Source organism: Plantactinospora solaniradicis (assembly GCF_042658085.1).
Classification (GTDB): domain Bacteria; phylum Actinomycetota; class Actinomycetes; order Mycobacteriales; family Micromonosporaceae; genus Plantactinospora; species Plantactinospora solaniradicis.
Window position 1 is genome coordinate 159,935 of sequence record NZ_JBHSPR010000001.1, and the last position, 230,686, is coordinate 390,620.

Consider the following 230,686-nt stretch of genomic DNA (forward strand, 5'->3'; position numbering starts at 1 on the left):
GCCCCCGGGTCATGCCGAGGTTGACCGTGGCCAGGCCGGCGAACGCCAGGGCCCAGCCGGCGGCGCCGAACCCCGCGTCGTACGCCAGCAGTGGCGCGACCGGTTGCACCAGCAGCAGGCCGGCGAACCACGGCGCGTGCAGCCCGGACAGCCGTCGGTAGCCGGCCGCCACCGCCGCGCTGGCCCCCCCGACCAGCGCGGCGTAGCGGGCCCCCGGCAGATCGTCCACGGCGAACAGGCCCACCGCCCACGCCGCGTACCCGTCCAGCACCACCAGGAGCAGACCGATCGCCGCGAACGTCTCGGCGGTCGCGGCGAGGCCCCGCCGCCGGGCCACCAACGGCGCGGCCAGGGCCAGGGCGGTGAGCCCGGCGAGGATCAACGCACGCCCGGCTATCCCGAGCGTGGCCCAGGCGACGACGGTGAAGACGATCGCGGCGGCGCCGACCAGCAGTCCGCCGAGGACGAACAGCACGTTCTGCACCGTCCGGGTCGACGTCTCCGGCCGTACCGGCGCCCCGACCGCACCCACCGGCCCGCCGGCCGACGAGACGGCGCCGGCCGACGAGACTGCGCTGGCCGACGAGACTGCGGCGACGGAGGAGAGTGCGGCGGTCCGGGCGGCGGCGGCCGCCTCGCGGACCCGCTCGGCCAGCGTGTCGCGACGCTGGCGGATGTGCCGCAGCGAGGAGTCGAGACCCAGGTACGCCTGCCGGGCCTGCTCCACCTGGGGAATCAGCGCGACGATCTCCGCGTCGAGCCGGATCACCTCGGCGGCCGTCGGATCAGGTGCCCGGCCACAACCGGGGCACCCGGTCGCCAGATCGGCCCCGGCCCCACACACGGGACAGGGGTACGCGTTCGCGGAAGCGGTCACGCTGCCCATGCTGCGGCACCGGCAGACCCGGCTCACAGAGTGCGCGTACCTACCCCGGGCCGGGTACCCGGTACCGAGAACGCGTCAGGGCCGGGTCTGCTCGTGCAGCCAGGCGGAGTAGTCCGGGTTACCACCGGACACCCAGGTCACCAGGACCTCCGGCACCTCGTACGGGTGGGCGGCCCGTACCTGGTCGATGAGGGCCTCGACCCGGTCCGGTGCGGTCTTGAACAGCACCGACCACTCCCGGGTGGTCTCCATCCGGGACTCCCACCAGTAGGTGCTGTCCACCGGGCCACTCACCTGTGCACAGGCCGCCAACCGACCGGCCACCGCGGCGGCGGCGAGCACGTCCGCGACGGCCCGCGCGTCCACCACGGTCGTCACGATGCAGATCTGGTCCACGCCGGGCACCCTACGCCGGATCGCCGTCCTCGCGATGCGCATCGACCCATTCGTCGATCCGTGCCCACCAGTCGAACAACCAGTCGATGCGTTCCTGCCGGCCGGCCGGCACCTCCTCCGGTGGTACGGACCAGAACCGCATCACGATCCGCTTGTCCATCGGCAGTTCCCGCCAGACGTCGGCCACGGTCAGCATCCGGTCCAGCCCGGTGTGCGCGACGAAGATGACCCCGGCGTCCGGCGCGGCATCCAGCGCGGCCAGTACGCCGCCCGGTTGCGGCGCGAGCACGTGCCGCATCGCCTCGGCCCGCTCCGCCATCTCGTCGAGCCCACGGGACCGCAGCAGGTCGATGGCGCGTAGCCGGCGGCGCGGGGTGAAGTTGCCACCCTCGGGGAAGATCACGAACGCGTCGTTCTCGTCGAGGTTCACCGCCAGGTGCCCAATCTGCTCGATCAGGGTCTCCCGGGGTGGGCCGGCCCGCTCGGTCGGGCCGACCCGGGTCTTCCGGCGGTTGTGGGCCGCGATGAACCGGTTTGGCAGCCGGTTCAGCAGTACGTCGACGGCCGGATCCCATTGCAGGGTGTCCTTGAGCACGATCCGCGGTTCCCGGTCGAACCAGTTGACCAGCGCATGGATCAGGATGAACGAGTCGCCCGGCCCGGCGTGCCGGCACAGCACCAGCTCCGGGCGTCCGGGCAACGCGGTGTCCGGGTCGGTTCCGACGATGTCGATGCGCAGTCGCAGCGTCCACCGGGCCTGCCAGAACAGGAAGGTCAGAAACCACCCGGCCAGGACGTAGTGCGCCCGCTGGAACGACGGGGACCGCTTGTGCCAGCCGAAGCCGGAGCCGACCCAGAGCCCGAACAGCGCGATCAACGCGGCCGAGTCCCAGAGCAGGTAGACGATCCCCAGCCAGAGCACCCGGAGCGGCCGGAGGTAGCCGGGGACCAGTGGCGAGATCGCCGCGGCCAGGATCAGCCACACCGGCAGCGTGGTCACCACCAGCACGGCGAGCAGCACCGTTCCGGGGCCGAGGAGCAGCCGCCGGGCCCACCTGGGTGGCAGTGGCATCAGCCGACGTCCACGTGCTCGGCGAGGTAGCGCCGGGATGCCGTGTAGGCACGGCTGATCCGCCGCCCCACCGCCGCCATGTCCCGGTACGCCCACGGCGTGTCGTCCCGGGGCCCCAGTCCCCCGGTCGGCAGCACGTGTACGTCCACGTCGTCGGGGAGCGCCGCCATCTCCCGGGCGAACCGGTGCCGCCGGGCGATCTCGAAGGCCACCTGGGCGATCTCCCAGGGCCGGCGGGGCGGGCTCAACGGGCGCTCGATCCGGCCCACCTGGAGTACGAAGATCTGCCGGGCCCCCGCGTGCACCGCCTCCCCGATCGGGATCGAGTTGACGATGCCGCCGTCGACGTAGTGCTCGCCGTCGATCCGGGCCGGCGGCAGCAGGCCGGGTACCGAGGCCGAGGCGAGTACCGCCGGCACCACGGGACCGGTGCTGAACCAGTGTTCGGCGGCCCGCTCGATGCTGGCCGCGCAGCACCGGAACGGCACCTTGAGGTCGGCGAAGGTGGTGGTCTCGCCGAGTTCCGCCTCCAACAGCCGACGCAGGGGGCGCGGCGAGTGCAGGTGGGTACGGGCGGCGAAGCGCCGGAGTTGCCGGGCGATGGAGTCGCCGTACACCTCACTGGCCTCCGGGGAGGCCCAGAGCCGGACGAGCCGGTTGGTGACCGACTCCGACGGGTCCGCCGCGACGAGCGCACCGTTCACCGCACCGATCGAGGTGCCCAGCACCAGGTCGGGCTGGATGCCGGCCCGGAACAACGCCCGCAGCATGCCGACCTCGACGGCGCCGAGCACGCCCCCACCGCCGAGTACGAACGCCACTGGACCGCTGACCATGCTGTTCATCCTGGCACGGGCCGCCCACCCCGACCCGGCGGTGGGTGTCGCAGGTGCGGGACGACCGATGGTTCGGGGCTGGGCCGGGCACCTGCCGGATCGACGACGACCGCTCGGCGCAGCGGAGGGACCGCCCGACGAAACATGACATCCCGGGCCGGCATCCGGGCGGGCGGCACGCCGTGTTGCCGGGATTGAATTCCGACTTAAGCCGTACGTCTCCGGCCGGCAATCTCGGCGTTGACAGACGATTGCCAGTCACGGAGCCTGATACGACCTACCACACACGGCCTGATGCGACCCCCAACTTCCCAGGCAGGTGCGACAAACGATGGCAGCGTTGCAGGCGGGCGGCCTGCTCGCCCGCAGATATCGGCTTATCGACAGGATCGGTGCCGGCGGCATGTCCGTGATCTGGCGCGCCCGGGACGAGGTGCTGGACCGGGTGGTGGCGGTGAAGGTGCTCGCCGCGTCACTCGCCGCCGACACCAAGTTCCGGGAGATGGTCCGCGAGGAGGCCCGGGCCGCCGCACAACTCGTACATCCACACGTCACCGCCGTGCACGACTACGGCGAGACCGTCGGTCCGGACGGTGGGATCACCGCGTTCGTGGTGATGGAGCTGCTGACCGGCGAGGAACTGAAGGCCGAGCTCACCGCCGGCCCGTTGCCCTGGATGACCGCGGTGGAGATCTGCGCGCAGGTGTCCGAGGCCCTGGCGGCGGCACACCGACTGGGCATCGTGCACCGGGACATCACCCCGGCCAACATCATGATGACCGCGACCGGCGCGAAGGTACTCGACTTCGGCATCGCCACCCAGGTCGGCGCGCCCGACGAGGACGAGGACGGCGAGACGTTCGGTACTCCGGCGTACGTCGCACCGGAACGGTTGGACGGACTGCCGGCCCAGCCGGCGACCGACACGTACTCGTTGGGCGTACTGCTCTACGAGACGCTCACCGGCCGGGTGCCCTTTCCCGCCGACACCTGGGAGGAACTGACCCGGGCGATGGAGGCGGGCACCGAACCGACGCTCACCGGCGTACCCGATCTGCCGCCCGTGGTTGCCGACGTCTGCCTGCGCTGTCTGTCCCGCGAGCCGGCGGAGCGGCCGACGGCCGCACAGGTCGGCGAGGCGTTACGCGGTCAACTGCTGGCCGCCGATCCTCGGCGGCTCGCGACGGGCCGTCCACGGTCCGGCACCGTGCCGACGGCCCGGCTCGCCGCGTTGCCGGCTACGGCCGCCGGACCGGCATCGGCGGCCCTGGCGGCCACCGCCGCACCGGCGGCCCCGGCCCGGGGCGAGGACCCGGCCCCGGTCCACGGGTCCCCGACGGGCCGGGTGGAGGCGGGGGCGGCGGGGCCGCACGCCTCGGTGGGGCGGAGTCCGGCGGACTCGCCGGGTTCGGCGGGGGCGCCCGGAACCGGGATGCCGCACCGGTCGTCGGCCAATGGACCGCCGACGGGGACAGCGCCGGGCGGACCGCCCCCGGCAGGCCCGCCCGAACCGGCAGGCGGACTGTCGGTCGAGCCACCACGACCGGGACGGGTCCTGCTGTTCGCCGCCGCGGCGCTGGTCGTGCTGACCGTCGCCGTGGTCGTCGCCTCCGCGCTCGGCGGCGAGCCCCGGTCAAGGCCGAACGCCGGTGCCACCACCGCCGGGCCGGGAGGGACACCCGGACCGGGGACGCCGTCGTCCGGCACATCGGCGCCGAGCCCGGCTCCGGCGAGCCCGGCCGCGCCACAGTCCGCGCCGCCGCCGCGCCGGACGGGCGGTTCCGAGCCCAGCGCACCGCCGATCAACGAGGCCATCGCCCGAGTCGACCAGCTCGTCGACGACGGGGTGGCGGCCAGCGCGATCCGCGACCACGCCGGGGTGGACCTCCGGAACCAGTTGCGTAACCTCCGGTCCGGCCTGGCTGCCGGGCCGGGCGACCTGGCCGGGCAGGTCACGTTGTTGCGGGAGAAGGTCGCGGTGCGCCGCGACGAGGGCTCGATCTCGCCCGAGTACGCCGAGCAACTCGACGCCGCCCTGGTCCGGCTGGCCCAGGCTGTCTGAGCCGGTCCGGGCGATCCGGGGCGGCTGGTGCGGCTGGTGCCGGCGCAGGATGTCGGCGCGAGCCGCCCGCTCGTCGGTTCAGCCCAGCCGGATCCGGTTCCCGGCGCCGTCGAACAGCATCAACCGGTCCAGGTCCACCGCCAGCGCTATCGACTCCCCGGTCCGGGGCAGGACTCCGGCCGGCACCCGGACCACCAGTTCACCGACGGTGGGCGGCTCGTCACCAAGTTCCGGGTCGTACACGGGATAGAAACCGTACTCCGTACGCGCCGTTGCCGGGGGCTGCTCGGACCGGGAATGCGGGATCATCCGGGCCAGTCGGTCCCGGACCGGATGCCCGGCCGGCAGATCCTCGGCGAGCAGTTCGGAAAGATGGTGGCCGGTGGCCGGATGCTCCAGCCGGGACTGCGCGGCAGAGGTCGGCACCGTGCCGGTCGTGACGTGCACCAACGCCTCGTGACCCAGATTTTCCACCAGCCGGACCGCCCCGCGCAGCACCGGCCCGGTCGACCCCGAGGCCGTCGGGGTCAGTGCGTCCGCGCGCAGGGCCAGGGTCACCCGGTCGGTGTGCCGTTCCCGCAACGGCGCCACCCGGGGATCGTCGGGCGGCAGCTCGATCAGTTGCGACCCGAGGTCGAGCAGCACTCCGTCGTCGGAGGCGTAGATGGCGGCCTGCACCAGGTTGGCCCGGGGCGTACCGAGGAAGGCCGCGACGAACAGGGTGTGCGGATCCCGGTAGACCTCGTCCGGCGGCCCGATCTGCTGGAGCACGCCACGGCGCAGCACCGCGACCCGGTCCGCCATCGTCATCGCCTCGACCTGGTCGTGCGTGACGTAGAGCGTGGTCATGGCCAGGCGGCGGGCGAGCGCCGCCACCTCGGCCCGTAGCTCCGCCCGTAGTCCGGAATCCACGTTGGACAGAGGTTCGTCGAGGAGGAAGGCGCGCGATTCGCCCACCATGGCGCGCGCCATCGCGACCCGCTGCCGCTGCCCGCCGGAGAGGTGTTTGGGTTTCCGGCCGAGCAGACCGGTGATGCCGAGCTGGTCGGCGACCTCCGCGACCCGGAGGGCCACGCCGGACGGCGTCTCCGAGCCGGTCGTCAACGGAAAACCGATGTTCTCGGCGACCGTCAGATGTGGATAGAGCGCGTAGTCCTGGAACACCATCGAGAGACGCCGGTCCCAGCCAGCGTCCGGGAGCACCGGATCCCCGTCGATCAGCACCCGGCCGCTGGTCGGTTCCTCCAGCCCGGCCACCAGGCGCAGGATCGTCGACTTGCCGCACCCGGTCGGCCCGAGCAGGGCGACGAACTCCCCCGAGCTGATCTCGATGCTCACTCCGTCGACCGCGACGGTGCCATCGGGGAAAATCTTCGTCAGCCGGTCGGTGGCGATGCTGACCACGGCGACCACCTCCTGTCGCCATCGTCAGGGCACAGCGGTCCACGCGCCAGTCCTGATGCGCCGGACGGCCACGCGCGGTGCGCCGGACGGCCGAACCCGATGCGCCAGGCGGCTCTGCACGGTGCGCCGGACGGCATAATGCCACGGCCCCGCCCGGCGTGTTGTCCCGCATCCAGAACGCCAACGAACCGGCCGGCCGACGCCGTGTTCCGGTTACGGCTCCGGGTCGGCGGGGTGGGCCGGCAGGACGTCAGTACGTGGAGTCGGAGGGCGGCTCGGCCCGTACCGTCCGATCCATCCAACCGTCGCCGTCGTCGTCGTACATCCGCTTCTCGAAGAAGCCGTCGCGGTTCCTGTCGTACTCGCTGATGTCGACGAGACCGTCGGCGTCGAGATCGTGACCGACGAAGTCGGTACGGCCGTCCCGGTCGGCGTCGACCAGGATGTCCACGCCGCCGTCGGCCCGCCCGTGCAGGGTGTGCCGGTCCCAGTCCCCGTCGCCGTCGATGTCGACCCGGGTCCGGTAGCCGTCCGGTACGGCCGGCTCGACGTCGATCGACGGCTCGACGTCCATTGGCGGATCGGCGGCCCCGAAGCCCGTCTCGGCACCGGCCAGCGCTCCGGCCAGGCCGCCAGCCGGATCGGCCAGCGCGGCGTCGGTTGCCGACCCTATCGACCGGCCGATCTCGTCGCCCAGCCCGGCGAGGCCACCGACCGGTCCCCCCGCACCGCCCTCGACCACGGGTGCGGCACACCCCGGCGCCGCACCGAATCCGTCGACCGGGCCGGTCAACGCGCCCCCGGCAGGTACCGGCGCCGCACCGAAACCCTCGTCCGGCACGGGCGCCGCACCCAGCCCCTGCACCGGTACGGCGGCGGCGCCGAAGCCCTCCGCCGAGGCCGGCGGCCGGCCCAGGCCGGTGGTGCCGATCTCGTTGACGGTGGGCAGCGCGCCGGCCAGCCCGACCAACGGAGTGAACATGCCGAACAGACTCGACTGGTTGGCCCGGGTCTCGACGCCGTGCTGTCCACCCGCGTCGTCGCCGAGTTGCAGTTGGAGCAGGGCCAGTTCGTCCGCGTCGAGTCGGTAACCGGCGAGGGCGTCGACCGGATCGGCGGACAACGCGGCCGCGAACGCCGGATCGGCGACCAGCCGCTCCAGTACGACATCGAAGTCACTCACGGTAGCCCCCTCCGTACGCCGGCCTACCCACGCTAACTCCGACGTGCCATCCCGAGCAGTCCTCCGACCGGGCGGCCCCGGCTGCGATTGGTCAGTCCAGTTCGGGCATCGGCACCGGCTGCGGGCGTGGCCGGCAGGTGCCGCACTGCAACGCGTCCTCGACCACCAGCCCCTCGGCCCGGCCGCGCACCTCCGACCGGTGCACCTGGAGCAGATACGGCCCGAACCGGGCATGGTCCTCGCAGAGGCCGCGCCCGCAGAACCGGCACCCACCCCGGGCCGCCTTCGGACAGAACCAACAGAGCACTGCAACTCCTCATCCGACGGTGCCGCACGGTTCCAGGTTGATGGTCAGGCTGGTGGACGACGAGTTCCCCGCGCCATCCACCGCCTCGATCCGCACCCCGATGGTCCCACCCTGGCTGTTCTCCCTGCGGTACGGAACGACGACGTCGCCCTGGAACGACTCGCCGGAGCGCTGGAGCTGCACCGACCCGCCGTCCCCCTCCCCGAGAGACCAGTTCGCGGTCACCTTGATCTCCGAGCCCGGGCTGACGTTGTCGGCGACGGATCCACCGATGGTGGCGACGCCGTCGGGTCCACAGGAGGGGCGGGAGATGCTGGTCGGCTTGGCGAAGACGCCCGAGAACGTCGGTCCGGCATCGTCTCCCGGTGGGGTGGTCGGCGCGGTGGTGGTGGGTGGGGCCGTCGTCCGGGGCGGTGTCACCGGAGGGCCGGTCGTCCTCGGGGTGCTGGCCGGGGTGGTCGGGCTCGTACCGGGTGTCGTCGGCACGGGCGTCGGCGTACCGGGCGAGGCGCTCGGGGACGGCCCGACGCTCGGTGTCGGTGTCGGCGTCGTGGTTCCGGGACCGGGCGATTCGGGGTCACCGGGCGTGTCGGTCGGCCCCGTACCGTCCGGTGAGGTGTCGGCACCACACCCGGACGGCCGACCGCTGGGCTCCTGTCGGACCCCGGCGACCCGTACCTCGCCGGTCGAGACCTCGATGCTCCGGGTCCAGGCCGTGTACCGGGCCGGGCCCCGGTTGCTGATCCCACCGGCGGGCCGGTTCACCAGGAGCGCGAGGGGTGCGAAGGCGGGGCTCGGGCTCTCCGTGTCGGCGAGCATCCGACCCGCGTCCAGGGTCAGTCGGCCGTGCGGGGTTGTCGTCCGGGTTCCGTCGCTCCAGAGTGCGCCGACCGTCGTCCGGGCGCCCGCGCAGAGCGTGGCCGTCGCGCCGCCCCGGAATGTCAGGATGCCCCGGGACCGGGCGGACACCCGGATCTGGTCGCCGTCGCCGACGTAGATCCGGCTCCCCTCGGCCAGGGTCACGCTCCGGCCGTCCACGGTCGCGACGAGCCGCCCCCGCTCGGCCGCGAGCAGGGCGCGGTCGCGGGGCATCTCCGCCCAGGCGGGCCCGGGGATCAGGTTGCTGGCGGTGGCGAGCAGGGCCAGCAGCAGGAAGAGCAGGACCAGCCACCAGAGCCGCCGCTCGAACCGCCGGTCGACGTCGTCGTCCACTCCGGGCGGGGGCGGGCCGGGCGGTGCGGCCAGGGGCGGGTAACCGGCACCCGGATGTACGCCCGTCCGGGGCGCGCTGCCCGGCGTACTGGTTCCGACCGCGCTGACCGGTTCGGCGGGGGCGCCGAACAGCAGCGGCAGGCCGGTGACCGACGGCAGGGCCCAGATCCGGACCGGAGTACGGGCGGTGGCGACCGTACCCGGCTCACCCTCCCCGGCCGGGCCGATCACGGTGCCCCTGCGGAGTTGGGTGCCGTCGGGCAGTTCGATCACCCCGGACTCGACCACGACGGCGTCGTTCGCCCCGGCCAGCGTGACCGGGTCCCCGGCGGCGAGCGCCACCACCCGGGCGCTGGAGACCAGTCCCAGCCGGTCCTCGGCGGTGAGTCCGCGCAGTGCGGGTGCCTCGGCGAACAGCGCCTCCGCCTCGGCCCGGTCGGCGAGGGGCGGTCCGGGCAGTGGTCCCACCCCGGCGACCACCACCGCCGCCGGCATGCCGAGCAGGACGGTGCCGGCGGTGTGCCAGTCCAGGGTGGCCGGGGTCCCGGTGAGCGCACTTGCCAGGCCGATCACGCCTCCCGGGCCGAGGCGCTCCCGGACCAGCCCGCCCGGGTCTCCCGGGCGCCGGCCCTCCATCGCGCCGTCGGCGACCAGGTAGACGGTGGACTGGGCGGCACCCGCGAAGACCAGGTGCTGGCCGGTACGCGGGCGGACCCACCGGGCCCGGCTGGCCAGCTCGGCGAGGGTGGCGGCCGGAAGCCGTCCCAGTGCCGAGTTCCGCAGCGCGTCCAACCGGCGGGGCAGGTCGAGCCGATGGCGGCGCTCGATCCACCGGCCGCGTGCCGCGCGGAACCGGGCGGCGAGCCAGCCGGCCGCCAGGTAGACCAGCGGAGCGGCCAGGCCGGCGATCACCGCGAACAGCAGCAGCCGGGCCGGCCAGCCGGCACGCCACAGCCCGAGCACCAGCCCGGCGACCCGGTCTGTCCAGATCCGCCAGCCCAGGTTGACCGCGATCACCACCCAGAGCATGGCCAGGGTCCCGTACAGGGCGACGAGCCGGCCCTCCAGGTCGAGTTGGGCCCACTTCGGCGGCCGGCGGCGCAACCGGGCCAGCACGTGCGCCAGGCCGCGCGAGCGCAGGTTGGGTATCTCCAGCCAGTCCATCAGCAGGTAGTAGCCGTCCAACGCGAGGAACGGGTTCAGGTTGAACAGCGCGTTGAGGTACCAGGCGAAGGCGAGCTTGAACGTCCAGGGCGCCGTCTCGGGCACCAGCAGCCCGACGAGCTGGGCGAGACCGGCCAGGATCAACCCGGCGGCCGGTCCGGCGGCCGTGGTGAGCATCCGGGCCCGGCGGCCGGCCATCCAGACGTCCGTGGTGTCGACGAAGACCGACGGGACGCCGAAGTACACCAGGAAGCCCGCGGCCGGTACCCGACGTCCGGCGTGCTTCGTCGCGAGGGCGTGCCCGAGCTCGTGGCAGGCGAGCGCGAGTACGTTGAGTCCGACCAGCACCAGCGCGCCGGCCGCGTACGACCCGTCGGTCAGGAACAGTGACTGGTCCCCGGCCCACCAGGTCCATCCGAAGAGCAGTAACCCGATTACCGCCACGACTGAAAGCAGCCCGCCGGCCACCCGGGTGAAGAGCAGTCGGCCGCCGCCCCGGTAGAGGAGGTCGACCAGGCGGTCTATGTCGGCCACCACGGTGCGCTGTCCCTTGGCCGCCGCCAGCAGTCCCCGGCCCAGCCGTACCGGCCACGGCCGACGGTGCACTCGGTCGAGCGGTCGGAACGCGTCCACCGGAAGTTCGGCCAGCATCCGGTTGCCGGCCAGGTCGGCGACGACCCGGGTGACCTGGTCCGGGGCGAGCCGGCCGGCGATCCGGGCGAACTCGGCGACGAGCCGGGCCACCGTACGGGAGCCGTCCATCAGCCCGGCGAGCCGCCACTCCTCAGGGGACAGTCGCAGGTAGCAGGCGTCGCCCCGGTCGTCGGGAGAGCGGAGCATGACGTACGGCACGCCGCGTACCGAGACCAGCTCGGCGGACTCGATACCGGGTCGCAGTACGGGACGGGCCCGGGCAGGGTTCAGCCGCTCGACGACGGCGGTCCACACCCCCGGCTCGGCCGGACCCAACGGCCGGCCCGGAGCGCGGCCGGCCAGTGCCTCCCAGACGCTCACCCGGCTCTCGACGACCGCCACTGACCTCTACCCTCCGCGTGTCGCTGCGGCATGCAGAGTAAAGCGTCGATCCACCCCTGGTGTAACCGCGTCCACTTCCCGACAGCAACCGGTATTGAAGTGTTAGGAAGGGGCCCTTTATCTACAAAAAGCGCTAATGGGGGGCCCTTCCTAACATCACCATGCCACCGAGGGGGCGGAGGGGTGTTCTACCGGCTGTGCGGGGGTGGGCTCGGCCCAGGCCCGGTACGCCCGCTCGTAGTCGTCGGCCATCCGGGCGGCGGAGAACTCTCGGCGGACGTGGGCCACGCAGGCGCCCGGGTCCAGCCGGACGGCGTCGAGCAGGGCCGGGGCCAGGTCCGCCGGGTCGTCGCAGATCAGTCCGGTCTCGCCGTGCCGGATCAGTTCCGGTACGGCTCCCCGGTTCAGCGCCACCACCGGGGTACCGGTGGCCATCGCCTCGACCATCACCATGCCGAACGGCTCCTCCCAGCGGATCGGCATGATCAGAGCGCGGGCGGCGAGCATCAGCCGCACGGTGGCATCCCGGTCGGGGTTACGCAGTACGGTCACGTCGGACCCCACCATCGGCTCGATGACCTGTTCGAGGTACTGGCGTTCGGCCCGCGAGTCGCACTTGCCGGCCAGCACCAGCGGCAGCCCCGCAGCCCGGCATGCTTCGATCGCCAGATCGGGGCCCTTGTCGGCGCTGAACCGGGCGAGCCACAACACCGGCCCCATCCCCGGTGCCGACTTGGTCACCAGGTTGGCGGTCGAGATTCCGTTGTGGATCGTGGCGGCCCAGGCCAGCTCGGGGGCCAATCGGCGCTGGGTGTGCGAGATGGCGACCAGTCCCACCCGGGGGGCGCTGTCGCCGAGCACCTCCCCCAGTTCACCGGTCGGCATTCCGTGCACGGTGGTCAGGGTGGGCACGTCCCGCTCGGCGGCGGCGTACGGCCCGACGGTGGTGTGATCGTGCACGATGTCGAACGACTCCCGCGAGATCATCCGGTTGACCCGGGACAGATGGGCCAGTTCCGGCAACGCCTGGCCGAGCCGGTGGTGCTGGAGCTCCGGAACGGTTCCGACGAAGTGGGCCGCCGTGCCCGTGCCTTTACCCGCGCCGAAGAGGGTCACCTCGTGCCCCTTGGTCACGAGCGCGTCGATCAACGCCGAGCACACCTGCTCCAGCCCGCCGTAGCCGGGCGGCGGCAGTTCGTACCACGGGGGCACGACCATCGCGATCCGCAGTCGGCCGGTCGGCTGTGCTCGTTCGGACGGATTGTTCGTCACGCAGCGGTCCTCCCTCGGGGCCGGCAGCTCGGATGGTGTGACGCCGCAGGTCCCGACGGATCAGGTCGCCAAAGTGAGCCGGATCTCGACGTCGACGACCCCGGGCGCCGCCCAGGCCACCCGTTCGGCCTGCTCCCGTTCCAGCCACGACCGCACCTCGCCGGTGAGTACCACGGTCTCCCCGTCGACGTCGATGTCGATCAGCTCGACGTCGACGTTCACCGTCCTGGCCAGGGCGTTCCGGATGTCACGCCGGATCTCCTCCGCCGAGATTCCGTCGACCGGCCGGACCGCGATCAGGTTGGTCACGCCCCGTACGCCGGTCAGCCGGCGGACCGACCGCTCGGCGGCCCGTTTCTGGTAGCCCCGCTCGACCTCGCCGCGCAACGTCAGCCAGCCGTTGGCGACGGTCACCTCGATCTGCTCCACCGGCACGAATTCATCCCATTCCAGGGCCCGACTCGCCGCCGTCGCGATGTCGGAGTCGTGCCGCTCGGCGTCGCCGGGCAGTCGTACCTCGATGTCGTTGGCCACCGCCCGGATCCCCCTGATCCGGTGTGCGGTGCGCTCCGCCGCCCACTTCTTGGCGTAGCTGTCGACCCAGCCGGTGAGGGTCGCGATGCCGCTCTTGACCGAGACGCCGATCTCGCTGGCCCGTACCCGGGCGTCCCAGGCCAGTTCGGCCAGCACCTCACGTTGGACATCCGCATCGCTGCGAGCCATGGTCGCGGTACTCATCGCCGCCCCTCCCCAGGTCCGTCGCGGCCCCCCGGTCTCGGTAGAGCCCGGTCTCCGCTCTTGCAGAGCACCCCCGATATTCGCCTCGGTCCGGGTGAACCGGGCTCACCCGGACCGGGTGAAGCCCCGCCGGCGGATCGAGCGGGCCGGGCCGGAGAGCCGGCCCCGGGGCAGGAGAATTAGGGAAAAAGGAGGAGCGGCGGGCGACCTGACCAACCCCCTTGGTCATGTCGCCCGCCGCTCTGGGGAGGAGGTCTACCTTCCGTTTCCGGAGGGTCGACCCGAAAGCGTTCGGTCGGTGCTAATCGTTAGGACGTTTCGGCGAGCGTCACGGTTGCCGACTTTTCGGCTCCGTTTCGGGTGTACGTCACCTGTACCTGGTCACCGACCTTGCCGCCCTGTACGGCCGCGACCAGATCGTCGGAGTCGTTGATCCGCCGGTCGCCGAACTGGGTGACCACGTCGCCCTGTTGCAGGCCGGCCTTGGCGGCCGGGCTGTTCGGCTGGACCGCCCCGATCAGGGCACCACCGTTCTCGGCGGCGGTCACCTGCACCCCGAGCGACGGGTGGCTGACCTTCTCGCCCCGCTGGAGCGCCTCGGCAACCACCATCGCCTTGTTGCTGGGGATCGCGAAGCCGACCCCGATGTTGCCGGTGCCCTGGCCGGCGGTGGCGATCGCGGTGTTGATGCCGATCACCTCGGCCTTGGTGTTGACCAACGCCCCACCGGAGTTGCCGGGGTTGATCGGCGCGTCGGTCTGGAGCAGGCCGGAGATCGAGGTGGCGCCGCCCTGTTGCTGCTGCGGCCGCTCGAACGGGCTCTGCTGGTCCTCCTGGCCACCGGCCTGGATGGTGCGGTCCCGGGCACTGATGATGCCGGCGGTCACCGAGCCTTGCAGGCCGAGCGGGCTACCGAGCGCCAGAACCTGGTCGCCGACCTGCATCGCGTCGCTGTCGCCGAACTTCGCGGCGGCGAGTCCGGACACCCCCTCGGCCTTCACCACGGCCAGGTCGGTCTTCGGATCGGTGCCGATGATCTTCGCAGCCACCTTCTTGCCGTCGGCGAAGACCACCACGACCTGGTCGCCGTTCGCGCTCGCCACCACGTGGTTGTTGGTCAGTACGAAGCCGTCGGCGCTCATCACCACGCCGGATCCCTCGGCGCTGCTCGTGCTGATCGACACGACGCTGTTCTCCACCTGGGCGGCGATCTTCGGCAGCTCGGCGGGGTTGATCACCGGTGCCGCTTCGAAGCTCCGCGTCGTCACCGTCGGGCCGTCGTCGAGGGCCAGGGCGATGGCGCCACCGGCGATGCCGGAGCCGACCATCAGTGCCAGGGCCGCGGCACCGATCGCCGCGAACTTGCCGAATCGGCCTCCGGACGACGGCGCCGGCCCGACGGGTGCGGCCCAGGGCGGTGCCGAGGGCCCGCCGAGGTGTGGCGGCACTCCACCGCCCGGGTTGTGCTGGCCGGGCTGACCCGCCCAGCCCGGGTGGTGCTGCTGGCCACCCTGCGGCGCCTGCCACGGGCTGGTCACCGGGTCGGTCGCCGTCCGGCCGGACCCGGCGGGCGGCAGGCTGTACGGCTGGCCGGAGGCGGGCGCGGTGCCGTACGGACCGGCGCTGTACGCCTGCCCCGAAGACGCAGGCCCGTACGGGCCGGTGCCGTGCGCCTGCCCGGGGGCGGGTGCACCGGCGTACGGCTGGCCGGAGGCGGGTACGCCGCTGTACGGCTGTGCGGAGGTCTGCGCCGCGCTGTGCGCGCCGTACGGCTGCCCGGGGACGGGTGCGCCGGCGTACGGCTGCTGACCGGGGGTCTGTGCCGATCCGTACGCCCCTGCGCCGTACGGCTGGCCGGAGGCCGGCGTCACCGTGGCGGTCGGCGGCTCGTGGCGATCACCCGCGTCGCCGGACGCGGCGCGGTCCGCCGCGCCGGTGCTGCCCGGGGTGCCCGGGTCGGCGGAATCGGTGCCGGGGGTGGCCGAGTCGGCGGGGCGGTGCCCGAAGGCGTCGGAATCGGACTGCCCGCGGTCGTCGCGCGGCAGCTCAGCGGTGGGATGCGAGAGCTCGCGGTCGGCGTTCGCCGGCCGCCGCTGCGGGTCAATCTCGAAATCGCTCATGTCCCCTACCTTGCCCCCTCGCTCTGCGACCTACCTTGAGCCCGCCTGGATATTGCCTGAGAATTACTCTACGTCGATCTCTTCGGCCGTCTCCGATCCTTCGGCGACTTCGGGCGCGAGCGGAAGCCGGACCCGGAAGGTCGCTCCACCCCCGGGTGTCTCCAACGCCTCGACGCTGCCCTGATGCCCTGCGACCAGGGCCGCGACGATCGCGAGCCCGAGCCCCGTGCTGATCTGGCCGCCCGCCTGCCGGGTCCGGGCGGCGTCCGCCCGGTAGAACCGTTCGAAGACCCGCTCGGCCTGCTCCGGCGAGAGTCCCGGCCCGGTGTCGGCGACCTCCACCACGGCATCGGTCCGGTCGGTCCGCAGCCGCAACGTCACCGAGGCGTCGGCGGGCGTGTGGGTCAGCGCGTTTGTCATCAGGTTGCCCAGCACCTGCCGGAGCCGCGCGTCGTCACCGAGCACCACCAGCGGGCCCGCGCCCGGCTCGATCTCCAGGCTGATCGACCGCTCCGGGGCGACCGCCCGGGCGGCCTGGACGGTGTCGGCGCCCAGGACCGGCAGTTCGACCGGGGCCAGGGTGAGCGGGCGTTCCCGGTCGAGCCGGGCCAGCAGCAGCAGGTCCTCCACGAGCAGTCCCATCCGGGCCGCCTCGTCCTCGATCCGCCGGATCAGCCGGGCGATGTCCTCGGGCGAGCCGGCCGCACCCTGACGGTAGAGCTCGGCGAAGCCCCGGATCGTGGTCAACGGCGTACGCAGTTCGTGTGAGGCGTCCGCGATGAACTGCCGCATCCGCTCCTCGGATCGGCGGGCCCGTGCCTCCGACGTCTGCGCGGCGAGCGCGGCGTTCCGGGCGGCCCCCTCCGCGCCCCGGGCGGTCGCCTCGGCCGACCGGGCGGCCGACTCCGAGGCGGCCCTGGCGGTGAAGGCCACCTCGATCTGGCTCAGCATGGCGTTCAGCGCCCGGGACAGTCGGCCGAGTTCGGTTTTCGCCTCGCCGGCACCGGGTTCCGGGTCGGGAACCCGTCGGGATAGGTCACCACCGGCGATCGCCGCCGCGGTCCGTTCGATCTCCACCAGCGGTCTCAGGCTGGTACGCACGATCGCGGCGCCGGCCGCCGCGAGTGTGATCAACACCGATCCGCCGACCAGTACGTCGATCCAGATCAGTTCCTTGACCGCCAGGTCGACCTCGGTGAGGTTCTGCCCGACCGCGATGTACTCGCCGTCGTTGAGCCGCACGATCATCATCCGCCAGCGCAACTGGTGGTCCGCTGACGTGGCGTTGAAGACCTTGCCATCGGCGTGCCGCCGGTACCAGGAGGCGTCCCGCAGGGTGCCCGGCAGGTTGGACGGGGTCAGTACCCGGTCGTCGTAGATGGGAACGGCCTGCCACGACCGTTCGCTCGCCGCGACCAGCAGATAGTCGGTCGGCAGGCTGCTGTCGTTCGTGCGCTCGGGCTCGAACTGCTGCCAGACCCGGTCCGGCTGGCTCATGAACTCCCGCAGCTCGTCGTCGATCTTGTCTATCAGGTAGCTGCGGAGGAAGAACGCGGTCATCACGCTGATCACCACCAGCGCGGCGGCGACCAGGGCGAGGACGGCGGCGACCAGCTTGACCCGCAACGGGACGGCGCGCAGCCGCCCCATCAGCGGCAGTGAGGTGCTCACGCCGCCGGCTTGCGGAGCACGTATCCGACCCCCCGCAGCGTGTGAATCAGTCGGGGCTGGGTGGTGTCGATCTTGCGCCGCAGGTAGGAGATGTAGGACTCGACGATGTTGTCGTCGCCCCGGAAGTCGTAGTTCCAGACGTGGTCCAGGATCTGCGCCTTCGAGAGCACCCGGTTGGCGTTGAGCATGAGGTAACGCAGCAGCTTGAACTCGGTCGGCGAGAGCTGGACCCGCTTCCCGGCCCGGTGCACCTCGTGGGTCTCCTCGTCCAGTTCGAGGTCGGCGAAGGTCAGCCGGGACGGTGCGTGCTCACCGGTGGCCGTACGACGCAGCACCGCCCTGATCCGGGCGGTCAGTTCCTCCAGGCTGAACGGCTTGGTGACGTAGTCGTCGCCGCCCAGGGTCAGCCCACGGATCTTGTCGTCGGTCGCGTCCCGGGCGGTGAGGAAGACCACCGGCGTACGGGTGCCGCCCTCGCGGAGCAGTCGGATCACCTCGAAACCGTCGAGGTCGGGCAGCATGACGTCGAGCACGACCAGATCCGGTCGCCGCTCCTTCGCCGCGCTGACGGCCGCGCTGCCGCTGGTGGCGGTGGCCACGTCGAACCCGGCGAACCGCAGACTGGCGGAGAGCAGCTCGAGAATGTTCGGATCGTCCTCCACGACGAGTAGTCGCGCCTCGGTCTGGGTTGTCGCTGCCATCTGGCCATCATCCGCGCCACCGCTGCGCCTCGGCTGAGCATCCCCTGAAAACTCCCTGAGAGCGTCCGGCCGCGCCGGCTCCCGCCGCTTGACGATCAGCGCAGCAGCCGCCGTAGCCCGTCCAACGCCCCGTTGAGCAGCCGGGCCGCCGTCCGCAACTGGGCCTCGCTGAACCGCCGGCTCTCGGCCAGCGCCCGTACCTCGGCGACGAAGAGGAGCAGGTGCCGATCGAACTCGGCAACCGGATCGGCGCCCTCTCCGGGGTCGCCGGTCCGGGGTCGCCCGCCCCCGGAACGTCCGGCCGCCGGCCACTCGCCGCCGGGACCGCCGTTGCCACCCGCCGATCGTGGGTACGCCCCGGACGGCCGGCTCTCCCGGTCACCCCGTCGGGTCTCCCGGGCCGCGGCCCGTAGCTCCTGCTTCAGGTCGCGGACCGAACCGCGTACCTCGGTCCGGATGTCACCGGCGAGCTTGGCCAGGTCGCTCACCGAGGCGTGGATCTCCGACTCCAGGGTCGCCACCTCGTCGGCGCGTTGCCGCAGTTCGGCCCGGCCCGCCTCGGTGATCCGGTAGATCTTCCGGCCGCCGACGGCGTGGTGGGTGACCAGTCCTTCGGCCTCCAGCCGCTGCAACCGGGGATAGATCGTGCCGGCGCTCGGCGCGTAGAGGCCCAGGAACTTGTCCTCCAGCAGCCGGATCAGCTCGTAGCCGTGCCTCGGTCCGCCGTCGAGGAGCTTGAGCAGATAGAGCCGGAGCCGGCCGTGGCCGAACACCGTCGTCATGCCGCCCTCACTCCGCCGTTCGCCGTGCCAGCAACACGATGCTGCCGGACAACGTGCTGGCCCGGAGGCTACCGCCCCCGGCACCGAGAACTCCCCGGCTGTCCTTCACCGGGCTCAGGCCGGCGCCCACCCGAAGCTGGGGAAAATCGGTGGTGATCTGCCCGGACGTGGTGTGCAGGTGCACGTCGAGATCGCTGTCCTCGGGCACCCGGACCGTCACGCTGCCGGAGGTGGCGCCGAGTTGGATCTCGCTCTTTCCCGGGCTGTCGAGGTCACAGGTGATCGCCCCGGAGACCGTACTGGCCCGGACCCGCTCGGCGGAACCGTCGGCGAGGATCAGCTCGCCGGAGACCGTCTCCATGGTGAGGTCGCCGGAGACGCCGAGCGCCTCCACCGGCCCGGAGATCAGCCTGGCCATGGTCCGGCCGCTCAGCCCCATCAGGGTGACCTGGCCGGAGGTGACGTCGACCTTCGTCGCCTCGGTCAGCCCGGACGCGACGACCGAACCCTCGGCCAGGCGCAGGTCGACCCGGGTGCTCGCCGGGATCGCGATCGAGACCTCGGGTCCGGCCTGGCGGGCCAACCAGCGGAACACCAGGGTCCAGCTCCCGAGCTTCCGGTGCCGTACGGACAACCGACCGTCCCGGTGCTCGATGATGATCGGCTGCCGGTCGGTCCGGTTGACCTCGATCCGGACCGGGCCCTCGGTGCCGACCACGTTGACCCGTCCCGTGGCCAGCCGCACGACGAGTTGGTCAACCGGTTCGGCGATGGTCAACCGGCGCGGACCGTCGACCGTCCAGCTGGCCATGGCGTCTCCCCTGCTGCTGCGGCGGGCCGTTCCGCCCGCAGGGGGTGCGGGGACGGACGGCGAAGGTGGCTGCGCCCGTCACGATAACGCGATACATCGCGTTGCTGGAACCACCCGACGGCGCCGTGGCCCCACCCGGGCGGCTGCGTCGCTCCTCGCGCCACGCGTCCGGGCGCGCGGCGCTCCGGAGACGGCGGTGTCGCGGCTCAGGCGGCCAGTTCCAGCGTTCCCGGCTCCATCGGGCGGTCCGGCCGGGCCTCGCGGTCCGGCTGTACCGGCGGCACGCCCGGGGATCCGGCCGCCCGCACCGCCGCCTGGGCCGCGGCGGCCAGCCGACGGCGGTCCACCATGCCGCCCCGCCGACCGTTCGGAGCGCCGGCCTCCGCCGGGCCGTCGATCCACGGCCGGTCGACCCACGACCCGTCGACGGCGGTGAGGGTCACCACCAGGCCACGCAGCGCCAGCACCCGGCGGACCGAGGAGAGCAGGCTCTCCTCGGCCAGGAAGGCGGGCGCGGTGGTGCCGCCGGCCTGGATGGTGCCGACCGACGTACCGCCGGTCGAGCCCACCCCGGTCGAGGGTCCCGGCCCGGTCGAGGCTTCCGTCCCGGGCCCCGGCGGCGCGACGCGGTAGCCGAGGTGCACCGGCACCACCGGCGCGTCCGCGTCGATCGCGGCCTGGAACATCGCCGGGCGGAACCGGACGGCGGCACCGCACCGGGCACCCGGGCGCGGCAGGCCGCACCAGGTCGTACCCTCCGGAAACACCGCGACCACGTCGTCGGCCCGCAGCGCGGCCACGACCTGGGCGACGGTGGCCGGCAGGGTTCGCGGCCGGGTCCGGTCCACGAAGATCACCCCGCCGAGCGCGGCCAACGGGCCGATCAGCGGCCAACGCCGTACCTCGTGCTTGGCCAACATCCTGGCCGGGGTCACCGCGAGGATCGTGACCACGTCCAGCCAGGAGACGTGGTTGGCCACCAGCAGCGCCCGGCGGTGCGGCGGTCGTCCCTGGACGTCGAGACCGATCCCGACCGACCGCAGCACCGCGCGGGCCCAGGTCCGACCGGCGGCCTGCCGACCGGACCGGGACAGCAGCGGCAGTACGGGGACCAGCGCCGCCCCGAAGATCAGTGCTCCGAGCAGTGCCACCAGGCGACCGAGTTGAGCCGGTCCGGAGGCCCTGGGCGTGGTATCCGGGTCGGGCAGGCACTCCGGGCCACAGTTCGAGTGCGGTCGCCAGAGCGACCAGGTCGGGTGCGTGTTCACTGGTCCGGACCGAGGAAGTGCCGGCGGTACCGGGCGGGCATCCGGTCCAGGGAGAACAGCACGTAGAAGTCGGCGGCGTCGAAGTCCGGGTCGTACGCGGGTTCCCCGCAGACCCAGGCGCCGAGCCGCAGGTAGCCACGGAGCAGCGGAGGCATCGGTACCCGGCCTCGGGGCGCGACCGCCCCGGCGGACGACGCGTCCGCGAGTGCCGCCGCACCGCTCGGTTCGGCCAGCCAGGGCCGGTGTGGGCGGACCCGCATCGGCGGCGGCGACAGGTGGCGGCGTTGCACCTCCGCCCAGACCCCGACCGCCGTCGCTCCGCCGTCGCCGAGCGGCACCGAGCCGCAGCCGGCGAGCCAGCGCAGCCCGCGCAGGTGAAGGTATCGGGCGATACCCGCCCACATCAGGTTGATCACGGCACCGGATCGGTGCGCCGGGTCGACGCAGGACCGGCCGATCTCGACCAGACCGTCCCGCAGCGGTGCGAGCGGGGTCAGGTCGAACTCGGCCTCGGCGTAGCGTCCGCCGGCCTGGGCGACCCGGTCCGGCGGCAGCATCCGGTAGGTGCCGACCACCGCTCCGGTCCGGTCCTCCCGGACGATGAGGTGTTCGCAGTGTGCGTCGAACTCGTCGACGTCCAGTCCGGGCACCGGCGAGGAGAGGTTCGCACCGAACTCTTCGACGAACACGGTGTGCCGGAGTCGCTGTGCGGCGGCGACCTGCGCCGCGCTGTCGGCGATCAGCAGGGTGTATCCGCTGGTCCCGGTCTCTGCCGGGGTGGTGAGCAGAACGGCCATGGTCTCTGTCTAGGTGCCCGGGCTGCCGTACACGTGTCGGCCGTTGGTTGACGGTGTGTCAATCCGGTGAACGGGGTGTTTGGGCATGCCCGGGCGGTCGGATGGCTGGCGCGGGCACCCGGACAGTCGCCGCGAGGTGGTAAGTTTCGCTCCTTCCGCCGCAGACCGATCGGCTCCGGCCTGCGCACCGATCGGTCTGGCCGCGATCGGGTCGGCTCCTGCCTGAGGAGGACGGGCTCCTGCTCGGGGATGAGGACCGGTTCCGCAATCATCACGATTGACCTCGCGGCCGACACCATCAACGCTGGGTTACGGCGCGGCCGACACGGCGGCGTCTCACGAGGGGAGTGAAATGTCCGACGGGCGGCTGAGCCCAACGGCCGGCAATGGCCAGATAGTGGTGTCCGGCCTTACAAAGCATTACGGAAATGTCCGAGCGGTCGACAATCTGTCGTTCACCATCGAGCCAGGCCGGGTGACCGGCTTCCTGGGGCCGAACGGTGCCGGCAAGACGACCACGCTCCGGATGTTGCTCAACCTTGTCACGCCCACGGCGGGCACCGCGACGATCAGCGGTACGCGGTACGCGGACCTGCCGGATCCGATCCGACACGTCGGTGCCGTGCTGGAGGCGTCGAGCGCACACAAGGGCCGGACCGGAATCAACCATCTTCGGGTGGTCTGCGCCGCTGCCGGGCTGCCCAAGCAGCGGGCCGACGAGGCGCTCGCGCTGGTCGGGCTCACTCCGGCCGCCAAGCGGAAGTTCAAGGGCTACTCGCTCGGCATGAAGCAGCGGCTCGGGATCGCCGCCGCGATGCTGGGTGATCCCAAGGTGCTGATGCTGGACGAGCCGGCCAACGGCCTCGACCCCGAGGGCATCCGGTGGATGCGTGGGTTCCTGAAGGCCCTCGCCGCGGAGGGCCGTACGGTGCTGGTCTCCAGCCACCTGCTCTCCGAGATGCAGCTCCTGGCCGACGACGTGGTGATCATCGCGGCCGGGAAGCTGATCCGGCAGGGCCCGGTGGAGACGGTGGTCGGCTCGATGGCGCACACCGCCCGGGTCCGGGTACGCACGCCGCAGTCCGACGAGCTGGTCGCCGCGCTCGCCGAACACGAGGCCCAGGTGGAACCGGGCGAGGGCGGGGCGCTGCTGGTCAGCGGGGTGGACGCCCCGACCGTCGGTCGCGCCGCCCTGGCAGCCAAGATCGAGTTGCACGAGTTGACCACCGAGCGCCCCGACCTCGAAGGCGTCTTCCTCGAACTCACGGCCGGAAAGGCGGCTATCCGATGAGGCTGGTCCGGGCCGAACTTCTGAAGATCCGTTCGACCAACACCTGGTGGACGTTCGGGCTGATCGCCCTCGGGCTGTGGGCCGTCACGCTGTTCTTCAACTACATCCAGACCCAGTTCCTGGTGGGGCCGGACGCCACCACCGGGATGAACGCGGAACAGGCCGAACAGATGCGGGCCGCCGCCGAGCCGGTGAGCCTGGCGGCCAACCTCTACACCAACGGCCAGTTCCTGGGTCTGGTGATCGTCCTGGTCCTCGGCGTGCTGGTGGTGACCAACGAGTTCCACCACCAGACCGTCACGACGACCTTCCTCACCACGCCGCACCGTACCGCCGTGGTCGTCGCCAAGCTGGTCGCCGCGGCCCTCCTCGGCGTGCTCTTCTGGGCCGTCACCACCGGGCTCAACCTGTTGACCGGCCCGCTCATCCTGAGCGGTTTCGACGTGGCCAACCAGTTCGACAGCGGGGAGGTCTGGCAGGCGGTCTGGTTGAACGGGCTCGCCTACCTGCTCTGGGCCATCTTCGGGGTCGGGTTCGGGGTGCTGATCCGCAGCCAGATCGGCGCCACCGTCACGGCGATCCTGCTCTACTTCGCCGGTTTCATCGGCGCGGCCATCTTCTTCAACACCCTGGCCAGCCGGTTCGGCGACTGGATCAACGACCTCCAGGTGCTGGTGCCGTCGCTCGCCTCGCAGCTGATGGTCTCCGCCGTCGAGCTACCCAGCCAGCCGCCGCAGTGGCTGGGCGCGGTCGTATTGATCGGATACGCCGTGGTGACCGCCGGTATCGGCACGCTGCTGATCCGGAAGCGCGACATCTCCTGACCCGCGCCAGCGGTTGAGGGACCTCCTCGGGGGGCGTGGGGCCGATCGGCCCCACGCCCCCCGATCGTCGCGGAAGGGTCGGACTTCCTCGGCGGTACGGCCAGGAAGTCGCAAAACCTGTGAAACGCGACACGGCCCCGATGCGACAATGCTGGCGGTTGCCGCACGGCGTAGCCTTGGACCCGTCTTTCGACGCAGCCTCCCGGACGGGTGGCAGGAGACCGCGTGACATACAACCCGCGTGAAAGAGGCGATTACCGGCCGTGTCGACCCAGCAGACTTCGCAGGAAAATCCACTGGCGGGTTTCGGCCCCAATGAGTGGATCGTCGAGGAGATGTACCAGCGCTACCTCGCCGACCCCGCCAGCGTCGACTCCGCCTGGCACGACTTCTTCGCCGACTATCGGCCCGCGGCAGGACAGGCGGACGGCACCGGGGCCGGCGACGCCGGGATGACCGGCACGTCCGATGGCGGCACCGCGACCGCCACCGAGAAGCCGGCGACGACCCCGCGGCCCAAGTCCACCGCCGACGCCAGCACCGCGCCGACCAGCGCCCCGGCGGCACCGAAGCGTACGACCGCGGCGCCGGAGGGCAAGGCGGCGACCAAGCCGGTCGCGGCGACCCCGAAGGCCACCCCGGCGCCGAGCAAGCCGGCTCCCGCCGCCAAGGGCGGAGCGGGCCAGGCCGGCGGCGGGCAGAGCACTCCGTTGCGCGGCGTGGCCGCCCGGATCGTGCAGAACATGGACGCCTCGCTGTCGGTGCCGACCGCGACCAGCGTGCGCGCCGTACCGGCGAAGCTGCTGGTGGACAACCGGATCGTCATCAACAACCACCTCGCCCGGGGCCGTGGCGGCAAGGTCAGTTTCACCCACCTGATCGGGTACGCCCTGATCAAGGCGCTCGCCGAGCACCCGGAGATGAACAACTCCTTCGCCGAGGTCGACGGCAAGCCGGCGATGGTCCGGCCCGAGCACGTCAACCTGGGCATCGCGATCGACCTGGCCAAGCCGGACGGCTCGCGCACCCTCGTGGTGCCGTCGATCAAGGCTTGCGAGCAGATGGACTTCCGGCAGTTCTGGCAGGCGTACGAGGACGTGGTCCGGCGGGCCCGGCGCAACGAGCTGACCATGGAGGACTACGGCGGCACGACGATCTCGCTGACCAACCCGGGCGGGATCGGCACCGTGCACTCCCAGCCGCGCCTGATGGTCGGGCAGGGCACCATCATCGGCGTCGGCGCGATGGAGTACCCGGCGCCGTACCAGGGGATGTCCGAGGAGACCCTCGCCGAGCTGGCGGTCAGCAAGATCATCACACTGACCAGCACGTACGACCACCGGATCATCCAGGGCGCGCAGTCCGGCGAGTTCCTCAAGATCGTCCACGAACTGGTGCTCGGTGAGCACGGCTTCTACGACGAGATCTTCACCTCGCTGCGCATCCCGTACGAGCCGGTGCGCTGGGTGCGGGACGTGGCGGTCAGCTCCGAGGGGCAGATCAACAAGACCGCCCGGGTGATCGAGATCATCCACGCCTACCGGGTGCGCGGTCACCTGATGGCGGACACCGACCCACTCGAGTTCAAGATCCGTAAGCATCCCGACCTCGACGTACGCCAGCACGGGCTGACCCTCTGGGACCTGGACCGGACCTTCCCGGTCGGCGGCTTCGCCGGCAAGCAGAAGATGAAGCTGCGCGACGTCCTCGGCGTGGTCCGGGACTCGTACTGCCGCCGGGTCGGCGTCGAGTACATGCACATCCAGGACCCGGAGGAGCGACGCTGGATCCAGGAGCGGATCGAGCGCAAGTACACCAAGCCCGCGCCGGACGAGCAGAAGCACGTGCTCAACCGGCTCAACGCGGCCGAGGCGTTCGAGACCTTCCTCCAGACCAAGTACGTCGGCCAGAAGCGCTTCTCGCTGGAGGGCGGCGAGTCGCTGATCCCGCTGCTCGGTGAGGTGCTGGAGTCGGCCGCCGAGAACGACCTCGACGAGGTGGTCATCGGGATGGCCCACCGGGGCCGGCTGAACGTGCTGGCCAACATCGTCGGCAAGCCGTACGAGAAGATCTTCTCCGAGTTCGAGGGGCACCTCGACCCCAGGTCGACCCAGGGTTCCGGCGACGTCAAGTACCACCTCGGCCAGGCCGGCAAGTTCACCACCCCGGACGGCGAGCACTCGATCAAGGTCTCGGTGACCGCCAACCCCTCCCACCTGGAGGCGGTGGACCCGGTACTGGAGGGCATCGTCCGGGCCAAGCAGGACCGGATCGACCTCAAGCTGGAGGGCTACACGGTGCTGCCGGTGGCCGTACACGGCGACGCCGCGTTCGCCGGCCAGGGTGTGGTCGCGGAGACGCTCAACCTCTCCCAGCTACGCGGTTACCGGACCGGCGGCACCGTGCACGTCGTGGTCAACAACCAGGTCGGCTTCACCACGGCTCCGGAGTACTCGCGGTCCAGCCTCTACAGCACAGACGTGGCCCGGATGATCCAGGCGCCGATCTTCCATGTGAACGGCGACGACCCGGAGGCCGTGGTCCGGGTGGCCCGGCTGGCCTTCGAGTACCGGCAGGCGTTCAACAAGGACGTCGTGATCGACATGGTCTGCTACCGGCGGCGCGGGCACAACGAGGGCGACGACCCGGCGATGTCCAACCCGCTGATGTACAAGATCATTGACTCGAAGCGGTCCGTCCGGAAGCTCTACACCGAGGAACTGATCGGTCGCGGCGACATCACCCTGGAGGACGCCGAGGAGCTGCTCCGTGACTTCCAGGCGCAGTTGGAGCGGGTCTTCAAGGCCACCCGGGACGCCGCCTCGTCGGCCCGACCGGCCGCCCGGCCCCGCCGGCAGGCCGAGCCGGAGCCGGAGGTCGAAACCGCGACCACCGTGCCCACGGTGCACGCGATCGGCAAGGCGCACACCACGCTGCCGGAGGGATTCACCCCGCACAAGCGGATCCAGCAACTGCTGGACCGGCGGGCCAAGATGTCCGAGGCCGGCAACATCGACTGGGGCTACGGCGAGATCATCGCCTTCGGATCGCTGCTCAACGACGGCGTGACCGTCCGGCTCGCCGGGCAGGACTCCCGACGTGGCACCTTCGTACAGCGGCACGCCGTCATCGTCGACTCGCGGACCGGTGCCGAGCACGTGCCGCTGTCCGCGATGACCGGCGACCGGGCCCGGTTCTTCGTGCACGACTCCCTGCTCAGCGAGTACGCCGCGATGGGCTTCGAGTACGGCTACTCGGTGGAGAACCCCGAGGCACTGGTCCTCTGGGAGGCCCAGTTCGGTGACTTCGCCGACGGGGCGCAGACCGTGGTCGACGAGTTCATCTCGTCCGGCGAGGTGAAGTGGGCCCAGCAGTCGGCGTTGACCCTGCTGCTGCCGCACGGGCACGAGGGCCAGGGCCCGGACCACACCTCCGGGCGACCGGAGCGGTTCCTCCAGATGTGCGCCGAGGACAACATGCGGGTCGCCATCCCGACCACCCCGGCGAACTACTTCCACCTGCTCCGCCGGCAGGCGCTCTCCACCAAGCGCAAGCCGCTGGTGGTGTTCACCCCGAAGTCCCTGCTCCGGCACAAGCTCTGCGTGTCCAGTGTCGAGGACTTCACCACCGGCACCTTCCAGCCGGTCATGACCGACACCTCCAGCGTGGCTCCGGAGGCGGTCAAGCGGGTACTGCTCTGCTCCGGCAAGGTCTACTACGACCTGTTGCAGGCGCGGACCGATCGCGGCATCACCGACACCGCGATCGTCCGGATGGAGCAGCTCTACCCGCTTCCGGTCGACGAGATCCGGGCCGCGCTGGCGCAGTACCCCAACGCGGAGGACTTCGCCTGGGTCCAGGAGGAGCCGGCCAACCAGGGCGCCTGGTCGTTCGTGGCGCTCAACCTCCTGGAGCACCTGGAGGGCGTACGGCTGCGCCGGATCTCCCGTCCGGCGGCCGCCGCCCCGGCGGTCGGCTCGGCGAAGATGCACGACGTCGAGCAGGCCGCGCTGATCGAGGCGGCGCTGCCCCGCCCCTGACAGCCGACACCAGCGGACCGGGGGCCGGCAGGATGTGGATCCGTCCACTCCGGCAGGTCCCCCGGCCAGCGGGCCGGCTCGACCCGGAAGGGCCCGGCTCAGCCCGGAACGGGTCGAAACGGACGGGCCACGGAACACGGCGGGCCACGGAACACGGCAGGCCACGGAACGACGAAAGAGAGCGGCGTGTACTTCACCGACCGAGGCATCGAGGAACTCGTCGAGCGCCGGGGCACCGAGACGGTGACCCTGGAGTGGCTCGGCCAGCGGCTGCGCGACTTCGTCGACCTCAATCCCGAGTTCGAGACGCCGGTCGAGCGGTTCGCCACCTGGCTGGCCAGGCTGGACGACGAGGACGACCTCTGAGAGTGCCGCCCGGCGCGGGCCGGGCGGTCAGCGGCACCGCCCGGTCGACCCGGGCCTGATCGGCACGGCCCGGTCAGGGCCGAGCCGGCCGATCAGGACGGTCAGCCCAGCGCCAGCCAACCGACCAGGACGGCCAGCACCGCGACCGCGATCGCGATCCCGATGATCAGTGGCAGCCTGGACGTCGGTTCGACGGCGGCCGGTTCGGTGGAATGGGCGAAGACCCGGAAAGCCTCGGTGTTGCCGCTCGGGTCAGGGTGCTGCTCAGCCATGCCGAGCACCCTAGCGAACCCGAGCCAGGTCAGGCTTCCCCTACCCTTGCGGCGTGGCCGCCCCTACCCCCGACCGGGGTGCTTCCCGGATCGATCCAGGCCAGCCCGGCTCATAGCGTCGAGCCATGACGACGTCGAGCATTCTCCCGCCGCCCACGACGAGGGCGGAGCCGAGCGCCGGGCCCGCCCGGCGGCCGGGCAACCTCGCCGCGAGAATCGCCGGTTGGAGCGCCCGGCACCGGGCCACCGCCGTCCTCGGATGGCTGCTGTTCGTGATCGCGGCAACCGCGCTGAGCACCGTACTGGGCACCGTCGAGGTGACGGACAGCGAGAACGGGCACGGCGACTCCCGCCGGGCTGACGAGATCATCGCCGCCGCCGGCTTCCCGGACCGGGCCGGCGAGGTGGTACTGATCGAGAGCGACGAACTGCTCACCGACGCGCCCGCCTTCCGGGCCGCGGTCGCCGCGACGATCGCCGCGGTCGAACGCACCGGCCGGGTCGAGAACATCCACTCGGACGCGGTCTCCGCCGACCGGCACGCCACGCTGGTCACCTTCGACCTGACCGGACCGGCCGAGGGCGCCGCCGACCGGGTCGGACCGGTACGCGACGCGGTGGCCGGCGTCCAACGGGACCACCCCGACCTGTACGTGGCGCAGACCGGCGGCGCGAGCATCGGCGAGGCGCTCGGCAAGACCCTGGACGCCGACATGCACCGACTGTCGATGCTCTCCATCCCGGTGACGCTGGGCATCCTGATCGTGGCGTTCGGGGCGCTGCTGGCCGCCGTACTGCCGATGGGGCTGGCCCTGACCGCGTTCCTCGGCTCGCTCGGCCTGCTCGCGCTGGCCAGCCGGCTCGCTCCGGCGGTGGACACCACCATGCACCTCATGCTGCTGATGGGACTCGCCGTCGGGGTGGACTACTGCCTGTTCTACCTGCGTCGGGAGCGGGAGGAGCGGGCCAAGGGCGCCACCGGGGAGCAGGCGCTGGCGATCGCCGCCGCCACCTCCGGCCGCTCGGTGCTGATCTCGGCGCTGACCGTGATCATCGCGATGTCGGGCATGTTCCTGACCCAGGACGCCACCTTCATCAGTCTCGCGGTCGGCACCATCCTGGTCGTCGCCACCGCCGGAGTCGGCGCGCTCACGGTGCTGCCGGCGGTACTCAGCAAGCTGGGCGACCGGGTCGACCTGGGCCGGGTACCCGGGCTGTACCGGCGGCAGTCCAGCGGCCGGGGCACGCGGGCGTTCCTGGGCGCGGTGCTGCGCCGGCCCGGCCTGTCCGCGACGCTCGCCGTCGCCGCCCTGCTGGCGCTGGCGCTGCCGCTGCTCGGCATGCGGACGGCCGAGGAGGACGTCACCGCGCTGAAGAACCCGGGACCGGCGCTGAGCGCCTTCCTCCGGGTCCAGGCCGCCTTTCCCGGTGGTGCCGAACCGGCGGTGGTGGCGATCCGGGCCGACGACGTCACCACCCCGGCCCTGACCGCCGCGATCGACAACCTCCGGACCGAGGCGGTGGCCACCGGTCGGCTGCACGAACCGGTGTCGGTCGAGGTCAACCCGGACCGGACGGTCGCGCTGGTCCGGCTGGGCCTGTCCGGTTCCGGTGTCGACGCCACGTCCGAGCAGGCGGTACGGACCCTGCGTGAGCAGGTCATCCCGCGCACCGTCCAGGGGGTCGGCGGTGCGGAGGTGCTGGTGACCGGCCTTGCCGCGAGTTCGGTCGACTTCAACGCGGCACTGGGCCGCAGCGTGCCACTGGTGTTCGGGTTCGTGCTGGGCCTGGCGTTCCTGTTGATGCTGGTGTCGTTCCGGTCGCTGGTGGTGGCGTTGACCGCGATCGTGCTCAACCTGCTCTCCGTCGCCGCCGCGTACGGGCTGCTGGTCGTGGTCTTCCAGCACGGTTGGGGCGCGGCACTGCTCGACTTCACCTCGGTCGGCTCCATCACCAACTGGGTGCCGTTGTTCCTCTTCGTCATCCTGTTCGGGCTGTCGATGGACTACCACGTCTTCATCCTCAGCCGGATCCGGGAGGGCCACGACCGGGGCTGGCCGAGCCGGCTCGCCATCTCCCGGGGCATCCGGGGTACGGCCGGCGTGATCACCAGTGCCGCCGTGGTGATGGTCGCCGTCTTCGCCCTGTTCACCACGGGCTCACTGGTGTCGATGAAGGAACTCGGCTTCGGTCTCGCCGTCGCGGTGCTGATCGACGCGACCATCGTCCGGGCGGTGCTGCTGCCGTCGGTGATGGTCCTGCTCGGCCACCACAACTGGTACCTGCCCCGGTGGCTGGAGTGGCTGCCCCGGCTCTCGCACGGCGAGGCGCCGCACGGCCAGCAGCCGCAGGTCTTCGCCCCGGCCGTACCGGCGCACGTGCCCGCCGCCGGAGGGCAGCCGTACGCGTCGGCGGGCGGACCGGGGTACCTGTCCGTCGGCGAGCAGTCGCACGGGGCGCCGAGACACTGACAACCGAATCGGGGGCGGACGGCGGGACAAACCGTCCGGGTGGCCGTCGCACGAGGACCGGAAAGCTGGCCTCGTGCGGCGGTCCGCCGTCTAGCGTCTGTGCTGTGCGCGTGAACCCCTTGCTCGCGGGGCTGACGGTCCTGCTGCTGCCGATCGCGCTCACCGCCTGCGGGTGGGCGGTCGCCGCGCCGGCCCCGACGGCACTGCCGGGCGGGGCGCCGGATCGGACGTACGCGGTCGGCGTGCGTACGCTCGATCTCGGTCGCGGCACCGCCCGCCCGCTCCCGGTCACCGTCTGGTACCCGGCCCGGGACGACGCCTCGGCCAGTCCCGGCACGGAGGGTCGGTCCAGGCCGGGCCGGAACGCCGCGATGGCCCCGGGCCGGTTTCCTCTCGTGCTGTTCAGTCACGGCCTGTACAGCCTGCCCGAAATGCACACCCAACTGACGACCCGGTGGGCGGCGGCCGGTTTCGTCGTCGCCGCCCCGGCATATCCGCACACCAACCGCCGTACGACCCGGTTCGACCGGAGCGACGTCCGGCGCCAGCCCGCGGACGCCTGGCAGGTGATCCAGCAGGTGAGCCGCCTGGACCGGCTCTCCGGCGACCGGTTCGCCGGACATCTGGCGGTGAACCGGATCGCGGCGGTGGGGCACTCCGCCGGTGGCTACACCACCGCCGGCCTGTTCGCGCCGGGGCATTCAGAGTGGCTGCGCGGTGGAATCGTGATCGCCGGTGGCGGGATGGCCGGCAGCCCGTTCGCCGGGCCGGCCGCGCCGTTGCTCTTCGTGCACGGCGACGCCGACCGGGTCGTGCCGGTGACCACCGGCCGGAACGCCTACCAGCGGGTGCCGTGGCCCAAGGCGTTCCTCACGCTGACCGGTCAGGGACACGGCGAGTACCTCACCCCGGGGCGGCCCGGTTTCGACCAGACGATGGCCGCGACGACGGATTTCCTGCGCTGGACGCTCTACGGCGACGCCGAGGCCCGGCGGGAACTTCCGGCCGCCGCGACGGCCCGCGGCGTCACCGAGTTCGCCGACCAGCTCGACTGACCCGTCCCCCGCCCCCCGTCGGCTCCCGGCCCCGACCTACCGAGCGGACCCTCCGGACCCTCCGGACCGCTCCGGGCCTGTCCGGCCGACACTGGTCGACGGCACACTCCGGTGATCGGACACTCCGGTGATCGGACACTCCGGCGACCGGCGCGGCACACTGGAGCACATGCGCCGACGCTCCGCCCGTACCGTCCTGGCCAGCGCGACCCTTGCCACCACCCTGACCGTGACCCTGGCCGGCTGCTCGGCCGGTCCGCGCCGACCGGCGCCCGACCAACCGGCCCCGGCGGGCAGCCCGACACCGGTCGGCAGCGCCGCACCCAGCCCCAGCCGGGCCGCGGTGCCGCAGGGCGTCGCGCCGAACCGGCGGTTCGCGGTCGGGGTGCGGGAACTGGCGTTAAACCGGGGTGGCGACCGACGGCTTCCGGTCACCGTCTGGTACCCGGCCACCGGAACCGCCGGAAACCGGCCGGTCCAGGGCCTCCGGGTCGCGCAGGGACGGTTTCCGGTGGTTCTGTTCAGCCACGGTCTGACCGCCCGGCCCACCGACTACCGGCCACTGCTCGACCGCTGGTCGGCGGCGGGCTTCGTGGTGGTGGCGCCCAGCTATCCGCACACGAGTCGGGGGGTGTCGAGTTACCAGGTGCTCGACGTGGTGAACCAGCCGGCCGACGCGTCGTACGTGCTGACCAGGGTGCTGGCCCTGGACACCCGCGCCGGTGACCCGCTGCGCGGCCATCTCGCCACCGACCGGGTCGGCGCGGCCGGACATTCGGCGGGCGGGGTGACCACCATCGGCCTGTTCACCGTCGGCCGGGACGAGCGACTCGACGCCGGTATCGTGCTCGCCGGTACGGCGCTGGGCGTGGGTACCGCGTTCAGCGGGCAGGCCGCGCCGCAACTCTTCGTACACGGGCAACTCGACGACGTGGTGTCGTACCGGGCCGGCAAGGCCGCGTACGACCGGGTCCCGTGGCCGAAGGCGATGCTGACGCTGCCCGACGGCGACCACGGCGGGGCGCTGCTCGGCAGCGACGAACAGGCCCTCGAGGTGGTCGCCGACACCACCGTCGAGTTCCTCCGCTGGTCGCTGTACGGCGATCCGCAGGCGTTGCGCCGGTTGCCCCGCCAAGCGGCCCGGGGCGGCTTGGCCTCCCTCGACGACCACCTCTGACCCCTCACCCCCCGTGCTGGGGCGCGGCCGGTCAGGGCCGACCGGCCGCGCCCTGCGAAAGGGTGGCTAGACCACCGGCCTACGGTTGTCCGCGTACAGGTTGGTCTCCCGGTCCCAGGTGATGCCGCGTTGGTCCGGTCGGGCTATCACGCCGTACCGGTGGTTCCGGCCGAAGACATTGCCCTGGACCCGGATATTGGAGGCGTTGAGATCCTCCCGCACCCCTATCGAATAGTTACCGCCGTTGCAGTAATTTCTCTCGAATATCAGGTTCGAGACGACCGGACCGGTGGTCGATCCGATCATGAGGCAGGCGTTGAACGGATCTCTGGTGACCGGGTTGTACGCCTCCAGCGAGTTCCCCCGGACCACGATATTGGACGCTCCGGTCGTCTGGAGGGTGTCATTGTGTGAACCGGGCCCTCTGGTCAGGTGATGAATCCAGGAATTCTCCACCACCACGTCACTGCCGAGCCGGGGACCGTCGATGACATTGCTGATGTCGAGCCGGCGCAACGTGTACTCGCCGCAGCAGACCGCCGCCGAGTTCTTTCCCTTGCCATTGATCTCGACGTCCTCCACGACCAGGTTCACCGCCCCGTCCGTACGGATCGAGTAGAGGCCGTCGCAGGTGATCCGGGATTTCCGCAGGATCACGTTCTTCGCGGTGACCGTCACGCAGCCGGTGATGTTCAGGCCACTGACCACCTGCCCGTCCCGAGTGATCTTGATCGAGCCGGACGCCGTCAACTTGGTGCCGGGCGGTACGCCGGTGTTGTCCGGGCCGGGGAAGGAGGACGGGATCCGGGTGGTCGGCGCCCTGCTCACGCTCACATCGGCGCCCGGCTCCGTCGGCTCCCCGGACGGGGTCGGTGTCGCACCGGGAGTTGTCGCGGTCGGGTCCGGCTCCGCCGGGGGCAGGTCGCCGGCCGCGACCGGCTTGCCGTTCCACGTCGACCCGACGATGGTCGCGGGTGCGTCGGCCGAGTGCATGAAGCCGTTCTTGCAACCGGAGATGTGGACCTTGCGGGCCGTGTAGTTGCCGAACACGAGGCCATTCGTCCCGGGCCGGGTGCATTGGATCCAGGTGCTCTCGATCAGCGCTCCGGAGAAACCCTCGAATACCCGTACCGCGTGTGCGCCGCCGTACTTGACGGTGACATTCTTGATCGTTACGTCGTTGGCCTTGATATGGACGTAGCCATCGATCTTGCGCCCCTGTAGGACGGTGCCGTTCTTGGTAATCGTCATCGACCCGTCGCCGCTGCTGGCGACCGCGACACCAATACCCGCGAGGATGACCGTCAAGGTCGCCGAGGCCACCACGAGTGAACGCGGCGTACGCCAGCCCCGCCTTCGGCCGCCTCGCCGGACTGCCGGCGTCCGCCGATCACGTTGGCCCGCCACAGAGAAACTCATCAAGATCCGACTCCTTCGCCGTACGCATCATCCGCGATCAGAGGGGCGGAACGGGACGACTGTACCCGTCGGTCCCAAGCGGACGAAGGCACGAAGGAAAGGGGTCAAAGCGAACCTTTAGTTATCCTAAGGTCCGTCTTTACTCTGACTTAGTGGCGCATTTTCGGCGGCTTATTCTGCCCGGCTGTCCGTTTTGGTTCCAGGTGAAATGTCCGGATTTTCAAATGCTGTCGCCCGAGCGTGTTCGGCCGACTCCCCGGCGTGTTGGAACCCCGGAACCCACTCGCCGGAAGCGCCGAGCCTAGCCGGCGTGGTCCAGCACCACCTTGCCGAAGACGTTCCCGGAGAGCAGCCGGGCGAATGCCTCCGGCACCCGGGAGAAGGGCAGGGTCTCGTCGATCACCGGCCGGATCTCCCGCCGCGCGCAGAGGTCGAGCAGGCCGGCGAGTTCCGCCGGGGTGCCCATGGTGGATCCAAGGATCTCCAACTGCATGGCGAAGACCCGGCGCAGGTTCACGGCCGGCTCGTACCCCGCCGTCGCGCCGCTGACCACGATCCGGGCGCCCGGAGCGGCCGACTTCAGTGAGTGGTCGAACGTCGCCGCGCCAACGGTCTCGACGACCACGTCGACCCGCTCCGGCAGGCGGGCCCCCGGCGACAACGCGGTCGCGCCCAGGGCGGCGATCCGGTCCCGCTTGCCGGCGTCCCGGCTGGTCGCGTACACCCGCTTGCCGAGCGCCACCGCGAGCACCACGGCCGCCGTCGCCACGCCGCCACCGGCGCCCTGCACCAGTACCGCCTCGCCGTCGGCCACCCGCCCCTTGGTGGTGAGCATCCGGTACGCCGTCAACCAGGCCGTCGGCAGGCAGGCCGCCTCGGCGAAGGACATGCCGGCCGGCTTGGGCACCAGGTTGGCCCGGGGCACCGCGACCCGCTCGGCGAGGGTGCCGGGATGGTTCTCGGAGAGCAGTGAGATCCCCCGTGGATCGCCCGGATCCGGGACCACCGGGTAGACGACCACCTCGTTGCCGTCCGGGTCGACCCCCGCCGCGTCGCAGCCGAGAATCATCGGCAGCCGGTCGGCGGGCAGCCCGACCCCGCGCAGGGACCAGATGTCGTGGTGGTTCAGCGAGCTTGCCCGCACCTGCACCGTCACCCAGTCCGGGTCGGGATGGGTCGGCTCGGGTCGGTCACCGACAACCAGCGCGGCGAGCGGATCATCGGCATCGAACATCGAGGCGTACGCGGCACGCATGATCCACACGTTACACGCCCGACCGGCCGGGTCGATTGGCCGGCGACCGGCGGACCGGACCGGCGACGACCGGCGCGAGTGACGACCGGCGCGAGCGACGACCGAGCGGACGACGACAGCGACGGTCAGGCGCGGGCGACGCCGTCCCGGCGAGCCGCCTCGGCAACCGCCGCCGCGACCGCCGGCGCCACCCTCGGGTCCAGTGGCGACGGCACGATGGCGTCGGCCCGGAGCTGCCCGGCCTCCGGCCCGGCCGGCTCTTCCCCGACCGGCCACGCCCGTTCGCTGGCGACCATGGCGATCGCGTCGGCGGCGGCCACCTTCATGCCCTCGGTGATCCGGACCGCCCGCGCCGCCAACGCCCCCTGGAAGATCCCGGGGAAGGCCAGCACGTTGTTGATCTGGTTGGGATAGTCACTGCGACCGGTCGCGACCACCGAGGCGTACCTGCCGGCCACCTCCGGGTCCACCTCGGGCGTCGGGTTGGCCAGCGCGAAGATGGCGCCGCCGGGAGCCATCCCGGCCACCGCCTCCTCGGGGATCTGTCCACCTGAGACACCGATCAGCACGTCGGCATCGCGCAGTGCCTCGGTGATGCCACCGGTCCGGCCGGCGGCGTTGGTCAGCTCCGCCAGCTCCGCCTTGGTCTCGGTCAGACCCGGTCGGCCCCGGCCGATGATCCCCCGGGAGTCGCAGACCACCACCTCGGCCGGATTGACACCCCCGGCCACCAGCATCCTGGTCACCGCGACCCCGGCCGCCCCGGCACCGCTGACCGCTACCCGCAGGTCACCGAGCTTGCGGTTGAGCAGGGTGGCGGCGTTACGCAACGCGGCGAGCACCACGACGGCGGTGCCGTGCTGGTCGTCGTGGAAGACCGGGATCGGCAGCGCCTCGTCGAGCCGGCGCTCGATCTCGAAGCACCGGGGCGCACTGATGTCCTCCAGGTTGATGCCCCCGAAGGACGGAGCCAGCGCGGTCACCACCGCGATGATCTCCTCGACGTCCTGCGTGTCCAGACAGATCGGTACGGCGTCCACCCCACCGAACTGCTTGAACAGCACCGCCTTGCCCTCCATCACCGGCATCGCCGCCCGGGGGCCGATGTTGCCCAGACCCAGTACGGCCGACCCGTCCGTGACAACCGCCACCGTGTGCGAGACCCAGGTGTACTCGTCCACCAGGGCGGGGTCGGCGGCGATGGCCTCACAGACCCGGGCGACGCCCGGCGTGTAGGCGAGGGACAGGTCCTCCCGCGTGGCCAGTGGGACGGTCGCGGTGACCGCCATCTTGCCGCCCCGATGCAGATCGAAGGCTGGATCGGTGGGGTCCACGGCGGTGGATGACATGGTGACTCCAAGATGCGTCGATGCAGTCGGAGCGGCCGGTTGGGCGCGAGATCGGCGATCACCGGCAGCGGTGCGGGGGTCACCCGGTATGAACTACAGAGCATAGTGGCGTCTCGAGTGCCGGCTGCCCCGCAGGGGTCATACCGGCCGGTAACCGAACCGCCCCGGGCGTGGCCAGTACCGGAACACTACCCGTCCACACACGTCCGCAACCCCGTACGCCCGGGAGTCGTCGGTGACCAGTTCGTTGTCGCCGCGTACCCACCAACCACCGTCGGTGGCGCGGACCGCGCGCTTGACCACGAGCAGGTCCGGCCGGGTCCGGAACACCGCCACCACCAGGTCGCCGGGGCGGATCGCACGGCCACCGCGCCGGACCAGCAACGCGTCGCCGTGCCGCAACGTCGGAACCATCGACGGCCCCGCCACGAGTACGGCGAATACCGGCGCCCGGAGCCGACGCCCGACGCGGGGAGTGTCGGCGGACACCGAGTTTCACCTCCGCCCCTTCGGGGACATATCGCAGGAGTACTGTCATCCTGGATCATCACAGACTTGCCATGGAGGGTCCCATGCGACTTCCTCGCATCCTTACACCTCGCATCGTCGCCAGTGCACACTGCGACCTGCCGTGCGGCGTCTACGACCCGGCCCAGGCCCGGATCGAGGCCGAGTCGATCAAAGCGATCGACGAGAAGTACCAGGCCAACACCGACCCCGAGTTCCGCACCCGCGCCCTGATCATCAAGGAGCAGCGCTCCGAGCTGGTCAAGCACCACCTCTGGGTGCTCTGGACCGACTACTTCAAGCCGCCGCACTTCGAGAAGTACCCGCAGCTCCACCAGTTGTTCAACGAGGCCACCAAGCTCGCCGGTGGTGGTGGCGGCACCAAGGCCACGACCGACGGGTCCAAGGCCGACGAGCTGCTGCAGAAGATCGACGAGATCGCGAAGATCTTCTGGGAGACCAAGCAGGCGTGAGTTCCGCCGTCTCCGCCGGGCCGATCGGTTCCGAAGGCGTTGACGCTGGTACGACGATGCGGCCGGCACGTCACCACGACGTGCCGGCCATTGTCGCCGTGCCGGCCAATGTCGCCGTGCCGGCCAATGTCGCCGGGCCGACCGAACCGGCGGCTGGCGTACCCGGCCAGGGCAGCACCGACTGACCGGGAAAGTCGCGCCGGCCCCGCCCGGGGTCGGACCGCTCGTCGGTTGGGCCACCGCCGGCACCCGGCGGGCGAGTAGAGTCCGATACGGGGGGATAGGCCTGGTGACTCAACTGACCACACCGTCGCAGACCGGCGACGACATCGTCCTGCTCACCGTGCCCGCTGACGGTGGCTATCTCGGCGTACTGCGTACCGCGACGGCCGGACTGGCCGCGCGGTTGCAGTTCGCCCTGGACGAGATCGAGGATCTGCGCATCGCCGTCGACGAGGCGTGCGCGATGCTGCTGGCCGTCGCTACCCGGGACGCCGAACTCGAGTGCCGATTCTCGGTCACCGACGACGCGCTGACCGTCGAGGTGTCCGTCGCGACGACGCGGGGCGCACGGCTTCCGGCCGAATCGTCGTTCGCGTGGAAGGTGTTGACCGCCCTGACGACCTCCGCCTCGGCTACCGCCGACAACGGCCGGGCGACCATCATGCTGCTGACCCGTCGGGCCGGCGCGGCCTGACCGCGCGGCCCGACCGGGCCGACGGAGCCAGCGCCTGACGAAGCCAGGGCGGTGGGTCGGGTCTCGAACCCCGCTCGGCGGCTCAGGCCCGCTCGGTGTCGAAGCCCAGTGCCCGGTTCGTCGGCCCGCTCAGCAGCAGGCCGCAGACCAGTAGGCCGAGCACGATCAGTGGGGCGCCGATCCAGGCCAGCCCGCCCTGGATCATGTAGTAGCCGATCGGCACCAGCATGAACTGCAACACGATGGCCGGCGCGCGGGCGATGGTCCGGCGGCGGCCGAGCGCGACGGCGAGCGCCCACAGCGCGGCGGCTCCGGCCAGCGCGAAGACGGTCACGAGCAGGCCGCCGACGAGGCTCGCGGTCGCGCGCAGCGTGGCGTAGACCAGGAAGAGCGTCAGCAGTCCCAGAGCGATCCCCTGGGCCCGCAACAACCACACCGCCCAGCGCAGGGAGCCGGGCAGAGGTTCAGGGACGCTTGTCACGGCCGCCACGATACCTCGGCGGCTCGCGGTACAGTGCCGCCCATGCGGGCCATCCTGGTGGTCAATCCCAAGGCCACCACCACTACCGGCCGCGGCCGTGACGTGCTCGTCCGGGCGCTCCGCAGCGAGGTCGACCTCACCGTCGAGTACACCAGGCGACGGGGGCACGCGGTCGCGCTGGCCAGGGCTGCGGCCCGGCAGGGCGTCGACCTGGTGGTCACCCTCGGCGGCGACGGCACCGTCAACGAGGTGGTCAACGGCCTGATGACGGCCGGACCGGGCGACACCGACGAGGACCGTCCGACGGCCGAGCAACTGCCGGCCCTCGCCGCCGTACCGGGCGGCTCCACCAACGTGTTCGCCCGGGCGCTCGGGCTGCCGAGCCAGTGGCCGGACGCGGCCGGTGTGATCCTCGAAGGACTGCGGCTGGGCCGGGTCCGCACCATCGGGCTGGGGCGGGCCGACGACCGGTACTTCACCTTCTGCGCCGGGCTCGGACTCGACGCGGCGGTGATCAACCGGGTCGAGCGGGCCCGCCGACGCGGTCGGGTCTCCACACCGGCGCTGTACCTGCGGTCGATCGTCAGCCAGTACCTGCTGGGTGACGAACGTCGGCATCCGACGATCAGGCTGGAACGTCCGGGTGAGATCACGGAGGGTGAACTCGCGACGGTGATCATCCAGAACACCGCGCCCTGGACCTACGTCGGTGACCGTGAGGTCAATCCCAATCCGGACGCCTCGTTCGACCTCGGCCTCGATGTGCTCGCCATGCGCCGCCTGCGGGTACAGAGCACAACACGGATGGTGACGCAGAGCCTGTCCCGGCAACCCAATCCTCGTGGCCGGCAAATCTTGCGACTGCACGATCTGGACGAGTTTTCCCTGGTCGCAGAGCGTCCGCAGGCGTTCCAGCTCGATGGTGACTATCTCGGAGAGCGAAACAAAGTTCGATTCACCTCCGTTGCGGCCGCACTAAGAGTAATCTGCTAGCGCTGGGGTACATCGACCGGCAGAAGCCTCGGCAACGGTGAGGGTGGTGCCGGAAATGCCAGCAATGTCCGCCGCACTGTACTATATTGATTCTTGGCTGTGGCACACCGGGTGCCGGCGAGGGTGGCAATCCGGACAAAAGCGCCGTGAGCTGTCTCACCTGCCCAGAGTTTTTCGGGGCGTTACCCTTGACATCGCGGGAGTTCGTGAAAGTATTCACAAGCGAACTTGAGTTACCGGAACATTGCGTGGGCGCGCTCGACAAGCGGCCTGTCCACTGCGGGTTCCACAAACACAAAGCCTGCTCTCGCGCTGCCGAACCGATGGGCCCATACCGTCGCGATCGACACCGCGGACGCATATAGGAAAGATCCACGAAAGCACTGCCGCCCACCCAGATTGAGGAGTGTTGCCGCCATGGACTGGCGCCACCATGCTGCCTGCCGCGACGAAGACCCGGAGCTGTTCTTCCCGATCGGAACGTCCGGGCCGGCAGTCCTGCAGGTCGAGCAGGCCAAGGCCGTCTGCCGGCGTTGCTCCGTGACCGACGAGTGCCTGCAGTGGGCACTCGAATCCGGTCAGGACGCCGGCGTCTGGGGCGGAATGAGCGAAGAAGAGCGGCGCGCAGTCAAGCGCCGTGGTGGCCTGCGGGTCCTGCGCGCTCACTCTGCCTGACCGACCGCATCATCGCATTGAACGCCCTGGGGACATGTTCCCCAGGGCGTTCCGCTATTCACGAATTGACGACGGCCGTGCCGGAGGAATTTCGCTGACCGTCTCGTTCATGCCCACTCTCGGCAATGATCGGTCCTCGGCCGCATCCGCCCTTGCCAGTACCAATCGGGCCAACTCCGGAGCGTCACCGAGCGGGGCCGCGAAGGCCACCGCACCCGCCTCCCGGGCCGAGGCCATCGCCGCCTCGTAGAGCCGGCCCGGAGCCAGGAAGTAGGTGGCGACCGCCACCCGTCGGGCACCCAACGCCCGCAGCTCGGCCACCGCCGCGCCAGCGGCCGGTGGCGAGGCCGAGGCGTACCCGACCCGGACCGGGACGGCCAGGACGGCACCGAGCGCCTCGGCCACATCCTCGACGGTACGGCGGGCAGCCGCGTCTCTCGTGCCGGCGGCGGCCAGCACCACCCCGTCGACACGTTCGTCGTCGGTGGCCCCGTCCACCGGATGTTCGGCCTCGGTCAACCGTCGGCACAGTCCCGCCAGCAGGCGCGGATCGACTCCGGCCTCGGTCGGCCCCAGCACGTCGCCGACCAGCACCGGGATGCCCAGCCCCGCCGACCGGGCCGCCGCCACCGTGTCGGGGATGTCGACCTGGCCGTGATAGGCGGCGGTGAGCAGCAGCGGCACCAGTACGGCCCGTCGGTGACCGGCCGCCTCCAGCTCGGCCAGTACGGCCGCCGGGCGGGGTGGACCGTGGTCGAGATAGCTGGCCCGGACCACCAGACCGGGCCGGGCCGCGGCCACGGCCCGGGTGAGCGCCTCGGTGGCGAGCGCCGCCCGCGGATCCCGACTCCCGTGTGCCACCAGCACGATCGGGGCCGGGACAGCGGTCAGAGGTGCAAGCCGCACTCGGTCTTCTCGAACATCGCCCAACGGCCGGCCCTCGGATCCTCGCCCGCCTTCGTCCGGCGGGTGCAGGGCCAGCAGCCGATCGAGGTGTAGCCCTGCCGGAACAGCTCGTTGACCGGCACGTTCCAGCGGGCGATGTAGCTGTCCACGTCGACCTGGGTCCAGGCCGCGATCGGGTTGACCTTCACCTTGCCCCGGCGCGGGTCGAAGCTCACCACCGGGGTGTTCGCCCGGGTCGGCGACTCGTCCCGGCGCAGTCCGGCGGCCCAGGCGTCGTAGTCGCCCAGTGCCCGCTCCAGCGGCTCGACCTTACGCAGCGCGCAGCACTCGTCGGGCGCGCGGGAGAACAGCCGGGGGCCGTACTCGCCGTCCTGTTGGCCCACGGTCTGCCGGGGCCGGATGGACCGTACGTTGACCGGAAGGGTCCGGGCCACCGTGTCCCGCACGCGGAGGGTCTCCGGGAAGTGCAGTCCGGTGTCGAGGAAGATCACGTCGACCCCGGGCACCACCCGGGACACCACGTGCGCGAGCACACCGTCGGCCATCGAGCTGGTCAGGCAGAAACGCTCGCCGAACTCCCCCACCGCCCAGCGGACGATCTCCTGGGCGGGCGCGCCCTCCAGTTCCCGGCCCGCCTCCTCGGCCAGCGCCCGCAACTCGTCGGGGTCCCGACGGGCCGGATCGGGCCGGGCCGGGCTCTGGACGGCCGACTTCTGCGGGGCCGGGCTCTGGGTCGCCGGACCACGCCGGGGCGGTGCCCCTGGGCCGAGCTTGATCAGGTTGAGGTTCGTCGCCATGATCGGGCTCACCGGTTCACCGCCGAGGCGAGCAGGCCGGTGAACTTCACCGTGAAGACGCGCGCACAGGCGTGGCACTCCCAGGCGCCGTGTGACTCCGCGTTGGGTCGCAGGTCCTCCTCCCCGCAGTACGGGCAGTACATCGGCGCGGCTCGGGTTTCACTACTCATCGCAGTTCCTCCTCGTCGACTCGCACGACCCAGTTCGCGAAACTCTCGCCCTCGGTACGGCCCGCCAGGTAGCGGCGGGTCAGCCCCTCGACGTACTCGGGAAGTTCCGCTGCGGTGGTCTTGAGGCCGCGCAGCTTGCGGCCGAAGCCGGCGGACTGCCCCTGGGCCATGCCCAGACCGCCGCCGAGATGTACCTGGAAGCCCTCGACCTGACGCCCGTCCGGGCCCATCACGAGCTGGCCCTTCAGGCCAATGTCCGCGGTCTGGGTCCGGGCGCAGGCGTTCGGGCAGCCGTTGATGTGGATGCTCAGCCCGGAATCGCCCAGGTCGGCGCCGGCGAGCCGCTCCTCCAGCCGGGCCACCAGCTCCTCGCCCCGGGCCTTGGTCTCGACGATCGCGAGCTTGCAGTATTCGAGCCCGGTGCAGGCCATGGTGTCGCGCCGCCAGACCGACGGGAACGCCTCCAGCCCGATCCGGCGCAGCGCGCCGACCAGCGAGTCGGTCCGCTCCGGCGGCACATCCAGGACCAGCAGCTTCTGGTACGGCGTGAGGCTCACCCGCTCGCTGCCGTGCTCGGCCACCACGTCCGCGAGTTCGGCCAACTGGCTGCCGGAGACCCGGCCGACCACCGGGGCGGCCCCGACGTAGTTGCGGCCGTCCCGCTGCCGGTGCACCCCGATGTGGTCGATCGGCTTCTCCGGCAGCTCCGGCGCCGGCCCGTCGAGCAGGCTCCGGCCGAGGTACTCCTTCTCCAGCACCTCGCGGAACTTGGCCACACCCCAGTCGGCGACCAGGAACTTGAGCCGGGCCCGGTGCCGCAGCCGGCGGTAGCCGTAGTCCCGGAAGATCCCGACCACCCCGGCCCAGACGTCCGGCACCTCGTCCAGCGGCACCCAGACGCCGAGCCGCTGCGCGAGCATCGGGTTGGTGCTCAGTCCGCCGCCGACCCAGAGATCGAAGCCGAGACCGTGCTCCGGGTGCTCCACGCCGAGGAACGAGATGTCGTTGACCTCGTGCGGCGTGTCGGCCAGCCATGAGATCGAGGTCTTGAACTTACGCGGCAGGTTGGAGTACGCGGGGTCGCCGACGTACCGGCGGACGATCTCGTCGATCGCCGGGGTGGGGTCGAGCTTCTCGGCCTCGGCGACTCCGGCGACCGGGCTGCCGAGCACGACCCGGGGGCAGTCGCCGCACGCCTCGGTGGTCTGCAGGCCGACCCCTTCGAGCCGGCGCCAGATCTCCGGCATGTCCTCGACCCGGATCCAGTGCAGTTGGATGTTCTGCCGGTCGGTGATGTCGGCGGTGTCCCGGGCGTACGTCTGCGATATGTCGGCGATGACCCGGAGCTGCGCGAGGCTGAGCTGCCCACCGTCGATCCGGACCCGGAGCATGAAGAACTCGTCTTCGAGCTCGTGCGGTTCGAGTACCGCCGTACGCCCGCCGTCGATCCCGGCCTTGCGCTGGGTGTAGAGCCCCCACCAGCGGAACCGGCCACGCAGGTCGGCGGGGTCGATCGAGGCGAAGCCCCCGCGCGCGTAGATGTTCTCGATCCGGGCCCGTACGTGAAGCGGGTTGTCGTCCTTCTTCGTCCGCTCGTTCGGGTTCAGCGGCTCCCGGTGGCCGAGCGCCCACTGCCCCTCGCCTCGCTTGCGCCGGGCCGGTCGGGCCGCCGGTACGCTGCTGCCCGCCGAGTCGCTCGTGGCGCCGGGTCGGGCCGGGGTGCTGCTGACCGCCATCGCGGCGTCCTCCGTTGTTCGGTGTGGCTCGGTGGACGCGCAAGGCGGCGGCACTCGGCCCTAGTGGGACCGGGAACGACTGTCAGCGAGGACTGTGTCGGGGAGCCGGCGCAATGCGCGCCCAGGACGGACAGGTCCGGGCGGCGTCAGTGGGCCGGACAGATCGCGCTGCGAACGCGGCCATAATCGACGTGGCGGCGGGAGGTGAATCCCGGCCTCGCGAAACGGCGCTCGGCGGCGGTCATACCCGTCATGCTGCCACATCCATATCGCCTGGACCACAGCCCCGACCACGGGATCCCGCCTGGCGGACCCGGTGTGGCCAGCTTCACGCTAGGATTTCGCGTATCGGTGTTAATGGGGCAGATCATGCTTCGACTGCCATAAATGGCGATTCAGATCGCACCGCTCGCCGAATCCTCCTGCCGGGTTGGCTTCGCCGAGCCAACTGGCTGTGGCCCACCCTGGCCACCCTGATCATCACGGCCGTGCAGCTCGACCACGCCCCGCTCTGGCGGGACGAGTTGGCCACCTGGAGCGCGGCGTCCCGCCCGGTCGACGACCTGCTGCGGCTGGTCGGCAACATCGACGCGGTCAACGGCGCGTACTACCTCCTGATGCACGCCTGGATCGCGGTCTTCGGGGACTCCGTCCTCGCCCTGCGCCTGCCGTCCGCGCTCGCCATGGCCGGCGCCGCCGCGCTCACCACCCTGCTCGGCGCCCGGCTGTTCGGTCCCCGGGTCGGACTGCTCGGCGGACTGCTCCTCGCGGTGCTGCCCAGCACCTCCCGGTACGGACAGGAGGCCCGGCCGTACGCCCTGGTCACCCTGCTCGCGGTGCTGGCCACCCTGCTGCTGGTCCGGGCCCTGCACCGACCGACCTGGCCGCGCTGGCTCGGGTACGCGGCGACGCTCGCCGCGCTGGGCCTGGCCAACCTGTTCGCGGTCAGCCTGCTGGCCGGGCACGCGATCGCGGTACTCCTCGACCGGCAGGGCCATCGGCGCGGCGGCGTACCGGTCCGCTGGGTCGTGGCGGTCGGTGCGGCCGGGCTGGTGCTGGTGCCGCTGGCGGTGCTCGGCCGGGGGCAGCAGGGCCGGCAACTCGACTGGGTGGGCCGACCCGGCCTGGCCGCGCTGGTCGGGCTGCCCGGCAGCGTGGTGCAGGCCGCCGTGGTGGGTGGGCTGCTGTTCGGGCTGGCCGCCCTCGGTGCCGCGAGCCGAGGTCGGTGGGGCGCGGCGCTGGGACTGAGCGTGCTGCTGCCGGCCGCGCTGCTCTTCGTCGCCGGTCAGTTCACCCCGCTCTTCGTCCCGCGCTACCTGGTCTTCGTCGTGCCGTTCGGCTGCCTGCTGGCGGCCGGCACCCTCGCCCCGCTCCGGTTGGGCGCCGCCCTGGCCATCGTGCTGACCGTCGGGGTACTCGGCACGCCGGAGCAGGCCGCGTTGCGGCGTACCCACGAGTCGCCACGGACCGCTCCGGTGGACTATCCGGCGGCGGTACGCATCATCGCGGCGCACCGGCAACCGGGCGACGGCATCGTGTACGCCCCCCGCGACGGCTGGGCGTTCCTCGACCTCGCGACCGCCTACTACCTGCCGGCCGCCCGCCCCCGGGACGTGCTGCTCGCCGAGGACCAGGTACGCCGGGCCGACCTCTGGGCGACCGAATGCGCCCAGCCCGAGCGGTGCCTGGCCTCGGTCGACCGGCTCTGGCTGCTGGCCTGGGGGGAGCACGCCGACCCGCTGGCCGGGGTGCCCGCCAGCCGGGCGGATCCGCTGCGGGCCCGGTTCCGGATCGACCGGCGCTGGAGCGTGCCGGGTCTCACCGTGGCACTGCTGACCCCTCCTCCGACCCGGCGCTGAGCACCCCTGGAACCGGCGCCGGCGACCCGGCCCGCCTCGCGGGGGTAAGGATCCTTGCATGGTCATCTGTCACGCTGGCAGGCGTGAGCGACGACAAACCACCCGAAGGACTGCCTCGCTACCGGGTTCTCACCGGACCAGACGACGAGACGTTCTGCCGACGCGTCAGTGATGCCCTCGACCTCGGGTTTCGCCTGCACGCCGGTCCAACCGTCACCTTCGACGGAACTCGCGTCATCGTGGCGCAGGCCCTCGTCTGGCCGGGCAGGACCGACGATGCCCCACCCGTTGGTGCGCACTGACGTCCGTCTGCCGAACCGGTGCGGCGGTACCCCGCCGAGATGGCGACCAACGGGAGACTCTTGTCCGTATCCCGGAAAGGGGCGCCGCCCCTATCGGGCCAACGGGACCACGAGCAGTGCCTCGGTGCCGCCGGCCGCCCGGTTGCGTAGCTCGATCGTGCCGCGCAGTTCGCCGGTGGCCAACGCCCGGACGATCTGGAGGCCGAGCCGGCTGCCCTGGTCGGCGTCGAAGTCGTCCGGCAGGCCACGGCCGTTGTCGGCGACCGTGACATGCAACTGCTTGCGGAACCGGTGGGCCGAGACGACCACCTCGGCCGACTCGTCCTCCTCAGCCGGCCGGGCCGGCAGAGCCAGCTCGGCCGGTTCGGCCGGCTCGGCGGGCTCCGGGGCGGTGCCGCCCTCGTCGGGCGCCGGCAAGGCCCCGTCGGAGGCCGGAAAGGCGTGTTCGGGCGCCGGGAAGGCATGCTCGACGGCGTTGAGCAGCAACTCGTTCAGCACGATCACCAGCGAGGTGGCGATCTCGGCCGGCAGTACGCCGAAGCTGCCCTGCCGGCGCATCCGTACCGGCACCTCGGTCGCGGCCACCTCGGCCGCGGCCGACGCCACCCGGTCGACGATGCCGTCGAACTCGACCGCCTCGTCGCTGGACATCGAGAGGGTCTCGTGGACCAGCGCGATCGAGGCGACCCGGCGTACCGACTCCTCCAGGGCGGCCTTGGCGGCCGGGATGCCGACCCGGCGGGCCTGGAGGCGCAACAGGGCGGCGACGGTCTGCAGGTTGTTCTTCACCCGGTGGTGGATCTCCCGGATCGTCGCGTCCTTGGTGATCAGTGCCCGGTCCCGACGACGTACCTCGGTCATGTCGCGGACCAGGACCAGCGCGCCGATCGGCACCCCGGCGGGCATCAGCGGCAGGGCCCGGGTGAGCACGGTCGCCCCGCGCGCCTCGATCTCCCGCCGGGGCGGCGCCTCGCCGCGCAGCGCGGCCAGGACCCGGTTCGCCGCCTCGGTGCCCTCCAGCGGATCGGCGGCGAGCCGCCCGTTCAGGGCCGCCAGGTCCTCGCCGACCAGGTGCGACGCGAAGCCGAGCCGGCGGTACGCGGACTGGGCGTTCGGGCTCGCGTAGGTGACCTTGCCGTTGGCGTCGAGCCGGACCAGGCCGTCGCCGACCCGGGGCGCGGTGGTCGTCTCACCGGGGTGCCGGACCGGCGGGAAGGTGCCGTCGGAGAGCATCTGGGCGAGGTCGTCGGCGGTGGTGAGGTAGTTCAGTTCGAGTTGGCTCGGCGTGCGGGCGGTGGAGAGGTTGGTGTCCCGGCCCACCACGGCGATCACCTCGCCGGCCTCACCGTCGCCGCCGCGCAGCCGTACCGGGATCGCCTCGTGCCGGGCCGGGGTGTCGCCGTACCAGACCGGGTCGCCCTCCCGCCAGATCCGGCCCTGGCTGTACGCGATCTCCAGGTGCGCCACCTCGGGCCCGCCGACGATCCGGCCGACCTGGTCGTCCTGGTACGCGGTCGGCGCGGTCGTCGGGCGTACCTGGGCGACGCAGACGAAGCCGTCGCCGGAGTTGACCGGCACCCAGAGCAGCAGATCCGCGAAGGACAGGTCGGAGAGCAGTTGCCAGTCGCCGGCGACCCGGTGCAGGTGGTCGACGTCGACCGGACGGAGGCCGGTGTGCTCCTCAGCGAGATCGCGCAGCGTGGACACCGGGCAAGCCTGCCACGACCACCACCGGCGTGGGCACCGCTCCCTCCCACGCCCCACCCCACGCCCGAGTTTTCCGTGATCCCGTAAAGTCCGGCGGGTGTGGAGGGCCGGGTGGGGGGTGGGTGTGGAGGGCCGGGTGGGGGTGGGTCAGAGGGTGGCGGTGACCTTGTTCAGGCCCCGGGGGGCGTCGGGGTCTTCGCCCCGGGTCAGGGACAGGGCCAGGGCGAGCCGCTGCACCGGCAGGATGTCCAGCAACGGGGCGTACCGCTCGTCGACCTCCGGGACCGTCAGGTGTGCGGCGGCGCCCTCGATCTCGGACGGTCCGACGACGACCAGGTCGGCGCCGCGCTCGCCGAGCCTGGTGACGACGTCGCGCATGGCCGCGCCGCCGAGTCCGGCACCGACCACGGCGAGCACCGGAACGTCCGGGTCGGTCATTGCCAGCGGGCCGTGCAGCAGGTCCGCGCCGGAGAAGGCGAGCGCCGGCAGGTACGAGGTCTCCATCAGCTTCAGCGCCGCCTCCCGGGCGGTCGGATAGGCGTACCCCCGGCCGGTGGTGACCATCCGGTCCGCGAAGCGGTAGCGGGGAGCCAGTTGGCCGGGAACCGGATCGGCGAGGGTACGCCGGGCCAACTCCGGCAGCGTCTCCAGCGCGGCCCGCTCGTCGGCGGGGAGTACGCCGTTCCCGGCGCGGATCCCCTCGATCAGCAGCAGCAGGGCGAGCAGTTCGGCGGTGTACGTCTTGGTGGCGGCGACGGCCCGCTCGTGCCCGGCGGCCACGTCGACGGCGAGTTCCGCCGCGTGGGTCAGCGGTGAGTCGGGCGCGTTCGTCACCGCCAGGGTCAGCGCCCCGGCCGACCGGGCCACTCGGAGCACCTCGGTCAGGTCGGGTGAGCCGCCGCTCTGGCTGACCCCGACGACCAGCGCCTCGGACAGGTCCGGCCGGGCGCCGAAGACGGTGATCGTGCTCGGGGAGGCGAGTCCGGCCGGCAGGCCGAGCCGGATCTCGGTGAGGTACGTGGCGTAGAGCGCCGCGTGGTCCGAGGTGCCCCGCGCGGTGAACACCACGTGTCGCGGTCGGCGTTCGGCGATCACGGCCGCCACCTGCGCAATCGCGGCAAGGGACGCCGGTTCCAGCAGTCGCGCGTAGCCCTCCGGCTGCTCGGCGATGTCCGCCGCCATGCCGGCTCCTGATTGCGCCACGATGACCTCCTCATGCGCGAAACTCGCGCGTTCCATGCTCAGCGTTGCACGATTCAAAGCGATAGGGCAATTGAACGATCAGCTTTGCGCAGTAGATCACCAAGCCCCGTCCACATGCCCTAGGCTCCCCAACCCAGGGGAAAATCCACGCGCGGCGAAGGGTCGACTCGGTGCCCGAGGGAACGGACGACCCCCGGCTGTCGGCCGAGGGCGAACTGGCGCTGGCCCGGCTGGCGCTCGACGACGGCGACCTACGGCACGCCGCCGGACACCTGGCCGGAGCGATCGCGTACGCGCCCACGATGCCCGAGGTCCACGAGGCACTCGCCCAGCTCGCCGCCCGGTCCGGCGGTGGGGTGGAACTCTTCCCGCTCGACCAGCACCCCTTCATCGGCACGGTGGTGGCCCGGGCACACCTGCTCGCCGCCGCCGGGCGCCCCGGTGACGGGCTGGAGCTGCTGGCCGCCGCGACCGGGCACGCCCCCTCCGCCGACTGGGCCGGTGTGCCCTGGGTCAGCGCGCCGGAGCTGCCCGGTCATCTCGACCCGGACCGGATCGCCCGGATCCTGATGCAGGTCTGCGCCGGCATCCCCGATCCGGTACCGGAGACCGCCCGGGAACCCCTCTGGCCCTACCTGCGGCTGGCCCGGCACGCGGTGGCCGCACATCCGCGACACGGCCTGCTGCTCGGCGCGGCCTCGGCACTGGCTCGCCGGGTCGGCGCGATCACCCTGGCCGTCGAGTGGGCCAGCCGGGGAACCCGGGAGCTGCCGTCGAAGCTCTCCGAGGTGTGGCTGGGTTACGCCTACCGCAGCGCCGGGCGTACCGACGACGCGCTCGCCGCCCTGCGCCGAGCGGTCGAGCACGACCCGGAGGACCTCTCCGTGTACGCGGACATCGCCGGCACGCTCGCCGACCACGGCCAGCTCGACGAGGCCCTGGACTGGATCGACCGCGCGCTGTCCCGGGATCCGTCCTTCGACTGCGCCGTACACACCGGCCACCGGCTGCGCTACCGGCGGGACGGCGCGCTCGACCATCTCGTGGCGCTCGCCGACTTCCAGCGGGACCATCCGGACGACTCGCACGAACACAGCGACCTCGCCGAGTGCTGCCACGGTCAGCCGTGGCTGGGCCGGGTTCCGGCGGCCACCGAGAAGGTGGCCGTGGCGGTGCGGCAACGGCTCGGCAGCGGGGAGCCGGCGCCCGACGCACAGCTGCTGCTGACCGAGTTGGAGCCGCCGAGCGCGATGCGGACGCTGGTCGGCTGGGCCTCCGACCTGACCGTCGCGGTCGAGGGGACACCCGAACCGGACCTGCGCGAGCCACGTCGGCCCGTCACCCGTCGGCTGTGGCACTACGACGGTACGGACGCCGTGCCGACCCTGCCCGAGCCGGCCGCCCCGGCGGTGGAACGGATCCGGCACCTGGCCCATCCGGCCTGGCCGCATCCGCCGGCCGCCTACGACGCGGCGGTCGGGCTCGCCACGGTCGAACTCGACGACCTGCTCGGCCTCCTCGTGCACCCGCCGGCTCCGCCGCCGACCGAACTGGGCCGCACCCTGGCCGAGCACGATCCGACGCTGTGGGTGCGTTGCGTCCAGGTCTGGGTCTGCCTCGGCCTGCTGCACCACCGTACGGACGAGCCGTGGCCGGACTCGACCCGTCGCCGGGTACTGCTCGACCTGGTCTGGGGCGTCGAGGACTGGATCACCGAGGCGGCACTGTTCGCCCTGGTCACCGCCGCCTGGGTGGACCCGTCGGTGCGTACCGACGTGGCCCGGGTCGCGGCCGAACGACTGGTCGACGCCGTCGAGGTGGCCGGGCGACGGCCGGTCTCGGTCAAGCGGTCGCTGGCCCAGCTGGTCCTGGCCACCCCGATGGCCGAGCCGGCCGCGGTGGACGCCGCCCGCCAGCTCCTCGCCCGGGACAACGGCGGACAGGTGAGGAGGCCGGGCCGGTTCCGGCAACTGTGGAACCGGATCTGGAGCCGACTCACCCGACGGCGCTGAATCGCCAGGATGGCCGGTGGCGTCGCCACCGGCCATCCTGGCTGAGCCGTCAGCGCACCGGCGGGCTGGCCAGCGCGATCTCGGCCTGCTCCTCCGGGGTACCGGCGGGATCCTGTGTCTCCGGCCCGCCCCGCAGCGGGATCTCCTTGATGAACCAGGCCAGCACCGCGATGGCCAGGGCGAACGGAACCGCCCACAGGAAGACCCCGCTGATCGAGTCGGCCAGGCCGCCGAGCACGGCGAGCCGCTGCTCGGTCGGCAACCCCTGTAGTGCGGCGGGGTCCACTCCGGCGCCATCGCCGCCGCTCAGCGCCGCGCCGGCCGCCGAGTCGGCCAACCGGTTGGCGAAGATCGCACCGAACAACGAAACACCGAACGAGCCGCCGATCGACCGGAAGAAGGTGGCCGCGCCGCTGGCCGCGCCGAGGTCCTTCTGCTCCACGCTGTTCTGCGCGATCAACATCGAGGTCTGCATCAGGAAGCCCATGCCGACGCCGAGGACCACCATGTAGAGGGACGACTCGGTCTTGCTGGTGTTGACGTCGAGCATCATCAGCAGTCCCATGCCGACGGTCATCACGATGCCGCCGATGATGGGGAAGGCACGGTAGCGGCCGGTCTTGGTGATCGTCCGGCCGACCACGATCGACACCACCAGCATGCCGAACATCAGCGGCAGCAGCAGCAGGCCGCTGTTGGTCGCCGAGGCGCCCTGCACGGTCTGCTGGTACAACGGCAGGAAGTTCATCGCGCCGAACATCGCGAACCCGAGCAGGAAGCCGATCGCCGAGATCACCGCGAAGTTGCGGTTGGCGAAGAGGCCCAGCGACAGGATCGGCTCGGACACCCGGCGCTCGACCAGTCCGAACGCCACCAGCGACAGCACGGCGAGTACGGCCAGCCCGAGGATCTGCCCGGACGCCCAGTCGTACTCGTTGCCGCCCCAGGTGGTGACCAGGACGATCGCGGTGATGCCGACCGAGAGGAGCGCGGCGCCGAGCCAGTCGATCCGGTGTTCGGTGCGGTACTTGGGCAGGTGCATCCGGGTGGCCAGCAGGATCAGCGCCACGCCGCCGAGCGGCAGGTTGACGTAGAACGCCCAGCGCCACGAGAGGTGGTCGGTGATGAAGCCGCCGGCCAGCGGACCGGCAACCATGGCGATGGCCATGATGCCGGCGATCATGCCCTGGTAGCGGCCCCGCTCCCGGGGCGGCACCAGGTCACCGATGATGGCCATCACCCCGACCATCAGGCCACCGGCGCCCAGGCCCTGCACCGCGCGGAAGGCGATCAGCTCCATCATGCCGTCGCCGGGGCCGCCGAGCATCGCCGAGCCGGCCATCCCGCAGAGCGCCGAGCCGAACAGGAAGATCCCGATCGAGGTGAGGAAGACCGCCTTGCGCCCGTACAGGTCTCCCAGCTTGCCCCAGATGGGCGTGGAAACCGTGGTACCCAGCACGTACGCGGTGACCACCCAGGTGAAGTGGTTCAGCCCGCCGAATTCCCCCACGATCCTCGGCAGTGCCGTGCTCACGATCATGTTGTCGAGCATCGCGAGCATCATCGCGATCATCAGGCCGCCGAGCACCACCCTGATGTTGACTCTTACCGGCGCCTCCGCCGTCGCGCTCATCTAAGCTCCCCCTGAGTTACGACCCACTTACTTGCCGGCCGGCTAGTTATCTTACTTGCCGTACGGTAAGTTTGGTGCCTGGTTCGCGTCAAGTGATTAGGAAAGGTGGTCCGGGTGACCGGCAGCACAGGCGATACGCGGTCCCGCATCCAGGCCGTGGCCCTCGAGCTGTTCACCGAGCAGGGGTACGAGAAGACCTCCCTGCGAGAGATCGCCGAACGGCTCGGAGTCACCAAGGCCGCGCTGTACTACCACTTCAAGAGCAAGGACGACATCGTCAACAGCTTCGTCTCGGACCGGATCGAGCGGTTGGACAGGCTGATCGAATGGGCCGGGCAACAGCCGGTCGACGCCGCCGGACGCCGGGCGGTACTCCAGCGGTACTCGGAGGAGTTCTTCGGCGACACGGGACACAGCGTGATGCAGTTCTTCGAGCAGAACCGGACGGTGCTCACGCACCTGGCCTCCGGACAGATGATGAAGGACCGGCTGCTGCGAGTGGCCGAGGTGCTCTCCCGCGCCGACCCGTCGCCGGCCGGCCAGCTCCGGGCGACGCTGGCGATCTTCGCGGTGCACGGGAGCATGTTCGCGCTGCGCGGGCCGGAGATCACTGTCGAGCAGCGGAAGCAACTCGCCCTCGACGTCGCGTACGAAATGCTCGACCGGATCGGTGCGTCCGCTGCCGAGGACGGAACCCAGACCGCGCTGCGGAGTTAGCCGTACCCGAGCGGATCAGCCGCGGCTCGCCTCCACGACCGAGGTCGGCGCGCCGGCCAGGTCGATTCGGAGGGCGTGCAGATCCACCCCCGGATCCGGCGACCAGTCCCGCTCCGGGGTACGGACGAAGCCGAGCCGCGCGTACAGCCGGTGCGCCGGGGCGGAGAAGCTGCGGGTGCAGATGACCACGCCGTGGCAGCCGAGGGCGGTGGCACGGGTCAGACAGGCCCGGACCAGTGCCTCGCCGGCACCACGCCCCTGCGCCGCCGGATCCACGGCCAGCATCCGGAACTCCGCCTCGCCGGGCCCCGCCAACTGGGCGTACGGAGTGCCCGGCACCACGAACAGCACGGAACCGAGCACCTCGCCGGTGGTCCCGTCGACGGCCACCAGCAGCTCACCCGAGTCGGACCGGGCAGACACGTCGAGAAGGGTCTGCTCGTACTCGGACTCGCCGGCGAGCTGACCATCCGCCCGGTACGCGGCAACGGTCAGCCGGGCGATCGCGTCGAAGTCGGCCGGCTCGGCACGCCGGACCAGCAGATTGGTCATGTCGTCTCGTGCGTTCAACTCGGTCAGTCGATGACGGCGATCAGGTCGCCGTCCTGCACGACGTCACCCTCGTTGACGGCGAGTTCCCGGAGCACCCCGTCGGACTCGGCGATGACCGGGATCTCCATCTTCATCGACTCGAGGATCACCAGCGTGTCGCCCTCGGCCACCGTGTCGCCGGCCGCGGCGACGACCTTCCAGACGTTCGCCACCATCTCGGCGCGGATCTCCTCGGCCATCAGGCCCCCCTCGTCATCACTGATACCTGCGAACACGGTATCCAATCATGCGACGGCCCGCCTCGGGTCCTTGGCGCCGATCCGGCCGCTCGGCCTCGGCGGGCCCGGCCGACCCGTCATGGGAGGATTGCCCGGCGCGAGCACAGCAAGGGCGGCGCACCGAACACGAGCGCCGCCGCTCGCCGGAAAAGACGGGAGGTCGAGCATGGCGAAGAAGTCACGTAAGAAGAAGGCACGCAAGAAGAGCGCCGCCAACCACGGCAAGCGCCCCAACTCCTGAGCATCGGCGGGGCCGAGCCTGGACGGACCGGGCGGGGCAGGGGACCATCGACGATCGCGTGACGCGGTCGGGATGCCCCGGCCCCGGCCCGGTGATCCGTTCCACCAACCGCCCGGAGGACCGGACGGGACCGGCCGGGGCGTCAGTCGGCCAGATATTCCCGGGACTCGTTCTCGAAGACCAGCTCGGCAAGGCGGACACGCAGCCGCTCGCGGAGGTCGGCGGGCGCCGTCTCGTTGCCGCAGCACCGCGCGACCAAAGCCTTGACCTCCTGCTCGATGCCGTACTCGCGCAGGCAGGGGGAGCACTCGTCGAGATGGTCCCGGATCAGGTTCCGCCGGTCGTCGGCGCACTCGAGGTCGAGGTAGAGGTATACCTCGGTGAGCACCTCACGGCAGTCGGTCTCGTGTGGTTCACCGCAACTCATGCTTGCTCACACCTCCCGGGCAGCGGCGGCGGACCTGGTCGACGGGGCGGACGAAAAGCCCCGTTCGGCAGCGTAGCGCTCAAGCAGCTTCCGCAGGTTCCGCCGGCCACGGTGCAACCGGGACATCACGGTGCCGATCGGCGTTCCCATGATGTCGGCGACCTCCTTGTAGGAAAACCCCTCGACGTCGGTGAGGTAGACCGCGAGCCGGAACTCCTCCGGGAGTTGCTGCAACGCCTCTTTCACGTCGCTGTCCGGCAGTCGGTCCAGCGCCTCGGTCTCCGCGGACCGCAGCCCGCTGGAGGTGTGCGACTCGGCCTCGGCGAGCTGCCAGTCGGTGATCTCCTCGGTGGGCGCCTGGACAGGCTGCCGCTGCCGACGGCGGTACGAGTTGATGTAGGTGTTGGTCAGGATCCGGTAGAGCCACGCCTTGAGGTTCGTGCCCTCTTCGAACTGGTGGAACGCGGCGAATGCCTTCAGGTACGTTTCCTGGACCAGATCCTCGGCGTCGGCGGGGTTGCGGGTCATCCGCAGGCCGGCGGCGTACAACTGGTCGACGAAGGGCAGCGCGTCGCGCTCGAACCGGGCCCGCCGCTCGTCCGTACGCTCGTCCGTTTTCTCCGGTCGTGTCAACCGCGCGTCTCCCTCGCCTCGATACCGAACCGGCGCTGCGGCCTCCTTCACCACCGCCGCGGCGCTAGTCGGCTGTCCCGCCGAGGATACGCGGAAAACATGACCCGGCGATTCAGTTCGGGCCGTGCTGGTGCTCACCGCAGCCCGATCACCCAGCGATCGGCTGGGCGGTCCGTTCCGCCGTCGGTCGAGCCGCCGTGCGGCGTCACGCTCGTGCTCCAGGCTCCGTGTCTCGGTCGACACCGGTCAGACCCCCTCGTGCGCAGTAGCTTCCGGGAGTTGTAACCCGCCCGACCGGCGAGGCATTCCGACCACCGCCCATCCCTGGCCCCGGCCGCGGCCAATCCGGCTCGACTCGCCACCGCTGGGACCAGGAAGGGCCTGGGAGGATGAAACCGGGCGCCGCGGTGGCTTCGCATCACCCCGTGCGGTGTCCGGCATCAGAAGGAGCAACGATCACCCTGGTACGGAGAAACGGCCGTCCCACGGTGTCCTCAGGCCGCCCAGCCCCGCTCCCGGAGCCAGTCCACCACCACCTCGGCGATGCCCACCGGGTCACGTCGGAGGTCGTGCCGCTCCCCCGGCCGTACCTCGACCCGGATCTGCGGTCCGGCCGACGGCACCCCGAACGGGTCCCGATCGCCGTTGACCACCAGGGTGGGCAACCCGGTCTCCAGTTCCGGCGCCCGCGACCGCTCCGGAGCCCGGGGTGGATGCAGCGGAAAGGCCAGCGCGACGACACCGGACGCCGACAGCGCGCCGGCGGTACGGCAGGCGACCCGGGCGCCGCTGGATCGACCGCCGACGACCAGGGTCGGGGCCGCGCGATGCCGCCGCAGCAGATCCGCGACCACCGCCGTCCAGGCCTCGTCGAGGTGGCCGGCGGGTGCCGGCGCCCGTCGACCGGCCACCCGGTAGGGCTGGGTGACCCTGGCCACCCCGATTCCCGCGGTGAGCGCGGCGTTCCGGAGCGCGACCAGGTCGGGCGCGTCCACGTCACCGCCCGCGCCGTGCCCGAGCACCAGCAGGGTCGCGGGTTCGGGGTGCGGCAGGTCGACGTCCGCCCGAGCCGGTCCCCGTGGCGTGTCGATCTGGTCCACGCGGTGCACGGCGCCACTGTATGGCAGGTCCGACCGGGAAATCGCCGATCGTGGCGGCCCGGTCGAAGGCGTCCGCTGGTCGTCGACCCACGCCCACCCCCGTGGGTCGACGGCCGACGACCAGCGACCGGTGCTCAGTGCTCAGCGACGACTCGTGCTGAGTGGGATCAGGGTCAGTAGCCGGTCCCGGACCGGGGGTCCGGCATCGCCGGCCGCGTCCGGATCACGCTCCACCTGATCCCGCCAGGCGACCAACATCGCCCGTCGCTCACGCGGTGTGGTCGCTCCCCACACACCGTGACAGTCACCCACCTCCAGCGCCCAGGCCAGGCACGGCCCCTGTACGTCACATGTCCGGCACAACGCGACCGCCGAGTCGGCCGGTTCGCTCGGTGCCGGAAAGAACGTCTCAGGGTCCACGCTCTGGCACACCCCTCTGGTTCGCCAGGCATCGTCCAGCTGCCGCTCAGTGAGCGCCCGGAGCAATCTCGGGTCTCGTCGCGCCGCGGCAACCTCGTGCGGGCGTGGCATCCGCGCCCGTGTCATTCACCCACCTCCCCCGTGGGACCGACAATGTTTCGATGAGTGCCGCTCGCCCGGTGCGAGCCGACACCCACTGCCGGCGCTGTGTTCTATCGCACGAACACGATGGGTGACAAGTGGTTCCAGCAAAGGTGTGGAAAAGTCCGTGCGACGATCTACCTCGAACAGTGGCAAATCGGTGCATGCGAATGTACGGCAGCGTAGTCAGAACAGCGTTGATAACACCGGGTCTTCTGGTAACGCTTCCAGGGGCGGGGCCGGGACCCTGGCCACGAGTTCCGGCCCGTCGTTCCGGACATCCCCGACACTCCTGCCGACCGGTCGAACCTCGATGGCCGCAAGCGTCTCCCCGGTCGGCGGGGCGAGGAGTTCGGCCGGATCGCCGTCGCCGGACAACCAGTCGGACCAGCGGTGCCGGGGCAGCACCAGCGGCATCCGGTCGTGCACCAGCGCCAACTCGCCGAGGGCCGCCATGGTGACCACGCTGCAACTGAGCAGCGGATCGCCGGCACCCCGCCACACCGACCAGAGACCGGCGAAGGCGAGCACGGTCCCGTCGCGCGGAGTCATGAAGTACGCCTGCTTGGCACCGTCCCGCCGGACCCACTCGTACCAGCCGTCGGCGGGGACGAGACAGCGACGCCGGGCGAACGACTGGGCGTACGCCCGGGTGGTGGCGACCGTCTCGGCCCTGGCGTTGATCATCCGGGCGGCACCCCGGGTGTCCTTCGCCCACGAGGGGAGCAATCCCCAACGGGCGACGGAGAGCACCGAACCGCCCACCTGCTCCGAGATCCGGACGATCGGCACCGGATCCGTGGGAGCCACGTTGTAGTCGGGCACCAACCGGTCACCGCTGTCGTCGTACGCCTCGAACAGCGCGCTCAGATCGGCCGCGCTGCGGGTCGTCGCGTACCTGCCGCACATGGGGCCCACGCTAGCGCCTCGCGGTCCGTTCGGCCGTCCCGCGAAGCGGGAGAGCCGGGCCGGTGGGGCGCCTGGTCCGGCCGACAGGGCAGACTGTAGCGGTGGCGAATCTGACGGCGACCCGGCCGCTCCAACCCTGGACCGCGCCGACCGCGACCGACCCGGTCGGTTCGACGCTGCGCCTGCCCGGGTCCAAGTCGTTGACGGCCAGGGCCCTGGTGGTCAGCGCGGTCTCCGACGGCACCTCGACGCTCAGCCATCCACTGCGCGCCCGGGACACCGAGTTGATGGCCGGCGGGCTGCGCGCGATGGGTGTCCACGCCTCCATTGTGGACGACGAGCGCTGGCTGATCCGGCCCCGTCCACTACAGGGCCCCGCCCACGTCGACGTCGGGCTCTCCGGCACCGTCATGCGGTTCGTGCCACCGCTGGCCGGGCTCGCCGAGGGACCGGTCACCTTCGACGGCGACCCGTACGCCCGGGTCCGCCCGCTCGGCCCACTGGTCGAGGCGCTCCGCTCGATCGGCCTGCGGATCGACGCGGCCGACGGCGGACGGCTGCCGCTGACCGTGCACGGCGCCGGGCAGGTGGCCGGCGGCGAGGTGGTCATCGACGCCTCGGCCTCCAGCCAGTTCGTCTCCGGGCTGCTGCTCGGCGCGGCACGGTTCGAACGCGGCATCGTGGTCCGGCACGAGGGGCCACCGGTCCCGTCCGCGCCGCATCTCCGGATGACCGTGCAGATGCTCAGGGCCGCCGGCGCCGCGGTCGACGACAGCACCCCGAACGTCTGGACGGTGGAGCCGGGCCGGCTCTCCGGACGCGGCTGGGACATCGAGCCGGACCTTTCCGGCGCGGTGCCGTTCTTCGCCGCCGCGCTGGTCACCGGCGGCGGGGTGACCCTGCTCGGCTGGCCACGCAGCAGCCTGCAACCGGTCGACACGCTTCGTACGCTGCTGCAACAGATGGGCGGCGAGGTGACGCTCGGCACCGAGGGACTGACCGTACGGGGCACCGGCGTGATCCACGGGCTGGACGCCGACCTCTCCGACGTCAGCGAGTTCACCCCGGTGCTCGCCGCGCTCGCCGTACTGGCCGACTCGCCGTCCCGGCTGCGCGGTGTGGCGCACATCCGCAATCACGAGACCGACCGCCTGGCCGCGCTGGCCAAGGAGCTCAACACGCTCGGTGCCGACGTCGCCGAGTCGGCCGACGGGCTGGAGATCCGTCCCCGGCCGCTGCGCGGTGGGGCCTTCGAGACCTACGACGACCACCGGATGGCCCACGCGGCGGCGGTGATCGGACTGGCCGTCCCGGGAATCGAACTGAGCGACGTGGCGTGTACCTCCAAGACCATGCCGGAGTTCCCGGCACTATGGTCAACGATGGTGACCGGCGGCGGACGCCAGTAGCCGGGACCGACGGCGTCCCGTCGCTGGCCGGTCACCGCGAGACGAGACGGGGGACGGACCTGGCGGGCAAGCGGCGGGAATACGACGAGGACGACGTACGGGTACGACCCGGTCGCGCGTCACGTCCGCGTACCCGCACCCGGCCCCGGCACGCCGACGCCGTCGACGGGTTCGTGATCGCCGTCGACCGCGGTCGCTACACCTGCGTGACCGAGGACGACCTGACGGTCGGCGCCGGCGCCAAGGGCGGGGTCGGGACGGTCACCGCGATGCGGGCCCGGGAACTGGGTCGCAAGTCGGTGGTGGTCGGCGACCGGGTCGCACTGGTCGGTGACACCTCCGGCGCGGACGGGGCGCTGGCCCGGATCGTCCGGATCGCGGAGCGGACCTCGGTGCTGCGGCGCACCGCCGACGACGACGAGACCACCGCCGAGGGCCGGCTGGAACGCGTCGTCGTCGCCAACGCCGACCAGCTCGTGATCGTCAGCTCGCTGGCGGATCCGCCACCGCGGACGGGCTTCATCGACCGCTGCCTGGTGGCCGCGTACGACGCGGACATCGAGCCGCTGCTCTGCCTCACCAAGGCCGACCTGGCACCGCCGGACGCCGTGCTCGGCTACTACACGGAACTGGACCTGCGACACGTGCTGATCGGGCCGTCGGTGGACCTCGGCGACGTGCGCCAACTGCTCAGCGAGCGGATCTCGGTTATGGTCGGCCACTCGGGGGTGGGCAAGTCGACCCTGGTCAACCGTCTCGTCCCGGCGGCGGCCAGGGCGGTCGGAACGGTCAGCGCGATCGGCCGGGGACGGCACACCTCGACCAGCGCCGTCGCGCTACGACTACCGCCGGTACCGGGCGGCGGCAAGCGGACCCATCCCGGCTGGATCGTCGACACGCCCGGGATCCGCAGCTTCGGACTCGCACACGTCTCGGCGGAGAGCCTGCTGCACGGGTTCCCGGACCTGGTCGAGGGGACCGTCGAGTGCCCACCCAACTGTGAGCACACCCCGGACGAGGCCGAGTGTGCCCTGGACGCCTGGGTGGCGGCGGGTAACGCCGATCCGCGCCGGCTGGCGTCGTACCGCCGGCTGCTGGCCTCCCGGGCCGGTGAGATCGAGTAACCGGCGGGGTCGCCCTACCCGGTCGGGTCGAGGGTCGACCGGGCCTATCCGGTCGGGTCGAGGTCGACCGGGCCGCCGCTGCGCCAGTAGACGCCGTCCTCCCGGGTCAGCAGCACCTCGTCGACCAGATAGCGCCGCAGCGCGGCGTAGTCGTCGTGCCAGGCCCGCAGCAGGGCGTTGACCTCCCGCTCCGGATAGCGCACGCCCGGTTCGAAGATCAGCACGATGTGCTCCAGCAGCAGTCGGCGCTTTCCCCGGGCGGCCGGCAACTGGACGACCCGGCCGTCCCGGACGAACGCCCGCAGCACCGCCGACCTGGCCCGGTCCGGATCCGATTCGGCGTCGGCCTCCGACGGCGTCGGCGGATGCGCCCGTACCGCCTCCTTGAAGACGTCGACCAGGGCGACCGTCCGGCCGGCCACGGTGCCGACCAGACCACCGGACTCCAGCCGGCGCAGCGCGGCCACGACCGTCCGGGCGGGCAACCCGGTCCGCTCCGCCACCTCCGCCGGCCCGCTCGCGCCGAGCACGACCGCGGCGAACGTGGTGAGCCGGTCGGGCTCGGCCAGCAGGCCGATCAGCATTTCGGGACTTACGTCGGAAACCGTCTCGGAGGCCATGGCGCGGGATGCTAACGCACCTCGCGGACCCGATCGAGTAGGTTTCCCGCCATGGCCCGGTACGCGGATGACCTGTCCCTGGCGCACATGCTCGCCGACACCGCCGACTCGATCTCGATGGCCCGGTTCCGGGCCCTCGACCTCCACGTGGAGTCCAAGCCGGACCTGACCCCGGTCACCGACGCGGACACCGCCGTGGAGCGCGCCATCCGGGCGACCCTGGCCCGGACCCGGCCCCGCGACGGGGTGCTCGGCGAGGAGTACGGCGCCTCCGCCGCGCCGGCCGGTGCCGGCTCCCGGCAGTGGGTGATCGACCCGATCGACGGGACCAAGAACTTCGTCCGTGGTGTACCGATCTGGGGCACGCTGATCTCCCTGATGGAGGGCGACACGCCGGTCGTGGGGCTCGTCTCCGCACCGGCCCTCGGCCGTCGCTGGTGGGCGGCCACCGGCCTCGGGGCGTACGCGGGCAAGCACCAGGCCGCGGCCAGCCCGATCAGAGTCTCCGGGGTGGGCCGGCTCGCCGACGCCAGCTTCTGCTACGCCTCCTTGAACGGCTGGGAGGAGAGCGGCCGGCTCGACCCGATGCTCGACATCCTCCGGACGGTCTGGCGGAGCCGGGCGTACGGCGACTTCTACGGCTACATGCTGGTCGCCGAGGGGGCGGTGGACGCGATGGCCGAACCGGAGCTGTCGCTGTGGGACCTGGCCGCGTTGATCCCGATCGTGACCGAGGCCGGTGGAACCTTCACCGACCTGGCCGGACGCCCGGGTCCCGGTGGCGGCAGCGCGGTGGCCAGCAACGGGAAACTGCACCAGGATCTCCTCGACCGGCTCGGCTAGCCGACCGAGCGGGGAGCCCGATCAGCCTCTATCCTCGCCAGGTGGTCTCCACCGGTTGGTGCTTCCTCGCGGCGATGATCGCCGCCTATGGCATTGCCAACCTGCTCCAGTCGGTGGCGGCGACCCGGACAACCCTGCACCACACGTTCGACCCGGGGCTGCTGCTGCGGCTGGCGGGGCACCGCACCTACCTGGTGGGGCTGGGCTGCCAGATGCTCGGTTTCGTCCTCGCCTTCCTGGCCCGCCGGGACCTGCCGCTGTTCCTGGTCCAGGCGAGCGTGGCAGCGGGGCTGGGCGTGACCGCCCTGCTCGGAGTGCTGGTGCTCAAGTGGCGGCTACCGGCCGCCGAGGTCCTGCTGCTGGTGCTGCTCCTCGTCGGGATCACCGCCCTGGTGCTCGCCGCCAAGCCGGCACCGTCCCGGCATCTCGGCACGGCCGGCACGGTCGGGCTGGTGGTCGCGCTCGGCGTGATCGGTGGGCTCGGTTTCTTCGCCGTACGCCTGCACGGGGCGCCGGGCTCGGTGGCGCTGGGCTCGCTCGCCGGGCTCGCGTTCTCGGCCGCGGCGGTGGCCGCCCGACCGCTGGCCTCGGTGCCCTCGATGGACGCGCTTCCGCGTGATCCCCTGCTCTACCTGCTGATCGCCCACTCGATCGTCGGCCAGTTGCTGCTCGGCCTCGCCATGCAACGCGGGTCCACCACCGCTGCCGTGGCCGCGATGGACGCCGCCGGGGCGGTACCGGCGGCGATCGTGGGCCTGCTGCTGCTCGGCGACCGGATCTGGCCCGGTCGGGAGTGGCTGGCCGGGGTCGGCTTCCTGGTCACCCTGACCGCGGTGCTCGGGCTGACCCGGTACGCCGAACCGCAGCACCAGCACACCCTGGTTCCGGGACAGCGCGGCCCGGAGCTGCCCGAGCTTTCCCGCCCGGGACCGGCGACACGTTCGGGGCGCCGCATGCTGCCGGACCGGCCGGCGCCCGGCGTACGGCGTTCCGCCCCGGTAGCCCCGGTTCCCCGACGCTAGTCGCAGCGGTTCCGTATCCGAACGGAACATCGGCGCGACCCTTCTGCCCTCCGGTCAACTCGGGGCGGGCTGGCGCCGACTCACCACCCGCTCGTAGAGGCGCTCCAGGGCGCTCGCCGTACGGTCCCAGGTGTAGCTGCACCGCACCCGGTCCACGGCCGCGTGCCCGTACGCGAACCGCTCCGCGTCGGCGGCGAGCAGCCGGCGGAGGGTCACCCCGAGGCCGCGTACGTCGCCCGGTGGCACGAGCCGGCCGGTCACCTCGTCGACCACGGTGTCCGCGATGCCGCCCAGGGAGTATCCGACCACCGGCACGCCACAGGCCATCGCCTCCAGGGGTACCCGGCCGGCGGCGGCGTACCGGGAGGTGCAGGCCACCACGTCGGCCGAGCGGTACCAGGCGGACATCTGGTCGTGCGGCACCGAACCCACCAGCCGGATCTGGTCGGCGACCCCGGTCTGTTCGGCGACCTCCCGCAGCCGGCGGGCCTCGGCGTGGTTGCCGAGGTTGCCGGCGGGCGGCCCGCCCGCGATGACCAGTTCGACGTCCCCGACCAGTCGCAACGCCCGGATCAGGTCCTCCTGTCCGTGCCCCGGGTTCAGGCCGCCGGCGGCCAGGATCCGGGGACGCCGGTCCCGGGGCATCGCCTCGCCCTCCGGAGCGAACAACTCGATGTCCACCCCGGCGGGCACCACGACCACGGAGGCCCGCTGCAACCCCATCCGGGTCAGTTCGTCGACCTCGTGGGTGGACTGGGCTACCGCCATGTCGACCGCCCGGGTCAACGCCAGTTCGAGCGGGATCCGCTGACCCGGCCCGTCGTAGTCCTCGCCGAGGTGCCGCAACTGTTCCGCGCCGAGCGAGTGGAAGGTCTGTACGACCGGGATGACCGTGTCCCGCACCGCGCTGGCCGCCGCCAGTCCGCCGATCCAGAAGTGCCCGTGCACCACCTCGGGCGCCCAGTCCGCCGTCCAACGGTCGGTCAGCCAGCGGCCGAGTTCGGGCACGTGGGGCACCAGTTCGCCGGTCGGCGTACGCCGTGACGGGCCCACCGGCACCCGTTCCACCCGATAACCCTCGATCTCGCTCGTCGGAGGCGAATCCGGGTCGTCCCGCCGCTCGTACACCCGTACGTCGTGCCCTCGCCCGGCCAGCTCCGCGGCCACCCGGGCCACGTGCTGATGCGTACCGGCATATCGGCCGCGGACCTCCTGCGGCGGGCCGGCGTGTGCGCAGACGAGGCCAACGCGCATGGGTCACCTCCAGCGGGGGTCACGAGCAAACGGCCATTCGATCAGAGGCTCCCATTAACCACGGCGGGCCGAGCGGAAACCTGGCAAACCGGTCCGGGCGCCCGGCACCACCGGTCCGGCCGCCCGTCATCGACAGCCCGCCCCGAGGATCCGACAGACCTCGCCGGGACCTGCGTCCCCGTTCCGGCCCTACCTAACCGGCCGCGTTCCCGACACCGGCCGCATTTCTGACCTGACCGTGTTTCCGACCCGACCGTGTTCGGACCCGACTTGGCCCGGTTACGGGTACGGCGGCAGCGGGTAGTGATCAGTCATGCGTGATGACGAGTTTCCGACGCCCGTGTCCGACCCTGAGGCGGAGGGTCTGCCCGACATCGCCGACGACGACTCGACGGCCGGGGACGACGTCGCCACCGGCCGGGAGGCGGACGGTCCGGACCCGGCGCCGCTTCCCGGCGACCACCCGCTGGCCATCGACCATTTCGGCAACACCGCCGAGGAGCAGTTGGACGGCGAGTCGCTGGACTACAAGATCGCGCGGGAACAGCGCGAACGCCCGGTCGACGATCCCCTCACCGGCGCGGTCGACCCCGCGATCGCCGGTGAGGCGGACAGCGACGAGGCCGCCGCCGAGGCACAGCTCGACGCCGACGTGATGGATCCCGGACCGACCTCCGATCCGCGCTCGCCGGTCTCGATCTACGACCACGGCATCCTGGGTGACGCCCCCGGTGGCGGGCCGGTCGGCCGGCTGGTGGAGCCGGACCAGGGCGCCCGCGAAGACGACGAGACCGACTCCATCGCGTTCGACGCCGGGGCTGCCGGCGGCGGGGCCAGCGCCGAAGAACTGGCCGTCAACGAGACCCAACCCCCGCCGTGACCCGAGATGAGCGGCGTCGGCGGCCGGGGCCGGCGGTTTAGTCGTCGAGGCCCTGTTCGATGGCGTAGCGGGTTAGTTCCACCCGGTTGTGCAACTGCAACTTGCCGAGCGTGTTCTGGACGTGGTTCTGCACGGTCCGGTGGGACAGTCCCAGCCGGGCGGCGATCTGTTTGTAGGACGCCCCCTTGGCGACCATGCGGAGCACCTCGGTCTCCCGGTCGGTGAGCCGCGGCAGGTCGTCGCCCGGCGGCTCGGGCGCGACGGCGAGCCGCCGGTACTCGCCCAGCACCAGACCGGCCAGGCCCGGTGTGAAGACGGCGTCACCGGCGGCGGCGCGCCGTACCGCGTCCAGGAACTCCGTCGGCCCGGCCGACTTGACCAGATAGCCGGTGGCCCCCGCCTTCACCGCGTCGAGCACGCTCTGCTGCTCGCCGCTGGCCGAGAGCATCAGCACCCGTACCCCGGGCAGCTCCGCCAGCAGGCCGTGGATCACCTCGACGCCGGAGATGTCCGGCAGTTGGAGGTCCAGTACGACGACGTCGGGGCGGGTCGCCTGGGCCACCCGGATGGCCTGCCGGCCCTCACCACTGGTGGCCACGACGAGATAGCCGGCCTCGGTCAGGTCCCGGGCCACCCCTTCTCTCCACATCGGATGGTCGTCGACCACCATCACCCGGATCACGCTCTCGTCGCTCATCCGGCCGAGCCTAACTTCGGTGACGACCCCGGGACAGCCGACGGTCGGTCACGACGGTCGGCCACGACGGTCCGGAGTGGGCCGCGACGTCCGGACGATCCTCAGTCGACCGGGCCGGCGCTGTCGTCGGGTGCGGCACGACTGCGTGGCACCCGCAGTTCCACCTCGGTGCCCTCCCCCGGCATCGAGCTGATCCGTACCGTGCCGCCGAGCTCGGATATCCGCCCCTTGATCGACTGGACCACGCCCAACCTTCCCTGGCCGACGGCCTCGCCGAGCCGGCCCGGCGGGATGCCCGGCCCGTCGTCCCGGACCGAGACGGTCACCTCCGCGACGTCGTCCTCGACCAGGACCCAGCCCCGTCCGCCGCCGTGCCGCGCCACGTTGTCCAGCGCCGCACCCACCGCCGCGGCGACCTCCCCGGCGACGCCGGCCGGCAACACCACCGGGGTCGCCGGTGCCGCGATCGACACGACCGGCGACGCGTACCCGCCGAGCAGCGACCGCAGGTCGACCTCCTTCCGGTCCAGCTCGACGGGCGCCGCGGTCGCGATCAGCGAACGCAGCGCGGCCTCCTGCTCGCCGGCCAGCCGAGCCAGCTCGCCGGCCTCGCCGTCGAGCTGGGCGCCCCGACGCTGCACCAGGGCGAGCACCTGGAGAACGGAGTCGTGGATGCCCCGGGCCAGCCGCTCCCGTTCCCGGGTCGCCGCCTCCAGCTCGACGGCCTGCTGCAACCGCTCCTCGGCGATCACCGCCAACCGGACCACGTGCCCGACCGCGATACCGGCGAGCAGCATCAGCGCCGCACCCGTCAGCGAGGACTGGCCCACCCCCTCCCGTGCGGCCTCCCGCGCGGTCAGGTCCGTGGCGCCGAGAATCAGCGCCGCCACCACGCCGCGCCTCCGCCCGCCGGACACCGCCCAGGCCAGCACCGGACCGGCCAGCCAGGCGACACTGAGCGGCGGCACGCCGGTGCTCAGCACCGCCGAACCGACCACCCGGGGAGCGGCCACGATCACCGCGAGCGTCACCGCCAGATCGGCCAGCAGCAGCGGCCAGCGGCGCAAGGACGGGTCGGCGTACGCGTAACCGCTGACCACGGTCCAGCTGGTCATCGCCAACAGCACCACGCCGCCGCCGACCGGATGGGCGTAGTCGCTCAGGTTCCGGACGGCCAGCACGGTGACGTACGCCAGGGCGGCGAACCGGTAGACGGCGATGGCCCGCCACAGCGGCGCCTGGAGGCTGCCGGGCGGATCGCGGCGGCGCCCGCCCCGCCCGTCGGTCGACCACTGCGGCACGCACCGACCATCCCACAGCTACCGCTCTCCGGACGACCCCGCGCCGCTCGCCGGTCCGCCGACCGTGCCGCCGGGGGTGGCTCGGATGCGCACCTACATACCCTGACGTAGGGTGGGAAAGCCACGAAAGGACTCGACAACCAGCGGGCGGGGCGGGCCATGAGCGACGTAGATCCCCTCGCACCCGCCACTGTCGTGCCCAACGGATCGCCCCCGCTGCTCGCCGAGAGCTTCGATCATGGCCAGGTCACCGCGATCCGGCACACCGTCGCCTCCCATGCCGAGGCGTCCGGGCTCACCGGCACCCGGCTGGACGACTTCGTGCTGGCCGTCAACGAACTGATCACCAACGCCGTCCGACACGGCGGTGGACGGGGCTGGCTGCGCCTGTGGCGTAGCGGCGGAACCCTGTACTGCCTGGTCTCCGACACCGGCGCCGGCATCGGCCCCGACCGGCTCGACGACCGGCGGCGCCCCGCGCCGGAGATCGCCGGCGGCTGGGGGCTGTGGCTGGCCCGCGAACTCAGCGACGAGATGCTGGTGCGCAGCGGCCCCGAGGGCACGACGGTACGGATCAGCGCCAGCCTCGACGGACCAGAACCCGACCAGCTCGCCGGGTGACGTGGGCCACGACGCCGGGTACGGTGCTGCGAATGACCGATCAGTACGTCGCCGCGATCGATCAGGGCACCACCTCCTCCCGGTGCATCGTCTTCGACGCCGCCGGCCAGATCGTCTCGGTCGCCCAGCGGGAACACCGGCAGATCTATCCGCGACCCGGCTGGGTGGAGCACGACGCCGAGGAGATCTGGGCCGCCGTCGAGCAGGTCGTCCGGGAGGCGCTGGCCAAGGCCTCGATCGGCGCCGACGGGTTGGTCGCGATCGGCATCACCAACCAGCGGGAGACCACGGTGGTGTGGGACCGGGCCACCGGCCGGCCCGTGCACCACGCCATCGTCTGGCAGGACACCCGGACCGGCCCGCTGCTGCGCCGCCTCGAATCGGAGTACGGCGAGCAGCGCTTCCGTGAGCGGACCGGGCTGCCGCTGGCCACGTACTTCGCCGGGCCGAAACTGCGCTGGCTGCTGGAGAACGTGGACGGTCTACGCGACCGCGCCGAACGCGGCGAGGTCCTGTTCGGGACGATGGACAGCTGGCTGATCTGGAAGCTGACCGGGCGGCACCTCACCGACGTGACCAACGCCAGCCGGACCCTGCTGATGAACCTGCACACCCTCGACTGGGATCCGGAACTCCTCGACGCGCTGGGCGTCCCGGCCGCGATGCTGCCGGAGATCCGCTCGTCCGCCGAGGTCTACGGCACGGCCGGCCGCGCGCTGGACGGTGCGCTGGACGAAGTGCCGGTGGCCAGTGCGCTCGGCGACCAGCAGGCGGCGCTGTTCGGCCAGACCTGCTTCCAGCCCGGCGAGGCCAAGTGCACCTACGGCACCGGCAGCTTCCTGCTGCTCAACACCGGGGAGAGTCCGGTGTCGTCGAGCCACGGACTGCTGACCACGGTCGGCTACCGGATCGGTGACCGGCCGGCGACGTACGCCCTGGAGGGGGCGATCGCGGTCACCGGGTCGCTGGTCCAGTGGCTACGGGACAACCTCGGCCTGATCTCCAGCGCCCCGGAGGTGGAGGACCTGGCCCGTACCGTCGAGGACAACGGCGGCTGCTACGTCGTACCGGCCTTCTCCGGGCTGTTCGCGCCGCACTGGCGCAGCGACGCCCGTGGGGTGATCGCCGGCCTCACCGGGTACGTCACCAAGGGGCACCTGGCCCGGGCCGTGCTGGAGGCCACCGCCTGGCAGACCCGGGAGGTGGTCGACGCGATGAACGCCGACTCGGAGGTGGCCCTGCGCCGGCTCCGGGTGGACGGCGGCATGGTCGCGAACGGCCTGCTCATGCAGTTTCTCGCCGACGTACTGGACGTGCCGGTGGTGCGCCCGCAGATCAGCGAGACCACCTGTCTCGGCGCCGCGTACGCGGCCGGCCTCGCGGTCGGCTTCTGGCCGGACCTGGCGACGCTGCGGGCGCAGTGGCGCCAGGACGCGCAGTGGCAGCCGGCGATGGAACCCGCACACCGGGACCGGGAGCTGCGCAACTGGCGCAAGGCCGTCGACCGCACCCTCGGCTGGGTCGAGGACGAGGACTGATCCGGCCTACGCCGCGTCGTGCAGGACCAGACCGAGGGTGCGCCGCAGCCCCGACCGGATGGTGGACACGCCGTGGCGTACCGGTGACGCCGACCAGCCCCGCGTCGACCGTACGGGCCGGTCACGGGTGGTGAAGACCAGTCCGTGGCCCTGCGGCAGCATCGTCACCGTGCCCCGGGACTGGGCCCGGGGACGCTGCTCGACGAGCAGGAACTCGCCGCCGGTGTAGTCCAGGCCCGGCCGGTCCAGGCCGATCACCACCTGCATCGGGAACACCAGGTCGCCGTAGAGATCGCGATGCAGGGCGTTCCAGTCTCCGTCGCGGTAGCGCAGCAGGATCGGGGTGGACTTGCGCTGGCCGGCGGCGTGGCACATGTCCAGCCACTCGTCGAGGCTGTCCGGCCACGGGGCGGGCTGACCGAGCCGGGCGGCCCAGTCGCGGGCGACCGGCAGCAGCCTCGGATAGAACGCCGCCCGCAGTTCGGCGACCAGGTCCGGATACGGCCGGTCGAAGTACCGGTACTGGCCGGAGCCGAACCGGAAGCGGGCCATGTCGACCGTGGACCTGAACCGCTCCACCTCGTCGTAGAGCCCGGCGATACCCGCGCACTCGTCCGGGCTGAGCAGCTGCGGGGTCACCGCACAGCCGACCGCGTCGAGCTGGGCGGTGATGTCGTTCCAGTCGGCGGTCGCCAACCGGTCCCGGCGGTCGAACGGAGTCGACGTACTCGAAATCATGATTGTCTTCTCTCGCCGGGCGCGCCGCCGGCCCGACCGAATGGCCGGATCGGACGACGCGCGGTCGGATCCGCCTGCCCCGTGCGGTGTCGTCGTCGGACGAGCTGCGGTTGTCAGACGAGCTGCGGTTGCAGCGCGCCCTCCAGGGTCAGCAGTTGCCGCTTGCGCTCCACGCCACCGGCATAGCCGGTCAGCGCACCGCTCGCGCCGACGACCCGGTGACAGGGCCGCACGATCAGCAGCGGGTTGGCCCCGATCGCGGCGCCGACCGCCCGGATCCGGTCCCGGGGTACGCCGAGCCGAGCCGCCAGCTCGCCGTAGCTGACCGTGGTCCCGTACGGAATCGTGTCGAGCGCCACCCACACGCGCCGCTGGAACGCGGTACCCCGCACGGTGTGCCGGAGGTCGAACTCACGGCGCCCGCCGTCGAAGTACTCGGCCAGTTGCCGGACGACGTCGGTGAAGGCCGACGGATCGGAACGCCAGTCGGGCCGCGCCGCCGGGCCGACGGCATCCGCGAAGGAAACCGTCGCGAGCGTCGCCTGTGCACCTCCTGCGGCCGACGCGTCGCCGACCAGCAACAGCGAGCCGAACGGGCTGTCCATCGTCGTGTACGCGATCATCGAACTCGACTCCTCGGGTTGGTGTCTCTACCCGATTCAACAACCGCGCGAGCTCGAATCCTGGCGGTTTTCGGACGTCACGCTGCCGGGTGCGGGCGGCCGGGCACACGCGCACGGGCGACCGGACACCGCTCCCCGAGTACGGAGAGCCCGCGCCCGGCCGCCCACGACCGGCTCGACGTCGACCGGCTCGACGTCGAGCTACGACGCTCAGTCGACGACCGGAGGTGCCGTCCTCGCCGCTTCGGCCAGCGCCGCCGCCGCGCTGGCGTACGGGTTGTAGCTGTACGTCCGGGACGGGCTGCCCGGGATCGTGAAGTACTCGGCGGAGAGCTTCGCCGGGTCGGTGGCGATCTCGCCGCGACCGGGCAGGTCGTCGGCGTCGTCCCAGCCCCAGGGCGCGTTCGCGGAGTTGGTCGAGCAGTCGAAGGTGCCCACGCCGCAGTCCCCGGTGTCGTCACCGGCGAAGGTGCCGAGGTTCGCGAACAGGTTCGCGTTCGCCCGCTGTGCCCAGAGGCCACCGGAGGCGAAGACGTCGACGAGTGCGTAGCGCACGTCGCGGTCGTTGCCGTCGCTCGGTGTCTCCGCCACGGTCGACGGGTAGTACACGAGGCCGTCGCCGTTGATGTTGTACTGCGGGTACGCCTTCAACCCGTGCCCCTGCGCCTCCTGCGCGGTCACCGGATGCAGGAACGAGTCGTGTGGCGACGCCTGGAGTTGCAGGGTGCCGTCGATGTTCTCCCGGCCTCCTGACCAGGTGCTGCCAGCCGGCGCGTACGAGTAGAAGTTGCTGTGCGCCACGCTGACGGCGGAGCGCAGCACCCCGTACGTCGAGCCGTCCCGCTCGATCGCGAACAGCACGCCCTCGCCGTCGTTCTCGTGCTCGGTCTCGAAGAACGGGTGGTCCGTCCAGTCCCGGGGGTGGAAGAACAGGTACGTGATGTACCAGTGCGTGCTGGTCTCCAGCACCGAGTAGTAGGCGTGCGCGGCGAACGAGGCGCCGGCCTGGCCGGCCCGGTCCCAGTTGTTGCGCCCGTTGAGGTCGCCGTCGAAGTCGACCTTCGTGATGTAGTCGGACCGACCGCCGAGCGCGTGGCTCCCGGTCGCGTCGACGTCCTGGTAGTGGATGGGTGCCCAGCGCAGTGCCAGTTCCGCCCGGCTGACCGCCGCGCTCGCCGGTACGGGCGCCGCGAGTCCCACCGCCACCAGCGCCGCCGTCAGTACCGCCGCCGCCAGGGATCTCCCGGCGTTCCTGCTTCTGTCGAGCATGTGTGCTCCCACGTTCCGGTATGGATAGACCGTGGGGAATCTATGTGATCCACGGCAGCCGGCGCGTGTCCGTCGAGCGAAGCACACATTGATGGTGGCCGACGGGTTGGTCACCGGGAGGCTCGGAGCCTCGCCTTCGGTCTAGCCATGCCTACCCATCCATGAGAGCCTGGTCTTTCTCTGAGTCATCACGCGACTACCGAAAGTCTCTGGCGGCTGGAGGTACACGTTGACGCAACTCGACTTGTTCGGACCGGACCCTGACGGACCTGCTCCCAACCAGCCGGGGATCGACCTGTCCGCCTCAGACTTCTCATCACCGTGAAGGCTGCTCCTAACCCATCAGACAAGTACGGCGAAACTGTCTGCGTTGCTGCCCTCAGGATCGACCCCCACCCCCACAGGCTGGGTACGGCTCTACCCGATCAACTACCGCGACCTCGCCACCGACGACCACTTCGCCAAGTACGACATTGTCTCGGTGGACGCCAAGCCAGCCCGGCAGGATCAACGGCGCGAGAGCTGGAAGCCGATCATCGACACCATGGTCCGTGAGGCCCACCTACCACCATGGCAGAAGCGGCGCCAGCTACTGGATCCCCACATCGAAGACTCCATGTGTCGGCTTAACCGGCAGGTCCGAGACCAGCCGAACGCCCCATCGCTTGCGCTCATCAGACCAGCCCGGATAGACGATCTCGTCGTAACTCCCGGCAGACCCTGGTCCCCCAGCGAACAGCGCAAGATTGACACGTATGTCAACCAATTTGACCTACTAAACGACCGAAAGCGTACTCCGCTAGAAGCGCCCCGGTTCAAAGCCACCTACCACTACCGCTGCGACGATCCGCAATGCAAGGGACACCAGCAAGGCGTCCTCGACTGGGAACTCGTCGGTGTTCCAGCGCAGACTACGTAGCCACACTGACGAGGAACTACGGCAGGCCATCACCGACAAGTTCCTACACGAGGTGTGCGCCTCGACCCGCGACACCGCCTTCTATGTGGGGAACCAGGCGAAACGAGTCAACGTGTTCAGCGTTCTCGGCGTCTTCTGGCCCCCGAAGCGCTAAGCAACCGGTTCTGAGCCGCCTGCAACACCACGTCCCGGTGGCAGTGCCGCTGATCCGCCTCGAAACACAACACGGCCACGCGCTCGCGTTGACCCGCCTCAACGACTGCATCCAGCGCATCGGCCGCGGCCGGTTCCCGCAGCATCTCGGCAAACCGCGCACGGGCAGCCGCTAGTTCCTCAGGCGCCCCGGTGAACCCCGAGCGGTTAGTCTTTGGATTTCCCAGCTCTCGCCGGTGCTCGTAGCTGATGCCGACGTCGGCCAGCGCCCGCGTCAGCGCTGACTTGCTGAACCCTGGCTTGCGCGAGATCGGCGTCAACCTGACATCAACCAGCCGGGAGACGCCCGCCGCGAGCAGACCCGCTACGAAGTTGTCGATGGGCTGGCCTTCGTAGCCCACGCCGACCAGGCCAGGCTCCACGGTCGTCACGGCTGTCATCGCGTCAGCTTCCCACATCCTGGTTGGCGCTGGCTGCGGTCAGGCGGACTCGCCGTGCTCAAGCTCGCGCTGGCGGTACTCAACGAGCGCCGAGTCGGCCACATCGCAGATCCCCGATCAGACTGGACCATGACGGTCCGGGAAGCTCGGGCACGACCGGGAAGACGCCGGACTGAAGCTCTACCGGGACGGTGACTGGAACTGCGACCTGGCGAGCCTCTATGAGGCAACGCTGCTGATCGCCGAGGAATGCGGAGTCGCGGTGACGCTGGTCGAGCACCACGCCGACCTCTGCTACTGGACCGCCCGCATTCGGGAATCCGTACGGCAGAGCGATCGCCACCAAGCAGATTTTGCCTAGAATCCCGACTTTGCTACCACAGCAAAATGCACCCTCTACGTAGTCCACGCAGCCGACCCGCGCCTTGTCGCCGCGCTGCGCCTGGATGCGGAGGCGGCCGCCGACCGTATCCACGAAGACCGCACCGGCAGAGCGGCCACGTGACCGTCCGCGAATCCCTCGACGCCTCCGCGATCCTCGCCTCTGCTCCGTAGACGAATTGAGCCGAAGCGCTCTCACTCGACGCGGCGGGTGCCGCCCCCCGTTCGGGGACGGCACCCGCGTGCTGGCCTGCACCCACCGGTTCAGGTGTGGCAGAGGATGCCCAGGTCGTCGACCCAGGTTCCCAACTGCGTACCGTTGCTGTTCCCGATCAGCGAGACCCGGACCAGGACGTCCGTCGGGCCGTGGTTCCACTGCGTGGAGACGAAGGTGTACGGAGCACTTCCGCTCAGCACCACCGTCTTCAACGCGACGTACCTGAAACTCTTCGGCTCGATGATCTCGAAGTTGATCTGCTGGGTGGCCAGGACCGGGTTGACCCAGATCCCGGCCGTGCAACTGGTCGTCGGCGGCAACTGCACCCGCCGGCCGACCGACGAGAAGCCGGCGCTGCGCATGGAGATGAATCCGTCGCGTACCCCGGTGTGGGTCTGGAGCGAACTGAGGCCGCCGGTCCCGTTCCCGACGTGACTGAAGCTCCAGTTCGCCGCCTGGGTGCCCTCGAAGCCGTCCCGGACGGTGATGATCGCGGCGCTGGCCGGTGACGCGGTTCCGGCGAGCAGGGCGGCGGTCAGTCCGAGCAGGACCGCCACCGCCCCCGCCCGACGGACCGGCCGACCGGCGCTCCGCCGCGCCGTCCCCGGAACCGGGCCGATCGGCGACCGGACGAGAAGCTTGCGGACCGACGCCGGAACGTAGTGGAACAACATGCTGATCACCTCGTGTTTTCCCTGGTGGGACGCCTTGTCGCAGCCCACTGACCAGATGTCTAGTCGCCGACTCGTTGTCCGGCTTCGGGGCCGCGACCCGGACAATCAACTCCGGACGAATCGACGTACGGACGGTGTGCGGTGCCGCGACCAGAGGGCGAACTGGGGCCGGGGACTCCGGCGGTACTGGAGTTCGCCGCCGGACTGCGGCTGCTCCGGGAGAAGGCCGGTCATCCGGGTTACCGGGAGCTGGCCCGGCGGGCCCACTTCTCCGCGACGACGTTGTCCGAGGCCGCCGGTGGCCGGCGACTGCCGACCCTGGCGGTCACCCTGGCGTACGTGGCCGCCTGCGGCGGGGACGCGACGGAGTGGGAGGAGCGCTGGCGGCGGATCGCCCGGGAGGAGTTGCCCGGCACCGGCACCCCCGGCGCCCTCGGCCGGGACGACGACGCGCCGTACCAGGGGCTGCTGGCGTACGGGCCGGAGCGGGCCGACTGGTTCTTCGGCCGCGAGGACGTGGTCGACGACCTGCGGCGGAGACTGGCGGACCGCCGGTTCGTGGCACTGTTCGGTGCCTCCGGCAGCGGTAAGTCCTCGGTGCTGCGGGCCGGACTGGTGCCCTCGATCACGACCCGTCCGGAACAGCCTCCGGTGCTGGTGCTGACCCCGGGCCCCGACCCGGTCGGCGAGTTGGCGGTGCACCTCGCCCGACTGCTCCGGGTACCGGCCGGGGCACTCCGGGCCGACCTCGGCACCGACCCGTCCCGGCTGCACCTCGCGGTACGCCAACTGCTCGCCGAGACCGGAGGGGGCGTACGCGGGACCGGACACTCCGCTCCCGAGGCGGACCTGTGGCTGGTGGTGGACCAGTTCGAGGAGATCTTCACGCTCTGCCGCGACCCGGCGGCGCGGGCCGGGTTCGTCACGGCGCTGCTGGCCGCGGCGACCGCACCCGACAGCCGGCTGCGGGTGGTGCTCGGGGTCCGGGCCGACTTCTACGGCCGCTGCGTCGAACTGCCGGAACTGGTGGCGGCGTTGACCGACGCCCAGGTGCTGGTCGGCCCGATGACCGCCGCGCAGGTCCGGGACGCCGTCGTCCGGCCGGCCGAGCGGGCCGGGGCGATGGTCGAGGGCGCGCTGGTCTCCACCATCGTCGCGCAGGTGGCCGATCGGGCGGGGGCGCTTCCGGTCGCCTCGCACGTGCTGCTCGAAGCGTGGCGGCGGCGCCGGGGCAACGCGGTGACGCTGGCCGGCTACCAGGCGGCCGGTGGCGTGGACGGAGCGGTCGCGCAGACCGCCGAGCGGGTCTGGCAGGAGTTCGATCCCGACCGGCAGCGGGCGGCCCGGCACGTACTGCTCCGGATGGTGGAGATCGGCACCGACCCGAACGGGTCGGGTGTCCCGCACCGGGTGGACCGGACCGAGCTGCCGACGGCCCGCCGGGTGGACCGGACCGAGTTGGACGAGACGGACTCGCTGACCGCAGGAGTGCTGGAACGGCTGGCCGAGGCCCGGCTGGTCACCCTGGACGACCGCTCGGTCCGGCTGGCCCACGAGGCCCTGCTCGACGCGTGGCCCCGACTGCGCCGCTGGCTGGAGGAGGACCTCGACGGCGTACGGGTGCACCGGCAGTTGACCCAGGCCGCGGCGGTGTGGCGGTCACTGGGCCACGATCCCGGCGGGCTGTACCGGGGGTTGGTGCTGTCCCGGGCCCAGGCGTGGGCGGACGCGCATCCGGCCGGTTTGACCGGTCCGGAGCGGGAGTTCCTCGACGCCAGCCGGCTCGCCGACGACCAGCGGGCGACCGTACGCCGACGCCGCCGACGGCTGCTCGGCGCGGCCCTGGCCGTGGTGGTCGCGGTGGTGGCCGTCCTGGCGTCGGTGGCGGTCGTACAGGCCGGACAGGCACGCGGCCAGCGGGACCTGGCGGTACGCCGTCAACTGGTGGCGGCCGCGCGGGCCCAGATGCCCCGGGATCCGCAGTTGGCGTTCCTGCTGGCCCGGCGGGCGTTCGAGGTACGCCCCGACGCCGAGGCCGAGACGGTGCTCCGGCAGGCGACCCTGAACTGGCGCGGCGTGTCGACCCGACAGGTCTTCGACACCCGGTTGAAGAACGCGGCGTTGACCCCCGACGGCCGGTACGTCGTCGCCGCGCAGCCGGAGGGCACGGTGTGGCGGTGGGACGCCACCAACCCCGCCCGGCCACCCGTACCGCTGCCGGATCCGGGCCGGGACATGCACGCGCTGGCGATCAGCGGGGACGGCCGGTGGGTGGCCAGCGGCCACCACCATCCCGACGTACGGCTCTGGGACGGCACCGAGCCGACCCGGGCACCGGTACTGCTGCCGGGACATCGCGGCCCGGTCCTGGACCTGCGGTTCAGCCCGGACGGTCGCCAACTGGCCACCGGGGACGGGGACGGGGCGATCCGGATCTGGACGCTCTCCGGGACACCTCGGGCCCGGGTCCTGCCGCACGGCGGGCGCGGTGGGACGTACTCGCTGGCCTGGTCACCGGATGGGCGCCGGTTGGTGGCCGCCACGCTGTCCGCCCCGGCCCGGGTCTGGGACGTCACCGACCCGGCCCGGCCCCCGGTCGAACTGCCCGAGTCCACGGGCAGCGCCGACGGGCTGTTGTTCAGCCCGGACAGCCGGCAGGTGGCCGGGGTGGACAACGTCGTCGGGGAGGGCAGCACACTGCGGCTCTGGAACGTCGACGGGGACCGGCCGGTGGTGCTCGGCCGGCTCCGGGGCGTACTTCCGGCGGTGTTCAGCCCGGACGGGCGCCGGCTGGTCACCAAGAACAGCTACGGCGTGATCGCGTTCTGGGACACCACCGGGACCACCGAGCCGCTGCCGCTGCGCGGGCATGCCGGCGCGGTGTGCGCGATCACGCTGGCTCCGGACGGCCGCCTGGTCAGCGTCGGCGCGGACGGCACCGTCCGGTCCTGGGACGTCGGCGGTGGCTACCACCCGGTGATCACCCACCCGCACGACGGCCTCGTGCACGCCGCCCGGTTCAGCCCGGACGGACGGCACCTGGCCAGCGCCGGCATCTACGACGGTACCGTCCGGATCTGGCCCGTACCGGCCGATGCCCCGCTCGACCGGGACGGTTCCGACACGCCCGTCGACCGGGACGGTTCCGACACGCCCGTCGACCGGGGCGGCGCCGCCGCGCCCGTGGTGCTTTCCGGGCACGCCGGGATGACGATGGACGTCGCCTTCGCCCCGGACGGGGCCCGGCTGGCCAGCCTCGACGCGGCCGGAACCATACGGGTCTGGGACTGGCCCGGCGGTCGACGGCTCGCCTCGTTCGAGGCCGGTCCGGCGAGCCGGATCGCGTTCGGTCCGGACGGCCGTCGACTGTTGACCAGCGGCAGCGGCGGTATCCGGCTCTGGGAGCAGGTCGACGGCGCCCGACCTGTTCCGGTGGAACTGGCCCCGACCGGCTCCGGTGCGGCGTTCAGTCCCGACGGCGCTCGACTGGCGACCGGCGCCGAGGACGGCACCGTACGGGTCCGGGCCGTCGGCGGTGACACCGTGGCGACGCTGTCCGGTGGAACCGAGCCGGTGAGTTCGGTGTCGTTCAGCCCGGACGGCAGGTCGGTCGCCGGACTCGGCCGGGACGGCACCATCCGGATCTGGCCGGCCGAGGGTGGAGCCGCGACGGTCGTGCTGGCCTCGGCCGGTCAGGGCACCGCCACCACCCGGCTCGCGTACACGCCCGACGGGCGGCACCTGGCGATCCTCGGTGGCGAGGAACTCACCGGGATCCAACTGTGGGCCGTCGACGGCGCCACCGAACCGGTGACCCTGCGTACGCTCGGCCCCGGGCCGCTGGGCTTCGGCTTCGCTCCGGACGGGGAGCGGATCGTCACCGTGCACTCCGACGGCTCGGTACGGATCTGGACCTGCGACGTCTGCGGCCCGGTCGACCGGCTCCTCGCCGCCGCCGGGGCTCGGGCCAGCCGCCCGTTCACCGCCGACGAGCGCCACACCTTCCTGCTGGACTCGCTTAGTCGTTGACAGTTCGCCGGCCCGTCACGATGTCGTGGCCTGCACGGTGGGGACCTCCGCGACCGTGAGCCCATGCGGATCGCGATCGTCACGGAATCGTTCCCGCCGGACGTCAACGGGGTGGCCCATTCGGTCGTCCGGGTGGCCGAGCACCTGGTACGGCGGGGTCATCAGCCGATGGTGATCGCCCCGCAGCCGTCGTCCGGGGCGCGGGACGCCACCGCGGCGCTGCCGTACCCGGTGGTCCGGCTGCCGTCGGTGCCGATGCCCGGCTATCCACAGCTCCGGATCGGCCTGCCCGGTCGGGAACTGACGGCGGCGCTGCGTGCCCACGGCACCGACGTGGTGCATCTGGCCAGCCCGTTCGTGCTCGGTGCCCGGGGTGTGGCGGCGGCCCGGTCGATGGGTCTGCCGTCGGTCGCCGTCTACCAGACCGACATCGCGGCGTACGCCCGCGCGTACCGGGTCAGGATGACCGAGGCGACGGCCTGGCGCTGGCTGCGCTGGGTGCACAACTCGGCGGCCCGCACCCTGGCCCCGTCCACCGCGACCGCGACCGCGCTGCACGAGCACGGCATCGAGCGGGTGTGGCTGTGGCAGCGCGGCGTCGACAGTGTCCGGTTCCATCCCGATCACCGCAGTGCGGCGCTGCGCCGGGCGTTCGCCCCGGACGGTGAGGTCCTGGTCGGCTACGTGGGCCGGTTGGCGGTGGAGAAGCGGGTGGATCTGCTCGCCGGGGCCAGCGGACTGCCCGGGGTACGGGTGGTGGTGGTCGGGGACGGACCGGCCGCCGTACCACTGCGGCGCTGCCTGCCCGACGCGCTGTTCCTCGGTCCCCGGCACGGCCGGCAGCTGGCCCGGATCTACGCCAGCCTCGACGTGTTCGCCCACACCGGCCCGTACGAGACGTTCGGCCAGGCCGTGCAGGAGGCGATGGCCAGCGGGCTACCGGTGGTGGCACCCGCTGCGGGCGGTCCCCTGGACCTGGTCGAACCCGGGCGCACGGGTCACCTGGTACCGCCCGACGACGGCCCCGGCTTCACCGAGGCGATCGCCGGGCTCGCCGCCGACCCCGACCGCCGGACGGCGTACGGCCGGGCGGGTCTGGCCGCCGTCGGAGGGCGGACCTGGACGGCGATCGGCGACGAGCTGATCGGGCACTACACGGCGGTGCTCGCCGACGCCCGGACGACCGGTCTCCCCCGCCCCGGCCGGCTGTTCCGGCCCCGGCAGGCTGCCGCCTGAATGAACGAGCGAAGCGAGGACGTGGCGTGAGGATCGTCCGACTGGCCAACTTCGTCACCGAGAGCTCCGGCGGGCTGCGTACCGCCCTGCGCGAGCTCGGCACGGGCTACGCCGCCGCCGGGCACGAGCCGGTGCTGGTGGTGCCCGGACGGCGCGACGGCGACGAGGAGACCGGACAGGGCCGGATCATCACGGTGGCCAGCCCGGCCGTTCCCGGGATGGGTGGCTACCGGGTGATCCTCGACCGGCCCCGGCTGGCCCGGCTGCTCCGCGAGCTGCGCCCGGACCGGCTGGAGATCTCCGACCGGACGACCCTGCGCTGGACCGGGGCCTGGGCCCGGCGGTGCGGCATCCGTACCGTGATGGTCTCGCACGAGAGTCTCGACGGGCTGCTCCGACTGCTTCCCGGTGGCCACCGCGGGCTGGCCGACCGGCTCAACGCCAGGACCGCCGAGGCGCACGACCAACTCGTCTGCACCACCTCCTGGGCGGCGGCGGAGTTCCACCGGATCGGCGCCCGGAACGTGGTCCAGGTGCCACTCGGCGTCGACCTCGAACACTTCCGCCCGGACCGGTACGACCCACGGCTGCGCGCGGAACACGCCGGAGAGGACGAACTGCTCCTGCTGCACTGCGGTCGGCTGTCGCCGGAGAAGCGCCCCGAGCGTTCCCTGGCAGCGCTGGCCGAGCTGCGTGCCCGCGGCGTACCCGCCGTCCTGGTCGTGGTCGGCGACGGGCCGCGCCGGGTCGGACTGGAGACCATGGCGGCCCGCCGTGGCGACCCGGTCCGGTTCCTCCGGTACGTCGGCGATCGCGACCGGCTCGCGGGCCTGCTCGCCAGCGCGGACGTGGTACTCGCGCCCGGACCCGTGGAGACGTTCGGCCTGGCGGCGCTGGAGGCGCTGGCCAGCGGTACGCCGGTGGTGGCGAGCGCGGAGAGCGCGCTGCCGGAGGTGCTCGGCGTGGGCGGGCTGGCCGCGTCCGGCGAGGGCCCGGCGTACGCCGACGCCGTCCTGGAGTTGGCGGGTCGCCCTGCCGAGCTGCGCCGGACGGCAGCCCGGCGGCAGGCCGAACGTTATCCGTGGTCCGCGTCGGTGGTCGGCTTCCTCGCCGCGCACGACCTGGCAGCGGACGTTCCGGTTGCTACCAGCGGCGGCCGGTGAGCCGTTCGTAGACGTCGACGTAGAGGGTCCGGGTCGCGTCGACGATCTCCTGCGGCATCTCGGGGGGCGGTCCGGTCTTGTCCCAGCCGGTGCCGACCGCCCAGTCCCGGACGAACTGCTTGCTCAGCGACGTCTGGCTGCGTCCGGGCTGGTACGAGTCGGCCGGCCAGAAGCGCGACGAGTCGGAGGTGAGCACCTCGTCGCCGAGGACCATCGTGCCGTCCTTCGCCCAGCCCAGTTCCAGCTTGGTGTCGGCGACCAGGATTCCCCGGTCGGCGGCCAGCTCGGCGCCGCGCCGGTAGACGTTGAGGGTGATCTCGCGGAGCTGCTCGGCGGTCTCGGTCCCGACCGTGGCGACCACGTCGGCGAAGGTGATCGCCTCGTCGTGTTCGCCCTGGGACGCCTTGGTGGTCGGCGTGAAGATCGGCTCGGGCAGGATCGACGCCTCCGTCAGCCCGCTCGGCAGCGGTACGCCGCAGACGGAACCGGTCTTCTCGTACTCCTTGATGCCGGAACCGGTCAGATAGCCCCGCGCGATGCACTCGACCGGGATCATCTCCAGCCGACGGACCCGGATCGCCCGCCCGGCGAACTCGGCCGGTACGTCGGTGGCCGAGATCACGTGGTGGGGCACCAGGTCGGCGAGTTGTTCGAACCACCACAGCGACAACGCGGTGAGCAGTTTGCCCTTGTCCGGAATCGGGGTCGGCAGCGCCACGTCGTAGACCGACACCCGGTCCGAGGCGACCAGGATCAGGTCGTCACCGTCGGCGTACACGTCCCTGACCTTGCCTGAATGCAGCAGTTTCACGCGCCCAAGTACATCACGCCGCCCGGCCGGCGCCGGCTCGGCCCGACCTGCTCCGGCCCGGTCCCCGGTCCCGGGGGCGGGCCGATCCCGGAACCCGTTCCGGGCACCCGGTCGGCGATCCCGGCCGGACGGACGTTGACACCCGGCGAGGCTGGCTGTGTAAATGATCCGGTTGCCCGTCACAGATGACCGGTGTCGTCAGGAGCTGTCGTGCCCCTTTCCCTCCCCCACCCGGCCCGCAGGACTCGGACAGGTCGGATCAACCGACGACTGGGCGCGGCCCTGCTCGTCCTGGTGACCGTGTTGAGCGGCTGCACTGCGGAGACCGAGGCTCCAAAGGACAGTCGGATCGAACTCTCCGTCTTCTGGTGGGGTGGTGACCGCCGGGCGGAGCTGACCAAACAGGCGCTGGACATCTACACCCAGCGGTACCCGGACGTGACCTTCAAGTTCACCTGGCAGGGCAACGCCGGATACTACGACCGGCTGTCGACCGAGGCCGCCGCGGGCAACGCCCCCGACCTGTTCCAGATCGACGACAACTACCTGACCGAGTACGCGCAGCGCGAGATCCTGCTGGACCTGACCGACTACGTCCGGGCCGACCTGCTCGACCTGCGCAAGCTGCCGAGCGGTCTGGCCCAGTCCAGCCAGGTGACGGGCCGTACCGTCGCCGCGGCCGCCGCCGAGAACACTCCCGGCCTGATCTACAACAAGAGCCTGCTGGCGCGGCTCGACCTGCCCGAGCCGCAGATCGGGATGTCCTATGAGGACTATCTGGAGTGGGCCGAGGAGGTCACCGAGCGCAGCGACGGGAAGGTCGCCGGCACGATGGATCCGTCGGCCGACTACAAGGCGCTGTGGTTGTGGCTGCGGTCGCAGAACAAGGAGCTCTATCGGGGCCGGCAGGTGGGCTTCACCGAGAGCGACCTGACCCGGTGGTTCGACCTGTGGCGGGGAGCCAGGGCGAGCAAGGCGGCACCGAAGGCGGAGGTTATCCAGCCCGCCAACAGCGGCGACGTCACCAAGCAGCTCGTCGCCAGCGGCAAGGCGGCGACGTCGTTCGTCTGGTCGAACCAGCTCTCCGAGTTGCAGAAGCTGACCAAGGACAAGCTCGGGCTGGTCAGCTATCCCGGCGACCCGAAGGCCCAGTGGGCCCGGGCGTCGCTCTACTGGGCCGGCTTCCGCGGCACCCGGCATCCGGAGACCGTGGTGCACGTCATCGACTTCCTGGTCAACGATGCCAGGGCCGGCGCCATCCTGGGCACCGAGCGGGGCCTGAGCGCCAACCTGGACGTCCGGAAGACGGTGGAGCAGTCGCTGACCGACGAGAGCATGAAGTTGTCGGTCGCCTTCGAGACCGACATGACCGAGCGGTTCGGCGCGGCCCCGGTCCCGCCACCGAAGGGTCACGCCACCATCAAGGCGCTGCTGATCCAGGCGGCGGAGAGCGTCCAGTTCGGTCAGGCGACCTCCAGGGAGGCGGCGGCGGCCTTCATCAGCCAGGCCAACGCGGCACTGACAAGCTAGGCAGCCGCCCACGCCGGGCCGCCATCCCCTGTCGGGGACGCCGGCCCGGCGCTGGTCGCTGGAGTTCCGTCAGTCCCGCTTGCCCGACCTGCGGTTCCGCATGATGACGAGAAGTGCGAGCACGATCAGCCCGACCACGATCAGGCAGCAGACCAGCCCGAAGATACCGAAGCCGCCCCGGGAACGGCGCCGGGCCGCCTCCACCACCATCTCGCCAGGCCCGGTCGCGGCCCAGGCCGCCGCTGGTATGAACACTGTCAACGCCGCCGTCGCGAGCACTGCGCTCAGGCGGACCCACCAGTTCCTGAGAATCTCCATGGCCCCATCCTCGGGGCTGTAGGCAAGTCCTGCCGGTAACCCGGCCGGGTTTGGGACGAAAGGTCAATCGGCGGCCCGAGCGGGGCGGAATCCGGTACCGGACCAGCGCGTCGGGCGGGCCGGGCCCGGTCGATGCCCTGACCTCGCTGTGGGCGGAATCATAAGCCACTTCTATAAGTCTCTGATGTAAAAATGTCGCGATGACGACTCGATCTTCGGTGGACGGGCCGGACGCGGCCGAGGTGGACCTGCTGCGTACCGTGACCAGCTTCGACCGCCTCCTGCGGCTGCTTCGCCGGCTCACCACGCCGGACGGGCTGAGCCTGACGGCGGCGTCGACGCTGTACCGGCTGGAGGAGTTCGGTGCGCAACGGATCTCCGACCTGGCCGTCGCCGAAGGCGTGACCCAGCCCGGGATGACCCAACTGGTCACCCGGCTGGAGCGGGACGGGCTGGCCGAGCGGCGCGGCGACCAGGGCGATCGGCGGGTGGTCGCGGTCGCGATCACGGAGGCGGGACGCGAACTCGTGCTCCGCCGTCGCCGCGCCCGCGCCGCGAAGCTGTCCCACCTGCTCGACGGAGTCTCCGTCGAGGAGCGGGCCGCGATCGAGCTGTCCCTACGGGTGCTGGATCGACTCGCCGAGTCGGCGTCGACCCCGGCAGCGGCCTTGACACCGACAGCGGCCTCGACACCGACTTCGACCCCGACCTCGACGCAGACCTCGACCGGAGCAGGGAGCCGACCGGAATGACCAGCGCCGACCATCCGCGCTACAAGTGGATCGCCCTGTCGAACACCACCCTGGGCATGCTGCTCGCCACGATCAACTCGTCGATCGTGCTGATCTCCCTGCCCGCGATCTTCAACGGGGTCCACCTGAATCCGCTGGAACCGGGCAACGTCAGCTACCTGCTCTGGATGCTGATGGGATACATGCTGGTCACCGCGGTACTGGTGGTCACGCTTGGTCGACTCGGCGACATGTACGGCCGGGTACGCATCTACAACGCCGGCTTCGCGCTGTTCACGATCACGTCGGTCGTACTCTCGCTGGACCCGTTCGACGGCGGCGGCGGGGCGATCTGGCTGATTGGCTGGCGGGTGCTCCAGGCCGTCGGCGGGTCGATGCTGATGGCGAACTCGGCGGCGATCATCACCGACGTCTTCCCCGCCAAGCAGCGCGGCACCGCGCTCGGCATCAACATCGTCGCCGGCATCGCGGGCTCGTTCCTCGGCCTGGTGCTCGGCGGGCTGCTCGCCGAATGGAACTGGCGGTCGATCTTCTGGGTCAACGTGCCGATCGGCCTCGTCGGCACCGTGTGGGCGTACCGCTCGCTGCGGGAGAACCGGGTACGGGTCAAGGCGCGGATCGACTGGTGGGGCAACCTCACCTTCGCCGTGGGGCTGACCGCGTTGCTCGCCGGCATCACGTACGGGATCCAGCCGTACGGCGGGCACACGATGGGTTGGACGAACCCGTGGGTGCTGACCGGGCTGCTCGGCGGGGCCGCCGTACTCGCGCTGTTCTGTGTGATCGAGAGCCGGGTGGCGGAACCGATGTTCCCGCTGCGCCTGTTCCGGATCGCCGCCTTCGCCGGTGGCAACGCCGCCAGCCTGCTCGGCTCGATCGCCCGGGGCGGGCTCCAGTTCATGCTGATCATCTGGTTGCAGGGCATCTGGTTGCCGCTGCACGGCTACAACTACGAGCAGACTCCGCTCTGGGCCGGCATCTACCTGCTTCCGCTCACCATCGGCTTCCTCGCCGCCGGCCCGCTCGCCGGGGCGCTCTCCGACCGGTTCGGCGCGCGGCTCTTCGCCGCCGGTGGGCTGGTGGTGATGGCGCTGTCCTTCGCCGGCCTGCTGCTCATTCCGAGCGACTTCGACTACTGGGTCTTCGCCGCGCTGGTCTTCCTCAACGGTCTGGGCGGCGGCCTCTTCGCCGCACCGAACACCGCGATGATCATGTCCAGCGTGCCGGCCAGGCTGCGTGGAGCGGCGTCCGGGATGCGGGCGACGTTCCAGAACGCCGGAATGGTCCTCTCGATCGGCGTCTTCTTCTCGCTGATGGTCGCCGGGCTGGCCAGGTCACTTCCGCAGACCCTGGAGTCCGGGTTGACCGCGCAGGGCGTACCGGACTCCGCCGCGGCATCCATCGCCGGGCTGCCACCCGTCGGTACGCTCTTCGCCGCCTTCCTCGGCTACAACCCGATCCAGCAGCTACTCGGCCCGGAGATCCTGGACGCGCTGCCGGCCGCGAGCGCGCACACCCTGATCGGGCGGGAGTTCTTCCCCAACCTGATCTCGATGCCCTTCCACGACGGGCTGACGATCGTGTTCTGGCTCGCCATCGCGATGGCGCTGGTCGGCGCGGTGGCCTCGCTACTCACCCCGAGGGCGCGGCCAGCCGGACCAGCCGATCCGGTCATCCCGGATGCCGAGCTGGCCGACGAGGTCGTCGACTCGCCCAACTGATCCGCGCAGACGCCAGGTCCCGCCCTGAGGGCGGACCTGTGCGGAACCGGCCCGCCAGATGATCTCTGGCGGGCCGTTTCGCTGCCGGCACCCGTACCTCCACGCTCGGTCGCGGCCGGACCATTGTCCAACGTTGATTGATTGGCCGCCGCAGCCAAGGGCCAGACAACCCGGAGACCGGTACACAGGAGCAGATCCGAGAGAAAGGAGAGGCAATGCGCCCGAGATCACTGGTGATCGACGACGGTCGACAGTCGGAAACCAACCCAGCAGCGCCTCGGGGTGCGCGAGGGCGACGCATCGGCACATGGCGGAACGTCCTGCGCGGCCTGCTGGTCATCATCCTGACGACCGTCGGAACCACCGTGGTCACCGCCGCACCTGCTTCGGCAGACCTCGGTGGTTGCAACAGCGGGTTCCCAGTGTCCACATGTATCGATTGGGGTTACTACACCAGCTCGTCCAGTCCGACGATCGAGTACATCAACTAGCCGTAGGTGGCCGCAAAACCCGAAACGGTCCCTCGGAAGATTTCCGAGGGACCGTTTCCCTGGTAGCGGGGACAGGATTTGAACCTGCGACCTCTGGGTTATGAGCCCAGCGAGCTACCGAGCTGCTCCACCCCGCGTCGCCTGATGAACCATAGCCCAACCGCGGCAGAAGTCCAACTTCAAGATCGACCGCGCCCGGATGGACACCGGGCCGCCGGACGGACACCGAGCCGGCCGCAGCCTTCGGCAATCTCCACCGATTGGTGAGAGTACGCGCGTCACACGGACGCCGAAGGAAAATCAGTAACCCGGCCCCACGGGGACCGGGTTACTGATTTGGGTGTTCCTTTGTAGCGGGGACAGGATTTGAACCTGCGACCTCTGGGTTATGAGCCCAGCGAGCTACCGAGCTGCTCCACCCCGCGTCGACTTGTTAAGACTAGCGCACACCGCCCAGCCCCACCAAAACGGGGGTGAGTTACCCGGCGGCGGCCATCTCGCCGCCGCCGGTCAACTCACAAAACAGCAGCTCAGCCGCTTGGCGACTGGGTCGGCGGGCTCGGCGTACCGCCACTCGCCGGTGGCGACCCGGCGGGCGCGGGATTCGGCGCCGCCCCGCTTCCGCGGGCCGTCTGGAACTCCGTCATCGCCTCGTCCAGCGCCTTCAGCGCCCGGCCGTACCGCTCGAAGTCACCCGACGCCTGCGCGGCCTTGACCTCGCCGATCGCGGTCTGCACCTTGGCGGCGGCGGCCGCCAGCGCCGGAGTCACCGGCGGAGGGGCGTCCGACGGTGGCGTCGGGGTCGGAGTGCCCCCGGGATTCTCGCCCGACGGCGGTGGCGGGGTCGCCGGCGTCTCCGCACCGGCCTTCTTGCCCTGCTCGACGAGCTGTTTGATGCCGTCCTCCAGGCTGTTGGCCAGTACGACGTACTGGCCGCCGTCGCCGTACGAGATCAGCACCCGTTGCAGCAGTGGATACGCGTTCGTCTGGTTGCTCTTCACGTACACCGGCTCGACGTAGAGCATGCCGTCGCCGAAGGGCAGCGAGAGCAGGTTGCCGTACTGCACCTGGGCCTGGTTGGAGGTCAACAGGTTCAGTTCCTGCCGGATGTTCGCGTTGTTGGTCATCTTCTGGTGCACCTGAACGGGCCCGGAGACCGCCGTCTGGTCGGGCAGTTCCAGCACCTCCAACCGGGGCTGGCCGTTCACGTACGACCCGCTGATCAGTGCCGCGAGGTTCTGCCGCCCGGCCGGGGTGACCGCCGAGGTGAGCTGGAACCGCGGTTCCCCCTGCCCCGGGAGTTGGGTGAAGAGGTAGTACGGCGGCTGCTTCTCGCCGCTGTCCGGCGCGTCGGGGACGTTCGGCACCTCCCAGAAGTCCTGCCCCGAGAAGAACTCCGACGAGTCGGTGACGTGGAACCGGGACAGCAGGTTCCGCTGCACCTTGAACAGGTCGGCGGGGTAGCGGAAGTGCGCCGCCAGGTCGGCCGGAATCTCCGCCTTCGGGATCACCAGGTCGCCGCCGAACGCCTTGTTCCAGGCCTTCAGCACCGGGTCGGTGTCGTCGAACTGGTAGAGCTTCACCGTGCCGTCGTACGCGTCGACGGTGGCCTTCACCGAGTTCCGGATGTAGTTGACGTTCTCCCGGGCGAGTTCGAAGGTGCCGATATTGGTCAGCTCGTCGGCGGTCTGCTCCTGGAGGTTCACCTGCTCGGCGTACGGGTAGGTGGCCGCCGTGGTGTAGCCGTCGACGATCCACTGGATCCGGCCGCCGACCACCGCCGGGTACGGGTCGCCGTCCAGGGTGAGGAACGGCGCCACCTTCTCCACCCGGTCCCGGGGGTTACGCACGTACAGCAGCTTGGAGGCGTCGTTGACCGCGCCGGAGAGTACGAAGTTCGGCTCCTGCTCCTTGATCGCGTAGAGCAGTCGACGACCGAACGAGCCGATCTCCACCCCGCCGGAGCCGGTGTAGGTGTAGTACTGCTCGCCGCCTTCCCGGCCGGTCGGCCGGTCGAACTCGACGGGGTTGTTCGAGCCGCTCTGGCCGACGATCGCGTAGTCGCTGCCGTCCATCTGCTCGCCGTAGTAGATCCGCGGCTGGGTGGCCGGGATGGTCTCGCTCGCCGAGGAGCACGCCTCCTCGTTCCGTTCGCCGAGGAAGCCGGAGACGAAGTACGGCTGACCACCGCAGACCACCTGGTTGGCGGGCGCGCCGACCAGGCCGTACCCGTGGGTGAAGACCGTGTGCCGGTTGATCCAGTTGCTCTGCTGCGCGGTCAGCTCCAGGTAGTTGATCTCGCGCATTCCGACGACGTAGTCCTGGGTCTCGCCGTTGGTCTGGTACCGGTCGATGTCCAGCTTCGGGCCGAAGTCGTAGAAGCCTCGCACCTGCTGGAGCTGGGTGTACGTCTCGGAGACCAGCTGCGGGTCGAGCAGCCGGATGTTCGGCACCACCGACGTGTCGGTGGCCAGCGTCGCCGGCGGCTTGAGGTTGCCCGCGCTGTACGGCGCCATCATGGTGCCGGCGATCCCGAAGGCGTCCCGGGTGGCCGTGATGCTGCGCTCGATGTAGGCGGCTTCCTTGTCCTTCACGCTCGGCTTGACCTCGAAGGTCTGCACCGCCCACGGGTAGATGCCGCCGATCGCCACGGCCGAGATGCCGAGCAGGGCCAGGGAGATCCCGGGCCAGACCAGGTTCCGCATCACGGCGTTGGAGAAGACGATGATCGCGACGGCGACCACGATCGAGATGTACGCCAGGATCTCCTTGGCCGGCAGCAACGCGTTGATGTCGGCGTAGCCGGCGCCGTAGAGGTTGACGCCCTCGTTGAACTCCAGCAGCATGGCCCGGCGGTCGAGGACGTACGCGATCGCCTTGAGCAGGACGAACACCGCGACGAGCGACGTCAGGTGGGCGCGGGCGGCGCTGGTCATCCGGTCCCCGACGCCCTGGAGCCGCACGCCGCCGAAGATGTAGTGCATCGCCAGCGCGCCGACCACGGCCAGCACCACGGCGGTGAAGCCGATGCCGAGCAGATACCGCAGGAACGGGAACTGGAATACGTAGAAGCCAATGTCGATCTTGAACTCCGGATCTTCCACTCCGAAGTCCTGCGCGTTGCGGAACAGCATCCACTGGCCCCACCGGGTCTGCGCGGAAAGACCGGCGAAGAGTCCGACGATCACACCGACCGCGGCGAGCCAGGTCCCGATCCGTGGCGCCAGCACCGACCGGTAGCGCTCCAGCGTCACCTGCTCCGGCGAGTTCGGCCGGAGCACCGGTCGCAGCCGGTAGGCCAGCCACATGTTGCCGCCGACCAGCAGGGCCATCGCCAGCCCCACCACGACGAAGAGCATGATCCGGGTGACCAGCACGCCGGAGAAGACCCTCGTGTAGTCGACCTCCTCGAACCAGAGCCAGTCGGTCCAGGCCTGGACGCCCCAGCCGAGCAGGGTGAGGAGCAGAAACACCCCGAGGAGTACGCCCACCGTGACGCGACCGCGCCGGCTCATTCTTGGGAGGGGGCTGCTACGCATAACCACTGTTGGCTCCGCACGTTCGGAAATGACCGGCTCTGATCAGGCACCTAGACTACGGGGTATTCCTGAATGCGATCGGCCCCCGGTCAGCCGAACCCGCAACGGCGGTTCGGCCGACCTCGCTTCCCCGGCAGGGCCGGGCCGACAGCGGAGCGGATCACCCCCGGAACAGCGGGTCAGCAGCGCGGTGGCTGGCCTCCGGCCCGGATCGTCTCCAGTGCGGACAGCGCCTCGCCGAGAGTTGCCACCCGGGCCATCGGCAATCCCGACTGTGCGTTACGGACCGCTTCCTCGCAGTTGTCAGCCGGTACGAGAAAGTACTTCGCACCCGCGTTCTTCGCGCCGACCAGTTTCTGCGGGATGCCGCCGATCGGACCGACCGCGCCCTCGTCGTTGATCGTGCCGGTGCCCGCGATGATCTTTCCGCCGGTGAGGTCCTCGGGCTTGAGCTTGTCGATGATGCCGAGCGCGAACATCAGTCCGGCGCTCGGGCCGCCGATGTCACCCAGGTCGATCTTCAGCTCGAACGGGTGTGGCTGTTTCTGCTCGATCTCGACACCGATCCGGGGCGGCCCGCCGTCGGTGGACGCGCTGACGACGGTCGCGGTGGCCGGCGCGCCGTCCCGGGTGTAGCCGACCGCGAGCGGCGAGCCCGCCGGCCGAGCCCGGACGAGATCGGTGAGGGTGGTCGCGGTGGACACCGGCTTGGTGTCGACCGAGGTGACGACGTCGCCGGCCTTCAGGATCCCGTCCGACGGAGCCCCCGGGGTGACCTTCTTGACCACCACCTGCACCGGGTAGCCGAGTTCGCGCAGCGCCGCGGTCTCGGCGCTGGTCTGCGAGGCGGCGAAGTCCTCCGCGTTGCGCTCCTCGATCTGCTTCTCACTCTGACCGGGCGGGTAGATCAGCTCGTACGGCACCACCGCCTCGTCCGGCGAGAACCAGCCGGCGATCGCGGACAACAGCTTGACGTCGGGTTGCACGCCGACGGTGGTGAGCCGGAGCTGCCCCGCCGACGTCGAGGTCTCGGTGCCGGACACCTGGATCACCTCTTTGTCGTCCTGCCGGCCGAGGGTGTCCACCGTCGGCCCCGGTCCCAGCACGACGTACGGAATGGGGGCGGCGAGCACACCGATACTGAGCAGGGCGGTGATCACCGCGCCGAGCAGAACCGTGACACCGCGACGTCTCATACGCGGAAGCGTACCGAGCCGCCGCCTCCGGTCCGGCACGTGAACCCCAGGTTCGCCCTCGGCGTGACACCTGGGCGGGCATCCTGCGGCACGGCGCGCGTACCGTGGACGGGTGCCTGATATTCCGTTCGGCTTCGCCCTGCCGGGTGGCCAGCCGCCCGACCCCAACGACCCGCAGCAGATGCAGCAGTTCATGGCGCAACTGCAGCAACTGCTCGCCGCGCCGGGCAGCGGTCCCGTGAACTGGGACCTGGCCCGCCAGGTCGCGGCCAGCCAGCTCTCCTCCGCCGGTGATCCGGCGGTGACGCCGTACGAGCGCAACTCCGTCGAGGAGGCGCTCCGGCTGGCCGACCTGTGGCTGGATCCCACCTCGGCGCACCCGTCCGGCATCCGTACCTCGGTCGCCTGGAACCGCAACGAGTGGATCTACAAGACCCTCGACGTGTGGCGGAAGCTCTGCGATCCGGTCGCCGGCCGGATGGTGGCCGCGATGGGCGACCTGGTGCCGCCGGAGGCCCGGTCCCAGCTCGGCCCGATGCAGTCCATGCTCACCACGCTCGGCGGTGCCCTGTTCGGAGGCCAACTCGGCCAGGCGCTCGGCTCGCTGGCCGCCGAGGTCCTCTCGGCCGGCGACATCGGCCTGCCGCTCGGCCCGGCCGGTACGGCCGCACTGCTACCGGCCAACATCAGGGCGTACGGCGAGGGCCTCGAACTCCCGGAGGACGAGGTACGCCTCTACGTCGCGCTGCGCGAGGCCGCGCACCAGCGGCTCTTCCAGCACGTGTCCTGGCTGCGCGGACACGTGCTCAGCTCCGTCGAGGTGTATGCCGCCGGCATCACCGTCAACCGGGAGGCGATCGAGGAGGCGATGGGCCGGCTCGACCCGACGAACCCGGAGTCGATGCAGGCGCTGGCGATGGAGGGCATCTTCACCCCGGAGGACACCCCGGCGCAGAAGGCGTCGCTGACCCGGCTGGAGACCACGCTCGCCCTGGTCGAGGGCTGGGTGTGCCACGTCGTGGACAGCGCCGCCGCCGAGCGGCTGCCCAACGTGAACCGACTCGGCGAGGCGTTCCGGCGCCGCCGGGCCGCCGGAGGTCCCGCAGAGCAGACGTTCGCGGCGCTGGTCGGTCTCGAGCTGCGGCCCCGCCGGCTGCGCGAGGCGGCGACGTTGTGGGCGGCGCTCACCGAGCACCGGGGCATCGCCGGGCGGGACGCCCTCTGGGGCCACCCGGACCTGCTTCCGGCCGAGGAGGACTTCGCCGATCCGGAGACGTTCGCCCGGTCCCAGCTCGACCTCGGCGATCTGGACGACTTCGACTTCGGCAAGCCCGACTCCGAGACCGGCAATCCTGACTCCGAGCCCGGCAAGCCCGACTCCGAGCCCGGCGGCAAGCCCGAGTAGCCGGCTCAGCCGCCGAGCAGTACCCGGGTGGTGTCCCAGCCCTCGACCGCCGGGTCGAGGGTGGCGAGGTCGGCCGCCTCCCGGAGCCGGCGCCAGCCCGGGGTCACCGCCACCTCCGCCGGTCGCGGCGCGGCGGCACGCACCAGTCCGACGTCGGCGGCGTCCAGGTCCACCTCCGGCAGCCAGTCCGGCGCCGGTAGCCGGGTGGCCAGACCGAGCAGTCCCGGCCCCGGTCCGGCCGCCGGGGCGATCGCGACGGTGCGGCTGGTCAGCGGGCGTAGGAGCTTGCCGAGGATCAGGCCGGGGACGTCGGGCGCGTCGGCGACGATGACCGCCGCCTGGTCGTACCCGTCCTCGGTCGCCGCGGCAAGCGCGGCGCCGACGCGGTTGACCGGCAGGTCGTACACCGGCATGCCGGGCCAGGCGACCGCGTCCGCCAGGGCGCGATCGGCGGGGGTGGCGCCGATCGCCGGCTCCACCTCGTTCAGGGTGGCGACCAGGTCGACCACGTCCTCGGCCAGCGCGGAGCGCCACCGGGCCGGGTCGGTCCCCGGCGGGGTCCAGACGACGGGTCCGAGCATCACCACGATCACACGGCGGGCCACCCGCCGACCCTAGCCGACCACCCGGCTCCCGATCGCCGAGCCGACCCGCGGTCAGTTCGATTTTGGGCGAAGCGGCCTCAGTCGGTCAGTTCGATCCCGGCCGCCGCCGCTACCCCTTCCAGGTAGCCCCGGGCCCGCTCCGCCTTCGGATAGCGCCCGACCAGGGCCCAGAACCGCGCGTTGTGGCTCGGCACGACCAGGTGGGCCAATTCGTGCAGCAGGACATAGTCGATCACCCAGTCCGGCATCTCCTGGATCCGGTGCGAGATCCGAATGGTCCGGTCAGCCGGCGTACACGAACCCCACCGACCGTTCTGGTTCGTCACCCACCGGACGCTGGTCGGCACCGCGGCCCGGCCGTGCTCACTCAGATATCGCTCGATCAGTCGACGGGAGCGGATCAACAACTCCTCGTCGGACCGGCCGAGCCGTTCCTCCCGGGCCGCGAGCCGGGCGAGCATCCGGTCCACCCACTCGCTCTCCTCGGCTCGGGAGAACTGATCGGGGATGAGGACCACTACGCGCTCGCCGTCCCGGTAGGCGGACACCGTCCGGCGCCGGCGCTGACTGCGCCGTACCTCGACGACCGGCTTGCGCAATCCAGCCATTATCGGCCCGCGCCGCCCCGGGTTTCGTTCACGATGGAAAACTAATGCTTAGTGACCAGGTCACCGCAAGAGTCAACGCAGAGATAGCCGCCGGAAAAGTACCGGTTAGCGGCGACCCGTCCGGAAAAAATTCATTGCGGTGATCGCTTAGCGACCCCTCGCCGGCCACCGAGCCCCGCTCGGGCGGCGCTCCTGCCGTGCGCCGGAGCAACGGTAAACGATCATGTTGCCCCTCGCTCACCCGCCCCCTGATCAGCGTTCTGGCGTGGTTCATCCGGCGTGTCCCTGCGAAACTGACTTATCCGACCTATTCCGGCATGCACACTCTGGTCGTCGGCTTCCTCACAGTGTCGACACATCGCTGACATGGAACTGCCCAGACCTGGGTAGGGTCCGCGGACCGGCGGTCACAGTGGTGGCCGTGGAGAAACCCCAGCGCTGGCGCCTACGTGGCCCGCCGCCGGGCGCCCGTCAGGCTCGCGAGAGCCGGCGGAATAGACGAGGAGGGGCACCGTGGCCGAAAAGGCCCAGACCTACAACGGATACTGCGTCAAGTGCAAGGAGAAGCGTGACTTCGAGGGCAACGTCGAGGTTTCCAAGACGGGCATGAACATGGCCAAGGGCAAGTGCCCGGTCTGTGGCACCACCGTCAACCGGATCCTGGGCAAGGCCAAGGTCTGACCATCGACGAACACGCAAACTGCGGGAAGGGGTGGCCGAGCGCCACCCCTTCCCGCTTTCCGCTGTCGCGCTGCGGACACCAACTGTGATGTCCGCGCCGCGACAGACGTTACCCAGAGGTTGTGGATAACCTCCCCGATCCTGTGGATAGACCAGTGCACAGCGCTCGTACGCTGTGGACAACGACCGGCGAGCCGCAGCCGTTCGGTGACAGCGTGTCGCCTCATGACCCGATTGCCGCTGCCCCGCCCCACCCTGCTTCCCGGCCTCGCCCGACTCTGGCGCGACCGGCACACCCTGCAACTCGGCCTGGATCCGCACCGGGCGGTCCTGCTCGAGGTCGCCAATCCGGCCGCCGCCCGGCTACTCGACCTGCTCGACGGCACCCGTAGCGAGCGGGCCGTCCTCGAACACGCCGTCACGATCAACGTGACCCGGGACGACGCCCGTACGCTGATCGACACGTTGCGGGCGGCGGGCCTGGTGGTGGCCGCGCACACCCTGCTCCCGACCGACCTGCCCGAGCCGGCCCGGCAACGGCTCTCCGCCGAGGCGGCGGCGCTCGCGCTACGCGGGGCGGACACGCCCGGAACCCCCGCGCAACTGCTCCGGCGACGGGCCGCGGCCCGGATCGTGGTGACCGGTCAGGGCCGGCTCGGCCCGCCCGTGGCGGTCACCCTGGCCCAGTCCGGGGTCGGACAGGTGCATCCCGACCTGCGCGGTCGCGTGGCACCGTCGGACACGCTCGGCGGTGGCCTGCTGGCCACCGACGTACGCCGGCCGCGCGCCGTCGCGGTGGCGGACGCGATCGCCCGGTCCGTGCCCGGCACCGACACCCGACCGGTCCGGCGCGGCCGGGCCGACCTGGTGATCCAGGTCGGTACGGACCGACCCGCCGAACTGCTCGCCGCCGGGTACGCACAACGTCGGCAGGCACACCTGCTGCTGGGCCTGCGCGACGGCACGCCCGTCGTCGGTCCACTGGTCCGGCCCACCGGCTCGCCGTGTCTGAACTGCGTCGACCTGCATCGACAGGACCGCGACCCGGGCTGGCCCGGACTCGCCGCCCAGTTGGCGGTCGGCGACGCGCCGGAGCCCTGCCTGACCCCGACCCTGATCGCGGCGGTCGGGTACGCGACGGCGGAGGTGCTCGCCTTCCTCGACGGCGCCGCGCCGGAGACGGTGGGCGGAACGGTGGAGATCACCGGCCCCGGCCGGGTACGCCGACGAACCTGGCCCCCGCACCCACGATGCGGCTGTGGTCCCCGCCGTCGATCGGCGGCCCGACGTACCAGACCGGAAACCTGACCGGTCGGACGAAAGGGACACCGGCCGATGCCCGGACCGGAACGCACCCGGTCTGCCGGATCGGGGCGGAAAGGCGTAGCGGGCGCAGGCCGTCGACATCGGCCCGAACCAGCCGCCGGAGGGACGGACCGGCCCATTCTCCCGGGGTTACGGCTCGAAGTCACCCCGATGACCGGAGGACGTGGCCGGGGCCACCCGTCGACGGCGGTCGGGACACCGCCGCGTCGGTAACAATGATCTGGTGACCGATATCCCGCGCCGGGCCGTGTCCCGGACCGCCAAGCTCGCCGCTCTGCCACTCGGCTTCGCTGGCCGGACCGTACTGGGCATGGGGAAGCGGGTCACCGGACTGGCCTCCGAGGTGATCTCGAACGAGATTCAGCAACGCACCGCCGAGCAGCTTTTCAGCGTGCTGGGCCAGCTCAAGGGTGGTGCGATGAAGTTCGGGCAGGCCCTGTCGGTCTTCGAGGCCGCGCTGCCCGAGGAGATCGCCGCGCCGTACCGGCAGGCCCTGACCAAACTCCAGGAGGCGGCTCCCCCACTGCCGGCGGCCAGCGTGCACAAGGTGCTCGCCGAGCAGCTCGGGCCGGACTGGCGGTCGTACTTCCTCGAGTTCGACGACAAGCCGGCCGCCGCCGCGAGCATCGGGCAGGTGCACCGGGCGATCTGGAAGACGGAGGCTCCCCCCGCACTGACCGGACGGCGGCGCACCGCGAAGTCGACGGCCGCCCGAGCCGCCAGCACGGCGCCGACGGGGCGACCGGTGGCGGTCAAGGTCCAGTACCCCGGAGCCGGTCCGGCGCTGCTGTCGGACCTGAAGCAGCTGTCCCGGCTCGGCACGATGTTCCGGGCCATCCAGCCCGGACTGGACATCAAACCCCTGCTCAGCGAGCTGCGCGATCGGATCAGCGAGGAACTCGACTACGAGCTGGAGGCGGAGTCGCAGCGGGCGTTCGCTGCCGCGTACGCGGGCGACCCGGAGATCTTCGTACCCGAGGTGGTCGCGGCGGCGCCCCGGGTGCTGGTCACGGACTGGGTCGAGGGCACCCCGCTGTCGGCGATCATCAACTCCGGTACGGAGAGCGAGCGCGACCAGGCGGGCCGGCTCATGGCCACCCTGCACTTCTCGGCGCCGATGCGGGCCGGGCTGCTGCACGCCGATCCGCATCCGGGCAATTTCCGGCTGCTCCCGGACGGGCGGCTCGGAGTGATCGACTTCGGTGCGGTGGCCCGGCTACCCGGCGGGCACCCGGAGCCGATCGGCCGGCTGGTCCGGCTGGCGCTGGCCGGCGACGCCGACGCGGTGGTGGCGGGGCTGCGCGAGGAGGGCTTCATCAAGGCCGACTCGCAGATCGACGCCCAGGCCGTGCTCGACTTCCTGATGCCGATCCTGCAACCGCTCTCCGTCGAGGAGTTCCGCTTCACCCGGGCCTGGCTACGGGTCGAGGCGGGCCGGCTGGCCAATCCGAAGTCCCCGGCCTACCAGTTGAGCCGGCAGCTCAATCTGCCGCCGTCGTACCTCCTGATCCACCGGGTGACCCTCGGCTCGATCGGCGTGCTCTGCCAGTTGGAGGCGAAGGCGCCCTATCGCGGCATCGTGGAACGCTGGCTGCCCGGATTCGCTCCGGTGCCCTGACCCGTTAGATCCCGGCGCGGCGGCGTCGCGCAGAGTCCGGAGCGGCGTCGCGCGGAGTCCGGCTCGGCGGCGTCGCGCAGACCGCAATCGGACCGAAGAAGGGCCTGCCGCGGCGGATGGATGATCCATCCCACCGCGACAGGCCCTTTTTCGTGAATGTCAGATTCGATACCTACCGACGGCTATGTCTGCCGACGGTTACAGACTGCCCAGATCGCGAGCCGCCCGGCGGCGGGCTTCCAGCGCGATCATTCGGGCGGATCGGGTTGCCTCAGTGCGCGTGGTGCTACGACCGGCCTGAGGCAGTCGCATTCGAGCCCGGGACAACGCTTCGTGGATGAGTTGCATCCTGGTAACTCCGTTCAGGGTGGGCGTAGCGGTGGTGGTCAATCTCGTTACCGCGGGTACCGCGGCGATCGGCGCCGATACGAGACCGGCGGACGTACGGATCGGGTTCATGTCAGGCCGCCAACCGGACCGCGCTACGCGAGCCGGCAAGGCCATCGGCCGCCAGTCGCGCCTGCGCCTCGACCCGCAGCGCGGCGTCCCGAGCGACGTCCTCCTTGCGTGGACGGCCCCGCGGCCGCTTGCGCGGGACAACCGCGCCACGCTCGAAGATCTCGCCGCCCCAGACACCCCACGGCTCGGACCGCTCCACCGCGCCGGCCAGGCACTCGACGCGCAGCGGGCAGTCCCCGCAGAGCGACTTGGCCAGTTCCAGTTCGGCAGGAGAGTCCGAGAACCACAGGTCGGGGTCGAACTTCCGGCAGGGCAGGTTCGCCTCCAGGTCGACGCTCACGTCGAGTGGGGCCAACGCCAGACTCATCGCCCGGTCACCTCTCTCTCGTTTCGATCTCGTAGATCGTTGTTCCGACTTACTTCGGCAGTGCGGAAATAACTAAGGCCGCGGATCCCGGTGTACGGGTTCCGCGGCCTCGAGGTGAGCCGGCTGGTCTGTGTTAGACCGGTCTACCTCGAGGTGGAACCCCGCTGACATCCATCCGCTTGACGCCGACGGCGATGCCATTGCCCGTGAATCCATTGGTCCCCTGACGCTCGGCGGACGCCTGGGCCTGAACCAGCTCGGTCTGGGTCAAGACCTGGTGCACCTGGGAACGCTGGGGGGTGGCTTCGGCCAGGATGCACCCGACCTCCGACACCGGAGCGAGGACAGCAGTGAGCGCCCACGGTCGTGGGGTCAGATACGTCTCCACGGTGGTCACCTCCTGCCTCTCACTCGTCACCAACATCGGACTCATACCCCTCTTGAACAGCCTGAAAGCCGCCGCTCGCGAGGTGTGCCATGAGGTTATTCCTCATCCCGGCGCGAGGGCAAACGAATTACGGCGAAGTTGCAGAACTTTCTTCCGACACTGCTCCGGGCCCCCGCACCGGGCCCGTCACTCGTCCGCCAGCAGCACGTCGTCGACCCCGGCACCGCCGACCAACGCGAGCACCGCGTCGCCGTACAGGCCGAGTTTGCGGGGGCCGATCCCGGCGATGGCCAGCAACTCCTGCGTCCGCGTCGGCCGGCGTTCGGCCAGCGCGACCACGGTGGCGTCGGTGAAGACCACGTAGGCGGGGACCTTCTGGACGGCGGCGACCCGGCTCCGCCAGTCGCGTAGCCGGTCGAGGAGTTCGGAGTCCAGGTCGGACGGGCAGTCCGCGCACCGCCCCAGCTTGCGGTCCGCACCGGCGAGCAGGGTCGCCCCGCAGACCCGGCACGAGATGATCTGGGTACGCCGACGGTCGGGTTTCCGACCACCGGCACCCGGGGCCTCCGCCGACCGCGTTCCGCCCGATCGGTCGAACTGCGGCAGGAAGCGGGAGGGGCGCCGGGCCCGACCACCGGGCGAGCGGGCCGAGGCGTACGACAGCCAGAGCCACTCCCGGGCCCGGGTCACCCCGACGTAGAGCAGCCGACGCTCCTCCTCCACCTGCTCGGCGGTCTTGGCGTAGCTGGTCGGCAGGGTGCCGTCGGAGAGCCCGACCAGGAACACCGAGTCCCACTCCAGCCCCTTCGCCGAATGCAGCGAGGCCAGCGTCACCCCGTCGACGGTCGGTACGTGCTGCGCGGCGGCCCGCCGGCTCAGCTCGGCGCAGAAGTCCGCCAGCGACACCGGCCGCTCGACGGCGGCCGCCTCGCCGATCGGCAGTACGACGGGGATCGAGGCGTACTCCTCGGCGAGCTGGACCAGCGCGGCGAGGGCCTCCCAGCGTTCCCGGGCGGCGCCGCCGGACGGGGGTTGGTCCGGTGCCCAGCCGACCGCGGACAGCGCGTCGACGACGGCCGGGACCAGCGGCGTCTCTCCCGGCGTCGACCGGGTGGCGGCGCGCAGCGCGATCAGGGCCTGCCGGATCTCGGTCCGTTCGAAGAACCGTTCGGCGCCCTGGACCTGGTACGCCACCTCCGCCTCGGCCAGCGCCTTCTCGTACGCCTCGGACTGCGCGTTGGTGCGGAAGAGAATGGCGATCTCCCGGGCCGGCGTACCGGCGGCGATCAGATCCCGGCAGCGGGCCGCGACCGCGGCGGCCTCGGCCGGCTCGTCGGCGAAGATCCGCAGGTCCGGCTCGGCACCCGGAGGCCGTTGCCCGACCAGTTCCAACCGCAGCCGCGCCTCGGTGCCCCGGGCCTGCCGGATCACCGCGTTGGCCAGCCCGACCACCTGGGGCGTCGAGCGGTAGTCGCGGACCAGCCGGACCACCACCGCGTCCCGGCGCTGCCGGGGAAAGTCGATCAGGTGCGCCGAGGTCGCGCCGGTGAACGAGTAGATCGTCTGACTCGCGTCCCCGACCACGGTCAGGTCGTCCCGGCCGCCCAGCCAGGCGTCGAGCAGCCGTTGCTGGAGCGGGTTGACGTCCTGGTACTCGTCGACCACGAAGTGCCGGTACTGGGCCCGGATCTGCTCACCGACGTCCGGGTGGTCCTCGATCCCCCACACCGCCGCGCGCAGCATGTCCTCGAAGTCGATCACCCCGTTGGCGCGCTTGATCTGCTCGTAGCCGGCGAACACCTCGGCCACCCGGGCCGGATCGTGCGGGGTCTCCCGGAGCGCCTTGGCCGCCGCCACCACGTACTCCCCCGGCTCGACCAGCGAGGACTTGGCCCACTCGATCTCGCCGGCCAGGTCCCGGGCGGCCGCCCGGTCGGTCCGCAGCCCGACCTTGGCCGCCGCCAGGGTGACCAGTCGGACCTTGCTGTCCAGCAGCTCGGGCATTTCCCGGCCGGACAGCAGCCGGGACGAGAAGTACCTGACCTGCCGCAGCGCGGCACCGTGGAACGTCCGGGCCTGCACACCCGGCACGCCGAGCGCGCCGAGCCGGGCCCGCATCTCGGCGGCGGCCCGGGCGGTGAAGGTGACCGCCAACACGTGCCGGGCGGCGACCTCGCCGCGCAGGACCCGGTAGGCGATCCGGTGGGTGATCGCCCGGGTCTTGCCGGTGCCGGCGCCGGCCAGGATGCAGACCGGCCCGGCCGGCGCCGTCACCGCGGTGCGCTGTTCGGGATCGAGCCCGGCCAGGATCCGTTCCACGCTTGAGTCAGCCGCCACAGGTAGGAATCATGGCAGCCCCCGCCGACGTTGCACCTTTAGCCTGTGTGATCGACAACCCGTCCGATCCAAGGTCCGACCGGGCAGAACCGGTCGAACCGGGCCGAGAACGATTGAGCACCGCGGAGGTCTCGACGATGTTGACGATGTATTCCACGTCCTGGTGCGGCTACTGCCACCGGCTCAAGTCCCAGTTCGACCGGGAGGGCATCGGGTACGTGGTGGTGGACATCGAGCAGGACCTGGCCGCCGCGGAGTACGTGCAGAGCGTCAACGGCGGGAACCAGACCGTGCCGACCGTGCGGTTCGAGGACGGCACGGCGCTGACCAACCCCTCCATCGTCGACGTCAAGAAGCGCCTGGCGGCACTCGCCGAGAGCTGATCGGGGCGCCCGACCGCCGGTCGGGGTCGCTGCGGCGAGCCGCGCCGACGCGTCCGTCCCGGCGTCCGGTTCCCGCCACGTGGGCGAGCCTCACCAACTGAGACTCACCAGGTGAGACTCACCACCGTGGGCGGGAACCGGACGCCGGGGACGTCTCCGTCGCCCCTCCGGCCGGCGACGGCAGGCCGTTCGGACTGCCGCCGGACGGCAGGCCGTTCGGATTGACGGCGGACGGCAGGCCGTTCGGATTGACGGCGGACGGCAGCACGTCCGGCAGGATCACGTCGGGCGCCGGTCCCGACGGGGTACGGTCCGGATCCGCCGGGCCGGCGCGGCGCGGCGCGGACAGACCGCGACCTCCCCAGAGGTATCCGGCCGCCATCGTCATCACCACCGCGATCACCACGAAGAGCAGCCGGTAGTCGAGCACACCGACCAGCAGGGCTCCGGTGCCGATGGAGATCGCCTGTGGGCCGCTGATCAGCGCCTCGGACGCCGCGGCCACCCGGCCGAGCACCGGGGCCGGGGTCCGGCGTTGGATCAGCGTGTTGAGTCCGACGAAGGCGATCGGCAGGCCGAAGCCGAGCAGCACCAGCGCCACGAAGGCGAGCCAGATCGTCGGGTACGCCAGCAGCAGCGCGCCGGACGCGAAGACCGCCACCCCGACCGCGAGCGCGGCGACCTCGCCGAACCGGCGTACGACGGCGGGGGACAGCAGGCCGCCGAGCACCCCGCCGATGCCCTGCATGGTGACCAGCACGCCGACGAAACCGGGTTCCCGACCCAGCCCCTGGTCGACATACGCGAAGATCAACGATTCACTGAACCCCATCACCAGTACGGCGAGAGCGGCACCGAGGACCGCCCGGCGCAGTGCCGGCTCGCCGACCATGTGCCGCAGTCCCGCCCCTACCTCGGTGACCCAGCGCAGGTGGGCCGGTCCGGGGGAACGCTCGGCGAGCCGCACTACGGAGACCGCGTACGCGGCGGCCACGAAGCCGAACACGCCGACGGTCGGCAGCGTCCAGCCGCCGGCACCGGTGTAGAGCGCCGCGCCGGCCAGCGGCCCGACCAGACGGAGTCCCTGCTTCACGGTCTGTAGGACGCCGTTCGCCTGGGCCATCAGGTCCTCGGGAACGATCTCCTTGATCAGTCCGTTGAGGGCCGCGCCGAGGGCGACGTAGGAGAGCCCGTACAGGCCGCCCACCACGTAGATGACCCAGACGTCGTCCCGGTCCCGGACCAGGAACAGCGGGGTGAGCACGACCGCCGTGGCCAGGTTGGCGACGATGAAGAACGGGCGACGGCGGAATCGGTCCACCATCCAGCCGACGATCGGGGCGAGGGCCATCGGCGCCACCATGGCGAAGATGGTGGCGCCGGCCATGGCGTCCGAATCGGTCAGATCCTTCACCCACACGGCCAGCGCCAACAGCATGATCGACTCTGCGGTCATGCTGAAGACGAGACCGGCGAAGAGACGCCGGAAGTCGGGGCGGCGCAGGATGCTTCGCATCGGAGGGGTCCCTTCCGGTGCGGCGACGGGCCGGCGAGGGCCCGCGAGCGTCCGGACCCTCCCGTGGTCGCCGCCGACGCAGGTGGGCCGCGGGCACGGGTCGCCTGCGGCGGGTGGTCGCCGTGCTGGGCGGCCGTCGGGGTGATTGGGGGTGGGCACGGCGTGATCGTCGGGGTGAAAATTCGTCGCATTCGATGGTGGCTTGCGGGACGGTCACCGTCGGAGATGGATCGGCTATCCGACGAGAACCACGGAAAACCCTCGGAAAATCTCTTCTATTTAGACACGCCGTTACCATTCGACGGCAGGGCGTACGCGAACGGCGGCATACTGGACCGCCGGGGAGCGCGACCGGATGGTCGGCCCCGGCCCGGCGACGGGCTCGACGCGATCGAGAGCGAGGATCCAGTGCCTGCTGCTCAACCCAGTCCGATCCTGCGACGCCGCAGACTCGGCGTAGAACTGCGGAAGCTGCGGGAGTCGGCCAAGCTCACAGGTGACCAGGTCATCGAGGCGGTGGGCTGGGCCTCGGCCTCCAAACTGTCCCGGCTGGAGAACGGCCGTAGTCGGCCCGACCTGCGGGACGTCCTCGACCTGCTGGACCTGTACAAGGTCACCGGGCCGCTCCGGGACGAGCTGACCGCGATCACCGGCGAGGCCGGGGACATCCGCAGCTGGCTGCGCTCGTACCCGGTGATGACCCCGCGCCAGCGCGGCTACGCGGAACTGGAGGCCGGTTGCGCGGAGATCCGGGAGTACAGCCCGGTGATCGTCCCCGGCCTGTTGCAGACCAAGGCGTACGTCAAGCTGCGGATCCTCTCCTCCCGGCAGTTGGTGAACGATCCCGACCGGGACGACACCGAGGACACGGACACCGAGGTGGCCGCGCGGTTGGCCCGGCAGTCACTGCTCACCCGGGACGTCGAACCGCCCCACTACTCGGCGGTGATCGAGGAGGCGGCGCTCGGCGTCCGAGCCGGCCCCCGGGACGTGGTCCGCGCCCAGCTGATCCAGCTCCGCAAGCTCGCCATGCTGCCGAACGTCACGCTCCAGGTCCTGCTCGCCGAGCAGACGATCGCGGACTGGTACCTGCCACACACCGCGTTCTCGCTCTACCGGTTCGCCGAGCCGCAGGATCCGGAGACCCTCGCGATCGAGGGACTCTCCACCAACCTCATGCTCACCGACCAGGACGAGATCAGTACCTACTCGGTGGTATTCGAGTGGCTCCAGGACTCGGCGCTCAGTCCCGAGGAGACACTCTCGTGGCTGGCCGACGAGGCGGGACAGCGGGCCGGTCCGATCAGGAACTCGGCGGCTCGTGGCTCTGCCGTGCCGCCGGCCCAGCGCAGTCGCCGTACCGGGCGGCTGACCGAGCAGTAGCCGCCACCGGCCACACCGGAACGACCTCGGAGCCGCCGGCTTCCCGTACGGGAGGCCGGCGGCTCTGCCATGCCCAACTACCACAGCCCCGGTTGGTGCGTTGAACCGGTGTCACCTGATCGGACGAGCGACTACTCCAATCGGCGCGTTTCACTTGCCCGCCGGGCCGGAATGGGTGAACATAGCCCAAGGGGGGACGTGGAAGTTCCACGTGATGACTTCGTTCGGTAATCACAGGATCATTATCCGTCACCGGCCTCGGAGACACCCATGCGGTTTCTAATCGTTCGTACGGATATCCGTGCTGCCGCTGATGACGACCTGGCTGCCGCCTGGGCACAGGGAGAGTGCCTCCGCGACGAGCAGACCGCGCCGGAACAGCGCCGCCAGACCGTCCGCGCGGACGACCGGGACGCGGCACTGCTCCTCGCCCGTGCGCTGTCGAGCGTGGGCGCCGTCCGATCCGGACGACAGCGGGTCAAGGTCCTGCCGGTGGGCCAACCCGAGCGCCGGCTCCGGAGTGGGCACAACGGTGGTGGGCCGGCCGAGCTGGACGGTCGCCGTACGGGCGACCGGAACAGCGGCCCCGGCGACCGCGGATCACCGGCGAACCACCGCAAGCCCACCCCGAGCGACCTGGTCGGCTCCCCGGCCGGCGGCCTCACTCCGGCGCCCGGCGCCCTCGCTCCGCCAGCCGGCGGTCCCGATCCGCAACCGAGGAATCTCGGCCCGCCGTCGAGACTCTCCTAGACGACCGTCGTCGTCGGGCGGCGTCCCCCGCCGCGTTCCATGCCACACCCGACGACGACGGCCCATGATCTTGGCCCGTGATCGTCGCGGCAACGACGGTCGCGGGCCAAGATTGTTTCTGTACCCGCGCGTGACCCCCGGGCCGCCGATCCCGCTACGAGCCGTCGATCCCGCCACCTGATCCGCCGTCGAGCCACCGGCGGATCAGGAACAGGGCGATCGACGACGGCGGCGGCAACGCCAACGCCAGGCCGTCGCCGACATCGACCCGCTCCCCGGCCAGCACCGCGGCGATGTCCCGCCGGGTGAACCAACCGGCGTAGGCGATCTCGCTCGGATCCAGCCGCATCGGCCCGCCCGGGTCGGCAAGGGCGAAGAAGCCCAGCATGAGCGATCCCGGAAACGGCCACGCCTGGCTGGCGACGTACCCGATGTGGTGGGGCAGCAGGCCGACCTCCTCGCCGACCTCCCGGACCACCGCGTCCTCGGCCGACTCGCCCGGTTCCACATAGCCGGCGAGGCAGGAGTAGCGACGCACACCCTCGTCGGCCCGCCAGGCCGCATTGTTGCCGAGCAGACACCGTCCGTCCGGCCCCGGCACCCCGTCGTGCACCAGCACGATCATCGCCGGATCGGTACGCGGCCAGAGCTGGTGGCCCGCCTCGTCCGTCCGGGACCAGCCGGCGTCACCCACCACCGTGGCGAGCCCGGTGATCGACGAATACAGGTGTCGGGCGTGCCAGTTGGCCAGGGCGACGGCGGTGGTGAACAGGCCGGCGTCCCGATCGCTGAGCAGGTGCCCGACCTCGCGCAGGGTGGCCGCCCGGGCACCGGCGACCTCCGGCAGCGGTGCGGCGACCGCGAACACCGGAACGTCGTCCGGCTCGACACCGAGAAACAGCCGTCCGGCCGGCTCGCTGTCCTCGACGGCTTCCGGACCTAGCAGGAACAGCTCCGGCTTCTCCGTCGAGGACCCGACCAGGGTCCGCCCACCACCCGCCACGTCGATCACCAGCACCCGCGCCCGAGGCCAGGCGTCCGTCAGCCACTGCTGATCGGAACGTCGGTGGGCGGCGCGGTCCAGCGTCGACCGGGCGAGCGGCGGGCCGGAGCTCACTGTTCCGGAGCCTCCGTACGCACCGGTCCCAGCACCCCGAGTGGCTCCTGCACCGCAGCGGCGTCACCCAGCACCACGGTGACCGCCCGCGCCGGAGCCAGGTACTTCGCCGCCGCGGCCGCCACGTCGTCCCGGGTCACCTTCGCCAACCGGGCCGCGTGCTCGGCGAGGAACTCCAACCGCAGCCCGGAGCCGGCGTACGCGCTCGCCACCGCCGCCAGCCCGGCCTGGGTCGAGATGCCGAGCTGAAGCGTGCCCAGCGCGTACTGCCGGGCCTGCTCCAACTCGTCCTCCTTCGGCGGCAACGACGCCAGCCGCCCCAACTCGTAGTTCGTCTCCAGCAGGGCCGGGCCGGTCACCTCGGTGGCGACCTCGGCCGCGACCACCAGCGCGGAACCCGCGACCGAATGTTCGATCGTCGAATGCGGCCCGTAGGTGTACCCCTTGTCCTCGCGGATGTTCTCCACCCAACGGGAGGAGAAGTAGCCGCCGAAGACCAGGTTCGCCAGTTGCAGCGCGGCATGGTCCGGATGGGTACGCGGCACCGCCGGCAGGGCCAGCCGCAGCGAGGACTGCACCGAGTCGGGCCGGTCGACCAGCAGCAGCGGTCCCGGCTCCAGCGGAGGCGCCGCGGGCAACTCGCCCGGCGCGCCGTCCCCGGTCCAGCCGGCCAGCGCCCGCTCCGCCGCGTCCAGCGCCTTCGCCGGTTGTACGTCGCCGACCAGCAGCAGGATCGCGCCGGCCGGACGTACCCGGGCGGCGTGCAGGGTACGCAACTGGGCCGGCCGGACCGCCTCGACCTGCTCCGGCTCCGGCGTCTGCACGGCGTACGGGTGCTTGCCGTACATCCGCTTGAGCAGGGCCTTCCGGACCAGGTGCGCCGGCAGGCTCTGCGCCATCCGGATCCCGTCGATGAGCCGGGCCCGCTCGGTGGCGACCTCGTCGGCGGGATAGGTCGCGCCGGTCACCACCTCGGCGAGCAGGTCCAGCAGCCGGTTCAGCCCGGTCACCAGGCCGTTGCCCGAGATCATCAGCCGGTCGGAGTCGAGCCCGGCGGAGAGCCCGCCGCCGACCTTCTGCAACTCCGCGGCGAGTTCCACCGAGGACATCGTGCCGGTGCCGGAGAGCAGCGTCTGCGACATCATCAGCCCACGGGCCAGGTTCGCCTTGCCGAACGGCAGCCACAGCCGCATCTCGACCAGCGGAACGGCCGGCCGGCGCAGGGCGATCACCGTCAGCCCGTTCGGCAGGGTGCGCTCGACCTCGCGGGGCAGCTTGAGCTTGCGGGTCGGCCCGAGCGGGGGCAGCGTACGGGTGGTCACCTGGCACCTCCACCGGGAACGACCTCGACCGCGGCCCGCCGCTGCGGCCGCAGGGTGGCGGCCGCGGCCCGTACCTGCTCCTCGGTCACCTCGCCGACCAGCCGGGGCAGCTCGCCGAGCAGGCCCGGATCACCCCGTTGCTGCTCCAGTACCGCCATCTGCAGGGTCCGGCCGAGCACCGCGTCGGTCTCCCGCAGCAGGTGGGTGGCCATCCGGGCCTGGGTCCGGGCCAGTTCGTCGGCGGTCAGCCCGTCGCTGGCCAACCGGTCCAGCTCCTCGTCGATGGTGCGCAGCACCTTGTCCACCCCGCCGCCCGGTGGCAGGTGGGCCTGCAACACCATCGCGGTGGGGTCCCGGACGTCGAACGGGTCGCCCATCAGCCCCAGATAGCCGCCGATGCTGGTCACCGTCCGGTCGCGCAGCACCAATCGCTCGACCAGCCGGGACGCGTCGCCGTCGGTGAGCACCTCGGCCAGCACCACGTACGGCAGGTAGTTCGCGAAGTCACCGATCGGATCCGGCACCCGCCACGCCGCGGCCACCGCTGGCAACGGCGCCAGCTTGTCGGTGTACGACTCCCGTCGCTCGCCGGTCAGGTCCGGCTCGGCGAAGTCGGGCCGGACCGGCGCGGGTCGGGCCGGCACGTCACCGAAGTGCCGCTCGATCAGCGCCGTCACCTCCGGCACGTCCAGGTCCCCACCGACCGCGAGCACCGCGTTCCCGCAGGCGTAGTAGCGGCCGAAGAAGTCGGTCGCGTCGGCGATGCTCGCGCTGGACAGGTCGTCGAAGGAGCCGTAACCGTCGTGCGCGTTGGCGAACGTGTCGAACATGACCGGCGGCAGGCGCAACCAGGGAAAGCCGCCGTACGGCCGGTTGAGCACGTTGACCCGGATCTCCTCCTTGACCACGTCCACCTGGTTGCGGAGGTTCTCCTCGGTCAGCCGGGGACCGCGCATCCGGTCCGCCTCGAGGAAGAGGGCACGCTCCAGCGCGTTGCTCGGCAACGTCTCCCAGTAGTCCGTGTAGTCGAGGTGGGTCGAGCCGTTGAAGGTCCCGCCGGCCCCCTGGACGTGGCGGAAGTGCGCCAGCTTCTCCAGGTTCTCCGAGCCCTGGAACATCAGGTGCTCGAACAGGTGGGCAAAGCCCGTCCTGCCCTCCGGTTCCGACCGGATGCCGACGTCGTAGACGACGGCCACCCCGACCACCGGAGCGCTACGGTCCGGCGCCAGCACCACCCGTAGACCGTTGTCGAGGGTGAACCGCTCGACCGAATGCTTCGTTGCTGGAATTCTCGATCTTCCCGCCGCCACGAACCGACCCTAGCGCGTTCCCCGACCATCGCGGGTCGCCGTCCCCCGGATCAGATGGGACGTACCGAGGCGAGCGCGTGCTCGACCACCCAGTCGAGCTCCCGGTGGGTGCCGGGCACCGAGATGTAGAGGACCGCGGCCGTCGACCGTCCCACGTCGATGCAGGCGACCGCCACCAGTTCGTCGGTGGCGCGCAGCCCCGGGCGGCTGAAGTGCAGCCGGAAGACGCTCACCCAGGCCGGCAGCCCGCCGACGGTGGTCCGCTCGTTCCGGATCGACTCCATCCGGTTCGGCTGCGGGTAGTACTCGGCACGCACGTCGTCGGCCACCTGCCGGCCCACGCATTCGAGGTCGAAGGTCAGGGCGTCGTTCTCCGCCGCCGGCACCGCCGCCGAGAGGATGGACGCGTGGTAGTCGCTGCGCCCGTCGTACGCCGACTCCGTGACGAAGTGCTGCCCCACCTTGTACGGCACCTCCAGGCTGCCGGCGTTCCACACCGCCCGCCAGGGTTCCCAGGGCGCACCGTAGGTGGCGTAGGAGATCCCGGCGTCGGGGTCGACGGTCCGCTCCCCGGACAACGGCTGCCCCGGACCGGTCGGCGGAACGACGGGGCTGGCTGGAGCCGGGCTGGCCGGGGCCGGGTTGGCCGGCGTGGGTGAACCGGGCACCGCCGACGCCGACGACCGGGGCAGCGGGCACTTCCGGGCCAGTGGCGGCCGGACGTCCGTCGCCGCCTCCGGCCGGCTCCACAGCGGGTCGACACCGTCGGAGACGGTCAGCCCGAGCACCACCACGAGGCCGATGACCAGTACGGCGGCGGCCGCGCCGATGAACCACCACAGCCGGCGGTCCCGACCACCCGTACCGCCGGGTGGTGCTGCCGGCGGGTCCGGTGGCGGTGTCGGCAGGCCGATCCGGGTCACCGCGCCCGCTCCCCAGGCGGCCCCGGGCGGGGCCTGGGAACCGTCCTTCGGACGGGGGACGTTCACCGGCATCCGTCTAGTCAACACCACCAACGGAGGCCCGGACCGGCCGAGGCGCGGCGGAAATCAGCCCTCGCCGACGGCCGTCAGTTCGCCGCCGTCGGTGACCGCCCACGGCGGCGAGTGCATCTCCACCACCTCGACCTCGGGCGACCCGGCGGCAACGCCGTACCACGGAGTGAAGGCAGCCAGCATGGCAAGGAGCAGCCCCCCGACAGCGAGCGCGAGCACCACCAGAATCTCTCGCGCCGAGCCCCGACCGACACCGACGGTCATCACAACCTCCCCCACCGCGACCCTTCCCCGTGGCCGCTGGATCCCCAGGACAGAATGACCGGTCACCGGTTACTCCACAGTCGCCCATCGGACGCGATCAGGTGTATTCGCGGGCATAATTGCCCTGACCGATCGGAGTGCGGCGTGGTAGCGCGTCGGGGAGGGTGCGCTCAGGCGGCGCGGCGGGGGCGACGCGGGCGCGGCGGCCGGGCCGCGGTCCGGTGCGGCATCCGGGCGTCGACGGGCGGCGCGGCAACCGACACCGGGGCACCGGACGGGATCCGGGCACCGGTGACGCGGATCAGCTCATCGTCGCCGGGACGGATCCGGACCGTTTCGGGCCTGATCCCGGCGGTGCTCATCAGCCGGGCCACCTCGGAACGCTGCTCCGGCAGCACCAGCGTGACCACCCGGCCCGCCTCGCCCGCGCGGGCCGTACGGCCGCCCCGGTGCAGGTAGTCCTTCGCCTCGTTCGGCGGGTCCACGTTCACCACCAGGTCCAGCCCGTCGACGTGGATGCCCCGGGCCGCGACGTCCGTCGCCACCAGGGCGGTCACCTGACCGGCCCGGAACTGCTCCAGAGTGCGGGTCCGCTGCGGCTGGGACTTGCCGCCGTGCAGCGCCGCCGCCCGTACGCCGCTGGTCAGCAACTGTCGGGCCAGCCGGTCGGCCCGGTGCTTCGTACCGACGAACATGATCACGCGACCGTCCCGGGCCGCGATCTGCGCCGTCGCGGCCACCTTGTCCACCGCGTCGACCTGGAGGACGTGGTGGGTCATCGCGGTGACCGTGGCGGTCGACGGGTCGACGGAGTGCGACACCGGATCGGTGAGGAACCGCCGGACCAGCCGGTCGACGCCCCGATCCAGGGTGGCCGAGAAGAGCATCCGCTGCCCGTTCGGCGCGACCTGACGCAACAGGTCGGTGACCTGCGGCAGGAAACCCATGTCGGCCATCTGGTCGGCCTCGTCCAGCACCGTGATGGCGACCTGGTCCAGCCGGCAGTCGCCGCGCTGCACCAGGTCGGCGAGCCGGCCGGGCGTGGCGATGACGACCTCGGCGCCGGCCCGCAGCGTGTCGGCCTGCCGGACCAGCGACAGCCCGCCGACCACGGTGGCACAGCGCAGGCCCAGCGTGCGGGCGTACGGGGTGAGCGCCGTGGTCACCTGCTGGGCCAGTTCACGGGTGGGCACCAGGACCAACGCGAGCGGTCGGCCCGGCCGGGCCCGATGCCCGGCGGTCCGGGACAGCAGGGGAAGCCCGAAGGCGAGAGTCTTGCCGGAGCCGGTACGGCCCCGGCCGAGTACGTCCCGACCGGCCAGCGAGTCGGGCAGGGTCGCCGACTGGATCGGGAACGGCTCGTTGATGCCGTTCGCGGTCAACGCGGCATGCAGCCCGGGGGCCAGCGGGGCGTCAGCGAACGAGTGGATGGCACGGGTCATTGCGGGAAGCCTTCCTCGAGCGGTACGTGTCAAGGAAGGCTCACCGGCGGCCGTGACCGCAGCGGCTCGGCCACCAGCGGTAATGGCGCCCGGCGGCCGCGGCCACGGACCGGGAATACGCGGGAGCCAGCCCGTGCCGTCGGGCGCGGGCTGGCCGCGTCACCACCCCCGATCAGGGGATGATGGTTGAATTTGTCTCAGGCTTGCGCCTCAGATCGGACGGATGTTCTCCGCCTGCGGGCCCTTCTGGCCCTGGGTGACCTCGAACTCCACCCGCTGGTTCTCGTCCAAGCTGCGGTAGCCCGAGCTCTGGATCGCTGAGAAGTGGGCAAAGACGTCAGCGCCGCCGCCGTCCGGGGTGATGAAGCCGAAGCCCTTGTCAGCGTTGAACCACTTCACAGTGCCAATTGCCATCTGTTTCGTCTCCTGACGGAACGATCGGACCGCACCTGTTGCGGACCGAAAAGTCGCCCACACACGAGTGTGTGGACTGCTGTCGCCCTGGTCGCCCCGCCCGGAGAACTCCGGACACAACAAAGAGCGCCTACGGTCACAATCCCGCAGGCGCACACAGAGTCTCTGGGAACCAAAACTGCAACGCCTGCCACGTTAGCACAACGCCGGGGCGTACGGCCTGGTTTCGCTGGATCAATCTCACGGCGTCTGCTCCGGCAGCTCTGCCACCAGGGCGGACAGACCGGCGGCGTCGAGCAGATCCGCCGGCCGGACCGTGACGTTCTGCCGCACGTAGTGGAAGGCCGCGCGTACCCGGTCGACCGAAACGCCGGCCAACTCCGCCCAGGCCAGCCGGTACGCGGCCAACTGCACCGCCGCGGCGTCCGCCTCGGCTCCGGTCGGCTGGCGGCCGGTCTTCCAGTCGACCACGTCGAACCGGCCACCCGGTAGCGCGAAGACGGCGTCCATCCGGCCCCGGACCAACAGCCCGCCGACCATGGTGGCGAACGGCACCTCGACCTCGACCGGCGTACGCTCCGCCCACTCGCTGGCCATGAACCGCTCCTGGAGTTCGGCCAGCGCCTCGTCCGGGGCCGCGTCCGAGTCCGCCGCACCGGGCAGCTCGTCGACGTCGAGCAGCCGGACCACGCCGTACCGCTGTTCCAGCCAGGCGTGGAAGGCGGTGCCGCGCCGGGCGTACGGCTCCGGGCGGGCCGGCATCGGACGGCGGAGGGCACGGGCGAGGGCCGGTGGATCGCGGCGCAGGGCGACCAACTGGGAGACCGACAGGTGCCCCGGCAGGATCACCTCGACCGGCCCCGAGCGGTGGGCGAGCCAGTCCCGCTCGGCGAGCAGCAGGTCGGCCTCGCGCCGCCACCCCGCCACGACCGCCTCCGCCTCCGGCTCCACCGACGGCAACGCCTCCGGACCGGCACCCGGCAGCACCCCCGGCTCCGGGCCCTCCTCCGGCTCCCCCGCGACCGGGGCTCCCTCGACCGAGGCTCCCTCGACCAGGGCTCCCTCGACCAGGGCTCCCTCGGCCGGGGCGTCCTCCTCCGGTAATACGTCTGCTCCGTCCGGGCCCTCGGACATCAGGCGGCGGACCAGGGCGGCGGCCTCGGCCAGCACGGGCCGCCGAGGGCCCAGCGGATCGGCCGGCCACTCGGCCCGGAGCACGACCTCGGTGGTCGGGTTCGTCGCGTCCACGACCGGCTCCGGCGCCCAGGCGTCGACCACGAACCCACTCTCGCCGGCCTCGGGAGTGGCCACGCACCACTCGTACACCTCGGCGAGGAACCCCGACGGGCCGCGTGGGCGTTTCGTCCCCTCGCCCCACCAGTAGCCGGAGCAGAGCAGCAGCCGGCGAGGCCGGGTGACCGCCACGTAGGCCAGCCGGCGTTCCTCCCGCTCGTCGTGGGTCCGCCAGTGATCGGTGAAGGTGCCCAGCGCGCGAGCCACCGCCTTCTGGTCCTCGGCGTCGTCCAGCGCCAGCACGGGCAGGCCGTCGGCGTCGCCACGCAGCGGAAACGGCAGTACCCCGAGTCCCAGCAGGTAATGGTCGGAGCCCCGGGCCGTACCGGGCCAGACGCCCCGGCTCAGCCCGGCCACCGACACCACGTCCCACTCCAGGCCCTTCGCGGCGTGCGCGGTGAGGATCTGCACCGCGCCCTCCACCACCTCCACCTCACCCGGAGACAGTCCACGCTCCTCGTCCTCGGCGGCGGCGAGGAAGGCCAGGAAGGCGTGCAGCGGAGCCCCGGCCGAGTCACCGGCGAACCGGGCCGCCACGTCGCCGAGCGCGTCCAGGTGTCCCCGGGCCAGCCCGGCGTCGCCACCCCGACCGTCGCTGCCGGCCCGTACCGCGACCTCGACGTCGAGCCCGATGGTCCGCTCGACGTCCGCCAGCAGATCCGGCAGCGGCTGGTCCAGGCGGTGCCGCAGCAGGCCCAGCTCCCGGCCGTACGCCCGCAGCCGGGCGTACCCCTCCGCCGAGTACGCCTGCGCCGGACCGAGGTCGGCCAGCGCCTCGACCAGGGTCGCCTCGTCCAACCGATCCGTAACGATCTCCGGCTCGTCGTCGCCGTCCTGCCGGGGCAGTTCTCGGCGGGCGCGGGCGATCGCGGTGGACCGGCGATGCAGGGCGACCAGATCACGCGGCCCGATCCGCCAGCGCGCCCCGGTGAGCAGCCGGAGCAGCGCGGCACCGTCGGTCGGATCGGAGAGCACCCGCAGCGTGCAGACGACGTCCCGGACCTCCGGAGTGTCGAGCAGTCCGCCGAGGCCCACCACCTCGACCGGCAGGCCCCGGTCCCGCAACGCCGCCTCGATCGCCGGAATCTGGCTGCGGAGCCGGACCAGTACCGCCGTCGTCGGCCGGTTGACCACCGGAACGTGCTCGGGCAGCGCGTCGGGCATCCGTGCCGCGCCCCGCCAGGCGGCGAGAACGCTGTCCGCGATCCAGTCGGCCTCGTCCGCGTACGTGTCGAGCAGCGCGCAGTGCACCGTACCGCCGGCGAAGCCCCGACCGGTGCGGCCCGGAATCTCCTCGTCCACCCGGAACGCCGCGGCCAGCTCGGCGACCTGCGCTCCGGCCGCCCGCAGCGGCGCGGCCAGCCCGTTCGCGACGTCCAGGATCTGCGGCCGGTTACGCCAGCTCGTCGTCAGGGTCCGCACCTCGGCCGGTCGCCCGTCCGGCTGGGCGAACTCGGTCGGAAACCGGTCCAGGGTGCCGGCACTGGCCCCCCGCCAGCCGTAGATGGACTGGCAGGGGTCACCGACGGCGGTCACCGGATGCCCGCCACCATAGAGCGCGTTGAGCAGCACCACCTGGGCGTGCGAGGTGTCCTGGTACTCGTCGAGCAGCACCACCCGGTAGCGCCCCCGCTCGATGGTGCCGACCTCCGGATGGTTCCGGGCCACCAGCGCCGCCCGGGCGAGCTGGTCACCGAAGTCCATCGCCTCGAAGTCGTCCTTGCGCTGGGCGTACGCCCGGACCAGCGGCAGCAGTCGCAGCCGGAGCTGCTGGATGTGCAGCGCCTTGCGGACGTCCGCGTAGACCCGGCCCGGCCGGGACTGCACCTCGGCGAAGAACCGTCCGGTCCAGGCGGCCAGGTCGTCCGGGGTGACCAGATGCTCGGCCAGGTCACCGGCCAACGCCAGCACCGCGTCGGTGACCGTGCTCGGCATCCGCTCCACCTCGGACATGTCGCCGTCGTGGTTGCGGACCAGCAGGTCGACGATCTGCCACCGGGACGCCTCGGTGAGCAGCCGGGTCGACGGCTCGTAGCCGCCCCGCAGCCCGTGCTCGGTGACGATCCGGGCCGCGTACGAGTGGTACGTCGCCACGGTCGGCTCACCACCGAACGGGTCGTCGTCGGCGTTCCGGCTGTTCCGCCCCAACCGGCGCACCAACTGACCCAGCCGGGTACGGATCCGCATCCCCAGTTCGCCGGCCGCCTTCCGGGTGAACGTCAGGCCGAGGATCTGCCCCGGTTCGACGTACCCGTTGGCGACCAGCCAGACCACCCGGGCGGCCATCGTCTCGGTCTTGCCGGAACCGGCCCCGGCGACCACCAGCAGCGGTTCGACCGGCGCGGAGATGATCGCGGCCTGCTCCAGGGTCGGCGCCGGCAGCCGAAGCAGCTTGGCCAGCTCGACCGGGGTGTACCGGGGACCGGCGTCGGCGACCCGCTGCGTCGGCGCAGAACTGAACAGCGACGGCTGGGTCATCAGGAGTCGCCCCCGCCCCGCTGCCCCGGCGGTTTCGGCGCGCCGCCGGGCGGCTGGCGGCGGGTCGGCGGCCCGTCCGGCCGGCGTCGGGTCGGCGGCTCGACGACCTGGCGCCCCTGCCCCGAGATCGGGCAACTGCTCCGCACCGGGCAGACCCGGCACTTCGAGTTCGCCACCGCCGAGAACGTCGCCGCCGCCATCGTGTCGGCGGTACGCCGCACCATCGCCCGCGCCCAGCCCGCCTCCTCGCCCTCGCCGGCCGGCGGCTGGGCCTGCTCCTTCGCGTCCTGGGTCGGCGTACCGAGCTGCACCAGCGCGGCACCGCCGGACTCGGAGCCGGCACCGAGGTCTTCGAAGGCGCCCGCCTCCACCGCCGCCTGGTACGCACCGAGCTGCGGATGCTCGGCGAGTTCCGAGGCCGTCACCGCCGTCGACTTGCCGGTCTTCAGGTCGATCACGACGAGCCGGCCTTCGGCGTCCACCTCCAACCGGTCCACCCGACCGGTCAACTCGATCGGCCGCTTGGGGTCGTCGAGGCGTACCGCGAACTCGTGCTCGATGGCGAGCAGCCGGCGCGGGTTGCCGGCCAGCCAGCGCAGCAGCTTGTCGACCATCACCTCGGCTCGGGCCCGCTCCGGCCCGGCCATCCAGCGGGCGGCGAGTTCGATCACGTCGAACCGCCCAGCCACATACTCCAGCAGCTTGCCCCGATCGACACTCGCATCCTCGGCCAGCATCGCCGCGGCATGCACCAGATTGCCCACCCCCTGGGCCGCACTCGCCGGCCCCTTACCCCCATGCCGCTCCAACAGCCACCGCAGGCTGCACCGCAGCGCGCTCTCCATCCCCGAGGGCGTGACCCGGACCGGCTCCCCCTCCTCCACCAACGGCCGGTCGTCCGACAACGCCCGAAGCCCCCACCAATCATCCGGATGCGCCCCCGGCACCCCTGCGCCAGCCAACCGGGCCAACTCCACCGCCGCCCCCCGCCGCCGCACCGCCGACGCCGCCGGATCGGTCACCACCGTCCGCAACTCCGCCACCAACGCCGACAACGTCAACGCCCGAGGCGGGCGCCCGATCGGCAACGCCACCGGCTCATCTGAAAGGAAGGGCCCCTTCTTATCGTTTTCTGTAGAAGAAGGGCCCCTTCTTAACACCTCAGAGTCCTCGTCCGGCTGCTCAACCGCCGAGCCGAGTTCGTAGAGGAAGCGGCTCGGCTGTTCCTCGTGGTCGGCCACCCCGACCGCCGCCGAGGCGACCGCGCTCACCAGCAACTTCCGCCGGGCGCGGGTGGCGGCGACGTAGAACAGCCGGCGTTCCTCGTCCAGCACCGCCGAGGTCTGGCCGACCAGGGTGGCCGCCGCCCCGGCTCCCTCGCCCCGGCCGGCGAGGACGTCCACCAGCCGTTCCGACCCGAGCAGGCTGCCCCGCAGCCGCAGGTCCGGCCAGATCCCCTCCTGTACGCCGGCAACGGCCACCAGATCCCACTCCAGCCCCTTCGCCGCGTGGGCGGTGAGCAGGCGTACCGCCTCGCCACGGTCGGCGCTCGGCGCGAGTGTGTCCGCCGGCAACTGCTGCCCGAGCACGTGATCGAGGAACACCTCGGTACGCGCCCCCGGCAGCCGGTCGACGAACCGGGCCGCCGCGTCGAAGAGTACGACGATCGCGTCCAGGTCCCGGTCGGCGGCCGCGGCCCGCCAGCGCAGTCCGGTGTCTGCCGCCCCGGCCGCCGTGCGGGCCCGGGCCAGCGCGCCGGACCACCGCTCGGCCAGCCCGCTGGCCCGCCAGACCGCCCAGAGCACGTCCTCGGCGGTCGCCCCGGGCACCGCGCCGGCCTCCCGCGCGGTGGCCAGCAGAGCGGCGACCGCCTGGGCGGGCTCGGCCCAGCGCCGTTCGATCGCGACCAACTCGGCCGGATCACGCAGCGCCTCGACGAGCAGGTCGCCGGAGGGTCGCCGGTCCCCGGCCGCCAGGGCCAGGGCCCGCAACCCCTGGCGCAGCCGTCGCTCGGCCAGCGGATCGGCGCCGCCCAGCGGCGAGTGCAGCAGCGTCACCGCCGCCTCCTCGTCCAGCCGGTCCGGCTCCAGCGCGCAGCGCAACAGCAGCAGGAACGGCGCCACCGCCGGTTGCAGGTGCAGCGGCAGGTCCTCGGCGTGCACCACGGTCGGCACCCCGACGGTGTGCAGCGCACGCTGCAACGGCGGAAGCTGCAACGTGGTGGACCGGAGCACCACCGCCATCCGCGACCAGGGCACCCCGTCGAGCAGGTGCGCGGAGCGCAGCGCGTGTGCCAGGTACGCCGCCTCGCTGGTCCCGGACCGGAAGGTGCGTACCTCGACCGTGCCGGCCTCGGCGTCCGGCAGCGGACGCAGGTCGCGGTGCGCCGCCGGGCCACGCAGCCGACGGGCCAGCCGCCGGGTCGCGTCCAGCAGCCCCGGCCCGGCCCGGTACGACGTGGGCAGCAGCAGGGTCCGCGCCACCGCGCCGGAGGCGGTCCGGAACCGGTGCGGGAACGCGCCGACGGCGGCCGGATCGGCCCCCCGGAAGGCGTACGTCGACGAGTCCGGGTCACCGAACGCGACCAGTGGCTTGCCACCACCGGCCACCAGGTCGAGCAGGTCCAACTGGGCCGGGTCGGTGTCGGCGAGTTCGTCGAGGTAGATGTAGGCGAGCCGGTCCCGCTCGGCGTCGAGCAGCCCCGGATCGTCGGTGAGCAGGCCGGCGGCGGCCCGGACCAGTTCCGCCGGGTCGTAGGCGACCGAGCCCCGGGTGGTGGCGTCGCGCAGGGCCAGCACGGCGACGTACTGCCGGAGGAAGCGGGCAGCGGCGGGCCAGTCCGCCCGGCCGAGCCGCTCGCCGAGTTGGGCCAGTTCGACCGGTCCGACACCCCGCTCGGCCGCCCGCATCAGCAGGTCGCGGAGCTGTTCGGCGAAGGCCCGGGTACGCAGCGCCGGCCGCAACTCCTCCGGCCAGCCGACCGGATCCTCGATCTCGTCGGTCTCCTCGCCGTCCTCCACGCCGATCACCCCGAGCAGTTCCCGGATGATCAGATCCTGCTCCGGGCCGGTGAGGAGTCGGGGCGAGGGCTCGCCGCGCTCCGCCGCCGCCCGACGGAGCAGCCCGAAGGCGTACGCCGGGAAGGTGCGGACCAGCGGCTCGTGCAGCACCTTCCCGTCCGCTCCGGCGATCCGGGCCTCGATCCGGTGCCGCAGTGCGGTAGACGCCCGACGGCTGAAGGTCAGCACCAGGATGCGTTCCGGGTCGACCCCCTCGGCGACCCGGGCGGCAACCGCCTCGACCAGGGTGCTCGTCTTGCCGGTGCCCGGTCCACCGAGGACCAGTAGTGGCCCGTCGGTGTGCGTGACGACGGCTTCCTGCTCGGGGTCGTCGAGCCGCGCCGGCACGGCCTCAGCCGGCCGACGGACCAGCCGGTACGCCTGCACGCCGCCCATCACACCACGCCGCCCCGACGAGCCCGCCTCAGGTACGCCCGCGCCACGCGCCATCCTGACCGTCGGTACCACGTGGCACCCAACCGAGGAAGCGTACGGAGAGCGCCATCGGATCGAGGTTGGGCGAGGTGGCGACGAGGTCGAGCAGTGCCCGGTGCAGGTGCCCGGCGAGATGGACCAGCAAGCTGGCCCTGGCCCCGTAATGGGCGTACAACAGGTTCAGCCGGGCCGGCTGACAGGGCCAGGGCGCGGCGCAGGTCCGACAGAGATACCTCGGTCGGGTCGGCACGTGTGGGCGCCGACGCGCGTGCGGCGGGTTCACCGCTCGGGCCTGGTCATCAGGTCGGCGGTCCGGTGGACGCGCGTCGGACCCGTTCGAGTTTGACCCTTCAGCCCGACCGTCGGGTGAGCGGTTCGCCCGCCCCAACCCACACCCTGGTTCGTGTTACGGGTCTTCGCGGGGGTCGGGCGGGCTTTCGGCGCGGCCACCGGACCGACAGGAGGCGGCGACGCCGGTGGCGGTGGTGGCCACGGCATGGGCACCATGGGTACGTCGTCAGGGCAACGCCAGCGCAGTCCGCAGCGGCAGTAGCGCCACAGCCGACGCCAGTCCCGGTGATGCGGCGTCCGGTGGCGCACGAGCACCCGCAGTAGCTCGAACGGCGGAAACTGCGTCGAGGTCGCCGACAACCTGCCCGGTCGAGTACTGGTCCGGGACAGCAAGGACCGCGACGGCGGCACCCTCACCTTCGGTCCGACCGCCTGGCACGTGTTCATCTCCGAAGTAGCCCGACGGCCGTAGTTCAGCGCCGTGACCTCCGCTAACCGCCGAAGGCACGAAAATGACTGACGTGATCGGGCCCCCGGTAGCGCACAAGCCGCAGCAGAGGCGGAGCGCTTGGCACAGATTCGTCACAGAGACCAGACGGCAACGATAGACCGAGCACTCGTCAGCTTTGTTGCATGAACGGAAATGCCTGATGGTTGGGCTCGTGGCAGCGCCGGCCCAAGAAGTTCCACCACCCCGGGCGCCGAACGGAAGCGGCTCCCCATCAACCTATCGGTTATAGAGAACACCGATAACGCCAACGCGGCGTGCTACATCGCCGTTAGCGAACCTCAGATGCTTGCCGGCACACAGCAACCAGCCAATCTGTCCCGGCAAACGGTTCGGTCCGCACATCCTTCCGGGCGCCGGACAAGGTCGGCTGGCGCATCCGGCGAGCCCTTGCATCCCTTCCCCGTCGCAACCGAGTGCAGTACGGTCACAACAGTCCGTGACTATGCGCTAGGCATGTGGCCGACTGCACTTGCCGGGATCGCGCGCCCCCGAGGCACGGCGAGTGGGAGGGACATCTTGAGCACGAACGACGTGATCTTGTTGCAGTCAACCCTGGATAAGGATCGTCAGCGGTCAGCGCCGAGCATGTCTCCAGAGCGGCACCACACTTTCTTCGTCACAAAGCACTATCTACGCCAGCAGTTCAGCCCAGGGCATGACGATCTCCTCACTGGCATCGTAGATGGCGAGAAGGACTGTGGCATTGACGCCATGTACTTGTTCGCTAATTCAATGTGCCTGCGGGATGATACGCCGCTGAATGCTCTTGGCAGACGAGCGAAACTTGACTTAGTCATCTTCCAGGTCAAGAACACCGGCGGGTTTAGTGAGCCACCGATCGACAAGATGCTCATAAACCTCCCGAGGCTCCTCGACTTCGGCCGCGACGAGGAGAACCTTACACAGTTCGCGAACCCGCATTTGATCGAGGTATCTCGACGTTTCTTGAACACATATAAAAGGCTCGAACTGCCCCGACCTGAGCGTTACCGTTGTTTTCGCCTCGATGCGGGCACAACACGTACACCCAGGAATAGAGCGAAAAGGAGGAGAACTGGAAGCCTGCCTACGGAGTCTCTTCGGCGGATGCGAACCCAGCGTCTCTTACATTGGGGCAGCAGATATAGGCAACCTGGCACGCCAGCCACTCAACACGACTCGGAAGTTGCATCTTGCGGAGAATCCACTCTCTACCGACATCGCCGGCGGCTATGTGGCGGTCGTTCGTCTAGCGGAGTACGAAAAGTTCATCACCGGCCGCCATGGCGAACTCGATTCAACGCTATTCGAAGCAAACGTGAGAGACTATGAGGGCGAGACAATCGTCAACAAGAGCATCCAAGAAACTCTGGAGTCGACCGACACCAGCGAAGATTTTTGGTGGCTGAACAATGGGGTGACCATCGTCGCGTCCAGGGTACAGCCAGCCAACAAGGTGTTGGAACTGGAGTCGCCACAGATAGTCAACGGGCTACAAACATCAACTGAAATATACAAACGACGTACGGTCCCTTATCAAAGTGATCGCAGAAGCATACTAGTAAAGATTATCGAAGCGAACGATAACGCCGCCCGCGAACGTATCATCCGCGCAACCAACAGTCAGACAGCATTCGGACCAAGCACATTGCGTGCGACCGACAGAGTTCAACGCCTGATCGAGGAATACCTCGACACGCAAGGACTTTACTACGAGCGCCGCCGACGTTATTACTTCAACCTCGGCAAGCCGGTGGAACGTATTGTCTCTATCGATCAAATGGGACAGGCCGTACTAAGCGTGCTCGCGCAGATGCCACACATAGCTCGCTCAAGCCCAAGCAAGATCTTCGATCAGGGGATCTACGAACTCGTCTTCCGACCCGACCATGAGCTTGCCACTTATTACGCCTGTATCAAAATTCTGCGCGCCGCGGGGGACTTCCTCGTGGTTGACGGAGGCGTCGGTGTAGTTGAGGATTTCCAATATCACCTCGCCATGCTGCTGGGCATAGCACTCACCGGCCACGAGCAACCGGGAACGAAAGATGTCGCACGCCTGGCCGACGAGGACTTCACGACCAGTACAGCCCGCGAACTCTTAAAACTCATTCAAGAGGAGTACGCGAAGGCTAATCGTTCAAAAAAGATCTTGATGCTCGATGGTCTGGCCAAGGATGCGTTGATGACAGAACGCATCCTTCAGCGTGGACATGACTATCTCAGAGGCACTTCTCCTCAAATTCCATCGAGTCAACGGGGCCGTCAGATCAAGCGCTCTGTCGGCCGCCGAGCCTCCAGCAACCCCCGACGGTAGGACCAGGCCTATCCGCTGCGCCCTTCTGAAGGTTTCAGCGGGGTGTGCGGGTGGTTGAGGCCGACTGCTGGGCGGCCTCGGCCTGGGCGGTCGCGGTCTCCTGCAACGCCTGGTGCTCGGCCGCCAGCGCCGCGTCCGCGTCGACGATGTGCCGGACGGCGGCGTTGACGTCGTCGGTGACGATGATCAGCTCCAGGTCGGCCAGGCCGATCTTGCCGTCGGCAGCAAGCGTGTTCCGCAGCCAGTCGAGCAACCCCTGCCAGTACGCCGTACCCATCAGCACGACCGGGAACCGGGTCACCTTGCCGGTCTGCACCAGCGTCAACGCCTCGAACAGTTCGTCCAGGGTGCCGAACCCGCCCGGCAGCACCACGAACGCCTGGGCGTACTTGACGAACATCGTTTTGCGGGCGAAGAAGTAACGGAAGTCGATCGCCATGTCGACCCAGTCGTTGATGCCCTGCTCGAACGGCAACTCGATGCCGAGCCCGACCGACAGTCCACCCGCCTCGGTGGCGCCCCGGTTGGCGGCCTCCATCACGCCGGGACCACCACCGGTGATCACCGCGTACCCGGCGGCGGCGAGCGCGGCGCCCAGTTCCTCGGCCAACTCGCACTCGGGGCTCTCCGGCTTGCTCCGGGCAGAACCGAAGACGCTGACCGCCGGGGGCAGGTCGGCGAGGGTGTCGAAGCCCTCGACGAACTCCGACAGGATCCGCAGGGCCCGCCAGGCGTCCTTGGTCTTCCAGTCTCCCCGGGTCCGGGAGTCGAGCAGCCGCTGGTCCGCCGTACTCAACGGGATGGACTCGCGGCGCAGGGTGACCGCGCCACGGTGCCGTTCCGGCCCCGGACCCCGGCCGCCGTTGCGGCCCTCGCTGTGGTTCATGACGTCCACCGTAATCCGGCGGGCGACAACAGGGGTGACGTCACCCGGTCCGTCACAAGACAAACATCCAGCGCAGGCGCAACCAAACAGGGCTCTGCGGCGTCTTACCAATCACAAGGGGGAACGCGTGGCGCCCACACCACCGCCGCGCACCTTCGGGGGGCAATTGTGATGACCAACGGCGAGATTGTCCGGCTCCGCCGACAGATGCAGCGCCGGATCCGGGCCGTGGTGGCCGAGCGCCGGATGGCGCGGCACGTCACGCCGGCCGGTGCCGACGACGGGGACCATGGGCCGGAGACGGCGGAGTCCCGGACACCGCAGCACATCAACGGGTGATCGGCGGCCGGCGGAGGGGGTCCGCCGGCCGTACGGTCCGGTGCCGGCTGGCGGCAAAGGGGCCACCGCCGGCCGGCGCCGTTCCAAGCCGTGCCGAGGAGTCAGTGGCGCCGTACCAATGGCACGGTACGACGTGCGGGTCAGTGTGACGCGAGCCAGCGGTGCAGGGTGGCCGCGCCGTCGCGGATCTTGCCGATCTCCACGTGCTCCTCGGGATGGTGCGCGAAGTTCGGGTCACCCGGCCCGAAGTTGAGCGCCGGGATGCCGAGCGCGGCGAACCGGGCGACGTCGGTCCAGCCCAGCTTGCCCACCGGAGCCTCGCCGACGGCCGCCAGGAACTCCTGGGCGGGTGCGGCGGTCAGTCCGGGCAGCGCGCCCGCCGCCGAGTCGGTCACCCGCACCTGGAAGCCGTCGAACACCTCGCGTACGTGTGCCTCCGCCTCCTCGGCCGTCCGGTCCGGCGCGAACCGGTAGTTGACCTCCATCTCGCAGAGGTCCGGTACCACGTTGCCGGCGACCCCGCCGTTGATCCGGACCGCGTTCATCCCCTCGCGGTACACGCAGCCGTCGATGGTGACCATCCGGGCCTGGTAGCCGGCCAACCGCTCGATCGCGGGACCGATCCCGTGGATGGCGTTGCGGCCGTTCCAGGACCGGGCCGAGTGCGCACGCCGACCGGTCGCGGTCACGATCGCCCGCATGGTGCCCTGGCAGCCCGCCTCGACCACCCCGTGGGTGGGCTCCAGCAGCACCGCGAAGTCCGCCAACAGCCATTCCGGATGGGCCGCTGCGACCAGGGTCAGCCCGTTGTAGCGGGACTCGATCTCCTCGGCCTCGTAGAAGAAGTACGTCACGTCGTACCGGGGGTTCGGCACGCTCACCGCGAGATGCAGGGCGTACGCCACCCCGGACTTCATGTCGGAGGTGCCGCAGCCGTAGATCAGGTCGCCCTGCACCGTGGACGGGAAGTTGTTGTTCAGCGGCACGGTGTCCAGGTGCCCCGCCAGCACCACCCGTTGGGCCCGTCCCAACTCCGTACGGGCCATCACCGTGTTGCCGTGCCGCGCGACCGTCAGGTGTGGGACGGCCCGCAGCACCTCCTCGACGCAGTCCGCGATTTCCTTCTCGTTGAGCGAGACGGATTCGATGTCGACCAGAGCGCGGGTCAACGCGACCGGATCGGCCAACACCTCGGGGGTGAGCGGGTTCTCCATGGTGGGAGACGGTACCGTCAAGACCGTATCGGCGGGACGCGTCACATGCTCAGGAATGACGTTCCACACTCATGACCGAGGGTGTCCCACACGAATGACTGAGAGGTAAAGCCCGGTGACGACCGCACAACCCGCCTGGGGCATCGGAGTGGCCACCTTCGCCGGGGATCAGGTGCTCGACACCTGGTATCCGACCGGCAAGCTCGGCCTGGGCTCGTCGCCACTGGTGGCCGGCGAGGACGGCGACGTACTCGACCTGCCGCCGGGCGCGATCGGCGAGCGCGCCCTGCCGGGACTGCGTACCGCCGTGGTGGTCACCGAGATCGGCTCGCTGGCGGACCCGATCAAGGACGCCTCCGACGCGTACCTCCGGCTGCACCTGCTCTCCCACCGGCTGGTCCGGCCCAACGAGCTGAACCTCGACGGCATCTTCGGGGTACTGGCCAACGTGGCCTGGACCTCGGCCGGGCCGTGCCCGCCCGAGCGGGTGGACGAGCTGCGGGTGGTCGAGCGGGCCGCCGGCCGGCACCTGGCGGTCTACGGCGTCGACAAGTTCCCCCGGATGACCGACTACGTCGTCCCGTCCGGCGTACGCATCGCCGACGCCGACCGGGTACGCCTCGGCGCGCACCTGGCCAGCGGCACCACCGTGATGCACGAGGGCTTCTGCAACTTCAACGCCGGCACCCTCGGCGCCTCGATGGTCGAGGGCCGGATCGTGGCCGGCGTGGTCGTCGGCGACGGTTCGGACGTCGGCGCCGGGGCCTCGATCATGGGCACGCTCTCCGGCGGCGGCAAGGAGAAGGTCCGGATCGGCGAGCGCAGCCTGCTCGGCGCCAACGCCGGCATCGGGATCTCGCTCGGCGACGACTGTGTGGTGGAGGCCGGCTGCTACATCACGGCCGGCTCGAAGATCAGTCTGCCGGACGGCCGGGTGGTCAAGGCCCGGGAGCTGTCCGGGGTCAACGGGCTGCTGTTCTGGCGCAACTCGGTGACCGGCGCGCTGGAGGCCCGGCCCCGTACCGGAAGCGGCATCGAACTGAACGCCGCGCTGCACGCCAACGACTGAGCGACCGCGACCGGGACCGGGAGGCGGCTGACGATGGCTTCCGGGTCGGAGCCACGAACGTCCGGATCCGGATCGGCGCCGTCCGGGGCGGACGTGCCGGCCGCCCACCCGAATCCGCGCTCGGCGCGGGAGCGGATGCTGGCCGGGGAGTGGTACCAGGCCGACGATCCGGAACTCGTCGCCCTGGCCCGCCGCGCCGCCGTACTCGTGCAGCGGTACAACACGACCGACGCGGACCGGCCGGAGCAGCACGCCGCGCTGCTCCGGGAACTCTGCGGCGAGGTCGGCGCCGACGTGGTCGTCCGGCCACCGTTCTACTGCGACTACGGCTCCCAGATCCGGATCGGGGACCGGACGTACCTCAACTTCAACGCCGTACTGCTGGACGTCACCGCCATCGAGATCGGGGCCGACGTGCAGATCGGCCCGAACGTGCAACTGCTGACCCCGCACCATCCGCTCGACCCGGAGCAGCGGCGGGCCAGGTGGGAGGCGGCCCGGCCGATCACCATCGGCGACAACGTCTGGCTCGGTGGCGGGGTGATCGTCCTCGGTGGCGTCACCATCGGCCCGGACACCGTGGTCGGGGCCGGCAGCGTGGTCACCAAGGATCTCCCGGCCGGCGTCGTCGCCGTGGGGAACCCCGCCCGGGTGAGGTAAGGAAGGGCCCCTTCTTATCGCTTTCTGTATAGGAAGGGCCCCCTGTTAACCACCCCGCCCTCATCGGGGGGCGGGTTGGGGCGGAGGGTCGCCCTGTAGCCAGCGCAGGGCGTCGGGGTCGCGCAGCGGCCGGGAGAACAGGTAGCCCTGCCCGGACGAGCAACCCATGTCCAGCAGGATGGTCCGGACCGCCTCGGTCTCGACCCCCTCGGCGATGATGTCCAGCCCGAGGGTGCCGGCCAGCCGGATGATTCCCTCGACCAGCAGCCGCTGGCGCCGCGACGAGGCGACCGTCTCGGTGAACGACCGATCGATCTTGAGTACGTCGGCGGGCATCTGCTGGAGGTAGCTCAGCGAGGAGAACCCGGTGCCGAAGTCGTCGATGGCGACCCGCAGGCCGTGGGCACGCAGCTCGGACAGCTCACTCCAGACCGGCTCCTCGTCCCGGAGCAGCAGGCTCTCGGTGATCTCCAGCATCACCCGGTTCGGCGGTACGTCGGCGGCGGCCAGCGCCGCGCGTACCGTCGCCACGAACCCGGGGGTACGCAGTTGCCGGGCGGAGACGTTGATGCTCACGTACGGCGTACCGCCCTCGCCCCGGTCCGCGTGCCAGCGCGCCGCCGCGTCGACCGCCTGGCGCAGCACCCAGTCGCCGATCGGCTCGATCAGCCCGGTTTCCTCGGCCAGTCCGATGAACTGCTCCGGCGGCACCGGGCCCCGGGCCGGATGGTGCCACCGGGCCAGCGCCTCGAAGCCGACCGCCACTCCCGTACGCATGTCGACGATCGGCTGGTACTCCACGGAGAAACTGAGCTTCTCCACCGCCTCGGTCAACGCGGCCCGCAACTCCAGCCGCTCCACGATCGCGGTGTGCAGCTCGGTCTGATAGCGGCACCAGCGCCCCTTGCCTGCCCCCTTGGCGACATAGAGTGCAAGGTCGGCACGTTGCAGCAGCTCCCCGGCGTCACTGGCGTCGTCGGTGGTGGCCACGCCGACGCTGACCGAGCCGTTCACCACGGTGTCGCCGACCTCGAGCGGTTCGGCGAGCGCCCGGACCAGGTGGTCGGCGATCTGCTCGACCTGCTCCGGGCCCTCCGCGTCCCGAACCAGTACGGCGAACTCGTCGCCGCCGAGGCGGGCCACCAGGTCGTTCGCGCCGACGATCTCGCGTAGCCGCTGGCCAGCAGCGACCAGCAGCGCGTCGCCGATGGCGTGCCCGTGGGTGTCGTTCACCGCGGTGAACTCGTCGAGGTCGATGGAGAGGGCACCGACGGTACGGTCGCCGTCCCGGGCCTTCTCCACCGCCTCGTAGACCTGGTCCTGATAGGACGCCCGGTTGGCGAGCCCGGTCAGGGTGTCGTGCACCGCCCGGTGGGTCAGTTCCTGCTCCAGCCGGACCCGCTCGGTGACGTCCCGCATGGTCAGCACGAAGCCGCGTACGGCCCGGTCCCGGCGCAGGTCCCGGCAGGTCACCTCGAGCTGTACCCGCTGTCCGTCGGCCCGCCGGACGCTGAGGTCGACCCCGTCGACGCGCCGTTCCGATTCGGCGCGTACCGGGTCCAGTAGGGCGCTGACCAGGAGCTGGTCGTCGGCGTGCAGCACGGCGGCCAGGTCGGTGCAGTCCACCGGCTCCACCCCCAGCACGCCCAGCACCGACGGGCTCGCGTACCGGATCTGGTGGTCGTCGTCGACGATCAGGATGACGTCGGCGGCGTTCTGCACAAGGCTGCGGAAGTACGCCTCGCTGTCCCGACGGTTGATCTCCTGGGCCAGGCTGATCCGTTCCAACGCCATCGCCGCCTGCGCCGCCAACACCTCCAGCGAGTCCCGCAGCGTCGGCAACAGTCGGCTGTCGGCGGCCACCAGCAGTGCGCCGACCCGGGGTGCGCCGCTGGCCCGCCCGTCGCCGACCAGTGGGCAGAGGGCGACGGTCTCGAAACCCCGGAGCTGCTCGGCCAGCGCCGGCTGCAGCGTCCGGACCCGCAGCAGCCGGCTACGCCGGGCTGCCGCGCTGGTCGGGGCCGGGTAGAAGGCGGACGGCGCGGCCACCCCGGGTCCCCAGATGCTCATCGCGGCCGCCGGCACCCCGTCGGTGTGGTTGATCGAGAACACGATCCGGTGCCCGGTCTGCCGTGGCACCAGCCGCGCCACCGCGGTACGCACCGCCCGGCGGACCTCCGCCGTGTCGGTGGCGGCCACCAACTCGGCGCCGGCCTGGCGCAGGCCCCGCTCCCGGGCGACCGCCTGCCGGTGCCCGTCCACCGCGTCGCCCAGCCGGCTCAGCACCAGCGCGAAGACCACGCCGCCGACCACGGCGATCACCGCGCCGTCCTTTACCTCACCGTTGACCACCTGGAGCAGCAGCACCGCCGGGGCGAGGGTCGCGGCCAGGCCCAGCAGCACCAGCCGGGTCTTGTCGATCTCGGAGTCCTGCGGCGCGGCCGGCTCGGTCAGCCTCGCCATCGACGGGTGCAGCGCGGCAGCTCCCCAACTGGCGTAGAAGAGCAGCCAGCCCAGCTCGGTCGGGCCACCCGGCTCCCAACCCCCGGCCAGCAGCGCGGCGCCGTAGACGAGGTCGGCCACCAGCATGCCGACCGCGCCGGTGACCAGCAGCATCGCGGCGACACTGCGCTGCGAGGTGATCGCCAGCCGTACGGTGGTGGCCAGCAGGAGCCCGTCCACCAGGGCGTACGCGGCCAGCGCCGACTGCTCGAAGGTGCTCGGCCCGACGCCGAGCAGGTACGGATGGATGACCAGCACCCAGAGCAGGAACGCACCGGCGGTGGTGAAGATCAGGAAGTCGAGCAGGCCGGAGCGGTCCCGAGCGCCGGTGGTGGACCTGGTCAGGCCGAGCAGCCCGGCGCCGATCAGCGGCAGCATCACCAGGTAGAAGACGTCCGAGACGACCGCCGACGTGGACTTGGAATCGCCGAGCGGCAGGTTCGCGGCGAGCAGGTAGACGGTGTCGCCGACCGTGAAGGCCGCGAGGGCCGCGCCGAGCAGCCACCAGGAGTACGCCCGGTTCGGCCGGTACCGGCGTACCCCGACCGCGACGGCGGCGACGCTCGTCAGCCCCACCGCGCCGGTCAGCACCGTACGGAACGCCGGCAGGCCGAAGAAGCCGACCACCAGTACACCGATCCCCCCGGCGTACCAGGTCAACGCTTTCCGAGCTGACACGGCTCTCCTGCTGATCGTCGGGACGGCGGCGCAACGCGATCGAAACAGCTTCGCCGATGGGTCTACCAGTCCTCGATGCGCTTCGCTATCACCCCGCCGGGTACTGGTGTCGACCGATAGGCAGGGTCCACTCCGGTACCAGCGGCTTCACCACGGAATCGACGCCTGTCAGGACGGAATGGACGGTGCCATCCGGACGACGAGATCGGCGCGGCCGACCGTCTCGGCGATCAGTTCGGCGTTGCGTTGGTCCGTACCCCGGGCCCGGGCCGCCGCCTCGGCCGGTTCCCGACCGAAGGCGATATGCCGGTCGGTCAACCGGCGCAGCCGTTCGGTCTCGTCGAGATCGAGGTACCACACCTCGTCGAGCAGCTCGCGTACCTCGCCCCAGGGCTCGCCCGGAACCAGCAGGTAGTTGCCCTCCACCACCACCAGCGGAACCGACGGCGGCACCGGAATCGCCCCGGCGATCGGCTCCTCCAGCTCGCGACGGAACTCCGGCGCGTACACGGTGCCGGGCCCGGCCGCCCGCAGCCGGCGCAGCAGGGCGACGAACCCGGCACCGTCGAAGGTGTCGAGGGCGCCCTTGCGGGCGTGCCGGCCGAGCCGGTGCAACTCGTTCTCGGCCAGGTGGAAGCCGTCCATCGGCACCAGCTCGGCCAGCTCGCCGAGCGCCGCCACGATCAGTCCGGCCAGGGTCGACTTGCCCGCCCCGGGCGCGCCGGTGATGCCCAGCAGCCGGCGGGGAGCGGCCGAGGCCAGCGCGTGGGCCCGGGCCACCAGTTCGTCCAGCGGCGGAGGATCGGATGCGGGGATCATCCGGGAACTATCTCACCGGCGCCGGCCCGGCAGGCGACGGCGTGAGCCGGGAAGGACGGACGCGACGACGGCCGGCAGCGGCACCTTGGCGCCGTGCTCGGATCCGCGTGGTTCAGCTCGGATCGGTGGGTGGACCGTCCAACCGGGGCGCAGTGATCGCGAACCGGGCCTCGACGGTGGCCTGCACGGTCTGGAGCTGCGGATCGAGTTCGAGTTCCGGCACCCCGCCGCCGGCCTTGGCGGTCATCCCGAAGGCGGCCCGGGTCATCATCATCGGCCGGTCCGCCGCGCCGCTGTCGGAAAGTTGCAGCAGGGCGGTCACCTCGGCGCCGAGCGCGTCGGCGTACTCCCGGGCTCGGGCGATCGCCTCCGCGACGGCGGCCCGCCGGGCTTCCCGGTGCACCGGGCTGCCCGGCCGCAGTTCCCACCACGGACCGGCGACGGTGGTCTGGTCCTGGTCGGCGAGCCGGAGCATCAACTCGCCGAGCACTCCGAAGTCGGTCACCGTCACGGTGGTGGTGGCGCTACCGGCGTACGCCGAGACCCGCTCGCCGGAGCGCTTCAGCTCGGGGCGTATCCACAGCTGACCGGTCTCGCGGCGGTCGATGGCGTCGCCGTAGCCGTCGATCAGTGCCCGTACCGCGTCGGAGCGTTCGGCGAGCCGGGCCAGTGCCGCCGGGCGGCTCTTGTCCCGGGCCGAGACCGTGACCGCGAACCGGGCGATCTCCGGGGAGACCTCCCGGACCGCGTCGCCGCGCACCACGACAGTGGGTTGATCCGTCATCCACCCACCCTAGTTCGGCGGGCCGGTCCGTGCCGACGTCGCTGTTCCCGGTTGTCCGACGTCGCTGTTCCCGGTTGTGCGACGTCGCTGTTCCCGGTTGTGCGACGTCGCTGTTCCCGGTTGTGCCGAGGGTCCGTTCACCCGGTCGGGCATGTGTCCACGAATCGGGTGCGGGCCGCCCTCGATCTCACTAGCGTCCCGTCATGAACAAGCCGGGCAGCCGTGTCCAGCGGCAACACGTCGCGGCTGGGTCGCCTCCGCAACTGACACCCCGCCATGACTGCCCAGGGAGCCAGCATGTCCAACCACTTCAGTGCCGACAACCTCAAGTTTCCCGGCGACGACCGTCGCCTCGAACTCACCGACCTGTACGTGTTCCCCTCGTCGGAGAACCCCGACAAGACGGTGCTGATCATCGACGCCAACCCGACCGTCGCCCCGCCCCCGATACCGCCGGCCACCACCGGTCCGGAGTTCTACCCCGGCGCGGTCTACCGGATCAACATCGACACCGATGGCGACGCGCAGGCCGACGTCGCGTTCACGTTCACGTTCTCCGAGTACGACAACGGCAGCCAGACCGGAACCGCCTGGTACGCCACCGGCCCCGAGGCCCGTCAGCCCGAGCCGGCCGGCCGGGTGTTCGCCGAGTCCATCCCGGTCAGCTTCGACGGCACGGTCGATCCGATCCTGGTCGACGAACCAGGGCAGATCCGGCTGTTCGTCGGGCTGCGCAGCGACCCGTTCTTCGCCGACGTCGAGGGCGCCCTGCACGGCATGAAATGGACCGGGCACGACGACTTCGCCGGCAACAACGTCGACTCCATCGCGCTGGAGGTGCCCACCGAACTGCTCGGCCCCGGCCCGGTGATCGGAGTGTGGGCCTCGATCAGCCGGCGCCGGGACGGCGTACTGGAGCAGTTGGACCGGGGCGGGAACCCGACCATCAACCCGTTCATCAACCCCGACGGCGAGAAGAACCTGTACAACTCCCGGCAGCCCGCCGACGACGTGGCCAACTACCTGGGCCCGTGGTCTCAATTGCTGGAAAAGGGCGGCTACCCACCGAAGGAGGCCAAGGAGACCGCCATGCAGGTTCTACCCGACCTCCTCCGCTACGACCGCACCAAACCGGTCGCCTATCCCAACGGCCGCAAGCTCGTCGACGACGTCTTCAGCTACCGCTTCGCGTGGCTGACCTACGGCAAGCTTCCCCCGACCGGCCTTGAGCCGCACGCCGACCTGATGCCGCACTTTCCCTACCTCGGCCCACCCAACCCCAACCCCTGACCCGCACCGGTCGCGATGACCGGGGCAAGGGGACGGCGCTCCCCCGGGCCACCACGATTCTCGTCGGGCTGTGGTCGACCGCGAACCACAGCCCGACAAGAATCATGATCGCCTGTCAGCTCGGATACGCCTCCAACTCCCAGAGCGAGTAGCCGTAGCCGGTACCCCGGGCGGTGCCGTTGATCCGCAGGTAGCGGCCGGTGGCGCCGAGTCCGGTGTGCTCGTCGACCCCGCCATCGGCGCCGGTCACCGACCTCACCGTGGTCCAGGTGCTGCCGTCCGCCGAGGTCTGGATCTGGTACGCGCTGCCGTACGCCGCCTCCCAGCTCAGCTTCACCCGGCCGATCGCCTGGGACGAGCCCAGGTCGACCCGGATCCACTGCGGGTCGGTGAACACCGAGGACCAGCGGGTGGCCGGGTTCCCGTCCACCGCCGCCGACGCCGGCACGTCCGCCCCCTCGGCGCTGGACGCGGTGGCAGGCCGGTTCAGCAGCAGGTTGCCGCCACCGCTCGGGCCGGACGGGGTGCCGTACACCTCGAACTCCCAGAGCGAGTAGCCGAAGCCGGTGGCCCGGGCGGTGCCGTTGATCCGGACGTACCGGCCGGTGCCGGTCAGCCCGGTGTGGTCGTCGATCCCGCCGTCCGCGCCGGTCACCGACTTCACCGTGGTCCAGGTGCTGCCGTCCGCCGAGGTCTGGATCTGGTACGCGCTGCCGTACGCCGCCTCCCAGTTGAGTCGTACCCGACTGAGCTGGTACGACGCCCCGAGGTCGACAGAGATCCACTGTGGGTCGGCGAACGCGGAGGACCAGCGGGTGGCCGGGTTGCCGTCCACCGCCGCCGAGGCGGGTACGTCGGCACCCTGCACGGTGGACGCGGTGGCCGGACGGTTCAGCGCCAGGTTGCCGGTCGGCTCGGGATCCGGCCCCGGCCCGCCGCCGCCCTCGCCGAGCAGGCTGAACTCGTCGATGTCGTACAGCCCGCCGCCGGTGCCCCGGAACACCAGGTACAGCGTGTGGGTGCCGGCCGGCGCGGTGATGTTCCCGGTGACGTCCCGGAACTCGCCGTACCCACCGGTGGCCGGCACGGTCGCCGAGCCGACGAGCTGTCCGGTCGGCGAGCCGACCCGCAGTTCCAGGGTGTGCCCGCCGACGTTGGCGCCGACCCGGGCCGAGAAGGATCGCACCCCGGTCAGGTTGTACGGGGCGAACGCGATCCAGTCCCCGTTGTCGATGTACCCGACGGCCCGGCCGCCGTGCGCCTGACCCGGGGCGCTGGTCTGCACCCCGTTCGACGACGAGTAGTGCTCGGCCTGACGTACCCGGGGTTGCAGGATGCTCTGCGCGTGGGTGGTCAGCGGCGCCTGCCCGCCGCCCCCGTTGTCGGTGTACTCCGCGTCGACCACCCCGAAGATGTTGGCCGAGACGTCGTGCTCGCCGTCGGCCAGCGTCCGCAGCGTGCCGGTGCAGCCCTGGGCGCTGGTCAGCAGGTGCGCGTGCGAGTCGTGGCCGAGCAGGTAGCTGACCTTGACCCGAGAGCAGTCGATCGTGGTGTCCTGCGGATCGGTCACCACCACCCGGAACGGCACCGTGTCACCGAAGGTGAACGTCTGGCCGTTGAGCGGCAACTCCAGCCGGACCGTCGGGGCGGTGTTGCCGACCGTGATCACCACGCTGGCGGTCGCGCTCCGGCCGGTCGAGTCCCGTACGGTCAGCGTCGCGCTCCGGGTGCCGTTGCCGGTGTAGGTGTAGCTGGGGTTCGGGGCGGTGGAGTCGGTGCTGCCGTTGCCGTCGAAGTCCCAGGCGTAGGTGATCGGGTCGCCGTCCGGATCGAGCGTGCCGGCCGAGGAGAAGGCCACGGTCAGCGGCGCCACCCCGGAGGTCGGGGTCGCCGCGATCACCGGCTTCGGGGCCCGGCCGTTGCGGGCGTACTCGATCCGGTAGACCGCCGAGTGCTCGTCGCCGTTGAAGAACCCGGTGCCGTAGTCGAGTACGTAGAGCGCGCCGTCCGGGCCGAACTCCATGTCCATCACCTGGGTGCCGGTCCACGGGAACGGATTGATCTTGAACGGCTTCCCCGCCTCGTCCAGCACGATGTTCTTGATCCAGCGCCGGCCGAACTCACCGGCGAAGAACGTCCCGTCGTAGTACTCGGGGAACGCCACCTCGGAGGTCGAGTTCGGGTCGTACCGGTAGACCGGGCCGGCCATCGGGGACAGCCCGCCGCCGATGAACTCCGGCGGCTGCGACCCGGTGTACGGCAACCAGGCCGGCACCGCCGCCGGCAGGTTCCGGATCCCGGTGTTGTTCGGCGAGTCGTTGGTCGGCCCGCCCGCGCAGTTGTACTTCGGCCCCGACGGCCCGGACGGGAAAGTGAACTCGTTGTACGCGTCGTTGTTCCCGGTGCAGTACGGCCAGCCGTAGAAGCCGGGCTGGGTGATCCGGGCGAACTCCACCTGCCCGGCCGGTCCCCGGTTCGGGTCGGCGGTGCCGGCGTCCGGACCGTAGTCACCGAGGTAGACCGCCCCGGTCACCTTGTCCACGCTCATCCGGAACGGGTTCCGGAACCCCATCGCGTAGATCTCCGGCCGGGTGTTCGCGGTCCCCGGCGCGAACATGTTGCCGGCCGGCACCGTGTAGCCCCCGCCCGCACTCGGCTTGATCCGCAGCACCTTGCCCCGCAGGTCGTTGCTGTTCGCCGAGGTCCGCTGCGCGTCGAACGCCGGGTTACGGCCGGCCCGCTCGTCGATCGGGCTGAACCCGGCCGAGTCGAACGGGTTGGTGTCGTCCCCGGTGGACAGGTAGAGGTTGCCGGCGGCGTCGAAGTCGATGTCCCCGCCGACGTGGCAACACATGCCCCGGCTGGTCGGTACGTCCAGGATCAGCGTCTCGCTCGCCATGTCCAGGGTGTTGTCCGCCCGTACGGTGAACCGGGCCAACCGGTTGACGCCGTTCCACGGCGCGAAATCGGCCGGCGTACCGGTGGCCGGCGCCCCGCCGCCCGGGGTGTTCAGCGGCGGTGCGTAGAAGGCGTACACCCAGCGGTTGGTGGCGAAGTTGGGGTCGGCCTTGATGCCCTGCAAGCCCTCCTCGTCGCCGGTGTAGACGGCGAGCCGGCCGGCGACCTTGGTGTTGCCGACCGCGTCGGTGTGCCGGATCGTGCCGTCCCGGGCGGTGTGCAGTACGCCCCGGTCCGGCAGCACGGTCAGGCTCATCGGCTCGCCGACCTCGGCCACCCCCTTGGCCAGGGTCACCTGCTGGAAGGTGCTGTCGACAGTGCCGCCGCAGACGCCCGGCGCCGCGCCGGCCGCGGTCCGGATGCCGCCGAGCAGATGGGTTCGGAACAGCGGCTCGGCAAAGGACTCGTCGGTGTGCCCGCCGCCGGTGTACCAGGACCGGCCACCGTCGTAGTTGTGGCACCAGGCGATCGGGTGGTCGTACCCGTTGCCGCCACCGGTGTAGGTCGTCTCGTCCAGGGTGGCCAGCACGTGCACCTTGCCGCGCGGGTTGGCCCGGAAGTTGTACCACTCGTCGGTGCGGTTCCACCGCAGCGGCAGCGTCTCGGTGGACGGGTGCGCCCGGTCGGCAACCTTGACCGTCGCCGGCTGCGGTGCCGGGTGCGAGGCGAAGTACGCCCCGACCAGCCCGCCGTACCACGGCCAGTCGTACTCGGTGTCCGAGGCGGCGTGCACGCCGACGTACCCGTTGCCGGCCTGGATGAAGCGCTGGAAGGCGGCCTGCTGGGCGGTGTCCAGCACGTCGCCGGTGGTGGAGAGCCAGATCACCGCGTCGAACCGGGCCAGGTTCGCGTCGGTGAACGCCCCGGCGTCCTCGGTCGCCTCGACCGCGAAGTTGTTGGCCGTGCCGAGCTGCCCGATGGCGGTGATCCCGGGCCCGATCGACCCGTGCCGGAACCCAGCCGTCTTGGAGAACACCAGCACACTGAACGCCGGGGCCGCACTGGCCGCCGGTGGCGTCACCGCCACTCCGGCAGCGACGAGCAGCAGGCTCAGCGCGGCACCGAGCCATGATCGCATTCGATTGCGCACGGACGGAGTCCTTTCCTGTCAACAACAGACAGGCGTGCGCGCCGTTTCACGCCCCTGGTGGGGGTACGCCACTCCGGCTGGGCCGGCCGGAGAGAGCGCGAGAGATGTGCATACATCGTTACGACCGTGTTGCCACCCCGTCAAGCACTCCCCCCAACTTTCCCGAGAGCGCTCTCTGCGATGTAAGGAAGGGCCCCCGCTTATCGTTTTCTGTAGAAGAAGGGCCCCTTCTTAACGCCTCACCCACCGGCCGAGACGCCGAAGTCGGCCCGGTGGTCCTCCGCCCAGGCCCGGAAGGTGCCGGCCGGACGACCGAGGATGCGCGGCACGTCGTCGGTGACGATCTCGTTGCGGCCGGCTCGCGCCCACGCGGAACCGACCAGCGTCGCCCGCACCGCCGCCGGCCCCAGTCCAGCAGCCGTCAATCGCTGCCGGGCCGCGTCGTCGGGCAGGTCGACCGTGTCGATCGGACGGCCGAGCAACTCGGCCAGCACCTCGGCCTGCTCGGGCACGCTGATCACCGCCGGTCCGGTCAGGGTGTACGTCCGTCCGGCATGCCCGTCCGAGGTCAACGCCGCCACGGCCACCTCGGCCACGTCACGGGGGTCGATCACCCCCTGCCGGGCCGCACCGGTGAGGTTCGGCACCGGGGCTCCCGCCGCGATGGCGCCGGCCCAGCCGAGGGTGTTCGAGGCGAAGCTCGACGGGCTCAGCAGCGTCCAGGCCAGGCCGCTCGCCCGGACGGCCTGCTCGGCCCGCAGGTGCCAGCCGCCGACGACCTGGTCGGCGCCGGCCCCCTCGCCAGCGCCGAACCCCTCGCCGGTGCCGAACCCCTCGCCAGTGCCCAACCCCTCGCCGGTGCCGAACCCCTCGCCGGTGCCGAACCGTTCGCCGGTGCCGAACCCCTCGCGAGCGCCAAACCCCTCGCCAGTGCCCAACCGCTCGCCGGTGCCGATTGCGGAGAGCTTCACGATCCGGGCCACTCCGGCCGCGCGTGCCGCCTCGACCAGAGCCAGGTCGTGCCGGGGCGTCGGCGACGCCGGAGCGGTCAGCAGGAAGACGGCCTCGACGTCGGTCACCGCCCGGCGCAGCGAGGCCGGATCGTCGTAGTCCCCCCGGACGACCTCGACCTCGGACGGGGTCGAGGCCGAGCCCGACCCCGGGGCGGCGGCCGAACCCGAGGCCGAACCCGAGATCGCGGCGGAGGCCGAGCGCGAGATCGCGGCGGCGATCGTGGCGGGTGTCCGGGTCATCGCCCGGACCGGTCCGCCCCGGTCGCGCAGTAGTCGCAGGACGGAGCTTCCGATGGTGCCGCTGGCACCGGTAACGAGGATCATGCCGCCGACGGTGCCAGTGCGCCGTACCCGGCCACTAGGACGTTTCGGCACGGTCGGCCGCAGGTCCGCGGCGGGCCGGGCCGACCGCCCTACCCTGGACCGGTGGAGATCATCGAGGTACGGCCCCCGCTGTTGCCACCGCCGCTTCGGGCGCTGGTCTCCGGGATCGACCTTGCCCGGCCGGTCGGCGACCGGCACCCGGATCCCGTCGAGCGGGTCGTGGTGGACCAACCCGACCACGCCACCTCGCTCGTCTGGCGGTGGGCGCCCGACGGCCGGCCCGAGTTCGTGGTGCTGGGACCCCGCACCCGGGCCGGGTACCACCTGCACCGACCGGTACCGCCGTGCCTGCGGGTACGTCTGCATCCCGGCCGGGCCCACCTGCTGCTGGGACTGCCGGCCCGGAACCTGGTGGACCGGGCCGTGCCGGCACACGCCTTCCTGGGCGGCCCGGCGGACCGGTTGGTCCGGACACTGGGCGGGTTGGTCCGGGAGCCGGACGGCGACGTCGAGCCGGCGGACCTGGTCGCCGCACTGGCGGACGCGCTGACCGGATACCTGTCGGACCGGCCGGTGGCACAGCGCCGGCAGAGCGATCTGGTACGCCGGGCGACCGCCCTGCTCTCCCCCGCCCCCGGCCGACGTCCCGAGCCGGTACCCACGGCGGCCCGCCGGCTGCACGTCAGCGAGCGGCAGCTGCGGAACCTGTTCGACGAGGCGGTCGGGGTCTCGCCCCGGCACTTCGTGCAGATCGACCGGGTACGCGGCGTACTCGCCCGGGCCCGGCCGGGGCGGCTGGCGGAACTCGCCGACGGTGCCGGTTACTACGACCAGTCACACCTGACGGCGGAGTTCCGCCGGCTGATGGGCGTACCGCCCGGGGCCTTCCTCGCCGGGCGCCGCCCCGCACCGGTCGCCTGCCACCAGATCGGTTAACAAGGGGCCCTTCCACCCCCGAAAACGATAAGCGGGGGCCCTTCCTAACGGGCCAGGCGGTCCGCTGCGGCGGCTACCCGCTCGTCGGTGGCCGTCAGCGCTACCCGTACGTGGCGGTTGCCGGCCGGGCCGTAGAACTCGCCCGGTGCGACCAGGATGCCCCGCTGGGCGAACCAGTCCACCGTCGTCCAGCAGTCCTCGTCGCGGGTGGCCCACAGGTAGAGCCCGGCCGCCGAGTGCCCGATCTCGAAACCCGCCTTGACCAGTGCGTCCCGCAGCACCTCGCGCCGGTTCGCGTACCGGGTCCGTTGCTCGACCACGTGCTCGGAGTCGTCGAGCGCCGCGACCATCGCCGCCTGCACCGGAGCCGGCATGATCATCCCCGCGTGCTTGCGTACCGTGAGCAGGGCGCTGACGATCGCCCGGTCCCCCGCGACGAATCCGGCCCGGTAGCCCGCCAGGTTGGATCGCTTGGACAGCGAGTGCACGGCGATCAGGTTGGAGTAGTCGCCGTCGGAGACGTCCGGGTGCAGCACCGAGGTCGGTGCCTCCTCCCAGCCCAGCGAGAGGTAGCACTCGTCGCTGGCGACCACCGCACCGCGCTCGCGGGCCCAGTCCACCGTCTTGCGCAGGTGCGCCGGGGGCAGCACCTGGCCGGTGGGGTTGGACGGCGAGTTGACCCAGACGAGTCGTACCCGGGGATCCGGCCCGACGGCGGTCAGTGAGTCGGCCCGGACGACCTCCGCCCCGGCCAGCCGCGCCCCGACCTCGTAGGTCGGGTAGCAGATCCGGGGGATCACCACCACGTCGCCGGGGCCCACCCCGAGCAGGGTGGGCAGCCAGGCGACCAGCTCCTTGGAGCCGATCGTCGGCAGCACCCCGACCAGGTCCGGGTCGGCCCCACAGGCCCGAGCCACCCAGCTTGTCAGCGCCGCGCGCAGGGCCGGGGTGCCGGCGGTCAACGGGTAGCCCGGGGCGTCCGAGGCCGCCGCGAGGGCGGCCCGGATCGACGCGGGAACCGGGTCGACCGGGGTACCCATCGACAGGTCGACTATCCCGTCCGGGTGCTGCCCGGCCCGCGTCTTGGCCGGTGCGAGCAGGTCCCAGGGAAAGTCGGGCAGGTTGCCGGTACGGCCGGCCGGAGCGCCGTCAGATGCTCGGCCGGAATCCGGTGTTTCGGGGCTCAGTGCTCACCCCGGGCCGGCTGGGCCGCGACGAAGGGGGTGTCCTTTTCGATCTTGCCGGTCTTGGAAGCACCGCCCGGCGAACCGAGGTCCTCGAAGAACTCGTAGTTCGCAGTGGTGTAGTCCTTCCACTGCTCCGGTACGTCGTCCTCGTAGAAGATCGCTTCGACCGGGCAGACCGGCTCACAGGCCCCGCAGTCGACGCACTCATCGGGGTGGATGTAGAGCATCCGGTTGCCCTCGTAGATGCAGTCGACCGGGCATTCCTCGATGCACGCCTTGTCGAGCACATCCACGCACGGCTCGGCGATGATGTAGGTCACCGATCTTCTCCTCCGCAAGCCACGCCGCGATCGACCGCGACGGTAAGAGCCTAGTATGTCGCCGGGGAGGGGGTCGATCGTGCTCGGACGGCGGGATGTGGGACACCGAATCGTAGTTCGGCGGATTGTCGGAAATCAGAGCGGTCGTACCCTGTTCACCGACGCTCTCGGCGAACTTGTCGACCTGACCGAGACTCATCTCACGCTGGCCACCGCGACCGGGCCGCTGCGGGTGCCCCTCGGCGAGGTGCACCGGGCCAAGCGGGTGCCGCCGGCCAGACGCCCGAGCGCGGCGGCGGTGATCGAACTCGAACTGGCCTCGGACGAGGCGTGGCCCGCCCCGGTCCGGGACCGGCTCGGCGACTGGCTGCTGCGTACCGCCGACGGCTGGAGCGGCCGGGCGAACTCGGCCCTCCCGATCGGTGACCCGGACCGACCCCTGGACGACGCGATCGACGCGGTGCAGCACTGGTACGCGGAACGGGGCCAACCGGCACTGATCAACGTTCCACTTCCGCTGGCCGCTCCGGTCGGCGCGACCCTCGACGAGCGTGGCTGGACCACCCGGACGTTGGTGCTGGTGCAGACCGCTCCGCTGACCGCGATCCTGGACGCCGCCCCGGCCCGGACGGATCTTCCCGCGGTGGAGCTGGCGGACACGCCGTCGGCCGGCTGGTTCGGGCTGGCCGCGCACCGCAAGGCGAAGCAGGCGCGCGGGTACGGGGCCGCTCCGTTGCCGGCGACCGAGTTGCCCGCCGCCGCGCAGCACGTGCTCACCGCCGTGGACCAGGTCCGCTTCGCCCACGTGTACGCGGCGCCGGCCGACGCCGGGAGCCGGTCCGCCGAAGATCAGACTGCCGACGGCCGGTCCGCCGGGAGCCAGCCCGCCGAGGGCCAGCCCGCCGACGGTCGATCCGCCGAGGGGCGGGAACTGGTCGCGGTGGCCCGGGGCACGGTCACCGGTCAGGGGCGCTGGCTGGGCCTGAGCCTGGTCGAGGTGGTTCCCGCAGCCCGGCGCCGGGGTCTCGCCCAGCACATGGTCCGAGCCCTGGCGCAGTGGGCCGCCGAACTGGGTGCGACCGGCGCCTTCCTCCAGGTCGAGGAGCGGAACGAGGCCGCCGTGTCGCTCTACCGGCAGCTGGGATTCACCACGCACCACACCTACCAGACCCGGGTCGCACCGCACTGACCCCGGCCGGAACGGTCGGTCAGCGCCGGACCACGCGGCGCGGCTTCGCCTGCTTGGCCTCCGCGAAACGCTTGAGCGACCGCGACCGGTGGTCCTGACCGAGCGCGGTCAGCAGCAGGTAGCCCAGCAGTACGCCACCGGCGGTGAACCCGGCGTAGAGCCAGATCTGTGAGAAGAACGCCCCGGCACCGGAGGCGAACGGCTGGGTGCCGCTGATGAAGGGCCCGACGAAGATCGTCAGAACCATCGCGATCAGCACGGCGAGAGCCATCTCCCCGCCCCAGTCCGGCAGTGGCCGGCGCTGCCCCCGGATGAACGCGAGGGTCGCCAGGACCAGCCCGATCGTGGCGAACATGCCCAGCGAGAGCCGGTCCTGCAACTCGGTGTCGTCGCCGAAGGCGAACCGGCCCACGAGCCGCGCCAGCACGTTGATCCCGAACAGCACACCCGCGAGTACTCCGACCGGCAGCCAACGCTCCTTCATCGCACGTCCTCTTGGCGTAGGGCCCCACCGTCGTTGGGGCATTCTTGCCACAGATTTCTACCACCCGTTGCTGAGTGGATCCATGGTGCGAGAACCCTACGGCCCAGCGCGGAGGTCAGCGCCGGCCCAGCCATGGCTCGGTACCGCGTGGAGCCATGATGATCCGGAACCCCATGACCGCGAAGGCCACCGAGCCACCGAAGATCATCACCAGCCCGACCCAGTTGTTGTTGGCGATCAGGACGTCCCCCTCCGAGGTGCCCCCGGCCGCCACCACCATCAGCATGAACCACACGATGGCCGGCAACGCGAACGCCCACCGGCGACCGACGGCCCGGGGCGCGAACCAGCTCAACGCCACGTTGGCCAGGACCGCGAGCAGCGCCGACACCCCGATCAGCACGCCGCCGACCCGGAGCGTGGAGAGCATCAGCTCCAGGACGGCGGTTACCACGGCTCCGGCCACCGCGAGCAACCCGCCGACGACCCGCAACGCGACGTCCAGCACAGCCAGCACCACCGGCTGGCTGGCCGGCGGCGACGGGTCGGGGTTCACTTCCGGCGGCGCGGACATCGGCAGGCTCGGCAGGCTCACCGTGCGCCCGCCTCCGCCGGCGTACCGACCGGGGGCGTCGGCACCACCACCGCCGCTGGCTCGCCGGCGGAGGAATCCGCCGCCACCGCAGTCGCCTGCGCCGGCAGGGACAGGCCGGCGAACAGGTCGTCCTCCCAGCCGTACGGCCCGGAGCCCGGACCCTTGGCTCCGACGGCGAGGGTGTAGTACTCCACACCCATGAACTCGCCGCCGAAGTTGCTGGCGATGGAGTAGAGCCAGGAGTTGTCCGGGATCTGGGTCGCGTGCGCCCGCATGGCCGCCTCCTTGGCGGCGTGGTGGTCGGTGCCGTCGATCCGGGCCGCGATCTGCGCGTCGGGCGTACCGAACGGCAGCTCGTCGGCCTGGTCGGTGCCCGCGAACGGATTGTCCGACGAGTCCGCGAAGGCGAGCAGGCCCGCCTCCAGCACGCTCTTCGGCATCGCCGTCCAGTAGATCTTGGCTGGGCCGAAGCCCTCGGCCGTGGCCAGCTCCGCCGCGCGCATCGCCACCCGGTGTGCCTGGATGTGGTCGGGGTGCCCGTAGAAGCCGTTCGGGTCGTAGGTGACCATCACCTGCGGCCGTACCTCACGCATGATCTCGACCAGGTAGCCCGCCGCCTCGTCGAGATCGGCCTGCCAGAAGGCTCGTGGATGGTCGTTGGTGGCCAGGCCCATCATGCCCGAGTCCCGGTACCGCCCGGCACCGCCGAGGAACCGATGATCCCGTACGCCCAGCGCGGCGCACGCGCCAGCCAACTCGGCGATCCGGTAGCCGCCCAGTTGGTCACTCTCGGCGGCGGCGAGCCCGGCAAACGCCGGCACGTGGATCTCGCCCTCCTCGCCGAGGGTGCAGGTGACCAGGGTGACCCCGCCGCCCGCCGCCGCGTAGTACGCCATCGTCGCGCCGGTCCCGATCGCCTCGTCGTCGGGGTGTGCGTGCACCAGCAGCAGCCGCCGAGCGGGTGGCTCCGGAGCCGTCCGGGCCGGATCGGCCGAGTCGGACGGGTCGGGCGGGCCGGCGAGGTCGGCTGAGGCGGCCAGATTCGTCACCCGGGCCACTTTACGCGGCGCGGTCCGACATCCCGTATCCAGGGAGTTAGTCGACATACCCGGAGAGTTAGCAAATGGTCACGGCCATCTGACTGACACACGATAGCCGGCTCGGCCACATCACCGATCGCCCGGCTCTACGATCACGATGTGGACTACCCGGAGCTGGCTGCCCGAACCCGCCGCTTCAGCCGCGGCGCACCGCGGGCGGTGACGGTGGCCAACGACGGCTCACGGGTGCTCTTCCTCCGCTCCGGCGGCCCGACCGACCCGGTCGACGCGCTCTGGCAGTTCGATGTCGCGTCCGGCACCGAACGACTGGTCGCCGATCCCGCCGGATTGCTCGGCACCGACGGCCCCGACAGCACCACCGACGGCGACACCGACCCGATTCCGACCGGCGACATGGGCCCGGCGGCGTTGCAGGGCGACCCCGGTCCCCTTGCCGGGCTACCGCACGGACCCGGAACCGTCGACCCGACCGCCGCCGCACCGCACTCGACGGAGCAGGCGCTACGGGAACGGCTCCGGCTGAGCGCCTCGGGCATCGCCCAGTACGCGACCGACCCGGCCGCCCGGGTGGCCGTCTTCACCGTCTCCGGCCGGCTGTTCCGGGCGGACCTGATTAACGGCGACGTGGTCGAGGTGGCCGTCACCGGTCCGGTGGTCGATCCCCGTCCGGATCCCACCGGCCAGCGCCTCGCGTACGTCACCGACGCGTCCCACGCCCCCGAACCGTCCGGCAACGGCGGCACCTCCGGCGGGGCCGACGCGGCGGGTGCCGGACGGATCGGACAGCTCCGGGTGGTCGAGCACGACGGCACCGACACCCTGCTTGCCGGCGAGGACGCCGGAGTCACCTGGGGGCTGGCCGAGTTCATCGCGGCCGAGGAGTTCGACCGGTTCCGGGGTTACTGGTGGGCGCCGGACGGCCGGTCGATCCTCGCCGCCCGGGTCGACGAGTCGCGGCTGCCCCGCTGGCACCTGCACGATCCCGGTGATCCGGCCAGCCCGCCGCGCTCGGTGGCGTACCCCCGGGCGGGTGGACCGAACGCCGAGGTCAGCCTGCATCTGCTGGACCTCGACGGCGGCTGGGTAGACGTGCACTGGGACCGGGAGACCTACCCCTACCTGGTCTCGGTGGAGTGGGCCGAGACCGGGCCGCTGATCACCGTGCTGCGCCGGTTGCAGCAGCACGGCCTGGTGCTGGCCGTCGACCCGCGAACCGGCGAGACCCAGGTGCACGCCGAACTCGCCGATCCGCGCTGGGTCGATCCGGTCGCCGGCACCCCCCGACACCTGCCCGACGGTCGGGTGCTGGTCGGCGGCGAACTCGCACACGACGGTTACGACGCCCGCTGTCTGTTCGCCGACGGCACCCTGCTCACCCCGCCGTCGCTCTACGTCCGTCGGGTGGTCGGCTGGTTGCCGAACCGGAACGGCAGTCCCGACCTGCTGGTCGAGGGAAGCAACGGCGAGCCGAGCCAGCAGCACCTGTTCCGGATCCGTACCGCGATCGGGGCCGGCGGGATCGACGCCCGACGGCTCACCGCGGACCCGGGCTGGCACAGCGCCGTGGTCGGCGGCGACGTGCTGGCGGTGCAGGCCAGGTCGCTGGACCAGGCGGGCGGCCAGTGGACGGTATGGCAGGGCGACCGGGAGGTGGGCGTCCTGCGGTCGTCGGCGGCGACGCCGCCGTACGCGCCCCGGCCCGCGCTCGAACGGGTCACCGACCGCCGGTTGCCGGCCGCGGTGGTCTATCCGGGCAATCACGTCGCCGGCCGCCGACTTCCGGTCCTGCTCGACGTGTACGGCGGCCCGGGGCACCAGGAGGTGGTCGCCGCCCGGTCCGTGTGGCTGGAGCGGCAGTGGTGGGCCGATTCCGGGTTTGCCGTGGTCACCATCGACAACCGGGGTACGCCCGGCGTCGCGCCCTCCTTCGAGAAGGTGATCCACCGGCGTCTCGCCGACGTGATCCTGGCCGACCAGGCAGACGCGCTCACCGCACTGGCCGGCAAGCATCCCGATCTCGACCTCGGCAGGGTCGCGATCCGGGGTTGGTCGTTCGGCGGCTGGCTGGCCGCGCTCGCGGTGCTGCGCCGCCCCGACCTGTTCCGGTGTGCCATCGCCGGGGCCCCGGTCACCGACTGGACGCTCTACGACACCGCCTACACCGAGCGCTACCTCGGGATGCCCTCGGACAGCCCCGAGGTGTACGCCCACCACTCACTGCTCGAACTGGCCCGGGAGCCGGTACGCGCCCCCGACGAGGCCCGGCCGATCCTGCTGGTGCACGGCCTCGCCGACGACAACGTGGTGGCCGCGCACACCCTGCGGCTCTCCGCCGCGCTGCTCGCGACCGGACGCCCACACTCGGTCATCCCGCTGACCGGCGCCACCCACATGGCCGCCGGTGGCGCCGCCGAGCGGCTGCTCGCGCTCGAACTCGACTTCCTCCGCCGCCACCTGTAACCGGCCCGCCACTCGGCCGCCGTCAGCCCTGCCACCGGCCGCCGTCAGCCCGGACGCCGGCCTCACGGCGTACGGCGGTCGAGGTCCACGCAGTCGTACTCGTCGGGCAACAGGGGGCGGACCGCGACGGTGAGCGACTCTCCGCCGCTTTGCCACCGGGTCGTCAGGGGCACATCGCGTCCGAGCGCCTCCGGGTCCGGCCCGGCCGAGCTAGCCGAGCTGGCCGAGCCGAGGACCGTACACAGGCCGACCCGGGTCGGTACCCCGGCCCGGAGGTCCGGACCCGGCCACTGCCGGACGGTGCTGCCGGTGCCGCCCGGCGACTCACCCCAGCCACCCGTCGCGAGTACGGCGAGCCGGCTCGGCCGGTAGTCGGCGACCCGGGTCGGATCGGTCGGTAGGGCGAGGAGCCGTACATTCCGGCGGAACTCGACGATCCGGCCACGTGCCCCGAATTCGCTCTCGCGCGGTGACACCAGCGTGGTGGTCTGGAGCCGTCCGGCCGTGTGCAACGAGGCGACGAGCAGCGAACCGTCGGTGGCGGGCACCGGGTCGTCGAGTTGGAGGGACCGGGCCAGTCCGGCGGCGTGTGCCAGCCGGTAGATCTGCCGGTACCGGTCCGGACTGAGCGTGTACTCGAGGGCCCGGTGCACGGAGCCGTCCCATCGACCTCGGGCGATCACCCGGCCCCCGCCGTAGAGGGAGAACTCCGGCAGTTCCGCCCGCTCGTACGGCGGGGTCATGCTCTCCCACTCCCGCAACTGGATCACCAGCGTGCCCGGATCGGCCGGCGGTTCGGGCACCCCCGTCACGTCGAATCCCGACACCGAGCCGGTGAGCATGCCGGACAGGCACAACGTCACGAAGGAGGGAACCAGACGGGCAATCCGGGTCGATGGCCACACGGCGATTCCGACGCGTACCCGGCCACGCCGGTTCCCGGAATCGAGGAGTTCGGCGCCGAACACCGACGCGCACGGCTGCTGGTCCGATCCGGCGGCCGTGGTTCTCCGCGCGGACTTCCGCACCGTGCCAGAATCGGCCCGTGACGCGACCGTCAATCTTCGAGTTCGCCGGCGGCGAGCCCGCGTTCCTCGCGCTGGCTGTCGCACACCACCGGCGCTGTCTGCAAGATCCGGTGCTGAACCATCCGTTCTCGCATCCCGGGCATCCGGAGCACGAACAGCGGCTGGCCAGCTACTGGGCCGAGGTCTTCGGCGGTCCCACCCGCTACTCGCGGTCGTACGGCGGTCAGCCCGGGATGATGCGCCTGCACGCCGGCCAGGGGATGGAGGATGACCTGGGCGAACGCTTCGTCCGGTGCTTCCTGCTGGCCGCCGATGACGCCGGGCTGCCCGAAGACCCGGAGTTTCGGGCCAGCCTGGCGGCGTACATGCGCTGGGCCGTGGGCGACGTTCTCGCCTACTCCCGCTCCGGCAGTCGGGTACCGACGGAACTGCCGGTGCCCCGGTGGTCGTGGGACGGACTCCAGGACGACAACCCGGCCTGACGACATCCAACCGACGTCCGCCGACGACCGTGCCGAGATATGCGGCGCCGGATGGTGTCCGGAACCGGGCCACGGCCCCGACGTCTCCGGTGCAGGCACCGTGCAGGTGCCGGTGGAGAGGAGACATCGTGAAATACATGATCATGCTGAGCGGCTCGCAGCGGGACTACGACGCGATGGGCGGGAAGGGCACCGACGGCTCACCGGCCTGGGCGCCGGAGGACATGGCGGCACTGCACGAGTTCATGGCGGCGTGGAACAACGAACTGGTGGAATCGGGGGAGTTCGTCGACGCCCGGGGGCTGAGCGCGCCGGTACACGCCCGGCGGATCCAGCTCTCCGACGGCGTGCCGGTGGTGACCGACGGGCCGTACCCGGAGACCCAGGAGGTGCTGGCCGGCTACACGATCGTCGAGTGCGACAGCTTCGACCGCGCGACCGAGATCGCGGCGAGGCTGGCGAAGACGCCGCATCCGGAGAGCGCGACGCTGACCAACGGGTGGTACGTGGACGTGCGCCCGATCGCCGAGGGCATCGACGACCTGTAGAGCCTGTAGAGGCTGTTTCGTGCCGGAGAACGACGTCGAGGACCTGCTGCGCCAACTGGCGCCGCAGGTCCTCGGCGCGCTGGTCCGCCGGTACGGGCACTTCGACACCGCCGAGGACGCGGTGCAGGAGGCGCTGCTCGCCGCCGCCACCGGGTGGCCGGCGGACGGCGTACCGGAGAGTCCGCGAGGCTGGTTGATCACGGTCGCCTCGCGCCGCCTGACCGACCTGCTCCGCAGTGAGCAGGCCCGGCGGCGCCGCGAGGACACCGTCGCCCGGTGGACGCTCCCCGACCAGTGGCTGGCGCCCGCCGCCGACCACCCGCCGCCTGCCTCCGACGACACCCTGATCCTGCTCTTTCTCTGCTGCCACCCGGCGCTGTCGCCGGCCTCGCAGATCGCGCTGACCCTGCGCGCGGTCGGCGGCCTGACCACCACGGAGATCGCCCGGGCCTTCCTGGTGCCGGAGGCGACGATGACCCGGCGGATCAGCCGTGCCAAGCAGCGGATCAGGGACAGCGGCGTCCCGTTCGGGATGCCACCGGCTCCGGAACGCACCAAGCGGCTCGGCGCCGTACTGCACGCGCTCTACCTGATCTTCAACGAGGGGTACGTCAGCACGTCCGGCCCGGCCCTCTACCGCCCCGAACTCTCCGGCGAGGCGATCCGGCTGGCCCGGCTGGTCCACCGGCTGCTGCCGGACGACGCGGAGGTGACCGGGCTGCTGGCGCTGATGCTGCTCACCGATGCCCGGCGGCCGGCACGTACCGGCCCGGACGGGGCGCTGGTGCCAATGGCCGAGCAGGACCGGAGCCGCTGGAACGCCGCACACATCGCCGAGGGCGTGGCCCTGGTCGGCGAGGCGCTGCCCCGGGGGCCGACCGGCCCGTACCAGATCCAGGCGGCGATCGCGGCGCTGCACGACGAGGCGCCCAGTACCGAGGCGACCGACTGGCCGCAGATCGTGGCCCTGTACGAGCTGCTGATGCGGATCTCCGCCAACCCGATGGTGGCGCTGAACCACGCCGTCGCGGTCGCCATGGCACACGGGCCGACGGCCGGGCTCGACCTGCTGACGACCCTCGAATCCGACGACCGGATCGCCGAGGACCACCGGATGTACGCGGTCCGGGCGCACCTGTTGGAGCTGGCCGGCGACCGGCCGGCGGCGCGGGAGGCGTACGAGGCGGCGGCCCGGCGTACGACCAGCCTGCCGCAGCAGCGCTACCTGAACGGCCGAGCCGACCGCCTCGACGACGACCGGTGAACAGGGGTCAGCCGGCGTTCGACCACGAGCGGTGGGACAGGACGAGCCGGTAACCGTCCGGGTCCTCGATCGTGACCCCCCAGCGGTCCCAGTACGGCCCCTGGGACACCCGCCGGCCGCCGGCCCGTTCGAGGCGGGTCACCAGCGTGTCGTCCACCGGACCGGACAGGTACAGCACGAGCAGGTCCTCGGCGGTCGGTGTCGGCACCGCGTCGAGATCCGCGCCACCGACGAGTTCCAGATGCCAGCCCGCCTCGGGCCAGCCGAGCATCAGCAGGTCGTGCTCGCCCGGGCCGCCACCCGTGGCGCGGTAGAGCACCGCCAACCCCAGGCCGCCCACGTAGAAACGTTCCACCGCCGCAAGATCACGACTGGGTCGGGCGATCCGGAGCTGGGCTTTCGGGTCGATCATCGGAGACAACTCCTTCCGGTTGGGCGACCAGCCTGCGACCTGAAGCCCGCTTCAGGTCAAGGCGACCCCACTCAAGGCGACCCAGTTCGACCCCGGTGATTGATATGACCTCCGTGACAGGGCCCGCCTTCGGCGCCGAATCTGTCGGTGCCCGGCGACAGGATGGCCAGCGCCATGCCGTACCGATCGAGATCGCGGAGACCCACCATGCCCATCCGTACCGCCGTGACGCTGAACTTCGTCGAGAAGGGCGAGGGCATTCCGGTGCTGGCGCTGCACGGCTGGACGCCCGACCACCGGCTCATGACGGGCTGCCTGGAGCCGATCTTCGCCACCCGCGACGGGTACCGCCGGCTCTATCCGGACCTGCCCGGGATGGGCAGGTCGGCGGCCCCGCCGTCGATCGCCAGCTCCGACGACGTCCTCGACGCCGTGCAGGACTTCGTCGACGACACCATCGGCGACGCGCCGTTCCTGTTGCTCGGCGAGTCCTATGGCGGATACCTGGCCCGGGGGCTGGTCCGGGCCCGGGGCGAGCAGGTGCTCGGGCTGGCCCTGATCTGCCCGATCGGCACCGCCGTGGAGCACGCCGACCGGACCGTACCGGAGCACCAGGTGCTGCGGCCGGATCCGGAGCTTCTGGACTCGCTGGACGACCGGCTCGCCGAGGAGTTCGCCGACAACTCCGTCGTGCAGACCCCGGAGACGCTGCGCCGGTTCCGCGACGAGATCCTGACCGGCCTCGACATTCGGGACACCGAGGCGATGGCCCGGATCCGGCAGCGCTGGCTGCTTCGCATCGAACCGGAGTCCGGTACGCCGTACGAGCGGCCGACCCTGATCCTGACCGGTCGGCAGGACGAGAGTGTCGGTTATCTCGATCAGTTCGCGCTGCTGCCGCACTATCCCCGGGCCACCTTCGTCGTGCTCGACGTGGCCGGGCACAATCTGCAGATTGAGCAGCCGAGACTGTTCGACGCGCTGGTGCTGGAGTGGCTCGACCGGGTCGCCGCCGAATCCTGACCGGGGGCCGCCCGGCCCGGACCGGCCACCGGGACTCCGTCCCAGGAAGTGCAGGAGTTCGCACCTGGCGGCGCTCTATCCGGTACTCTCGATCCTCGGGTCGAGAGGCGCTGCAACGGGCGAAGATGCCCGCCACGCTCGATCCGGCTGTTGATCTAGACGTAAGGGCGCCTCCGTTCATCAGCGGAGGTGGCCAATGGACACGTCTTCCAGCCGGGTCGACGATCGCCCGTCTCGGATCCGAGCGCTCCGGGAGCTGCTGGACCGGCGCGTCGCCGTGCTGGACGGGGCCTGGGGCACGATGCTCCAGGGGGCGGGGCTCACCCCGGCCGACTACCGGGGCGACCTGCTGCCGGACCACTCGCACGACGTGACCGGCGACCCGGACCTGCTCAACCTGACCCGGCCCGACGTCATCCTCGACGTACACCGGCGCTACCTGGCGGCCGGCGCGGACATCACCACGACGAACACCTTCACCGCGACGAGCATCGCGCAGGCCGACTACGGCCTCGAACCGCTGGTCCGGGAGATGAACCTGCGCGGCGCCCAACTGGCCCGGCAGGCCGCGGACGAGCTGGGCGGCCGGTTCGTCGCCGGCTCGGTCGGCCCGCTGAACGTGACCCTGTCGCTCTCGCCCCGGGTGGAGGATCCGGCGTACCGGAAGGTGTCGTTCGACCAGGTCCGCGACACGTACGCCGAGCAGATCCGGGCCCTCGCCGAGGGCGGGGTGGACCTGCTGCTGATCGAGACGATCTTCGACACACTGAACGCGAAGGCCGCGATCGCCGCCGCCCGCCAGGTCGCACCCGAGCTGCCGTTGTGGATCTCCGTGACCATCGTCGACCTGAGCGGCCGGACGCTGTCCGGGCAGACCGTCGAGGCGTTCTGGAGTTCGATCGAGCACGCCGAGCCGCTGGTGGTCGGGGTCAACTGCTCGCTCGGGGCAACCGAGATGCGCCCGCACGTCGCCGACCTCGCCCGGCTCGCCAACACCTACGTCGCCTGCCACCCCAACGCCGGGCTGCCGAACGCCTTCGGCGGCTACGACCAGCAGCCCGAGGAGACCGGCCGGCTGCTCCGCGAGTTCGTCGACGACGGCATGGTCAACATCGTCGGCGGCTGCTGCGGCACCAGCCCCGAGCACATCGCGCAGATCGCGTCCGCCGTCGCCGGAAAGCCGATCCGCCCGGTGCCGGCGCCGCCGGTCCAGACCCGGTTCAGCGGCCTGGAGCCGTTCGCGATCGGCCCGGACACCGGCTTCGTGATGATCGGCGAGCGGACCAACGTCACCGGCTCGGCCCGGTTCCGCCGGCTGATCGAGGCCGGCGACCAGCAGGGCGCCGTCGACGTCGCCCTGGAACAGGTACGCGGCGGCGCCAACATCCTCGACGTCAACATGGACGCCGACCTGCTCGACAGCGAGCGGGCGATGACCACCTTCCTGAACCTGATCGCGACCGAGCCGGAGGTCGCCCGGATCCCGGTCATGATCGACAGTTCCCGGTGGAGCGTGCTGGAGGCCGGACTCCGCTGCGTACAGGGCAAGGGCGTGGTCAACTCGATCAGCCTGAAGGAGGGCGAGGAGTCGTTCCTCGCCCAGGCCCGCCGGATCCGGGACTACGGCGCCGGCGTCGTCGTGATGGCCTTCGACGAACTCGGCCAGGCCGACACCGTCGAGCGCAAGGTCTCGATCTGCGCCCGCGCCTACGACCTGCTGACCCAGCAGGCCGGGTTCGCCGCCGAGGACATCGTCTTCGACCCGAACGTCCTCGCCGTCGCCACCGGCATCTCCGAGCACAACGGGTACGCGAAGGCGTTCATCGACGCGCTGCCGCTGATCAAGGAGCGCTGCCCGGGGGCTCGGACCAGCGGCGGCATCTCCAACCTGTCGTTCTCGTTCCGGGGCAACGACGTGGTACGCGAGGCGATGCACTCGGCGTTCCTGTTCCACGCCGTGCGGGCCGGGCTGGACATGGGCATCGTCAACGCCGGTCAGCTCGCCGTCTACCAGGACATCCCCGCCGACCTGCTCGAACTCGTCGAGGACGTGCTGTTCGACCGGCGCCCCGACGCCACCGACCGGCTGGTCACCTTCGCCTCGACGGTGAGCGGCTCCGGCACCCGCCGCACCGTCGACCTGTCCTGGCGCGAGACGCCGGTACGGGAGCGGCTGTCGTACGCGCTCGTGCACGGCATCGTCGACTTCATCGAGGACGACACCGAAGAGGCCCGGAAGCAGGCGCTCCGCCCCCTCGACGTGATCGAGGGACCGCTGATGGACGGCATGAAGATCGTCGGCGATCTCTTCGGCGCCGGCAAGATGTTCCTGCCCCAGGTGGTGAAGAGCGCGCGGGTGATGAAGCGCTCCGTCGCCTACCTGGAGCCGTACATGGAGGCGGAGAAGGAGCAGGCCCGGCTGGAGGGGCGCCTCGACACCGGGCGGGGCCAGGGCAAGGTGGTGATGGCGACCGTCAAGGGCGACGTCCACGACATCGGCAAGAACATCGTGGGGGTCGTGCTCGGCTGCAACAACTACGACGTCATCGACCTCGGCGTGATGGTGCCCGCCGCGCGCATCCTCGACACCGCCGTGGCCGAGGACGCCGACGCGATCGGACTGTCCGGGCTGATCACCCCGTCCCTGGACGAGATGGTCGCGGTCGCCACCGAGATGCAGCGACGAGGGATGAAGCTGCCGCTGCTGATCGGCGGCGCCACCACCTCCCGCCAGCACACCGCGGTCCGGATCGCCCCGGCGTACGACGCCAGCACGGTGCACGTACTGGACGCGTCCCGGGTGGTCGGGGTGGTGTCGGACCTGCTGAACCCGGAACGGGCGGCGGAACTCGACGTGAGCAACCGGGCCGAGCAGCAGCGGCTCCGGGAGCAGCACGAGGGACGGGAACGGGTTGCCCTGCTGAGCCTCGACCAGGCCCGGGGCAACCGGGAACAGGTCCCGTACGACGAGCTGCCCGTACCCGCGTTCACCGGTGTCCGTACCGTCCGGCCGGAGCTGACCGCGCTGCGCGAGATGATCGACTGGCAGTTCCTCTTCCTCGCCTGGGAGCTGAAGGGCAAGTTCCCGGCGATCCTCGACCAGCCGGTGGCCCGGGAGCTCTACGACGACGCGAACGTCCTGCTAGACCAGATCATCGCGGACGGCTCGTTGCAGGCCGCCGGCTCGTACGGCTTCTGGCCGGCGCACGGCGAGGGCGACGACATCGTGCTCACCGCCGGGCCGGACGGGTCGGACGGGCAGCGCTTTCCGATGCTGCGCCAGCAGACGGCCAAGCCGGCCGGGCGGCCGAACCGGTGTCTCGCGGACTACCTCGCCCCGGCCGGGGACCACCTCGGTGGCTTCGCGGTGGCGATCCAGGGCGCCGAAGCCCTCGCCGCCGGTTTCGAGGCACAGCACGACGACTACCGGGCGATCATGGTGAAGGCCCTGGCCGACCGGCTCGCCGAGGCGTTCGCCGAATACATCCACCTCCAGGCCCGGCGGGACTGGTACGAGCCGGACGCCGACCCCGCGATCGAGGATCTGCACGCCGAGCGGTTCCGGGGCATCCGTCCCGCGCTCGGCTACCCGGCCAGCCCCGACCACAGCCTGAAGCAGCGGCTGTTCGACCTGCTCGACGCCGAGCGGATCGGCATGGGCCTGACGGAGTCGTACGCGATGACCCCTGCGGCCAGCGTCAGCGGGCTCCTCTTCGCCAGCCCGGCCTCCCGGTACTTCACGGTCGGCCGGCTCGGCCGGGACCAGGTCGAGGACTACGCGCAGCGGCGCGGCATGCCCCTGGCCGAGGTGGAGCGTTGGCTCCGCCCCAACCTCGGCTACGAACCCGGGCAGTGATCTAGGCGTACCGGCCCGGAGCGGCGGTCAGCCGCGCCGCCGGCGCTCAACCGCATTGCCGGTAATCGGTGACGATGTCGTCGAGCCGGCGCCGGGCCGGTGTCGCGCGTACCGGGTCGGCGAGTTCGGCCGGGTCGGGCAGCACTCCGGTCAGGCCCCAGCCGCGCCCCCGGGCCCAGGTCGCGTCGTCGACCCCCAGCGTGGCCCGGAAGACGTCCCGGGTCCGGGCGTCGAGAAACGTCCAGGCGGCGATCAGGTCGACGGCCGGGTCGCCAACGGCCAGGGTGCCGAAGTCGATCACGGCACTCAACCGGCCGCCCCTGACCAGCATGTTGGCCGGGGCGGGATCGCCGTGGACCCAGACCGGCGGCGCGGTCCAGGCCGGCGCCGCCACGGCCGCGTCGAAGACCTCGGTCAGCGCGTCGGTGTCGACCAGGCCCGCCAGCGCCGCGATCCTCGCGTGTATCCGGGGCCCCACCACCGCCGAGTCCCGGTCGTCGCCCATCGGTACGCCCCGGAACCCGTTGCTCCACTCCGGCGGCGGGCCACCGGCCGGATCGACGCGCTGTAGCGCGGCGAAGAACTCCGCCAGTTCGACCGCCGCCCGGTGCGGCTCGGTGATCCGGTCCAGGGCGGCGTTCTCGCCGTCGAGCCAGCGGTAGACCGACCACGGGAAGGGATAGCCCTCGTCCGGTTTCCCCTCGGCGAGCGGAACGGGTACCGGTAGCGGCAGGTGCGGGGCGAGTCGCGGCAGCCACCGCTGCTCCCGCTCCACCTGACCGACCCAGCGGGGCAGCCGGGGCAGCCGGACCGACAGCTCCTCGCCCAGCCGGTACGTCGCATTGTCCACCCCGGACCGGGCGACCGCCTGGACGGGCAGCTCCGCCCACTGCGGAAACTGGGCGGCGACCATCCGGCGCACCAGCGCGGCGTCGATGGGCACCTCGCCGGGGCGCAGACCGTCGACGGTCATTGGGCGTCTCCTCGTGATCCGGTCGGGACGGATGTTCCCGGCCGTCCATCCCACCCATCGGAGGAGTGCTCTGTCCACCTATTTGTGATCGATGGTCCACCGTTCGGCTCACTACGCTGGCGAATGGCGGCTGACGAGGAGGAGACGCCGTGGAACTCCGTGGTCCGATGTCCTGGCGAATGAGCATCCGTCGGTGGGAGTACCTGGTCGACTGCGCACTGTGGATCCGGGCGGCCGAACGGATCGAGGTGCCCCCGCATCATCTGGTGCCCGGGCCGTTGGAGATCGACGAGCCGCCGGCCTCGACGGCGCCGGGCGGCGTGCCCGGGACCGAGTGGCTCGGCTGGTGGCTGTCGCTCGTCGAGACCCGTCAGCAGGTCACGCGCCCGGAAGTACCCCCGGAACCCGCCGACGACACTCCGGACCCGCTCGGTCTGGCCCCGTGGCCGACGCTGCGCCAGATCGTCGCGCGGCGCTGGCCGGAGGCGCACGACTGGCACCTGGACCGGCAACGCGACGGCCTCGCCCGGCACGGCCCGGTGTCGCGGGCGACCGGCGAGATCGCGCACCAGGTCGAGCGCTCCCTGAACCGGTCCCTGCGCCCGTTCAGCCTCGAGTTCATCCTCCTGCCGGTACGCGACGAGGTGATCCGCCGGGTCGACCACGGGCGCTACCTGGTGCCGGAGCGGGTGTACGACAGCCCGCGCTGGACGGTCTGGCTACGTGACCTCGTGTTGCGCATCGGCTGACGCCATGCCGGCGGGCCAGCGGGGGCGCGATCGTGTCGGTGGGACGGGTTAGCATCCGGACGCGTGCCGCCGAACATCGAGCGGGACGGATCGCAGCGGCGCTCCCGCCAGGCGCCGGGAGGGTCCGCACCCGTACGTCACGCCGGCTCGTGCCGTCGCGCGACAGCGCAGACACCGGAGGGAAACACAGATGCTCGACCTGGACCCGGCTGCCCGAGAGGTGACCCGCCTCCTGGCGCAGATCACCGACGACCAGCTGACCCGGCCCACCCCGTGCACCGACACCCCGGTGGCCGCCCTGCTCGACCACCTGATGGGCCTGACGCTCGCCTTCACCTGGGGAGCTCGCAAGACCGGCGGGGACCGGCCCCAGGGCGTCTCCGGGCCGCCACCGCCGCCGAGCGCCGAGCGCCTCGAACCGGACTGGCGGACCGTGCTGCCCCGACGGTTGACCGAACTGGCGGCGGCCTGGCGACAGCCGGCGGCGTGGCAGGGGATGACGACGGTCGGCGGCGTGACGATGCCGGCCGAGACGATGGGGCTGGTCGCGCTCGACGAGTTGGTGCTGCACGGCTGGGACCTGGCGCGGGCGACCGGACAGTCCTTCACCTGCGATCAGGCCAGCACCGAGGCGGTGCTGGCGTTCACCACCGAGACTGCCCGGCCGGAGCAGGCCGCCGGCCGCGACGGCCTGTTCGGACCGGTGGTGGAGGTCCCGCCGGACGCACCGGCGCTCGACCGGGCACTCGGGTTCGCCGGCCGGGACCCCAACTGGACGCCCCCGACGACCTGAGCACCACCTCACCGGAGAGCACTCCGAGCCGGCGCGGGCTGAGGACCGGCGCGGGCTGAAGACCGGAGCGGGCTGAAGACCGGAGCGGGCTGAGGACCGGAGCGGGCTGAAGACCGGAGCGGGCTGAAGACCGGAGCGGGCTGAAGACCGGAGCGGTTCGGAGATCGGGCGAGCGGGTAGGGTGTGCCGCCGTGGCGAATCTCTGGAAGGGCGTGACCGCGACGGTGAGCCGGATGACCCGGCGTACCCCCGCTACCACTCCCACCCCCGGTCCCATCCCCGCCCAGGTCGCACGGCGACGTCAGATCGCGGCCCTGCAACGTCGGCAACTGGCGTACGCCCCCGAACTCGACGGACAGGCCGATCCGGGTGAGATCGTCTGGACCTGGGTGCCGTACGAGGACGATCCCCGTCAGGGCAAGGACCGGCCCGTGCTCGTGGTCGGACGGGTCAGCCGGACGCTGTTCGGCCTGATGCTCTCCACCAAGAGCGACCGGAACGGCCAGCGGCACTGGTTCGCGCTCGGCCCCGGCGAGTGGGACCGGGACAACCGGCCGAGCTGGGTCCGGCTCGACCGGGTGCTCACGATGCGGGAGGACAGCATCCGACGGGAGGGCGCGGTGCTGGACCGGGCCCGCTTCGACCGGGTCGGGCAGGCACTCCGCAACGGGTACGGCTGGCGCTGAAGCGTTAAGAAGGGCCCCTTCTTATGCAGAAAGCGATAAGAAGGGGCCCTTCCTTACACCGCTACGGCTTGACGTAGCTGTTGTAGAAGACCGGGGTGCCGAACTGCTCGGAGACGAGCAGGCCGCCCACCTTGGCACCGGTCACCAGGAAGGTGTTGTCCTGGTAGAGCGGCACGACCGGGACGTACTTCTCCATGATCATCTGGTCGAGCTTGGCCCACTCCGGCCCCGCCTCACCGGCCGGCAGGTTGCTCACCCGGTCGATCTCGGCGTTCACGTCGTCGGCGTTGAAGTACGAGACGTTGGAGTTGCCCTTCGGGCCGAGCTTGCGGCCGTCCCACAGCACCGGAACGGTCGACACCGCGCTCGGCCAGTCCGCCGCCCAGTTCGACAGGTAGATGTCGTACGGGTTGCCCCGGGTACGGGCGGTCGGGTTGTGGTCGTCGATGTACTGCACGGTGACGTCGAAGCCGGCCTTCTCCAGGCTCTGTTCGACGATCGGTGCGGTCTGCTGACCGAAGGCGGTGCTCCGGGACATGAAGACCAACTTCGGCTTCTGACCGCCGAGCAACTCCTTGGCCTTCTCCGGGTTACCGGTCGGGCCGCCGTCGTACGGGTTCGGGTAGTTCGTCTGGCCGATGGTGGTGTCGGCGAGCAGGGTGTGGGTCAGCTTGCCGGACGCGTCGCCGCCCTGGGTGGCGAGCAGTCCCTGCTTGTCGATGGCGTACGCGATCGCCTGGCGGACCTTGACGTCCTTGATCCGCTCGTTGTTGATGCTCAGGTACCAGACCGACGGGGCCGGCTTCCGCAGCACCCGCTCACCCAGGGACGTGTCGCTCAGCACCTGGTTGACCAGCGCCTGCGGCACCTCGTCCCAGGCCACGGCCGCCGAGTCCGCCCCCTGGCCGGCGAGCGCCCGCTCGGTGGCGGCCTGGTCGTTGGGACCGATCTCGACCTCGATGCTGTCCGGGTAGTTGTGCCGCAGCGGGTCGGTCTTCGGGTCCCAGTTCGGGTTGCGCTCCAGGACGAACCGGGTGTCCTTGACGTACTCCTTGATCTTGTACGGGCCGGAGGAGACCACCTGGCGGTCGTACTCGGTCCTGGTGTCCTTGGCCTTCGGCACCGGCACCGAGGTCGGCAGCGAGAGCGCGAACGGCAGGTCGCAGTGCGGCTTGGCGAAGTTGAAGACCAGGGTCCGGTCGTCGGAGATGGTGAGCCCGGGAACGGTGTCGGTCCCCGAGGTGTACGGGCCCTTGTAGGTCGTGTTGTAGGTCGAGTTGTCCGCCAGCCACTCCTGGATGTACGTCGGGCCGCCGTCGATGCTCTCCTCGAACGACCGGGCGATCCCGTACGCCACGTCGGCCGCCTTGATCGGCGTACCGTCCTCGAACTTGACGCCGTCCTTCAACCGGTATTCCCAGGTCTTGCAGTCTTTGTTGACGTCCTTGCCGGCGTCGGTGGCAAGGTCGCCGACGAGCAGGACGTTCCCCTTGCCGTCCTCCTTGAAGACGGTCAGGGTACGCAGGAAGGTCTGCTGGATCGCCATGCCGAAGAACGTGTAGGTGCGCTGCGGGTCCAGGTGCTCGAAGTCGGCCTCCTGGATCAGTTTCAGCGTGCCGCCGGGCTTCGCGCCGGGCACCTCTGCCGCCGGCCCCTGGGAGTCCTTCGGGTCGGTCGCGATCGAACTGGTGAACTGTTTGCCGCCGCCGTTGTCGGAGTCGCCGTTCTCGCCGGTGTTCTCCGAGCAGGCGGTCAGCGCGGTGGACGCGAGTACGAGCGCGGCGCTCGTCGCGGCCACCGCGAGCCTGGGTCGCATAGGAATTCCTCCTGGTCTCGTTCTCGCGGGTTGGATCGGCACTGATCTTCTGAAAGAAATATTCACGCAAGCTGGCATGAAGGTAAGTTTCATAGCAGTAACGATGGGACAACGTTTCCGCACGCCGCCCCGGGCGAGGTCCCGGGCCGGGCCTTCGCCGCCGACGCCGCTCATCCGAGCCGGACCCGGGGATCGACCACCGCGTACAGCAGGTCCACCAGGACGTTGGCCGCGACGACGAAGACCGCCGCGAGCAGCACCGTCGCCATCACGATCGGCATGTCCAGGTTCAGCGCGGCGTTCAGCGCCGTCCGGCCGAGCCCGGTGAACCCGAAGACCGTCTCGGTGATCACCGTGCCGCCCAGGTAGGCGCCCAGGTCCAGCCCGGCGATCGTGATGATCGGGGTGATCGCGGCGCGGAGCGCGTGCCGGCCGTACACCTTGATCTTGGGTAGTCCCTTGGCCCGCGCGGTCCGGACGAAGTCCTCGGAGAGTGTCTCCAGCATCTGCGCCCGGGCCAGCCGGGCGTAGGTCGCGGAGTTGAGGAAGCCCAACGCGAACCAGGGCAGGATCATCGCCGACGCCCAGGCCACCGGATTCTGGGTGATCGGGGTGTAGCGGGGATAGCTCAGCAGCCCCGTCTCGTAGACCAGGCCGATCAGCAGCAGCGGCCCGAAGAGCAGGATCGGCATGGAGGCGCCGACCAGCGAGGTACCGACCGCGACCTTGTCGAAGACGGTGCCGCGCCGCAGCGCCGAGACCATCCCGATGGACAGGCCCAGCACCAGCCAGACGACGGCCGCGCCGAAGACGATGCTCAGGGTCACCGGCAGGGTACGCCCGACGATCCCACTGACCGGCTCGTCGTTGCGGAACGAGAAGCCCAGGCAGGGCGCCGGACAGTCCCGGGCCGTCTCGCCGCTGCCGATGGTCCGGCCGACGAAGATGCCCCGCATGAAGTCGCCGTACTGGGTGGCGATCGGCCGGTCCAGCCCCATCCGGCGCTCGATCATCTCGATCCGCTCCGGACTACAGACGTTCTTGCTGTCCCCACACATCAGCTCGGCCGGGTTGTTCGGCACCGCGAAGAACATTCCGAAGGTGATGACGCTGACCGCGAGCAGCGTGCTGAGCGCGAGCAGCGTCTTCTTGACCAGGAACCGCAGCACGGACGCCCCCTACCTGCTCGACTTCGGATCGAGCGCGTCGCGCAACGAGTCGCCGAAGAGGTTGAACGCCAGCACCAGCAGGAAGAGCGTGGTCCCACCCACGATGGTGAAACTGGGTACGTCCCGCAGGTACCGCACGCTGTCGTTGATCAGCCGACCGAGGTCCGGGGTCGGCTCCAGCACACCGATACCGAGGAACGACAACGCGGCCTCCGCCGTGATCAGCGCCGGCACGTTCAGCGAGAAGGTCACCAGGATCGGCGCCCAGAGATTGGGCAGCAGCTGCCGGAACAGGATGTGTCCCAGGCCGGCGCCGGAGGCACGGGCCGCCTCCACGAACTCCCGCTCCCGCAGCGAGAGCACCTGGCCCCGGACCAGCCGCGCCGAGATGGTCCAGTTGAACAGGACGAAGATCAGCACCAGTAGTGACGGGCGGAACCAGGGCGACACTTCGTCACGCGGCCCGTAGAACTGGTTGACGGCCAGCGGCACCAGCGCGAAGCAGAAGATGTAGAACGGAAAGGCCAGCGCCAGGTCGATCACCCAACTGATCACGGCGTCGACCCAGCCACCGACGTACCCCGCCACGATGCCGACCACGACGCCGAGGGCGATCGTCAGGACGGCCGCGATGAAGGCGATCATCAACGACGTACGCAGCCCGTAGACGACCTGGATGAAGATGTCCCGGCCGATGCCCGGCTGGATGCCGAACCAGTGCTCGCCGGACACACCCGCGTAGCCGAGCGGGAAGCCGTTGCGGTCCAGCCGCTCCGGGAACCGCTCCTGCGGACCCTTGCCGTACAGCCGCGCCACCAGCGGGGCCGCCGCCGCCAACACGACGAAGAAGATCAGCACGCCGCCGCTGACCAGGGCCACCTTGTCGCGGCGCAGCCGCAGCCAGGCGAGCTGCCCCGGCGAGCGACCGACGAACTCCTTTGCCCCGGCCCCGGGCACGCCGCCGGCCTCTGGTCCACTTCCGACCGCCGCCGCGGTGGCCCCGACCGGCGCCGCCACCTGCTGCTCACTCACCGTAAGCTCTCCGATCGCGATTGCGGGGCTCGCAAACCCGGCTCACTCCTCACGCTCACCCATGCCCTCCGCACCGAGGTCGCCTTCCTCCGGGAAGTGACAGGCCACCGAACCGGTCCCGGTCAGGCGCGCGGTGAGCGGCGGCTCCTCGGTGGCACAGACGTCCTGCGCCTTCCAGCAGCGGGTCCGGAACCGGCAGCCGGACGGCGGGTCGAGCGGCGTGGGCACGTCACCGGCGAGCCGGATCCGGCCGGCGGGTCCCAGCTTCGTGACGTCCGGTACGGCCGACAACAACGCCCGGGTGTACGGATGACGCGGTCGCCCGTAGATCTCCGCCCGGTCCCCGATCTCGACGATCTTCCCGAGGTACATCACGGCGATCCGTTGGGAGAAGTGCCGGACGACGGCGAGGTCGTGCGCGATGAACACGAACGCCAGCCCCAGCTCCCGTTGCAGGTCGCGGAGCAGGTTGACGACCTGCGCCTGGATCGAGACGTCCAGCGCCGACACCGGCTCGTCGGCCACGATCAGCTTCGGGCGGAGCGCCAGTGCACGGGCGATCCCGATCCGCTGCCGCTGGCCGCCGGAGAACTCGTGCGGGTAGCGGTTGTAGTGCTCGGGATTGAGTCCGACCAGTTCCAGCAGTTCCCGGACCCGTTGCCGCACTCCGCCCGGCGGGGAGATCCCGTTCACCTGCAACGGCATCGCCACGATCCGGCCGACGGTGTGCCGGGGGTTCAGCGAGGCGTACGGGTCCTGGAAGATGATCTGTAGGTCCTGGCGCAGGGGCCGCATCTGTGCACGGCTGGCGTGGGTGATGTCCCGCCCCTCGAAGACGATCCGGCCGCCGGTCGGTTCCAGCAGGCGTACCAGCAGCCGTCCGGTGGTGGTCTTGCCGCAGCCCGACTCGCCGACCAGCCCCAGCGTCTCCCCCGACCGGACCTCGAAGTCCAGCCCGTCCACCGCCCGCACCACGCCGTGCTGGCGGAAACCGCCGCGCACCGGGAAGTGCTTGGTCAGCCCGGTCACCGCCAACAGTGGATCGTCGGACGGCCGGGACGGCTCCGCCGGAAGCGGCGCGGGTTCCGATTCCACCACTGTCATCGGGCCACCCCCACCGAGGCGATCTCGTCGGCGTACCGCCGCTGGCGCTCGGCCTCGGGCAGGTGGCAGGCGACCAGGTGACCGGCCTCGGTCACCGGCCGGAGTTCGGGTATCTCGCTCTTTGAGCGGTCGCCGTTCTGGCCGGCGTACCGGCACCGGGGGTGGAACGCGCAACCGGACGGAAGATTGATCAGGCTCGGCGGGTTGCCGGCGATCGGCAACAAGTCCGCCTCGGCGTCACCGTGCAACGACGGCACGCTGGAGAGCAACCCCCAGGTGTACGGATGCTGTGGCCGCCGCAGTACCTGCTCGACGCTGCCGTGCTCGACGGCCCGCCCGGCGTACATCACCAGTACGTCGTCGGCGACCTGGCTGACCACGCCGAGATCGTGTGTGATCAGGACGATCGCCGAGTTGAACTCGGTCTGCAGGTCTGCCAGCAGGTCGAGGATCTGTGCCTGCACGGTGACGTCCAGCGCCGTCGTCGGCTCGTCCGCGACCAGCAGGTCGGGATCGTTGACCAGCGCCATCGCGATCATCACCCGCTGCCGCATGCCGCCGGAGAACTCGTGCGGGTACTCGTCGACCCGCCGCGCCGGCTGTGGGATGCCGACCCGGTCCAGCATCTCGATCGCCCGGCGCCGCGCCGCACGCCGACCGACGCCAGGATGGTGCACCTGGTACGCCTCGGCGATCTGCCGTCCCACCGGATAGTAGGGATGGAGTGCGGAGAGCGGATCCTGGAAGACCATCGCCATGTCCCGGCCGCGCAGTTTGCGGCACTCGGAATCGGCGAGCCCGACGATCTCCCGCCCGCCGACCCGGATCTCACCGCTGATCTCCGTACGCCTCGGGTCGTGCAGGCCGAGCACGGCCATGCTGGTCACGCTCTTGCCCGAGCCGGACTCGCCGACGATGCCGAGGGTGCGACCACGCTCGACGGCGAACGAGACCCCGTCGACCGCCCGCACCACGCCGTCCTCGGTCCGGAAACGCACCCGCAGGTCCTGGACCCGGAGGTACGGGTCGGCCCCCGAGGTCGTGGAGGCGGTCGATGCCGTTTCCACCCCGTCCTCCTCTCCCTGCCCCGTCACCGGTTTCCGCTGCTCATCCGGCGGATCTGCGTCACCAGAGAGCGGGTGAAGATAACCTACAGCAGAGTACGGAGAGTGAAAATAACCTCCAGGTACCGAACTTCGTCGCCCACCCGACGTACCCACCCAGGTCAGCCGGGGGGGCCGACCGATCGTCCTATTCAAGTGGTTCCGGTCCATCCCTGTCGACCCCGGCGCTTCGCCCACGAGGGAAGCAATCCCCAACGGGCGATCATCCTGTGACGTCACGATGCCCGGAGGGCGTCGGTGGGGTTGAGGCGCGCGGCCCGGCCCGCCGGGTACAGGCCGGCCACGGCGCCGATGACGAGCGCCGCCGCGAGGCCGCCCCAGACCCCGGTCATCGGTACCAGGGTCTGCCAGCCGCGCGACGTGGCGACGGCATAGGTGGCCGCAGTGCCGAGCATCGCGCCGGCCACCCCGCCGAGCGCGGACAGCAGCAGCGATTCGCTCAGGAACTGGGCGGCAATGTGCCAGCGCGCGGCCCCGAGTGCCCGCCGGAGGCCGATCTCGGTACGGCGTTCGAGCACCGAGATGACCATCACGTTCGCGATCCCGACACCACCGACGAGCAGCGCGATCGCGCCGAGGCCGAGGAGCAGCGAGGTGACCGAGTCGGCGACGAGCAGCCGCGAGGCGAGCGCGTCGGAGGGCCGGCTGACGTCGACGGTGTTCGGCTCGGCCGGGTTCGTCGCCCGGGCCAGCATGGTGGCGACCAGCGCGGTCCGATCGGTGTCCGCCCGCACGTACAGGCGGGTCGGGTGACCGTCGAAGCCGAAGTGCTCGGCGGCGACCGGCAGGCCGATCAGGGCGGCCCGGTCGATCTCCGGGGCGAGTTCGAACGGGTGCAGCACCCCGGCGACGACGAACCAGTGCCCGCCGAGCCAGACCCGGGTTCCGGCGTCGACGCGGTCGATGCCGAGTTGGGACGCGGCGTCGTGGCCGAGCACCACGACCGGGTACCGCGCGGTGGCCTCGTTGAGGAAGACACCGGTGTCCACCTGCCCGTCGAGCGTGTCGAGCAGGGACGGGGCGGTGGCGCGGACCTCGATGCCACCGGTCCGGTACGGGGGCACGCGGTCGGTCCGGAACACCTGTACCTGGGCCAGATCGGCCGTGGCGGTGACCCGACGTACGCCGTCGGTCCGGGCGACGCCGATGGCGGCGTGCTCCGGTAGCCGCGCCTCGTCGCCGTCGACCGTGGTCCCGTTGACCACGGTGAGCAGGTTGGTACCCAGCCGGTCGATGCTGGCCAGCAGATCGGCCTGGCTGGAGCGGGTGATGCCGAGGACGCCGACGATGGCGGCGATGCCGATCGCGATGCCCAGTGTGGACAGTACGGCTCGCTGAGGTCGGCTGCGCATGCCGATGGTCGCCAGCGGGAGCAGGTCCGCGGCGCGTACCCGGGAAATCATTCGGTCCGTCCGGTGTCGGCGACGATCCGGCCGTCGCGGAGGTGGACCCGGCGCGGGCAGGCGGCCGCGACGGTGGCGTCGTGCGTGATGACGAGCAGCGTGACGCCGTCGGTGTGCAGGTCCCGCAGCAGCGTGAGGATCTGCGCGCCGTTGGCGCTGTCGAGGTTGCCGCTCGGCTCGTCGGCGAGGATCAGCGCCGGCCGGCCGACCAGGGCGCGGGCGATGGCGACGCGCTGGCACTGGAACACCACGCCCAGCGCGTACGCCCGGAGGCCGGAGAGCCGCCGGTCGGACAGTTTCTCGACGGCCTGCCCGGCGAGCCGGACCGAGCCGGTGGTAGCGCGGTCCAGCCCGGCGGCGAGGTTGAGCAGCGTGGTCTTGCCGGAGCCGGACGGGCCGACGACGGCCACCAGTTCGCCGGCACGCACGGTCAGGTCGACCCCGCGCAGCGACTCGACCGGTGGCCTGCCGGGGTACGTCCGGCCGGCGTTCTCCAGGGCGAGCACGATGTCACTCACGACACCGGCACCTCGACCGGCGTGCCTTCGGCCAGCCCGTCGCCGGTGACCTCGACCGTGCCGGCGGCCTCGTCGAACAGACCCGGCCGCACGGGTACGAGCCGCCGGCCGGCGTCGTCGGCGACGGCGACCTGGTAGCCGCCGGACGCCCCGGCGAGCAGCGCGGTCACCGGTACCAGGAGGACGTTGCGCCGCTGCGCCCCGGTGACCGAGACCTGCACCGGCGCCTGGTCGAGCGCCGGCGCGCCGGCCGGCAGCGTCACGGTGACGACCATGGGCACCGTCGCCGGCCCCGGGCCCTGGCTGGGCGCCGTGGCCACGGTGCCGATCTCCCGAACGGTCCCGGAGACCGCCTCGGCCAGCCCGGGGACGGTGACCCGGACCGGGTCTCCGGGGTGGACCGTCGGTTGCCGGTCGGCGGTGAGCGCGACCCGCACCACCCGGGCGGTCGCGGTCGCCGCCAGTACCGGCGCACCCGGCACGGCCGACCCGCCGACCTCGACGACGGCCTGCCCGACCCGGACCGGGCCGGGCAGGAAGACGACCTGCCCGAACGCCAGCCGCCCGGTGCGCTGTGCCACCGGCACGCCCCGGGCCGCCTTCCAACGCCGGATCGCGCTCGCCGTGGCACCGCTGAAGTGCCGGTCGACCGTGATGCGGCGCCGCGGGTCCAGGCCGAGCCCGACGAGGTTCTGTTCCAACTGCCGGACGTCGGCGCCGTCGGTCATGCCGGCGGCGAAGTCCCGGTACGCGGGCGTGGTCCCGTACATCAGGACAGCCGGGACGCCGGCCACCGCGTACAGCTCGGCGCCGCGGGCCACCTGCGTCCCGGGTGCCGACACGGCGGTGACCACGCCGCCGGGCAACCGGTTGACGACCGTGTACGCCCTGTCGAAGCCGAGCACGCCGGCGACCTGGACCCGGGCCGTCACGTCGCCACGGGTCAGCGGGGCCGTCGTCGTACGCACCTGTGGCCCGGCGACCGGTTCGGCCGACGGCGCCCGGGTGACCGCCCAGCCGACCACGCCCGCCACGGCGAGCAGTGCGCCCGCCGCCACCCACCACCGGATCCTCATGAGACCCGGAACCCCCGGTCCCAGTGCTGCTTGCACGCAGTCATGGCGGCGCGGGTGCGATCGGACTTGGCCTCCGACTGGAGTGGCGTACCGATGATCGGAAAGCTGCCGTCCGTCTTCGGGTCGGGCCAGCCAGTGATCCCCTGGTCACGCAGGCACTGGGCGAACTGCTTCAGCCTCTCCAGGTCGGCCGCGCTGGGGGCCGAGTCGGCGTCGCCGAGCGCCCGGATCTGGTCCTGGATCGCCTTGCACTCGGGCACCTCGCCCACCGCACGGCTCTGCTCCTGGACCTCGGGCCCCCAGTCCCCGTACGTCAGCTTCGCGCCGTCGATCACGGGATCGGGGAAGTCCGGGTACCCGTGGTCACGCGCGCACTGCGCGAAACGGCGGGCGATCTCCAGCGCCTGCGCGGCGTCGGCGCTCGGCTTCGGGGAGGCGCCGGACGGATCGGCACCGCCGGACGAGCAGGCCGGCAGGCCCCCGGCCAGCACGACGAGCACGGCCAGCACGACGAAAGGTCGGTAGGTCATGCCTTCCAGGTTGGCGTTCCGGGCCGGCACCCCGCGTCTGCCGGTCGATCGATCTCCGGGGTCTGTCGGAAGACAGATGCCCCGCCCCTACCGCGCACGTACGTTGGGGCAATGCAGCCGACGACGCTTCGCGTGACGGCGCGCCGGATCTGGCTCGACGCGGCGTTGATCCTCCTGCTCGCCGCCGCCACCCTGCTGTGGAGCGAATCCAGGCTCATGTTCGGCACGCCGGACGAGAAGGTACTTCTCAAGTTCGGCTCGGTCGACGCCTGGCGCACCCACGTGATCTGGTGGTGCCTGGCCAGTGTGCCCTCGGCCGTCGCGATCGTCCTGCGGCACCGCTGGCCGCTCACCGCGATGCTCCTGGCCGTCGGCCCGGTGGGCGTCCACCTGCTCGACCCGGTCATCAAGTCCCCGCCGATGGACGCTGCCGTGTTGGTCACCATGTATGCCCTGGCCGGCTCGGCCCATGCCCGCCGGAACGTCGTCGCCGTCCTGGTCCTCGCCGAGGCGCTGCTGTTCGTCGGGTGCCTGGCGACCGTGACGGGCGCGGTGGCCGACGGCCCGCTCAACGCCGGGTTTCCGGGCACCGACTACCCCCGGCTCGGCGACACGGTCTACGCCGTCCTGCACGGGGAGGCGCTGCCGATCCTGTTGAACGCGACGAGGGCGGCGGCGGTGCCCGCCCTGCTGCTCGCCGCCACCTGGGCGGTCGCCGACAGCGCGCGGACCCGGCGTGCCCACCTCGCCATCCTGCAGGCCCGCGCCGACGACCTCGAACGCGAGCAACAGCAGCGCACCGCGCTCGCGGTCGCCGCCGAGCGCAGCCGGATCACTCGCGAGCTGCACGACGTCGTGGCGCACGGCGTGTCCGTGATGGTCGTCCAGGCACAGGGCGCCCGAGCCATTCTCAGCCGGCAACCGGAACGCACCGAGGCCGCGCTGACCAACATCGTCACCACCGGCCGCGCCTCGCTCGCCGAGATGCGCCGGCTGCTCGGCCTGGTACGCGCCGAGCCGCGCGCCGAGCTGGCGCCCCAGCCCAGCCTCGCCACCCTGTCCGAGTTGGTCGACCGGGTACGCGACAGCGGTACGCCGGTCGACTTCCGGGTCACCGGCGAGCCGGCGACGCTGCCGGCCGTCATCGAGCTGGCGGCGTACCGCATCGTGCAGGAGGCGCTCACGAACACCCTCAAGCACGCGACCCCGGGTGCCGGCTGCACTGTCGCGCTCGACTTCGGCCCTGACGGGCTGGGCGTCCGGGTCACGGACGGCGGCGCACCGGTCCCGCCACCGTCGCCCGGGAACGGGCTGCGCGGCATCACCGAGCGGGTGCATGCCCTCGGCGGTGTCCTCCGGGCCGGCCCGGTCGAGAACGGCGGCTTCGAGGTGTCGGCGCAGCTCCCGCTCGCCGTCGGCACGTCCCGCGAGCTGGTCGCGTGATCCGCGTCGTCATCGCCGACGACCAGGCCCTCGTCCGGGCCGGCTTCCGCATGATCCTCGACGGCACCGACGACATGACCGTGGTGGGCGAGGCCGCCGACGGGCTACAGGCCCTGACCGTGGCCGCGCAGGCCCGACCGGACGTGGTGCTCATGGACGTACGCATGCCGGGCATCGACGGCATCGAGGCGACCCGCCGGCTCCGGGTCGCCCACCCGCCGGACGAGCCGCCATACGTGATCATCCTGACCACGTTCGACCTCGACGAGTACGTCTACGCAGGGCTCCGCGCGGGCGCGGCCGGGTTCCTGCTCAAGGACTCGCTCGACGGCGAGTTGCTACAGGCCGTGCGCGCCGTCGTCGGTGGGCACAACGTCGCCGCACCGGCCGTCACCCGCCGGCTGGTCGAGCACTTCGTCGCCACCCGTCCACGGATCGCCGACACCACACCGCTGGGCACGCTCACCGCCCGCGAGCGCGACGTGCTCAAGCTCATCGCCGAAGGGCTGTCCAACCAGGAGATCGCCGGCCGGCTGGTGATCAGCGAGGGTACCGTCAAGACCCACGTCAGCCGGATCCTGGCCAAGCTGGGGCTGCGCGACCGCATCCACGCCGTCATCTACGCGTACCAGAGCGGCACGGCGTGACGAGGATGCGCCACCGGGTCCCGCTGCCGAACCGGCCACGGTAGAAATCCGACCGGAGAGCCTGCTACCCGGGCGGTGACCCCGGCTCCTCGCATAAGGTCGTTCCATGATCGGTTGCCGGATCCGGCGGTCGGTCACGCCGTACCGATCCGGTCCCGCCGGTTCGGCCGGCGGCGGAGTGACCACGAGCGCAGCGAGGAGAGGCCGATGGCCGAGTTCGACGTGGCGACGGCGGCGGTCCAGGCGGCCCTCGACGCCGGAGCCCGGTACGCCGACGCGCGGGTGATGCACCGCCGCTACGAGTCGATGTCCGCCCGCAACGGCGAGATCGAGTCCGTCACCCAGGACGAGAGCGCCGGGCTCGGGGTACGTGCGCTGGTCGGTTCGGGCTGGGGCTTCTACGCCGTACCCGATCTCACCGCCACGGCGGCCCGGACGGCGGGTGAGCGGGCCGCGCGGATCGCCGCCGCCAGCGGCCGGGTCGCCGGTCCCGGCAGCAAGCTCGTGCCGATGCCCGCCAGTACCGGCTCGTGGAGTTCCCCGTGTGCCGTCGACCCGCTGTCGGTACCGCTGTCCGACAAGGGCGACCTGCTGGTCCGGGCCACCCGGACGTCCCAGGAGCACGGCGCCGACCAGGCCGAGGGGCTGTACCAGATCTGGGACACCCGGAAGTGGTTCGTCTCCAGCGAGGGACACCGGATCGACCAGCACATCCGGGAGTGCGGTGCCGGGATCTCGGCCACGGTGATCGGGGACGGCGAGACCCAGCGGCGTTCCTATCCCAGCTACCGGGGCCAGTACGGCACCCAGGGCTGGGAACTGATCGACGGGCTCGACCTGACCGCGCACGCCGCCCGGATCGCCGAGGAGGCCCGCGAACTGGTCACCGCCCCGGTCTGCCCGGCGGGGGAGACCACACTCATCCTCGGTGGCGAACAGATGGCGCTACAGATCCACGAGTCGGTGGGACACGCGATCGAACTGGACCGCATCCTGGGCTGGGAAGCCGCCTTCGCCGGTACCTCATGGTTGGACCTGGACCAGCTCGGCGTCCTGCGGTACGGCTCCGAGCTGATGAACATCACCATCGACCCGACGATCCCGGGGGCGCTGGGCAGTTTCGGCTTCGACGACGAGGGCACCCCGGCGACCCGGCGCGACGCGGTCCGCGAGGGTCGCTGGGTCGGCACGCTGGCCGGGCGGGACTCGGCCGCCATCGCAGGACTGGACTACGCCGGCAGCGTCCGGGCCGACGGCTGGGCCCGGTTGCCGATGGTACGGATGACGAACGTCGGCCTGGAGCCCGGTCCACACACCCTGGACGAGATGATCGCGGCAACCGACGACGGCGTACTGATGGATCTCAACCGCTCCTGGTCGATCGACGACAAGCGGCTCAACTTCCAGTTCGGCTGCGAGATCGGCTGGGAGGTGAAGAACGGCCGACGGGGCCGGATGCTGCGCAACCCGACCTACACCGGAATCGGCCCCCTCTTCTGGCGGTCGATGGACATGCTCTCCTCGGAGAGCATCGCCTGGGGAACGCCGAACTGCGGTAAGGGACAGCCGGGACAGATCGGCCACACCGGACATCCGGCCGCGCCCGCCCGGTTCACCGGCGTCCGGGTCGGGGTGCGCGGGTGAGCGCGAGGACACGGATGAACCCAAGGAGACAGGTGCACGCGCGGGAACGGAGGCAGCGATGACGTCCCCACTCGACCTCGCCGGTCAGGTCGTCGAACTGGTCCGACAGGTTGCCGGGCCCGGTGCGCAGGCGGAGGTCGGCGCCGAGCGGGCGGACCTGGCACTGACCCGGTTCGCGAACTCCTTCATCCACCAGAACATCGGCGAGGCCGCCACCTCGGTACGGCTGCGGCTGCACCTCGACGGCCGGACCGCCAGCGGTTCGTCCACCGTGGTCACCCCGGCGGGACTGCGCGACCTCGTCGAACGTACCGTCGCGGCGGCCCGGCACTGCCCGCCCGACCCGGGCTGGCCGGGTCTCACCCCGCCCACGGAACCGGACGGCACCGGCAACTGGGACGAGTCCACCGCCGCGGCCTCCGCCGACCAGCGGGCCGAGCGGGTACGGGAGTTCGTCGAGACGGCCGGCGGCCTGGAGGCGGCCGGCTACTGCCGTACCGGACGCCGGGAGGGAGCCTTCGCCAACAGCGCCGGGCACTCGGTCACCGGCCGGAGCACCGAGGCCGCGATGGACGGGATCGCCCGGTGCGGTGGAGCCGACGGCGTCGCCCGGCTCAGCTCGTTCCGGCTCGGAGACCTGCTCGGCGGGGTGCTCGGGGCCCGGGCGTCGGTGAAGGCGCGGGCCGGCGTCGCCCCGGTCGAACTGGCACCCGGGCGCTACGAGGTGGTGCTGGAGCCGACCGCCGTCGCCGACCTCCTACAGAACCTCGCGACGTACGGGTTCAACGGCAAGGCGTACAACGAGCAGAGGTCCTTCGCCGCACCCGGCACCGAGCAGTTCGACCGGGCGATCACCCTGGTGGACGACGCGCTGGCCGGTCCGGCGCTGCCGTTCGACGCCGAAGGCACCCCCCGGACCCCGGTCGCGCTGGTCGAGCACGGCGTCACCACCGCCGTCGCACACGACCGGCGAACCGCCGCCGAGGCCGGCGCGGGAGTCACCTCCACCGGGCAGGCGGTGCCGGGCGGTGCCGCGACCGGGCCGGTCCCGTTGCATCTGCGGCTCGTACCGGCTCCGTCGCACAACGGCCTGACCAGGGCAGGCGAGGTCTCCGGCCCGGTCGTCGACTCCGACACCGCCGCACTGGTCGCCGAGGTCCGTCGGGGGTTGCTGGTCACCGACCTCTGGTACACCCGGGTACTCGATCCGAGGAGCCTGGTCGTCACCGGACTCACCCGCAACGGCGTCTGGCTGATCGAGGACGGCGAGGTCGCGGCGGCCGTACAGAACTTCCGGTTCACCCAGTCCTATCCACAGGCGCTCGCGCCGGGTGCGGTGCTCGGCGTGGGCCGGCACACCGCACTGCAGTCCCAGACCTTCAGCAACGGTTGGTGGTCGGCACCGGCACTGCGATTGGCGTCGTGGAACTTCACGGGCGGCGCCTCGGGCTGAAGGGACACCGTGCTTGTCGATGTGCCGCGCGACGGGACCGGGATGTCCTGATTGTCGGGGTGCCCCGACTGCGGGGATGCCCCGTTCGCGCGTCGGTGCTTGACTGTGTGGCGTGACGGACGACGCGACCACCCCCGCCGAGGACGACGCGAGTGCCCCTGCCCGGGGCGGGCCGGGACGTTCCGTACCGCCCGGCCCCGCGGAGCCGGCCGACCGGGACACCGCTGCCGACGTACCCCCGGCTCCGACCGGCCAGCCGGCCGGGGCGGCGCGGCGTCGACCCGATCCGACCGCCCGGCGGCGCCGCTGGCTGATCGGCGGGGGCATCGCGGGCGCGGCGGTGCTGGTCCTGCTGGTCTGCGGCTGTCTCGGGGCGTTCGCCGCCGGCCTTGGCCGGCTCGCCCACGAGGCCGACCGCGGACGGACGGCGCAGGCCCGCGCCGAGTCCGCCTGCCGCGACTTGGAGAAGCGCCTCAACCGGCTGAGCCCGCCCGGCGCGGCTGCCAACCCGGGTCAGCGGGCAGCGGCGATCCGCGACGAGAACGCCGCGGTCCGGCCGTTCCTGTCCGAAGTCGAGCGACTACGCGGATGGTGGAGCGACGACGAGGACGATGACGGCGACGTCGCTCACGACGGCCGGAGTGAGTCGTGGCGGGAACTGGTCGACGCCCGGACCAGTTACGCCGACGCCCTCGACCGGCAGGTGACGAGCGGCGAGCCGGCGTTCTTCATCGCGCCGCAGGACCGCGCCGGCCGACCGGTGCTGGACCGGTTGGAACGCGGCCCGGAGTCGTGTGCCGCCGCCGCCCGACGGCTGGCCGCACCCGACCTGTGAACCGCACCCGACCGGCGAACCGCACCCCATTCGCGAACCGGACCCGACCGGTGAACCGCAGCTGACCGGTACGCGCCCGATCGGCCTCTGGGGACAGCGCGGCAGGTGGCGGCGTCGGACGCGACGTGGCGGTGGCGCCGAGTGAAGTTATGCACAACCATGCCCGGATCCGTCGACAGGACTTTCGTAACCGACGGGAAACCCGCGAGACTCCCTTGCGCATGTGCCCGTCATCGTGCGGCGTAACGTGTGCACCGACGCGGACGCAGGTAGCGCGGCTGCGGGGCTTCCCCTGCCCGCGCGCCCCGCCGGAAACACCATCCGTGCCCGTCAGCCAGACCGGGCCCCGTCAGGGAGACATAGATGACTACGAGGTCGGCCCCACCTATGGCCGGACTGCCGGGGGGCGCGCGTTCCCGCGCAGCCATCGCGGCAAAAACCCTGCGTACCGATCGCTGGTGGTTCGCGCCGCTGATCACGGTGGTCGGGCTCGGCGCCTGGATCACCTACGCCACGGTGCGCGTCTTCATGCACGACTTCTACTGGGTCGAGGAGTACCACTACCTGACCCCGTTCTACTCACCGTGTGTCACGGAGAGCTGCATCCCGGAGGCGGCGCACTTCGGCCGGATCCTGCCCGGTTGGTGGATCATCCCGGACGCGGCGCTGACCCTGCCGTTCCTGCTGCTGTTCCGGCTCACCTGCTACTACTACCGCAAGGCGTACTACCGGTCGTTCTGGCTCTCGCCGCCGGCCTGCGCCGTGCCGGACGGGCACAAGACGTACAGCGGCGAGACCCGTTTCCCGCTGGTCGGCCAGAACCTGCACCGGTACGCCTTCTACGCCGCGATGATCATCTCGCTGATCAACACCTGGGACGCGATCCTCGCCTTCCACAGCCCCGAGGGCTTCGGCTTCGGGCTGGGCAACCTGATCCTGCTGGGCAACGTGGTGATGCTCTGGGCGTACACGCTCTCCTGCCACTCCTGCCGGCACATCGCCGGTGGCCGGTTGAAGCACTTCTCCAAGCACCCCGTCCGCTACCGGTTCTGGACCGTGGTCTCCAAGCTCAACGTCCGGCACATGCAGCTCGCCTGGATCACCCTGGGCACCCTGGCGCTCACCGACTTCTACGTCATGGCGCTCTCCGCCGACTGGTTCAACGACCTGCGGTTCATCAACTAAAGGGCCTCTGACATGACTACCCGAATCGAACGACACCACTACGACGTCGTCGTCATCGGTGCCGGCGGTGCCGGCCTGCGCGCGGCGATCGAGGCCCGGCTCGCCGGGAAGCGGACCGCGATCATCTCCAAGTCGCTGTTCGGCAAGGCCCACACGGTGATGGCCGAGGGCGGTGCCGCCGCCGCGATGGGGAACGTGAACAGCCGGGACAACTGGCAGGTCCACTTCCGGGACACCATGCGGGGCGGCAAGTTCCTCAACAACTTCCGGATGGCCGAGCTGCACGCCAAGGAGTCACCGCAGCGGATCTGGGAGCTGGAGACGTACGGCGCGCTCTTCGACCGCACCAAGGACGGGAAGATCTCGCAGCGCAACTTCGGTGGGCACGAGTACCCCCGGCTCGCGCACGTCGGTGACCGTACCGGGCTGGAGCTGATCCGCACCCTGCAACAGAAGATCGTCTCGTTGCAGCAGGAGGACAAGAAGACGCACGGCGACTACGAGGCCCGGATCAAGGTCTTCGCGGAGACCACGATCACCGAGCTGCTGCTGGACGGGGACCGGATCGCCGGAGCGTTCGGCTACTACCGCGAGTCCGGCGAGTTCGTCCTCTTCGAGGCCCCGGCCGTCGTGCTGGCCACCGGCGGCGTCGGCCGGTCGTACAAGGTGACCTCGAACTCCTGGGAGTACACCGGGGACGGGCACGCGCTGGCGCTGCGGGCCGGCGCCACGCTGATCAACATGGAGTTCCTCCAGTTCCACCCGACCGGCATGGTCTGGCCGGTGTCGGTGAAGGGCATCCTGGTCACCGAGTCGGTCCGGGGTGACGGCGGGGTGCTGAAAAACTCCGAGGGCAAGCGGTTCATGTTCAACTACGTCCCCGACGTCTTCCGCAAGCAGTACGCGGAGACCGAGGAGGAGGCGGACCGCTGGTACAGCGACCCGGACAACAACCGGCGCCCGCCGGAGCTGCTTCCCCGCGACGAGGTCGCCCGGGCGATCAACAGCGAGGTCAAGGCCGGTCGGGGTACGCCGGCCGGCGGCGTCTACCTGGACATCGCCAGCCGCCTGCCGGCCGAGGAGGTACGTCGGCGACTGCCGTCGATGTACCACCAGTTCAAGGAGCTGGCCGACGTCGACATCACCGCCGAACCGATGGAGGTCGGGCCGACCTGCCACTACGTGATGGGTGGCGTGGAGGTCGATCCGGACAGTGGCGCGGCGGCCGGGCACGTGCAGGGGCTGTTCGCCGCCGGTGAGGTCTCCGGGGGCATGCACGGCTCCAACCGGCTCGGTGGGAACTCCCTCTCCGACCTGCTGGTCTTCGGCAAGCGGGCCGGCGAGCACGCCTCGGCGTACGCCGACGCGCTCGCCGCCCGGCCGAAGGTGTCGTCGCCCGACGTCGAGGCCGCGGTGGACCGGGCGCTGGCCCCGCTGGAGCGCGAGGGCGGGGAGAACCCGTACACGTTGCAGCAGGACCTCCAAGCGGTGATGGGCGACCTGGTCGGCATCATCCGGCGCAAGGGTGAGCTGGAGGAGTCGCTGGTCAAGCTGGCCGACCTGCGCGACCGGGTGACCCGGGTGGCCGTGGCCGGCGGCCGTCGCTACAACCCGGGCTGGCACCTGGCGCTGGACCTGCGCAACATGCTGGTCGTCTCGGAGTGCACCGCGCGGGCGGCCCTGGAACGCGAGGAGTCCCGGGGTGGGCACACCCGGGAGGACTTCCCGACCATGGCGCCGACGTGGCGCACGGTCAACCTGGTCTGCTCGCTCGACGGCGACAAGGTGCGGCTGGAGCACAAGCCGCTGCCGAAGATCCGTCCGGAGCTGATCCAGCTCTTCGACCGCACCGAACTGTCCAAGTACCTGACCGACGAGGAACTGGCGGACTTCGACGCCCTCACCGGGGACGCGCACGCTGAGGAGGCGGCCAAGTAATGGGCAAGGAGAACGGTACGGGTGGCACCGGCAAGGCCCCCACGACCCGCAATTTCAAGGTCTGGCGCGGCGACGAGTCCGGTGGCGAGCTGACCGACTACCAGATCCAGGTCAACGAGGGCGAGGTGGTCCTCGACGTGATCCACCGGCTCCAGGCGACCGAGGCTCCCGACCTGGCCTGCCGGTGGAACTGCAAGGCCGGCAAGTGCGGCTCCTGCTCGATGGAGATCAACGGCATGCCCCGGCTGGGTTGCATGACCCGGATGTCGACGTTCGAGGAGACCGAGACGGTCACCATCACCCCGCTGCGTACCTTCCCAATCATCCGGGACCTGGTCACGGACGTCTCGTTCAACTACGAGAAGGCCCGGGAGACGCCGGCGTTCGCGCCGCCGGAGGACCTGGCCCCCGGCGAGTACCGGATGCAGCAGGTCGACGTCGAGCGGTCGCAGGAGTTCCGGAAGTGCATCGAGTGCTTCCTGTGCCAGAACACCTGTCACGTGGTCCGAGACCACGAGGAGAACAAGCAGGCGTTCGCCGGGCCGCGCTACTTCATCCGGGCCGCCGAGCTGGACATGCACCCGCTCGACACCAAGACCGACCGGAAGGAGTACGCACAGGCGTCGCAGGGCCTCGGCTTCTGCAACATCACCAAGTGCTGCACCGAGGTCTGCCCGGAGCACATCAAGATCACCGACAACGCGATCATCCCAATGAAGGAACGCGTCGTCGACCGACGGTACGATCCTCTTGTGTGGCTGGGTAGCAAGATCTTCCGACGTGGGCACAGCGAGGGTGACCAGACCCCGCGCGATCCTGACCAGCTCGGCGAGGTGCACTCGGTGGCCGGCGGGTCGCACGACCCGGAGTCCGAGGGCGACGCCGAGCGGGGCGTGCACTGGAACCGGCAGGTGCCGCACCCGACGGCACCGTCGACCGATTCACGTGGTCGCCTGCCGATCAGCGAGTTCACCTTCGACCGGGCGGCCGCGCCGTCCCCGTTCGGCGACGACGTGACGTTCCCGCTGCCGGCCGACGGGCTCAACTACAGCCACCCGGAGCAGAAGGACTGATTCCGACCTGGCGCGACGGGCGGGGGTGGCCGATCGGCCGCCCCCGTTTCGTCTGAGCAGGTCAGGACGGGTCGGCCGCGGCGAGGATCGGGCGCAGAGCCGCCACGATCGGTACGTCCGCGGGCAGCCACGGCACGCTGTCCAGCTCCTCCGGGCGCAACCAGCGCAACTCGGAGTGCTCCAGCGGCTGCGGCTGGTCCTCGCCGACGAGCCGGACGGCGAACACCTTCAGCACCGAGCGGTGTCCCATCCGGACATCTCGACCGATCCGGTCACCGACCTCGACCCGTACCCCGAGTTCCTCGGCGCACTCCCGGACCAGCGCCGCCGCCTCGGTCTCGCCGGGCTCGACCTTGCCGCCCGGAAACTCCCACCGGCCCGCCGTCTCCGGCGGACTCGACCGGGCACAGGCCAGTACCCGCCCGGCGACGATGATCGCCGCCCCCACCACGACCTTCGGCTCCCGTCGGCCGTGGCCGGCGAATCCCCCAGTCGACTCATCGCGGCCGTTACCGCTCGCCCATTCGGTCTGCACGGGCGTCCAGCGTGCCAGATCAATCGGGAATTCGGGTAGCGGACCCGGCCCCACGGCCAATAGAACACGGAAGGGTGGACGTGGACACACCAGCCGCTCAGCGACAGACTAGGGAGCACCGACCGAGACACGGGATGGCGACGATTTGGCCACAAGCCGGCAACGACGCCTGGGAGGTATGGCGATGCGTGCTCTGTGGGGTGGCCGGATGGACCGTGACTACCTGACTGACGCACTCACCTTACTGGGCGGCTGGACCCGCGAGGGACAGCAGATCAAACGGACCCTCATCCTCGACGACACCCAGCACGCGGCCCTCACCGAACGCGTGAAGATCATCGCGGACGCCCTGCATCTCCGCCCGGAGATCCGCCGGCTGGACGGACACACCCAGATCAAGATCGGCCCCCGGGACGCGGGAGAGATCACCGAGGGCGAGGTCACCCTCGCCGCCCGGATCGAGGACGTGTACCGCGCGGTGACCAGCACCCCCTGACCCCCGCGAGCCGGGCGGTGCCGTCGACCGACGACGCCTCGCTGGCGTCGCCGTGGTGGCGCCGCCCTCCTACTCTCGGATCATGGCCAACGTTACCTATGACCGTCGGGAGCAGTTCCAGCAGATCCAGAGCGGGCTGCTCGACGGAGAGCAGGTCATCGCCGTCTACGACGCGATCGGGGCCGGTACCGGGTTCATCGGCCTGACCGACCGGCGCGTGATCATCCAGGACAAGTCGTTCATCGGCAAGAAGTTCGCCATCACCAGCATCCCGTACTCGAAGATCACCAGCGTGAGCGTGGTCAGCAACAAGTCATGGGGTGGCTCGTTCTTCTCCACCGGCGCCATCGCGATCCACGTCGGCACCCACACCTACGAGGTGGAGTTCCGGGGCGACAAGAAGAGCCACCACGTACACAACGTGATCCTGCACTACATCTCCTGACCGATGTGGTCCGGCCCGGTATCGACCGGTACCGGGCCGGACCGTCCGTCAGGCGCCGACGTAGGCCGCGAGGTGCTCGCCGGTGAGGGTGGAACGGGCGGCGACGAGGTCGGCCGGGGTGCCCTCGAAGACGATCCGGCCCCCGTCGTGACCGGCGCCGGGGCCGAGGTCGATGATCCAGTCGGCGTGCGCCATCACCGCCTGGTGGTGCTCGATGACGATGACCGACTTGCCGGAGTCGACGAGCCGGTCGAGCAGGCCGAGCAGGTGCTCGACGTCGGCGAGGTGGAGGCCGGTGGTCGGCTCGTCGAGGACGTAGACGCCACCCTTCTCGGCCATGTGGGTGGCCAGCTTGAGCCGCTGCCGTTCGCCACCGGACAGCGTGGTGAGCGGCTGGCCGAGGCTGAGGTAGCCGAGCCCGACGTCGACGAGCCGGTCGAGGATGGCATGCGCGGCCGGCGTACGCGCCTCGCCCGCGCCGAAGAACTCCTCGGCCTCGGTCACCGACATCGCGAGCACCTCGCTGATGTCGCGGCCGCCGAGGTGGTACTCCAGCACCGCCGCCTGGAACCGCTTCCCCTCGCACTCCTCGCAGACGGTGGCGACGCCGGCCATCATCGCCAGGTCGGTGTAGATGACACCGGCGCCGTTGCAGTTGGGGCAGGCGCCCTCGGAGTTCGCGCTGAACAGCGCCGGCTTCACGCCGTTGGCCTTCGCGAACGCCTTGCGGATCGGGTCGAGCAGTCCGGTGTACGTCGCCGGGTTGCTTCGTCGCGAGCCGCGGATCGCGGCCTGGTCGATCGACACGACGCCCTCGCCGGCCGGGATAGACCCGTGCACGAGGGAACTCTTGCCGGAGCCGGCGACACCGGTGACGACGACCAGCACCCCGAGCGGGATGTCGACGTCGACGTCCCGCAGGTTGTGCGCCGTCGCACCGCGGATCGGGAGCTGGCCGCTGGGCGTCCGCACCTTCTCCTTGAGGGCGGCCCGGTCGTCGAGATGGCGGCCGGTGATGGTGCCACTGGCCCGCAGCCCCTCGACGGTGCCCTCGAAGCAGACGGTGCCGCCCCCCGTACCGGCGCCGGGGCCGAGGTCGACGACGTGGTCGGCGATCGCGATCGCCTCCGGCTTGTGCTCGACGACGAGCACCGTGTTGCCCTTGTCCCGCAGCCGCAGCAGCAGGTCGTTCATCCGCTGGATGTCGTGCGGGTGCAGGCCGATGGTGGGCTCGTCGAAGACGTAGGTGGTGTCGGTGAGCGAGGAGCCGAGGTGGCGGATCATCTTGACGCGCTGCGCCTCGCCGCCCGACAGCGTGCCCGCCGGCCGCTCGAGCGAGAGGTAGCCCAGCCCGATCTCCACGAACGATTCGAGGGTCCCCAGCAGCGTGGCGAGCAACGGCGCGACCGACGGCTCGTCGAGGCCGCGAACCCAGACCGCCAGGTCGCTGATCTGCATCGCGCAGGCGTCGGCGATGTTGATCCCGCCGATCCGCGACGAGCGGGCCGCCTCGCTGAGCCGGGTGCCACCGCAGTCGGGACAGGTGGTGAAGGTGACCGCCCGATCCACGAACGCCCGGATGTGCGGCTGCATCGCCTCCCGGTCCTTGGCGAGAAACGACTTCTGGATCTTGGGGATCAGCCCCTCGTAGGTGAGGTTGACGCCCTCGACCTTCACCTTGGTCGGCTCCCGGTAGAGGAAGTCCTGCATCTCCTTCTTGGTGAACTTGCGGATCGGCTTGTGCGGGTCGAGGAAGCCCGACTCGGCGTACGTCCGCACCGTCCACCAGCTGTCCGACTTCCAGCCGGGGATGGTGAACGCGCCCTCGGCGATCGACTTGGAGTCGTCGTAGAGCTGGGTGAGGTCGATGTCGGAGATCGTGCCCCGGCCCTCGCACCGCGGACACATGCCGCCGGTGATGCTGAAGCTGCGACGCTCCTTCACGGTCTGTCCGGCGCGCTCCACGGTGACCGCACCCGCGCCACTGATCGAGGCGACGTTGAAGGAGAAGGCCTGCGGCGAGCCGATGTGCGGCTGCCCGAGCCGGCTGAAGAGGATCCGCAGCATCGCGTTGGCGTCGGTGGCGGTGCCGACCGTGGAGCGTGGATCGGCACCCATCCGCTGCTGGTCGACGATGATCGCCGTGGTCAGCCCTTCGAGTACGTCGACCTCCGGCCGCGCCAGCGTCGGCATGAAGCCCTGCACGAAGGCGCTGTAGGTCTCGTTGATCATCCGCTGCGACTCCGCGGCGATCGTGCCGAACACCAGCGAACTCTTGCCCGAGCCGGAGACGCCAGTGAACACCGTCAGCCGGCGCTTCGGGATCTCGACGCTGACGTCCTTGAGGTTGTTCACGCGGGCGCCGTGCACGCGGATCAGATCATGGGTGTCGGCAACGTGCGGCGCGGGCGACTGCGTGTCCGTCCTCGGGGCCATGCTCGTCCTCTCTCCATCTGTCCGGCGGTCCGTCTTCTCTCCATCTGTCCGGCGGATCCGTCTTCGCGGTCTCCGTCGGCGTCACCCAGCTCAGCTCGATCTAACCAATCGGCACTCAGCGATCCTGAAGCAGCCCGAGGACGTTGCCATCGGGATCGGTGACGGTCGCCACCAGGCGGCCGCCGCCAACATCGCGTACGGGCTCCTTCACGGTGGCACCCGCAGCGGTCACCTCGGCCAGCTTCGCCTCGATGTCCGACACGTGCCAGTGGGCAACCGGTGCGGTCATGCCCTGCGATCCAGCGCCCGGCACCAGCCCGATCTGCTGGCCGGCGGCCTCGAAGCCGACGTAGTAGGGCTCGTCGACCTGCGGCGCCACCCCGAGCAGGGCGGTGTACACCGCCTTGGCCGCCGCTAGGTCGGACACGGGATGCAGCACGGTCTTGATTCCCCGGGTGGAAGAACCGGTCATGGTCACTCCTGAAGCCGTCGGTCACATCGCCTGAGGATGCTGGAATCGTCGGGCTGACGTCCATGGCGGCAAGGCTAGTTGCGGGCCCGTGACCTGCGCTTCTTGATTCCTGATCACTCTGCTCAGCCGTCCGCGGGGCACGCACGGCGGCCTCGCCGCCGTCGGGTCGGCCGCGCGGTGCCTCACGGACCGGGTCGACATGTCGACCCGGTCCGTGAGGCGAAAGCTGAGAATGCCCAGACGGGGCTGTTTTCAGACGCTGAAGCGGAACTCCACCACGTCACGTCGCCGGTCAACGTCTGGGTCGACCCCCCGACAGGCGCCCGTCACGCCGACTGGAGCGGCTGGATGCTGTCGAGCGCATCGCCGAGCGCATCCTTCTCTACCTCAAGGTCATACCTGTTCTGCAGATTGATCCAGAACAGGTCCGTAGTGCGGAAGTAGCGCGAGAGACGGAGGGCGGTGTCGGCCGTTATACGCCGCTTGCCGTGGACGATCTCGTTGATCCGCCGGGGCGGTACGCCGATGGCCACGGCAACCTTGTGCTGTGTAATCCCGAGCGGGACGATGAAGTCCTCCATCAGCACCTCGCCAGGGTGGATCGGGGCCAGCTTGCTCATCTCAGCCACCTCCCTGGTGGTAGTCGACGATCTCGACGCCTTCTGGACCAATTTCGGTCCAGATGAAGCAGATCCGCCACTGGTCGTTGATCCGGATGCTGTGCTGGCCCTTTCTGTCACCCTTGAGCCCCTCCAACCGGTTACCTGGCGGGACGCGAAGGTCGTCGAGAGCCACCGCAGCGTCGAGGAGCGTCAGCTTCCTCAGCGCCGTCCGGAGGACCCGAGCGTCGAGAGACCTGACCCGCTCACGCTGCCAGAGTCACTCGGTCTCTCGATTAGCGAAGGACCGGATCACTGGCCAAGTTAACGCGAAGCGTCAATAACGTCACGCGTTAAGCGTAAGCTCCGCCACGCAACGCAGCCGACCCCGAGACCCAGATGTCGAACGACAATTTGACTAGACGTTGAAGCGGAACTCCACCACGTCGCCGTCCTGCATCACGTAGTCCTTGCCCTCGATCCGGACCCGGCCGGCGGCCTTGGCGGCGGCCATCGAGCCGGCGGCCACCAGGTCGCCGTACGAGACGATCTCGGCCTTGATGAAACCGCGCTGGAAGTCGGAGTGGATCACACCGGCGGCCTCCGGGGCGGTCGCCCCGATCGGCACGGTCCAGGCCCGCGCCTCCTTCGGCCCGGCGGTCAGGTACGTCTGCAGCCCGAGCGTCCGGAAACCGACCCGGATCAGCTGGTCGAGTCCCGGTTCGGACTGCCCGATCGACTCCAGCAGTTCCCGGGCCTCGTCGGCGGGCAGGTCGGTCAGTTCCGACTCGACCTTGGCGTCCATGAAGATCGCCTCTGCCGGTGCGACCAGCAGGCGCAGCTCGTCCAGCAGGTCGGCGTTGTTGAGTTCCGCCTCGTCGACGTTGAAGACGTACAGGAAGGGCTTGGTGGTCAGCAGGTGCAGCTCGCGCAGCTCCGCCACCTCGATGCCGGCCTTGGCCGCGCCCGCGTACAGGGTGACCCCGGTGTCGAGCAGCTCGGCCGCCTTCTTCGCGGCGGTGACGGCGGCGGCCCGATCCTTGCGGACCCTCGCCTCCTTCTCCAGCCGGGGCAGCGCCTTCTCGATCGTCTGGAGGTCGGCCAGGATCAGCTCGGTGTTGATCGTTTCGATGTCGTCGCCCGGCGAGACCTTGCCGTCGACGTGCACCACGTTGGGGTCGGAGAAGACCCGTACCACCTGGCAGATCGCGGCGGCGTCCCGGATGTTGGCGAGGAAGGCGTTGCCCCGACCCTGGCCCTTGGACGCCCCCCGGACCAGGCCGGCGATGTCGACGAACGAGACCGGGGCAGGAATGACCTTCTGCGAGTCGTGGATCTCCGCGAGCTTGCCCAGCCGCTCGTCCGGCAGCCCGACCACCCCGACGTTCGGCTCGATGGTGGCGAACGGATAGTTGGCCGCGAGTACGTCGTTCTTGGTCAGCGCGTTGAACAGGGTGCTCTTGCCGACGTTGGGCAGGCCGACGATGCCGATGGTCAGTGAAGTCATGCGAACGCGACTGCCTCTCTCGTTGCCTCTCGCGACCCGGCGTGGTCCACCGGTCCGGCCCAAGGGTGAAGTCTACGGAGCCTCCGGCGCGGCCCACGCGACGGGCGAGCCGAGCCGACGCGACGGTCGAGCCGGTCCCACGAGGGCGGGCGCGTCCGCCCTCGTCCGGCTCCTCGCCACCGCCGTGGTGGTGACTCCGGCCACCGTCGGCCCACGGCGCACGCTCAGGTCCGATTTCCGCGAGTCATCCCGCTCCGGGCGGGGCACCATCGAGGCATGGAGCTGGATTTCGAGCGGTGCTACCGAGCGGTCGACAGTCGGGACCAGCGGTTCGACGGCTGGTTCTACACCGGCGTACTCACCACCGGCATCTACTGCCGTCCGTCCTGTCCGGCCATGACCCCGAAACGAAAGAACGTCCGCTTCTTCCCGTCGGCCGCCGCCGCCCAGCGGACCGGGCTGCGAGCCTGCCGCCGCTGCCGGCCCGACGCCGCCCCCGGCTCGCCGGACTGGAACGTCCGGGCCGACGTCGTCGGGCGGGCGATGCGGCTGATCGGCGACGGGGTGGTGGACCGGGAGGGGGTACCGGGGCTGGCCGCCCGACTGGGCTACACCGAGCGGCACCTGCACCGCATGCTCGTCACCGAGGTCGGGGCCGGTCCGCTCGCGCTGGCCCGGGCGCAACGGGCCCAGACCGCCCGGATCCTGGTCGAGACGACCGACCTCGGCCTGGCCGAAATCGCCTTCGCGGCCGGATTCGGCAGCGTACGGCAGTTCAACGACACGATCCGCGAGGTGTACGCCGCGGCGCCCTCCGAACTCCGTACCGCTGCCCGGGGACGGTCGACCGAGCCAGCCGCCGGTACGCCGGGGGCGATCAACCTCCGGCTGGCGTTCCGGGCACCGCTGCACGCCGAGGCGCTGCTCGACTTCCTCGCCCTCCGGGCGATACCCGGGATCGAGGAGGTCGGCGATGGGTCGTACCGCCGTGGACTGCGCCTTCCGCACGGACCGGCCGAGGTCGACCTGACCCCGCTGCCCGGCTACGTCGGGGCGACCCTGCGGCTCACGGACGTCCGCGACCTGGCACCGGCGGTGGCGCGCTGCCGTCGGCTGTTCGACCTGGACGCCGACCCGGAGGCCGTCGACGCGCTGTTGTCCGAGGATCCGGCGCTCGCCGACCTGGTCGCGAAGGAGCCCGGAGTACGGGTTCCCCGGGCGGTGGACGGGTTCGAGATGGCCGTACGGGCGATCATCGGTCAGCAGGTCTCCGTCGCCGGAGCCCGTACCGTGCTGGCTCGGCTCGTCGCGGCCACCGCCGTACCCGCGCCGTCAGAGCCGGCGGGCACCTCCCCGCCGATGTCACCACCACCGGAGTCCGGATCGGAGTCGGGCGAGCCGGCCGGACTGCGGCCGTTTCCCTCCCCCGAGGAGGTGCTGGCGCTGCCGGACTCGGCGTTCGGGATGCCGACCGCCCGGCGGGAGAGCATCCGGGGCCTGGCCGAGGCGGTCGCGACCGGACATCTCGACCTCGATCCGGGGGCGGACCGGGCGGAGATGGTCCACCGGATGACCGCGCTGCCCGGGATCGGCGCCTGGACCGCCGGCTACGTCGCGATGCGCGGCATCGGCGATCCCGACGTCTTCCTCCCCACCGACCTCGGGGTACGCCGGGGCGCCGCGGCGCTCGGGCTCCCCGACACCCCGTCGACCCTCGACGCGTACGCCGGCCGCTGGCGGCCCTGGCGCTCGTATGCGGTGATCAGACTATGGAGAGCAGAGTGAACGATCTGTACAGCACCGGCATGGACACCCCGGCCGGACGGTTGACGGTCCTGGCCGACGACGACGGCGTGGTGCACGCTGCCGGGTTCACCACCGACGCCGACGGGCTGCTCGCACTCGTACATCCCCGGTTGCGGGGCCCGATCCGGTCCCGGAACGACCTCGGCCCGATCACCTCCGCCGTCCGGTCCTATCTCGACGGTGACCTGACCGCGATCGACGCGATCCCGGTCGAGCAGCACACCGACGGCGAGTTCATGGCGCACGCCTGGCACACGTTGCGGCAGGTCAAGCCGGGCGAGCCGATCACGTACACCGAGTTCGCCGGCCTGGCCGGGCGGCCCCGGGCGGTTCGGGCGGCGGCGATGGCGTGTGCCCGCAACGCGGCCGCACTCTTCGTACCGTGTCACCGCGTGCTGCGCACCGACGGCGGACTCGGCGGCTTCCGGTGGGGGCTCCCGGTGAAGACCTGGCTGCTCGACCACGAACGGTCGCCGGGCGACCGCTAGGCCGGTCGTCCTCGGAGAACACCGCAATTGCACCGTCAATCCGGATGACGTGGCGGAATACACTGAGGCCGAGCCGTCCGACTCCGATCATGCGATCCGGCGCTGCCGGCCGGCCCGGGTGCCCGCCTACGGCGGTTCCCGGACCCATGTCGGATTGGAACGGCTCGGCTCGGACGACACCGCCGGGAGCCACAGATGATCGTCGTGTTCTGGCTGATGGCCCTGCTCTTCGTCGTGTTCACGCTGCGGGACCGGGCCCGCGCCCGGGCGGCCGTCGAGGCCGGACTGGCCGAGGTCCAGCGACGACAGTGGCGGCCACCGGCCACACCGGACCCGTTCGTCGACGTCAGCCCGTACGACCTGGCCCGGCTGAATCGCGGCTGGAACCATGTCATCGACACGGCCGTCGTCACGCTGATCCGAAACGGCGTGCTACGGATCTCCCGCGAGGGTCAGATCAGCGCGGTCGCCGGTCACACGCCGCCGACCGACCCAATGGAGCAGGCGGTGCTGCGGGCACTCGCCCGGAGCCCCCATCAGCAGCGGTCCGCCGCGGAACTGCGGGACGAGGCGACCATCAACTCGGCAATGACCGACCAGTACCAACGGCTGATAGACAACGGGATGGTGACCCCGGGCTCGATGCTCACGCCGACCCGGTACTCGCTACGTAGACTGCTCGACCTCTCGATCACCGCGATCGTCGCCCCGTGGCTGCTGCTCGCCGTCGCCGTCCTGCTGCCGCCGGCCAGTTGGATGCTGGCCGCCGCCGCGATGGTCGTGAGCACGGTGGCCGGTAGCGTCGGCATCCGGTCGTACCTGGAGGGTAAGCGGGCGGTCGAACAGGCCGGCTTCTACGGCGGCTGGAGTGGGGGAACCACGTCCAGCGACCGGGTCGTCCCGCTTGTCCAACACGCCATCCGCCAACGGGCCGGAGAGATCGGGCGGATGCCCGCCGCGCGTCGCGCGCTGCTGCCGGCCGGGATCGTCGTGGCACTGTGTGGGTTGGCCGCGCTGGGCGACCCCGCGATCCAAACAGCCCTCCATCCGCCCAAGCCGGCCGAGGAGGACGCCGTCGAAAGCGCCAGCGCCAGCGGCGGTGGTGGTTGCGGCGGATGCGGCGGCGGATGCGGCGGCTGCGGATGCGGCGGCTGACCGGAGATCGGTGCCGGTGCGCGGGGATCGGGATGGAGCGGGCGACATGTTGGGCATCGGCATCGGATGGCGTCCGGAGATCGACCTCACCGTGGAGCGGCTGCCCGGGGTCGACTTCGTCGAGGTGATCGCCGAGCGGCTCCGCCCACCCCGGATCCCCGAGTCGCTCCGGCTGCTGCGTGCCCGGGGCGTCACCGTGATCCCGCACGGCGTCGGGCTCGGGCTCGGCGGAGCGGAGCCACCCGATCCGACCCGGCTCGCCCACCTGGCGGCCTGCGCCCGACTTCTCGGGTCGCCACTGGTCAGCGAGCACATCGCGGTCGTCCGGGCCGACGGCGTCGAGGCCGGACACCTGCTGCCGGTGCCACGCAGCCGGGACTGTCTCGACGTACTGGTGGAGAACGTCCGGCTCGCCCAGGCGGCGCTGCCGGTGCCGTTGGCCCTGGAGAACGTGGCGGCACTCTTCGGCTGGCCGGACGACGACCTCGCCGAGGGAGAGTTCCTGGCGGAACTGGTCGCCCGGACCGGCGTACGGCTGCTCGTCGACGTCGCGAACCTGCACACCAACCGGCTCAACCAGGCGGTCGACCCGCTCGACACCCTGGCTGGCCTGCCCTGGGACGCCCTCGGATACGTGCATGTCGCGGGCGGATACCAGCGGGACGGTGTCTGGCACGACACGCACACCCGACCCCCCTCCGCCGACATCTACGGCCTGCTCGGCGAGCTGTGTGCGGCGACCCGGCCCCCGGGCGTGCTGCTGGAGTGGGACGGCGACTATCCCAGCGACGAGGTACTGGCCGACGCCCTCGGGCAGATCCGCCAGGTGGTCGGAACCCGACCCGCTGCCGGCCTCCCCGCAGAACCGCCGGGCCCGGTGCGGGCGTTCCCGGCGCCGCCGCCCGGGTCGGCATCGTCGATCGGCGGGGCCCGCGACCGGCTCGCCGAACGGTACGCCGAGTTGCTCCGTACGCTCGTGCTGGCGGCACCGGCACCCGCCGGCTTCGACGTCGAACGCCTCCGGATCCAGGCTGACCGGCTGGCCGCCAGACGCCGACGGCATCAGCATCACCGGCCCAGCTGACAACAACACGACTCAACCGGGCCAGAAATTGCCGTTACCGTCATGGGATGGCGCCGGATCGTGACGACGAGCCCACGGTCCGGGCCCTGCCGGCATCGCGGCTGAGCGCGAGGTTGTCGACGTGCCGACCCCGGAGTTCGGGACGCACCGACCGAGCCTCCCGGCAACGCCGGCCGGTACGCCGTTTCCGGGTTCGGCTGCCGGCCAATCCATTGCCCCGCAACCTCTGGCGGCTGCGCCGGTACATCCGTCCGTACGCCGGACAGCTCGTCTGGCTGCTGCTCGCGGCGTTCGCGGCGACCGGGGCGAGCATCGCCGTACCGCTGGTGGTCCGGCACGCGGTCGACGGCCCGATCGCGCACCGCGACCCGATGGGCCTGCTCCGGCTCGGTGGGCTGGCGCTGCTGTTCGGGCTCGCCGAGGCCGCGCTGATCTTCATCCGACGCTGGGCGCAGTCGTCCTCGGCGGTGGGGATGGAAACCACCATCCGCGACGAGCTCTACGCCCACCTGCAACGACTGCACATCGGCTTCCACGACCGCTGGCAGTCCGGCCAACTGCTGTCCCGGGTCACCAGCGATCTCTCGGTGATCCGGCGGTTCCTCTCCTTCGGACTGCTCTTCCTGATCGTCAACACCGCCACCTACCTCACCGTGGTGACCCTGCTGATCACGTTGCACTGGGGGCTCGGACTCCTGGTCGCTGCCGGTGCGGTGCCCCTGTTCCTGGCGACGCGGCGGTTCACCCGGGCGTACCTGGTGGCGGCCCGGCGACTCCAGGACGAACAGGGCGACCTCGCCACCCTGATCGAGGAGTCAGCCCAGGGTCTGCGCACCATCAGGGCATTCGGCCGGCGGCCGGAGATGACCCGCCGGTTCGGTGCCGGTGCCCACCAGTTGCACGACACCGCGACCGGCAAGGGCCGGCTGCTCGCCCGTACCTCGGCCCAGTTCGACCTGATCCCCAACCTCACCCTCGGTGCGGTGCTGGTCGCCGGTGCCGTCGCCGTCGCACACGGCTCGCTGACCATCGGAGAACTGGTCGCCTTCGTGACCCTGCAACTGATGCTGATCTGGCCGATCGAGTCGCTCGGCTGGATCATCGCGAACGCGCAGGAGGCGATGACCGCCGCGGACCGGATCCACGAGGTACTCGACACCCGTCCCACCGTCGTCGACCGCCCCACGGCGGTGGCGCTGGGCAGCATCGCCGGCGCCGGTCGGGGCGGCGCGGTCCGCTTCGACGGGGTCTGGTTCGGCTACCCGCAGGGCGCACCGGTGCTCCGGGGCGTCGAGTTGACCGTCCAGCCGGGCGAGACGCTGGCCGTCGTCGGCGCCACCGGCTGCGGCAAGACGACCCTGCTGTCGCTGTTGCCCCGGCTGTACGACGTCACCGCCGGGCGGATCACCCTGGACGGCCGGGACATCCGGGACGTCCAACTCGACTCACTGCGCCGCCGGGTCGGGGTCGCGTTCGAGGAGGCCACTCTCTTCTCCATGTCGGTTTGGGAGAACCTCACCCTGGGTCGGCCGGACGCCGACGAGGACGAGGTACGTGCCGCGCTCGCGGTGGCGCAGGCCGATTTCGTGTACGACCTGCCGTGGGGGCTGGCGACGCGGATCGGCGAGCAGGGTCTGTCCCTCTCCGGTGGGCAGCGTCAACGCCTCGCCCTGGCCCGTGCCGTACTCGGGCGTCCCGGGGTTCTGGTGCTCGACGACCCGTTGTCCGCACTCGACGTACACACCGAGGCGCTGGTGGAGGACGCGTTGTCCCGGGTGCTCCGGGACACCACCGCGCTGCTGGTCGTGCACCGGCCGTCGACCGTGGCGCTCGCCGACCGGGTGGCGCTGCTCGCCGAGGGCCGGATCGCGGCGGTCGGCACCCACTCCGAGCTGCTGCACACCGTGCCGGCGTACCGCTCGGTGCTCTCCGCCGCCGGGGACACCGACGATCTCGGCCTCGTCAGGTCGTGACGCCGGCCATGCCCCTCAACGACACCGGGCCCGGCACGTCGAGCACCCCCACCTCGGGCACCCCCACCTCGGGCACCGCCACCTCTGGGACCGGCCCGGCCGACGTGACCCGGTGGCGGGGCCTCGCCGCCGATCCGGAGGCGGACCGTACCGCCGCCGAGACCGACACCGCGCAGGGCATCGCCCGACTCCGGGCCCGCAGCCGGATCCTGCTCGGCTCGCTGGTCCGGCCGCACCGCCGGCTGATCGGCATCGCCGTGGCCCTGCTGCTGTTGCAGAACGCGGCCGGCATGGCCGGGCCGTACCTGGTGATGCTCGGCATCGACCGGGCCATCGGACCGCTGCGGGCCGGTGACGCCGGACCGCTGCTCGCCGTGGCCGGCGCGTTCGCGGCCGCGGCCGTGGCCGAGTACGCCGGCAAGCGCGGCTTCCTCACCCTGTCCACCCGGATCGGTCAGGCCATCCTGCTCGACCTGCGCCAGCGGGTGTATGACCACTTCCTGCGACTGTCGGTCAGTTTCCACGAGCGGTACACCTCGGGCCGGCTCGTGGCCCGGCTGACCAGCGACATGGACTCGATCGCCGAACTGGTCGACGGCGGAATCGACGATCTCGTCCTCGCCGGGCTCTCCATCGTCTCGGTGGCCGGCATCCTGCTCTGGCTCGACCCGCCGCTCGCCGCCGTCACCCTGCTCGCCTTCCCGTTCCTGCTCTGGCTGTCCCGCTGGTTCGCCCGCGCCTCCGGGCACGCCTACCGGCGTACCCGGGAGGCGGTCGCGCTGGTGATCGTCCACTTCGTCGAGTCGCTGGGCGGGATCCGGGCCGTCCAGGCGTTCCGTCGGGAGCCGCGCAACCAGCAGATCTTCACCGCCGTCAACGACGACTACCGGCGGGCCAACCTCACGGCGTTCCGGCTGATCGCCACGTACTCGCCGGCGATCAAGGTGATCGGGAACGTGACGATCGCGGTGGTGCTGACGTACGGCGGAATGCGGGTCCTGGACGGCCACACGGAGATCGGTGTCCTGGCGGCGTTCCTGCTCTACCTGCGCCGGTTCTTCGAGCCGATGCAGGAGTTGAGCCAGTTCTACAACGCGCTCCAGTCCGCCACGGCCGCGCTGGAGAAGCTGGCCGGGGTGCTCGACGAACGGCCGGGCGTGCCGGAACCGGCGCGGCCCCGTCCACTGCCGACCGGGTCGCCGCGCGGTGCCATCGACTTCCGCTCGGTGGTCTTCAGCTACCGGTCGGACACCCCGGTCCTGCCGGAGCTGACCCTGTCGATCCCGGCCGGCCAGACGGTGGCGCTGGTCGGCGCGACCGGTGCCGGCAAGTCGACGGTGGCCAAGCTGGTCGCCCGGTTCTACGACCCGACCCGGGGATCGGTGACCCTGGACGGGATCGACCTGCGCGACGTCGCCGACGCCGACCTGAGGCACGCGATGGTCATGGTTACCCAGGAGAACCATCTCTTCGCCGGCTCGGTGGCCGACAATATCCGGTTCGGTCGGCCGGGCGCGGCCGACGCCGACGTGATCGCGGCGGCCGACGCCATCGGCGCACACGACTTCATCGCCGCACTCCCGGACGGGTACGCGACCGACGTGCACCGGCGCGGTGGTCGGCTCTCCGCCGGGCAGCGGCAGCTCGTCGCGTTCGCCCGGGCGTTCCTCGCCGACCCGGCGGTGCTGATCCTCGACGAGGCGACGTCGTCCCTGGACATCCCGAGCGAACGACTGGTCCAGCGGGCACTTCGCACCATCCTGGCCGACCGGACCGCCATCGTCATCGCCCACCGCCTGTCCACAGTAGAAATCGCGGACCGGGTACTGGTCCTGGAGGGTGGCCGGGTCGTCGAGGACGGCCCGCCCGCCACCCTGGTCGCCCGGGACGGCCGCTACGCCACCCTGCACCGCCAGTGGCGCGACTCCCTGCTCTAGATGTAAGGAAGGGCCCCTTGTTATCGCTTTTTGTAGAAGAAGGGCCCCTTCCTAACACCCCTTGTCACACCCGTACGGCAGCATGCGGGGAGCTGGCGAGGTGGAGCGGGGGGACACGGTGGTGGTGCGGGTGATGAGCCGGCGACGGTCGGCCGTGGCGATCGAAGCGGCGGCACCGGGCGCGCTGGTGCTCGACGTGACCTCACGCGGGCCCGCCCCCTGGGTCCGGTTGAGCCCGTTCTACCCGCACGGCGGCATCCCGGTGCCCTTCAGCCCCGCCGACACCGGCGAATCCGTGGAGGGCATCTGGCAGGCGCTCAAGGTGTTCGCCGATGCCGACGTCGACCCGAGCCGGCTGCGGGTGACGACGATGAAGGGACTGAAACGGACCGTCCGCCGGTACGGTGCGGTGCGTGGCCACCGGACCGGGCTGACCGGCGACCGGCTGTTGGGCTACGAGGAGGCCAGGCGACGCATCTACCTGCCGGCGTACCGGTGGACCCTGGAGAACGCGGCCGCCGACCTGGTCGCCGAACTGCGCCGGATCAGCCTCGACCGCGACGTGGTGCTGCTGGACTACACCACCAACGGGGACGTGACAGACCTGGGTACGCCGCTGTCGCACGCCGCCCTCGTCGCGCTGTACCTGTCGGGGAACTGGCCCGTGGAGTCGCCCGACACCGAATGACCAACGGCGGGAAATCGGGGTCGGGCGACCGGCTACCTCCCGTACCATCGGCCAATGACGGATACGGACCGGTACCAGCGCGCCGGTGTCCCCGAGCGACCGAGCCTGGACGGCTTGGCGGAGAAGTGGGCACGCCGCTGGCAGGAGGAGGGCACGTACGCGTTCGACCGCGCGAAGAGCCGTTCGGACGTGTTCGCGATCGACACCCCTCCGCCGACCGTATCGGGCGAGCTGCACATGGGGCACGTCTTCTCGTACACCCACACCGACACGGTGGCCCGGTTCCAGCGGATGCGCGGCCGGACGGTCTTCTACCCCATGGGCTGGGACGACAACGGGCTGCCCACCGAGCGCCGGGTGCAGAACGTGTACGGCGTCTCCTGTGACCCGACCCTGCCGTACGCCCCGGACTGGCGGCCGCCGGAACGACCGGTCGACGAGGCGGCCCGCAAGGCGCCGACCCCGATCTCCCGACGCAACTTCGTCGAGTTGTGCGCGACGCTGACCAGCGAGGACGAGCAGGTCTTCGAGGCGCTGTGGCGGCGCCTCGGGCTGTCGGTGGACTGGTCGCTGACGTACACCACGATCGGGGACCGAGCCCGGGCCACCTCGCAGCGGGCCTTCCTGAACAACCTCGCCCGGGGCGAGGCGTACACCGCCGAGGCGCCCGCGCTCTGGGATGTCGGCTTCGGTACGGCGGTGGCCCAGGCCGAGTTGGAGGACCGGGAGCGCCCGGGGGCGTACCACCGGATCCGGTTCGAGGTGCTGGCGCCCGGTCCCGGCAGCGTCGGTACTCCGCCGGCCCCCGGTCCCGACCGCGAGGAACGCTACGTCTACGTCGAGACCACCCGCCCCGAACTGCTGCCGGCCTGCGTGGCGCTGGTCTGCCACCCGGACGACGAGCGGTACGCCGACCTGGTCGGCGGCCGGGTCCGTGTCTCGCTGTTCGGCGCCGAGGTGACGGTGTACGCACATCCGCTGGCCGACCCCGCGAAGGGCACCGGCCTCGTGATGACCTGCACCTTCGGGGACCTGGCCGACGTGACCTGGTGGCGGGAACTGCGCCTGCCCACCCGGGTGGTGATCGGCCGGGACGGGCGGCTGCTGCCGGAGCCTCCGGCCGAGGTCGATCCGACCCCGTACGCCGAGTTGGCCGGTCTGCGGGTGAACGCGGCCCGGCGGCGGATCGTGGAACTGCTCGCCGCCTCCGGCGACCTGATCGGCGAGCCGAAACCGGTGACCCATCCGGTGAAGTTCTACGAGCGGGGCGACAGCCCACTGGAGATCATCTCGACCCGGCAGTGGTATCTCCGCAACGGCGGCCGGGACGCCGAACTCCGGGCCGAGCTGCTCGCCCGGGGGCGGGCGCTGAACTGGGTGCCGGAGCACATGTGGCACCGCTACGAGCACTGGGTGAGCGGCCTGACCGGGGACTGGCTGATCAGCCGGCAGCGCTATTTCGGGGTGCCGTTTCCGATCTGGTACCGGCTCGACGACGCTGGCGAGCCGGACTACGCCCAGCCTCTCACGCCAGAAGTGTCTCTGCTGCCCATCGACCCGACTTCCGACAGCCCGGCGGGCTACGACGAGTCGCAGCGCGGTCAACCGGGTGGTTTCATGGCAGATCCGGACGTGATGGACACCTGGGCCACCTCGTCACTGACGCCGCAGATCGTCGGCGGGTGGCACGACGATCCCGACCTGTTCGCCCGGGTCTTTCCGATGGACCTCCGGCCGCAGGGCCAGGAGATCATCCGTACCTGGTTGTTCTCCACCGTGGTCCGGGCGCACCTCGAAGCCGGGGTGCTGCCCTGGCGGGACGCCGTGCTCTCCGGCTGGATCCTCGACCCCGACCGCAAGAAGATGTCCAAGTCCAAGGGGAACGTGCAGACCCCGCTGGCGTTGCTGGAGGAGAACGGCCCGGACGCGGTCCGGTACTGGGCGGCGAGCGGGCGACCCGGCACCGACCTGGCGTTCGACCCGGGCCAGATCCGGATCGGCCGCCGGCTGGCCACCAAACTGCTCAACGCGTCGAAATTCGCCCTCGGCCTGGGCGCCGCCGACGCCCTCCGGGCCCCGGCGACCGAGCCGCTGGACCGGTCGATGCTGGCCACACTATCCACTGTGGTCGCCACCGCGACCGCCGCCTTCGACCGGTACGACCACACCGATGCCCTACAGGCCACCGAGTCGTTCTTCTGGCGGTTCTGCGACGACTACATCGAGTTGGTGAAGGGGCGGGCCTACGGTGAGGGGTCCGGTGCCGACTCCGCCCGGGCCGCGTTGGCCGCCGCCCTCTCCGTCCAACTGCGACTGTTCGCCCCGTTCCTGCCGTACGTCACGGAGGAGGTCTGGTCGTGGTGGCGGTACGGCTCGGTGCACCGCTCGCCGTGGCCGACCACGTACGAGATCCAGCGGGTGGCCGCCGACGGCGACCCGGCCCTCCTAGACCTGGCCGGCGCGGCCCTGACCCAGATCCGCCGCGCCAAATCCGAACGCAAACTCTCGATGCGCACCGAAATCCCCCTCGCCGAGGCACTGGGCCCGGCCGCAATGCTGGAACAGCTAACCACCATCGCCACCGACCTCAAAGCCGCCGGCCGGATCACCAAACTCGACTTCCTCCCCGACCGCACCCCGGAACTCGTCATCGCCTGCGCCTTCTGAGATGTAAGGAAGGGCCCCTTCTTATCGCTTTTTGTAGAAGAAGGGCCCCTTCTTAACACCTGTCGGAGAGCCAGTTCGCGTGCTGGGTGCGTAGGTCGTCGCGGAGGGCGACGGTGGAGAGCAGGACGTCGGCGCCGCCGTCGTACGGGGCGTAGAGCCAGGACAGGTCCGCCGGGGCGACGATCACGTGCGACACCTGGTCGTCGGCGACCTGGCGGAGCAACGGATCCAGCCGACCGGGCTGCCACCCGACCCGGTTGACGTAGGCGTGCGCGAAGAGGAGTTCCGGCTCCAGGTGCGGCCAGGAGAGCACCGACCAGCACTCCGCGTCGGGGAGCAGTTCCGCCAGGAGTGGCGTCCGGCGGCGCGGCACCGGCGTACCCGCCAACTCAAGCGTGATCACCTGCAACTGCGAGATCTCGCCACCGGGTTGGTCGAGCGGGGAGTTGGGCAGGGAATCGAGCGGGGAGTTGGGCAGGGAGTCGAGCAGCGAGTTGTGCCGGTGCAGGACGGTCGCGTACTCGTCGTCCGTGTCCGGGTGGCGCTTGGCGTCGGGGAGGGTGTGGAAGCGTACCCAATGATCGCCCAACCCCCTCAGGTCAGCACTGATCGGCGGCACCCCCGGCCAGCGGGCGTCCCACCGGTCCCGCAGCGGGTGGCCGTCGGTGCCCGGCGGAGGCCAGCTCCGCACCTCCCCCGTCGGCACGGCCTGCCGGCCCGACGCGGCCACCTCGCGCAGCGCGCGGACGTACGGGTCGTCGGTCGGCGCGTCCGGGTCGGCGTCGAAGACCGCGATCAGCGAGCCACCGTCCCACCCCCAGCGGTACACGTCCCGCCAGATCCGCAGGTTCGGGTGCTCGACCTCCCGGCGCGCCTCGGCCGGCGCCAACAGCGCGATCGCCGCCGCGAGCTGGTCCCGGTCGACCCGCACCGAGCCGGTGGCACCGTGCCAACCCACGGCCGTGGCCAGTACCGCGGCGGGCAGTACGTGGTCCCGCTCGTTGACCCGGACGAACTGGATCTCCCCCTCGACCTCCACCACGACCGGCTTGCCGTCGCTGTCCTGACCACCGGTCGTCGTCGCGGCGAACCCGATCCCGTGCAGGGCGGGCCGCTCCCAGCCCAGGTCACGCTCGAATCGCGCCCGTGCCTCGTCAATGTCCTCAGCCGTCACCCAGGTCTGCGTCACAGCGAGATCATCGCAAATCGCATCACCGGAAAGCGATCGTCGACCCGGCGCCGGCCCCCGGGGTCCCGCGCCCGCCGTCGGAGTGTCATTCCGGTACGCCGTTACCAGTCCAGTTGTGGACTCCCCAACTCGGCACGGGCAGCCGCCGCGAATCCTCGCTCCGCGCGGCGACACCGATCGATGATCGGATCTGGTACCTGACCTGCCGGGTGTTCTGCCCGTGCCTCGGCGAGACGGCGCACCTCGACGACGACAGTCTGAGCGCGTGCGGTGGTGTCCGCCTCGTGCGCGATCAAGCCGACCTCCATCCGGAGCCGCAGGGTGCTGATCGCGGCATCGGCGCCGTCGGCGTGGCGCTGTGCCGAGAAGGTCGACGCCTCGATGATGCGTACGTCCGGACTCATCACGGTCGCGCGCCAGACCCGGGCGGCGGCGAGGAAGTCGGCGTAGATCCGGCGGCGCTCCTGCACGGAGCGCTCTGCCTCCTGACGGCGCCATGCCTGGGTCTGAACCCTGGCGGACAGAACGCCGCCGAGCGCGACTCCGGCCAGTACCCCGAGAGTGCTGATCAGGGCGACAACGACTTGAACCATGTCCGCTGGCTCCGATCCGTCAGCCGTCGACCCGACGGTAGGCGTACCGGGCAATGTAACCCGGGACCCGGACCGACCCGGATCGATGTCGTCCAGGGTCCCATCGGCCACGGAATCGATGATGCCGAACATCGCGATATTGGCCGATCGAAGCAGTGATAAATGTCCACGTGCCGGCGCGGCGGGTCACTGTAACGAAATCCCACCCAATCACGCTGCGATATCCGCAGTTCGTCGGGCGGCGGGGACCACGGGCTGGTTATCGGGCGAAGAAGGGCCGCCAGTGCACCACTGTCCACGGCCCTCCAAGCAGGATACGCCGCCGGACGAGACGATCCTCACATCGAGACCCATCACTCGACAGACCTCATGACCTGCACGAACAGGTCAAGTGTCGTAGGCTCGCCACTCGGCCAGCCGACCCCCGTTCAGTATGTCGCTGATCGCGACCCGCCCTGCCCCAGTAGCGGCCCCGACCCGCCCGACCATTTGGAGAATTCACACCGATGATTCTCCACCGAGGCCGACACAAGCTCAACCAATAGCAGAAAGAGTTCACCGTGGCCACACCAGAGAACGCACGTCGATTCGTCACCCTGGCCGCCGCCGCACTGATGGTGCTGGTCGGCAGCGCCTGTGGCAACGGTGCCGACGCCGGCTCGACCGGCGACACCGCGAGCTTCGGCGGACCGCCGACCGCGACGGCGCCGGCGAAGGCCAGCACGCCGGCACGCCCCAAGACGATCACGTCGGCGTGCAAGCTCCTTCCGGCCAGCGTGGTGGTCAAGGTGCTCGGCGGCTCCAGCGAGACCAACCTCAAGGCCAACGAGGCCCCGGTCGAGGAGAAGGAAACCAAGAGGTACAGCTGCGGCTACGAGGACAACGACCGCGAGGCCCTGTCACTGATCGTGACGGCGTACCCCGACCGGGCCGACACCGTGAAGGAAACCATCGACGCCATCGCCAAGAGCAGCGAGGCCAGGACGACCCGGATCGACGGAGTGGGCGCCGACGCCGTGTCCTACGTTACCGACGGCGCCCGGGTGCTGGCCCTTGCCCTGCCGTACGAGACGGATCTGCGGCTGGCCATCCTCACCGGCCCGTCGATCATCCCGCAGAACAAGCTCGCCGAACTCGGGAAGCAGCTCGCTTCCCGGCTCTGAGCCGGCGGTAGTTCAGTTCAGAGCCGGCGGTAGGACGAGGATCCGGAGGTCAGCTCCGGGCGGGGGTCCAGCCGGTGGCGGTGAAGCGGTTGGCGTCGGTGCCCTCGCCGTGGAAGAGCAGCCCGTTCGTGCCCGCGACGAGCAGGCGGTCGACGTACACGCCCCGGCCTCGCGAACTGCCGTCGGTGGCGTAGCTCCAGCGCAGGTCGGTGGTGCCGGCCGGGACTTCGGCGAACGCCTGCCACCAGCGTCGTCCGCCGTATCCGGTGACCGAGCCCTCGGCGGTCCACCGTCCGCCCGCACCGACGAACGTCACGTCGACCGGGGTCCAGGTCTGACCACCGTCGGTCGAGGACTGGAAGTGTAGGACGTCGTAGCGCGGCTCGGTGTCGTACCAGAGCTGGAAGCTGGCCACCGCGGCGCGGCCGGCGGCGCGACGCAGCGGTGCGGTCAGGGTGACGCTGCCGCCGTCGCGGTCGTCCGCGCGCCAGGCGCTACCGCCCAGCGGTGGCCGGACCGGCATCGCGTACGCCAGGTCGCGGGCCAGCGCCCGCCTGGCGACGGTGTTGGTGCCCCAGGCCCGGTCCGGGTGCACCCGGTTGGTCAACAGGATCAGGAAGGTCTGCGCCAGCGGGTCGATCACGATCGACGTGCCGGTGAACCCGGTGTGCCCGAAGGTGACCGGCGAGGCGAGCGGGCCCATGTAGCCGTGCTTGTTCAGCTCGAAGCCCAGCCCCCGGTCGCTGTCCGGATAGCGGCTCTCCAGCTCCGCGTTGTAGTTGACCAGCATGGTCCGCACGGTGGACTCGCGGAGGATCCGGGCGCCCCGGTACTCGCCCCCGTTGAGCAGCATCTGGCAGAAGATCGCCAGGTCTGCGGCGGTGGAGAAGAGGCCGGCGTGTCCGGCCACCCCGTCCAGCGCCCAGGCGTTCTCGTCGTGCACCTCGCCCCAGACCATGCCCCGGTCGGCGTACGGCTGGTACTCCGTCGCCGCGATCCGGTGCCGGATCGCCGGTGCCGGGTTGTAGCCGGTGTCGACCATCCGCAGCGGCCCGGTCACCTCGGTGCCGACCAGTTCGGCCAGCGCTCGGCCGGTGACCCGTTCCACCAGTACGCCGAGTGCGATCAGCCCGAGGTCGGAGTAGACGTACTGGTTGCCGGGGCTGGCGCCGGCGGCGAACGGGGTGGCCAGGGCGGCGGCCCGGCGCTGCTCCGGGGTCGGGTACGCGCTCCACAGTGGTGCGAACGCCGGCAGCCCGCCGGTGTGGGTGAGCAGCATCCGTACGGTCACCGCCTCCTTGCCCCCGGCGGCGAACTCGGGCAGGTACCGGACCACCGGTGCGTCCAGGTCGATCGTGCCGCGCTCGACCTGCCGGAGTGCCACCACCGTGGTGAACAGCTTGGAGATCGAGGCGAGGTCGAAGATCGTGTCGGGGCGCATCGGGATCTGTTCGTCGGCCGGCAACTCGACCCCGATCCGGCCCGGAGCCGGCCCGACGGCACTGTACTTCACCGCCGTGCCGATCGCGTCGTGCCGGACCACCACCCCGTCCTTTGCCGCGAGCAGCACCGCACCGGCGTAGGTCGGGAAGTTGGGATGATCGGCCGTCGGCGCCAGGTACGCCTCCGCGTCGGTGCGCAGCCGGTCGACGTACTCGGGGAGCAGCCCGACCTGCTGGGGAGTGCCGCTGCGCAGGGTGCGGTGCGCGAACCGGATGTCGTCCGGGTCGACGGCCGGCGGGCCACTCTCCCACCCGGCCAGCGCGTTGTCGGGCTCCACCGCGGCTTCCTGCACGATTCCCTGTTCGACCTTGGGACCCTGCACGATTCCCTGGCCGACCCTGGGGCCGGCGGCGGCCGGTGTAGCCGCGGTCAGGACCGTGACCAGGACCAGGATTCCTGTCGCGCTGCCGGTAACGCCGGTACCGCCTGTGCCGATCCGTCGACGGAGCATCGCCGCACCTCTCTGCCAGCCTTCGACAAGCATGAAGGTTTCCTTCGCTATATACAAGGACAGGGAAGTTTGTTGCCAGATCCCGTCCGGGCGACTAATTTATGGTGGCAGATGGCCTACCTTGGAGGCGCCGTGCGGATCCGGCCAGTGGCAGCGATCGTCACATTCATTCTGCTGGCCGCCTGCGGGATGAGCCCACCCGCCCAGGCCGCCCAGGCCGTCAGGCCATCCACGGTGGACCGGCTGATCGCCGGGATGAGCCTGCCGGAAAAGGTCGGCCAACTCTTCTCCACCTACGTCTACGGCGGCTCCGCCACCGAACCGAGCGCGGCCGACGCCGCCGCCAACCGCCAGGCGTACGGCGTCGCCACCGGAGCCGAGGTGATCGCCAAGTACCACCTCGGCGGGGCCATCTACTTCACCTGGTCGCACAACCTGGACTCGCCCCGGCAGATCGCCACCCTCTCCAACGGGTTGCAGGCCGCCGCCGCCACCAGCGAGCCCCGGATCCCGCTGCTCATCTCCACCGACCAGGAACACGGGATCGTGCAACGGCTGCCCGCCCCGGCCACCCTCTTCCCCGGCAACATGGCGCTCGGCGCCGGCCGCAGCCTCGTCGACGCGTACACCGCGGCCCGGATCACCGGCCGGGAACTGCGCGCGGTCGGCATTCAGCAGGCCTGGGCCCCGTCCGCCGACGTCAACGTCAACCCGGCCAACCCGGTGATCGGAGTCCGCTCCTTCGGCAGCGACCCGCTGCTGGTGGCCGGGATGACCGCCGCCCAGGTGGTCGGCTTCCAGCAGGGCGCCGGAGTGACCGTCGCCGCCAAGCACTTCCCGGGACACGGCGACACCATGGACGACAGCCACACCGCGCTGCCGGTGATCCACCACACCCGGGCCGAGTGGCAGCGCCTGGACGCACCGCCGTTCCGGGCCGCCATCGCCGCAGGAGTGGACACCGTGATGACGGCGCACATCGTCGTACCGTCGCTGGACCCGTCCGGCGATCCGGCCACGCTCTCCCCGCCGATCCTCACCGGGCTGCTCCGGGAGGAACTCGGGTTCCGTGGCGTCGTCGTCACCGACTCGCTGGGCATGGCCGGGGTACGGCAGAAGTACGGCGACGACCGGGTACCGGTACTCGCCCTCAAGGCCGGCGCCGACCTGCTGCTGATGCCGCCGAACCTCGACCTGGCGGTCAACTCGGTGCTGGCCGCGGTCGCCAGCGGCGAACTGACCGAGGCCCGGATCGACCAGTCCGTACGCCGGATCCTCACCCTCAAGCAGCGCCGTGGCGTACTCGACGGGGTCGACCCGGTGGACCCGGCCGCCGCCGAGCGGGTGGTCGGCCAGGCGTCCCACCAGCAGGAACTGCGGAAGATCGCCGACCGTACGATCACGGTGCTCCGCAACGACGCCAGGCTGCTGCCGCTGCCCCGGGCCGACCGGTCGGTGCTGGTGACGGGCTGGAACTCCAGCGCCTTCGACAACATCGGCACCCTCGCCGCCGGGCTGGCCGCCCAGGGCAACCGGACCAGCACCCTGCCGACCGGGCTGCCCAACGACGCGAAGATCGCCGAGGCGGTGGCGGCGGCCCAGGCCAACGACCTGACCGTGGTGCTGACCCAGAAGTCCTTCGACACCACGGTCACGGATCCGGGCGGACGCCAGCAGAAGCTGGTGCACGCGCTGGCCGCCACCGGCAAGCCGGTGATCGTGGTCGCCGTCCGGGACGCGTACGACGTCGGTCACTTCGACGACGTACCGACCCAGGTGGCGACGTTCGGCTACACCAGGTCCTCGATGGAGGCACTGGCCCGGGTGCTGACCGGACAGGTCGCGCCACGCGGCAAGCTGCCGGTCAGCGTGCCCGACCCGGCCGACCCGACGAGCACCCGCTACCCGTACGGCCACGGCCTGACCTGGCGGACACCCCGCTGACGGTGGTACGCCGTACGACCTGAGGCGTACGGCCGACGCGGCGCCGACCAGACTCGGGGAGGTCGGCAGCCGGCCCTGGCGTCCCTAGCGTCGAAGCCATGATTGAGGCACAGGCGCTGACAAAGCGCTACGGGGACAAACTCGCCGTCGACGACCTGTCGTTCACCGTCAAGCCCGGCCAGGTCACCGGATTCCTCGGCCCGAACGGCGCCGGGAAGTCCACCACCATGCGCATGATCGTCGGACTGGACCGGCCGACCGCCGGAACGGTGACCGTGGCCGGTCTGCCCTACCGGGACCACTCCGCACCGCTGTGCCAGGTCGGCACGCTGCTGGACGCGAAGGGGGTGCACCGGGGGCGGAGTGCCCACAGCCACCTGCTGGCACTGGCCCAGACCCACGGCATTCCGAGGCGCCGGGTCGACGAGGTGCTCGACACGGTCGGACTGTCCAGTGTGGCAAACCGCCGGGCCGGCGGCTTCTCGCTCGGGATGAGCCAGCGGCTCGGTGTCGCCGCCGCGCTGCTCGGTGACCCTGCCGTGGTGATCCTGGACGAGCCGGTCAACGGACTCGACCCGGACGGGGTGCTGTGGGTACGCACGCTGCTCAAGGGCCTGGCCGCCGAGGGCCGTACCGTGCTGGTCTCCAGTCACCTGATGAGCGAGATGGCGGTGACGGCCGAACACCTCGTGATCATCGGACGTGGCCGCCTGCTCGCCGACACCACCGTCGCGGACCTGATCGCCCGGGTCGCCGTGGGCAGCGTACTGGTGCGCTCGCCGAACGCCACCGAACTGGCCGAACTGCTCGTCGCGCGGGGCGCGGAGGTGACCGGCGTCGACCCGGGCCTGTTCCAGGTCGCCGGGCTGACCGCCGAGGCGATCGGCGACCTCGCGCTGGCCGGCGGCGTGGCCGTACACGAACTGACCCCACGGCGGGCCTCGCTGGAGGAGGCGTACATGGAACTGACCCGTGAGGCGGTGGAGTACCGATGACAACCGAGATCACTCTCGCCCGGGTGGTACGCGCGGAATGGACCAAACTGTGGTCCCTGCGATCCACCTGGTTCACCCTGGGCTCGATCGCGGTACTCGGGACGGGGCTGGCGGCCGCGATCGGCTACGGCGTACGCGTGGCGATCCGGTCCGGTGATCCGGCGCCGACCGTGGCCGACGCGGTGGCGATGGCGTTCCTGCCGATGGACTTCCTGGTGCTGGTCGCCGGCGTCTTCGGCGTACTACAGATCTCCGGCGAGTACGGCAGCGGGCTGGTCCGGGCCACGCTGACCGCCGTACCCCGGCGGTGGGCGGTGCTCTGCGCCAAGGCGGTCGCGCTGGTGGCGGCCACCGTGCCGGTACTGGCGGTCACCTGCCTCGCCGCGTTCGGAGTCTGCCAGGCCATGCTCGGCCGGGACGGCGCCTCGCTGGGCGATCCGGGAGTGCCGGGCGCGATCCTCGGCGCCACCTTCTGCCCGGTGTTGATGGCACTATTCGGACTGGGCATCGGGGCGATCGTGCGGCACACCGCCGGGGCGATCACCGCGCTGGTGGTGGTGCTGCTGTTGGCGCCGGCACTGCTCGGCCCGGTGCTTCCCGGCAACCGGGAGGAGGAGGTCTTGAAGTACGTGCCGACCATCGCCGGACAGGCCATGTACAGCGTGGACGGCGGCGGCAACCCGTTCGAGGCACTGTCGCCGGGAGCGTCCGCGGCCGTGCTGGCCGGTTGGGCCGGCCTGCTGCTCGTCGCCGGGACCGCCGTGCTGCGCCGACGGGACGCGTAACCACCATGGACCCCGATCGGGCCACCGGGGACGGGCCCGTTCTCCCGGCCGACCGCCATAGGACCGGGGACGGGCCCGTTCTCCCGGCCGACCGCCACAGGCTGGTGGGCTTGCGCGGGGTGTGGGACGCCCTCCGGCGCCACCACCGGTCGCTCGACGCGGGCCTGGTCGCGGTGATCGCGCTGAACGGACAGGCCGCCCTCGTGGACGCCAACACCGCCACCTGGCTGTGCTTCGCCGCCGTGCACGCGCCACTGGTGTGGCGGCGGCGGGCGCCGGTCCTGGTCTTCTGGACGGTCTACGTGCTCGCGATCGGCTCCAGCGTGCTGGTCGGAATCCGGGTCGAGAGCGTGTATCCCGAGATCGTCATCGGGGTGGCGGTCTACACCGTCGCCCGGCACCGCCCCCGGCGGTACCTGTGGCCGATCGTCGCGGCGATCGAGGTGCCGGCGGCGGTGATCCTGCTCAGCAGCGGTCCGGCCTGGGTTCCGCTGAACTTCATCACCGTCGCCCTGGCCGCGACCGTGCTGCTCGGGGTGACGATCAAGATCCGGCAGGCCTACCTGGCCGAGTTGGAGGAACGGGCCCGGCGGCTGGAACGCGAGCGGGACCAGCAGGGCCAACTCGCCGTCGCCGCCGAACGGACCCGGATCGCGCGGGAGTTGCACGACATCGTGGCGCACAACCTCGCGGTCATGGTCGCCCTCGCCGACGGTGCCGCGTACACCGCGAGTGCGGCGCCGGACCGGGCCGCGGAGACGATGTGGAAGGTGTCGGAGACCGGACGGCAGGCGCTCGGCGAGATGCGCCGGCTACTGGGCCTGCTCCGCGACGACGCCGTGGGCCGGGCACCCCAGCCGGGACTGGACGATCTCGACGCGCTGCTGGACCAGGTCCGGTCCGCGGGGCTCCGGGTCGGGCTCAACCCCCAGGGCGTCCCACCGGCGTACAGCCCGGGTGCCGGTCTCGCCGTGTACCGGATCCTGCAAGAGGCGCTCACCAACACGCTCAAGCATGCCGGCCCGGAGGCTCAGGTGCAGATCCAGCTCCAACAGCGGGCGGACGGGGTGGACCTCGAGGTCGTCGACGACGGCGCTCGGCGTCGTGCCGTACCTGCCCTGGCGGCCGGGGAGGGCGGGCACGGGCTGGCTGGGATGGTCGAGCGGGCGACGGCGTACGGCGGCGACGTCGAGGCCGGACCCCGCACCGACGGCCCCGGTTGGCGGGTACGCGCCCGGCTGCGGTTCGGCGAGGAAGGGCTGACGTGACCATCGGTGTGCTGCTCGTCGACGATCAACCCCTGCTCCGGCTCGGCTTCCGGATGGTGCTGGAGAGCCAGCCGGACCTGACGGTGGTGGGCGAGGCGGGCGACGGCGCGCAGGGCGTCTCGATGACCCGTACGCTGCGGCCGGACGTGGTGCTGATGGACGTGAGGATGCCGGTGCTGGACGGCATCGAGGCGACGCGGCAGATCGTCGACGCCGGCTCCCCGGCGCGCATCCTGGTGCTCACCACGTTCAACCTGGACGAGTACGTCTTCGCGGCGCTGCGCGCCGGTGCCAGCGGGTTCCTGCTCAAGGACGTACCCCCGGCGGACCTGCTCACCGGGATCCGGGCGGTGGCGGCCGGTGACGCGGTGGTGGCGCCGAACGTGACCCGGCGACTGATCGACGCCTTCGCCGGTCATCTGCCCGACCCGTCGACCGGTCGGTCACCCGTGGACGAGCGGCTGCACCGGCTGACCGACCGGGAACGGGAGGTACTGGTGGAGGTGGCGCGGGGCCGCTCCAACGCGGAGATCGCCCTGTCGCTCACCGTCTCCGAGGCGACGGTCAAGACCCATGTCGGGCGGATCCTCGGCAAGCTCGGGCTGCGGGACCGTGTCCAGGTGGTGGTGTTCGCGTACGAGGCGGGTGTCGTACGACCGGGCGACGACCGGTGACGGCGCGGTCGGCCGGGAGTCGTGGCCGACCAGGAGCCTTGGTCGGCCAGGATCAGAACGGCCAGTCGCGCAGGAAGCGCAGGCCCAGCAGGAAGGCGATCACCGCCGGCCCGACCGCCAGGGTCACCGCCTGGGCCCGGTAGACGATCCGGTGTCGGAGCAGTTCGAGTCCGTTGCCGAGGATGATCACTCCGCCGACCATCATGAAGCCGCCCCACCAACCGGCGTCGCCGAAGTCGAGAACGTCGTTGACGAGCAGCAGGAAGGTCACCCCGAGCACGGCGGTGTTCAGCGCCAGCATCGCGACCGTCCGGTGGAAGGCCCGCGGCAGCGGATCGGCCGAGCGCCACAGGTAGGTGCCGGCGATGGCCAGCGCCGGCAGCGTGATCATGAACGGCCAGCCCTTGGCCATCACCCCGAACATCAACATCGCGCCGACCGCGAAGACCAGGCCGCCCACGCAGGCCAGCAGGTATCCGACGAACGCGCGCCCGCCGCCGCGTACCAGCAACGGACCGCCGGAGGCCGCGATCAGGGCACCGGGTACGAGGACGAAGCCCGCCCACCAGTGGAACTTGTCGATCGTCTGCGCGGTGACGGTCACCGCCACGACGGCAAGTCCCGCCGCAGCCAGACTGGTCAGCCACTTTCCGGCCGGTCCTGGCCGGCGTCCCACCGCGGTATCCACCTCAGCGCTCACAGTTGTCGACTCTGCCGGCCGGCACGGATCGGGACCATCCCGGCAGCCCTACCTTCCGTCGACCGGTTAGCCCGACGACGCGGCAGGCTATCAGGATAAACCGGACATCAGGCTAGAAGTCGCCGCCGCCGAAGTCCCCACCACCGAAGTCCCCACCGCCGAAATCGCCACCGCCGACGTCACCGCCGCCCATGTCCCCGCCACCCGCGTCGCCACCGTCGGCGCCGTCGGCAAAGCCCTCCTGGTAACCGGCGTCGTAGCCGTACCCGGGGTCGGCGAACGCCGGAGAGAAGAGCGCGTCGGCGATCAACATGCCCCCGACGATCCCCGCGCCGGCCGCCAGGCCGGTCTTCCACCAGGGGGTCGAATACCAGCCGGCCGGCACCGGACGGCCCTGCATCCGCCCACCCGGGTAGTAGTACGGCGTGGCGGCGCCGGGCTGCGGCCCGGCCCGGAACGTCTCACCCTGTACCTGGACCTCGCGCGGCACGGTGAGCGCGCCCGCACCCCGGGCGGCGGCCAGCGGCGGCAGGTCGGGACCCGGGTCGATGCCGAGCGCGACGCGGGCCGCCCGGACATAGGCCAGCCCTTCGAGGGCACTCTCCCGGGCCAGCTCGTACTGTCGGGCGGTTTGCGCCTGTTCGAGCTGGCTGCCGGCCGCGTTGTACCGCTCCCCGGCGTCGGCCAGCGCCTGCCGGACCGCCGGCTCGGTGCCGTGCAGGTTCATCAACTGCCCGCCCAGCCGCTCGTACCAGCGGCCCGCCTCGGCCCGGGCATCGGCGAGTTCCCGAGCCTTCCGGGCAGTGCTTTCCCGCTGCCACCAGAGGAACCCGCCGAAGAGCAGGATGACCAGCAGCACGAACCAGATCAGGGACGCCATGACCCAACGGTACCCACGCCCGGCGAGTGCGCGCGCGAGCCGACGCTGGCGTTTGGCATGCTCTGTGACGTGGACCTCTCGACCGTGGCCGTGGTGGTGGTCTGCCTCGTCGCGGGCGGAGCGGTCGGCTGGCTCGCCGCGACCGCGCGGACGACCGCCGAGATCGCCCGGCTGGACGCGACCCTGCGGGCGACCCGGGACGGCGAGGGCCGGCTGGAGCAGTCGATGCGGGCGCTCTCCTACGAGGCGACCGCCCAGTCGCAGGAGGCGGTGGCCCGGGCGGTGGCGCCGCTGCACGAGACGCTGCGCCGCTACGAGCAGCGGGTGGCCGAGCTCGAGCATGACCGGGTCGACGCCTACGCCGAGCTGCGCGAGCAGGTCCGGTCGATGAACGCCGTCTCCGGTGAGCTGCGTACCGAGACGAAGCAGCTGGTGGCGGCGCTGCGGGCGCCGCAGGTCCGGGGCCGCTGGGGCGAGCATCAGCTCCGCCGCGTCGTCGAGGCCGCCGGGATGCTCGAACACTGCGACTTCTCCGAGCAGGTCACCGCGACGACCGAGCACCAGGTCGTCCGCCCCGACCTGGTGGTCCGGCTGCACGGTGGCCGCTCGGTGGTGGTGGACGCCAAGGCGCCCTTCGACGCCTACCTGACCGCGATGGAGGCCCGGGACGAGCAGGGCCGGGACCGGCACCTGGACACGCACGCCCGGCACCTGCGGGCCCACGTCGACGCCCTGGCCGCCAAGTCGTACTGGTCCGCCTTCGACCAGTCCCCCGAGTTCGTGGTGCTCTTCGTTCCGGCCGATCCGTTCCTCGACGTGGCGCTGCAACGCGACCCCACGCTGTTGGAGCACGCGTTCGCCCGCGACGTGGTGCTGGCCACCCCGGCCACCCTGGTCGCACTGCTGCGTACGGTGGCCTACTCGTGGCGGCAGGAGGCGCTGGCCCGCAACGCCGTCGCGGTACACGCACTCGCCCGCGAGCTGTACGGTCGGCTCTCCACCCTCGGCGAGCACGTGTCGAAACTGGGCGGTGCGCTGGGCAGCGCGGTGACCGCGTACAACCGGGCGGTGGGCTCGCTGGAGGCACGGGTGCTGGTCAGCGCCCGCAAGCTGGCCGAGTTGGGCGTCGCCGACGCGGAGTTGCCGACGCCGCCACAGGTCGAGACGGCACCACGCCAGCCCCAGGCACCGGAACTGGTCGATCCGCCGACCCTCACCGACGGGCGCTGACCGGCACGACCGGCGCCCCGGGCCGGTCACCGGATCGACCGCGACCAGTGCGCACACTCCTCATCGGAGTATCCGGATACCCCCGATCAGACAGTTATCCACACCGATCCGTCCGATCCCACCGGCCGCCGGTCCGCTCATGGTTACGGGCTGGTCACAACGCCCGGATCGGTAGTGACACGCACACGCAGTGCGGCGAAGGATTTCGTTCACGTGCGTCCTGCTCTGCAGGGCCCTGTTCTCCCGGAGGACAAGACGTGAGTAGATCCCGTGCATGGCGCCGGCGTACCTCGGCCGGGCTGCTCGCCTCGGTCGTGGTGCTGGGCAGCCTGACCGTGGCCGGCGGCGCCGGACCGGCGAGTGCCGACCCGACCGCCGGACCCGAAGCCCAGAAGACCAGCTCCGCCGAGAGCCTGGGGCCACGTGACCTCGAACTGCTCACCGAGGCGAAGTCCCGGGACGAGCCGAGGGTGACGCTGCTGATCGCCACCGACGAGGGCGAATCGGCCGGCGTCGTCGCCGCGCTGCGGAAACTCGGCGGCACGATCGCGACCCGCGTCGACGAGGTCGGCTACCTGCGTACCAGCGTTCCCACCTCGGCCGTCCTCGCCGCCGCGTCGATCGCCGGTGTCGCCGCCGTCGACCTCGACGACAAGATCGAGATGCCCGTCCCCGAGCCGACCCCGGCCCGCACCGCCGCGCGGACCCGCGCCGCGGTCGCCGGCCCCGGCCCGGACACCCCGGCGGCCAACCCGTACATGCCGACCCACGAGATCGGCGCGGTGGACTTCAAGGCCGCGCACCCGACCTGGGACGGCCGGGGCGTCACCATCGGCATCCTGGACACCGGCGTCGACCTCGGCCACCCCGCCCTGCAGACCACGTCCACCGGGGAACGCAAGATAGTGGACTGGTTCACCGCCACCCACCCGTTCGCCGACGGCGACGGAACCTGGCGCATCATGCGCGACACGGTCACCGGCCCGAGCTTCAGCTACGCCGGAGGCACCTGGACCGCCCCTGCCGGCACCTACCGGATCAACCGGTTCGCCGAGGCGATCACCGCGGGCAGCCCACCGGCGGGTGACATCAACCGCGACGGCGACACCACCGACCTGTTCGGCATCCTCTACGACCCGGCCAGCAACGACATCCGGGTGGACGCCAACCAGAACCTGAACTTCACCGACGACGCCGTCATGCGCCCGTACGGCGAGCGCTACGACATCGGCCAGTTCGGCAGCGACAACCCCGGCACCCCGGTACGCGAACAGGTCCCGTTCGTCGTCGAGTTCCGCGAGGACGTCGACACCACCTCCGGCGGGCTCCCCGGGACGTACGACTTCGTGAACATCGGCCTGGTCGAGGACGAGCACGGCTCACACGTCGCCGGAATCACCGCCGCCAACGACATGTTCGGCAACCCCAACCTCGACGGTGGTGCTCCGGGCGCCAAACTGGTCTCGGCCCGCGCCTGCGTCTGGGGCGGCGGCTGCAGCTACGCCGCGCTGACCGACGGCCTGACCGACCTGGTGGTGAACCGGGGTGTCGACGTGGTCAACGTCTCGATCGGTGGCCTCGGACAGCTCAACGACGGCAGCGACCTGCGGGCGGAGCTCTACACCCGACTCATCCGGGACTTCGGCGTCCAACTGGTCTTCTCGGCCGGCAACTCGGGGCCGGGCATCAACACCATCGGCGACCCGTCGACGGTCACCGACGTGATAAGCGTGGCCGCCGCGATCAGCCAGGAGACCTACCTGGCGAACTACGGCTCGGAGACCCGCACCCCGTACCAGTTGCTCTACTTCTCCTCGCGCGGGCCGCTGGAGAACGGCGGCTTCAAGCCGAACATCACCGGACCGGGCGCGGCCATCTCGACCACGCCGACCTGGCTGCCGGGCAACCCGGTGGCGGAGGCCGGCTACCCGCTGCCGCCGGGCTACCAGATGGCCAACGGCACCTCGATGTCCTCGCCGCAGGTCACCGGCGGCCTCGCCCTGCTGCTCTCGGCCGCGAAGGCCAACGGCAAGGAGGTCAGCCCGGCCGCGCTGCGCCGGGCCGTCTACTCGTCGGCGAGCTGGATCGACGGCGTACCCGCGCACGGCCAGGGCAACGGCCAGCTCAACGTGCCGGGCGCCTGGGAACTGCTGGCCGGCGCACCGATCGAGACCCGCGACTACACGGTCAGCGCCCCGGTCTGCACGCCACTCTCGGACCACCTCGCGACCCCCGACCGGGGCACCGGCATCTACAACCGGTGCGCGATCACCGAGGGTGGCCAGCGGGCCAACGTGATGCGGAAGTACACCGTCAAGCTCACCCGTACCAGCGGACCGAAGAAGGACATCAAGCACGCGGTCCGGTGGATCGGCAACGCCAACGTGTACCGCAACGCGCCGAAGAACCTGATCCTGCCGCTCAACAAGACGGTCACCTTCACCGTCGAGGTCAAGGCGGGTGAGGGCGTTCACAGCGCGATCATGGAGGTCGACGACCCGGCCACCCCGGCCGTGGACTTCGAGTTCCTCAACACCGTGGCGATCGCCAACGTGCCGAAGAAGAAGGACTTCTCCTTCTCGGCCGGCGGCAACGTGGACCGCAACCTGTTCCGGTCCTACTTCGTCACCGTGCCGGAGGGCGCGGGATCGTTGCAGGTCAACCTGACCGGCATCGCCCCCGGCTCGCAGACCCGGTTCATCGCGATCGACCCGTACGGGGTTCCGATGGACGACAACGCCAGTACGGCCTGCTTCACCAACTTCTCCGACGCGGCCGTCTGCAAGCCGGAGGAACGGTCGTACGACAACCCGACGCCGGGCATCTGGGAGATCGAGGTCGAGTCGAGGCGTACGTCGCCGCTGCTGGAGAACCCGTACCAGGTGCAGGCCCGGGTCCAGGGTGTCGCGGTGGATCCGCCCACGCTGGAACTGCCGAGCGTGGTCGCCGGGCAGTCCACCCCGGTGAGCTGGCAGCTCGACAACGAGTTCGGTCCGGTCACCGTGACCGGCACCGGCGGGCCGCTCGGCAGCGCGGTCAACTCCCGACCCTCCATCGCGCAGGGCGGGGTGCTGGTGTACGAGGTGACGGTGCCGGCCGGGGCGAGCCGGTTCGACGTGGCGATCGGCAACACCAGCGACATCGGCGCCGACCTCGACCTGTACGTCTTCAAGGACGGCGTACGGGTGGCGTACGACGCGGACGGCGACTCGGAGGAGGTCGTCTCGCTGGCCAACCCGGCGGCCGGGGTCTACGAGATCGAGGTCGACGGGTACTCGGTGCCGGCCGGCACGACCGAGTTCGACTACCGCGACTCGTTCCTCTCGCCCGCGCTGGGCAGCCTGTCGGCGCCGCCCACCTACACCTCGTTGGCGTACGGCGGAGGCACCGTGATCAACGGTTCGGTGACCGCCCAGGCCGCGCCGGCCGCCGGCCGGCAACTCTTCGGTGAACTGCGAGTGGTCACCGTCGAGGGTGCGGTGGTCGGCAACGCCATCGTGACGATCAGCGCCGTGAACTGACGACCCGGTAACCGACGGAGCCCGTCCCGTCCCGGGGCGGGCTCCGTGCCGTACGACCTCCGGGTGCCGGGCGGGCGACCGGGCCGTCGACCCGTCCGGTCAGCCCCGGGTGGCGCTCTGCACCACGAACGGGATGCCCTGCTGGCAGGTGGTCATCAGGCCGGCGCGCACCTCACCGGTCACCGTCACCCGCGCACCGGCGGTGATCACCTCGCGGGGGCCGCCGACCAGCAGGTAACCGTCCAGCAGGAAGCAGTTCGCCTCGACGCCCGCCTGCACCGTCCCGCTCAGCGTGGTCGTACCGCCCGACGGGGCGCCGCCACGCGGGGTCGGGGTGCCCGGCTTCGACGGTGGGCCGGCGGGGCGGGTCGGACCGGGGTCGGTCGGACCGGTGGGATCCGGCTGGGCGGACGCGGGCGGGGTCACAGGACTTCCTCCCGGCTCACTCGGGTTCGGTTCGGTCGATCCGCAGGCGCTGAGGGCCAACCCGGCGACCAGGGCGGACACGGCGATCCACGGCGTCTTCATGAGATATCAGACGCGTACGCCACGCCGGCCGTTCCGCCGGTACGCACCCGGTAGCCGGTCGGTGCTCAGCCGTTGGCGGTGCTCGTCGCCAACCCGGCGGGCCGGTCCGCCGCCCGGGCCGCCGCGGCGGCCTTCATGTCCCGCCTGAGATCCTGCGGCAGGGCGAAGGTGAGGCGCTCGTCCGCAGTGGTCACCTCGGTCACGTCGGCGAAGCCGCGCGCGGCAAGGTGGTCGAGCACCTCCATGACCAGGTCGTCCGGCACGCTCGCCCCGGACGTCAGGCCGACGGTGTCGGCCCCGACCAACCACTCGTCGGAGATCTCCGACGCGTAGTCCACCAGATAGCCGGCTCGGGCACCGGCGTCCACCGCCACCTCTACCAGGCGTACGGAGTTCGACGAGTTACGGGAGCCGACGACGATCACCACGTCGCAGTCGGCGGCGATCTCCTTGACCACGTGCTGGCGGTTCTGGGTGGCGTAGCAGATGTCATCGCTCGGTGGCGACTGCAACAGCGGGAGCCGGCGCTTGAGCCGGGCCACGGTCTCCATGGTCTCGTCCACCGACAGGGTGGTCTGGGACAGCCAGACCACCTTCGAAGGATCCCGTACGGTCACCTTGTCGGCGTCGTCCGGACCATCGACGAGCTGGATGTGTGCCGGCGCCTCGCCTGCGGTGCCGACCACCTCTTCGTGCCCTTCGTGACCGATGAGCAGAATGTCGTAATCGTCTGCGGCGAATCGTCGCGCCTCGTGGTGCACCTTCGTGACCAGCGGGCAGGTGGCGTCGATGGCCCGCAGTGACCGGGTCTTGGCCTGCTCGTAGACCTCCGGCGCCACGCCGTGCGCGGAGAAGATCACGATCGAGCCCTCCGGCACCTCCTCGTTCTCCTCCACGAAGATGGCGCCCTGCCGTTCCAGGGTGGAAACCACGTGCTTGTTGTGCACGATCTGCTTCCGGACGTAGATCGGCGCCCCGTAGAGCTTCAGGGCCTCCTCCACGGTCTGCACGGCGCGGTCGACGCCGGCACAGTAGCCGCGGGGCTTGGCCAACAGGACACGCTTGCCGGTCTGGGATGTCGCCTGAGCCTCGGTCACCCGTCCAGTCTACGTTCCGCCGCTGGCTCCGCTCGGAGCCAGCGCCGCCGCCGTACCTGGCCAGAGCCGGAGCCGCGAGGTCGGTGCGGGACCGGCACGCGAGGTCGGTGCGGAGCCGGCCTTAGGCTGACCGGATGACCGAATCCGGCGCCCCGCGCAGCACTCCCGAAGAGCCGTGGCCGGTCCGGGTGGTCAGTCAGAAGCTGAGCGCCTGGATCGGCAAGCTGGGCTGGGTGTGGGTCGACGGTCAGGTGGCGCAGATCAGTCGACGCCCCGGAGCGGCGACGGTCTTCCTCACCCTGCGCGACCCGTCGGCCGACCTCAGCCTCACCGTCACCACCAATCGGGACGTGCTGGACGCCGGTGCGCCGGAGTTGGCCGACGGGGCCAGGGTACTGCTGCACGCCAAGCCGGAGTTCTACGCGGCGCGCGGCACGCTGAGCCTGCGCGCCGACGAGATCCGGCAGGTCGGCCTCGGCGAGTTGCTGGCCCGGCTGGAGAAGCTCAAGAAACTGCTCGCCGCCGAAGGCCTGTTCGACCGGTCCCGCAAACGCCGGCCGCCCTTCCTACCCAACCGGATCGGGCTGATCACCGGTCGGGCGTCGGCCGCCGAGCGGGACGTACTGACCAACGCCCAGCGCCGCTGGCCCGCCGTCCAGTTCCGTACGGTCAACGTGGCGGTGCAGGGTCCCACCGCCGTACCGCAGATTCTCGACGCGCTGAAGGTCCTCGACGCGGACCCGGGCATCGACGTGATCGTGCTGGCCCGGGGTGGCGGCGGCGTGGAGGACCTGCTTCCCTTCTCCGACGAGGCCCTGTGCCGGGCGGTTTTCGGCTGCCGGACTCCGGTGGTCAGCGCGATCGGCCACGAGACCGACACACCGCTGGTCGACTACGTCGCCGACCTGCGCGCCTCCACTCCGACCGACGCCGCCAAGCGGATCGTCCCCGACCTCGGCGAGGAGACCCGGCTGATCCGGATGGCCCGCGACCGGTTGGACCGGGCGGTCGTCGGACTCGTCGAGCGGGAGTCGCACCGCCTCGACGCGTGGCGGTCACGCCCGGCGATGGCCCGCCCCGAGGTGCTCCTCGACCAACGCAACGCCGAGGTGACGGCCCTGCGGGACCGCGCCGCCCGGTGCGTCGAGCACCGCCTCGGCACCGCAACCGGAGACCTGCGACACACCGTGGCACGACTTCGCGCCCTCTCCCCCGCCGCCACCCTGCACCGGGGGTACGCCATCGTCCAGCGCGCCGACGGACACGTCGTACGCGCCAGCGCCGACGTAACCGCCGGTGACCCCCTGCGACTACGCCTCGCCCAGGGCGAACTAACCGCAATCGCCGAGCCACAGGTGTAAGGAAGGGCCCCTTCTTATCGCTTTTTGTAGAAGAAGGGCCCCCTGCTCACACTTCCACCCGGCTTGGCGCGACGGCGCACCACACGGCGGTGTGCTGAGATGGGATCACCATGACTGATGCGGAAAAGCGCGCGAGCGAACCGGGTGACGGACTCAGCTACGAGCAGGCCAGGGCGGAGCTGGCCTCGGTGGTAGAGCGGCTGGAGGCCGGTGGAACCTCGCTGGAGGAGTCGCTGGCGCTGTGGGAGCGGGGTGAGCGCCTCGCGGAGATCTGCCAGGGCTGGCTCGACGGTGCCCGGCAACGGATCGACGCCGTCCGGCAGGCGCGGGAGACCAGCGGTTCGACCTGAGCGTTGCTGTCGGTTCGCCGGGTGGAAGCGATGCTGTCGGTTCGCCGGGTGGAGCGGCCTCGGCCGCCCCAACCGGCACCGATCACTTGTTGAACAGATCGTACGTCTCGGGGGACGCCTCGACGGTCTCGCCGGCCGGCGGCGCCTTGGCCGGTACGGCCGACCCGTAGTCGGAGTAGCTGACCGTCAGGTCCTGCGGAGTGCCGCCACCGATGGCCGGCATCTTGATGGTCATCGAGGCGAGCCGGCCCTCCGCGTCGAGCTTGGCCTCGAAGGGCAGCTTCGCCGCCTCGGCACCGAGGCCCTTGACCGCGTCCTCGTCGACCATGCCCGCGTCGGTCGCCTTCGTCAGGTCGATGGTGCCGCTGTAGGCGCCCTCACCGGTCTCCTGTACGTCGACGATCGCCTTGGTCAGCGCCTCGCTGCCCGCCGGGTCGACGTCCTTGAAGTCGAAGCCCAGACCCTCGGCATCCGCGATCTTGGACTGGTCGAGGTGCTGGTACTTGCCGGAGTTCAGCTTTTCCAGGCCCGGCACGCCCTCGGCGCCCTTGATGGACATCTTCACCCAGCTGTCCGGCTCGATGTAGATGATCTCCATGTCCATGGAGAACTCGGCGTCACCGGCCTTCATGGTCATCTGGGCGCTCTTGCTGGGCAGGTGCACCGTTCCCGCGCCGTCCAGTTCGGCGCCCTTCATGGTGAACCGGAAATTGCCCTTGGTGATTTCTTTGGTGGACGCGAGCAGCGCCTCCTTGGCGTCGGCCGGGATGGCCGGCGACCCAGAACTGGAGCCCTGGTCGGCGCCCTGCGTCCCGCAGGCCGTCAGGCCCGGCAGGAACAGGGTCGCGGCAGCGAGCGTGGCGATGCCCCACCGTCGGATGGTCACGGTCGATCCTCCCCAGAAAGCGGCCCGGTGGGCCTATACCCACCGTTATCTCAAAGCCGCCGCAGCCTACCGTCGCGGTAGGACTAGCGCAGGGAAAGCGCTATCTGGCGAAGATCAGCCTCGGGTACCCGGCCGACGACGACCACCGTGCGGTCGGGCTCCAACAGGACGAGTGCCAGTTCGCCGGGGCGGGCCGTGTACCGCTGCCAGCTCCGCCCGCCCAGCTCGGTCGCCCCCTGCGGCCGGCCGCTCTCGGTCAACTCGGCCGGCAGCAACTTCTCGGCCGGGATGTTGCTCTGCACCAGTTGGAGGCCGCCGTCGTCCGGGCTCAGGTACCCGATCCGCAGGCTCGCACCGGAGTCGCCCCGGGTGAAGTCGGCCCGGACCGTACGCCATTCGTCGGCCAGGCCGGTCGGCTCGCTGACCGGAAAGGCGTTGGCGGCCCTGGCCTGCTGGATCACCGGGGCCGGGTCGACCACGGTCGGCTGGTCGGCACCGAGAAAGACCCGGCCGAAGCCGAGCACCAGAGCGATCGGCACCAGCAGCACCAGCAGCGAGATGACGATGTCCTTCGTCGATCGCTGCGAGCGGATCGCGGTCGGCACCACCTGTTCCGCATCCGGTTCCACGAGCCGTTCCGATCCGTCCGGCGCACCCTCGGCGGGCGACGCCGGTTCTCCTGTTCGGGGTGGGTCCGCCGGGGCGGCCACGTCCGAGAGGCGGTCATCCGGGGCAGGTCCGGCAGACTGAGCGGAGTTCACCCCACCATCTTGACAGCTCACCGGTTACCGCGATCTGGGCCACCAGCCCCCCGAACCAGCGTTAAGTTGACCAGCGTGTCAGGATCCCTGACAAAGCCGGCGGCGGCGCGCGCCGCGCTGTGTGCCGGCCCACCCCGCAGTGTCGCGAGGAGGAGCCCACATGACCAACACCAGAACCCGGGTACCGCAGAACCTGGACCGTAACCTGGCCCTCGACCTGGTCCGGGTTACCGAGGCGGCGGCGATGGCCGCCGGTCGATGGGTCGGCCGGGGCGACAAGGAGGGCGGCGACGGAGCAGCCGTCGACGCCATGCGCAAGCTGATCAACTCGATCCCGATGCGCGGCGTCGTGGTGATCGGCGAGGGTGAGAAGGACAACGCCCCCATGCTGTTCAACGGGGAGCAGGTCGGCGACGGCAGCGGGCCGGAGGTCGACGTCGCGGTGGACCCGATCGACGGGACCACGCTGATGAGCAAGGGCATGCCGAATGCCCTGGCCGTGCTGGCGGTGGCCGAACGCGGAGCCATGTTCGACCCGAGCGCCGTCTTCTACATGGAGAAGCTCGCGGTCGGCCCGGTCTACGCGGACGTCGTCGACATCAACGCCGGAGTGTCGGAGAACCTCAGCCGGATCGCGAAGGTCAAGAAGACCGACATCTCCGACGTCACGGTCTGTGTCCTGGACCGCCCCCGGCACAGGGACCTGATCCAGCAGATCCGGCGGGCCGGCGCCGCCATCCGGTTCATCAGCGACGGTGACATCGCCGGCGCCATCGCCGCCGCCCGGGGCGAGTCGGACGTCGACGTGCTGATGGGGATCGGCGGTACGCCGGAGGGCATCACCGCCGCCTGCGCACTCAAGTGCATGGGCGGGGCGATGCAGGCCAAGCTCTGGCCCCGGGACGACGAGGAGCGGGAGAAGGCGATCGCCGCCGGACACGACCTCGACCGGGTACTCAGCACCGACGACCTGGTCACCGGCGACAACGCCTTCTTCGTCGCCACCGGGGTCACCTCCGGCGACCTGCTCCGTGGGGTGCGCTACCGCTCCGGTGGGGCGTACACCCAGTCGATCGTGATGCGCTCCAAGAGCGGCACCATCCGGGTGATCGACTCCTACCACCGGCTGGAGAAGCTGGCGCTCTACTCCGCCGTCGACTTCGACGGCCGGCCGCTGGCCGAGCAGGAGTAGCCCGGGAGCCGGGGAGCCGGAAGGCCGCTGGCGACGCGTTCAGCGGCCGACCGTCGGGCCGCCGGCCGAGGTCAGGCCGGTGCGGGCCCGGCGGTCTCCCGGAGCGCGTCGTCCAGCTCCGTCGGCGTGATGCCGAAGGTCGCGGTGGCCGCCGAGGAGTCCAGCACGAACGGCCGGCGGAACTGGTACGCCGTCTCCCGCAGTTCCCGCGCGGTCGGGTCGAACAGCCCGCCGAGCCAGAGCAGCGGTGCCGGCATCGAGGTCAGCCGGGGCGCGGACGCGCCGGCCAGCTCGGCGAGCCGGACCGCCAACTGCCGGACCGAGGCCGGCGGCTGGCTGGGCACGTGCCAGGGCCGCCCCCAGGCCCGCTCGTCGTCGGCCGCCGCCACCAGCGTCCGGGCCACGTCGCCGATGTACGTCCAGGTGTGCGGGGCGTCCAGGTCGGCCGGTATCGACGCCCGCCGGCCGGCCAGAACCTTCGGTACGACGAGGACGGTGAACGCGGTCTGCGCCCCCGCGCCGAGGTAGTCGGAACCGCGTACCTCGGTCATCCGGATCCGGCCCGCCTCGTGCAGAGCCAACGCGTCCTGCCACATCCGCATCCGGACCTGCCCCTTCGCGCCGGGCGGCCGCATCGGGGTGTCCTCGGTCATCGGGCCGTCCACCGGGCCGTAGCCGTACAGGTTGCTGGTGACGGCCAGCACCGCCCCGGTGCGTTCCGCCGCCGTCAGCACCGCCGCGGCGATCGGCGGCCAGTCGGTCGGCCAGCGGTGGTACGCGGGGTTGGCACAGTTGTAGAGCGTCGCCGCACCGTCGACCAACTCGGTCAGCCGTTCCTGGTCACCGCCGTCGGCCGCGATCCGCTCGATCCCGGGATGTTCCGGCCCGGATCCCCGCCGGCTGACAAGTCGCACCCGGTCGCCCCGCTCGACGAGCAGCCGGGCGACGGACCGCCCGACCGGGCCCGCGCCGACGATCACTTGTAGTGCCATTCCATCGCTCCTTGGATCGGCTATCTGATTCGAGAGCAGTGCTCTCGACTCCTCAAAGCCTGCCCCAGGAACGAGTCGACGTCAAGAGCACTGCTCTCGTTTCAAAACAACGCTCTCGAAAGTCGTCGGGATGTGGCAGGGTTGCGGCATGTCCGCACCATCGATCCGGGCCAGGGTCCGCGCCGAACTGACCCAGGAGATCAAGGCCGTTGCCCGGCGGCATCTCGCGACCGACGGCGCCAACCTCTCGCTCCGGGCCGTCGCCCGGGACCTCGGCATGGTCTCGTCAGCCATCTACCGGTACTTCCCCAGCCGGGACGCGCTGCTCACCGCGCTGATCGTGGAGGCGTACCAGGCGCTGGGGGATGCCGCCGACGCCGCCGACGCGGCGGTGGCCCGCGACGACCTGCGTGGACGCTGGCTGGCGGTCAGCCACGCGGTCCGGGCCTGGGCGCTGGCCAACCCCGCCGAGTACGCGTTGCTCTACGGCAGCCCGGTGCCCGGGTACGCGGCGCCGGACGAAACCGTGGCTCCGGCACAGCGGGTGGTCTTCGCACTGGCGGAGGTCCTGGTCGACGGGGCCGCCGCCGGACGGCTCGCCCCACCGGTCGGCACCCCGGCACCGCCGCCGGTCCGCGCCGACCTGAGCCGGCTGCTCCAGCAGCGACCCACCACCCTCACCGAGGAGCACCTGGCCCGGTGCCTGGCCGGCTGGAGCCAACTCTTCGGCCTGGTCAACTTCGAGGTGTTCGGTCGGCTGGCACAGGTGATCGAGGACCGCGAGCCGTACTTCGACCACCAGATGCGGATGATGGCCGACCTCGCCGGCCTGCCGGAGGGAACACCGGGCGGGTCGGACGAGCCGGGTCGGCCCGGCGGGCCGGACGAGCCGGGTCGGCCCGGCGGGCCGGACGAGCCGGGTCAGCCCGGCGGGCCGGACGAGCCGGGTCAGCCCGCGTCGGAGGAGTGACCGGGGAACAGGTGGGCGGCAGGGTTGATCACCACGGCGGCGTTGTTGACCGCCGTCGCGGCCTCGCCGAAGCCGGTGGCGATCAGCCGCACCTTGCCCGGGTACTCGGTGATGTCACCGGCCGAGAAGACCCGCGGCAGGTTGGTGACCATCGTGCTGTCGACCAGGATGTGTCGCTTGTCGAGCGCGAGACCCCATTCGGTCAGCGGGCCGAGGTCGGCGGTGAAACCCAGCGCGGCGACCACGGTGTCGACCGGGACGGTCTCGACCTCCGCACCCTTGACCGCGATGTCCGCCCCGGTCACCGCACCGTCGCCGTGCAGCTTCGTCACCTCGGCGTTGACCACGATCCGTACCGGCAGGTCCCGCACCCGGTCCACGGTGGCCGCGTGGGCCCGGAACTTCTCCCGCCGGTGGACCAGGGTGACCGACCTGGCCAGGGGTTGCAGGGCCAGCGCCCAGTCGAACGCCGAGTCGCCGCCACCCACGATCAGCACGTCCTGCCCGGCGAGGTCGGCGAGGTGCGGTACGAAGAAGACGATGCCGCCCCCGACGAAGTTCTCGGCGGCCGGCAGCGGGCGTGGCGTGAAACTGCCCAGGCCGGCGGTGACGATGATCGCGCCGCACCGCAGGATGTCGCCGCTGGCGAGGCTCAGCACCGGCTTGCCGTCCAGGTACGACAGCTTCTCCGCCCGTACCCCGAGCAGGTATTCGGGTCCGAACGTCGCCGCCTGGGTGACCAGGTTGGCGACCAGGTCGCGTCCCTTGATCGACGGGAACCCGGCGACGTCGTAGATCATCTTCTCCGGGTACATCGCGGTGACCTGTCCGCCGGGCTCCGGCAACACGTCGATGACGGCGACCGAGAGGCCACGGAATCCCGCGTAGTACGCCGCGAAGAGTCCGGTGGGGCCGGCCCCGATTATGGCGACATCGACCTCACGCATGTGCCCACCGTCGCTCTCCGCCTACGGACTGATCAACAGCTGTGCTGATCCGACCGTAGGCGGACAACGGGCATCGAAGCAATAGCCGTCCCACCGGCGGGTGTCCCCCGGTCAGGGAAGGGTCAACGTGGACTCCGACCGGTACGGATCGTCGTCGCGCGGCCGGCGCCGCCGGAACAGGATCGCGGCCACCAGCCCGCCACAGAATCCGAAGAGGTGCCCCTGCCAGGAGATCGGCTCGTCGGTGGGCAGCACTCCCAGCAGCTGCCAGCCGTAGAGCAGGCCGACCAGTACGACGACGCCCAGATTCCACCAGCTCCGCTCGACGATGCCGCGCATGAGCAGCAGACCCAGGTACCCGAAGATCACGCCGCTCGCTCCGACCACGATCGACTGTGGCGAGCCCGTGATCCACACCCCGAGCCCACTGACGAACATGATCAGCAGGGTCGAGTAGAGGAACCGGCGCGCGCCGGTGGCGAGTACAAAGGTGCCGAGCAGGATCAGCGGCACGCTGTTGCTGTAGAGGTGGTCGAATCCGTGGTGCAGGAACGGCCCGAAGAAGATGCCGTCGAGTCCGTCGATGTGGCGGGGGATGATCCCGGCCGTGGTGTCGAATCCGGCGTTCAGCCAGACGTCGAGCGCCTCGATCACGAAGAGCAGCGGTACGACGGCGCACATGGCCACGAAGGCGCGGCCGAGTGCGGCGTAGAACGCCTCGGTGCCGAACCGGTTGGGGTCGCTGCCGCGGGACAACGGATCAAACGTCACCCCCATGTTGCTATCAGCTATGCGGCCCAGCCGCCAGTCAAGCGCTCCGAGCCGGCCGAGAAACCCCATCGGCCCCGGAAACACCGAAGGGGCGCGAACCGGTCGGTTCGCACCCCTTCGAGAGACTCGCTCAGTAGAAGCCGTTGTTCTGGAAGTACGTCCAGGCGCCACAGGGCGTCTTGTACCTCCCCTTGACGTACCCCAGCCCCCACTTGATCTGGGTCGCCGGGCTGGTCCGCCAGTCGGAGGCGATCGAACCCATCTTGCTGCCGGGCAGCGCCTGCGGGATGCCGTACGCGCCGGACGACTTGTTCTCGGCCTTGTGGTTCCAGCCGCTCTCCTTGGTCCAGAGCTTGTCCAGGCAGGGCATCTCGGCGATCTCGAAGCCCTTTTCGAGCATCAGGGCACAACCGATCTTCCGGTTGCCGCTGTACTCGTTGCAGGAGGCGGGGATCGGCCCGGTGTACGGCTTGGTCGCCTGCTCGGCCTCTTCCTTCTCCTGCTTCTCGCGCTCCCGCTTCCGGCTCGCCGCTTCCTCCGCCTTCTTGGCCCGTGCCGCAGCGGCCCGAGCGATCTCGTCCGCCTTACGGGCGGCCTCGGCAGCGGCGGCGCGCTGCTCGGCGGTGGCAACGATGTGTGCGGCGTGCCGCTGGCGCAGCAGGTCCCACTCGGCCTGCTGCGCGTCGGCCGCCGACTCGGCATCGATGCTGTGCTGCTGCGCTTCGCGGTCTTCGCCCAGGTAGTAGCCGCCTCCGACGCCCCCCAGGAGCAACGCGACGGCAAGTCCCCGGACACCGAACCGGCTCCACGGCCGACTCACGAAGTGGTCCCTTCGTCGGGGGCAAGGACACGGCGCGGTGGGACCCGCAAAGGTCCCTGGTCACGCCGCGAGCGCCCCGACCCTGCCGGGTCGTGACCCCGACCGGCTGCTTACCGATCGGTGCCGCCACCTCCGGACAACTCATGCGTGCCGATGCCGGAGGACGTTGGACGCTCGAAGGACACCATTGCGCAAGGTGAGGCCCATGGGAAACCGGTTGCGATTATTGTGACTTGCATCACGCCCTATATCGCCACGGGAAGGGGCAAAAACCGCTAAGTCAGCTCCTACAGCGGGATGTCCTCCAACAGATCCGTGACCACCTCGGCGATCGGCGACCGCTCCGAGCGGGTCAGCGTGACGTGCGCGAAGATCGGATGCCCCTTCAGCGCCTCGATCACCGCGGTCACCCCGTCGTGCCGACCCACCCGCAGGTTGTCCCGCTGGGCGACGTCGTGGGTGAGCACCACCCGGGAGCCCTGGCCCACCCGGGACAGCACGGTGAGCAGCACCCCACGCTCCAGCGACTGGGCCTCGTCGACGATCACGAAGGCGTCGTGCAGGCTGCGCCCCCGGATGTGGGTCAGCGGCAGGACCTCCAACATCCCCCGGGACAACACCTCGTCCATCACGTTCTCGTGCACCACCGCGCCGAGGGTGTCGAAGACCGCCTGGGCCCAGGGCGACATCTTCTCCGCCTCCGAACCGGGCAGATAACCGAGTTCCTGGCCGCCGACCGCGTACAACGGACGGAACACGATGACCTTCTTGTGCCGCCCGCGCTCCATCACGGCCTCCAGGCCGGCGCAGAGGGCCAGCGCCGACTTCCCGGTTCCGGCCCGGCCACCCAGCGAGACGATGCCGATCGACTCGTCCAGCAGGAGATCGAGCGCCACCCGCTGCTCCGCCGAACGGCCGCGCAGCCCGAACGCCTCCCGGTCACCACGAACCAGCCGCACGGTCTTGTCCGACAGGACCCGACCGAGGGCGGAGCCGCGCGGCGAGTGCAGCACCAGACCGGTGTGCGTGGGCAGGCCGGCGGCGGCGTCCAGGTCCAGCGCCGCGTCGTCGTACAGCCGGTTGACCTGCTCCTCCCCCAACTCCAGCTCGGCCATCCCGGTCCAGGTCGGGTCGCTGGCCTGGCCGTGCCGGTACTCGTCGGCGGTCAGGCCGACGGACGCGGCCTTGACCCGGAGCGGCATGTCCTTGCTGACCAGGGTGACCGCCCGACCCTCCGCGGCCAGGTTGAGCGCCACCGACAGGATCCGGGTGTCGTTGGACTCGTTGCGGAAACCCGGCGGCAGTACGCCGTCATCGGCGTGGTTCAGCTCCACCCGCAGCGTGCCGCCGGCCTCGTTCGCCGGCACCGGCTGGTCCAGCCGCCCATGCCGGACCCGCAGGTCGTCGAGCATTCGCAGGGACTGCCGGGCGAACCAACCCAGTTCCGGATGATGCCGCTTCCCCTCCAACTCGGAGATCACCACGAGTGGCACCACCACCTCGTGCTCGGCGAACCGGTGGAAGGCGCCGGGATCGGACAGCAGGACCGAGGTGTCCAGAACATACGCCCGGGAAGATGGTGCGGGCTCCGCACTGGCGGCCGGTGCCGCCGTCTTGGTCCGGCGTCCGCCCCTGGCTCGGCTCGGTGCTTTGCTGGCGGTCGGGTTCTGGTCGTCGGCCCGAGGGTTGGTACGGCGAGTCGTCACAGGCCTGCTCCGGCGGATGTGCACCCGTACACCCGCGTTCCGCCTCGTCCGGTGCCCGGAGACACGGGGTCGGATGCGGGCCCCGTGGCGTGCTGTCGCAAGGTCCGGGCCGGCCGGCTGGCCCGGGATGACCCCGAGCCATGGGTAGACGCTAACCGGGAAATGCCGGCTTGGGCTAGGGCGAACGGCTGTGCGACTCGGCACGGAGGGCCGGATCCGGCCGGGTCTCCGGGCAGCGGACCCCCGTCCGACAGCCGGTGGACCGGCCGTTCCGACCGCCGGTGGACCGGCCGTTCCGACAGCCGGTGGACCGGCCGGGATGCATGCCCCCTGCGCGCATCCCGGCCGGTGGGATCACCATCACCGGTCTGAGGTGATCCCGACGGTGCGGGTCCGGAACGGACCTCCGCACCGTGTTCGCGGGTGACCGCTCACCCCATCGCGCCACCGGTCAGACATTTCGGCCGGCGAGGGCGTCGGTGGAGTGCCGTCCGCCGTTGGTCGCGGTCCCCGCGAAAGAGGCGCCCGTATACGTCGTTCCCTGACCTACGACGGTGTGGACGTTGTGCGGTGTGGTGGGTGATGGCACCGCCAACACCGAGGCGATAGCCGCCTGCGCCTCGCGACGCCGACGGTTCCAGGCCCCCCGGTCGCCGTCGAAATAGCCCTGCCGGTAACCGAAGCGGTAACCGAGCCGGTAGCTGAGTTGACCGTGCAGCCGCCCCACCGCATAGCTGGACGAGGCGAGCAGCAACAGGAGGAATACCACGAAGAACGGACTCACCCGGTCACCCCACCCTGGTGCCGGTCGACGTACCGCATGTCACCGGGCGCATCTCCTCTCCGGGCCGCCGCTGTGCCAGTCCTGCTCACGCCATCTCCTCGCTGCGCTCGTCGTCATGGGTTGTCATCTACCGAGCTGACGGCGCGACTGCTCATTGCCGCCACCTCGCTGCGCCCGGCGTCGTCATGAGCCTGACCACCGAGCTGGCCGGTTCGCTCGCTCCGCTCGCTCATGTCTCCTCCGGGTCGAGGGAGGTCGGGTCGGAGATGAGCAACCGGTCGAGATCGTCCGTGCTCACCTCCTCCACCAACTCGACGCTGATCCGACAACCGTCGAGTACGACCTCCGCGACGGAGGCCCGTCGGATCTCGCCGCCCGCGTCGTACACCCGAACGCTCAACTCCGGACAGCCGAGATGGGTACGCCACGAGTTCCACTCCGCGCGGTCACCGACGTTGAGCGAGAGGTAGCGACAGCCGCGGGCGAGGTACAACCGCCACGGCGCGCTGAGGCCGGCGGCGACGCCGTCGGCGATCAGGCCAAATGCCTGGGCCCGGGTTGCTAGTTCGGTCACCGGACTCCTCCTGTCACGAAGGCGTGACCCTCGTGAGCACGAAACGTCTCATACACGAGACATACCGTAAATAGTCCCACACGCGTGACAGTATCAGCTCTTCGTCTGATTACCCCCACACCTGCGCACACCTATTGTTGCCACGTGATACCCCTCGACACAAGCAACAGTGGCGCCCCCGGGAAACATGAACCCTTGTCACGCACGCAGTACAAATCAGTGCCGGCACCTGCGAAATCGGGCGGCTGGTCGTACCGTCACCGCGTGCCGGACCGCGCCCACGGACGGAAGATCGCCTTTGCCGCCTTCGTGCGGAAGGCACTCGACGACGCCCGCGCCACCCGCGCCTGGACGGGCACGGAGGTCTCCCGGCGTACCGGCGTGTCGCGCCAGACCATCAACCGCTGGGTACGCGGCGAGTGGGCCAGCGACCCGGAAGCCGAGCGGGTGGTCGCGTTCTGCGAGGGTCTGGGACTCGATCCGACCGTCGCCTTCGGCGTGCTCGGCTGGGACCGCGCCACCCCGTCCCGGCCGGCTCCCAGCGCTCCGCCGATGGATCCGGACGTGGAGGCACTGCTCCGTCGGCTGGTGAATCCGAACGTGTCGGACGCGGAGAAGTTCCACATCAGGGAAACCATCCGATATCTGGCGTATCGCCCCGTACTGCCCGTAGAAGTCCGAAAAGGGCGGAAGCAAGTGGGGTAGTTACTCAAATGGCGCAACTTCGCGCATGCTACTCATCCATCCTCACTCCGGGAGACAAATCAACGCGCTAACGTGCCTTTTCGTACTGCTTGGGCTCGTCGTCGGCGGGGGGACGGGACAAGGCCGAACCCAGCCCTGCGGGACAGAAGGAGGGGTCTAGCCATGACCCTGAAATGGATGGCAGTTGTAGTAGCGGCGGTCTCCCTGACCCTGTGCGTCACCGCGAACGTCGTGGTCGAGACGGTGCAGGGCGGTGACCAGGTGCCGTTCCTCGTGAACGTGCTCGCCATCACCGCCGCCGGCGCCGCCACCGTCCTGGCCGTGGTCGCCGATCTCCACGAACGGCTCGACGCGCGGATCACCGCGCTCACCGAATTTCTCATCACCCGGCTCAACGAACTCGACCACAACGCCGGCGACCGCAACTCGGGCTTCGTCGAGGGCTATCTGCTCAGCCGCGGCCAGGAGTCCGCGGTCGTGCCGATCGGCCCCAGGCTGCACGGACGACGGGCCGTGCTCGGCGGCGACGACTGAGGGGGAATTCGCTTCGACCACGGGGATTGCCGCCGCGACGGACGAGGTTGCCGCCTCGACGGGTGAGAGGTTTTCACTTCGACATCTGCGGCGGCAATCCACCGGGGTACGCTGACGCCCGTGCCGCCGATCAACCCGGGGAACCAGCCCCCGACCCGTCCCCTGACTGCGGAGCAGGCATGGCGGGCGACCGCCGAGCGGGCCGAGCGCTGCGTCCTCTTTTTCGACTTCGACGGCACTCTCGCCCCGGTCAGAGACGATCCGACAACCGTCGAACCGGCGCCGAAGGCCCTCGCCGCGATCAACGCGCTCACCGAGGTGGTGCAGCGGGTGGCGATCGTCTCCGCCCGACCGGTGGAGTTCCTCCGAGACCGTTTCGCCGGTCTCGACGGGGTGGACCTGTACGGGCTGTACGGGCTCGAACACCTGCACGCCTCTGGCGAGACGATCACCGAAGAGGCCGCGCTGCCCTTCGTACCGACGATGGCCGAGCTCTCCGACCGGGCCCGCGCCGAGCTACCGGCGGGCGCCCTGGTGGAGTACAAGCGGCTCTCCGTGGCCCTGCACTACCGGACCGCACCGCACCTGGCCCCTGAGATCGAACGGTGGGGGCGGATCCAGGCCGATCGGCTGGGCCTGCGGGTACAGGTCGGGCGGATGGTGCTGGAGCTGAAGCCACCCGTCGACCGGGACAAGGGCATGGTGATCGGCGAGGCGGTGCGCTCCGCCGGCTGCGCGTGGTACTTCGGCGACGACGTCTCGGACATCAAGGCGTTCGCGGCGCTGAGGGCCCGTGAGGCGGCCGATCCGGACTTCTTCGGGGTCTGCGTCGCCGTCGCGAACCCGGAGACCGGTGACGAGGTCTCCACCGCCGCCGACTTGACCATCGAGTCCCCCGAGGCGCTCGGCGACTTCCTCACCGAGGCCGTGCACCGGCTGACGTGACACCACGGCGCCTGGACCGACTGGGGTGCTCCGGGCCGGCTCGCGCCCGACCGGCTACGCGCCGTACCGGCGCTGACGGTTGGCGTACGACCGACTACGCGCCGTACCGGCGTTGACGGTTGGCATACGACCGCAGGGCGCGCAGGAAGTCGACGTGCCGGAAGTCGGGCCAGTTCAGCTCGCAGAAGTAGAACTCGGAGTGCGCCGACTGCCAGAGCAGGAAACCGGAGAGCCGCTGTTCGCCGCTGGTCCGGATGACCAGGTCCGGGTCGGGCTGCCCCCGGGTGTAGAGGTGCTCCGCGATGTGTTCGACGTCGAGCACCTCGGCGAGTTCCTCGATGGTGCCGCCGGCCGCCGCGTGCTCGTACAGCAGCGACCGCACCGCGTCGGCGATCTCCCGCCGGCCGCCGTAGCCGACCGCGATGTTGACCTGGGCCCCGCCGACCCTGTCCCGGGTCCGCTCCTCGGCCGACTTGAGCGCGGCCGCGGTCTGCGCCGGCAGCAGGTCGAGCGCGCCGACCATCCGCAGCCGCCAGGGGTTGCCCTCCTC

At 71.1% G+C, this 230,686-nt stretch carries 196 protein-coding genes, 2 tRNA genes, 6 pseudogenes and 1 riboswitch (1 of these 205 only partly in view); of the genes and pseudogenes, 90 read left to right on the plus strand and 114 right to left on the minus strand.

Features of this window, described 5'->3' with window-relative positions; translation table 11 throughout:
* From ACFP2T_RS00770 to ACFP2T_RS00785, 4 genes and pseudogenes are all read right to left on the minus strand, one after another.
* A pseudogene (locus ACFP2T_RS00770) lies at positions 1 to 877 on the minus strand (SCO7613 C-terminal domain-containing membrane protein); the annotation flags it as partial.
* Between the two features lie 84 nt (positions 878 to 961).
* A complete protein-coding gene (cutA, locus tag ACFP2T_RS00775; RefSeq protein WP_377416175.1) occupies positions 962 to 1,282 on the minus strand; it encodes a divalent-cation tolerance protein CutA in 321 nt (106 codons plus the stop codon).
* Positions 1,283 to 1,292: 10 nt separating this feature from the next.
* Positions 1,293 to 2,354, minus strand: a complete 1,062-nt coding sequence (locus tag ACFP2T_RS00780; RefSeq protein ID WP_377416177.1) for a 1-acyl-sn-glycerol-3-phosphate acyltransferase — start codon at positions 2,352 to 2,354, stop codon at positions 1,293 to 1,295.
* Positions 2,354 to 3,190: a patatin-like phospholipase family protein gene (locus tag ACFP2T_RS00785; protein WP_377416179.1), complete on the minus strand. Its 837-nt coding sequence runs from the start codon at positions 3,188 to 3,190 to the stop codon at positions 2,354 to 2,356. The genes ACFP2T_RS00780 and ACFP2T_RS00785 overlap by 1 nt, the downstream gene beginning before the upstream one ends.
* 331 nt (positions 3,191 to 3,521) lie before the next feature.
* Between ACFP2T_RS00785 and ACFP2T_RS00790 the strand changes: the two genes are divergently transcribed.
* Positions 3,522 to 5,252, plus strand: a complete 1,731-nt coding sequence (locus ACFP2T_RS00790; RefSeq protein WP_377416181.1) for a serine/threonine-protein kinase — start codon at positions 3,522 to 3,524, stop codon at positions 5,250 to 5,252.
* Between the two features lie 78 nt (positions 5,253 to 5,330).
* Here ACFP2T_RS00790 and ACFP2T_RS00795 read toward each other — a convergent pair whose 3' ends face one another.
* From ACFP2T_RS00795 to ACFP2T_RS00855, 13 genes are all read right to left on the minus strand, one after another.
* Positions 5,331 to 6,656 carry an ABC transporter ATP-binding protein gene (locus ACFP2T_RS00795; protein WP_377416183.1) on the minus strand — a complete coding sequence of 442 codons (1,326 nt, stop codon included), beginning with the start codon at positions 6,654 to 6,656 and terminating at the stop codon, positions 5,331 to 5,333.
* A 250-nt stretch (positions 6,657 to 6,906) separates the two neighbouring features.
* A complete protein-coding gene (locus tag ACFP2T_RS00800; RefSeq protein WP_377416185.1) occupies positions 6,907 to 7,839 on the minus strand; it encodes a hypothetical protein in 933 nt (310 codons plus the stop codon).
* 91 nt (positions 7,840 to 7,930) lie between these two features.
* On the minus strand, positions 7,931 to 8,146 hold the full coding sequence (locus ACFP2T_RS00805; protein ID WP_377416187.1) for a hypothetical protein: 216 nt from the start codon (positions 8,144 to 8,146) through the stop codon (positions 7,931 to 7,933).
* 9 nt (positions 8,147 to 8,155) lie between these two features.
* Positions 8,156 to 11,557: a cyclic nucleotide-binding protein gene (locus ACFP2T_RS00810; RefSeq protein ID WP_377416189.1), complete on the minus strand. Its 3,402-nt coding sequence runs from the start codon at positions 11,555 to 11,557 to the stop codon at positions 8,156 to 8,158.
* A 156-nt stretch (positions 11,558 to 11,713) separates the two neighbouring features.
* Entirely contained in the window at positions 11,714 to 12,829 is a 1,116-nt protein-coding gene (locus ACFP2T_RS00815; RefSeq protein ID WP_377416191.1) for a glycosyltransferase family 4 protein, read from the minus strand.
* 60 nt (positions 12,830 to 12,889) lie between these two features.
* Positions 12,890 to 13,567, minus strand: coding sequence for a BON domain-containing protein (locus ACFP2T_RS00820; protein WP_377416193.1), 678 nt, complete (start codon positions 13,565 to 13,567; stop codon positions 12,890 to 12,892).
* A gap of 308 nt (positions 13,568 to 13,875) precedes the next feature.
* Positions 13,876 to 15,687, minus strand: coding sequence for a trypsin-like peptidase domain-containing protein (locus ACFP2T_RS00825; RefSeq protein ID WP_377416195.1), 1,812 nt, complete (start codon positions 15,685 to 15,687; stop codon positions 13,876 to 13,878).
* 63 nt (positions 15,688 to 15,750) lie between these two features.
* Complete coding sequence (locus tag ACFP2T_RS00830; protein WP_377417806.1) at positions 15,751 to 17,337, minus strand: sensor histidine kinase; 1,587 nt, start codon at positions 17,335 to 17,337, stop codon at positions 15,751 to 15,753.
* A gap of 17 nt (positions 17,338 to 17,354) precedes the next feature.
* Positions 17,355 to 18,059, minus strand: coding sequence for a response regulator transcription factor (locus ACFP2T_RS00835; RefSeq protein WP_377416197.1), 705 nt, complete (start codon positions 18,057 to 18,059; stop codon positions 17,355 to 17,357).
* Positions 18,060 to 18,154: 95 nt separating this feature from the next.
* A complete protein-coding gene (locus tag ACFP2T_RS00840; protein ID WP_377416199.1) occupies positions 18,155 to 18,841 on the minus strand; it encodes a PadR family transcriptional regulator in 687 nt (228 codons plus the stop codon).
* Between the two features lie 7 nt (positions 18,842 to 18,848).
* The gene (locus tag ACFP2T_RS00845; RefSeq protein WP_377416201.1) at positions 18,849 to 19,652 is read right to left on the minus strand and encodes a DUF4097 family beta strand repeat-containing protein; all 804 of its coding nucleotides are present in this window, start codon (positions 19,650 to 19,652) and stop codon (positions 18,849 to 18,851) included.
* Positions 19,653 to 19,858: 206 nt separating this feature from the next.
* The gene (locus tag ACFP2T_RS00850) at positions 19,859 to 20,920 is read right to left on the minus strand and encodes a lysophospholipid acyltransferase family protein (RefSeq protein ID WP_377416203.1); all 1,062 of its coding nucleotides are present in this window, start codon (positions 20,918 to 20,920) and stop codon (positions 19,859 to 19,861) included.
* Positions 20,917 to 21,717: a GNAT family N-acetyltransferase gene (locus ACFP2T_RS00855; protein WP_377416205.1), complete on the minus strand. Its 801-nt coding sequence runs from the start codon at positions 21,715 to 21,717 to the stop codon at positions 20,917 to 20,919. Before ACFP2T_RS00855 ends, ACFP2T_RS00850 begins: the two co-directional genes overlap by 4 nt.
* A 352-nt stretch (positions 21,718 to 22,069) precedes the next feature.
* On the opposite strand from ACFP2T_RS00855, the gene ACFP2T_RS00860 reads away from it, so the two are divergent.
* The 4 genes from ACFP2T_RS00860 to ACFP2T_RS00875 all read left to right on the plus strand — a co-directional run bounded on the left by ACFP2T_RS00860 (position 22,070) and on the right by ACFP2T_RS00875 (position 28,238).
* On the plus strand, positions 22,070 to 23,008 hold the full coding sequence (locus ACFP2T_RS00860) for an ABC transporter ATP-binding protein (protein ID WP_377416207.1): 939 nt from the start codon (positions 22,070 to 22,072) through the stop codon (positions 23,006 to 23,008).
* Positions 23,005 to 23,832: an ABC transporter permease gene (locus tag ACFP2T_RS00865; RefSeq protein ID WP_377416209.1), complete on the plus strand. Its 828-nt coding sequence runs from the start codon at positions 23,005 to 23,007 to the stop codon at positions 23,830 to 23,832. The genes ACFP2T_RS00860 and ACFP2T_RS00865 overlap by 4 nt, the downstream gene beginning before the upstream one ends.
* 263 nt (positions 23,833 to 24,095) lie before the next feature.
* Complete coding sequence (locus ACFP2T_RS00870; RefSeq protein ID WP_377416211.1) at positions 24,096 to 27,872, plus strand: multifunctional oxoglutarate decarboxylase/oxoglutarate dehydrogenase thiamine pyrophosphate-binding subunit/dihydrolipoyllysine-residue succinyltransferase subunit; 3,777 nt, start codon at positions 24,096 to 24,098, stop codon at positions 27,870 to 27,872.
* A 186-nt stretch (positions 27,873 to 28,058) separates the two neighbouring features.
* Positions 28,059 to 28,238: a DUF6104 family protein gene (locus ACFP2T_RS00875; RefSeq protein WP_192767075.1), complete on the plus strand. Its 180-nt coding sequence runs from the start codon at positions 28,059 to 28,061 to the stop codon at positions 28,236 to 28,238.
* A 101-nt stretch (positions 28,239 to 28,339) separates the two neighbouring features.
* On the opposite strand, the gene ACFP2T_RS00880 is transcribed toward ACFP2T_RS00875, so the two are convergent.
* On the minus strand, positions 28,340 to 28,510 hold the full coding sequence (locus ACFP2T_RS00880) for a hypothetical protein (RefSeq protein ID WP_377416213.1): 171 nt from the start codon (positions 28,508 to 28,510) through the stop codon (positions 28,340 to 28,342).
* 125 nt (positions 28,511 to 28,635) lie between these two features.
* Here ACFP2T_RS00880 and ACFP2T_RS00885 point away from each other — a divergent pair, with 125 nt between their 5' ends.
* From ACFP2T_RS00885 to ACFP2T_RS00895, 3 genes are all read left to right on the plus strand, one after another.
* On the plus strand, positions 28,636 to 30,981 hold the full coding sequence (locus ACFP2T_RS00885) for an MMPL family transporter (RefSeq protein ID WP_377416215.1): 2,346 nt from the start codon (positions 28,636 to 28,638) through the stop codon (positions 30,979 to 30,981).
* Between the two features lie 104 nt (positions 30,982 to 31,085).
* The gene (locus ACFP2T_RS00890) at positions 31,086 to 32,036 is read left to right on the plus strand and encodes an alpha/beta hydrolase family protein (protein WP_377416217.1); all 951 of its coding nucleotides are present in this window, start codon (positions 31,086 to 31,088) and stop codon (positions 32,034 to 32,036) included.
* A 169-nt stretch (positions 32,037 to 32,205) separates the two neighbouring features.
* Positions 32,206 to 33,213: an alpha/beta hydrolase family protein gene (locus tag ACFP2T_RS00895; protein ID WP_377416219.1), complete on the plus strand. Its 1,008-nt coding sequence runs from the start codon at positions 32,206 to 32,208 to the stop codon at positions 33,211 to 33,213.
* Positions 33,214 to 33,279: 66 nt separating this feature from the next.
* On the opposite strand, the gene ACFP2T_RS00900 is transcribed toward ACFP2T_RS00895, so the two are convergent.
* From ACFP2T_RS00900 to ACFP2T_RS00915, 4 genes are all read right to left on the minus strand, one after another.
* Entirely contained in the window at positions 33,280 to 34,521 is a 1,242-nt protein-coding gene (locus ACFP2T_RS00900) for a right-handed parallel beta-helix repeat-containing protein (protein WP_377416221.1), read from the minus strand.
* Positions 34,522 to 34,933: 412 nt separating this feature from the next.
* On the minus strand, positions 34,934 to 35,887 hold the full coding sequence (locus tag ACFP2T_RS00905; RefSeq protein ID WP_377416223.1) for a zinc-binding dehydrogenase: 954 nt from the start codon (positions 35,885 to 35,887) through the stop codon (positions 34,934 to 34,936).
* A gap of 125 nt (positions 35,888 to 36,012) precedes the next feature.
* Positions 36,013 to 37,236 carry an NAD(P)-dependent malic enzyme gene (locus ACFP2T_RS00910; RefSeq protein WP_377416225.1) on the minus strand — a complete coding sequence of 408 codons (1,224 nt, stop codon included), beginning with the start codon at positions 37,234 to 37,236 and terminating at the stop codon, positions 36,013 to 36,015.
* 138 nt (positions 37,237 to 37,374) lie between these two features.
* Positions 37,375 to 37,725, minus strand: a complete 351-nt coding sequence (locus ACFP2T_RS00915) for a S24 family peptidase (RefSeq protein ID WP_377416227.1) — start codon at positions 37,723 to 37,725, stop codon at positions 37,375 to 37,377.
* A gap of 83 nt (positions 37,726 to 37,808) precedes the next feature.
* On the opposite strand from ACFP2T_RS00915, the gene sodN reads away from it, so the two are divergent.
* The 3 genes from sodN to ACFP2T_RS00930 all read left to right on the plus strand — a co-directional run bounded on the left by sodN (position 37,809) and on the right by ACFP2T_RS00930 (position 38,913).
* A complete protein-coding gene (gene sodN, locus ACFP2T_RS00920; RefSeq protein WP_192767067.1) occupies positions 37,809 to 38,216 on the plus strand; it encodes a superoxide dismutase, Ni in 408 nt (135 codons plus the stop codon).
* Positions 38,217 to 38,272: 56 nt separating this feature from the next.
* Positions 38,273 to 38,401 (plus strand): hypothetical protein, encoded by a 129-nt coding sequence (locus tag ACFP2T_RS00925; RefSeq protein WP_377416229.1) that lies wholly within the window; start codon positions 38,273 to 38,275, stop codon positions 38,399 to 38,401.
* A 104-nt stretch (positions 38,402 to 38,505) separates the two neighbouring features.
* Positions 38,506 to 38,913, plus strand: a complete 408-nt coding sequence (locus ACFP2T_RS00930) for an ATP-binding protein (RefSeq protein ID WP_377416231.1) — start codon at positions 38,506 to 38,508, stop codon at positions 38,911 to 38,913.
* 82 nt (positions 38,914 to 38,995) lie between these two features.
* Here ACFP2T_RS00930 and ACFP2T_RS00935 read toward each other — a convergent pair whose 3' ends face one another.
* Complete coding sequence (locus ACFP2T_RS00935) at positions 38,996 to 39,394, minus strand: hypothetical protein (RefSeq protein WP_377416233.1); 399 nt, start codon at positions 39,392 to 39,394, stop codon at positions 38,996 to 38,998.
* A gap of 42 nt (positions 39,395 to 39,436) precedes the next feature.
* Here ACFP2T_RS00935 and ACFP2T_RS00940 point away from each other — a divergent pair, with 42 nt between their 5' ends.
* Both ACFP2T_RS00940 and ACFP2T_RS00945 read left to right on the plus strand, forming a co-directional pair.
* Positions 39,437 to 40,387, plus strand: coding sequence for a diacylglycerol/lipid kinase family protein (locus ACFP2T_RS00940; RefSeq protein ID WP_377416235.1), 951 nt, complete (start codon positions 39,437 to 39,439; stop codon positions 40,385 to 40,387).
* Between the two features lie 417 nt (positions 40,388 to 40,804).
* Positions 40,805 to 41,062, plus strand: a complete 258-nt coding sequence (locus ACFP2T_RS00945) for a WhiB family transcriptional regulator (RefSeq protein ID WP_130464821.1) — start codon at positions 40,805 to 40,807, stop codon at positions 41,060 to 41,062.
* A 54-nt stretch (positions 41,063 to 41,116) separates the two neighbouring features.
* On the opposite strand, the gene ACFP2T_RS00950 is transcribed toward ACFP2T_RS00945, so the two are convergent.
* Genes ACFP2T_RS00950 through ACFP2T_RS00965 form a run of 4 tightly spaced genes read right to left on the minus strand, consistent with a single transcriptional unit; the run spans position 41,117 to position 44,671 of the window.
* Entirely contained in the window at positions 41,117 to 41,968 is an 852-nt protein-coding gene (locus ACFP2T_RS00950; protein WP_377416237.1) for a sirohydrochlorin chelatase, read from the minus strand.
* Positions 41,950 to 42,777 (minus strand): phosphoadenylyl-sulfate reductase, encoded by an 828-nt coding sequence (locus ACFP2T_RS00955; protein WP_377416239.1) that lies wholly within the window; start codon positions 42,775 to 42,777, stop codon positions 41,950 to 41,952. The genes ACFP2T_RS00950 and ACFP2T_RS00955 overlap by 19 nt, the downstream gene beginning before the upstream one ends.
* Complete coding sequence (locus ACFP2T_RS00960) at positions 42,774 to 42,935, minus strand: hypothetical protein (RefSeq protein WP_377416241.1); 162 nt, start codon at positions 42,933 to 42,935, stop codon at positions 42,774 to 42,776. Before ACFP2T_RS00960 ends, ACFP2T_RS00955 begins: the two co-directional genes overlap by 4 nt.
* Entirely contained in the window at positions 42,932 to 44,671 is a 1,740-nt protein-coding gene (locus tag ACFP2T_RS00965; RefSeq protein WP_377416243.1) for a nitrite/sulfite reductase, read from the minus strand. The genes ACFP2T_RS00960 and ACFP2T_RS00965 overlap by 4 nt, the downstream gene beginning before the upstream one ends.
* Before the next feature lie 416 nt (positions 44,672 to 45,087).
* On the opposite strand from ACFP2T_RS00965, the gene ACFP2T_RS00970 reads away from it, so the two are divergent.
* Positions 45,088 to 46,530, plus strand: a complete 1,443-nt coding sequence (locus ACFP2T_RS00970; RefSeq protein WP_377417808.1) for a glycosyltransferase family 39 protein — start codon at positions 45,088 to 45,090, stop codon at positions 46,528 to 46,530.
* Between the two features lie 83 nt (positions 46,531 to 46,613).
* A complete protein-coding gene (locus tag ACFP2T_RS00975; protein WP_377416245.1) occupies positions 46,614 to 46,832 on the plus strand; it encodes a DUF1737 domain-containing protein in 219 nt (72 codons plus the stop codon).
* Between the two features lie 90 nt (positions 46,833 to 46,922).
* Here the strand turns inward: ACFP2T_RS00975 and ACFP2T_RS00980 are convergent, their stop codons facing one another.
* Together ACFP2T_RS00980 and ACFP2T_RS00985 are read right to left on the minus strand one after the other, a co-directional pair.
* Positions 46,923 to 48,539 carry a histidine kinase N-terminal domain-containing protein gene (locus tag ACFP2T_RS00980; protein WP_377416247.1) on the minus strand — a complete coding sequence of 539 codons (1,617 nt, stop codon included), beginning with the start codon at positions 48,537 to 48,539 and terminating at the stop codon, positions 46,923 to 46,925.
* 147 nt (positions 48,540 to 48,686) lie between these two features.
* A complete protein-coding gene (locus ACFP2T_RS00985) occupies positions 48,687 to 49,721 on the minus strand; it encodes an SIS domain-containing protein (RefSeq protein WP_377417810.1) in 1,035 nt (344 codons plus the stop codon).
* Positions 49,722 to 49,912: 191 nt separating this feature from the next.
* On the opposite strand from ACFP2T_RS00985, the gene ACFP2T_RS00990 reads away from it, so the two are divergent.
* Positions 49,913 to 51,754: a tetratricopeptide repeat protein gene (locus ACFP2T_RS00990; protein WP_377416249.1), complete on the plus strand. Its 1,842-nt coding sequence runs from the start codon at positions 49,913 to 49,915 to the stop codon at positions 51,752 to 51,754.
* Positions 51,755 to 51,803: 49 nt separating this feature from the next.
* Here the strand turns inward: ACFP2T_RS00990 and ACFP2T_RS00995 are convergent, their stop codons facing one another.
* The gene (locus tag ACFP2T_RS00995) at positions 51,804 to 53,387 is read right to left on the minus strand and encodes an MDR family MFS transporter (protein ID WP_377416251.1); all 1,584 of its coding nucleotides are present in this window, start codon (positions 53,385 to 53,387) and stop codon (positions 51,804 to 51,806) included.
* A 114-nt stretch (positions 53,388 to 53,501) separates the two neighbouring features.
* Between ACFP2T_RS00995 and ACFP2T_RS01000 the strand changes: the two genes are divergently transcribed.
* Entirely contained in the window at positions 53,502 to 54,104 is a 603-nt protein-coding gene (locus ACFP2T_RS01000; RefSeq protein ID WP_377416253.1) for a TetR/AcrR family transcriptional regulator, read from the plus strand.
* Between the two features lie 15 nt (positions 54,105 to 54,119).
* Here ACFP2T_RS01000 and ACFP2T_RS01005 read toward each other — a convergent pair whose 3' ends face one another.
* Positions 54,120 to 54,656 carry a GNAT family N-acetyltransferase gene (locus ACFP2T_RS01005; RefSeq protein WP_377416255.1) on the minus strand — a complete coding sequence of 179 codons (537 nt, stop codon included), beginning with the start codon at positions 54,654 to 54,656 and terminating at the stop codon, positions 54,120 to 54,122.
* A gap of 23 nt (positions 54,657 to 54,679) precedes the next feature.
* The gene (locus ACFP2T_RS01010) at positions 54,680 to 54,895 is read right to left on the minus strand and encodes a biotin/lipoyl-binding carrier protein (protein ID WP_377417812.1); all 216 of its coding nucleotides are present in this window, start codon (positions 54,893 to 54,895) and stop codon (positions 54,680 to 54,682) included.
* A 205-nt stretch (positions 54,896 to 55,100) separates the two neighbouring features.
* On the opposite strand from ACFP2T_RS01010, the gene ACFP2T_RS01015 reads away from it, so the two are divergent.
* Positions 55,101 to 55,175, plus strand: a complete 75-nt coding sequence (locus ACFP2T_RS01015; RefSeq protein ID WP_369814844.1) for a 50S ribosomal protein bL37 — start codon at positions 55,101 to 55,103, stop codon at positions 55,173 to 55,175.
* A gap of 142 nt (positions 55,176 to 55,317) precedes the next feature.
* Here the strand turns inward: ACFP2T_RS01015 and rsrA are convergent, their stop codons facing one another.
* The 5 genes from rsrA to ACFP2T_RS01040 all read right to left on the minus strand — a co-directional run bounded on the left by rsrA (position 55,318) and on the right by ACFP2T_RS01040 (position 58,805).
* Positions 55,318 to 55,602 carry a mycothiol system anti-sigma-R factor gene (rsrA, locus tag ACFP2T_RS01020; protein WP_377416257.1) on the minus strand — a complete coding sequence of 95 codons (285 nt, stop codon included), beginning with the start codon at positions 55,600 to 55,602 and terminating at the stop codon, positions 55,318 to 55,320.
* A gap of 6 nt (positions 55,603 to 55,608) precedes the next feature.
* Positions 55,609 to 56,478, minus strand: a complete 870-nt coding sequence (locus tag ACFP2T_RS01025; protein WP_377416259.1) for a sigma-70 family RNA polymerase sigma factor — start codon at positions 56,476 to 56,478, stop codon at positions 55,609 to 55,611.
* A 251-nt stretch (positions 56,479 to 56,729) separates the two neighbouring features.
* On the minus strand, positions 56,730 to 57,344 hold the full coding sequence (locus ACFP2T_RS01030) for an alpha/beta hydrolase family protein (protein ID WP_377416261.1): 615 nt from the start codon (positions 57,342 to 57,344) through the stop codon (positions 56,730 to 56,732).
* Between the two features lie 132 nt (positions 57,345 to 57,476).
* The gene (locus tag ACFP2T_RS01035) at positions 57,477 to 57,881 is read right to left on the minus strand and encodes a WhiB family transcriptional regulator (RefSeq protein WP_192767054.1); all 405 of its coding nucleotides are present in this window, start codon (positions 57,879 to 57,881) and stop codon (positions 57,477 to 57,479) included.
* Positions 57,882 to 58,082: 201 nt separating this feature from the next.
* A complete protein-coding gene (locus tag ACFP2T_RS01040; RefSeq protein WP_377416263.1) occupies positions 58,083 to 58,805 on the minus strand; it encodes an SOS response-associated peptidase in 723 nt (240 codons plus the stop codon).
* 101 nt (positions 58,806 to 58,906) lie between these two features.
* Here ACFP2T_RS01040 and aroA point away from each other — a divergent pair, with 101 nt between their 5' ends.
* Both aroA and rsgA read left to right on the plus strand, forming a co-directional pair.
* Entirely contained in the window at positions 58,907 to 60,214 is a 1,308-nt protein-coding gene (gene aroA, locus ACFP2T_RS01045) for a 3-phosphoshikimate 1-carboxyvinyltransferase (protein ID WP_377416265.1), read from the plus strand.
* A 59-nt stretch (positions 60,215 to 60,273) separates the two neighbouring features.
* Positions 60,274 to 61,338: a ribosome small subunit-dependent GTPase A gene (gene rsgA, locus ACFP2T_RS01050; RefSeq protein WP_377417814.1), complete on the plus strand. Its 1,065-nt coding sequence runs from the start codon at positions 60,274 to 60,276 to the stop codon at positions 61,336 to 61,338.
* A 44-nt stretch (positions 61,339 to 61,382) separates the two neighbouring features.
* On the opposite strand, the gene ACFP2T_RS01055 is transcribed toward rsgA, so the two are convergent.
* Positions 61,383 to 61,958, minus strand: coding sequence for a DUF2087 domain-containing protein (locus ACFP2T_RS01055; RefSeq protein WP_377416267.1), 576 nt, complete (start codon positions 61,956 to 61,958; stop codon positions 61,383 to 61,385).
* Positions 61,959 to 62,009: 51 nt separating this feature from the next.
* On the opposite strand from ACFP2T_RS01055, the gene hisN reads away from it, so the two are divergent.
* Together hisN and ACFP2T_RS01065 are read left to right on the plus strand one after the other, a co-directional pair.
* Positions 62,010 to 62,801, plus strand: a complete 792-nt coding sequence (hisN, locus tag ACFP2T_RS01060; protein WP_377416269.1) for a histidinol-phosphatase — start codon at positions 62,010 to 62,012, stop codon at positions 62,799 to 62,801.
* A 74-nt stretch (positions 62,802 to 62,875) separates the two neighbouring features.
* On the plus strand, positions 62,876 to 63,823 hold the full coding sequence (locus tag ACFP2T_RS01065; RefSeq protein ID WP_377417816.1) for a hypothetical protein: 948 nt from the start codon (positions 62,876 to 62,878) through the stop codon (positions 63,821 to 63,823).
* Positions 63,824 to 63,877: 54 nt separating this feature from the next.
* Here ACFP2T_RS01065 and ACFP2T_RS01070 read toward each other — a convergent pair whose 3' ends face one another.
* Positions 63,878 to 65,077 (minus strand): glycosyltransferase, encoded by a 1,200-nt coding sequence (locus tag ACFP2T_RS01070; protein WP_377416271.1) that lies wholly within the window; start codon positions 65,075 to 65,077, stop codon positions 63,878 to 63,880.
* Positions 65,078 to 65,390: 313 nt separating this feature from the next.
* Between ACFP2T_RS01070 and ACFP2T_RS01075 the strand changes: the two genes are divergently transcribed.
* Positions 65,391 to 65,957 carry a DUF5709 domain-containing protein gene (locus ACFP2T_RS01075; RefSeq protein ID WP_377416273.1) on the plus strand — a complete coding sequence of 189 codons (567 nt, stop codon included), beginning with the start codon at positions 65,391 to 65,393 and terminating at the stop codon, positions 65,955 to 65,957.
* A 37-nt stretch (positions 65,958 to 65,994) separates the two neighbouring features.
* Here ACFP2T_RS01075 and ACFP2T_RS01080 read toward each other — a convergent pair whose 3' ends face one another.
* On the minus strand, positions 65,995 to 66,654 hold the full coding sequence (locus tag ACFP2T_RS01080; RefSeq protein ID WP_377416275.1) for a response regulator: 660 nt from the start codon (positions 66,652 to 66,654) through the stop codon (positions 65,995 to 65,997).
* 101 nt (positions 66,655 to 66,755) lie between these two features.
* On the minus strand, positions 66,756 to 67,955 hold the full coding sequence (gene macS / locus ACFP2T_RS01085; RefSeq protein WP_377416277.1) for a MacS family sensor histidine kinase: 1,200 nt from the start codon (positions 67,953 to 67,955) through the stop codon (positions 66,756 to 66,758).
* A gap of 159 nt (positions 67,956 to 68,114) precedes the next feature.
* Here macS and ACFP2T_RS01090 point away from each other — a divergent pair, with 159 nt between their 5' ends.
* Both ACFP2T_RS01090 and glpK read left to right on the plus strand, forming a co-directional pair.
* Positions 68,115 to 68,576, plus strand: coding sequence for an ATP-binding protein (locus ACFP2T_RS01090; protein WP_377416279.1), 462 nt, complete (start codon positions 68,115 to 68,117; stop codon positions 68,574 to 68,576).
* 32 nt (positions 68,577 to 68,608) lie between these two features.
* Positions 68,609 to 70,114, plus strand: a complete 1,506-nt coding sequence (glpK, locus tag ACFP2T_RS01095; protein WP_377416281.1) for a glycerol kinase GlpK — start codon at positions 68,609 to 68,611, stop codon at positions 70,112 to 70,114.
* Between the two features lie 6 nt (positions 70,115 to 70,120).
* Here the strand turns inward: glpK and ACFP2T_RS01100 are convergent, their stop codons facing one another.
* The 3 genes from ACFP2T_RS01100 to ACFP2T_RS01110 all read right to left on the minus strand — a co-directional run bounded on the left by ACFP2T_RS01100 (position 70,121) and on the right by ACFP2T_RS01110 (position 72,744).
* Positions 70,121 to 70,852: a 2OG-Fe(II) oxygenase gene (locus ACFP2T_RS01100; protein ID WP_377416283.1), complete on the minus strand. Its 732-nt coding sequence runs from the start codon at positions 70,850 to 70,852 to the stop codon at positions 70,121 to 70,123.
* Between the two features lie 113 nt (positions 70,853 to 70,965).
* Positions 70,966 to 71,475, minus strand: a complete 510-nt coding sequence (locus ACFP2T_RS01105; RefSeq protein ID WP_377416285.1) for a methylated-DNA--[protein]-cysteine S-methyltransferase — start codon at positions 71,473 to 71,475, stop codon at positions 70,966 to 70,968.
* Positions 71,476 to 71,685: 210 nt separating this feature from the next.
* Positions 71,686 to 72,744, minus strand: a complete 1,059-nt coding sequence (locus ACFP2T_RS01110; RefSeq protein ID WP_377416287.1) for a hypothetical protein — start codon at positions 72,742 to 72,744, stop codon at positions 71,686 to 71,688.
* A gap of 370 nt (positions 72,745 to 73,114) precedes the next feature.
* Here ACFP2T_RS01110 and ACFP2T_RS01115 point away from each other — a divergent pair, with 370 nt between their 5' ends.
* Entirely contained in the window at positions 73,115 to 73,663 is a 549-nt protein-coding gene (locus ACFP2T_RS01115; RefSeq protein ID WP_377416289.1) for a hypothetical protein, read from the plus strand.
* A gap of 116 nt (positions 73,664 to 73,779) precedes the next feature.
* Here ACFP2T_RS01115 and ACFP2T_RS01120 read toward each other — a convergent pair whose 3' ends face one another.
* Together ACFP2T_RS01120 and ACFP2T_RS01125 are read right to left on the minus strand one after the other, a co-directional pair.
* Positions 73,780 to 74,256 (minus strand): DUF488 domain-containing protein, encoded by a 477-nt coding sequence (locus ACFP2T_RS01120; RefSeq protein WP_377416291.1) that lies wholly within the window; start codon positions 74,254 to 74,256, stop codon positions 73,780 to 73,782.
* Between the two features lie 645 nt (positions 74,257 to 74,901).
* The gene (locus ACFP2T_RS01125; protein WP_377416293.1) at positions 74,902 to 75,528 is read right to left on the minus strand and encodes a hypothetical protein; all 627 of its coding nucleotides are present in this window, start codon (positions 75,526 to 75,528) and stop codon (positions 74,902 to 74,904) included.
* Positions 75,529 to 75,669: 141 nt separating this feature from the next.
* Between ACFP2T_RS01125 and ACFP2T_RS01130 the strand changes: the two genes are divergently transcribed.
* The 3 genes from ACFP2T_RS01130 to ACFP2T_RS01140 all read left to right on the plus strand — a co-directional run bounded on the left by ACFP2T_RS01130 (position 75,670) and on the right by ACFP2T_RS01140 (position 81,956).
* Entirely contained in the window at positions 75,670 to 79,557 is a 3,888-nt protein-coding gene (locus ACFP2T_RS01130; RefSeq protein WP_377416295.1) for an nSTAND1 domain-containing NTPase, read from the plus strand.
* 63 nt (positions 79,558 to 79,620) lie between these two features.
* Positions 79,621 to 80,793, plus strand: coding sequence for a glycosyltransferase family 4 protein (locus ACFP2T_RS01135; protein ID WP_377416297.1), 1,173 nt, complete (start codon positions 79,621 to 79,623; stop codon positions 80,791 to 80,793).
* Positions 80,794 to 80,819: 26 nt separating this feature from the next.
* Entirely contained in the window at positions 80,820 to 81,956 is a 1,137-nt protein-coding gene (locus ACFP2T_RS01140; protein WP_377416299.1) for a glycosyltransferase, read from the plus strand.
* Here ACFP2T_RS01140 and ACFP2T_RS01145 read toward each other — a convergent pair.
* Complete coding sequence (locus ACFP2T_RS01145) at positions 81,937 to 82,767, minus strand: phosphoribosylaminoimidazolesuccinocarboxamide synthase (RefSeq protein WP_377416301.1); 831 nt, start codon at positions 82,765 to 82,767, stop codon at positions 81,937 to 81,939. The two genes, ACFP2T_RS01140 and ACFP2T_RS01145, sit on opposite strands and share 20 nt — an antisense overlap.
* Before the next feature lie 210 nt (positions 82,768 to 82,977).
* Between ACFP2T_RS01145 and ACFP2T_RS01150 the strand changes: the two genes are divergently transcribed.
* A complete protein-coding gene (locus ACFP2T_RS01150) occupies positions 82,978 to 84,297 on the plus strand; it encodes an ABC transporter substrate-binding protein (RefSeq protein WP_377416303.1) in 1,320 nt (439 codons plus the stop codon).
* 69 nt (positions 84,298 to 84,366) lie between these two features.
* Here ACFP2T_RS01150 and ACFP2T_RS01155 read toward each other — a convergent pair whose 3' ends face one another.
* On the minus strand, positions 84,367 to 84,615 hold the full coding sequence (locus ACFP2T_RS01155) for a hypothetical protein (protein ID WP_377416305.1): 249 nt from the start codon (positions 84,613 to 84,615) through the stop codon (positions 84,367 to 84,369).
* A 200-nt stretch (positions 84,616 to 84,815) separates the two neighbouring features.
* On the opposite strand from ACFP2T_RS01155, the gene ACFP2T_RS01160 reads away from it, so the two are divergent.
* Both ACFP2T_RS01160 and ACFP2T_RS01165 read left to right on the plus strand, forming a co-directional pair.
* The gene (locus ACFP2T_RS01160; protein ID WP_377416307.1) at positions 84,816 to 85,367 is read left to right on the plus strand and encodes a MarR family winged helix-turn-helix transcriptional regulator; all 552 of its coding nucleotides are present in this window, start codon (positions 84,816 to 84,818) and stop codon (positions 85,365 to 85,367) included.
* Positions 85,364 to 87,088, plus strand: a complete 1,725-nt coding sequence (locus ACFP2T_RS01165) for an MFS transporter (RefSeq protein WP_377416309.1) — start codon at positions 85,364 to 85,366, stop codon at positions 87,086 to 87,088. The genes ACFP2T_RS01160 and ACFP2T_RS01165 overlap by 4 nt, the downstream gene beginning before the upstream one ends.
* Before the next feature lie 551 nt (positions 87,089 to 87,639).
* Here ACFP2T_RS01165 and ACFP2T_RS01170 read toward each other — a convergent pair.
* The 4 genes from ACFP2T_RS01170 to ACFP2T_RS01185 all read right to left on the minus strand — a co-directional run bounded on the left by ACFP2T_RS01170 (position 87,640) and on the right by ACFP2T_RS01185 (position 92,314).
* Positions 87,640 to 87,716 (minus strand) — tRNA-Met (locus ACFP2T_RS01170).
* A gap of 214 nt (positions 87,717 to 87,930) precedes the next feature.
* A tRNA-Met gene (locus ACFP2T_RS01175) sits at positions 87,931 to 88,004 on the minus strand.
* Between the two features lie 105 nt (positions 88,005 to 88,109).
* On the minus strand, positions 88,110 to 91,118 hold the full coding sequence (locus tag ACFP2T_RS01180) for a UPF0182 family membrane protein (RefSeq protein WP_377416311.1): 3,009 nt from the start codon (positions 91,116 to 91,118) through the stop codon (positions 88,110 to 88,112).
* Positions 91,119 to 91,297: 179 nt separating this feature from the next.
* Positions 91,298 to 92,314, minus strand: a complete 1,017-nt coding sequence (locus ACFP2T_RS01185) for a YlbL family protein (RefSeq protein WP_377416313.1) — start codon at positions 92,312 to 92,314, stop codon at positions 91,298 to 91,300.
* A gap of 181 nt (positions 92,315 to 92,495) precedes the next feature.
* Here ACFP2T_RS01185 and ACFP2T_RS01190 point away from each other — a divergent pair, with 181 nt between their 5' ends.
* Positions 92,496 to 93,719 carry a zinc-dependent metalloprotease gene (locus ACFP2T_RS01190; RefSeq protein WP_377417818.1) on the plus strand — a complete coding sequence of 408 codons (1,224 nt, stop codon included), beginning with the start codon at positions 92,496 to 92,498 and terminating at the stop codon, positions 93,717 to 93,719.
* A 5-nt stretch (positions 93,720 to 93,724) separates the two neighbouring features.
* Here ACFP2T_RS01190 and ACFP2T_RS01195 read toward each other — a convergent pair whose 3' ends face one another.
* Positions 93,725 to 94,324 (minus strand): hypothetical protein, encoded by a 600-nt coding sequence (locus tag ACFP2T_RS01195; protein WP_377416315.1) that lies wholly within the window; start codon positions 94,322 to 94,324, stop codon positions 93,725 to 93,727.
* 77 nt (positions 94,325 to 94,401) lie between these two features.
* Positions 94,402 to 94,932 (minus strand): M48 metallopeptidase family protein, encoded by a 531-nt coding sequence (locus tag ACFP2T_RS01200; protein ID WP_377416317.1) that lies wholly within the window; start codon positions 94,930 to 94,932, stop codon positions 94,402 to 94,404.
* Between the two features lie 513 nt (positions 94,933 to 95,445).
* Here ACFP2T_RS01200 and ACFP2T_RS01205 point away from each other — a divergent pair.
* From ACFP2T_RS01205 to ACFP2T_RS01215, 3 genes are all read left to right on the plus strand, one after another.
* Positions 95,446 to 95,613 carry a DUF5679 domain-containing protein gene (locus tag ACFP2T_RS01205; protein ID WP_165436864.1) on the plus strand — a complete coding sequence of 56 codons (168 nt, stop codon included), beginning with the start codon at positions 95,446 to 95,448 and terminating at the stop codon, positions 95,611 to 95,613.
* Positions 95,614 to 95,838: 225 nt separating this feature from the next.
* Positions 95,839 to 96,921 (plus strand): hypothetical protein, encoded by a 1,083-nt coding sequence (locus ACFP2T_RS01210; RefSeq protein WP_377416320.1) that lies wholly within the window; start codon positions 95,839 to 95,841, stop codon positions 96,919 to 96,921.
* A gap of 241 nt (positions 96,922 to 97,162) precedes the next feature.
* Entirely contained in the window at positions 97,163 to 98,557 is a 1,395-nt protein-coding gene (locus ACFP2T_RS01215; protein ID WP_377416322.1) for an ABC1 kinase family protein, read from the plus strand.
* A gap of 460 nt (positions 98,558 to 99,017) precedes the next feature.
* On the opposite strand, the gene ACFP2T_RS01220 is transcribed toward ACFP2T_RS01215, so the two are convergent.
* Positions 99,018 to 99,383, minus strand: a complete 366-nt coding sequence (locus ACFP2T_RS01220; RefSeq protein ID WP_377416324.1) for a WhiB family transcriptional regulator — start codon at positions 99,381 to 99,383, stop codon at positions 99,018 to 99,020.
* Positions 99,384 to 99,957: 574 nt separating this feature from the next.
* Positions 99,958 to 102,108, minus strand: a complete 2,151-nt coding sequence (locus ACFP2T_RS01225; RefSeq protein WP_377416326.1) for an ATP-dependent DNA helicase UvrD2 — start codon at positions 102,106 to 102,108, stop codon at positions 99,958 to 99,960.
* Positions 102,109 to 102,245: 137 nt separating this feature from the next.
* Here ACFP2T_RS01225 and ACFP2T_RS01230 point away from each other — a divergent pair, with 137 nt between their 5' ends.
* Positions 102,246 to 102,491 (plus strand): mycoredoxin, encoded by a 246-nt coding sequence (locus ACFP2T_RS01230; RefSeq protein WP_192767023.1) that lies wholly within the window; start codon positions 102,246 to 102,248, stop codon positions 102,489 to 102,491.
* A gap of 118 nt (positions 102,492 to 102,609) precedes the next feature.
* Here ACFP2T_RS01230 and ACFP2T_RS01235 read toward each other — a convergent pair whose 3' ends face one another.
* The gene (locus ACFP2T_RS01235; protein WP_377416329.1) at positions 102,610 to 104,007 is read right to left on the minus strand and encodes an MFS transporter; all 1,398 of its coding nucleotides are present in this window, start codon (positions 104,005 to 104,007) and stop codon (positions 102,610 to 102,612) included.
* Positions 104,008 to 104,415: 408 nt separating this feature from the next.
* Here ACFP2T_RS01235 and ACFP2T_RS01240 point away from each other — a divergent pair, with 408 nt between their 5' ends.
* Both ACFP2T_RS01240 and ACFP2T_RS01245 read left to right on the plus strand, forming a co-directional pair.
* Entirely contained in the window at positions 104,416 to 105,390 is a 975-nt protein-coding gene (locus tag ACFP2T_RS01240) for a helix-turn-helix domain-containing protein (protein ID WP_377416331.1), read from the plus strand.
* Positions 105,391 to 105,660: 270 nt separating this feature from the next.
* Positions 105,661 to 105,894, plus strand: a pseudogene (locus ACFP2T_RS01245) (hypothetical protein); the annotation flags it as partial.
* 400 nt (positions 105,895 to 106,294) lie between these two features.
* Here ACFP2T_RS01245 and nudC read toward each other — a convergent pair.
* The 10 genes from nudC to ACFP2T_RS01295 form a co-directional block, all read right to left on the minus strand.
* Positions 106,295 to 107,257: an NAD(+) diphosphatase gene (gene nudC / locus ACFP2T_RS01250; RefSeq protein WP_377416332.1), complete on the minus strand. Its 963-nt coding sequence runs from the start codon at positions 107,255 to 107,257 to the stop codon at positions 106,295 to 106,297.
* Positions 107,254 to 108,579 (minus strand): M16 family metallopeptidase, encoded by a 1,326-nt coding sequence (locus ACFP2T_RS01255; RefSeq protein ID WP_377416333.1) that lies wholly within the window; start codon positions 108,577 to 108,579, stop codon positions 107,254 to 107,256. Before ACFP2T_RS01255 ends, nudC begins: the two co-directional genes overlap by 4 nt.
* Positions 108,576 to 109,889, minus strand: a complete 1,314-nt coding sequence (locus ACFP2T_RS01260; protein WP_377416335.1) for a M16 family metallopeptidase — start codon at positions 109,887 to 109,889, stop codon at positions 108,576 to 108,578. Before ACFP2T_RS01260 ends, ACFP2T_RS01255 begins: the two co-directional genes overlap by 4 nt.
* A 50-nt stretch (positions 109,890 to 109,939) precedes the next feature.
* Complete coding sequence (locus tag ACFP2T_RS01265; protein WP_377416337.1) at positions 109,940 to 110,878, minus strand: hypothetical protein; 939 nt, start codon at positions 110,876 to 110,878, stop codon at positions 109,940 to 109,942.
* A 60-nt stretch (positions 110,879 to 110,938) separates the two neighbouring features.
* Positions 110,939 to 111,148 carry a hypothetical protein gene (locus ACFP2T_RS01270; protein WP_377416339.1) on the minus strand — a complete coding sequence of 70 codons (210 nt, stop codon included), beginning with the start codon at positions 111,146 to 111,148 and terminating at the stop codon, positions 110,939 to 110,941.
* Between the two features lie 170 nt (positions 111,149 to 111,318).
* Positions 111,319 to 112,590 (minus strand): DEAD/DEAH box helicase, encoded by a 1,272-nt coding sequence (locus ACFP2T_RS01275; RefSeq protein ID WP_377416341.1) that lies wholly within the window; start codon positions 112,588 to 112,590, stop codon positions 111,319 to 111,321.
* Positions 112,591 to 112,800: 210 nt separating this feature from the next.
* A complete protein-coding gene (gene cspE, locus ACFP2T_RS01280) occupies positions 112,801 to 113,004 on the minus strand; it encodes a transcription antiterminator/RNA stability regulator CspE (protein ID WP_101369720.1) in 204 nt (67 codons plus the stop codon).
* 240 nt (positions 113,005 to 113,244) lie between these two features.
* Positions 113,245 to 116,775, minus strand: coding sequence for an ATP-dependent helicase (locus tag ACFP2T_RS01285; RefSeq protein WP_377416343.1), 3,531 nt, complete (start codon positions 116,773 to 116,775; stop codon positions 113,245 to 113,247).
* The gene (locus tag ACFP2T_RS01290) at positions 116,775 to 120,221 is read right to left on the minus strand and encodes an ATP-dependent helicase (RefSeq protein WP_377417820.1); all 3,447 of its coding nucleotides are present in this window, start codon (positions 120,219 to 120,221) and stop codon (positions 116,775 to 116,777) included. The genes ACFP2T_RS01285 and ACFP2T_RS01290 overlap by 1 nt, the downstream gene beginning before the upstream one ends.
* A gap of 37 nt (positions 120,222 to 120,258) precedes the next feature.
* The gene (locus ACFP2T_RS01295; protein ID WP_377416345.1) at positions 120,259 to 120,444 is read right to left on the minus strand and encodes a hypothetical protein; all 186 of its coding nucleotides are present in this window, start codon (positions 120,442 to 120,444) and stop codon (positions 120,259 to 120,261) included.
* 408 nt (positions 120,445 to 120,852) lie between these two features.
* Between ACFP2T_RS01295 and ACFP2T_RS01300 the strand changes: the two are divergent.
* Together ACFP2T_RS01300 and ACFP2T_RS01305 are read left to right on the plus strand one after the other, a co-directional pair.
* Positions 120,853 to 121,032: pseudogene (locus ACFP2T_RS01300) on the plus strand (DUF397 domain-containing protein); the annotation flags it as partial.
* A gap of 1,045 nt (positions 121,033 to 122,077) precedes the next feature.
* Positions 122,078 to 123,367 (plus strand): AIPR family protein, encoded by a 1,290-nt coding sequence (locus ACFP2T_RS01305; RefSeq protein WP_377416347.1) that lies wholly within the window; start codon positions 122,078 to 122,080, stop codon positions 123,365 to 123,367.
* Between the two features lie 34 nt (positions 123,368 to 123,401).
* On the opposite strand, the gene ACFP2T_RS01310 is transcribed toward ACFP2T_RS01305, so the two are convergent.
* On the minus strand, positions 123,402 to 124,253 hold the full coding sequence (locus ACFP2T_RS01310; RefSeq protein WP_377416349.1) for an LOG family protein: 852 nt from the start codon (positions 124,251 to 124,253) through the stop codon (positions 123,402 to 123,404).
* A 171-nt stretch (positions 124,254 to 124,424) separates the two neighbouring features.
* Here ACFP2T_RS01310 and ACFP2T_RS01315 point away from each other — a divergent pair, with 171 nt between their 5' ends.
* Positions 124,425 to 124,592: a hypothetical protein gene (locus tag ACFP2T_RS01315; protein ID WP_377416351.1), complete on the plus strand. Its 168-nt coding sequence runs from the start codon at positions 124,425 to 124,427 to the stop codon at positions 124,590 to 124,592.
* 140 nt (positions 124,593 to 124,732) lie between these two features.
* Here the strand turns inward: ACFP2T_RS01315 and dapE are convergent, their stop codons facing one another.
* On the minus strand, positions 124,733 to 125,806 hold the full coding sequence (gene dapE / locus ACFP2T_RS01320) for a succinyl-diaminopimelate desuccinylase (protein ID WP_377416353.1): 1,074 nt from the start codon (positions 125,804 to 125,806) through the stop codon (positions 124,733 to 124,735).
* 115 nt (positions 125,807 to 125,921) lie between these two features.
* Here dapE and dapD point away from each other — a divergent pair, with 115 nt between their 5' ends.
* Complete coding sequence (gene dapD / locus ACFP2T_RS01325) at positions 125,922 to 126,875, plus strand: 2,3,4,5-tetrahydropyridine-2,6-dicarboxylate N-succinyltransferase (RefSeq protein ID WP_377416355.1); 954 nt, start codon at positions 125,922 to 125,924, stop codon at positions 126,873 to 126,875.
* A gap of 33 nt (positions 126,876 to 126,908) precedes the next feature.
* The gene (locus ACFP2T_RS01330) at positions 126,909 to 127,535 is read left to right on the plus strand and encodes a sugar O-acetyltransferase (RefSeq protein ID WP_465264254.1); all 627 of its coding nucleotides are present in this window, start codon (positions 126,909 to 126,911) and stop codon (positions 127,533 to 127,535) included.
* A gap of 60 nt (positions 127,536 to 127,595) precedes the next feature.
* On the opposite strand, the gene ACFP2T_RS01335 is transcribed toward ACFP2T_RS01330, so the two are convergent.
* The 3 genes from ACFP2T_RS01335 to ACFP2T_RS01345 form a co-directional block, all read right to left on the minus strand.
* Complete coding sequence (locus tag ACFP2T_RS01335) at positions 127,596 to 130,715, minus strand: putative bifunctional diguanylate cyclase/phosphodiesterase (protein ID WP_377416357.1); 3,120 nt, start codon at positions 130,713 to 130,715, stop codon at positions 127,596 to 127,598.
* Positions 130,716 to 130,883: 168 nt separating this feature from the next.
* The gene (locus ACFP2T_RS01340; RefSeq protein ID WP_377416359.1) at positions 130,884 to 131,534 is read right to left on the minus strand and encodes a nucleoside/nucleotide kinase family protein; all 651 of its coding nucleotides are present in this window, start codon (positions 131,532 to 131,534) and stop codon (positions 130,884 to 130,886) included.
* Positions 131,535 to 131,646: 112 nt separating this feature from the next.
* Positions 131,647 to 132,318, minus strand: a complete 672-nt coding sequence (locus ACFP2T_RS01345; RefSeq protein ID WP_377416361.1) for an SIMPL domain-containing protein — start codon at positions 132,316 to 132,318, stop codon at positions 131,647 to 131,649.
* A 297-nt stretch (positions 132,319 to 132,615) separates the two neighbouring features.
* On the opposite strand from ACFP2T_RS01345, the gene ACFP2T_RS01350 reads away from it, so the two are divergent.
* The gene (locus tag ACFP2T_RS01350) at positions 132,616 to 133,608 is read left to right on the plus strand and encodes a DUF4331 family protein (protein ID WP_377416363.1); all 993 of its coding nucleotides are present in this window, start codon (positions 132,616 to 132,618) and stop codon (positions 133,606 to 133,608) included.
* 115 nt (positions 133,609 to 133,723) lie between these two features.
* Here ACFP2T_RS01350 and ACFP2T_RS01355 read toward each other — a convergent pair whose 3' ends face one another.
* Positions 133,724 to 137,644, minus strand: coding sequence for a ThuA domain-containing protein (locus ACFP2T_RS01355; RefSeq protein ID WP_417629200.1), 3,921 nt, complete (start codon positions 137,642 to 137,644; stop codon positions 133,724 to 133,726).
* Positions 137,645 to 137,895: 251 nt separating this feature from the next.
* Entirely contained in the window at positions 137,896 to 138,993 is a 1,098-nt protein-coding gene (locus ACFP2T_RS01360; protein WP_377416367.1) for an NAD(P)H-binding protein, read from the minus strand.
* A gap of 102 nt (positions 138,994 to 139,095) precedes the next feature.
* On the opposite strand from ACFP2T_RS01360, the gene ACFP2T_RS01365 reads away from it, so the two are divergent.
* Complete coding sequence (locus tag ACFP2T_RS01365; protein WP_377416369.1) at positions 139,096 to 139,929, plus strand: AraC family transcriptional regulator; 834 nt, start codon at positions 139,096 to 139,098, stop codon at positions 139,927 to 139,929.
* 44 nt (positions 139,930 to 139,973) lie between these two features.
* Here the strand turns inward: ACFP2T_RS01365 and dapC are convergent, their stop codons facing one another.
* Entirely contained in the window at positions 139,974 to 141,050 is a 1,077-nt protein-coding gene (dapC, locus tag ACFP2T_RS01370; protein ID WP_377417823.1) for a succinyldiaminopimelate transaminase, read from the minus strand.
* Between the two features lie 62 nt (positions 141,051 to 141,112).
* A complete protein-coding gene (fdxA, locus tag ACFP2T_RS01375) occupies positions 141,113 to 141,436 on the minus strand; it encodes a ferredoxin (protein WP_377416371.1) in 324 nt (107 codons plus the stop codon).
* Positions 141,437 to 141,515: 79 nt separating this feature from the next.
* On the opposite strand from fdxA, the gene ACFP2T_RS01380 reads away from it, so the two are divergent.
* A complete protein-coding gene (locus ACFP2T_RS01380) occupies positions 141,516 to 142,625 on the plus strand; it encodes a GNAT family N-acetyltransferase (RefSeq protein WP_377416373.1) in 1,110 nt (369 codons plus the stop codon).
* 19 nt (positions 142,626 to 142,644) lie between these two features.
* Here ACFP2T_RS01380 and ACFP2T_RS01385 read toward each other — a convergent pair whose 3' ends face one another.
* From ACFP2T_RS01385 to mshB, 3 genes are all read right to left on the minus strand, one after another.
* Positions 142,645 to 143,109 carry a hypothetical protein gene (locus tag ACFP2T_RS01385; RefSeq protein ID WP_377416375.1) on the minus strand — a complete coding sequence of 155 codons (465 nt, stop codon included), beginning with the start codon at positions 143,107 to 143,109 and terminating at the stop codon, positions 142,645 to 142,647.
* 115 nt (positions 143,110 to 143,224) lie between these two features.
* Positions 143,225 to 143,683, minus strand: coding sequence for a hypothetical protein (locus tag ACFP2T_RS01390; RefSeq protein WP_377417825.1), 459 nt, complete (start codon positions 143,681 to 143,683; stop codon positions 143,225 to 143,227).
* 17 nt (positions 143,684 to 143,700) lie between these two features.
* Complete coding sequence (gene mshB / locus ACFP2T_RS01395) at positions 143,701 to 144,654, minus strand: N-acetyl-1-D-myo-inositol-2-amino-2-deoxy-alpha-D-glucopyranoside deacetylase (protein WP_377417827.1); 954 nt, start codon at positions 144,652 to 144,654, stop codon at positions 143,701 to 143,703.
* A 249-nt stretch (positions 144,655 to 144,903) separates the two neighbouring features.
* Between mshB and ACFP2T_RS01400 the strand changes: the two genes are divergently transcribed.
* A complete protein-coding gene (locus ACFP2T_RS01400; protein WP_377416377.1) occupies positions 144,904 to 147,225 on the plus strand; it encodes a S9 family peptidase in 2,322 nt (773 codons plus the stop codon).
* A gap of 62 nt (positions 147,226 to 147,287) precedes the next feature.
* On the opposite strand, the gene ACFP2T_RS01405 is transcribed toward ACFP2T_RS01400, so the two are convergent.
* A complete protein-coding gene (locus tag ACFP2T_RS01405; RefSeq protein WP_377416379.1) occupies positions 147,288 to 148,253 on the minus strand; it encodes a hypothetical protein in 966 nt (321 codons plus the stop codon).
* 17 nt (positions 148,254 to 148,270) lie between these two features.
* Between ACFP2T_RS01405 and ACFP2T_RS01410 the strand changes: the two genes are divergently transcribed.
* The 3 genes from ACFP2T_RS01410 to ACFP2T_RS01420 all read left to right on the plus strand — a co-directional run bounded on the left by ACFP2T_RS01410 (position 148,271) and on the right by ACFP2T_RS01420 (position 150,547).
* Positions 148,271 to 148,735, plus strand: a complete 465-nt coding sequence (locus ACFP2T_RS01410; protein WP_377416381.1) for a group II truncated hemoglobin — start codon at positions 148,271 to 148,273, stop codon at positions 148,733 to 148,735.
* 137 nt (positions 148,736 to 148,872) lie between these two features.
* Entirely contained in the window at positions 148,873 to 149,283 is a 411-nt protein-coding gene (locus ACFP2T_RS01415) for a YciI family protein (protein ID WP_377417829.1), read from the plus strand.
* A 19-nt stretch (positions 149,284 to 149,302) separates the two neighbouring features.
* A complete protein-coding gene (locus ACFP2T_RS01420; RefSeq protein ID WP_377416383.1) occupies positions 149,303 to 150,547 on the plus strand; it encodes an RNA polymerase sigma factor in 1,245 nt (414 codons plus the stop codon).
* A gap of 7 nt (positions 150,548 to 150,554) precedes the next feature.
* Here ACFP2T_RS01420 and ACFP2T_RS01425 read toward each other — a convergent pair whose 3' ends face one another.
* A complete protein-coding gene (locus ACFP2T_RS01425; RefSeq protein ID WP_377416385.1) occupies positions 150,555 to 150,959 on the minus strand; it encodes a VOC family protein in 405 nt (134 codons plus the stop codon).
* 207 nt (positions 150,960 to 151,166) lie between these two features.
* Here ACFP2T_RS01425 and ACFP2T_RS01430 point away from each other — a divergent pair, with 207 nt between their 5' ends.
* Both ACFP2T_RS01430 and metH read left to right on the plus strand, forming a co-directional pair.
* Positions 151,167 to 151,982: an alpha/beta fold hydrolase gene (locus ACFP2T_RS01430; protein ID WP_377416387.1), complete on the plus strand. Its 816-nt coding sequence runs from the start codon at positions 151,167 to 151,169 to the stop codon at positions 151,980 to 151,982.
* A gap of 96 nt (positions 151,983 to 152,078) precedes the next feature.
* A riboswitch (S-adenosyl-L-homocysteine riboswitch) is annotated at positions 152,079 to 152,162 on the plus strand.
* A gap of 16 nt (positions 152,163 to 152,178) precedes the next feature.
* Positions 152,179 to 155,838 carry a methionine synthase gene (gene metH / locus ACFP2T_RS01435; protein ID WP_377416389.1) on the plus strand — a complete coding sequence of 1,220 codons (3,660 nt, stop codon included), beginning with the start codon at positions 152,179 to 152,181 and terminating at the stop codon, positions 155,836 to 155,838.
* A gap of 46 nt (positions 155,839 to 155,884) precedes the next feature.
* Here metH and ACFP2T_RS01440 read toward each other — a convergent pair whose 3' ends face one another.
* Positions 155,885 to 156,811 (minus strand): aminoglycoside phosphotransferase family protein, encoded by a 927-nt coding sequence (locus tag ACFP2T_RS01440; RefSeq protein ID WP_377416391.1) that lies wholly within the window; start codon positions 156,809 to 156,811, stop codon positions 155,885 to 155,887.
* Between the two features lie 149 nt (positions 156,812 to 156,960).
* On the opposite strand from ACFP2T_RS01440, the gene ACFP2T_RS01445 reads away from it, so the two are divergent.
* The 3 genes from ACFP2T_RS01445 to ACFP2T_RS01455 all read left to right on the plus strand — a co-directional run bounded on the left by ACFP2T_RS01445 (position 156,961) and on the right by ACFP2T_RS01455 (position 159,039).
* Complete coding sequence (locus tag ACFP2T_RS01445) at positions 156,961 to 157,560, plus strand: hypothetical protein (protein WP_377416393.1); 600 nt, start codon at positions 156,961 to 156,963, stop codon at positions 157,558 to 157,560.
* A 190-nt stretch (positions 157,561 to 157,750) separates the two neighbouring features.
* Complete coding sequence (locus tag ACFP2T_RS01450) at positions 157,751 to 158,353, plus strand: TIGR03086 family metal-binding protein (protein WP_377416395.1); 603 nt, start codon at positions 157,751 to 157,753, stop codon at positions 158,351 to 158,353.
* Positions 158,354 to 158,586: 233 nt separating this feature from the next.
* Positions 158,587 to 159,039, plus strand: a complete 453-nt coding sequence (locus tag ACFP2T_RS01455) for a type II toxin-antitoxin system PemK/MazF family toxin (RefSeq protein ID WP_377417831.1) — start codon at positions 158,587 to 158,589, stop codon at positions 159,037 to 159,039.
* A gap of 61 nt (positions 159,040 to 159,100) precedes the next feature.
* Here the strand turns inward: ACFP2T_RS01455 and ACFP2T_RS01460 are convergent, their stop codons facing one another.
* The 9 genes from ACFP2T_RS01460 to ACFP2T_RS01500 form a co-directional block, all read right to left on the minus strand.
* Positions 159,101 to 160,855: an ABC transporter substrate-binding protein gene (locus tag ACFP2T_RS01460; RefSeq protein WP_377416397.1), complete on the minus strand. Its 1,755-nt coding sequence runs from the start codon at positions 160,853 to 160,855 to the stop codon at positions 159,101 to 159,103.
* Positions 160,856 to 161,025: 170 nt separating this feature from the next.
* A complete protein-coding gene (locus ACFP2T_RS01465) occupies positions 161,026 to 162,024 on the minus strand; it encodes an ABC transporter permease (RefSeq protein ID WP_377416399.1) in 999 nt (332 codons plus the stop codon).
* A 9-nt stretch (positions 162,025 to 162,033) separates the two neighbouring features.
* Positions 162,034 to 163,056 (minus strand): ABC transporter permease, encoded by a 1,023-nt coding sequence (locus tag ACFP2T_RS01470; RefSeq protein ID WP_377416401.1) that lies wholly within the window; start codon positions 163,054 to 163,056, stop codon positions 162,034 to 162,036.
* 42 nt (positions 163,057 to 163,098) lie between these two features.
* The gene (locus tag ACFP2T_RS01475) at positions 163,099 to 164,160 is read right to left on the minus strand and encodes an ABC transporter ATP-binding protein (RefSeq protein ID WP_377416403.1); all 1,062 of its coding nucleotides are present in this window, start codon (positions 164,158 to 164,160) and stop codon (positions 163,099 to 163,101) included.
* Positions 164,157 to 165,227, minus strand: coding sequence for an ABC transporter ATP-binding protein (locus ACFP2T_RS01480; protein ID WP_377416405.1), 1,071 nt, complete (start codon positions 165,225 to 165,227; stop codon positions 164,157 to 164,159). The genes ACFP2T_RS01475 and ACFP2T_RS01480 overlap by 4 nt, the downstream gene beginning before the upstream one ends.
* A gap of 272 nt (positions 165,228 to 165,499) precedes the next feature.
* Positions 165,500 to 166,687, minus strand: coding sequence for an ABC transporter permease (locus tag ACFP2T_RS01485; RefSeq protein WP_377416407.1), 1,188 nt, complete (start codon positions 166,685 to 166,687; stop codon positions 165,500 to 165,502).
* On the minus strand, positions 166,684 to 167,205 hold the full coding sequence (locus ACFP2T_RS01490; RefSeq protein WP_377416409.1) for an ABC transporter ATP-binding protein: 522 nt from the start codon (positions 167,203 to 167,205) through the stop codon (positions 166,684 to 166,686). The genes ACFP2T_RS01485 and ACFP2T_RS01490 overlap by 4 nt, the downstream gene beginning before the upstream one ends.
* Positions 167,202 to 168,281, minus strand: a complete 1,080-nt coding sequence (locus tag ACFP2T_RS01495; RefSeq protein WP_377416411.1) for an efflux RND transporter periplasmic adaptor subunit — start codon at positions 168,279 to 168,281, stop codon at positions 167,202 to 167,204. The genes ACFP2T_RS01490 and ACFP2T_RS01495 overlap by 4 nt, the downstream gene beginning before the upstream one ends.
* Positions 168,278 to 168,811, minus strand: coding sequence for a hypothetical protein (locus ACFP2T_RS01500; RefSeq protein WP_377416413.1), 534 nt, complete (start codon positions 168,809 to 168,811; stop codon positions 168,278 to 168,280). Before ACFP2T_RS01500 ends, ACFP2T_RS01495 begins: the two co-directional genes overlap by 4 nt.
* 111 nt (positions 168,812 to 168,922) lie before the next feature.
* Here ACFP2T_RS01500 and ACFP2T_RS01505 point away from each other — a divergent pair, with 111 nt between their 5' ends.
* The 8 genes from ACFP2T_RS01505 (at position 168,923) to ACFP2T_RS01540 (ending at position 179,029) form a co-directional block, all read left to right on the plus strand.
* Positions 168,923 to 170,254 (plus strand): sensor histidine kinase, encoded by a 1,332-nt coding sequence (locus ACFP2T_RS01505; protein WP_377416415.1) that lies wholly within the window; start codon positions 168,923 to 168,925, stop codon positions 170,252 to 170,254.
* A complete protein-coding gene (locus tag ACFP2T_RS01510; protein WP_377416417.1) occupies positions 170,251 to 170,901 on the plus strand; it encodes a response regulator in 651 nt (216 codons plus the stop codon). Before ACFP2T_RS01505 ends, ACFP2T_RS01510 begins: the two co-directional genes overlap by 4 nt.
* A gap of 207 nt (positions 170,902 to 171,108) precedes the next feature.
* A complete protein-coding gene (locus tag ACFP2T_RS01515; protein ID WP_377416419.1) occupies positions 171,109 to 172,545 on the plus strand; it encodes a TldD/PmbA family protein in 1,437 nt (478 codons plus the stop codon).
* 58 nt (positions 172,546 to 172,603) lie between these two features.
* Entirely contained in the window at positions 172,604 to 173,998 is a 1,395-nt protein-coding gene (locus ACFP2T_RS01520) for a TldD/PmbA family protein (RefSeq protein ID WP_377416421.1), read from the plus strand.
* Positions 173,999 to 174,110: 112 nt separating this feature from the next.
* On the plus strand, positions 174,111 to 174,833 hold the full coding sequence (locus ACFP2T_RS01525) for a hypothetical protein (protein ID WP_377416423.1): 723 nt from the start codon (positions 174,111 to 174,113) through the stop codon (positions 174,831 to 174,833).
* A 363-nt stretch (positions 174,834 to 175,196) separates the two neighbouring features.
* The gene (locus ACFP2T_RS01530) at positions 175,197 to 176,018 is read left to right on the plus strand and encodes a hypothetical protein (protein ID WP_377416425.1); all 822 of its coding nucleotides are present in this window, start codon (positions 175,197 to 175,199) and stop codon (positions 176,016 to 176,018) included.
* 12 nt (positions 176,019 to 176,030) lie between these two features.
* Positions 176,031 to 177,956 (plus strand): fumarate reductase/succinate dehydrogenase flavoprotein subunit, encoded by a 1,926-nt coding sequence (locus tag ACFP2T_RS01535; RefSeq protein ID WP_377416427.1) that lies wholly within the window; start codon positions 176,031 to 176,033, stop codon positions 177,954 to 177,956.
* The gene (locus ACFP2T_RS01540; RefSeq protein WP_377416429.1) at positions 177,956 to 179,029 is read left to right on the plus strand and encodes a succinate dehydrogenase/fumarate reductase iron-sulfur subunit; all 1,074 of its coding nucleotides are present in this window, start codon (positions 177,956 to 177,958) and stop codon (positions 179,027 to 179,029) included. The genes ACFP2T_RS01535 and ACFP2T_RS01540 overlap by 1 nt, the downstream gene beginning before the upstream one ends.
* A 61-nt stretch (positions 179,030 to 179,090) precedes the next feature.
* Here ACFP2T_RS01540 and ACFP2T_RS01545 read toward each other — a convergent pair whose 3' ends face one another.
* On the minus strand, positions 179,091 to 179,564 hold the full coding sequence (locus tag ACFP2T_RS01545) for a (deoxy)nucleoside triphosphate pyrophosphohydrolase (protein WP_377416431.1): 474 nt from the start codon (positions 179,562 to 179,564) through the stop codon (positions 179,091 to 179,093).
* Between the two features lie 184 nt (positions 179,565 to 179,748).
* Here ACFP2T_RS01545 and ACFP2T_RS01550 point away from each other — a divergent pair, with 184 nt between their 5' ends.
* Positions 179,749 to 180,060, plus strand: coding sequence for a 4a-hydroxytetrahydrobiopterin dehydratase (locus ACFP2T_RS01550; RefSeq protein ID WP_377416433.1), 312 nt, complete (start codon positions 179,749 to 179,751; stop codon positions 180,058 to 180,060).
* 82 nt (positions 180,061 to 180,142) lie between these two features.
* The gene (locus ACFP2T_RS01555; RefSeq protein ID WP_377416435.1) at positions 180,143 to 180,505 is read left to right on the plus strand and encodes a PH domain-containing protein; all 363 of its coding nucleotides are present in this window, start codon (positions 180,143 to 180,145) and stop codon (positions 180,503 to 180,505) included.
* A 48-nt stretch (positions 180,506 to 180,553) separates the two neighbouring features.
* On the opposite strand, the gene ACFP2T_RS01560 is transcribed toward ACFP2T_RS01555, so the two are convergent.
* The 5 genes and pseudogenes from ACFP2T_RS01560 to ychF all read right to left on the minus strand — a co-directional run bounded on the left by ACFP2T_RS01560 (position 180,554) and on the right by ychF (position 185,519).
* Complete coding sequence (locus ACFP2T_RS01560) at positions 180,554 to 182,941, minus strand: ATP-binding cassette domain-containing protein (protein ID WP_377416437.1); 2,388 nt, start codon at positions 182,939 to 182,941, stop codon at positions 180,554 to 180,556.
* A gap of 115 nt (positions 182,942 to 183,056) precedes the next feature.
* Entirely contained in the window at positions 183,057 to 183,413 is a 357-nt protein-coding gene (locus ACFP2T_RS01565; protein WP_377416439.1) for a VOC family protein, read from the minus strand.
* Positions 183,414 to 183,739: 326 nt separating this feature from the next.
* Positions 183,740 to 184,033: a HigA family addiction module antitoxin gene (locus ACFP2T_RS01570; RefSeq protein WP_377416441.1), complete on the minus strand. Its 294-nt coding sequence runs from the start codon at positions 184,031 to 184,033 to the stop codon at positions 183,740 to 183,742.
* Position 184,034: 1 nt separating this feature from the next.
* Positions 184,035 to 184,262: pseudogene (locus ACFP2T_RS01575) on the minus strand (type II toxin-antitoxin system RelE/ParE family toxin); the annotation flags it as partial.
* 168 nt (positions 184,263 to 184,430) lie between these two features.
* Entirely contained in the window at positions 184,431 to 185,519 is a 1,089-nt protein-coding gene (gene ychF, locus ACFP2T_RS01580) for a redox-regulated ATPase YchF (RefSeq protein ID WP_377416443.1), read from the minus strand.
* A 276-nt stretch (positions 185,520 to 185,795) separates the two neighbouring features.
* Between ychF and ACFP2T_RS01585 the strand changes: the two genes are divergently transcribed.
* From ACFP2T_RS01585 to valS, 9 genes and pseudogenes are all read left to right on the plus strand, one after another.
* On the plus strand, positions 185,796 to 187,304 hold the full coding sequence (locus ACFP2T_RS01585; RefSeq protein ID WP_377416445.1) for a DNA-3-methyladenine glycosylase 2 family protein: 1,509 nt from the start codon (positions 185,796 to 185,798) through the stop codon (positions 187,302 to 187,304).
* Positions 187,305 to 187,324: 20 nt separating this feature from the next.
* A complete protein-coding gene (locus tag ACFP2T_RS01590) occupies positions 187,325 to 187,813 on the plus strand; it encodes a methylated-DNA--[protein]-cysteine S-methyltransferase (protein WP_377417833.1) in 489 nt (162 codons plus the stop codon).
* A gap of 195 nt (positions 187,814 to 188,008) precedes the next feature.
* Positions 188,009 to 188,968 (plus strand): TIGR04222 domain-containing membrane protein, encoded by a 960-nt coding sequence (locus tag ACFP2T_RS01595; protein WP_377416447.1) that lies wholly within the window; start codon positions 188,009 to 188,011, stop codon positions 188,966 to 188,968.
* 46 nt (positions 188,969 to 189,014) lie between these two features.
* A pseudogene (locus ACFP2T_RS01600) lies at positions 189,015 to 189,803 on the plus strand (MbnB/TglH/ChrH family RiPP precursor modification enzyme); the annotation flags it as partial.
* A gap of 42 nt (positions 189,804 to 189,845) precedes the next feature.
* Complete coding sequence (locus ACFP2T_RS48160; protein ID WP_465264255.1) at positions 189,846 to 190,052, plus strand: SCO6045 C-terminal-like domain-containing protein; 207 nt, start codon at positions 189,846 to 189,848, stop codon at positions 190,050 to 190,052.
* A 47-nt stretch (positions 190,053 to 190,099) separates the two neighbouring features.
* Positions 190,100 to 192,025: an ABC transporter ATP-binding protein gene (locus ACFP2T_RS01605; RefSeq protein ID WP_377416449.1), complete on the plus strand. Its 1,926-nt coding sequence runs from the start codon at positions 190,100 to 190,102 to the stop codon at positions 192,023 to 192,025.
* The gene (locus tag ACFP2T_RS01610; RefSeq protein WP_377416451.1) at positions 192,022 to 193,962 is read left to right on the plus strand and encodes an ABC transporter ATP-binding protein; all 1,941 of its coding nucleotides are present in this window, start codon (positions 192,022 to 192,024) and stop codon (positions 193,960 to 193,962) included. The genes ACFP2T_RS01605 and ACFP2T_RS01610 overlap by 4 nt, the downstream gene beginning before the upstream one ends.
* A gap of 100 nt (positions 193,963 to 194,062) precedes the next feature.
* On the plus strand, positions 194,063 to 194,650 hold the full coding sequence (locus ACFP2T_RS01615; protein WP_377416453.1) for a DUF6939 family protein: 588 nt from the start codon (positions 194,063 to 194,065) through the stop codon (positions 194,648 to 194,650).
* Between the two features lie 54 nt (positions 194,651 to 194,704).
* Positions 194,705 to 197,317 (plus strand): valine--tRNA ligase, encoded by a 2,613-nt coding sequence (gene valS / locus ACFP2T_RS01620; protein WP_377416455.1) that lies wholly within the window; start codon positions 194,705 to 194,707, stop codon positions 197,315 to 197,317.
* A gap of 52 nt (positions 197,318 to 197,369) precedes the next feature.
* Here valS and ACFP2T_RS01625 read toward each other — a convergent pair whose 3' ends face one another.
* Together ACFP2T_RS01625 and ACFP2T_RS01630 are read right to left on the minus strand one after the other, a co-directional pair.
* Entirely contained in the window at positions 197,370 to 198,506 is a 1,137-nt protein-coding gene (locus tag ACFP2T_RS01625; protein ID WP_377416457.1) for a DUF3885 domain-containing protein, read from the minus strand.
* 101 nt (positions 198,507 to 198,607) lie between these two features.
* Positions 198,608 to 199,099: a hypothetical protein gene (locus ACFP2T_RS01630; RefSeq protein ID WP_377416459.1), complete on the minus strand. Its 492-nt coding sequence runs from the start codon at positions 199,097 to 199,099 to the stop codon at positions 198,608 to 198,610.
* Positions 199,100 to 199,659: 560 nt separating this feature from the next.
* On the opposite strand from ACFP2T_RS01630, the gene ACFP2T_RS01635 reads away from it, so the two are divergent.
* Positions 199,660 to 200,262 carry a hypothetical protein gene (locus ACFP2T_RS01635; protein ID WP_377416461.1) on the plus strand — a complete coding sequence of 201 codons (603 nt, stop codon included), beginning with the start codon at positions 199,660 to 199,662 and terminating at the stop codon, positions 200,260 to 200,262.
* Between the two features lie 49 nt (positions 200,263 to 200,311).
* On the opposite strand, the gene ACFP2T_RS01640 is transcribed toward ACFP2T_RS01635, so the two are convergent.
* Positions 200,312 to 202,249 (minus strand): serine hydrolase, encoded by a 1,938-nt coding sequence (locus tag ACFP2T_RS01640; protein WP_377416463.1) that lies wholly within the window; start codon positions 202,247 to 202,249, stop codon positions 200,312 to 200,314.
* A gap of 114 nt (positions 202,250 to 202,363) precedes the next feature.
* Between ACFP2T_RS01640 and ACFP2T_RS01645 the strand changes: the two genes are divergently transcribed.
* The 5 genes from ACFP2T_RS01645 to ACFP2T_RS01665 all read left to right on the plus strand — a co-directional run bounded on the left by ACFP2T_RS01645 (position 202,364) and on the right by ACFP2T_RS01665 (position 207,882).
* On the plus strand, positions 202,364 to 204,160 hold the full coding sequence (locus ACFP2T_RS01645; protein ID WP_377416465.1) for a glycoside hydrolase family 3 protein: 1,797 nt from the start codon (positions 202,364 to 202,366) through the stop codon (positions 204,158 to 204,160).
* A gap of 98 nt (positions 204,161 to 204,258) precedes the next feature.
* On the plus strand, positions 204,259 to 205,155 hold the full coding sequence (locus ACFP2T_RS01650) for an ABC transporter ATP-binding protein (RefSeq protein ID WP_377416467.1): 897 nt from the start codon (positions 204,259 to 204,261) through the stop codon (positions 205,153 to 205,155).
* Positions 205,152 to 205,940: an ABC transporter permease gene (locus tag ACFP2T_RS01655; protein WP_377416469.1), complete on the plus strand. Its 789-nt coding sequence runs from the start codon at positions 205,152 to 205,154 to the stop codon at positions 205,938 to 205,940. Before ACFP2T_RS01650 ends, ACFP2T_RS01655 begins: the two co-directional genes overlap by 4 nt.
* 119 nt (positions 205,941 to 206,059) lie before the next feature.
* Entirely contained in the window at positions 206,060 to 207,208 is a 1,149-nt protein-coding gene (locus ACFP2T_RS01660) for a sensor histidine kinase (RefSeq protein ID WP_377417835.1), read from the plus strand.
* Positions 207,205 to 207,882, plus strand: a complete 678-nt coding sequence (locus tag ACFP2T_RS01665) for a response regulator (protein ID WP_377416471.1) — start codon at positions 207,205 to 207,207, stop codon at positions 207,880 to 207,882. Before ACFP2T_RS01660 ends, ACFP2T_RS01665 begins: the two co-directional genes overlap by 4 nt.
* A 52-nt stretch (positions 207,883 to 207,934) precedes the next feature.
* Here the strand turns inward: ACFP2T_RS01665 and ACFP2T_RS01670 are convergent, their stop codons facing one another.
* Together ACFP2T_RS01670 and ACFP2T_RS01675 are read right to left on the minus strand one after the other, a co-directional pair.
* On the minus strand, positions 207,935 to 208,558 hold the full coding sequence (locus tag ACFP2T_RS01670) for a hypothetical protein (protein ID WP_377416473.1): 624 nt from the start codon (positions 208,556 to 208,558) through the stop codon (positions 207,935 to 207,937).
* A gap of 136 nt (positions 208,559 to 208,694) precedes the next feature.
* Complete coding sequence (locus tag ACFP2T_RS01675) at positions 208,695 to 209,462, minus strand: YfgM family protein (RefSeq protein ID WP_377416475.1); 768 nt, start codon at positions 209,460 to 209,462, stop codon at positions 208,695 to 208,697.
* Positions 209,463 to 209,519: 57 nt separating this feature from the next.
* Here ACFP2T_RS01675 and ACFP2T_RS01680 point away from each other — a divergent pair, with 57 nt between their 5' ends.
* Both ACFP2T_RS01680 and ACFP2T_RS01685 read left to right on the plus strand, forming a co-directional pair.
* Positions 209,520 to 210,692 (plus strand): DNA recombination protein RmuC, encoded by a 1,173-nt coding sequence (locus ACFP2T_RS01680; protein ID WP_377416477.1) that lies wholly within the window; start codon positions 209,520 to 209,522, stop codon positions 210,690 to 210,692.
* A 257-nt stretch (positions 210,693 to 210,949) separates the two neighbouring features.
* Positions 210,950 to 214,213 carry a S8 family serine peptidase gene (locus tag ACFP2T_RS01685; protein WP_377416479.1) on the plus strand — a complete coding sequence of 1,088 codons (3,264 nt, stop codon included), beginning with the start codon at positions 210,950 to 210,952 and terminating at the stop codon, positions 214,211 to 214,213.
* 99 nt (positions 214,214 to 214,312) lie between these two features.
* Here ACFP2T_RS01685 and ACFP2T_RS01690 read toward each other — a convergent pair whose 3' ends face one another.
* Both ACFP2T_RS01690 and ACFP2T_RS01695 read right to left on the minus strand, forming a co-directional pair.
* The gene (locus ACFP2T_RS01690; RefSeq protein WP_377416481.1) at positions 214,313 to 214,741 is read right to left on the minus strand and encodes a hypothetical protein; all 429 of its coding nucleotides are present in this window, start codon (positions 214,739 to 214,741) and stop codon (positions 214,313 to 214,315) included.
* A 65-nt stretch (positions 214,742 to 214,806) separates the two neighbouring features.
* Positions 214,807 to 215,838: a 4-hydroxy-3-methylbut-2-enyl diphosphate reductase gene (locus ACFP2T_RS01695; protein WP_377416483.1), complete on the minus strand. Its 1,032-nt coding sequence runs from the start codon at positions 215,836 to 215,838 to the stop codon at positions 214,807 to 214,809.
* 134 nt (positions 215,839 to 215,972) lie between these two features.
* On the opposite strand from ACFP2T_RS01695, the gene xseA reads away from it, so the two are divergent.
* Both xseA and ACFP2T_RS01705 read left to right on the plus strand, forming a co-directional pair.
* Entirely contained in the window at positions 215,973 to 217,199 is a 1,227-nt protein-coding gene (xseA, locus tag ACFP2T_RS01700) for an exodeoxyribonuclease VII large subunit (protein WP_377416485.1), read from the plus strand.
* A 110-nt stretch (positions 217,200 to 217,309) separates the two neighbouring features.
* Positions 217,310 to 217,549, plus strand: a complete 240-nt coding sequence (locus ACFP2T_RS01705; RefSeq protein WP_377416487.1) for an exodeoxyribonuclease VII small subunit — start codon at positions 217,310 to 217,312, stop codon at positions 217,547 to 217,549.
* Positions 217,550 to 217,631: 82 nt separating this feature from the next.
* Here ACFP2T_RS01705 and ACFP2T_RS01710 read toward each other — a convergent pair whose 3' ends face one another.
* On the minus strand, positions 217,632 to 218,435 hold the full coding sequence (locus tag ACFP2T_RS01710; protein WP_377416489.1) for a hypothetical protein: 804 nt from the start codon (positions 218,433 to 218,435) through the stop codon (positions 217,632 to 217,634).
* A gap of 83 nt (positions 218,436 to 218,518) precedes the next feature.
* Positions 218,519 to 219,196 (minus strand): DUF4245 domain-containing protein, encoded by a 678-nt coding sequence (locus ACFP2T_RS01715; protein ID WP_377416491.1) that lies wholly within the window; start codon positions 219,194 to 219,196, stop codon positions 218,519 to 218,521.
* A 160-nt stretch (positions 219,197 to 219,356) separates the two neighbouring features.
* On the opposite strand from ACFP2T_RS01715, the gene glpX reads away from it, so the two are divergent.
* Positions 219,357 to 220,388, plus strand: a complete 1,032-nt coding sequence (gene glpX, locus ACFP2T_RS01720) for a class II fructose-bisphosphatase (protein WP_377416493.1) — start codon at positions 219,357 to 219,359, stop codon at positions 220,386 to 220,388.
* A 71-nt stretch (positions 220,389 to 220,459) separates the two neighbouring features.
* Here glpX and ACFP2T_RS01725 read toward each other — a convergent pair whose 3' ends face one another.
* Positions 220,460 to 221,380: an NAD-dependent epimerase/dehydratase family protein gene (locus ACFP2T_RS01725; RefSeq protein WP_377416495.1), complete on the minus strand. Its 921-nt coding sequence runs from the start codon at positions 221,378 to 221,380 to the stop codon at positions 220,460 to 220,462.
* Between the two features lie 148 nt (positions 221,381 to 221,528).
* Between ACFP2T_RS01725 and ACFP2T_RS01730 the strand changes: the two are divergent.
* Positions 221,529 to 222,215: pseudogene (locus ACFP2T_RS01730) on the plus strand (TetR/AcrR family transcriptional regulator); the annotation flags it as partial.
* Positions 222,216 to 222,328: 113 nt separating this feature from the next.
* Here the strand turns inward: ACFP2T_RS01730 and ACFP2T_RS01735 are convergent.
* From ACFP2T_RS01735 to ACFP2T_RS01760, 6 genes are all read right to left on the minus strand, one after another.
* Positions 222,329 to 223,297 (minus strand): NAD(P)/FAD-dependent oxidoreductase, encoded by a 969-nt coding sequence (locus ACFP2T_RS01735; RefSeq protein WP_377416497.1) that lies wholly within the window; start codon positions 223,295 to 223,297, stop codon positions 222,329 to 222,331.
* A gap of 111 nt (positions 223,298 to 223,408) precedes the next feature.
* Positions 223,409 to 224,068, minus strand: a complete 660-nt coding sequence (locus ACFP2T_RS01740) for a rhomboid family intramembrane serine protease (protein ID WP_377416499.1) — start codon at positions 224,066 to 224,068, stop codon at positions 223,409 to 223,411.
* A 130-nt stretch (positions 224,069 to 224,198) separates the two neighbouring features.
* The gene (locus ACFP2T_RS01745) at positions 224,199 to 224,888 is read right to left on the minus strand and encodes an aggregation-promoting factor C-terminal-like domain-containing protein (protein WP_377416501.1); all 690 of its coding nucleotides are present in this window, start codon (positions 224,886 to 224,888) and stop codon (positions 224,199 to 224,201) included.
* A gap of 287 nt (positions 224,889 to 225,175) precedes the next feature.
* Complete coding sequence (locus ACFP2T_RS01750) at positions 225,176 to 226,594, minus strand: PhoH family protein (protein ID WP_377416503.1); 1,419 nt, start codon at positions 226,592 to 226,594, stop codon at positions 225,176 to 225,178.
* 451 nt (positions 226,595 to 227,045) lie between these two features.
* Complete coding sequence (locus ACFP2T_RS01755; RefSeq protein ID WP_192766946.1) at positions 227,046 to 227,378, minus strand: hypothetical protein; 333 nt, start codon at positions 227,376 to 227,378, stop codon at positions 227,046 to 227,048.
* Between the two features lie 229 nt (positions 227,379 to 227,607).
* On the minus strand, positions 227,608 to 227,952 hold the full coding sequence (locus tag ACFP2T_RS01760; RefSeq protein WP_377416505.1) for a hypothetical protein: 345 nt from the start codon (positions 227,950 to 227,952) through the stop codon (positions 227,608 to 227,610).
* Positions 227,953 to 228,216: 264 nt separating this feature from the next.
* Here ACFP2T_RS01760 and ACFP2T_RS01765 point away from each other — a divergent pair, with 264 nt between their 5' ends.
* From ACFP2T_RS01765 to otsB, 3 genes are all read left to right on the plus strand, one after another.
* On the plus strand, positions 228,217 to 228,657 hold the full coding sequence (locus tag ACFP2T_RS01765; protein ID WP_377416507.1) for a helix-turn-helix domain-containing protein: 441 nt from the start codon (positions 228,217 to 228,219) through the stop codon (positions 228,655 to 228,657).
* A 162-nt stretch (positions 228,658 to 228,819) separates the two neighbouring features.
* Entirely contained in the window at positions 228,820 to 229,191 is a 372-nt protein-coding gene (locus ACFP2T_RS01770; RefSeq protein ID WP_377416509.1) for a hypothetical protein, read from the plus strand.
* Between the two features lie 120 nt (positions 229,192 to 229,311).
* Positions 229,312 to 230,136, plus strand: coding sequence for a trehalose-phosphatase (otsB, locus tag ACFP2T_RS01775; protein WP_377416511.1), 825 nt, complete (start codon positions 229,312 to 229,314; stop codon positions 230,134 to 230,136).
* A 94-nt stretch (positions 230,137 to 230,230) separates the two neighbouring features.
* Here otsB and ACFP2T_RS01780 read toward each other — a convergent pair whose 3' ends face one another.
* Positions 230,231 to 230,686, minus strand: the 3' portion of a protein-coding gene (locus ACFP2T_RS01780) for an isoprenyl transferase (RefSeq protein ID WP_377416513.1). The gene runs 315 nt beyond the window's last position; the window shows 456 of its 771 coding nt (coding positions 316-771); the start codon falls outside the window, past its right edge; it ends in the stop codon at positions 230,231 to 230,233.

Bases quoted from the DNA above. Each gene is read 5' to 3' on its own strand.
- ACFP2T_RS01345 (WP_377416361.1), bottom strand. From the start codon at position 132,318: ATGACGGATCAACCCACTGTCGTGGTGCGCGGCGACGCGGTCCGGGAG.
- ACFP2T_RS01010 (WP_377417812.1), bottom strand. From the start codon at position 54,895: ATGGCCGAGGAGATCCGCGCCGAGATGGTGGCGAACGTCTGGAAGGTC.
- ACFP2T_RS01630 (WP_377416459.1), bottom strand. From the start codon at position 199,099: ATGGTTCAAGTCGTTGTCGCCCTGATCAGCACTCTCGGGGTACTGGCC.
- ACFP2T_RS01005 (WP_377416255.1), bottom strand. From the start codon at position 54,656: ATGACCAATCTGCTGGTCCGGCGTGCCGAGCCGGCCGACTTCGACGCG.
- ACFP2T_RS01485 (WP_377416407.1), bottom strand. From the start codon at position 166,687: ATGATTTCCCGGGTACGCGCCGCGGACCTGCTCCCGCTGGCGACCATC.
- ACFP2T_RS01100 (WP_377416283.1), bottom strand. From the start codon at position 70,852: ATGATTTCGAGTACGTCGACTCCGTTCGACCGCCGGGACCGGTTGGCG.
- ACFP2T_RS00780 (WP_377416177.1), bottom strand. From the start codon at position 2,354: ATGCCACTGCCACCCAGGTGGGCCCGGCGGCTGCTCCTCGGCCCCGGA.
- ACFP2T_RS01540 (WP_377416429.1), top strand. From the start codon at position 177,956: ATGGGCAAGGAGAACGGTACGGGTGGCACCGGCAAGGCCCCCACGACC.
- ACFP2T_RS01270 (WP_377416339.1), bottom strand. From the start codon at position 111,148: ATGACCGTCGGTGTCGGTCGGGGCTCGGCGCGAGAGATTCTGGTGGTG.
- ACFP2T_RS01590 (WP_377417833.1), top strand. From the start codon at position 187,325: ATGGACACCCCGGCCGGACGGTTGACGGTCCTGGCCGACGACGACGGC.
- ACFP2T_RS01310 (WP_377416349.1), bottom strand. From the start codon at position 124,253: ATGAACCACAGCGAGGGCCGCAACGGCGGCCGGGGTCCGGGGCCGGAA.
- ACFP2T_RS01495 (WP_377416411.1), bottom strand. From the start codon at position 168,281: ATGAGGATCCGGTGGTGGGTGGCGGCGGGCGCACTGCTCGCCGTGGCG.
- glpK (WP_377416281.1), top strand. From the start codon at position 68,609: ATGACCGATCAGTACGTCGCCGCGATCGATCAGGGCACCACCTCCTCC.
- ACFP2T_RS00840 (WP_377416199.1), bottom strand. From the start codon at position 18,841: ATGACGACGGTGTTCGGCCACGGCCGGCTCCGGCTCTATCTGCTCAAG.
- ACFP2T_RS01385 (WP_377416375.1), bottom strand. From the start codon at position 143,109: ATGAAGGAGCGTTGGCTGCCGGTCGGAGTACTCGCGGGTGTGCTGTTC.
- ACFP2T_RS01125 (WP_377416293.1), bottom strand. From the start codon at position 75,528: ATGTTGTTCCACTACGTTCCGGCGTCGGTCCGCAAGCTTCTCGTCCGG.
- ACFP2T_RS01340 (WP_377416359.1), bottom strand. From the start codon at position 131,534: ATGATCCCCGCATCCGATCCTCCGCCGCTGGACGAACTGGTGGCCCGG.
- sodN (WP_192767067.1), top strand. From the start codon at position 37,809: ATGCGACTTCCTCGCATCCTTACACCTCGCATCGTCGCCAGTGCACAC.
- ACFP2T_RS01160 (WP_377416307.1), top strand. From the start codon at position 84,816: ATGACGACTCGATCTTCGGTGGACGGGCCGGACGCGGCCGAGGTGGAC.
- ACFP2T_RS00825 (WP_377416195.1), bottom strand. From the start codon at position 15,687: ATGAGCGATTTCGAGATTGACCCGCAGCGGCGGCCGGCGAACGCCGAC.
- ACFP2T_RS01770 (WP_377416509.1), top strand. From the start codon at position 228,820: ATGACCCTGAAATGGATGGCAGTTGTAGTAGCGGCGGTCTCCCTGACC.
- valS (WP_377416455.1), top strand. From the start codon at position 194,705: ATGACGGATACGGACCGGTACCAGCGCGCCGGTGTCCCCGAGCGACCG.
- ACFP2T_RS01450 (WP_377416395.1), top strand. From the start codon at position 157,751: ATGCTCGACCTGGACCCGGCTGCCCGAGAGGTGACCCGCCTCCTGGCG.
- ACFP2T_RS01530 (WP_377416425.1), top strand. From the start codon at position 175,197: ATGACTACGAGGTCGGCCCCACCTATGGCCGGACTGCCGGGGGGCGCG.
- ACFP2T_RS01585 (WP_377416445.1), top strand. From the start codon at position 185,796: ATGGAGCTGGATTTCGAGCGGTGCTACCGAGCGGTCGACAGTCGGGAC.
- ACFP2T_RS00860 (WP_377416207.1), top strand. From the start codon at position 22,070: ATGTCCGACGGGCGGCTGAGCCCAACGGCCGGCAATGGCCAGATAGTG.
- ACFP2T_RS01090 (WP_377416279.1), top strand. From the start codon at position 68,115: ATGAGCGACGTAGATCCCCTCGCACCCGCCACTGTCGTGCCCAACGGA.
- ACFP2T_RS01135 (WP_377416297.1), top strand. From the start codon at position 79,621: ATGCGGATCGCGATCGTCACGGAATCGTTCCCGCCGGACGTCAACGGG.
- ACFP2T_RS01555 (WP_377416435.1), top strand. From the start codon at position 180,143: ATGGCCAACGTTACCTATGACCGTCGGGAGCAGTTCCAGCAGATCCAG.
- ACFP2T_RS01430 (WP_377416387.1), top strand. From the start codon at position 151,167: ATGCCCATCCGTACCGCCGTGACGCTGAACTTCGTCGAGAAGGGCGAG.
- ACFP2T_RS01425 (WP_377416385.1), bottom strand. From the start codon at position 150,959: ATGATCGACCCGAAAGCCCAGCTCCGGATCGCCCGACCCAGTCGTGAT.
- ACFP2T_RS01605 (WP_377416449.1), top strand. From the start codon at position 190,100: ATGGCGCCGGATCGTGACGACGAGCCCACGGTCCGGGCCCTGCCGGCA.
- ACFP2T_RS00910 (WP_377416225.1), bottom strand. From the start codon at position 37,236: ATGTCATCCACCGCCGTGGACCCCACCGATCCAGCCTTCGATCTGCAT.
- glpX (WP_377416493.1), top strand. From the start codon at position 219,357: ATGACCAACACCAGAACCCGGGTACCGCAGAACCTGGACCGTAACCTG.
- ACFP2T_RS01460 (WP_377416397.1), bottom strand. From the start codon at position 160,855: ATGCGACCCAGGCTCGCGGTGGCCGCGACGAGCGCCGCGCTCGTACTC.
- ACFP2T_RS01315 (WP_377416351.1), top strand. From the start codon at position 124,425: ATGACCAACGGCGAGATTGTCCGGCTCCGCCGACAGATGCAGCGCCGG.
- ACFP2T_RS01185 (WP_377416313.1), bottom strand. From the start codon at position 92,314: ATGAGACGTCGCGGTGTCACGGTTCTGCTCGGCGCGGTGATCACCGCC.
- ACFP2T_RS01655 (WP_377416469.1), top strand. From the start codon at position 205,152: ATGACAACCGAGATCACTCTCGCCCGGGTGGTACGCGCGGAATGGACC.
- ACFP2T_RS00845 (WP_377416201.1), bottom strand. From the start codon at position 19,652: ATGGCCAGCTGGACGGTCGACGGTCCGCGCCGGTTGACCATCGCCGAA.
- ACFP2T_RS01105 (WP_377416285.1), bottom strand. From the start codon at position 71,475: ATGATCGCGTACACGACGATGGACAGCCCGTTCGGCTCGCTGTTGCTG.
- ACFP2T_RS01035 (WP_192767054.1), bottom strand. From the start codon at position 57,881: ATGACACGGGCGCGGATGCCACGCCCGCACGAGGTTGCCGCGGCGCGA.
- ACFP2T_RS01735 (WP_377416497.1), bottom strand. From the start codon at position 223,297: ATGCGTGAGGTCGATGTCGCCATAATCGGGGCCGGCCCCACCGGACTC.
- ACFP2T_RS01500 (WP_377416413.1), bottom strand. From the start codon at position 168,811: ATGACCTACCGACCTTTCGTCGTGCTGGCCGTGCTCGTCGTGCTGGCC.
- ACFP2T_RS01065 (WP_377417816.1), top strand. From the start codon at position 62,876: ATGATCGCCGCCTATGGCATTGCCAACCTGCTCCAGTCGGTGGCGGCG.
- ACFP2T_RS01275 (WP_377416341.1), bottom strand. From the start codon at position 112,590: ATGACCCGTGCCATCCACTCGTTCGCTGACGCCCCGCTGGCCCCCGGG.
- ACFP2T_RS01330 (WP_465264254.1), top strand. From the start codon at position 126,909: ATGGCTTCCGGGTCGGAGCCACGAACGTCCGGATCCGGATCGGCGCCG.
- xseA (WP_377416485.1), top strand. From the start codon at position 215,973: ATGACCGAATCCGGCGCCCCGCGCAGCACTCCCGAAGAGCCGTGGCCG.
- ACFP2T_RS01285 (WP_377416343.1), bottom strand. From the start codon at position 116,775: ATGACCCAGCCGTCGCTGTTCAGTTCTGCGCCGACGCAGCGGGTCGCC.
- ACFP2T_RS01110 (WP_377416287.1), bottom strand. From the start codon at position 72,744: ATGCTCGACAGAAGCAGGAACGCCGGGAGATCCCTGGCGGCGGCGGTA.
- ACFP2T_RS01055 (WP_377416267.1), bottom strand. From the start codon at position 61,958: ATGGCCTCCGAGACGGTTTCCGACGTAAGTCCCGAAATGCTGATCGGC.
- ACFP2T_RS01650 (WP_377416467.1), top strand. From the start codon at position 204,259: ATGATTGAGGCACAGGCGCTGACAAAGCGCTACGGGGACAAACTCGCC.
- ACFP2T_RS00835 (WP_377416197.1), bottom strand. From the start codon at position 18,059: ATGGCAGCGACAACCCAGACCGAGGCGCGACTACTCGTCGTGGAGGAC.
- ACFP2T_RS01120 (WP_377416291.1), bottom strand. From the start codon at position 74,256: ATGACAGCCGTGACGACCGTGGAGCCTGGCCTGGTCGGCGTGGGCTAC.
- ACFP2T_RS01675 (WP_377416475.1), bottom strand. From the start codon at position 209,462: ATGGCGTCCCTGATCTGGTTCGTGCTGCTGGTCATCCTGCTCTTCGGC.
- rsrA (WP_377416257.1), bottom strand. From the start codon at position 55,602: ATGAGTTGCGGTGAACCACACGAGACCGACTGCCGTGAGGTGCTCACC.
- ACFP2T_RS01595 (WP_377416447.1), top strand. From the start codon at position 188,009: ATGATCGTCGTGTTCTGGCTGATGGCCCTGCTCTTCGTCGTGTTCACG.
- ACFP2T_RS00830 (WP_377417806.1), bottom strand. From the start codon at position 17,337: ATGGGGCGGCTGCGCGCCGTCCCGTTGCGGGTCAAGCTGGTCGCCGCC.
- ACFP2T_RS01305 (WP_377416347.1), top strand. From the start codon at position 122,078: ATGCGGGCACAACACGTACACCCAGGAATAGAGCGAAAAGGAGGAGAA.
- ACFP2T_RS00960 (WP_377416241.1), bottom strand. From the start codon at position 42,935: ATGAGTAGTGAAACCCGAGCCGCGCCGATGTACTGCCCGTACTGCGGG.
- ACFP2T_RS01355 (WP_417629200.1), bottom strand. From the start codon at position 137,644: ATGCGATCATGGCTCGGTGCCGCGCTGAGCCTGCTGCTCGTCGCTGCC.
- ACFP2T_RS01080 (WP_377416275.1), bottom strand. From the start codon at position 66,654: ATGAGCGACGAGAGCGTGATCCGGGTGATGGTGGTCGACGACCATCCG.
- ACFP2T_RS01075 (WP_377416273.1), top strand. From the start codon at position 65,391: ATGCGTGATGACGAGTTTCCGACGCCCGTGTCCGACCCTGAGGCGGAG.
- ACFP2T_RS01570 (WP_377416441.1), bottom strand. From the start codon at position 184,033: ATGAGCAAGCTGGCCCCGATCCACCCTGGCGAGGTGCTGATGGAGGAC.
- ACFP2T_RS01415 (WP_377417829.1), top strand. From the start codon at position 148,873: ATGATCATGCTGAGCGGCTCGCAGCGGGACTACGACGCGATGGGCGGG.
- ACFP2T_RS01690 (WP_377416481.1), bottom strand. From the start codon at position 214,741: ATGAAGACGCCGTGGATCGCCGTGTCCGCCCTGGTCGCCGGGTTGGCC.
- ACFP2T_RS00820 (WP_377416193.1), bottom strand. From the start codon at position 13,567: ATGAGTACCGCGACCATGGCTCGCAGCGATGCGGATGTCCAACGTGAG.
- ACFP2T_RS01165 (WP_377416309.1), top strand. From the start codon at position 85,364: ATGACCAGCGCCGACCATCCGCGCTACAAGTGGATCGCCCTGTCGAAC.
- ACFP2T_RS01475 (WP_377416403.1), bottom strand. From the start codon at position 164,160: ATGACAGTGGTGGAATCGGAACCCGCGCCGCTTCCGGCGGAGCCGTCC.
- ACFP2T_RS01565 (WP_377416439.1), bottom strand. From the start codon at position 183,413: ATGACCGGTTCTTCCACCCGGGGAATCAAGACCGTGCTGCATCCCGTG.
- ACFP2T_RS01455 (WP_377417831.1), top strand. From the start codon at position 158,587: ATGACCCGGCGTACCCCCGCTACCACTCCCACCCCCGGTCCCATCCCC.
- ACFP2T_RS00785 (WP_377416179.1), bottom strand. From the start codon at position 3,190: ATGGTCAGCGGTCCAGTGGCGTTCGTACTCGGCGGTGGGGGCGTGCTC.
- hisN (WP_377416269.1), top strand. From the start codon at position 62,010: ATGGCCCGGTACGCGGATGACCTGTCCCTGGCGCACATGCTCGCCGAC.
- ACFP2T_RS00885 (WP_377416215.1), top strand. From the start codon at position 28,636: ATGACGACGTCGAGCATTCTCCCGCCGCCCACGACGAGGGCGGAGCCG.
- ACFP2T_RS01190 (WP_377417818.1), top strand. From the start codon at position 92,496: ATGCAGCAGTTCATGGCGCAACTGCAGCAACTGCTCGCCGCGCCGGGC.
- ACFP2T_RS00925 (WP_377416229.1), top strand. From the start codon at position 38,273: ATGCGGCCGGCACGTCACCACGACGTGCCGGCCATTGTCGCCGTGCCG.
- ACFP2T_RS01200 (WP_377416317.1), bottom strand. From the start codon at position 94,932: ATGGCTGGATTGCGCAAGCCGGTCGTCGAGGTACGGCGCAGTCAGCGC.
- ACFP2T_RS00880 (WP_377416213.1), bottom strand. From the start codon at position 28,510: ATGGCTGAGCAGCACCCTGACCCGAGCGGCAACACCGAGGCTTTCCGG.
- ACFP2T_RS01705 (WP_377416487.1), top strand. From the start codon at position 217,310: ATGACTGATGCGGAAAAGCGCGCGAGCGAACCGGGTGACGGACTCAGC.
- ACFP2T_RS01230 (WP_192767023.1), top strand. From the start codon at position 102,246: ATGTTGACGATGTATTCCACGTCCTGGTGCGGCTACTGCCACCGGCTC.
- ACFP2T_RS00865 (WP_377416209.1), top strand. From the start codon at position 23,005: ATGAGGCTGGTCCGGGCCGAACTTCTGAAGATCCGTTCGACCAACACC.
- dapE (WP_377416353.1), bottom strand. From the start codon at position 125,806: ATGGAGAACCCGCTCACCCCCGAGGTGTTGGCCGATCCGGTCGCGTTG.
- ACFP2T_RS00940 (WP_377416235.1), top strand. From the start codon at position 39,437: ATGCGGGCCATCCTGGTGGTCAATCCCAAGGCCACCACCACTACCGGC.
- ACFP2T_RS00995 (WP_377416251.1), bottom strand. From the start codon at position 53,387: ATGAGCGCGACGGCGGAGGCGCCGGTAAGAGTCAACATCAGGGTGGTG.
- ACFP2T_RS01505 (WP_377416415.1), top strand. From the start codon at position 168,923: ATGCAGCCGACGACGCTTCGCGTGACGGCGCGCCGGATCTGGCTCGAC.
- ACFP2T_RS01235 (WP_377416329.1), bottom strand. From the start codon at position 104,007: ATGCGAAGCATCCTGCGCCGCCCCGACTTCCGGCGTCTCTTCGCCGGT.
- ACFP2T_RS01350 (WP_377416363.1), top strand. From the start codon at position 132,616: ATGTCCAACCACTTCAGTGCCGACAACCTCAAGTTTCCCGGCGACGAC.
- ACFP2T_RS01550 (WP_377416433.1), top strand. From the start codon at position 179,749: ATGCGTGCTCTGTGGGGTGGCCGGATGGACCGTGACTACCTGACTGAC.
- ACFP2T_RS01155 (WP_377416305.1), bottom strand. From the start codon at position 84,615: ATGGAGATTCTCAGGAACTGGTGGGTCCGCCTGAGCGCAGTGCTCGCG.
- ACFP2T_RS01680 (WP_377416477.1), top strand. From the start codon at position 209,520: ATGCTCTGTGACGTGGACCTCTCGACCGTGGCCGTGGTGGTGGTCTGC.
- ACFP2T_RS00855 (WP_377416205.1), bottom strand. From the start codon at position 21,717: ATGGCCGTTCTGCTCACCACCCCGGCAGAGACCGGGACCAGCGGATAC.
- ACFP2T_RS01390 (WP_377417825.1), bottom strand. From the start codon at position 143,683: ATGTCCGCGCCGCCGGAAGTGAACCCCGACCCGTCGCCGCCGGCCAGC.
- ACFP2T_RS01520 (WP_377416421.1), top strand. From the start codon at position 172,604: ATGACGTCCCCACTCGACCTCGCCGGTCAGGTCGTCGAACTGGTCCGA.
- ACFP2T_RS01220 (WP_377416324.1), bottom strand. From the start codon at position 99,383: ATGAGTCTGGCGTTGGCCCCACTCGACGTGAGCGTCGACCTGGAGGCG.
- ACFP2T_RS00790 (WP_377416181.1), top strand. From the start codon at position 3,522: ATGGCAGCGTTGCAGGCGGGCGGCCTGCTCGCCCGCAGATATCGGCTT.
- ACFP2T_RS01535 (WP_377416427.1), top strand. From the start codon at position 176,031: ATGACTACCCGAATCGAACGACACCACTACGACGTCGTCGTCATCGGT.
- metH (WP_377416389.1), top strand. From the start codon at position 152,179: ATGGACACGTCTTCCAGCCGGGTCGACGATCGCCCGTCTCGGATCCGA.
- ACFP2T_RS00905 (WP_377416223.1), bottom strand. From the start codon at position 35,887: ATGCGTGCCGCGTACGCCTCGATGTTCGATGCCGATGATCCGCTCGCC.
- ACFP2T_RS01180 (WP_377416311.1), bottom strand. From the start codon at position 91,118: ATGCGTAGCAGCCCCCTCCCAAGAATGAGCCGGCGCGGTCGCGTCACG.
- ACFP2T_RS00895 (WP_377416219.1), top strand. From the start codon at position 32,206: ATGCGCCGACGCTCCGCCCGTACCGTCCTGGCCAGCGCGACCCTTGCC.
- cspE (WP_101369720.1), bottom strand. From the start codon at position 113,004: ATGGCAATTGGCACTGTGAAGTGGTTCAACGCTGACAAGGGCTTCGGC.
- ychF (WP_377416443.1), bottom strand. From the start codon at position 185,519: ATGACTTCACTGACCATCGGCATCGTCGGCCTGCCCAACGTCGGCAAG.
- ACFP2T_RS01640 (WP_377416463.1), bottom strand. From the start codon at position 202,249: ATGCTTGTCGAAGGCTGGCAGAGAGGTGCGGCGATGCTCCGTCGACGG.
- ACFP2T_RS00985 (WP_377417810.1), bottom strand. From the start codon at position 49,721: ATGGCGGCGGACATCGCCGAGCAGCCGGAGGGCTACGCGCGACTGCTG.
- ACFP2T_RS01515 (WP_377416419.1), top strand. From the start codon at position 171,109: ATGGCCGAGTTCGACGTGGCGACGGCGGCGGTCCAGGCGGCCCTCGAC.
- ACFP2T_RS00965 (WP_377416243.1), bottom strand. From the start codon at position 44,671: ATGGCGGTCAGCAGCACCCCGGCCCGACCCGGCGCCACGAGCGACTCG.
- ACFP2T_RS01360 (WP_377416367.1), bottom strand. From the start codon at position 138,993: ATGATCCTCGTTACCGGTGCCAGCGGCACCATCGGAAGCTCCGTCCTG.
- ACFP2T_RS01040 (WP_377416263.1), bottom strand. From the start codon at position 58,805: ATGTGCGGCAGGTACGCGACGACCCGCAGCGCGGCCGATCTGAGCGCG.
- ACFP2T_RS01440 (WP_377416391.1), bottom strand. From the start codon at position 156,811: ATGACCGTCGACGGTCTGCGCCCCGGCGAGGTGCCCATCGACGCCGCG.
- ACFP2T_RS01070 (WP_377416271.1), bottom strand. From the start codon at position 65,077: ATGCGCGTTGGCCTCGTCTGCGCACACGCCGGCCCGCCGCAGGAGGTC.
- ACFP2T_RS01725 (WP_377416495.1), bottom strand. From the start codon at position 221,380: ATGGCACTACAAGTGATCGTCGGCGCGGGCCCGGTCGGGCGGTCCGTC.
- ACFP2T_RS00945 (WP_130464821.1), top strand. From the start codon at position 40,805: ATGGACTGGCGCCACCATGCTGCCTGCCGCGACGAAGACCCGGAGCTG.
- ACFP2T_RS01210 (WP_377416320.1), top strand. From the start codon at position 95,839: ATGACCCGATTGCCGCTGCCCCGCCCCACCCTGCTTCCCGGCCTCGCC.
- ACFP2T_RS01560 (WP_377416437.1), bottom strand. From the start codon at position 182,941: ATGGCCCCGAGGACGGACACGCAGTCGCCCGCGCCGCACGTTGCCGAC.